The following is a 230,686-nucleotide window of genomic DNA, read 5'->3' as shown; positions in this document are numbered from 1 at the left end:
CTGGGTGGCCATGACCCTGCTGCGCGAACGCGACCGGTCGGCGCTGCGCTCCTGGTTCGCGGGGTTCCGCGAGGGCTGGCGCGAGGAGGCCGGACCGCGCACGCCGATCCGCTGGTCCACCGCCTGGCGGATGACCCGCGCCGGGCGCCCGCCGATCATCTGAGCCGTCGCGGTCGGCCGACGGCACCCTCAGTAGCCACGGGCCGGCCGGGTGGGGACCGCCGTCCCCGTTCCGTCGCCCGTGGACTCACGACAGGGGCCGCACACCCGCGAAGGGGTGTGCGGCCCCTGTCGCGGGTAGGCGGTACATTCGTCGTGCGCGATCAACTGCTCCCGCGGCTGAAGGCAGGGCGGTAGCGATGTCCGAACAACCCGTGGTCCAGCCCCTCGAAGCGTCGCTCATTCCGCGCCCGGACCCGAATCCCACTGCGCTGCGTGCGGCTGTCGCACAGGTAGCTCCTTCGCGGCTCAAGGAGTTCGACCCGAATCCCACTGCGCTGCGTGCGGCTGTCGCACAGGTAGCTCCTTCGCGGCTCAAGGAGTTCGACACGAGCCTCCTTGAGGCGAGCACCAAAGCACAGGCGAATCAGAGCATCGGGCCCCTGTGGTTGTTCTGCCGCTCGTGGGCTCAGAAGGTCCAGGTCCAGAGGTATCCCGATGTCGCTCGCCGACTGGACGAGATGGTCGCCAGAGCGGAACAGGGGCATCCGGAGAGCACCGAGGCGCTGACGGAGGTAGCACGGATTCTCGCCTGGGCGGATGCGGAGCTCGACAAGTGAAGGAATGGACTTGGTGCTTCCATCCGGAGTCTCGCTGACGGCGTTCCTGTGGGGGTCCTGGCCGCGATCGAACGCCTGGCAACGGAACTGGCGACGCTGGGGCCGGAAGCCGAACATGTAGGCGGGCCGCCTGACCGGTCCGGCGGGTTGCGGGAGTTCTCCCTTGGAGACGAAGTAGGGTTCTTCAAGTTCATCCTCGCCCATCACCGACGAGAGATCGTGATCGTTCACATCACTCTCTGGCCGCACTGACACGCCAGGGGCCGCACACCCCTTCGCGGGTGTGCGGCCCCTGGCGTGTACGCGTGGGCGATCAGATCTCGGTGACGACCTCGTCGTGCTCCAGGCGGTGGAGGCGGTCGAACCAGGCGTCCGGGCCGGGGTTGCCGATGTTCATCACCACGAGCGGACGCAGCGGGGAGTCCGCGCCGAACAGCTCCGTGCGCACGCCTTCGGGATCGAACCCGGTCATCGGACCGGCGGCCAGTCCGGCCGCGCGCACGCCCATGATCAGGTAGCCGATCTGCAGGAGCGCGTTGAACCGTGCGTCCGCCTCGCGCTTGTCCGCGTCGGCGGCGAGCGCGTCACCGATGCCCGGGATGACCGGGAACGTGCGGTCCATGTGCAGGTGGTAGTCGGTGTCGGCGGACAGCACCAGCGTCAGCGGGGCGGTGGAGGTCTTGGGGGCGTTGTTGCCCGCCATGTGCCGGACCAGGCGCTCACGCGCCTCGGGGGAGCGCACGACCGTCACGCGCAGAGGCTGGGTGTTCATCGCCGTCGGACCGTACTTGACCAGGTCCTGGATGGCGCGCACCTGCTCGTCGGTCACCGGCTCGTCGGTGAAGGTGTTGGCGGTACGGGCGTCGCGGAACAACAGGTCCTGGGCGACCTTGTCGAGTGCCAGCTGCGTCATGTTCGTCCTTGGTCGTGCTCGTGCTGGTGGCCGGCCGCAGGAGGCGGCCGACGCGAGTCACAACCTAGTTGACTAGGAAGATATTTCTCGTGGGGTGCGAGTGTGCCCGCTCTCACGTTCCACCATGGGGGTGCGGGGGCGCGGTCTGGGCACGCGCGGGGCGGGAGCGGTCCGCTCGGCCACCCACTCCTCCAACTGCTTGACGAACAGCCGGGCCTGGACCGGCCAGTGGAAGGACGTCTGGGCGATCTCGTGGCCCGTCCGCGCCATCGACCGGCGCAGGCCCTCGTCGCGCCGCAGCTCCAGCACCGCGTCGGCCGCGGCCCGCACGTCACCGAACGGCACCACCCGGCCGGCGTGGCCCTCCGGCCGGCCCGTCACCAGCGCCTCGGCCATCGGGTTCGCCGTGGTCACGACCGGCAGGCCGTGCGCCATGTACTCCACGACCTTGGTCGGCATCGAGTGCCGGTAGTTCGGGGTGTCGTGCAGCATGCTGATCCCGGCGGTCGCCCCGGCGCACATGCGCAGAGCCCGATCGTTGGGGACGAACCCGTACCAGTGCAGGTCGTCCGCCTGCTGGGCCTCCCGCAGCAGCGGCCGCACCCGGGCGTCGGCGCCGCCGATCACCTCCAGCCGCACCCCGTGCGGGCGCAGCGTTCGGCCCAGTTCGACCAGTTCACGGGCACCGCGCGCCATGGACACGTGCCCCAGGTACACCACGCGGTCGTCTCCGGGCTCGCGCATCGGCCGTTCCGGCACCTCGGTCGTGTTGGGCACCACGGGGTGCTGGCGGCGGAACCGCGAGCGGTAGCCCTCCTCGGCCAGCAGCAGCTTCATCCGGCGCTCGGCACGCCGCTCGAAGGAGCGGACCACCAGGCCCAGCGGGCGGCGCAGCGGCCGGGGCACCCACGGCTTGGTCAGCAGCGCGGCCGCGGTGTCCTCGTGCACGTCCCACACCGTGACCGGTCGGCGGGAGGGGAGCGCCAGCAGGAGTTCGGGGTCGTGGAAGAGCAGGAGGTCGGCCCGGGGGGCGTGCTCGGCGAGGACCGCGCGCGCCGCCCGCAGCGAGGCCAGGCGCTCGCGTCCCGAGGCGCGCGGGACGTCGATCGAGCGCAGTTCGTCCCAGGGCGTCACCCCGCACTCCCGGAACGGGGCCACGTAGGTCACCGTGTGACCGGCGTCCAGCAGTGCGCGGATCTGTCGGTGCAGGATCCGCGCGTCTTCGGGGTGGTGCACAACCGTGGCCACGAGCGCGTGCATGAAGATCACCTACGTGTCTCACCGGATGGGTCGCGAGGCGCACGAATCGTCACACCCCGTATCGATGATCCGCTCAAATCGGGCTGGACCAGCTCATCGACACGGTATTCACCAGCGGAAACATGGTGAGGAAAGCCGGGTGGACACCCGGGGTTGATCGGATGAACCTTCGGTCGGGGCCGGGTGAACGCGAAAAGGCACGCCGCTGAACGCTCGGGTGGCGTTCGTCGGCGTGCCGCACGCGAGGCGCGTGACGCGGGCGGTCAGAGCACCTGCAGGCCCTCGCGCAGGACCTTGCTCCGGGCCTGGGCGGGCACGGAGGCATCGGCCTCGGGCTCCTCGCGGCGCAGAACGCCGCGGGTGTCCAGCAGCAGGCGTGCGTACTCCGCCAACCGCTTGGGGCGGTACTCGGCGTGGTCGGTGAGCAGGATCGTCAGGTCCGCGTCGGCCAGGGCCTGGTCCAGGTCGGTGGAGCGGGGCACGTCCACCCCGTCGACCTCCCAGGACTCCACGTGCGGGTCGTGGTAGGTGAGCGTGGCGCCCTTGGCCGCCAGCTTGCGCGCCACCGGGCGGGCCGGCGACTCGCGCTGGTCGGCGATGTCGGCCTTGTAGGTCACGCCCAGCAGCAGCACCTTGGACCGCGACAGGGCCAGCCCGGACTCGTTGAGCAGCTCCTGCGCCCGCTGCATGACGTAGGAGGGCATGCGCCCGTTGATCTCCTGGGCCAGCTCGACGAACCGGAACGGGTAGCCCAGCGTCTTGACCTTGTAGGAGAGGTAGTTGGGGTCGATGGGGATGCAGTGCCCGCCCACACCCGGACCCGGGTAGAAGGCCTGGAACCCGAACGGCTTGGTCGCCGCCGCCGCGATGGAGTCCCACAGGTCCACGCCCAGCTCCTGGCAGAAGATGGCCATCTCGTTGACCAGGGCGATGTTGACGTGGCGGTAGGTGTTCTCCAGCAGCTTGGCCATCTCCGCCTCGCGGGTGCCCCGGGCGCGCACGACCGTGTTCACGAAGTGGCCGTAGAAGGCCGCGGCGGCCTCCCCGCACTCGGGGGTGAGCCCGCCCACGACCTTCGGGGTGTTGGCCACGCCGAAGGTCGGGTTGCCCGGGTCGATGCGCTCGGGGGAGAAGGCCAGGTGGAAGTCGGAACCGGCGACCAGGCCGGACTCCTCCAGGAGCGGGCGCACGACCTCCTCGGTGGTGCCGGGGTAGGTCGTCGACTCCAGGATGACCAGCGTGCCCGGGCGCAGGTGGGCCGCGATGGTCCTGGACGCGGAGGTGACCGCGCCCAGGTCCGGTCCGCCCTCGGGTGAGAGCGGGGTGGGCACGCAGATCACGACGGTGCGGGCCGTGGCCAGGCAGGCCGGGTCCGCGGTCGCGGTGAACCCGCGCTCCAGCATCGAGGCGACGTCCTGGCTGGAGAGGTCGTCCACGTGCGAGAGGCCCTGGTTCAGGCCGGAGACGACGTGCTCGCTCAGGTCGAGACCGGTGACCTTGAGCCCCGCGGAGACGGCCTCGGCCGCCAGAGGCAGACCGACGTAGCCGAGTCCCAGGACGACGAGGTCGCTGACGGCACCGCCGGACGACTGTTCGGGAACGGTGGCTTTTGCTGGTTTGGAGGCTGCGGCATCCACTTCGGGGTCACACTCGCATTCATTGGTGAACGGGCGTCGGTGATGGAGGACTGCCTTGTGTCACACAGTGCGTGGGACGTCCGAGTCTAGGTACTCGATGTCCTCGATCACGGATTCTGGCCTGGTCCGGACAATTTCCGGAGAAGAACCCGATACGCCTGGTTGTAGCGGTATGCGGCCTCGGTCCAGGTGCGATCGGCACCGACCTTGCTCCGGCCTGCTCGGCCGTAGGAGATCCGCCTTTCCCGACTGTAGGCGAGTTTTGTCAGAGCATCGGCGAGACCTGCCGATTCGCCCGCCGGAATTAACTCGCCGGTCACCCCCGGTTCCACGATCTCTCGCAATGCCGGTAGGTCGCTGGCCACCACGGGAAGCCCGCCGGCCATCGCCTCCACGGGCTTGAGCGGCGTCACCAGGCGGCACACCCGCTCGTCCCGGCGCGGCACGGCGAACACGTCTAGGGCCGCGTGGTGGGCGCGCACCCGGTCGGCCGGGACGCGGCCGGGGAAGTGCACGGCGCCGTCGAGCCCCAGCGACCGCGCGCGGTCGCGCAGGACCGGTAGTTCGGGGCCGTCGCCCACGAGCAGGGCGTGCACCTTCTCCCCGCGTTCGCGCATCAGGGCGACCGCGTCCACCAGGACCTCCAGGCCCTCGTAGCCGAAGAAGCTGGTCGTGGTGCCCACCACGAACTCCTCCGCGCCGATGCCCAGGCCCTCGCGGACCTGCGCGCCCGAGGGCAGCGGGTCCAGGAACGACGCCTCCACCGCGTTGGGCACCACGAGGAGCCGCTCACGGGCGACCCCCCGCGCCTCGATGTCGGCGCGCATCGTCTCGCCCAGCGTCACCACCAGGTCCGCGGCCAGCATGCAGGCCGTCTCGTTGGCGCGTTCGGCCTGGTAGAAGGCGTCCTCGACACTCCTGGACGGGTCGCGCGAGAGCCAGGACTCCTCCAGGAAGCCCCGGGCCTCGTACACGACCGGCAGGCCGTGGCGGCGCCCCAGTTCCAGCGCCAGACGGGCGTTGTGGTGGTTGCTGGCGGCGTGCAGCACGTCCGGCCGCAGCGCCTCCACCAGCGTCGACGCCATGCTCACGCCCACCGCCAGCTCCTCGGCGGCGTCGGCCGGAGCCGTCCACGGGATGAGACGGTGGTAGGTGACGCCGTCCAGGCGGACCAGCGTGCGCGCGTCCCGTACGCCCTTGGTCAGCGGGAACCCCGCCCTGGTGACCACGTGCACGTCCATGCCGGCCTCGCGCTGGGCGACCGCGATCTTGTGCGTGCGCTGGGTGTACCCCGCGTTGGTCGACGGAAGCGCGTTGGTGACGAGGTGCAGGACGCGCAGCCCCGCGCCAGGGGAACCGGGATCACCCGCCACACGCCACCGTTCACCTGCCGGTACGGGCGGTCGCCCAGCGTTCACCGTGTCGTCGGGCGGCGTTGGGGCATCGCGGGTTAACGTGATTCCGTGATGGTCGGGCGACGAGGACACGGGGACGGCACGTCCGGTGGCCACGGCCGTCCGGTACTCCGCGGCATCCCGGGACCGACCCTTCGGCATCCGGCTCACCAGAGCGCGGGCGGTGTCGGCGTCACCCGCGGCCAGGCAGGCCGCCACCAGGCGGCCGACCCGGCGGGGGGAGGCGCCTCGTGCCGCGGACAGGACCGACGCGCGGGCGTCCTCGCGACGCCCCCGGTCCCACAGGGCGTAGGCGCGGGCGAGGCCCCCACACCGGGAGGCCGCCGTCCGCACCGCACGCCGGGCGGGGCCGGGCAGCAGCCGCAGCGCGAGCAGCGGCAGACGGGCGGGGTCGGCCCTCAGGTGTCGCCAGGCCAACGACAGTGTGAACGTCCCGGCCCGCACCCAGCGGGTGCGCGGGCGGGGAGCGCGGGTTCGGGAAGTCTGGGTGTCATGCACGGTCAGTCACACAACCACGTGGACGTGACCAGGTGGTGACACCACGGCGACACGGGCGGGACGGCTGGGGCAAGGAACGCCGCTCACGGCCCCTCCGGCGGTCCGGTCGGCCGCACGGAACCCATCACACGGCAAACTCCACTCCAACAGAAGGAAACGTGACAGACGTGGCAACGAGCGCCCCCCTTGGTAGCCAGGACACCGGGATCGTGCACGTCGTCGGCGCGCGCCCCAACTTCGTCAAGGCCGCGCCCGTCGTCTCCGCGCTGCGCGGGCGAGGGGCCCACCAGGCGGTCGTCCACACCGGGCAGCACTACGACGACCGGATGTCGGCCGTGTTCTTCCGCGACCTGGGCCTGCCCACGCCGGACGTCGACCTCGGGGTGGGATCGGGCTCGCACGCCGCGCAGACCGCCGCCCTCATGGTCGGACTGGAGAAGGAGTTCACCGAGCGCCGACCCGGCATGGTGGTCGTCTACGGCGACGTCAACTCCACCGTGGCCGCCGCCCTGGTGGCCGCCAAGCTGTGCGTCCCGGTGGCCCACGTCGAGGCCGGACTGCGCTCGTTCGACAACACGATGCCCGAGGAGGTCAACCGGCGCGTCACGGACCAGCTGAGCGACCTGTGCTTCGCCACCAGCCCCGAGGCCATCGGCCACCTGGCCGCCGAGGGCGTGTCGACCGACCGCGTCCACCTGGTCGGCAACCCCATGATCGACACCCTGCTGGCCAACCTCGACCGGTTCGACGCCGACGCCCTGCGCGCGCGGCTCGACCTGCCCGAGCGCTACGTCGCCTCCACACTGCACCGGCCCGCCAACGTCGACGACCCCGACACCGCCGCCCTGCTGGCCAGGCGCCTGCACGAGATCGCCGACCAGGTCGACGTCGTCATGCCGGTCCACCCGCGCGGCAAGGCCGCCTTCGAGCGCGCCGGGCTCGGCGACCACCCGCGCGTCCACCTGCTGGAGCCCCTGGGCTACCTCGACTTCGTCGCGCTCGTCCGCGGCTCCGCGGCCGTGGTCACCGACTCCGGCGGCGTCCAGGAGGAGACCACCATCCTCGGCGTCCCCTGCCTGACCCTGCGCCCCAACACCGAGCGGCCCGTCACCATCACCCACGGGACCAACCAGCTCGTCACCGAGGCCGACCTCCTCCAGACGGTCACCAAGGTCCTGCACGGCCAGACCCCCGAGCGCGTCGGCGACAGCCCGCCCCTGTGGGACGGGCACGCCGGAGAGCGCATCGCCACCATCCTCACCCAGTGGTCCAGGTGATCCCATGCCATGTTCGTCCCCGTCTCCCTGCAGACCGACGGCCGCGTCCGCCCGTCGCCCACCATCGCCGGGCGCTTCGCGCCGGGACGGCCTACCTCACTCAGATGAGAGCCTTCGGCTCCGGCCCCGGTCCGTGCGCCTGACCAAGGGCATCCGGACCACGCCGGGAACGCGCCGGGCACACCACCCGGCGGCGTCGGAACCGACACACGCGACGAACGCGGCGGGCTCGCCGATCCGACCAGAACGCAAGGTGGCAGACCGTGAAACGGCGTGAACAGAGCCAGACCGAACAGCTCCGGCAGGCCCTCGCCGAGCGCGAGGCACAACTCCAGGAGGCGCGCTCGCGCCTGGCCGCCGTGGAGGGTTCCACCTCGCTGCAGGTGGGACGGGCACTGACCGCGGCCGCCAAACGACCCGGCCGCTCACTGGTCAAGCTTCCACGTGACCTCTACCGCCTCTGGCGCCGCAGCGGCACCACCAGACACACCGAGCGCCGTCGGCCCGGAGCCGAGCCCGTGCGCTCCTTCGACACCGACCGCCAGGAGGCCCGCCTTCTCACCGGCGTCGTGGGCGGACGCGAGGACCTGCTCGTCGTCGCCACCGTCGTCGGCCCCGCCATCCAGCAGGCCGTCGACCCCTACGTGCGGACCGTGCCGCTGCGCCCCCACGACGCCCAGATCGTCATGGACGGCGTGGACGTGGACCTGGTCCTGGTCTCGTCCTCCGCGGCGGCCCCCGGATCCCCGTGGGCCCACGTGGGCGACCCCGCCGTGGTCGACCGCACCCGAGCCCTGCACTGGGTGCTGGAGTCGGCCGCCGCCCGCGGCATCCCCGCGGTCCTGCTCGACGACGCACCCGCCCCGCCGGCCCTGCGCGAGCTGGGCTTCGACCGGGTCCACGACGGCGACGCCGGCGTGCCCCTGCACCAGTTCAACCCCGTCGCCGCCGACCTCGTCCGCGGCCCCGAGGCGGTCTACGTCCGCTCCGGGGAGGGTGACAGCGTTCCCGAACTGCTCACGGACCTGGGCGCCGGGGTCACCGACGCCGACTCACCCGACCTGGCCGACGCCCTGCGCGCCGCCAACGTCGCGGTCATCCCCGGTGCGGGACCCGACCACGAACGCGTCCGCCGGCGGGCCTGGGCCTGCGGCGCCCACGTCGTGGCGCACGCCGACCCGGCGCGGACCGGCGGCGAGGACCTGGCGGTGTCCGTGCCGCGCCTGCGCGCCGCCGTGCCCAGTTCCGCGGAGCAGCGCACCATGCTCCGCCAGGTGTTCTTCGACGCGGCCACCCCGGTGCGCCTCGCCGAGATCCTGGAGGGACTCGACCTGGACACCGACACGCCCGGCGCCCGACTGCCCCTGCGCGGGCGCTCGGTGGCCGTCCTGGCCGACCCCGCGGGCGAGGCGGAGGCCGACCAGCTCGCCGACGACCTGCTCGCGGCCACTCTGCGCCCCACCGAGGTCGTGGTGCCCGGTGCCGCGGCCCGCCTGCCCGGTGTGCAGCGGCTGCGGGCCGAGGGCGTGACCGTGCGCTCGGCGCGCTTCAACGCCCCGGACACCCCCGAGGAGCTCACCCGCGACGGCGACCGGCCCCGCATCGGCGGGCTCGGCACCGACGGCTGGGCCGCACTGGCCGAACGCGCCACCGCCCCGTGGGCCTACCCGTGGACCGGGCACGTGGGCGCCGACCGCCTCGCCGACCTGGTCTGCGCGGCCGAGTGCTCGGGAGCCGACGCCGTCGGCGCCCCCGCCCCCGCCTCCGACGGCTCCGAGGACACCGGCGGTGACGCGGGCGGGCAGGGCTTCTTCGACCGCGCGCGCTCCCACGGCACCCAGTATGTTTTCGTGAGTGCCGTGACGCCGGAACTGGCCAGGACACCGCTGTTGCGCCGCGGCTGGAACCCGGCCGAGTGGAACCGCCGCGGCAGCCGCCTGCTGGCGCTGGGGCCGGACCACGGCACGGCACCCGGAGGCGGGGCGGACGGTCCCGCCCACAGCGCCGCCGACGCATCGACAGGCGCGATCGGTTGATCCCCCGTCGCACTCACCGCTCCGCGCGGGACACCCGAAAGCATCCGAAGGGAAGAACGTGAGTACACCTTCTCCGCGCGCGCTCCTGTACGGGGACGTGGACCTCAACATCATCGACGGTTCCGCGATCTGGGCGCAGTCGATGGCGCAGGCCCTGGCCGCGGCCGGATGCGAGGTGACACTCCTGCTCAAGGCGCCGGTACGCACCGACCGGCTCGTCGCACCGCTGGCCGACGTGCCCGGCATCCGGCTGCTGCGCCCCTACGAGGACGACCTCGTGCCCGAGCGGGGCCCGCGCGGGCTCACCCCGGAGCAGGCCGTCGAGCTCATCACCCGGCAGCACGAGCGCCGTCCCTTCGACCTCGTCGTGGTCCGCGGCCGCCGCCTGGCGGGGCTCGCCGCCCAGGAGGAGGCCCTGGCCGGACGGCTGTGGACCTACCTCACCGACTTCCCGCACAGCGTCGGCGAGCTGACCGCCGCCACCACCGCCGAGCTCACCGAGATCGCGCTGGCCTCCCGGTTCCTGCTCTGCCAGACCGAGGAACTGCGTGCGTTCCTGGAGTCGTCGGTGCCCGCCGCGTGCGGGCGCTCCGTGCTCTTCCCGCCCGTGGTCGTGGTGCCCGAGGGCGTCCAGGCGGACGGCCAGGTGCACGCGCGCACGCGCATCGCCTACACGGGCAAGTTCGCGCCGCGCTGGAACACCCTGGAGATGACCGAGCTGCCCGAGCGCCTCGGCCGACTCGGCGTCGACGCCGAGATGGTGATGATCGGCGACAAGATCCACGCAGAGCCCGCCGACTGGTCCAAACACATGCGCCGCGCCCTGGAGTCCACCGAGCACGTGGACTGGCGCGGCGGCATGGCGCGGGCCGAGGCGCTCCGCCAGTCCGCCGACTGCGACTTCGGTCTGTCCTGGCGCGACCCGTCCATGGACGCGAGCCTGGAGCTGTCCACCAAGGTGCTGGAGCTGGGCGCGCTCGGACTGCCGGTCGTGCTCAACCGCACTCCCATGCACGAGGCGCTGCTGGGCGCCGACTACCCGCTCTTCGCCGGGGCGGACATCGGTTCGGTCGCCGAGGTCGTGGCCCGGGCCTACGCAGACCGCGAGCTGTACGCGGACGCGGCGCGGCGGTGCCGGGACGCGGCGGCCGCGCACACGCTGGAGCGGGCGGCCGAGCGGTTGCGCGGCTACCTGGCCGAGGCGCTGCCCACGGCGCCGGAGGGCGCCGACCCCGAGCGCCCGCTCAAGGTGGTCGTGGCCGGCCACGACCTGAAGTTCTTCACCCGGCTGGCGGAGTACCTCGACGCCCTGCCCGGTCTGGACGTGCGCATCGACCAGTGGGAGGGGCTCAACGCCCACGACCAGTACCGCTCGCGTGAGCTGGCGGGCTGGGCCGACGTGGTCATCTGTGAGTGGTGCGGGCCCAACGCGCTGTTCTACGCCAAGTGGAAGCGGCCCGACCAGCGGCTCATCGTCCGGCTGCACCGGTTCGAGCTGTACGCGGAGTGGCCGCGCAAGCTCGACATCGGCAAGGTCGACGCCGTGGTGTGCGTGAGCCCGCACTACGCGGACCTGACGCGCGAGATCACGGGGTGGCCGTCCGACAAGGTCGTGGTCGTGCCCAACTGGGTGGACGACGCCCAGCTGGCGCGGCCCAAGCTGGCCGGAGCGGAGTACTCGCTGGGCATGGTCGGGATCGCGCCCTCGCGCAAGCGGCTGGACCGCGGGCTGGACGTGGTCTCCGAGCTGCGGCGGATGGACCCCAGGTACACGCTCTCGGTCAAGACCAAGCAGCCGTGGGAGTACTGGTGGATCTGGAACCGGCCGGAGGAGCGCTCCTACTTCGAGCGGGTGTACCGCCGGATCCAGCGGGACGAGAAGCTCGCCTCCGGCGTGGTGTTCGACCCGTTCGGGCCGGACGTGGCCACGTGGCTGCGGCGGGTGGGGTTCATGCTCTCCACCAGTGACGACGAGTCGTTCCACCTGGCGCCGGCCGAGTGCGCGGCCTCGGGCGGGGTGCCCGCGCTGCTGCCGTGGCCGGGCGCGGACACCATCTACGACCCGCACTGGATCCACGCCGACGCGGTCGCCATGGCCGAGGCGATCCACGCGATGGTGTCCGAGGGCCGCTTCGCCGCCGAGGCCGAGCGGGCGCGCGCCGAGGTGACGGGCGCGTACGGGCTGGACCGGGTCCGCTCGCTGTGGAGCGACCTGGTGGTGCGCGGCAAGGTCCCCGAGGACGCCTCCGCGGCGCCCGTCGCCCGGTCCTGACACCGACTCCAAGGGGGCGTTCCGGCACGGCCGGAACACCCCCTTCGGCGTGGGTTCACATTTCCCTCAAAAACGGCGCATATTCCGACAAAGAGATTTCTTTCGGCACGGTCGGAGCTTTCTGTCTGGCCGATCGCACGGGTCGCTGAACTGGGTCGATGGGCCGGAATTCGAACAAAGTCCGAACGCCCATTCCGAAAAGTTCTCCCTCGACCCCGCCATGCCCTATTCTTTGTCGCAAACACAACCCAACAAGCGGAGGCCCCGCGGCGCTAACCGGCGCCCGAGGCCGTGGCCAGCAATGTTCACCTTTTAACCAGAAAGATTGCCGACATGGCTCAGTCTAGCCCTGCCGTCCTCAGGCATGCCCTCGCCTCCCTGAAGGCCCTGTTCACTCCCGCGCGCGGACGCCATTCGGTGGCCGCCCGCCGGCGCCGCTCCACCCGCGTCCGCCGCTACGCGCCCCTGCCGGAGCCCGTGCTCACCCGGACCGCTCCGCGCCCGACTCCCCGTCTGGTCCCGCCGCCCGCGCCGATCCCGGCCGAAGAGGTCGCCCTGGTGCGCGGCTACTACCGGGCCTTCGAGACCGAACGCGACCTCGCCCGCGTCCAGGCCGACGCCCTGCGCCGCCTCGACCAGTGGACCGCCCGGCCCCCGGCGGGCGACCTGCTCGCCCCCGTCCCGTCGCCCCGCCGCGCCGAGGCGGTGGCCGTCTGATGCCCGCGACCGTCACCAAGCGCCCGACCGTCTTCTGGGAACACCGCACCTACCCGGGTGACCTCTCCCAGCTCTCCCGGGTCCGCGCCGACCTCGCCGCCGACCTGGCCGGATTCGACCCCGACCTGGTCGACACCCTCCAGCTCGTCACCAGCGAACTCTTCGCCAACGGGATCAAGTACACCGACTCCGGCCGCACGGGCGGCGAGGTCATCAGGGCCCTGTCCATGCCCGGCCCGGGCACCCTGCGCGTGTCCCTCAGCGACTGCGGCGGGGGAGGAGGGGTGCCCCGCATCCCCGCCGAGCGCTCCAGCGACGAGTGGGACTGGGCGGAGGGCCAACGCGGCCTCGTCCTGGTCGAGAACCTCTCCACAGCCTGGGGACACTTCCGCCTCGCCCCCTGGGCCGACCTCGGCACCCACGTCTGGGCGGAGTTCGCGATGGACCCGGGCGCTGCCCCGGAGAACATGCGCCCCTACGTCTTCACCCGCTGACGGCACCGGGCCCCGCCAGAACACCTGACGGGGCCCGGGCGCACCCCCAGATCGAACCACCCGAAACTTCGTGGCTGTCCCGTTAAGGGCTGATCTCCGCCACCGCGAGCTTCAGGTCCCGGACCATCGCCTCGGTGAGCTGCCGCAGTTGGGTCTCCGTCACCTGAGCCCCAACCAGCGATGGCAGTCCGGACAACCCAGACAGGTCGCTTCCCCGTAGATCCGTGCCGGACATCTTGGTGGACGTGATCTCGGGGCCGAAGGCACACTCATCGAACACCGCGCCCCGAAGGTCACTCCTCGCGATGCCGGTCTCTCTGAAAGAGCAGTTCACGAACGCCACGGCACCATTCACCTTCACCTGATCCCACGTCGAGTAGTCGAATCGGCAGCCCTCGAACAGCACGTCCTTGAGGGATGTCCGGGTCATCGACACTCCCATGAGCCGGGAACCGGTGAAGCGGCACCGCTCCAGCGAGATGTCGACCAGGCGGTGCGAGCCCAGGTCCACACCACGGAAATCGATGTTGGCGACCTTCTCGTCGGCCGAGGGACTCGCGAACGGCCACGACGTCACCGGCGCATCGTCCTCGCTGGGCAGGAGTACCTTCGCGCCCCGGATGGTGGCGGTTTCCATGCGGATCCCTAGCCCTTCTTCCAGTTGTCCCATGTAGGGCGGTTGTCGAACGAACCACCGCCCCGGTTGTCCCAGGTGTCGCGATTATCGAACCCGCTGATGGGTGTGGTCGGGGGGAGGCGGCCGATGAGGTCGTCGACCTGCGGCTCGTTCTCCAGCGCTGCCAAGATGCTCACTCAGACTCCCATGTTCTCGGCCAGAGCGAGGACGAGTTCCTGCTTGGCGTTACGGCAATAGGCGGTCTCGGTGGTGGCGAAGCCGCCGGTCTCGAAGTAGCGGTTGGAGGCCTGCCCGCCCTGGCAGAACGCGAAGAAGTCGCACGTCCGCTGACACCGCTCCACGACTTGGAAGTGCTCCTTGACGTAGGCGGCCTCACGGGCCCGGGCGACGATGGAGGGCAGAGAAGTCTCAAGAACGTTGCCCACGATGAAGTCGTCGTAGGCCGGAGCCCGAACTCCGAGGAGTTCCGGGGAGAGCACGACGGTGTCCCCGCTGGTGCCCACGGTGGGGATGGGGTCGTGGGGGGCGCTCACCCATCCGGGTCCGCGCCCGGCTTTGACGTCGGCCAGATACCCCAGGAGGCGGTCGGCCTCCCGAACCCTCATCCGGCTCCCACGGCTCAGGCGCTCGAACATCTCCCGCCAGAACCGGCGCACGGCGAGTGGATCGACGGTTTCCCTGGTGGTGTTGGCACCCTCGAACTCCTCGATGTTGAAACCGACGCTCCTGGCTCCCAAGACCTCGAAGAAGTCGAACAGCGGACCTGGGTCAGTGATGCTCTCGGCGGTGGCGACACAGATGGCGGAGAACTCGATCCCGTGTCCTCGCAGCATGTCAACACCGCGCATGATGCGCCGGTGGACGGGAGTTCCCGACCAGTCCACGCGGTTGCTGTTGGCGATCTCGGGGCCATCGATACTTACGCCGACGTGGAAGTCGTGGGCAGTGAGGAAATCACACCATGCGTCATCGATGAGCGTCGCGTTGGTCTGCACGTAGTGGCGGATCTTTCCCTGCTGCCGGAGCGGTTCGAACGCCTCCACGAGATCGCGGAAGTGCTCACGCCGAGTGGTCAGCGGCTCCCCGCCATGCCAGACCACGTCGACCACATGGCCGCTCTGCTGTTCGCGGACCCCGGCCGCGACCGCGCGAGCGACGTCAACGGACATCTCGACGCGAGACCGGCGCTCACTGGGGCACAAGTAGCAGTAGGAGCAGTTCAGGTTGCACAGGGTGGTCGGCTGCAGGATGAGCGTGTGGAAGGTGGAGCTCAACCGGCTCATACCTGCGCCGCTTCCGAGGCCAGACAGCGCTCATCACCGTGTTCCAGGAGGGCACGGACGGTGAGGGGGCCTCCCGCCGTGCCGGACCAGTCCCAGTAAGCGGCGAGGGTGTCGACGAGTCGGAGCCCATAGCCACCGGCCGCGAGCAGGTTGTCGGGGTCCTGAATGCGGGGGACAGGGATAGTAGGCCCAGGGCGGGGTCCGTTGTCGGTGACGGTCAGGACGTATGCGAAGGGTCGGCGTTCGATGACGACGCGGGTGGTGCCGTTGGGGTCGCCGGATCGGGTGTGGCGCAGGGAATTGTCGACCAGTTCGCTGACCACGGCGACCAGTGGAAACGCCGCGTTGGGTGTGGTGTGTGCGGCTTGGTGCGCCCAGGAACGGGCGATTCGGACGTGGTGCGGATCCGGACCGAGCACGATCCCGGACCGGGCGGGATCATCGAAGCTCAGCCGTTTGGGAGGCACGACAGTCGTCGTACTCTGCTGTGGAACGACCAGCGGCGGAGGCCGGCGAGGGGACATCTCGTGCATGTTCGTACCTGGTGCCTTTTCAACTCGGTTAGGTGCCTGACTGTGATTCTGCGCTGCCATCCAGATCCCGCCTGGCGCCCTGGGCGTCTGCTTTAAGGTGGTACCGACGTTACGGAGCGGTGAGATCTGACTGAACTGACCGCCAGTACGAGTTCGACTCCCCAGCGAGGCGCATATGCCAGAGGGCAGGCTCTCTACACCGACTACGAGTCACAGTTCCTTGTCTGCGCCCGAATCCGAGCGAGAAGGACGGATTTCTGGCCATGTCCTCAAGATCATTCGGCGAACGGTCGGGCATACACAGATCTCGTTCGCAGAACGGATCGGAGTGGATGTCAGCACTCTCCAGGGGTGGGAGTCCGGCCGTCGCCCACTGATGGCGGTCAGCACCGGACAGTACCTGCGCTTGCGACATCTCCTTCACCGCTTGGGCGCGTCTCCCCGTCTGCTGGCGCAGATGGACATCGCGCTGGAGGCGGACCGATTTCTCGGATACATCATGGGTGATCAAGGCCGAACCAACCTGGATGCGCATCCACTCGCGACCTGGGTCATCACCAGATCCTTCACTGACCTCGTCGCTTGGGCATTCACCGGAACCGCCCCCGCGGTACTGGCTGAGGCATCGCCGCAAGGCAGACGTGGCCCCTCGACCAACGGCCCGGAACTGGCTGCCGACGAACGCCGACACATCACCTCGCATCTTCGGGCCGTGGCTGAGAAAGCCACACGCGATTCGTCGATTGGCGCCTTGCTGCGTCGGCAGGCCCATTACGTCGCAGGCTTCGACTCCTCCGACGAGACCGGAGAGTGGCTGGCCACCATGCAACGAGCCGAGAAGCGTCGCCTGGGGAGCAATATGGACTGGTCGCCGTCGTGGGCGGTCGTGCGCTCAGGGGCTCACTCGCTCGCACGCAAAGGAGACACGGAAGCACTACCCCAGTTCATCGGCGTCCATGTATCCACCGACTCCTGCGAGATCGCCAATCTGAACTACTGGGCGTACTGGTTGGGAGAAGTCAGAGACCCGCAGTTGGCGGATACGTTCATGGTGAAGTTGGACGTTGATTCCTGGCGAGGGGACCTGCTCCTTGGTCACCTTGTCGCCAAGCTCGACCCGCGCAACCCCTACCTCGATGTCGTAGCCCACACGCTTTGGGCGCTGGTCATCCGAAAGCCTGGACTCGTCGATGGGCGCATCGCGGGTGCCATGACGCCCGAATTGCAACGCGTTTTGGAAGAAGGGCCGATCTCCCCTCAATCGCGGCGCGAGCTTGAGGGCGTGCTCTACGCTCTTCGGATGGCACAACGGAAGTAGAAGGAGTCCCATGGCAGACGAGCAGGTCACCCGAGCCGTCGACTTCCTGTACGAGGTCGGTCTGATGAAACGCTACAAGCGGACCGGTTGGCTGGTCGCGGGGGTGCCTGACCCCGAGTCCATCGCGGACCACTCGCACCGCACGGCCGTCACGGCGGCGGTGATCGCCGCGCTCGAAGGCGCGGATCCCGAGCGTGCGGCATTCCTGGCGCTGTTCCACGACACCCAGGAGACCCGGCTGACCGATATCCCCTACGTCGGCAAGCGCTATCTCAAGGCCGCACCCAACACCGAGGTGACCGCCAACCAGGTAGAAGGGCTCCCGGAGGTGGTGGCCGCGATGGTCAACGATGCAGTGGGGGAGTACGAGGCCACGGAGTCCATTGAGGCGAGGTGCGCCAAGGACGCCGACAAGCTCGAATGCCTGGTGCAGGCGGTGGAGTACCAGAAACAGGGCAACAGCCATACCCAGGCGTGGATCGACACCTCCCTCGCGTCGCTCAGGACGGCCTCAGCGAAGCGGCTGGCTGAGGAGGCGCTTACTCGTGACCCCCTGGCGTGGGTGCATCAGGCCCGCACTCAGAAGCCACCGCTCTGACGCCGGACATCCTTCTGGGCGGGGACCTGGACCCTTCTGGAGGTCAACCCGAACGGCGAGTGGGGATGGCTCGCGCACCACTGCGACCTGCCCGTCGGGCAGGCCATCGCTGCATTGCTGGAGAAAGGACGGGCATGACCCGCGCTGTTCACGCATACGCGTCCAGGCTGACCGATCGACTCGTCGAAAAGGGCGTGCTCGCACCTACGGGTCCCCTCACCGACGCCTTCCGTCGTGTCGACCGGGGCGTGTTCGTCCCGGCCTTCGCACTGTACGAGCACACACCCGAGGGCACGCGGTACCGACTCCTGCGCGGCGACGTTCCCGAGCAGCGTGAGGAGTGGGGATCGCACGTCTACGCGGACGAGACGCTGATCATCGAGGTCAAGGGCAAACCGATCCTCGAAGCCCTTCCCCACGGCACGGGGAAGGGACGCTGCACCAGTTCTTCCACGATGCCCGGCCTCATGGCTCAGATACTCAACGAACTCGACCTCGACGGCGACCCCCGAGTTCTGGAGATCGGGGTCGGCTCGGGGTACAACGCCGCGATCCTGAGCGAATGTCTGGGCTCGGATCGTGTGACGAGCATCGACATATCGCCCCGCCTGGTCTCCGACGCCGCCGAGCGCCTCACGGGGTCGGGCTACCACCCCATCGTCGCGGAGTACGACGGCCACAAGGGCTACCCGGACCGAGCCCCCTACGACAGGATCATCTCCACCACCGCCTTCACCCATGTTCCCCCCGCGTGGCTCGACCAGGTGGCATCCGGCGGGCTGATCCTGGTGAACATCGCGGGCGGTACGGGTGGCGCGATGCTCATACTCAAAGTGGGCGAGGACGGCACCGCCCAGGGCCGGTTCCTGCCCGAGTGGGCGGGGTTCATGCCCGCCCGGAGCCATGACCCGCGTCTCCGCACCTCAGTGGACGACGAGGGCACGTCCAGCGAAACTTCCCTGGATCCCGCCCTCCTCCGTGACCTCGCGTTCGCGTTCGTGGCCCAACTCGCCACGGTCGACGCCGACAACGTGCTCAGGACGGCCGACGACGGCACCGACTTCCTGTCCATGGAGGGCAGGGACGGGGCATGGGCCGAGGTCGACATCGAACCGGCGCGGGGCGGCCGCTTCCAGGTTATGCAGGGCGGGCCGCGACGTCTGTGGACGATGGTGGAGGCCGCCCACCGCTGGTGGGTCGGCCACGGGGAACCCGACTGGAGCGCGTTCGGCGCGACCGTCACGCCCGAGGAACAGTTCGTCTGGCACGATTCTCCGGTGGACGGCCATCGGTGGTCCCTGGTCTGACCCTGCGGAGCCGACCAGCGCCGTGTGCTCGCTGTGACTGCTGTGTCCTTCTTATGGGGAAGAAATGATGATCGACCTGGAAGACGAGCCGACCGAGGCCGGAATCCGTTCGGCTCTGGTCCGTGGGCTGGGGCTTTCCCCTGCGGCGGCCGAGGACTGGCGGTCGCTGGAGGAGGCCGTCGCCGACTTCTGCGCGCGGGGCGGTGAGGTCCACGTGATCGGTTGGGACGAGGTGAGCAGGGCCTGCCCGACGGGTGCGGCCGAGGTGATGCGGCTGTCCGAGGCTCTGACCCGGTCGACGGGCCCGGCTGTGTTCACCGTCAGCGACAGCCCGGTCTCGGTCGACGTGACGGTGGACGTGGGCGGGGTGGCCGACTCCCGCGAGTTGCACGTCGTCCTGAAGAGGGCGCTGGGCTTCCCGGACATGTACGGGAGGAACCTGGACGCCTTCTGGGACGCGATCACCGGGCTGGTGGAGCTGCCCAGGACACTCCGGTTCACGGGGTGGCGGCACCTGGAGGAGGTCTGCCCCCGGGATGCCCGGGTGGTCCGGGCGATGCTGGAGGAGTACCTCGCCGAGGATCCCCGCCGACGGGGTCTCGTGTTCGAGGACTGACCACAGGTGCTCCGCCGGCCGCGACCGAGGGCCGGCGGGCGTCGGGGGACCGGGTCAGACGGGGCCGGTCATCTTCGTGAGGCCGCCCGCTCCGGCCGGGAGGAACAGGGCGAAGGTGGTCGGCTGGGTCTGCACCAGCTCGATCCGGGCGCCCTCGGACTCGGCGATGTGCCGGGCCAGGGCCAGGCCCAGACCGGTACCGCCGCCCCCGCTGACCTCGCGTTCGAAGATCCGGCCGGACAGGTGCTCGGGCACGCCGTCGCCCTCGTCGCTGACCTCGATGCGCACCGACTGCCCGGTGTCCAGACGCCGGATGGTGACCGTGCCCGCGCCGTGCTTGTAGGCGTTCTCCACGAGCGTCGCCAGGATCTGCGACAGGTCGGTGGGCACCGTCATCGCGGTCAGGCCCGGGTCCCCGGTGACGAGCAGCCTGCGCTGCTCCTGCTGGAGGACGGGCGACCACTCCGCCTGGATGTGGTTGAGCACCGGATCCAGCTCGACCGGCTCGACCTCCGGGTTCTGGCTCTTGCGAGCCCGTCCCAGGAGGCTCTCCACCGTCTCCACGAGCCGCTCGGTCTGGGCGAGGGCGGCCTCGCTCTCCTCCCGCACCACCTCCGGGTTCTCGGACTCGGCGATGATCTCCTCCAACCGCATCGTGAGCGCCGTGAGCGGCGTGCGGAGCTGGTGGGAGGCATCGGTGGCGAAGTGGCGCTCGGTGGCGATGAGTCCGGCGATGCGCTCGGCGCTGCGGTCCAGGACCTCCGCCACGCGGTCGGCCTCGGGAATCCCGTACCTGTGGCCCCACGGTGAGGCCACGCCGGAGCCCAACCGCTCGGCGGTGGCCGCCAGGTCCACCAGCGGCAGGGTGAGCCTGCGCGCCTGGAACATGGACAAACCCACCGCCACCCCGATGGCGAGCAGGGACAGCGACGCGATGCCCATCCATGCCTGGACCACGCTCTGTTGGACCGCATCGGCCTCCGCCCAGACCTCCACCCGCGTCCCGTCGCTGGTCAGCGCGGTCTGGCGCAGGAGGCTGGGCGCGTCGGGCTCTTCCGGGTTGAGTGCCGGGTTGCCCGCCGTCACCGTGGAGGCCTCGCCCGCGGGCGTGATGCGGATGAACCGGTCGGGATAGGTCCGGTCGAACTCGGCCAGGTCGATCTCGCCGTGGAGTTCGAGCATGCTGTCGCTCTCGGCGCCGATGAGCTCGGCCTCGCCCTGGAGCTGGCGACTGCTCTCGTCGTGCACGAGCTTGTACGTGAGCGCGCCCAGGGGCAGGCCGAGCAGCATGACGGTGATGACGGTCACCACGAGCGTGGAGAAGACCATCCTCCTGCGCATGTCACCTCACGTCCGTACGGCCCCTGGGTCGGCCGGCCGGTACCGAGCGCTGTGAACCCAAGGTCGAGTCAGTCCCGCTCGAAGCGGAATCCCACGCCGCGAACGGTCGTGATGTACGAGGGCTGGTTGGCGTCGTCGCCCAGTTTGCGACGCAGCCAGGAGATGTGCATGTCGAGGGTCTTGGTCGAACCCCACCAGTTGGTGTCCCACACCTCGCGCATGATCTGTTCACGGGTGACCACCTTGCCCGCGTCGCGGACGAGCACGCGCAGGAGGTCGAACTCCTTCGTCGTGAGTTGGAGCTCGCGCTCGCCCAGCCACGCGCGTCGCGAGTCGTTGTCGATCCGCACGCCGTGCACGACCGGTACCTCCGCGCCGCCCCGGCGCAGCAGGGCCCGGACGCGGGCGAGGAGTTCGGCCAGGCGGAAGGGCTTGGTGACGTAGTCGTCGGCACCGGCGTCGAGGCCGACGACGGTGTCGACCTCGTCGGCGCGGGCGGTCAGGATCAGGATCGGCGTTCCGTGACCCTCGGCTCGCAGCCGACGTGCCACCTCAAGCCCGTCCATTTCGGGCAGCCCGAGATCAAGGACCATGAGGTCGATGTCTCCTGCACGGGCACGGTCGAGTGTCTCAATGCCGTTGACGGTCACATCCACCGTATAGCCCTCGCGGCGGAGTGCGCGCGCGAGAGGCTCGGAGATCGAGACATCGTCTTCGGCCAGCAAAACGCAGGTCATGCTGTTGATCGTAGATCCCGGGTCGCGCATTTCCCTATTATGCGCGCCGGAAGGCCCAAGGTTGGCCGAAAATACGCTATTCACATATCGGTCATATCGGGCAATTGGCTACCAGGAACACTTTCTTTGCACGTTCTTGGTGAAAATGGGAGGCTTGGCCCAGTCGGGCACCCCAGAGGCGAGGAGTCGCGCGTGCGTCCGTTCCCATCCCCGCAGCCGAGCCGCCACGGGGCGGGGGTGCTCGTGGTCCTCGCCGTCATCGCGGTCCTGGGCGGCGCCATCTTCCTGGGTACGACCCTGGCCCTGGCGGAGCGGACGATCCGCCTCGTCGCGCAGGGCCGGGAGGACGGTCTCTCGGAGCGGCCCTCCGCGCCGGCGTCCGCGGGCCGGGAGCCGTCGTCGGATCCCGCGCAGGAGCCGTCCCGGCCGCCGGTCCCCGGCCCGACCCCGGCGCCCTCCGACCCCGGGGGGCTGATGGCCGCCGCCGAACTGGTCGACGAACTGCGCGAGGACCACTCCATCGGCTCCCGGCTCGACACCACCGACGAGTTCTGCGCCGGGCCGGAGGAGGCCGCGGAGCCCGACCCCTTCCTCTGTACGTCCGCCATGGACACCGACGTCGTGCGGATCGTCGCCTTCGAGAGTGCCGGGATCGCCGGGGAGGCGGCGCGGGCGATGCGGGAGGCGCGGCCCGAGAGCGAGGCCCAGGACACCCAGGACGCCTGTCACTTCGTCCTGGTGTGGTTCGAGCACCACGGTCTCGACCAGGGCGAACGCGACGACATGGCCGCCGACGCCAGGGCTGCGGCCGGCTGCTAGACCGTGAACCGCAGGCCAGGCTGTGTCCTAAAGTCACTATAAGATCGCTCTGTGTAACAATGAACGCTGTCGATACTGTTTGGCGGCCTTGGCCGTCGGCGGCGGGAGGAGCGGCGATGGCCTACGGAGGCACCCTACGGACGGTGACGGCGACGCTGCTGTGCGCCCTGGCCCTGGGGGCGGCGCCCCCGGGGGCGGCCGCGCACACGGCCGACGTCCGCGAGAACGGGGCGAGCGAGGGCTTCTCGCCGCGCCGGTACTACACCACGTGGCGGGACAGCCGCTCCTACTGGTCCGCGGACACCCGGTACGCGACCGGCGGCTGGCTCTGGGCCGGCCGCAACGCCTTCTTCTGCCAGATCGAGGGAGAGGCGCACTCCGACGGGCAGGGGCGCATGACCACCTGGTGGCTCCTCACAGACGACAGCGTCGGCAACCTGGACGTCTTCGTCAGCGCCACCGCCCTGCGCGTGGCCGAGCCCTGGAAACCCGTCGACGGACTGCCCCGCTGCTAGGGCCTGTTTGGAAAGTCAGAGCCATTCGTTGATGGCAGCGATCTGGACGGTGGCCTCGTAGCGAAGGGCGAGCTTGTCATAGCGCGTGGCCACCGCCCGGTTGCGTTTGAGCCGGTTGATCCCGCACTCCACCGCGTGCCGGGCCCGGTAGTCGACCTTGTCGAAGCCGGGCGGACGACCCCCACTCCGCCCCTTGCGTTTGCGGTTGCGCACCCGGTCGGCGGGTTCGGGAATCGTCGCTCTGATCTTGCGTCTGCGCAGGTAGGCACGGATCTTCTTCGAGCTGTAGGCCTTATCCGCGCGTACCCGCACCGGCCGGGTGCGCGCCGGACCACTGCGATCCCGCCCCGCCACGCGGATACGTTCCATGACCGGCTCGAACTGAGGGGCGTCCCCGCGCTGGCCGGCCGTGACCACCACCGACAAGGGCTTTTGGCGCTGCTCGCAGGCCAGGTGGATCTTGGTGGTCCACCCGCCCCGCGAGCGTCCCAGAGCGTGGTCGTCGGGCTCGTCCGTTTCGTGATCTGGGCCCTCCCCCTTTTCGCGGCTCCGGCGGCGTGCTGGTGGGCGCGCACGATGGTGGAGTCGACGTTGACCTGCCAGGTGATCAGGCCCGCCGCGTCGGCCAGGGCGCGCAGGGCGTCCAAAATTCGGGCCCAGGTGCCGTTGCGGGTCCAGCGGCGGAAGAGGTCGTAGACGCTCTGCCAGGGGCCGTAGCGCTCGGGTACGTCGCGCCAGGGGGCGCCGGCCCGCACCCGCCAGCGGATGCCGTTGATCAGGGTGCGCTTGGAGCGCGAGGGCGGACGGCCGGTGGCCGGCACGGGCAGGAGCGGTTCGAGCACAGACCATTGGGCGTCGGTGAGGTCACCGCGCCCGGGGCCGGGTAGGGTCACAGCGAAGCCTTCGGTGGGCTTGGTCTTCTTGGTCGTTGACTGATCTACCGAAGGCTTCGCCTATGTGCGGGGTGACACGCCTGGCGTGACCAGATCGGTGCTTTTGCCCCTGATCACACCAGTTACCAAACAGGCCCTAGGGCGTGTCCGGCACGTCGCCCCAGGGCCCGTGCACCGGACACGCCAAGGGCCGGCCGCCCCTCGGGGGTGACCGGCCCTTCGGGCGCCCAGGGCATGGTCCGCGGATACTCACGCCGCTCGCGGCGGGCGGCATCCACGGAACACGCGCTAGCGGCGCGGGACGATCTCGAACTCCGTCGGCCCGGCCAGCACGGCTCCCTCTCCGTCCAGCAGGTAGGCGGTGAACTCGCCGGTGCCCAGGCCCCGGGTGCGCACCGCGGTCCGGCCCTCGGACTTGTGCGCCTTGGCCGTGGCGAGCGGCTCGCCGTCACCGGGAGAGGTGCCCTCGGCGAACAGGGCCACCACGTTCGCGGAATCCGGGGCGTCGGTCGTGTACCGGAAGTGCGCCGAGACGCCCTCGCGCACCGGCTCCCGGACCTGCTCCAGCGTCCCCGTCGCCGGCGTGCCCGGGTCGGTCGCCTCCTCGCCCACCACGATGCGGCCGGAACCGCCCTCGGGGTAGTCGGCGGCCGTCACACGGCCCTGCAGCGTCGTCGTGAGGAAGCTCTCCAGCGCACCCTGGTAGGTCGTGCCGACCACGGTGAAGGGCGCGCCCCGGAACGGGTACATGTCCCCGCCGCGCGCGGAGAAGTCGATCGTGGCCACCGAGACGGGCGGGCCGTCCACGACCTCGCCGTCGGCCACCAGCACCGTTCCGTCGTGCAGAACGACGTTGCGCACCCGCTCGCCGGGGGTGAGGACCGTGCCGTCGGCGTCGACCTCCTGCGCGGTGCGCTCCGGGTCGTAGGCGAAGTTGACGCCGCCCACCTGCATGAAGCGGCCGTCGGCGGCCGGGGCGGCGGACACACCGTGCTCCAACAGCTCCTTGATCTGCGTGCGGGGCAGGTCGGGGACCACCACCGTCTGGTTCGCGAAGGGCGCGATCGAGTACGTGTCGAGGGCGGTGAGGGGGCCGGCCGGGATCACCGACCCGTTGCGGATGCCGCCGCCGTTCTGGATGCCGATCTGCGGCTCGGCGACGCCGTACTCCTCGGCCCTGCGCCTCCCCGTGTCCAGCAGCGCGTCGGCCATCAGGCTGCCCAGGTTGGTCTCCTGGGTGCGCACGCCCGGGTCCCGGGTGCCGTCCAGGCCCACCTCGCTCTGGGCGACCTCGGTCTCGGCCAGGGAGTCCACGTGGGCGGCGACCGGCTCGGTCACCTGGGCGCGCACCGCCGCGTCCTCCTCTACGGCGTCGTCACCGGTACCCGAGACGCGCACCGCGCCGGACCGGTCGGAGACGGAGACGAGCTCGCCCGCCTCGTCGAAGTTGACGACCAGACGGCCCACGTACTTGTAGTCGGATCCGGCGGTGACGATCGGCAGATCGCCGCCCTCGGCGTCGCTCACCACCAGCGGGTAGTGCAGCGGATCGCCGGTGACGGGGTTCGCGGTGATCGTGTCGCCGGGTACGAGCGCGTCCTCGGGCGCGGCCATGACCTCGTGCCCGCCCCCGGCGACGATCACGTCCACGCCGGTCAGCTCCTGGCCGACCCGCTGCTCGAACGCGATGCCCTGCAGGTGGGAGATCAGCACGACCTTGTCCACCCCGTCGGCGGTGAGGCGGTCCACCTCGGCCTGGACCGGGCCGACGACCTCGTCCAGCACCACGTCGCGGGGGCTGGAGATGCTGGCCAGGTCCGGGTAGAGCGCGCCGACGACGCCGACCCGCTCACCGCCCGCGTCGACGACCGTGCTCGGCGCGATCCGCCCGGTCCCGGCCAGCGCGGCCAGCTCGGGCTCGGCGGACACGTCCACGTTGGCCGCGACCACCCGGGTGTCGCCGGTCAGGTCGCCGACGAAGCGCGCGTAGAAGTCGGGCCCGAAGTCGAACTCGTGGTTGCCCATGGCGACCGCGTCGTAGCCGATCTCGTTGGCGACGGTCGCGTCGTAGAAGGGCGCGCCCTCCTCCAGCGAGGCGGACAGCTCCGGCCCCGGCAGGTACATGTCACCCGAGTTGACGGCCACCACACCGCGCTCGGCGGCCTCCCCGGCTCCGCCGCCCGCGGCCTCGTCCGCGCGCAGCCGCTGGAACAGTGTGGTGTAGCGCGCGGCGCCGCCGAAGCCGGCCTCGCCCGAGGCGTGCAGCAGCTGCGACTCGGGATCGTTGCCGTGCAGGATCGTCAGGGTGAAGGCGGGATCCTCCGCCGTGTCCGCTGTGGCGGCCACCGCCGACGAGGCCACCAGGGCACCCGACAGCAGCAGCGCGCCCGCGGCGCGTACGAGTCTGGACATGCGGTGAGACTCCTTCGTCCGGGGAACGTGGGGGAATGGGGGAGTGGGAGATCGGGGATGCGTGGTACGAAAGGACTCACCATAGACGGGGGCCGGTAAGGCGGCACCGGCGCCCAGGTGACGATTTGAACAATCCGCGGTGTGCCCGGGGCACGCCTGCCCCGGGGGCCGGGTCCGCCTACCATGGGTGACGCACCCCCGATCGACGCCTCGGAAGGACTCTCGTGTCTCCCTTCGGACCGCAGGACCCCCACGGGGCCGGGCACGGGCTCCCCGGCTTCGGAGCCCGCTTCGACGCGCTGAGCCCCGACGCGCCGCTCCCGCGCAGGGTCGCGACCGTGCGCATGCTGATGCTCGTCGGCGGTGCCTGCGGACTCGCCCTGTCCCTGGTGTTCGTCATGGGGCTGAGCGTCTCGGACGAGGTCATGGCCGACATGCTCCGGCAGCAGTCCGAACTGGCCGCCGAGGAGAACGTCGAGCTGGCCATCACCCCCGAGATGATGCGCGCGATGATGGGCACGCTCGCGGTCGTCACCGGCGTCTACGGCCTGCTGTCCACGTTCCTGGCGAGCCGCATCCGCAGCCGCACGCTCGGCGCGTACTGGGGCGTCGTGCTCTTCCAGGGGGCCGCGGCCGCCCTGCTCACGTGGAACATGGTCACCGGGGACATCCTGGCCGCCGTCCCGCTCGGCTTCGCGGTGTACATGATCGTCGCGATGCTCTCCCGCGAGGGCCGGGCGCACTACGGGCTCTACTGAGCCGGTCTCGCCTGAGCGCCCTCATCGCGGCGGCCGGGGCGGCCGGACCGCCACCGACGTCCACCGGCGCTCCAACAGGCCGCGCACGGTGACCCGCTCCGGGGGCGGTACCGGGGCCTTCACGCCGCCCACGGGCCCCTCCAGGGCGAGCGCGGCGCGCAGCAGCTCCGGCGCGTCCGGGCGGTCGTCGGGGTCCTTGGCCATCGCCGCCTCCACCAGCTCGTGCAGGCCCTTGGGCAGGTGCTGGAGGTCGGGCTCCTCGAACATGACCCGCCGCGCCATCTCCTTGTCGTCGGCGCGACCGAACGGGTCGTGCGCGACCGACGCGAAGGCCACCGCGGCGCCCCAGAGGAAGACGTCGGCCTTCTGGGTCGTGGGCTGGCGGTGGTACTGCTCCGGACTCATCCACCCGGGCGTGCCCAACCGGTCGCGCCGCACGCTGAGCCGCTCGTCGGAGAGCGAGTCGGGCGAGGGCAGCCGCAGGTCGCGGTAGGCCCGGCGCATCTTGCGCAGCCGGATCCACTTGGTGGGGTCGGGGTCCTCCACGGGGTGGGCGATCCCGAAGTCCAGCAGCTTGGGCCCCGTGGCCGAGAGCACGATGTTGCTGGGCTTGAGGTCGCGGTGGACCACGCCCGCGTCGTGGATCGCGCGCAGCGCCTCGGCGGTGCCGACGGCCAGCCCCAGGAGCATGCCCCCGCGCAGCCGGCCGAAGCGCTCCACGTGGTACCGCAGGGTGGGTCCGGGCACGTACTCGGTGATCATCCAGGGGCGTTCGGCCTCCACGTCGGCGCGCACGAAGCGGGCCACCGAGGGGCTGTTGACCTTGGCGAGCAGGCGCGCCTCGTGCGCGAACCGCTCACGGAAGCGCGGGTCGCCCGCCTGCGCGGCGTGCACGACCTTCACCGCGAGGTAGCCGTGCACACCGGGGGAGTCGGCCGCGTACACGGTGCCCATCCCCCCGGAGCCGACGCGGCCCACGATCGTGTGCCCGCCGACCTCGGCGGGATCGCCCGGCTCCAGCGGCTTGAGTCGGCGGACACCGCGTGCCTTCATGGGGGCTCCGTAAGTTGTTAAGTGGCCCGGGAGGGCCGGGTGTGGCTGATGGGGGCTTGCCTTCAGTGGCTTGCCAGGAGTGGCCGCCCGTCCCTCCGGGGCGCTCCGATCGCTGATTGAGATCTGCGCACGAGTCGCTGTTTACGGAGATGACGACGGGGTGTTCCACGGGCCGACGGCATGACGTCGAACGCCTGGAGGAGCGGATGGAACCCTCGCGTCAACGAGTCTGGGTCGGCATCGACGCGGGCAAGGCCCACCACTGGGCCACCGTGGTCGACGACACCGGCACCACCCTGTGGTCGAGCAAGATCGCCAACGACGAGAACTCGATCCTGGACGCCCTCGTCGAGATCCTGGCCCTGGCCGACGAGGCCGTGTGGGGCATCGACATCTGCGGCACCGCCTCGGCTCTGCTGCTCGCGCTGCTGGCCGCGCACGGCCAACAACCCCTGTACGTGCCCGGACGCACCGTCAACCGGATGGCCGGCGCCTACCGGGGCGAGGCCAAGACCGACGCCCGCGACGCCTATGTCATCGCCGAAACGGTGCGCCACCGCTGCGACTTCGCGCCCATCGACGTGCCCGCCGAGACCGTGCGGTCCCTGGCCGTGCTGACCGGCTACCGCAACGACCTGACAGCCGACCGGGTGCGGGCCGTCAACCGGCTGCGCGACGCTTTGTGCTCGATCTTCCCCGCTTTGGAGCGCGCCTTCGACTACTCCGGCGCCAAGGGGCCGCTGGTGCTGCTCACCGGATTCCAGACCCCTCGCGCTCTGCGCAAGATCGGCCGGGCACGGTTGGGGACCTGGCTGCGCAAGCGGGGTGTGCGCAGCGCCGAGTCGATCGCTGACAAGGCGATGGAAGCGGCCGCTTCCCAGCGCACGCAGGTGCCCGGCGAGGCCGTGACCGCGTCGATCGTGGCGGACTTGGCCCGCCAGGTCTTGGACCTGGACGACCGGCTCAAGGACACCGAGAAGCAGATTCGCGAGGTCTTCCGCGAACTGGACGCCGCGAAGATCATCGAGTCGGTGCCCGGGTTCGGTCCCGTCCTGGGGGCGGAGTTCATCGCCGCCGCCGGTGACCTGACCGCCTACCGGGACGCCGGGCACCTGGCTTCGGCTGCCGGGTTGGTGCCGGTGGCCCGGGACTCCGGGAGACGGACCGGTAATCTGCACCGGCCCAAACGCTACAACCGGGCTTTGCGCAGGGTGTTCTTCATGTCCGCGCTCTCGGCGCTCAAGGTCGAGGGGCCCAGCCGGGAGTTCTATCAGAAGAAGCGGGGCGAGGGGCTCAAGCACGTCCAGGCGGTGATCGCTCTGGCCCGGCGCAGGGTGAGCGTGCTGTGGGCTTTGTTGCGGGACGGGCGGGTGTTCACCCCCGTCCCACCGGTCCCGCTGGCGGCTTGACAACTTCATTGAGACTCCCGGTCGAGTGGGGGACGTCTGGGGCTGGTGGCGGGTGGCAGGAGTCTACCCAGCGACCGCCGCCGCAGTCCTGCCCGCGGCCCGCCCCGTTGCGCGCCCTCCGTGCTCCCGGTGCGCGCTCGCCGGAACGAGAACCCCGCCGCACGCGTCGAACCGGTGTCCGGATGGTAGACATGCAGCGAGAGCAGAAGGGCTCCGCGGGCCGGGAGGGACACCATGGAACTGCCCCTCGCCGACGGCAGCACGGTCCGCGTGACCGCCGACATGGCCAGGGCGGTACGGGAGGCTGCGCCCGTGCCCGGCTACCGGGGCCTGGTGGGCCTTCGCCGGCACACGCCCCGCCAGGTGTACAGGGACCTGGTGGAACAGCGTCTGGCCGTCATGGACCCCCGCCTCCGGGTCGCGGTCCTGACCACACGCGGAATCGGGGTCCGGGAGCTGCTCGCCAGTGCGCCCGCCGCCGCCCTCGGCGGCGGGAACGGGGACTCCGCGGCCTCCGGCGCCGGTGCGCCCTCGCGCATCACCGTCCACCCGGAGGTGGACGCCGAGCGCGCACGGCGGCTCGGCCGCGCCGTGCGACGCGGGTACCACCGGGACCCGCCGCCCGCGCCCCCGTGGCGGCCGGCCGCCGCAGCCCGCGCCCGGCCCTGGACCGTCGGCGGTTGGGCCGCCGGTGGAAGCGCACTCGGGTGCCTGGGGCTCGTGGCGTTCGTGTTCCTCCTGGGCGCCCCGGTCCTGGCGGTGCTCGGATTCGTCATCATGGTGGTGCTGGGAGTCGTCGGTGGCGCGACCTTGCTGGGTTCGGCCATGGTGACCGACGACACCCGCGTGCCGTCGAGCGCGCACGACCACCACAGGGCCGGGTACGCGCTCGCGGAGGGCCTCCGGGACTGGTTCGTCGACCCCGGCATGCTCGACGCCCCCGCGCGGGCCCTGCTCGGACGCGCGCAGCGCGCCGTGGACTCCGTCCTGGCCTCGTCCCTGCACGACCAGGGCCTCCTGCTGGACACCGTCCGCAACCAGGTCGTGCTCCGCGACGTGGAGTGGTCGATCGCGGACCGGCTGCGCGAGCACACCAGGACGCGGCGCACGATCGGGGGCATCGCCACACCGGGCGAGCACAGCCGCCGGGCGGCGGAGCGCGCCCGTGAGGTCCTGGACGAGGACGTCGCCAGGGTGACGGACCGGGTGCGCGTCCTGGAGGACTACGCGAGCAAGGTGAGCACCGCGGAGCTGTCCGCCTACGACCGCCGGGCCGCCGCCCGCCTGGACGCCCTCACCCTGGCGGCCGGAGCCGACCACGGGCAGCAGGACGAGGCGCTGGCGTCCCTGGTCGAGGCGCAGCGGCTCGCCCTGCGCGTCGCCGAGCTGAGCGCCGAGCTGGACGCCCTGGAGGGCGGAGCCTGAACGGCGCCCTCCACAGGTCTCGCCGGGCCGATACCGATCGTCGTCGGGCTCTGGCAGTCTCGGAGGTGGAAGGAGGCCGACATGACACCGGAACAGTTCATCGACGCGGCCCTGTGGTTCCCCGAGGCCGCCGAGAGCGAACCCTTCGGCCCCGGCGCGCTGGTGTACAAGGTGGCGGGGGAGAAGCTGTTCGCCCTGCTCATGGGCGGCAGCGGCGACGGCCCCGCCACGGTCAACCTCAAGTGCGACCCCGAGCTGGCCCTGGAGCTGCGCGACCAGTTCCCGGCCGTCACCCCCGGCTACCACATGAACAAGCGGCACTGGAACTCCGTGCTCCTCGACGGCACGGTGCCCGACGACGAGGTGCTGGAGATGCTGAGACACTCCTACGTCCTGGTGGCCCGGAGCCTGCGCAGGGCCGACCGCGACCGCGTGCTCGCCGTCCTGGGCGAGGACTCCCCCGAGCCGGGAACGGCGCCCGCGCGGGCCTGAGCGGACCGGCGGAGGGGCCGTCCGGTGGACGGAGCGCCCTCCGCGGACAGCAGACACGCCCCCGTGGCAGGGAGGGAGGACCCGTGACCGGAAGCGTCGCCAAGGCCGCCGTCGTCCAGGGCGTCCTGGAACGCATCACCTACGCCAACGAGGACACCGGCTACACCGTGGCCAAGGTCGACACCGGGCGGGGCGCGAACGACCTGCTCACCGTGGTCGGCGCCCTGGCGGGGGTCCAGCCGGGCGAGGCCCTGCGCCTGCGAGGCCGGTGGGGCTCCCACCCGCAGTACGGCCGCCAGTTCCAGGTGGACGACTACACCACCGTCCTGCCCGCCACCGTCCAGGGCATCCGCCGCTACCTCGGCTCCGGCCTCATCAAGGGCATCGGCCCCAAGATGGCCGAACGCATCGTCGACCACTTCGGCACCGACGCGCTGGACGTCATCGAGGACGCACCGGACCGGCTCATCGAGGTTCCGGGACTGGGGCCCAAACGCACCCGGCTGATCGCCGACGCCTGGGAGGAGCAGAAGGCGATCAAGGAGGTCATGGTCTTCCTCCAGGGGGTCGAGGTCACCACGTCCCTGGCCGTGCGCATCTACAAGAAGTACGGTGACGCGTCCATCAACGTCGTGCAGAAGGAGCCCTACCGCCTGGCCACGGACGTGTGGGGGATCGGTTTCAAGACCGCCGACACCATCGCGCGGGCCGTGGGCATCCCGCACGACAGCCCGCAGCGGGTCATGGCGGGGATCCAGTTCACCCTCTCGGAGTCCACCGGCGACGGGCACTGCTACCTGCCGGAGGAGCGCCTCATCTCCGCCGCGGTGAAGATCCTCGGGGTCGAGGCGGGACTGGTCATCGAGTGCGTGGCCGAGCTGGTGGCCACCGAGGGCGTGGTCCGCGAGACCGTCCCCGGCCCCGAGGGCGAGCCGGTGCGCGCGGTGTACCTGCTGCCCTTCCACCGAGCCGAGATCGGCCTCTCCGGCGGCCTGCGCGCCCTGCTGAACGCCCCCGCGGACCGGCTCCCCGCCTTCGCCGGGGTGGACTGGGACGTGGCCCTGGAATGGCTGCGCGGCCGCACCCGCGTCGACCTCGCCGAGGCCCAGCGCGAGGCCGTGCGCACGGCGCTCACCCGCCGGGTGTGCGTGCTCACCGGAGGTCCGGGCTGCGGCAAGTCCTTCACCGTCGCCTCCATCGTCACCCTCGCCCTCGCCAAACACGCCAAGGTCGTCCTGGCCGCGCCCACCGGCCGGGCGGCCAAGCGGCTCACCGAGCTGACGGGCGTCGACGCCCTCACCGTGCACCGCCTCCTGGAGCTACGCCCGGGAGGGGAGGCCGCCTACGACCGCGACCACCCGCTCGACTGCGACCTCCTGGTGGTGGACGAGGCGTCGATGCTCGACCTCATCCTGGCCAACAAGCTGGTCAAGGCCGTGCCACCGGGCGCGCACCTGTTGTTCGTCGGCGACGTCGACCAGCTGCCCTCGGTGGGCGCCGGCCAGGTCCTGCGGGACCTGCTGGAGGACGGGACGCCGGTGCCGAGCGTACGGCTGACCCACGTCTTCCGGCAGGCCCAGCAGTCCGGGGTGGTCAGCAACGCCCACCGGGTCAACACCGGTGAGCCGCCCCTCGTCCAGGGCCTGGACGACTTCTTCCTCTTCCCCTGCGAGGACGCCGAGAGCGCGGCCGAGGTCACCGTCGACGTGGTCGCGCGCCGCATCCCGCGCCGCTTCGGCCTCGACCCGCGCCGGGACGTGCAGGTCCTGGCCCCCATGAAGGGCGGCCCCGCCGGAGCCGCGGGGCTCAACACGGCCCTGCAGGCCGCCGTCACGCCCCCCGCCGAGGACGTCCCGGAGAAGCGTTTCGGCGGCCGTGTGTTCCGCGTGGGAGACAAGGTCACGCAGATCAGGAACAACTACGACAAGGGGCGGAACGGGGTGTTCAACGGGACGATGGGCGTGGTGACCAGCATCGACACCGTCGCGCAGGAGGTCGCCGTGCGCACCGACGAGGACGAGGACGTCGCCTACGACTTCGCCGAACTCGACGAACTCACCCACGCCTACGCCATCACCGTGCACCGCTCCCAGGGCAGCGAGTACCCGGCGGTCGTCATCCCCGTCACCACCAGCGCCTGGATGATGCTCCAGCGCAACCTGCTCTACACCGCCATCACCAGGGCCAAGAGACTCGTGGTCCTGGTCGGGTCGCGCCGCGCCATCGCCCAGGCGGTCCGCAACGCCTCCTCCGGGCGTCGTCACACCGCCCTCGCGCACCGGCTGCGCACGGCGGCCGACGCCGAATGACCGAGGGCGAGGATCCGTGGAACACGCCCCCAGGCCCCGGGTCCGGTGTCCGGCGGGTACACGCGCCGACTCCGACCGGTGAAGACCACCCGAACCTCCGGCAATGCCGCCCACGGCCACGCCGGGGCGCATAGGCTCGGCGTCGTTCGCCGGTTCCGCAGGCGTACGGCCACAACCGTTCCCGGACGTCGCGCTCTTTCCACTCTCCCCGGAGAGCCGCGGCACCCCCGGCCCGGACGCCCGGACTCCCGCGCGGCCGGGCCGGGGCACACGGGGACGCCGTACGGCGGTGTGGGACCCCGGCCCACGACCCCCTAGTGTGGGCGCGTGCACCAGACACTCATCGTGGCGGCGGCGGCCATCATCCGGGACGGCCGGGTCCTGGCCGCCCAGCGCGCCGAACCGCACGCCCTGCGCGGCCGCTGGGAGTTCCCCGGCGGCAAGGCCGACCCCGGGGAGTCGGTCGCCGACGCGGTCGCCCGCGAATGCCATGAGGAGCTGGGCGTGCGCGTGCGGCCCCTGCACCAGATCGGCGCCGACGCGCCCTTCCCGGCGCCCGGCGCCGGGCGGACGCGGCCCGCCGTGCTCCGGCTGTGGCGGGCCGACCTGGTCGAGGGCGAGCCGCGACCGCTGGAACACCTGTCCCTGCGCTGGCTCTCGGCCGCCGAGCTGCCCGACCTGGACTGGTTGCCCGCCGACGTGCCGTTCCTCGACCCTCTGACGGCGATCCTCACCGCCGCGGAACCCTCGCCCAGGGCCCCTCGGTGATCCGAGCGACCTGCACGTTTCCCCATCAGACCGCATTGACCGCATAAACTGGCTACGGGCCGTGGCATTCTGCGGTCTCTACCCAGTACCAGGAGATCGAGCTTTCCCATGTCCAGCGCTACGCCCGTCGAGGGCTCCGCACGCCGCAGCGACCTCCGCAACGTCGCCATCGTGGCCCATGTGGACCACGGCAAGACGACCCTCGTTGACGCCATGCTCTGGCAGTCCGGTGTGTTCCGGGAGAACCAGGACGTCGACGACCGTGTGATGGACTCCAACGACTTGGAGCGCGAGAAGGGCATCACCATTCTCGCCAAGAACACGGCCGTCCACTACACGACGCCCGAGGGCGACGACGTCGTCATCAACATCATCGACACCCCCGGCCACGCCGACTTCGGTGGTGAGGTCGAGCGCGGCCTGTCGATGGTCGACGGTGTCGTCCTGCTCGTCGACGCGAGTGAGGGCCCGCTCCCGCAGACCCGCTTCGTGCTCCGCAAGGCCCTGGCCGCCAAGCTGCCCGTCATCCTCGTGATCAACAAGGTCGACCGGCCCGACAGCCGGATCGCCGAGGTCGTGGACGACACCTACGAGTTGTTCATGGACCTGGACGCGGACGAGTCGCAGATCGAGTTCCCGATCGTCTACACCTGTGCCCGTGACGGCAAGGCCTCCCTGGAGCGCCCCGACAACGGTACGGTGCCCGAGAACGACAACCTCGTGCCGCTGTTCTCCACTATCCTGGACACCATCCCGTCCCCCGAGTACGTCCCGGGCGGGTCCCTGCAGGCCCACGTCACCAACCTGGACGCCTCGCCGTTCCTGGGCCGCCTAGCGCTGGTCCGCGTCCAGCAGGGCGAGCTGCGCAAGGGCCAGAACGTCGCGTGGATCCGGACCGACGGCACCATCCAGCAGGTCAAGATCACCGAGCTGCTCATGACCGACGGCCTGGAGCGCAAGCCCGCGGAGAAGGCGGGCCCCGGCGACATCGCGGCCATCGCCGGTATCCCCGACATCATGATCGGCGAGACCCTGGCCGACCCGGAGAACCCGGTGGCCCTGCCGCTGATCAAGGTCGACGAGCCCGCGATCTCCATGACCATCGGCACCAACACCTCGCCGCTGGTCGGCAAGGTCAAGGGCGCCAAGGTCACCGCGCGCCTGGTCAAGGACCGCCTGGAGAAGGAGCTCGTCGGCAACGTCTCGCTGCGCGTGCTGCCCACCGAGCGGCCCGACACCTGGGAGGTGCAGGGCCGCGGCGAGCTGGCACTGGCCATCCTGGTCGAGCAGATGCGCCGTGAGGGCTACGAGCTCACCGTCGGCAAGCCGCAGGTGGTCACCCGCCAGATCGACGGCAAGGTGCACGAGCCCGTCGAGCGCCTCACCGTGGACGCCCCCGAGGACTACATGGGTGCCATCACCCAGCTGCTCAGCGTGCGCAAGGGCCGCATGGAGAACATGGTCAACCACGGCACCGGCTGGGTGCGCATGGACTGGCTGGTCCCCTCCCGCGGCCTCATCGGCTTCCGTACCGAGTTCCTCACCGAGACCCGCGGAACCGGCATCGCCCACCACGTCTTCGAGAAGTTCGAGCCGTGGTTCGGCGAGCTGCGCACCCGCCCCAACGGCTCCCTGGTGGCCGACCGCGCCGGTGTCGCGGTCCCCTTCGCGATGTTCAACCTCCAGGAGCGCGGCACGCTGTTCGTCGAGCCCACCACCGAGGTGTACGAGGGCATGATCGTCGGCGAGAACTCGCGCGCCGACGACATGGACGTCAACATCACCAAGGAGAAGAAGCTCACCAACATGCGCTCGGCCACCGGCGACGAGCTCGTGCGCCTGGTGCCGCCGCGCAAGCTCTCCCTGGAGCAGGCGCTGGAGTTCTGCCGCGAGGACGAGTGCGTCGAGGTCACCCCGGAGCACGTGCGCATCCGCAAGGTCGTCCTGGACCAGAAGGAGCGCGGCCGGATGACGGCCAACAAGAAGCGCCAGCAGAAGTAGTCCGCGCCGGTGGCCCCAGGGCCGCCGGCCGCTGTGCACCGCTCGTGGGCGGGTCGCCTCCGCGACCCGCCCACGAGGCGTTTCCGTACAGGTCAGACGGGTAGACCGCTACCAGCATGAAGACCGAACCATCGTGTCCACGGTGCGGGCGCGCGGTCCAGCCTCCAGGGCTGTGGACCAGCGCCTGGGAGTGCGCCGTCCACGGGCGGGTGGCACCTCTTCAGGAGGTCCGCGCCCCGAGTCCGGCAGCGCTCGAAGCACTCCTGCCCCAGGCCCGGGTCCCGGTGTGGATCCCATGGCCGCTGCCCCCCGGCTGGGTGGTGACCGGCTTCGCCGAGGCCGGCGACGAACGCTCCGGTTCCGTCGCCACCGTCGTCGCCCTGTCGGGACCGGGTCCGCTGGGCGGTGTCGGCGAAGCCGCCATCGTCGCCGAGGACCCCGGCGTGGGACTCGGCGCCCGGCTGGCCGGGCTGGAGGGCCCCGACCCCGGCGACGGCTTCGACAAGGACGCGCCCAGCGCCAAGGTCCGCTTCGACGGCCACGAGATCGCGCTGTGGAACCTGGACATGGGCCGTGACCGCGCGGTCTACACCGGAGAGGCGCTCGCCCACTGGCTGTGGCTGGTGTTCGCCTCCGCCGACACCGGCCTGCTCATGTGCGAGGTCAACGCCCTGCGGGACCTGCGCGACATGAACGACGGGGGGGTGGGGCTGGAGCCGCCGTTCGGTGCGATCAGCCCCTTTCTGACCCGCCGCCTCAAGCCGCGTCCCTCCGAGGAATGACCGGCCGTACGGCTCCAGGCGCCACCGGCGCGCCGCGACTTACGTACAATCGCTCGGTGAAGCGTATCGACCTGCACTCCCACAGTTCCGTCTCCGACGGGACCGATGCCCCCGCCGACGTCGTCGGCCACGCGGTCGCCGCGGGCCTGGACGTCCTCGCCCTGACCGACCACGACACCGTCGGGGGGATCAAGGAGGCCGCGGCCCACCTGCCCGCCGGTTTCACCCTCGTGCCCGGGATGGAGCTGTCCTGCGCCCACGCCGGGTCCAGCGTCCACCTGGTGTCCTACCTGTTCGACCCGGATCACCCCGGGCTGGCCGGGGAACTGACCCGGATCCGCTCCGACCGGGCCTCGCGCGCCCGAGAGATGGTGGACAAGCTCCGCGCCCTCGGGGTGGAGGTCACCTGGGAGCGGGTACTGCAGATCGCCGGCGCCGGGGACCAGGAGTACGCCGACGCCAACACGATCGGCCGTCCCCACCTGGCCCGCGCCGTGGTGGAGGCGGGCGCGGCCAAGGACGTGCAGGACGCGTTCGACCGGTGGATCGGCTCGGGTGGACCCGCCTACGCGGCGCGCTACGCGCTCGACCCGGTCCGGGCGGTGGAGCTGGTGCGGACGGCCGGCGGCGTGTGCTCCCTGGCCCACCCGGCGCGCGCGGAGGGCTCCCTCAACGGCGCCGTACCGGTCGATCTGGTCGAGCGGATGGTCGAGGCGGGGCTCGGGGCCATCGAGGCCGACCACCCCTCGCACAACCGCACCCAGACCAAGCAGTGGCGGGGCGTGGCCGGGGACCTGGGCGTGGCGGTCACCGGATCCAGCGACGACCACGGCAGCCTGACCGGGCGCCGGCTCGGCTGCCGGACCACCGCGGCGGAGGCCTTCGAGGAGCTGACCGCGCCCGCCACCGGGGCCGCCCTCCTGCACGGCTGACGCGGCGCCCGGCCGCGTCGTGACCGCGGCTCCTCCGGCGGTGCTTCGGCCGGCATTGGCCGAGCACTCCGGGAACGGTACGGTACGACCACAGTCGGCGTGCCGCCACAATGGTCGCAGTGCACCCATACCAGCTTGGACGAAAGGTCTGACACCGTGTTCTGGAAGCGGAAGTCGAAGAAGCAGGACGGCCAGGAGGCCACCGGTTCCGCTGCGGAGGGCGCGGTGGACACCCAGGAGGAGGTCGAGGAGGAGACCGGCTCCGAGGGGACCGGAGCCGCGGCCGACACGACCGCCGAGGGCGACAAGGGCACCAAGGCAGACAAGGCGGACGACTCCGGCGGCGCGGAGGAGTCCGACAAGACCGAGGACGCCCACGCCTCCGACGACACCGCCGAGGACTCCGAGGAGTCCGGGGGGACCGACGCTGACGAGGAGTCCGAGGACTCCGACGACGCGCCCGCCAAGGCGGCGGCGAGCGACGACCCGTTCGACGACGCGGGCCTGGCCGAGCCCGGCGTGACCGGACCCGACTCCTCGGGCATCACCCGGGTGCGCTCCGAGGGCGTCTTCGAGTTCGACGGCACCAAGCACGAGATCGTCAGCAACACCTGGATCGTGGACACCGGCGACGACGGCGTCATCGTCATCGACCCCGCCCACGACGCCGACGCCATCCTCAAGGCCGTCGGGGACCGCGAGATCTACCTCGTGGCCTGCACCAACGGCTACAGCCCCCACATCGAGTCGGCCATCAAGGTCGCCGAGGAGGGCGACGCCGACATCGCACTGCACCCGCGTGAGATGCGCATCTGGCGGCGCTTCCACGGCGCCGAGCACCGCCCCGAGATCGAGGTCGAGGGCGAGGGCTCCTTCGAGATCGGCGACGTGCGCGTGGACGTCATCGCCCTGCCCGGCACCTCTCCGGGCAGCGTCGGCTACTACATCAGCTCGCTCGGCGTGGTCTTCAGCGGCGACACCCTGCGCAAGGGCGAGCCCGGCAAGGTGGGCGACAGCGCCATCGACTACAGCAAGCAGCTCGCCTCCATCGGCGAGGCGCTGCTGTCCCTGCCCGGCGACACCCGCGTCCTGCCGGACCAGGGCCCGGCCACCACGGTCGCCGCCGAGAACGCCAACTTCGACTCCTGGGTCTGATCCGCGCCCGCACACCCGACGACGGCGCCGCCACTCGGATCGAGTGGCGGCGCCGTCGTGTCCACGCTCGCGGGGGCGGCCTCAGCGGCGGCCCACGGACTCCGTCTCGTTCCAGAACGAGGTGAGCGCGCTGGAGGTCGTCTCGGGGGCCTCCACGTTGGGGGAGTGCCCCGCGCCCGGCACCACCAGGCGCTTGGCGCCCAGCCGCTTGGCCATGGAGTCCTGCGTGTTCGGCGCCCAGGCGTCGTCGTTCTCGCCGTAGAGCACGAGGGTGGGCAGCCGCAGCGCGGCCAGCTCGGCGACGCGGTCGTCGGCTCCGAGCAGGTCCTCCGCGGTGTGGATGAGCCCCTGCGCGCTGCTCGACAGCAGCCGCGCGCGGAGGAACTCGCGGATCTCGGGGTCGGGGGTGCGGTCGTCGGCCACGGCCTCGAACCGCTCCGCCCACAGCTCTTCGAGCCGGCTGGACGTGGGGTCCATCGACAGCGCGGCGATGAGGTTGCGGGCGTTGACCGCGCCGGGCCCCTCCAGAGCGGCGGGGCCGCTGCACATCAGGGTGAGCGAGGCCAGCGCGGCGTTCTCGGACAGGGCCGTCTCGCGGACCACGAGCCCGCCGAAGGAATGGCCCACCAGGTGGACGGGACCGCCGTCGCCGACCTGGTCGACGACCTCGGCGACCACGGCGCCCAGGGAGGTCAGGCGGTAGTCGCGGCGCGGCGCGTCCGGGGCGGGGGCCAGGGTCTCGGGGCCGGGCGACTCGTAGGTGCCGGGCAGGTCGATGGCGACCACTTCCCGGCCCGCCTGGGCGAGGCTCTGCAGGAGGGCGATGAAGTCCTCCTTGCTGCCGGTGAAACCGTGCACCAGGACGGCGGGGGCCAACTCGATGCCCCCGGAGGTGGGCATCGCGCGCAGGGCGGCCACGGGACCGTGGGCCAGTGGCAGGTCCGTGCGCCGCACGCCCGGCGGCAGGGAAAGGAACTGAGGTGTACTCACGTCGGGCAACCCTAGGGCATCGTCGGCGGGCGATCCCCCACCTCCGCCGCCCGCCGGTCCGGTCGTCCCCGGCGTCCGTCGTGCTGGTCGCCGGGGCGGTCACGGGCGGCGGGACCGCGGGGACACGCGGTGCCCGCTCGTGTTCGGTCGGCCGGGGCGCCCGCCGGATGCAGGCGCCTCGGGGGTCAGGTGTTCTCGGGGTCCCGACGGGCGGCACCGCCACGGGTGCGGCGACGGCGGCGGACCCGGCGCGTGCCCTCCTCGGAGGGAGCGCTCTCGCGTGAGTCGCGGGCCGGCGCCGAGGACGCCTTCGGCGACGTGTCCGGAGCGGTCCGGTCGGCGGCGGCCTCGGAGCCGGTGCGCTCGCCACCGCGGGTACGGCGGCGGGAGCGGTTGCGGTTCCGGCCGCGGGAGCGCTCGCGCTCCTGGCCGCCGTCACGGTCGCGCTTGGCGCCGCGCGGTGCACCGGTGTCGCCGATGTCCTCGACCTCCTCGGCCTCCAGACCGGCGTGGGTGCGCTTGTCCATGGCGAGTCTGCCCTTGGTCCCCTTGGGGATCCGGAGCTCCTCGAAGAAGTGCGGCGAGGTGGAGTAGGTCTCCTCCGGCTCGGCGAACGGCAGGTCGAGGGCGCCGTTGATCAGCTTCCACCGCGGCATCTCCTGCCAGTCGACGAAAGTGACGGCGGTGCCGCTGCGGCCCGCCCGGCCGGTCCGGCCGATGCGGTGGGTGTAGGTCTTCTCGTCCTCGGGCGTCTCGTAGTTGACGACGTGCGTGACGTCGTCCACGTCGAGCCCGCGGGCGGCCACGTCCGTGGCGACCAGGATGTTGATCTTGCCGTTGCGGAAGGCCCGCAGGGCGCGCTCGCGCTGGCTCTGCCCGAGGTCGCCGTGGACGGCCGCGGCGGCGAAGCCGCGCTCCTTGAGGTCGCCGGCCACCCGGTCGCAGGCCCGCTTGGTCTGGCAGAACACCATGCTCTGGCCGTGCTCCTCGGACTGCAGCAGGCGCGAGAGCATCTCGATCTTGTCCATCTGGTGCGTGCGGAACGCGTGCTGCGTGATCTGCCCGGTGATGGCGGAACCGTCGATGTCGTCGTCGTCCCCGGCGCGCACGTGGGTGGGCTGCCGCAGGTACTTGCGCGAGAGCGAGACGATCTCGCTCGGCATCGTGGCCGAGAAGAGCATCACCTGGCGCTCCGCCGGGATCTTGGTGAGGATGCGCTCGATGTCGGGCAGGAAGCCCAGGTCGAGCATCTTGTCGGCCTCGTCCAGGACCACGGCCGACACCTCGCTCAGGCGCAGATGCTTCTGGTTCTCCAGGTCCAGCAGGCGGCCCGGGGTGCCGACGACGACGTCGACGCCCTCCTTGAGTCCGTTGATCTGCGGCTCGTAGGAACGGCCGCCGTAGACGGTGAGGATACGGGTGCCGCTGCGCTTGCTCGCGGTGGTCAGGTCCGCGGCGACCTGGATGGCCAGCTCACGGGTGGGGACCACGACGAGGGCGCGGGGGTGCTTGGGTGTGCCGGGTGCCGCCTGCGACCGCTGGAGCAGCGGGAGGCCGAAGGCCAGGGTCTTGCCGGTGCCGGTGCGCGCCTGCCCGATGATGTCGCTGCCGTGGAGCGCGATCGGGAGCGCGAGCTCCTGGATGGGGAAGGGTTCGACGATCCCCTCGGCCTCCAGGGCGTCGGCGAGTTCGGTGCTGACACCGAGGTCGCGGAACGTTGTGGTGGATGTCGTAGGAACTTCTGTGCTGGTCAGGGCTCAAGCCTCCATCTTGCGCGGGCCGGGCGTTGGCGTGGCCGCGGCGGGGTGCGGTCGCGAGCGGCTCCTGGCCGTCGCGGAGGGCGCGTCTCACCGACTGCCCGCTCCCTGCGGATCGTCTCGGTGGCGCTGCCGTCTGGACCGGCGCGGCGCGAGGGGTACTCGGCCGCGGATCGGGTCCATCCGCTGCTCTGTCGTGTGTGAGGGGACCGGTCACGGCGAGAGGGGTGGCGGTGTCCCCGCGGTCGCGGGGTGCCGGGCTCTCACGGTCTCGGCCGCCATACCCGATCCTGCTCCGCACACGCCGGTCATCACCGTGAGTCTAGCTGGTGATGCCTGGTGTGGACATAGCAGTTCATCGGGTTGTGGACGGCATGGATCTACCCGTTCCCAGACAGTGCAACCACCGCTCGGCGGCGAAAAGTCCCGCTCGGGCGCCCGGAAGACGCGTCCTTCGCGCCTTCCGGTGTGTCCGCTCGTTCCTCACGGACTCACCTCCAGGCCCTCCAGGATGCGTCGGCGCCCTCGCCGTGCTTTCTGTGGGCCGCCGCCCGGGCGCCCGGAAGAGGCGTCCTTCGCGCCTTCCGGTGTGTCCGCTCGTTCCTCACGGACTCACCTCCAGGCCCTCCAGGATGCGTCGGCGCCCTCGCCGTGCTTTCTGTGGGCCGCCGCCCGGGCGCCCGGAAGAGGCGTCCTTCGCGCCTTCCGGTGTGTCCGCTCGTTCCTCACGGACTCACCTCCAGGCCCTCCAGGATGCGTCGGCGCCCTCGCCGTGCCTTCTGTGGGCCGCCGCCCGGGCGCCCGGAAGAGGCGTCCTTCGCGCCTTCCGGTGTGTCCGCTCGTTCCCACGCCGTCGCCCGCCACCACCCTCAACGGACGCCTGCGGCGCAGCCCTTCCTCGCTCTGGCCCGATCGACCACCCTGTGGTGCTCGTGAGCGGGACCGCTTCGGCGCGGGCCTTCGAGACGGGTGTCGGCGCGTACGGGCTACCCTGTCGGGCATGACCACAGGCCACACCGCCCCTGCCGGCGTGATCGATCTGCTCGGGCTCCTCGCGTACGCGGAGCTCGGCTCCTTCTTCCGTCTCGCCGACGACGCGGGCCTGGCCCCGTCCCTGCGGAGCAAGGGCCAGCTGGCCGCGCTCGCGGCGACGGAGCAGGCCCACTACCAGGCCCTGCGCGACCGCCTGGCGGAGCTCGGTGTCGATCCGGAGGAGGCCATGGAGCCCTTCGTGGCGCCGCTGGACCTCTGGCACGAGCGGACCGAGCCGCAGAGCTGGCTGGAGAGCCTCGTCAAGACCTACGTCGGCGACGGGATCGCGGGTGACTTCTATCGCAAGGTCGCCGAGCTGGCGGACGAGGAGACGCGGATCCTGGTCGAGGGCGTGATGGCCGAGACCGGGCGGGCCGAGTTCGTCGCCGAGACGGTGCGCGGTGCCCTGGAGGAGGACCCCAAGCTGGCCGGACGCCTGTCGCTGTGGGCCCGCCGCCTGGTGGGCGAAGCGCTCAGCCAGGCGCAGGCCGTGGCGGTGAGCCGGCCGGAACTGGCGACGCTGCTGGCCGGGAAGGCACCGGAGGAGGGGCGGGAGAGCGCCGACGCCGCCGGGATCGGCGACCTGGCCGCGGTCAGCAGGATGTTCGCCTCACTCACGGACCGCCACGCCGCGCGGTTGAAGGCGATGGGTCTGGCGGAATAGCCCTCGACCGGGGCGGACCGGCCCACGGATCGGAACCGGCCCGGTGGGGCGATCCGTGTCAAGGCGAGGTCAAGTTCAACACTTTTGTGACGATTCATTGGTCAAGGCATCGTATAGTCGGTGACGATTCCCGTCTCCTGACCACGCGAGTAGGTACTTCCATGCCCCGTGGGACCTCCGTACGCCACCCGCTGGCCGGACTCACCCGTGACTTCCACCGGATCGGCCCGCTGAGCGGTTCGCTCGACCCCTGGATCGGTGCTGAGCTGGACCAGCACGCCGCCGACGTGTGCCAGGGCATCGTCTCCTCCGGGAGCGAGCTCAACGCGGACACGCTCGGAACGTACCTGCACGGATTCATCGACGGCTGCCTCGAGCGCGGTTGGGACTCCGCGGCGGTGGACTACGACTGGGAGACACTCCGGATTCTCGCGATCTGCCGCCTGGCCAAGGACCGGGGCTTCGTCCGCTAGGTTGGTGACGTCCGCGGGTCGGCCGTGACCCACGACGCGAGGTTCCTCGTGGTCGCCTGCCCTGTCGGTTCTCCGGCGAAACGTCGGCTCTGGGCGTACGCTGAACTTATCGGTGACGCCATTGACACCTCGACTGTTTGGTTCGTGCCCCGCGGAACGCGACCTGGGATTGACCGTGCCACGCCGGTTCTGAACGGACGTGCGCCGGAACTTGGCGAGCGGCCTGCGGAGCCGCGAGAAAGGAATGCGAATGAGGAGCGGTCGGCATGGGGCGGCTCGCCCACCGGTCGGCGTCCTGATCCAACAGGACCGAGTCGACTTCGCGCTTTTCGTACTGATCATCGTCGTCGCACTGGTGTCGATGGTGTTCACCGGGCCGGGAAGCATCGTCTTCTGGCTGGCCTTCATTCCGATCATCGCCACCGTGGTCCTGGCGTTCCGCCGGATCGAGCACCTCTCCCGCCTGGAGCTGAACGACTCGGAGTTCATGTAGCGGGCTCTTACACGACGAGGGCGGGGCCGTACGGCCCCGCCCTCCGTTCGTCCGCGGACGCGGTCCCGCGGCAGGTCGGCTACACCGGCGGCTGGCCGGGGGCCCGCGAGCGTGCCGCGGCCTTGGCGGCGTCCTCCTCGCGCCCCTGGCGCTCCGTGGCGGCACGACTCATGGCCGCCTCGCGGCCGGCCTGGTAGCTGCCCTCCTCCGTGATCTTCGAGGTCTCCCGCTCGGCCATGTCGAGCCACTGGGCCCAGCGGGACTGCATGGGCCGGATGAGCCCGCCGCCGACACCGACGACCAGGATGCCGCCGACGGTGGCCAGCACGGCGATGAGCACCGGCGTGGTCACGGTGGTGGCGACACCCATCTGGTTCAGCGCGGCGATGACACCCAGGGCCAGGATGGCGACAGCGGCCACGTTCGCCAGGATCCGCCCGTAGGACAGGGCGCCGAGGGCGCCGCTGACGATGTCGCGGACGGCCTTGGCGAGCATCGCGGTCACCACGACGATCACCAGCGCGACGATGCCGCGCGGAATCCAGGCGATGACCTCGCTGAGCAGCTGGCTGACCGGGTTCGGTCCGAAGACGTTGAACGCGAGCGTGAACACGAACAACAGTCCGACGTAGTAGATGATCTTTCCGCACAGCTCGCTGGCGCCCCACCGGCTGCGCTCGAAGTACTCGCCCACACCACCGCGGTGCAGAGCACGGTCCAGTCCGACGCGGTGCAGGCCCTTGCCGACCCCCTTGCCCACGAACCAGGCGATGATCCATCCGAGAACCAGGATCACCAGGAATCCGAGCAGCAGCGGCGCGAAGCTCGCGACCGCCTCCCAGGCCGTCGTCAGGCCCTGACCGATGTCCATAACGTCTTCACCCCCGAATCGCTTGTTCCGACAGGGCGCTGAATGCCCCCCATGCGGATACGCGAGGAGAAGTGCCGTACTTCTCAATCCGGCGATACCCGTCGAACGAGGATCGAACCTTTTGTTGCCCTTGTGTTGTGCGTATTGCGTTTAATTTAATCAACCATGACAAAACCGTGGGGGAATGTCGTTTCGCATTCGGGGACAATACTCCCGGGACGACTGGTTCCGCCACACACGGGGACCCCCGGGCGCTTCGGCGCCCGGGGGTCCCCGTTCGTTCCGTACCGCGAGGGCGAGTCACCGCCACCCGCGTCCTAGGAGCCCTGCTCCTCGCTCGTGCGCTGCAGGTCCCAACCACTGATGCCGCGCCAGGCCAGGCGGGCGACCAGCGTCTCGGCGGCCTCCTTCGGTATGGCGCCGTAGTTGTTGAGCCAGTAGCGGGCGCTGGTCTCGGCCATGCCGACCAGCCCGATGCTCAGCAGGTGCGCCTCCTCGTCGGAGATGCTCGTGTCCTGTCGGATCACGTCGCCGATCAGCTCCGCGCAGCGCTGGAAGGTGTGCTCGCTCTTCTCCCGCACCGCGGGCAGGTTGCGCAGGTCCGACTCGAACACGAGCCGGAAGGCCTCGCCGTCACCGGCCACGAAGTCGAAGTAGGCGCGAAAGCTCGCGATCACCCGCTGGCGGTTGTCGTCGGTGCTCTCCAACGCCTCCCGCTGCTTTTGGACCAGCTCCTCGGAGTGCTCCTCCAACAGCGCGAGGTAGAGCTCCAGCTTGCCTGGGAAGTGCTGGTACAGAACGGGCTTGCTGACCCCGGCGCGGTCGGCGATCTCGTCCATCGCGGCCGCGTGGTAACCGCGGGCGACGAAGACCTCCTGAGCTGCGGCCAGGAGCTGGCGGCGGCGCCTGACCCGGGGCAAGCGGGTGCCCCGGGCGCGGGCGTCTGAAGGAGCTGTCACACCCACACCCTCCGAACTCGGCATGGCAGATGCGCGCCATCTCCGAACATCTGCGTGGCTAGCGCTGTGCCGACGCGGCTCGGTTCGGCCCGCCGTCCCACAGCCTTTCTGCCATCTTACTCCTGCGTAGGTTCGGAGTGGGCAGGACGAAGCCGGTCCCGGGCCGCGCGGACCGGGACCGGGTCAGCGGTGCTCGTCCTCGTCGTCGGTGCCCGCCTCGCGCGCCTGCTCCACGACGTCGGCCTCGGAGGCCTCCGCGGTGGCGCTCTCCGCGGCCGCGGCCATCCAGTCGTCGTCGCCCCCGTCGGCGGAGGCGCGCTGCTCGGCGGCGTCGGCCTCGGGGACCTCGGGGTCGTCGTTCCCGCCGCTCGTCCTGCCGCGCCGTTCGTTCTGTGCCACGGTGGCCTCCCCACGTCGTCGCTGAGCGTACGAACGACACTACCCGGCCGTGCGGCGGCGTTCGGGGAGAGCGCGCGGGAACGAACCCGCAGGCCCTGACGTGCGGGGCCGCGAGCGCGCGGTGTGACGGGCACGGTGTGCCGCGGGTCTCCCCGGGGTGGGAATGCAATACCCCACCCGTTAGGTTGGGTATCAGTGAAAGCACGCTTCGCGCCCCGGCCCCTCGCCCGGAGACGCCTCCGGGACGGACGGGGCGGAGCACCGTGAGACAGAGATGAGGAGTCACCGTGTCGCTGCCGCCGCTGGTGGAACCAGCCGACGAGCTGACCGTGGACGAGGTGCGCCGCTACTCGCGACACCTGATCATCCCCGACGTGGGCATGGACGGCCAGAAGCGCCTGAAGAACGCGAAGGTGCTGGTCGTCGGCGCGGGCGGCCTGGGCTCCCCGGCGCTGCTCTACCTCGCCGCCGCGGGTGTGGGCACGCTCGGCATCATCGACTTCGACGTCGTGGACGAGTCCAACCTCCAGCGCCAGATCATCCACGGCCAGAGTGACGTGGGCCGGCCCAAGGCCGAGTCCGCCCGGGACAGCATCAAGGAGGTGAACCCCAACACGGAGGTGATCCTGCACCAGGACCGGCTGGAGTCGGACAACGCGTTGGAGATCTTCGCCGACTACGACCTGATCCTGGACGGCACCGACAACTTCGCGACCCGCTACCTGGTCAACGACGCCGCCGTGCTGCTGAACAAGCCGTACGTGTGGGGTTCGATCTACCGCTTCGACGGACAGGTCAGCGTCTTCTGGAACGAGTACGGGCCGCAGTACCGCGACCTGTACCCCGAGCCGCCGCCGCCCGGGATGGTCCCCTCCTGCGCCGAGGGCGGCGTGCTGGGTGTGCTGTGCGCCTCCATCGGGTCGGTCATGGTGAACGAGGCCATCAAGCTGATCACCGGCATCGGTGACCCGCTGGTCGGCCGCCTGCTCATCTTCGACGCCCTGGAGATGACCTGGCGCGAGGTCAAGGTCCGCAAGGACCCCGACACCGAGCCGGTCACCGAGCTCATCGACTACGAGGCCTTCTGCGGGGCCGTGTCGGAGGAGGCCACCGAGGCCGCCGCCGGTTCCACGATCACCGCGGGCGAGCTCAAGGACCTGCTCGACAACAAGCCCGACGACGTCTTCCTCGTGGACGTGCGCGAGAAGAACGAGTGGGAGATCGTCAACATCCCGGGCGCGGTGCTCATCCCCAAGGGTGAGTTCCTCAACGGCAAGGCGCTGGAGCAGCTGCCGCAGGACAAGCGCATCGTCCTGCACTGCAAGTCCGGCGTGCGCTCGGCCGAGGCGCTGGCGGCCGTGCACGCCGCCGGGTTCGCCGACGCCGTGCACGTGGGCGGCGGCGTCCTCGCCTGGATCAACCAGGTGGACCCGAGCCTGCCCGTCTACTAGACGAGCGCCCGGGGACCCGGTTCCCGCGACGGCGCCGGAGTCAGACGACTCCGGCGCCGTTTCGCGTCCGAGTGGGTACAAGTCCTGACAGAGGCCGTGGAGCCGATGTCCGGTCGCGGCCCGCTGCTGGGAGGTGGCGTTATGCGTGAGGAAGCACGCTGGACGGATCTGGCGCTGGTCGTCGTGGGGCTCGCACTGGCCCTGAGCTACCTGTGGCACGGGATGCTCGGCTTCGGCGGAGGCTCGATGCTGGTGCTCGGAGTGGCCGCCATCGTGGCCGCGATCCTGTCGCTCACCAGGCCCGGGGCCGTGTCGAGCGAGATCGCCGCGGTCGTCATCGGGACCCTGGCCTTCATCCTGCCGTGGGCGGTGGGGTTCACCCACGAGCCCGTGGCCGCCTGGACGGCATGGATCCTCGGCGCGGCCATCGCCGGAGTGGGCGTGTACGGCCTGGTCATGGCCGCCCGGGCCCGCCGCCGCGACCCCGAGCTGGCCTGGACCCAGCACGTCACCCAGATGTAGGGCTCGGGCGCCTGGAAGACGGGGCCTCCGCTCTGTGTTTTCTTGGGGCCTCCGCTCGTTCCTCGCTTCGGCCCGTGCTCGGGGCGCTGGGAGGCCAGTGTTCTTCGTCGTCGACTTGCCTGGCTCGCAGGCTCGCTGGCGGCCCCGTCTCCTCCTGCAGAACACTGGCGCGCCCCGAGCCGACCCCCCTGGGGTCGAGGCGGATTGAGCGGCCTTCCTTTCACCCCCTGGGGTTCACGCAGGGCTGTGTGTGCACCTTCAACCCCCTGTGGGTGCAGGTGGTGGCGCGCCCCGAGCCAACCCCCAGTGGTCCCGCACGCAGGACACCCCACGAGGGGACCATCATGGCCACGCACCCGCCCCTGGGCCGACCTCAACCCCCGGGGGGTCGGGCGTACACAGATCAGCCCACCTCAACCCCAGGGGGGTAGACGCCAGCGGTTGCGCTCACGGCCACCCCAGGGGGGTTGATCCGGGCCAAAGCGAGGAACGAGCGGAGGCCCAAAGAAAACACAGGGGTGAGGGGCGCGCCGGAGCCTGCAGGAGGAGCCAAGCCGGAGCGAGGAACGAGCGCAGGCGCAGGCGACGACGAAGGACCCGGCGTGAAGCGCCCCGAACCCACCCCGAACCCACCCCCAACCCACCCCGGGCACATAGGCTGCGGGCTGTGACAGACGCAGCCGAACGCATGGTGGCGGCCGGGGAGGCCGGACCGGACGAGTACTCCGAGGAGGTCCTCGCCGTGGTCGAGGACATTCCGTCCGGGCGCGTGATGAGCTACGGCGACATCGCCGAGTACGTGGGCCGGGGCGGCCCGCGCCAGGTCGGCACCGTGATGTCCACCTGGGGCGGGGGAGTCCCCTGGTGGCGGGTGGTGCGCTCCGACGGGCGACCGCCTTCCGGCCACGAGGTCCGGGCGCTGCCCCACTACGCCGCCGAGGGCACCCCGATGCGCTCCGGCGGCGACCGCGTGGACATGCGCCGGGCCCGATGGGACGGGCACTCACGGGGCTGAGGGGCACCCGGCAGCGTCCCGGTGCGTCCGGGATGGTCGCCGTCCTCTGGTGAACTGGGGGCGTGGAACATCCCAGCTACCGACTCGTCCGGCGCGCCCACCAGGTGCAGCCGCCACCCGTGCTGGACGTCAACCAGCAACGCGTGGTCGACCACGAGGGCGGTCCGCTCCTGGTTCTGGCCGGACCCGGGACCGGTAAGACCACCACCATCGTCGAGGCGGTCGTGGACCGCGTGGACTGGCGCGGCGCGGACCCGTCGCGGGTCCTCGTGCTGACCTTCAGCCGCAAGGCCGCCCAGGAGCTGCGCGAGCGCATCACCGCCCGGCTGCGCCGCACCACGCGCGAACCGCTCGCCCTGACCTTCCACAGCTACGCCTACTCCCTCATCCGCCGCGAGTTCCAGCGCATGGGCGACCTGCCGCCCCGACTGCTGTCCGGCCCCGAGCAGCTGATGGAGGTGCGCGAGCTCCTCACCGGGGAGTTCGGCGACGGCGCCGACGACTGGCCCGAGCGCCTGCGCCCGGCCCTGGAGACCCGCGGCTTCGCCGAGGAACTGCGCGACTTCCTCATGCGGGCGCAGGAACGCGGGCTCGGCCCGGCCGAACTCGACCGGCTCGGCCGCGAGCGCGACCGCGACGACTGGACGGCGGCCGCCGGTTTCCTGGACCGCTACACCGGGCGGTTCGACATCGCGCCCGTACCCACGCTCAACTACGCCGAACTCGTGCGGGTCGCCGCGAACATGCTCGCCGACCCCGGGGTGCGGGCCCGCGAGCGCGCCGCCCACGAGATCGTCTTCGTCGACGAGTACCAGGACACCGACCCCGCCCAGGAGGAACTCCTGCGCGCCCTGGCCGGGGACGGCCGGGACCTCATCGCCGTCGGCGACCCCGACCAGTCCATCTACGCCTTCCGCGGCGCCGAGGTCGGCAACATCCTCGACTTCCCGCACCGCTTCCCCACCCGGGAGCGCGACCCCGCACCGGTGGTGGCCCTGCGCACCTGCCGCCGAAGCGGCGCCGGGCTGTTGGCCGCCTCGCGCGCCCTCACCCGCCGCCTGCCCGCCGTCCCCTCTCCCGGCGGACACGTCAACGAGCACCGGGACCTGGAACCCGCCGACGGCGTACCCGAAGGCGAAGTGCGCGTCATGCTGGCGGAGAGCACCACCCAGGAGGCCGCGGTCATCGCCGACACCCTGCGCCGCGCCCACCTGGTCGACGGCGTGCCGTGGTCGGACATGGCCGTCCTGGTGCGCTCCTCCGCCCGCCAGCTGCCGGTCCTGCGCCGCGCGCTGACCGCCGCCTCGGTCCCCGTGGTCGTGGGCTCGGACGACATCCCGGTGGCCGCCGAGCCCCTCGTACGGCCCATGCTCGCCCTCATCCGCTACGGCCTGGCCCCCGACCGGCTCGACGACGAGGCCGCCCGCGACCTGCTCACCAGCCCCTTCGGCGAGGCGGACTCGGTGCGCCTGCGCCGCCTGCTGCGCGCCCTGCGCCGCCTGGACCTGGACCGTGCCCGCGAGGGCGACGGCGGCTACCGGCCCTCCTCCGAACTGCTCGTGGACGCCCTGCGCGACCCCCGCGAGCTGGCCCTGGTCGATCCCGAGGTCGCCGCGCCCGCCACCCGGGTGGCCGCCGCGCTGCGTACCGTGCGCACCCTCGCCGCCCGGGGCGCCGACGCCGAACAGGTCCTGTGGGAGCTGTGGCGCGACAGCGGGCTGTCCGACCGCCTGCTGCGCGCCAGTCTGGCCGGGGGCCGCCGGGGCGCCGTCGCCGACCGCGACCTCGACGCCGTGGTCGCGCTCTTCGAGAGCGCCGCCCGCTACTGCGACCGCCTGCCGCCCGGAGCGCCCGCCGGCTTCCTGGAGGACCTGGCCGCCCAGGAGATCCCCGGCGACAGCCTCGCCGAGCGCGCGCCCGAGGGCGAGGCGGTGCGCATCCTCACCGCGCACCGCTCCAAGGGCCTGGAGTGGGACCTGGTGGTCGTCGCCGGCGTCCAGGAGGGGGAGTGGCCCGACCTGCGGTTGCGCGGCTCCCTGCTCGGCGTCGAGGAACTCGTCGACGCCGACGTGCACGCCGCCGACTCCTCCGGGGCGGCGCTCGCCTCCAAGCTCCTGGACGAGGAGCGCCGACTGTTCTACGTGGCCCTCACCCGGGCCCGCCGCACGCTCGTGGTCACCGCCGTGGGCGGCGAGGACACCGACGAGCGCCCCTCCCGCTTCCTGGCGGAGATGGGCACGGGCGACCCCGAGCCGGTCAACACCGGCCGCCGCTGGCTGTCCCTTCCCGCGCTCGTGGCCGACCTGCGCTCGGTGGTCACCGACCTCTCGGCGCCCGAGCCCCTGCGGGAGGCGGCCGCCGCGCACCTGGCCCGCCTGGCCGAGGAGGGCGTGCGCGGTGCCGACCCCTCCGAGTGGTACGCGCTGACCCCCTTCACCGACGAGCGCCCCCTGGCGGGGGAGGACGCGCGCGTACGGGTCTCGCCCTCCCAGGTGGACAGCTTCACCAACTGCCAGCTGCGCTGGTTGCTGGAGCGCGCCGCGGGCGCCTCCTCCGGCGACTCCGCCTCCGCCCTGGGCACGGTCGTGCACGCCGTGGCAGTTCTCGTCGCGCAGGGCAGCAGCGCCGACGAGATCGGCGAGCGCATGGACGAGATCTGGTCCGACCTGGACTTCGGCGGGCCCTGGCAGTCCCACAAGCAGCGCGAGCGCGCCGACGAGATGGTCCGCAAGCTCGTCGCCTGGGACGCCGCCAACGACCGCGAACTCGTCGTGACCGAGGAGGGCTTCAAGGTCGACGTCGGCGGGATCGAGATCACCGGCCGGGTCGACCGCCTCGAACGCGACGACCAGGGCCGCGCCGTGGTCGTGGACATCAAGACCGGCGCCGCCAAGGCGGACGACCTGGAGCGCCACCCCCAGCTCGGGGTGTACCAGATGGCCGTGCTCAAGGGCGCCTTCGCCAAGCTCGGCCTCACCGAGCCCGGCGGTGCCTCGCTCGTCCAGGTCGGCGAGAAGATCAAGGCGGCGCGGGAACAGCCCCAACCGCCCCTGGGGGAGGACCCCGACCCCGGGTGGGCCCAGGACCTGGTGCGCGAGGTCGCCACCGGTATGGGAGGCTCCCGCTTCACCGCCACCCGCAACAAGGGCTGCAGGTCGTGCGCCGTGCGCGCCTGCTGCCCGGTCCAGGACGAGGGCCGACATGTCTGAACCACGCACGGAGGAGGCCGCCGACCGGCCGCCCCTGCCCCGCTTCTCCCCGCCCGAGCTGGCCCGCCTGCTCGGCCAGCCGGAACCGACCGCGGAACAGGCCGAGGTGATCTCCGCGCCCCTGGAACCCGGGGTGGTCATCGCCGGCGCCGGTTCCGGCAAGAGCGAGACGATGGCCTCGCGCGTGGTCTGGCTGGTCGCCAACGGCCTGGTCCGCCCCGAACACGTGCTCGGCCTGACCTTCACGCGCAAGGCCACCGCCGAGCTCGCCGAACGCGTCCGCAAGCGCCTGGAGCAGCTCCGCGCCACCGAGCAGTTCCCCGAGGAACTGCTGGACGGCGAGCCCACGGTGTCCACCTACAACGCCTACGCCGGGCGCATCGTCGCCGACCACGCCCTGCGCGAGGCGGTCGAGCCCACCGCCCGCCTGCTCAGCGAGGGCCAGTCGTGGCAGATCGCCGCCCGCGTGGTCGGCGAGTACGACGGGCCCATGGACCTCATCACCGTGGGGGCCGACACCGTCACCCAGAGGGTGCTCCACCTGTCGGGCGAGATCGCCGACCACCTCACCACCACCGACCAGGTGCGCGGCGTCGGCCGCTGGATCCAGTCGGGCGTGGACGCGCTGCCCAAGAAGCCCACGGCGCCCACCCGCGACCTCGTCCAGGCGCAGTTGCGCCGCGAGCAGCTCCTGCCGCTCGTGGAGCGCTACAACCACGCCAAGCACGTGCGCGAGGCGATGGACTTCGGCGACCAGATGGCGCTGGCCGCGCGCATCGCCGAGCACCACCCCGAGGTCGGGCTCATCGAGCGCGGGCGGTACCGCGTGGTGCTCCTGGACGAGTACCAGGACACCAGCCACGCCCAGCTGGTCCTGCTGCGGTCGCTGTTCGGCGACGGCCACGCGGTCACGGCGGTCGGCGACCCCTGCCAGTCCATCTACGGGTGGCGCGGCGCCATCGCGGCGAACCTCACCCGCTTCCCCACCGACTTCCCGGCCGGCCCCGGCCGACCCGCGCCGGTCCGCCGCCTGTCCACCAGCTTCCGCAACGGCGAGCGCATCCTCGGAGTCGCCGCCCGCATCGCCGAGCCGCTGCGGGCCGAGGCCCGTGACGTGCCCGTCCTGCACCCCGGCCCGGCCAGGCGCGGCCGGGGCACCACCGTCACCGCGCTGTTCCACACCGAGTCCGAGGAGGCCGCCTGGATCGCCGACCAGGTGTACAGCCTCGTGCACGCCGAACCCGGCGAGCCCGGCAGCGCCCACACGGCGCCGGACTTCCTCGCCTGGCCCGAGGGGGAGACCGGCGGCGCGGAGGACGGCGGCACCAGCCCCGGCGACATCGCGATCCTGTGCCGCAAGCGGGCGCAGTTCCCGCCGCTGCGCGAGGCCCTGGAGGCACTGGACATCCCGGTGGAGGTCGTGGGCCTGGGCGGCCTCATGCTCGTGCCCGAGGTCCGCGACATCATCGCCACGCTGCGCGTGGTCCACGACGCCTCCGCGGGCAACGAGCTGGCACGCCTGCTGACCGGGCCCCGGTGGCGGATGGGACCGCGCGACCTGGCCGCCCTGGGGGCGCGCGCGGCCGAGCTGGCCCGGCACACCCGCCGCGACCTCATTGACGCAACCGCGCCGGACGCGTCCGTTGAGGGCGGCCCCGGCGAGGACCTGCTGCGCCGGACCGTCCTGGACCTGACCGCCGAGAGCGGCAGCCTCGTCGACGCCGTGGACGACCCGGGCCCCGCCGAGAACTACTCGGCGACCGCCTACGAGCGGCTCGGGCTGCTGGCCGACGAGCTGCGGTCCCTGCGCAAGCTCGTCGGCCAGCCGCTGCCCGACCTGGTCACCGAGATCGAGCGGATGCTGGGCCTGGACATCGAGGTGGGGGCGCGTTCCGGGCGCGACCCGCTCTCGGCGCGGGCCGACCTGGACGCGTTCGTCGACCACGCCGTCCGGTTCGTCGGCAACAGCGAGGACCCCACGCTCGGCAGCTTCCTCAGCTACCTCAACGCGGCCGAGGAGAACGAGAGCGGACTGGCGCCGGGCGAGCGGGTCGGCGGCTCCGACAGCGTCAAACTCATGACGATGCACGGCGCCAAGGGCCTGCAGTGGCCGGTCGTCGTGGTGCCGGGGGTGAGCGCGGGAAAGACGGCGCCGCTGTTCCCCGCCAAGGCCCGCGACTCGCTCGCCTGGGTCAAGGCCGACCGTCTGCTGCCCTACCCGCTGCGCGGCGACCGCGCGAGCCTGCCGGTCCTGCGCGGGGTCGGCAAGGACGACATCGCGGCGTTCAAGGCGGAGGAGGAGGCCCGCCACCGCATGGAGGAGCGGCGGCTGGCCTACGTCGCCGTCACCCGGGCGTCGTTCGCCCTGGTGTGCACAGGGCACTGGTGGGGCCGTACCGGCACGACGCCCCGCGGCCCCTCCGAGTTCCTGGAGGAGGTCAGACGGGCGTGCGAGGAGGGGTCCGGCACCGTGGCGCGCTGGGACCCGCCACCGGACCCCGAGACGACCAACCCGCACGAGGAGGAGGACGACTCCGCCGTGTGGCCGCCGGAGGAGCCCGCGGCCGCGGACACGCCCGGGGCCGTCGGCGACGGGACGGACGGCCCGGAGCGGGCCCCCGACCCGCGTGCGAACCGCCGGGCGCAGATCGCCGCGGGCGCCGCCCTGGTCGAGAGGGCGCGGGCCCACCTCCTGGCGGGGGAGCAGGAGGTGGGCGCACCGGCCCCGGCCGGCCTGCGCCGCCGCCTCCAGGGATGGGAGCGCGACACCGAACTCCTGCTGGCGCACCGCCACCAGGAGGCGTCCGGCCCCGGGCAGGGGCCGGTCCAGGTCGAATTGCCCGCGCACCTGTCGGTGTCGTCGATGGTGTGGCTGGCACGCGACCCGGAGGCGCTCGCCCGCCAGATCCGGCGCCCGCTGCCGCGTCCGCCCGCCCCGCACACCCGCCGGGGCACCGCCTTCCACACGTGGCTGGAGCAGCGCTTCGGCCACGAGGCCACGCTCCTCGACGAGCTCCCCGGCGCCGCGGACGAGACCGCGGGACAGGACGAGGACCTCGCCGAGCTGCAGCGGCGCTTCGAGGAGAGCGAATGGGGCGCGCGGATCCCCGTCGAGGTGGAGGTGCCCTTCGAGACGGTCATCGGCGACCGCCTCATCCGCGGCCGGATGGACGCGGTCTTCCACGACACCGAGACCGGCGCCTACGACGTCGTCGACTGGAAGACCGGGCGCCCGCCCGGCAACGACGCCGAGCGCCGGGCGGTGGGCGTTCAGCTCGCCGCCTACCGGCTGGCCTGGTCGGACCTGGCCGGGGTCGGCCTGGAGGACGTGCGCGCCGCCTTCCACTACGTCAGTGCCGGGGAGACCGTGCGCCCGGCGGACCTGCTGGACGCCGACGGCCTGGCCGCGCTCATCGCGGCCGTCCCCGAACCCGGCTGAGGCCGCCGCCGACCGTGGCCCGCTCTTCGCGTGGCGCCCCCGGGCGGTGGTGGGCGACGGGTGGGCTGTTGCGCCGGAGGCGTCCGTTGAGGATGGCCCGCTCCTCGCGTGGCGCCCCCGGGCGGTGGTGGGCGACGGGTGGGCTCAGATCATGCCGAAGACGAACCCGCCGGCGGAGTCGGTGTCGTCGCCGAAGAGGAACTCCCGGGCCGACAGGACGAACTCCTCACGGCTGATGAACCCGTCGCCGTCGGTGTCCAGCGCCTTGAACCGCTCCCACGCGGTGTCGACGGCCACACCCAGGACCTCCGCGTACTCGACGTACTCGGCCTCGCTGATCCTGCCGTCGTCGTCGGTGTCCAGGAGGTCGAACGCGGCCTCGGCGACACCCTCGGTCATGTTGAACCGGCTCCGGTCCTCCGAGGCGGCGTGCAGGGCGTTGACGAACGCCTCCCGGTCCAGGCTCGGCTGGAACGCCGACGAGTGCCGGAGCAGCTCCAGCCACAGCATGTGGTACGAGGCCTGGATCGCCTGCGTGCGGCGGTCGCCCTCGTCCAGCGAGTACCCCTTGACGTAGCGGTCGACCAGGCGCTTGTAGTCGTCCCAGGTGATCGACGCGTCGTTGTCGGAGTCGAGCGTGTCGAAGAGCCGGCCGAACCGCTCGGCGATGGCGGCGGAGGGAGCAGTGCCCACGGGCGTTCCTCTCATCGTCGGGCGGGCGGGTCCCGCCCCGTGCACCTTCGAGTCTCCCGCAGCCGAAACGGTTCCCCGTCGATCCGGGACTCCGCGTGCCGCGAACGCCCGGGACCGGGGTCGGGTCCATGGCACTTCGTCCAGGTTCTAGTCTCGGATCCGACAAGGATGTCTAGACGAGGACGGCAGATGGACGCGCGCGCCTACATCGAGGACCACCGGGAGGAGTTCCTCTCCTCCCTCAAGGCCTGGCTGGAGATCCCCTCGGTCTCCGCCGACCCCGAGCGCCACGGCGACGTGCGCCGGTCGGCCCGGTGGCTGGCCGACCACCTCACCGCCACCGGCTTCCCCACGGTCGAGGTCTGGGAGACCCCGGGCCTGCCCGCCGTGTTCGCCGAATGGCCCGCCGCCGACCCGGACGCGCCCACCGTGCTCGTCTACGGGCACCACGACGTCCAGCCGGTCGACCCGGTCGAGGCGTGGCGCACCGAGCCCTTCGTCCCCACCGAGATCGGCACCTCCCTGTACGCGCGCGGAGCCTCCGACGACAAGGGGCAGGTCCTCTTCCACGCGCTCGGAGTGCGTGCCGCCCTGGCCGCCTCCGGCGCCGACGCCCCGCCCGTCACCGTCAAGCTCCTGGTCGAGGGTGAGGAGGAGTCCGGCTCGGTCCACTTCGCCGAACTGCTGCGCGACCGGCGCGACCGGCTGGACTGCGACGTGGCCGTCATCTCCGACACCACCATGTGGGCCGCCGACACCCCCTCCATGTGCGTGGGCATGCGCGGAGTCACCGACGTCGAGATCAGCCTCTTCGGCCCCGAGATGGACCTGCACAGCGGTTCCTTCGGCGGCGCCGTCCCCAACCCGCTCAAGGCCATGAGCGACCTGCTGTCCGGGCTGCACGACGAGGACAACCGGGTCGCGGTCCCCGGCTTCTACGACGGAGTCGTCGAGGCCGACGCGGACGAGCGGGCACTCATCGCGGAGCTGCCCTTCGACGAGCAGGAGTGGCTCGGCACCGCCGCCTCCACCGCCACCTGGGGCGAAGCGGGGTACAGCACCCTGGAGCGCGTCTGGCTGCGACCGACCGCCGAGATCAACGGCATGTGGGGCGGCCACACCGGTGCCGGCGGCAAGACCATCGTGCCCCGTTCGGCCCACGCCAAGGTCAGCTTCCGGCTGGTCCCCGGCCAGGAGCCGCTGCACGTCCAGGACCGCGTGCGCGCCTACGTCGAGTCCAACACCCCGGCGGGACTGCGGGCCGAACTGGAGTTCGGCGGGCCCGGTGTGCGGGCCTGCGCCTCCGACCTGTCCTCGGACGCGGTGAAGGCGGCCCGCTCGGCCATGGAGCGGGCGTTCGGCACCCGCGTGCTCTACACCCGTGAGGGCGGCAGCGGTCCCGAGGCCGACATCGCGGACGCGCTCGGCGCCCCGCTGGTGTTCGTCGCCGTCGGACTCGACGAGGACCGCATCCACGCGCCGAACGAGAAGGTCGAGATCCCCCTGCTGCTCAAGGGCGCCGAGAGCGCCGCCTACCTGTGGCAGGAGCTCGCCGACCGGGCCGTCCGCCCCTGATCCCACCGCGGGCCGGACGGTCACGTGCCTCGAAACCGCACTCCCGCCCTACGGAGTCCAGGGGGCCGGACGTAGTCCGTTCGGCCCCCTGGCGCCCCGGGAGCCGGAGGCGAAGCGTTCAGTTCACCTCAGCCGCGGGGGGGGTTGGCTCGGGGCGCGCCGGTGTTCTGCAGGAGGAGAGGGGCCGAAGCGGGAAGCACTGCGCCGAAGGCGTCCGTTGAGGGTGGTGGCGGGCGACGGCGTGGGCACGGGCGGAGGCCCAAAGAAGGCACAGCGGGCATGCGAACGGCCCCCACCGGTGTTAGTTCTGTAGACGTCAGGCCTGGCCGTTCCGGCCGCCCGAGTTCTGGAAGGTTCCATGGACGCCTACGCGATCCCCGCACTGTCCCGCTCCACCATCGACCCCGCAGGCCACCGCCGTCTCGACGAGGCCTGGCTCGACAAGGCCTGGGCCGACTCCGCCTCGCGCGTCCTGGTCCTGGAGGGCGGTGATCCCGGCCACCACGGGTGGCAGGCGCTCATGGCCAAGCAGTCCCGGGCGCTGGTCTCCACCGGTGAGCGGCCCGAACTGGTCCTCTCCAGCCCCCGCGAGGCACCGGAGGGCGAGCGCTACCTGCTCGGAGTGGAGAACGGGCGGGCCTACTTCGCGGTGCGCGCCGCCACCGAACTCGTCCCGGGGGCGGACGCCGCGCCCGCCTCGCTGCGGGAGGTCGGCGCCGTCCTGGACGACCGCGACACGGGCCTGCTCACCCGGGCGATCGCGCTCGCGAACTGGAACGCGACGCACGGCTTCTGTCCGCGCTGCGGCGCCCGCACCACGATGGCGGCGGCCGGACACGTGCGCGTGTGCGAGGAGGAGGGCACCGAGCAGTACCCCCGGATGGACCCGGCCGTGATCATGCTGGTGCACCGCGAGCGCGACGGCCGCGAGGAGATGCTCCTGGGCAACAACCCCAAGTGGGACGAGCGCCGCTTCTCCGTCCTGGCGGGCTTCGTGGACGCGGGCGAGTCGCTGGAGCAGGCGGTGGTCCGCGAGGTGGCCGAGGAGGTGGGCGTGGTGGTCGCGGAGCCGAAGTACCTGTCCTCCCAGCCGTGGCCCTTCCCGCGCAGCCTGATGATGGGCTACACCGCGCGTGCCGTCGGCGAGACCGAGTGCACCGACGACGAGATCGCCGTGGCGCGCTGGTTCACCCGGCCCGAGCTGGAGGACGCGCTCCGGTCCAGGGAGGTCCTGATCCCGAGTCGCGTCTCGATCGCCCGGACCCTCATCGAGCACTGGTACGGCGGGGAGCTCCCGGGCGGCTGGTGACCGGGGGAGTCCCGCGGGTTGCCGGGGGCAGGGGCCATGGCGTCGGAGGGATGCGGTCCAGGGCGTGTTCCGTGGGTGCCTCCCGTCACGGGTGCCGCAGGGGCGGCGCGCGGCGGGACGAGTATCCGCGGAACACGCCCTAGTTCGGGGCGGCCGTGCCGTTGAGCTCGTCGGGCAGCGCCGTCAAGGGGCTGGTGCTGCTCTCCACCACGTCGCGGGCCAGGTCGGCGACCTTGCGCCCGCGCGACCGGGCGGAGGAGCGCAGCCGCTCGAAGGCCTCCCTCGGGGCCATCGTGTGCCGCTCGGCCAGGACCCCGATCGCCTGTTCCACGACCACGCGCGAGTGGAGCGCGTGCTCCAGCTGCGCGATGGTGTGCCGCAGCCGCTCGACCTCGGACGCGTCCTCGGGTGCGCGTCCGGGGGCCTGTGCGCGCGGTTGCGGTACGCCGGCCTCGCTGGTGAGCAGGTCCGCCAGGACCATCGCGCTCACCAGGTCGGGAACCTCGTGCCCCGCGCCGACACGCCAGCCGGTCGGCGTGCGCCGGACCACGCCGACGTCCGCCCCGCCGGCGACCGCGGTGTCATGAGACCTCATGTCGTCCCCCAACTCAACACTCCCCGTCGTGATCGTCCTGTGCGCCGACCGGGCGGGCGTCGGGGGCTGCGCGGCCGCGGTCCCGCCGCGGCCGGGGCCTCCGTCGCACCTGGGTGCTCAGGAGGCCCGAGTTCCGTCCTACGCCAACTCGGCCAGCTTCTTCTTCACCTGAGCGAGCGACGGGTTGGTCATCGCCGCTCCGTCAGAAAAGACCACCGTGGGAACCGTTTGGTTCCCTCCGTTGACCTTCATCACGAACTCCGCGGACTCCGGGTGCTCCTCGATGTTCACCTCGCGTCCGGTGATCCCCTCGCGGGCCAGCTGGCTCTTGAGCCGTTTGCAGTAGCCGCACCAGGGGGTGGTGTACATCGTGAACCCGTCGGTGGCCGTCGTCGTCATCTCGCTCACGTCATCCTGTCTGCGGTCGTGGGAATCAGTCGGTCCCACATCTCAACACCACGTGGCCCGAAGCGCTTCCCATGACCGCGAGACACCCCGTGGGACGCGTCACGGGCCCGACTGGTTCAGATCTACCGGTCGTCCGAGCTCCGTCCACAGGTTCGGGCCCGTGGTCGGGTCCGTTCCCCGGGACGCCCGATACTTGAGAGACTGTGGCAGTCCACCCGTCGCCCGCCATCGCCCCGAGGGCCCTGGGCAGCGGCGGGCGACCGCCTGCGACGGCGGCCTACGGCCCACTACCGTCCGACGACGACCACGCCCCGACCACACAGGAGCACCATGGATCCCGACCGCGTCCTGGAGGGACTGGACCCGGAGCAGACGCAGGCGGCGCGCGCGCTACGCGGCCCCGTGTGCATCCTCGCCGGAGCCGGCACGGGCAAGACGCGCGCGATCACGCACCGCATCGCCCACGCGGTCGCGAGCGGGGTCGTCTCCGAGCAGCAGATCCTGGCCGTGACCTTCACCGCACGGGCCGCGGGGGAGATGCGCGGCAGGCTGCGCGGACTGGGCGCCCCCCGCGTCCAGGCCCGCACGTTCCACTCCGCCGCGCTGCGCCAGCTCTCCTTCTTCTGGCCGCAGGTCGTCGGCGGCCCGCAGCCGACCCTCATCGAGAGCAAGCTCCAGGCGGTCGCCCGCGCGGCCAACTCGGTCGGCGTGCAGCCCGACCGCACGGGGCTGCGCGACCTCGCGAGCGAGATCGAGTGGGCCAAGGTCACCCAGGTGCGGCCCACCGACTACGAGCGCACCACCACCAAGCAGGGGCGCCAGACCCCGCTGCCCGCCGCCGAGGTCGCCCGCGTCTTCGAGGCCTACGAGGAACTGCGCCGCGAGCACAACCTGCTCGACTTCGAGTCCATGCTCGAGCTCACCGCGGGCATGATCACCGAGTACCCCGCGATCGCCCAGCGCGTCCGCGACCAGTACCGCTACTTCGTCGTCGACGAGTTCCAGGACGTCAACCCGCTGCAGAAGCTGCTCCTGGACGCGTGGCTGGGCGACCGGGACGACCTGTGCGTGGTGGGCGACCCCAGCCAGACCATCTACTCCTTCGCGGGCGCCACGCCCGCCTACCTCACCGGCTTCGGGGCCCGCTACCCCCATGCCACAGTGGTGGAGCTCGTGCGCGACTACCGATCCACCCCCCAGGTGGTGCGGGTGGCCAACCACGTCATCGCCCAGGCCCGCGGCACCACCTCCGCCAAGCACCTGACCCTGCGGGCCCAGCGCCCCGACGGCCCCGACCCCATGTACAAGGAGTACGACGACGAGCCCGCCGAGGCCACCGGGGTCGCCCGCCAGATCGCCGTGATGCTGGAGGGCGGCACCCCCGCGGGCGAGGTCGCGGTGCTGGTACGCACCAACTCGCAGTCGGCCGCCTACGAGCAGGCGCTGTCCGACGAGGGAGTGCCGTTCACCGTGCGCGGCACCGCGCGCTTCTTCGAACGCCCCGAGATCAAGAAGGCCGTCCACACCCTGCGCGGCGCCCGGCACGAGGTGGCGGGAGAGGACGCCGAGCCCCTGGTGTCCACCGTCCGCCAGCTCCTGGGCCCCCTCGGTCTGACCGAGACCGCCCCCGAGGGCCGCCAGGCCCGCGAGCGGTGGGAGTCGATGTCGGCGCTGGCCCAGCTCGCCGAGGACATGGCCGCCACCGCGGGGGCCCGCGGTCGCCCGGCCACCATGGCCGACTTCGTCGACGAGCTCGACACCCGCATGGCCACCGAGCACGCGCCCGGCTTCGAGGGCGTGACCATCGCCTCCCTGCACTCGGCCAAGGGCCTGGAGTGGGACGCCGTGTTCCTGGTCGGCCTCACCGAGGGCATGATGCCGATCATCTACGCCGAGACCGACGAGCAGGTGGAGGAGGAGCGCCGCCTGTTCTACGTCGGGGTCACCCGGGCACGCGAGAACCTCTCCATGTCCTGGTCCCTGTCCCGGTCACCGGGCGGGCGCCGCACCCGCAAGCCCTCCCGCTTCCTGGACGGCCTGCGCCCGGCCTCGCCCACCACCTCCTCCCGCCGCGCCGAGCGGCGCAAGGGCGGCGTCAGCCGGTGCCGGGTCTGCGGCACCTCCCTCTCCGACGCGGCCGAGCGCAAGCTGGGCCGCTGCCTGGACTGCCCCTCCAGCTACGATGAGGCGCTGTTGGAGCGGCTGCGCGACTGGCGGCGCACCAACGCCCAGGAGCAGAAGGTGCCCGCGTACGTGATCTTCACCGACGCCACCCTCCAGGCCATCGCCGAGCAGGAGCCGAGCAGCGTCTCGCAGCTGTCGGCGGTGTCCGGGGTCGGGGCCGTGAAGCTGGACCGCTACGGTGAGGCGGTGCTCGCGCTGGTGGCGGGCGCGGAGGCGGCCGACGTCGTCGCGGACGGCGCGGCGCCCGGAGCGGACGTGGAGGAGTCGACGGATGAGTGAGATCGCCGAGGGGCAGGGCCGGGGCCAGTCGTTGGACGACCTGCTCGAAGTGCTGGACCTGGAGCGCATCGAGGTCAACATCTTCCGGGGGTCGAGTCCGGAGGAGGGGCCCCAGCGGGTGTTCGGCGGACTGGTCGCCGGCCAGGCGCTGGTCGCGGCGGGGCGCACCGCGCCGGCGGACCGCTACGTCCACTCCCTGCACGCCTACTTCATCCGGCCGGGCGACCCCTCGGTCCCGATCGTCTACGAGGTCGACCGGGTCCGCGACGGCCGGTCGTTCACCACCAGACGGGTGGTGGCGGTCCAGCACGGCAAGCCGATATTCACCCTGTCGGCGTCCTTCCACAAGGAGGAGCCGGGCCTGGACCACCAGATCCCCATGCCGGACGTGCCGCCCCCGGAGGAGCTGCCCAGCACGCGCGAGCGGCTCCAGGAGGCGTTCGGGAAGCTCCCCGGGTTCGTCACCTGGCACCCGATCGAGCTGCGCCCCACGGGTCCGCTCTCCTTCGAGGCCGAGCGGGACCCGCGGCTGCGGACCGCCAGCAACCCGGTGTGGCTCAAGGTCGACGGCAAGCTGCCCGACGACCGGCTCACCCAGGTGTGCCTGATGACCTACGCCTCGGACATGACCCTGCTCGACACCGTCCTGCTCCGGCACGGCCGGTCGTTCGCCGGGATCTCCATGGCCAGCCTCGACCACGCGATGTGGTTCCACCGCCCGTTCCGCGCCGACGAATGGCTGCTCTACGCGCAGGAGACGCCCACCGCCCAGGGCGCTCGCGGCCTGGCGCGAGGGCTGGTCTACACCCGTGACGGCGAGCTCGTCTGCTCCGTCGTGCAGGAGGGGATGATCCGCGTGATCGACGCCGAGGGCTGGAGCTGAGGATGCGCGCGAAGGCGCGGCAACACTCGCCGACTCCGGAAGATTCCCGCGAACTCATGGCCGGATGCGGACGTTTTCGCAGGTCAAAAATAGGTTGCTGATTTTCGCGGCCAACCCATAGTGTGTACATCGTCGCCATGAACACCACTGGCACAGGTGCAAGACCCTGTCGCCCGACCCGAAGGAGGTGCCTGATCTGATGACGAACTTCTCGTTGACCACCGGCTTCACGCCGTCGCGTCTGCGGTCCCTGACCGCTCACACGGGCACCGCCATGCGCGGTCGCGCGGACGCCACCGCCTGGATCGGCACCATGACCAACGCCACCGGCGTCATCGGTGGGCGCGGACTCCTGATCTCCCAGCGAGAGCAGGACGTCCCGTTCGCCTTCGGCGGCACCGGCCACGGCAGTGGTGTGCCCGTCGGCAGCGGTTCCGTCCTCATCGGCGGACCGCAGGCGGATCACGCTGAAGCTGAAGCTACCCCGCGCCGTTATGGCGCACCGGGGGAGTGTCCACGGAGGATCCCGGCCTAGAGCAGGACAGGCCGAGAGTTTCGATCGTGGCCGCGGACCCCGAATCAGGGGCCGCGGCTTTCTTTGTATCTCCGTCCGTTCTCCGTCCCCCAGGGACGCGGGAGAGGGCGGCGGCATCGCAAGTCCGGGTCCCTCGCCGGACCGGTTCCGGTGACTGACAGCACCGACCGCGTTGTACGAAACGATCAAAGATCTTGGAGGGCACCGATGCTTGCGTCGGTCCTGGAGACGCCCTGGCTGGGCGACACCAACGTTCCCTGCCGTACCGAGCCCGACCTGTTCTTCGCCGAGGCCCCCGCGGACGTCGAGGCGGCCAAGGCCGTCTGCGGAGCCTGCCCCGTGCGCGAGCAGTGCCTGGCGGACGCGCTGGACCGCAAGGAGCCGTGGGGCGTCTGGGGCGGGCAGCTGCTCGTCGCCGGCCAGGTCGTGGCGCGCAAGCGCCCGCGCGGTCGTCCCCGGAAGAACCCCGCGCCGGTCGCGGCCTGACACCCGCCCCCACTCGAACTCACCCACCGAAGGACCACGATGATGCTGCAGGAACTGATCCGTATGGCCGACCGCGAGGACCGGTCCCTCGAACCCCGCGAGCGTGAGGACCTCAGGCTCGGTGCCCGCCAGCTGCGCGCCCGCCAGCGCGCGGAGCGCCGCTTGGAGGAAGGACTCATGGAAATAGCGTGGTCGCGCCTCTGTTGAGGCGCGAGCGTGCCCGGCGGGTCTGAGGAACCGGTGCCGGAGACCGGGCGGGACTCCCTTCGGGGGTCACCGTTCGGTCTCTCTTTTATAACAATACGGCGTAATGGGATCTGCCCAACACCGTCGTGTGGCCTGTCTCACGGCCTCGGTGCGGCGCTGGTCAGGAGCGAATGGTCGACGGCGCAGGGATTTCCGGTCGCGGAGCGCCGGCCGGGCAACCGGTGGAAGCCATGACATACCCGGCGCCGTACATCTGTGCGGAAGCCCTCCGCTCGGCTACCGTAAAGTTCGTGCCCTCGAACACCAAAATCGAGGTTCGACGCAGTCCTCGCCGCCGACGCACGGTGTCGGCTTACAGGGACGGGGACACCACGGTCGTCCTCGTGCCCGCCACGTTCTCCCGCGCTGAGGAAAAGCGATGGGTGGGACGGATGCTGCAACGGCTCGAAGCCCGCGAGGGCGGCCGCCACGCAGGAGACACCGAACTCCAGGAGCGCGCCGTCGAGCTCGCGCGGCGCTACCTCGGCGGCACCGAGCTGCCCGACAACGTCCGCTGGGTGGACAACCAGAACACGCGCTGGGGATCGTGCACCCCTGACACCCGTACCATCCGCATCTCCCGCCGGCTGATGGGGATGCCCGCGTGGGTGGTCGACTACGTCCTCATCCACGAACTCGCGCACCTGTTCCACGCCGACCACGGCCGCGCTTTCTGGGCGTTGGTGCACAGGTACCCCAAGGCGGACCGTGCGCGCGGCTACCTGGAGGGGTACAGCGCGGCGCTGCGGGCGGAACCGTGCGGCCACGGCGGCGAGAGCGCCGACGAGGGACTCGACGACGGCGAGATCGCCCTCGAGGGCGCCGACAGCGACGTCGAGGAGGACTGACCCTCGCGATCGGCGGACGGAGCCCGGCTACCGGCCCCGACCCGCGCGGGCCCGGTGGGAGGCCACTGCGGCCGCGGCCTCGCGGACCAGGTCACGGCATGCGTCGTCGGACGGGTCCGGCACCGCGTTCACCGGGAACCAGCCGAGGTCGGTGGACTCGTCGGGGTCGCGGACCAGGACGGCGTCGGCCGGGGCCAGCACCGCGTACCGCACGTCGAAGTGGACGCTCCCGCCACCGCACGGCACGGCGTGACTGTCCAGCGACACCGGGTCCGGGAGCAGCTCCAAACCGCGGATCCCGGTCTCCTCCTTCGCCTCGCGCAGGGCCGCGGCCGCCAGGCTCGTGTCGTCGGCCTCGCAGTGCCCCCCGGTCTGCAGCCACATTCCGAGGGTGCGGTGCAGGGTGAGCGCCACCCGTGAGCCGTCCGCGGAGATGACGGCGGAGCTGGCCGTCACGTGGCCGGGGCGGCAGGTCCGCCACATCGCGTCCTCGTGCTCGTCCAGATGGGCGAGGTAGGACCGGCGCAGCCGCTCCTGCCGGGCGTCGGGCGCGGTCCACGCGCCCAGCACCGCCCGGGCGTCGGCGTGCAGCGACACTCAGGCGTCCTCTCCGCGGTCCGTGCCCGTCTCCCCGCCGTCGGCGGGCTTGTCATCGGGCTTGTCGTCGGTCAGCGTCGAGATGTCGAAGTCGGCGCCGCCGAACTCCCCGCCCCTGACGAAGGCCTCCGGGTCGTCCAGATCCGCGCCGGTCGGCATCAGGTCGGGGTGCTGCCACACGGCGTCGCGTCCCTCGATCCCGCGCTCGCGCTCCAGCGCGCTCCACAGCGCCGAGGCCTCGCGCAGGCGGCGCGGCCGCAGCTCCAGCCCGACCAGCGCCGCGAAGGTGTGCTCGGCCGGTCCGCCGGTGGCCCGGCGCCGCCGGGTGGTCTCGGCCAGTGCGTTGGCCTGCGGCAGCCTGTCGGTCACCGCGGCGGTCACCACGGTGGCGACCCAGCCCTCGATCAGGGCCAGGGCGGTCTCCAACCGGCCCAGGGCGGCCTTCTGCTGCGGGGTGTCCTCCGGCTGGAACAGGCTCTCGCCGCCCACGCCGCCGGAGAGCGCCTCCTGGAGCGCCTCGGGATTGGTGAGATCGATCTCCCCGAGCTTGTCCTCCAGGCCGCTGACGTCGAACGACATCCCGGCGGCGTACTCCTCCACGAGCCGGGAGACGTGCGAGCGCAGCCACGGCACGTGCGAGTACAGACGGTGGACGGCCGCCTCGCGGGCCGCGAGGTAGAGGCGCACCTCGTCGTCGGGGATCTCCAGGCCCTCGCTGAACCGGGCCACGCCCGGCGGCAGCAGGGCCGCGTTGCCCTCGCCGGCCAGCGGCAGGCCGATGTCGGTGGTACCGGTCACCTCGCGGGCCAGTTCGCCGATGGCCTGCCCGGCCTGCTGGCCGACCATCATGCCGCCCATCTGCTGGACCATGCCCAGCAGCGGACCGGCCACGGACTGCATCTCCTCGGGGAGGTTCTGCCCCATGGCCTGGACCGTCTTGGACGTCAGCGGGTCGCACAGCTGCGCCCAGGAGTCGATCGTCTTCTCGATCCACTCCGACCGGCTCCAGGCCTGCGCGGTGTGGACGCCCGACGGCAGGTCGGTAGCCTGGTCGAGCCACAGGTCGGCGAGGCGGAGCGCTTCCTCGACCTTGGCGTAGTCGTGGGGCGGGATACTCGGGTCACCGTGCTGGGACACCGTGTGCCGCGCGATGTTCTTGGCCATGTCCCAGTTGATCCCGGACGTGGAGGACGGCGACGCGCCGCCGCTGCCGCCGGGGCTCGGTTGCGTCGACATCATGTCGGCGAACTGGCGCAGCATGTTGGCCATCTGCTGCGGGTCGCCGAACGGGAAGCCGTCCGGCATTCCGGAGTCTCCCCCACCCGGGCGGCCGCTGCCGGCACCCGAGCCGGAGTCGCCAGAACGGCGTCCGGACTCGTCATCGGGATCGTTCGGCATGCTGAAACCGAAAGGCAGGTCGCTCACAATCAGACCTCAGGCAGGATTAGGTTTGGTCTCCACTGTCACGTTAGCTGGGAGTCGCCCGGAGTGAATACCGAAAGCAGCCAGGTTCGCCCAGAGCACAGCCCCTCCGGTGGAGGCGGCGTGGTCGTGGCGGTCACCGGTGCCGCCTCCGGAGTGGGTCGGCTCCTCGTGCAACGCCTGGCCACTCCGGATGGTTCCACGGCCCCGCGGGAGATCGTGGCGATCGACGACGAGTTCGCCGACCTGCGCGGCGTCACGTGGCGGATCGCCGACGTGTGCGACCCGGGCCTGGTCTCCCGGCTCGGCGGGGTGGACGTCCTCGTGCACACCGCCGACGACCGCTCGCCGGACACGCGTCCGGCCGACCGGCGCGCGCACAACATCCGGGCGGCCCAGACCGTCCTGACCGCCGCGGCGGCCTCGGGAATCCCCCGCGTCATCCTGGTCACGAGCACGATGGTCTACGGCGCGGCGCCGGACTCACCCGTCCCCCTGCCGGAGAGCGCCCCGCGCGTGTCCGACAACAGCGTGGGCCTGATGGGGGACTTCGCCGAGGTCGAGGCACTGGCCGAACGCGCCCGCCGCGCCCACCCCAGCCTCGCGGTGACCGTCGTGCGCCCCGCGCCGCTGGTGGGCCCGGAGCTCGACACCCTGTTCAGCCGCCACTTCTCGGCCCCGCGCCTGCTCACCGTCAAGGGCCACCGGCAGCACTGGCAGTTCTGCCACGAGGACGACCTCGCCAGCGCGCTCGCCTACTGCGCGCTGCACGGGGTCGACGGCCCCGACGGCGCCCTCGCGGTCGCCAGCGAGGGCTCGCTGACCCAGGAGGAGGTCGAGGCCGTCACCGGGATGAAGCACTTCGAGGTCCCCGCCAACCTGGCCTTCGGGGCGATCCGCCGCCTCCACCAGGCCCGCATCACCCCGGCCGCCGAGGGTGAGCTGAAGTTCCTCGTCTACCCCTGCGTGGTGGACTGTGAGGCCCTGCGCGCCGCCGGGTGGAAGCCGGACTACCGCAACGGGGAGGCCCTGGAGGTGCTGATGGCCTCCAAGAGCGGCAAACACGCGCTCGTGGGACGCAGCCTCGGCCGCAAGGAGGTCACCATCACCGCCGCGGGCGCGGCCGGTGCCGCGGCGGCCGCCATCGGCACCGCCGCCGCCATCCGCCACCTGCGCCGGCGCAAGGGCGGCTGAACCGGGCCGTCGGCGGGCCCATGAGCCCGCCCGCGACCCCCTCCGGGTCCCGGCGGTCGGGGCGCCGACGGGCGCCGCATGTGCGACGGAACGTGCACCTCCGCTCTCGCCCGGAGGAACCCCAGGTTGATACGGTCGGTGTGTGGAAGAGATCACCATTGCAGCCGTACGCGAGACCCCGCTGTCCGTGGACGAGGTCCTCGACGCCGTGACCGACGAGCGCGCGGGCGGCACCGCCGTGTTCATCGGGACCGTGCGCGACCACGACCACGGCCGTGACGTGGCCGGACTCGCCTACTCGGCGCACCCCACCGTGGAGGCGCAGCTGCGCGTCATCATGGAGAAGGTGCTGAGCGACACCTCCGCCCCCGGCCGCCCGGTCCTGCGCATGGCCGCGGTGCACCGCGTCGGTCGGCTGGAGATCGGTGACAGGGCGGTGGTCGTGGCGGCCGCGGCCGCGCACCGGCAGGAGGCCTTCGAGGCCTGCCGCCGCCTCATCGACGACCTCAAGGCCCAGGTGCCCATCTGGAAGCACCAGTCCTTCGAGGACGGCGCCGACGAATGGGTCGGGGTGTCGGGCGCCCCTTAGACGCGCCCTTCGCGCCTTCCGGTGCGCTCCCTCGTTCCTCGGGAGCGCACCTCCAGGCCCTCCAGGACGCGTCGGGCCTGCAGGAGGAGTCTCTGCCGCCGGCGAGCTTGCGAGCCAGGCAGTAGCGACGACGAAGGCCCGGCGTGAAGCGCCCCGAACACAAGCGAGCACCATAAGGTGTGGTTCATGGTTCGTCGTGTCATGACCCTCGTTGTCGCGCTCGTCCTCCTGGTGGGGATCGGGGCCGCTGGCCTGCTGCTTCCCCTGCCCTACCTGGTGGCCGCGCCCGGCGTCACGGTCAACACGGTCGGGGAGCTGCGCGGCGAACCGGTCATCTCCGTCGAGGGCGCCGACAGTTACGAGCACGACGAGGGAACCCTCTCCATGGTCACCGTCCAGTACGCGGGCGGACCCGACCACCGGCTCAACTTCTTCACCCTGGTCACCGCCTGGCTCTCGCCCACGCAGGCGGTCCTGCCCGAGGAGCTGCTGTTCCCGGCCGGCCGGTCGCCGGAGGAGGTCAGCGAGCGCCAGACTGTGCAGATGAACGACTCGCAGACCGACGCGACGGCCGCCGCGCTCAGTCAGCTCGGTATCGACTTCGACGCCGTCCCGCAGGTCGCGGACACCGTCGAGGACATGCCCGCCCACGGTGTCGTGGAGGCGGGCGACGTCATCGTCGCGGTCGACGGCCGCACCGTTCCCACCAGCTCCTCCGGCGACGACCCCGAGGAACTCGTGGGCAGCGCCGCGGTCGTGGAGTGGGTGAGCTCGCGCGAGCCGGGCGCACCGGTGGAGCTCACACTGGACCGCGACGGCGAGACCGTCGACGTGGAGCTGGAGACCCGTCGGGGCGAGAACGGCGCCGCCGTCGGCGTGCTCATCGGCGACGACATGGACTTCCCGCTCGACGTGGAGATCTCCGTCGGCGACATCGGCGGACCCAGCGCGGGCATGATGTTCTCCCTCGGCATCATGGACCGCCTCACCGAGGAGAGCCTCACCGGCGGCGCGAACATCGCCGGTTCGGGCACCATCACCTCCGCCGGCCAGGTCGGCGGGATCAGCGGCATCCCGCAGAAGATGGTGAGCGCCCGGCGGGACGGGGCCGACTACTTCCTCGTCGCCGCCGAGAGCTGTTCCCAGGTCTTCGAGTCGGACGCCTACGACGACCTCGAGGTGGTGCGGGTGGAGACCCTCACCGACGCGGTCGGCGCACTGGAGACCATCCGCACCGGAGAGGGCGAGCTCCCCCGCTGCCAGGAGTGAGCTCAGGACCCGGGCGCGTCGTCCAGGTCCAGCGTCAGGGCGAGCGCGGAGGTCAGCGCCGGGATCAGATCGGCGCCGTTGAGCACCTCGGACTCGGAGTCGTGGCTGCGCATGCGCATCGCGCAGTGCCGCGACCCGTCCCGCATCACGCCCGCCACCATGCGGATCTCCTCGGTCTCGCGACCGGAGGCGGCGGGGTCCTCGCCTGCGGCGAGGGTCTCGTCGGAGCCCTTCACCGCCAGGCGTTCCATCACCAGGGCGCACCCGGCCACGCCCTCCGGCCACAGGATGCGCCCGAGCGCCTCCTCCAGCGGGACGTCCTGGGGCAGCGGGTCCTGCTCGACCGGGGTCAGTTCGCCCGGGTCGGTGGGGGAGTCGATCCCCAGCAGGTTCGCCAGCGCCGGCTCCGCCTTCAACAGGTCGGCGGTGGGCACCAGGGCGTACAGCCCCAGTGGCCGGTCCCAGCCCTGCTCGGCTGCGTGGCGTTCGAGGTCCATGACGGCTTCGCGAATGTTCGACACGTTTCCATAGTGACCCATGCGGGAACCTCGCCGCTCCGGTTCCCGGACAGTAGGGTCGCAGACATGGTCAGCCGACTGATGGATGCGCCTCTGATACACCACCGATGCCGCCTTGTCACCGGGTGCGGGGTGATTTCGGGAACCCGGCGGCCACCGCATAAGTTCTCAGTGATGAAGGCGCCCCACGCGCACCGAACGCACCTACCAAGCCAGAACGAGGGGGAGGCGTGAGCTTCCGATCGCCCGGCGCACCACCTGCGCGTATGCCTCGCCGATCAAGGTTGCTCGCGCCAGTCGCGGCGACCGTGGTCGTCATTATCGCGGCACTGATGTTCGCCGCGAATTTCTGGACCGACTACAAGTGGTTCAGCGCCGTCGGGTTCTCCACGGTCTTCCTGACCCAGCTGTGGACCCGAGTCCTGCTGTTCGCCGTCGCGGCCCTGGTCATGGCCATCATCGTCGGCGCCAGCATCTTCTTCGCCTACCGGGCCCGGCCCGGTGTGCGCCCCATGAGCCTGGAGCAGCAGGGGCTGGACCGCTACCGGCAGTCCATCGACCCCCACCGCAAGCTGTTCTTCTGGATCGCGGTCGGTGCCCTGGCCCTGCTGGCCGGCGCCGCCGCCGGCGGTGACTGGCGCTCCTACCTGCAGTTCGTCAACGCGACCGACTTCGGTACGGCCGACCCCGAGTTCGGGATGGACGTCGCCTTCTTCGCGTTCGTCTACCCGTTCCTGCGGATCCTCCTCGGCTACATCTACGCCGCCGTGATCCTGGCGTTCATCGCCGCGGTGATCGTGCACTACCTGTACGGCGGTGTCCGCCTGCAGAACGACTCCGGCCAGCGCGCCACGCCCGCCGCCCGGGTGCACCTGTCGGTGCTGCTGGGCGTCTTCGTGCTGCTGCGCGCCGGATCATACTGGCTCGACCGCTACGGTCTGGTCTTCTCCGAACGCGGCTACACGTTCGGTGCCTCCTACACCGACGTGAACGCGGTGTCGACCGCCCTGGTGATCCTCACGGTCATCTCCGTGATCTGCGCGCTGCTGTTCTTCGCCAACATCTACTTCAAGAACACCATGGTCCCCATGGCCAGCCTCGGACTGCTGGTGCTGTCCGCGGTGCTGGTGGGCGTGGCCTACCCGGAGATCGTCCAGCGCTTCCAGGTCGGCCCGAACGAGCAGCGCCTGGAGAGCCCGTACATCGAGCGCAACATCGAGTTCACGCGCGACGCGTACGACATCGCCGACGCCGAGGTCGAGACCTACGACGCCACCACGGAGCTGACTCCGCAGGAGCTGTCGGCGGCCGCCGACGACATCCCCAGCGTCCGTCTGGCCGACCCCTCGGTCGTGTCGCAGACCTTCCAGCAGATGCAGCAGGTCCGTGGCTTCTACCAGTTCCCGGACGTGCTGGAGGTCGACCGCTACCCGGACGAGAACGGCAACCTCATCGACACGATCGTGGCCGTCCGCGAGCTCGACGGTCCTCCGGACGACCAGGACAACTGGCTCAACCGGCACCTGATCTACACGCACGGCTACGGCATGGTGGCCGCCGCGGGCAACCTGATCGACGCCGAGGGCCGCCCGGTCTTCACCGAGTACAACATCCCGCCGCGCGGCGAGCTGAGCGACGTCGTGGGCGAGTACGAGCCGCGGATCTACTACGGCCGCGAGGGCGCCGACTACGTCATCGTCGAGGCCGAGGAGGAGTACGACTACCCCCTCGACGCCGAGGAGGACACCGAGGACGTGCCCACCCTGGACGACGCGGTGGACGCCTCGCCCAGCCCCTCCGCCGACGAGGCGCGGGCCCCGGCCGACTCCGAGGACGGGGAGTCCCCCGCCGCGGAGGAGTCCCCGGCCGCCGAGGAGTCGCCGGCCGAGGGCGGCGAGGAGGACGCGGACCAGAGCACCTCGCAGGCCTACAACAACTACGCGGGTGACGGCGGCGTCCAGCTGAGCAGCTTCTTCGACCGGGTCCTGTACGCCATCAAGTACCAGGAACCGAACATCCTGCTCAACAGCGCGATCTCCAGCGACTCGCGGATCATCTACGAGCGCGATCCGGTGGAGCGCGTCGAGAAGGTCGCCCCGTTCCTCACCACCGACAGCAGCCCGTACCCGGCCGTGGTCGACGGCAAGGTCGTGTGGATCGTGGACGCCTACACCACGTCCGACGGCTACCCGTACGCCAACCGGATCGACTTCACCCAGGCGGTGACCGACACCTTCACCGACGGCACGGTGCAGCAGGTCGGCACGCTGCCCGGCAACGAGGTCAACTACATCCGCAACTCGGTGAAGGCGACCGTCGACGCCCACGACGGCACCGTGACCCTGTACGCGTGGGACGAGGAGGACCCCGTCCTCAAGACGTGGATGGGCGCGTTCCCGGGCATCATGACGAGCCGGGACGAGATGAGCGACGAACTGCTCGACCACGTCCGCTACCCGGACGACCTGTTCAAGGTGCAGCGCGAGATCATGCGCGAGTACCACGTGACGGACGCCTCGTCCTACTACGGCGGCCAGGACTTCTGGTCCGTGCCGACCGACCCCACCAACGAGACCGACCGGCCCGAACCGCCCTACCGGCAGACCATCCGGTACCCGGGCGAGGAGGACCCGAACTTCTCGCTGACGAGCACCTTCGTCCCGCGCGGCCGTGAGAACATCGCCGCGTTCATGGCGGTGGACAGCAACCCGAACTCCGACGACTACGGACAGCTCCGGCTGCTGGAACTGCCGCGCAGCACGGTGATCTTCGGTCCGGGGCAGGTGCAGAACGCCTTCGACGCCGACGCCGACGTCCGAGAGGTCCTGCTTCCGCTGGAGCAGTCCAACGCCGAGGTGACCCGGGGCAACCTGCTCACCCTGCCGTTCGCGGAGGGCCTGCTCTACGTCGAGCCGCTGTACGTGCAGGCGGGTGGCGGCGGAGCCGCCTCCTTCCCGCTGCTGCAGCAGGTGATGGTCGGCTTCGGTGAGGAGGTCGCGATCGGCAGCAACCTCCAGGAGGCCCTGAACAACCTCTTCGCGGAGGGTGAGGCGCCGCTGGACGAGGGCGGCGAGGAGCCCGCGGAGGAGGAGCCGGCCGAGGAGGACTCCGGAGAGGAGTCCCCGAACCAGGACCTCACCGACGCCCTCAACGAGGCCGTGGAGGCCTGGGAGGACGCTCAGGAGTCGCAGGACGAGGCCGACGAGCGCCTGCGCGAGGCCCTCGAGGCCATCGAGGAGTCGATGAACGAGTAGCGGCGACACGGTCGTCCAGACGGCGGGGCGGGGCCTTCGGGTCCCGCCCCGTTCGCGTGCGCCAGGTCTCCCGGCGCCGATTTGGGTTCCGCGCGCAGGCACGCTACTCTGAGAACACAACGACGCGGGGTGGAGCAGTTCGGTAGCTCGCTGGGCTCATAACCCAGAGGTCGCAGGTTCAAATCCTGTCCCCGCTACGAAGAACGGACCCGGGAGAAATCCCGGGTCCGGTGCTTTTCCCGGCGCTTCGGCGGCGGGACGGTCTCAAGGGGGTTGAGCCCCTGCTAGACTGGGTGAAGATCAGGCCGAAAGGTCGGATCGCCGGTGGATCCCGGAATCGTTTTCTTCGGAAAAGCGATTTGCCACCGAGGGCGAAAGGCCCTAGAATAGGGATCACGACGCGGGGTGGAGCAGTTCGGTAGCTCGCTGGGCTCATAACCCAGAGGTCGCAGGTTCAAATCCTGTCCCCGCTACCAAGGAAACACCGGGTGGAGAAATCCACCCGGTGTTTTTCGTTGTGCGCCATTTCCGATCGGTGAATGGCGGACAAGGGCGGACCGGGTGTTCCCGGCCCGCCCCGCGATCAGAGGGTGCGGCCCTCGACCAGTTCCACGACGTGGTCGGCCCGTTCGGCGACCTTGGGGTCGTGGGTCACCACGACGACCGCCGCGTCGCGCATGCGGGCCTGCTCCAGGAGCTGGTCCATGATCATCGTGCTGCTGGCGGCGTCCAGAGCGCCCGTGGGCTCGTCGGCGAGGATGAGCGCGGGCTCGCGGCTCAGGGCACGCGCCAACGCCACACGCTGCTGCTCACCGCCGGAGAGCTGGTGCGGCTGCGAGTGCAGCCGGTGCCCCAGCCCCACGGCCTCCAGCAGAGAGCGCGCGCGGGAGCGGCGGGTCAGCAGGGGCACACCGGCCAGCACCATGGGCACGCACACGTTCGCGAGCGCCGTGCGCCGCTCCAACAGGTGGAACTGCTGGAACACGAACCCGACGCCCTCGCCCCTGAGCCGGGAGCGGCGCCCCTCGCCCAGCCGGGTGGTGTCCACGCCGTCGAACACGTAGGTACCGCCGCTGGGCCGGTCGAGCAGCCCGAGCAGGTTCAGCAGGGTGGACTTGCCGGAACCGGACTGGCCGACGATGGCCACGACCTCGCCGCGCGCCACCTGGAACGTGCAGTCGTGCAGGACGTCGATCCGTGCTCCGGACACCGTGAAGTGCCGGGTGAGGTGCTCCACCCGCAGCAGCGGCTCGCGTCCCGGCGGCGCGGGCACGGGGGCGGGGACCCCGACGGGGGCGGCCACTACTCCACCACCTCGCCTTCGAGTTCCATGAACTCCTCCTCCACGGACTCGTCCCCGGGCGCCACCGCGCCGGGCACGTCGAAGCGGGGGTCGAGCGGGATCGGGTCGAGCACCTGGTCGCCCACGCTCAGCCCGGAGACGACCTCGACCGAGCTGCCGTCGGAGACGCCCAGTTCGACCTCCCGGACCTCCTCGCCGCCGTCGGAGGCGACCACGATCACCTCGCCGCTCTCGCTCGTGCCGCGCACCGCGGTCACCGGAATGACCAGGACGTTCTCCGCGCCGCCGGTGGCGATCGACATCTTGCCGGTGACGCCCTCGAAGACCCGCAGGTCCGAGGGGACGCGGCAGGACAGCTCGGTGGAGCCGCCACCGCCGCCACCGCCCTCCTCGCCCGCACCCGCGCCCTCGCCGCCGCTCGCGCCGCCCTCCGCGGCGCCCAGGGACAGGAACTCGCACTCCGCCGCGGGCGGCCCCTCGGTGATCTCGAGCATGATGTCGTGCGGGTCCTCGTAGAAGCGGTAGAGGTCGTTGGCCGGCACCGAGGCCACGGCCAGGAACTCGTCCGGGGCGACGTTGGCCGCCACCGCTCCGGGCTCCAGGACGTCGCCGACCCGCAGGTCCTCCAGCCCGGACACCCGGCCCTCCGCCGGTGCGTAGAGGCTGACCTCGCGCGTGCCGGACCCCTCACCGTCCTCACCGCCTCCGGCGGCCGCGTCCGGCACCGCCACGTTGAGGACCGGGGCGCCGCTGTCCACGAGGGAGCCGTCGCTCACCCACACGCGGGTGACCGTGCCCCCGTTGCGGGCCACGACGTCCTCGCCCGGCTCGGCGCGCACGGTGGCGTCCAGCACCATGAGGGAGTCGACGGAGCCCATCTCCACCTCGACGGGGACACCGCCCACGTCGAGGGCGCCCTGATCGACGTCCATGTCCCCGCCCGGGACGCCGCCGAGCAGGCGCGGCAACAGGAAGAATCCGGCGGCGACGATTCCAGCGAGGGCGACCAGCGCCACTCCGGTGATGATCCACTTCTTCACACGTTCTCCTATTCCCGCAGCCCGGCGACGACGGAGGCGCGCAGCGCCCGTATCGCGGGGATGATCCCGGCCAGCATTCCGACGCACGCCGCGCTGCCGAGCCCGACGAGGACGGCCGACGCCGGCATGCCCAGCGTGACCCCGGCCGGCAGCGACACCAGGCCCTCCACGACCCGTCCGGCCAGCAGGACCAGGGCCCAGCAGCCCAGGACCGCGATGACGCCGGCCACCAGCGACACCACGACCGACTCCATGACCACGGCCACGAACAGGGTGAGGCGGCCGGCGCCCAGGGCGCGGTAGGTGGCGAGTTCGCGGCGGCGTTCGCGCACGGTGACGAGCCCGACGTTCAGGACGCCGAGCAGGCCGGTGGTGAGGGTGATGACGGCGATGCCCGCCAGCCCCCAGGACAGGTAGCGCACGGCGCTCTGCAGCATCTCCGTCTCGTCCATGCGCCAGGCGTCCACGGACGCCTGGTCGTCGGTGCTCCAGCGCCAGGAGGCCGAGGCCATCCGCTCGGTGAACTCCATGCCCGTGGGGTCCTGGGCGGCGGGGTCCTCCGGATCGATGCGTACCTGGTACATCGTCTCGGTGTCCGAGGAACTGAAGAGCATGCCCTCGGTGGCGGGGGAGCGCAGCAGGTACGCGCTCCGCCAGGAGAAGTCCAGGACGGTGCTCTCCACGACACCGACCACGCGCGCGTCCAGCCACTGCCCGGTGCCGATCTGCACCTCGGTGACGTCGCCCAGCGCGTCGGCCAGCTCCTCGTTGACGACGAGGACCGGGGCGAGGGACTCGGTGTCGGCGTCGGTGAACCAGCGGCCCTCCGTCATGGTCATCCGCCGGATGTCGCCCATCGCGACGTCCACGCCGAGGAACTCCACGTCCGGCAGGACGGTGTCGCCGGAGCGGATGACCGGGGGCTGGGCGGGCCACTGGTGGAGGGAGACGTCCTGGCCGCCCGCGCGGCGCAGGTCCTCCTCGAAGGCCTCCCGGTCGTTGATCGGCGACCACACGCTCACGTGGAGTGTGGCGGGGAGTCCGACGTTGGCCTCCCCGTAGGCGACCGCGAACCGCTGGCCGAAGTCCCCGGCGGTGACCACCAGGACCAGTGCGCCGACACCGACGACGATGCCCGCGCAGGACAGGATGGTGCGGGCGACGTTGGCGCGTGTTCCGGCGAAGGCCAGCACGATCCCGGCTGTGAGGGAGCGCAGCATTCGGCCCCTTCCCGTGATGTCTGAGAACCGGCGCCGAGAGGCGGCGCCGGACGTCCCGCCAGAGGCGGGGTTTCATCAGTTCCATCGCCGGGGGACGTGGTTCCGGTTCACCCGGAGGAAGGGTTTTCTTGCGCCGCTTTTCGTGTGATCACGGGAGGGTGAAGCCGTCGCAGGCCAGCGGCGTGCCGGTCTCTGCGTCGGTCCACACGACCGTGTGCACGCCCGGGGCGGAGTCGGCGCCGAAGTCGTCCGGGTAGGCGAGGCGGGTCCACTCGTCGGCGACGAGGTCGGCCTCGGCGGTGGCGGAACCGCCGTCGGGCCCGACGACGGTGGCGGCCACGGTGCCGGCCTCGGGACGCGTCCCGGCGTCCGAGCCCGGCAGCAGCCCGAGTTCGACCGCATCGTCCGGGTCGGCCTCCCCGCGCGGGGCCTCGGTGCGCCAACTGCCGGCCGCGGGGGAGTCCACGGCGGGATCGCACAGGAACCTGGCCGGGTCGAAGGCGGTGTCGGGTACCCCGAGGGCGGGAGATCCGGTGGTGGCCCGCACGGTGTCGGCGATCATCTCGCTCAGCTCCTCGGGCGTGTGGCCGTGGCCGGTGGCGCAGCCGCCGACCAGCAGCACGAGGGCGCCGCAGAGCACGGCTCGAAGGGGAGTCGGTGTCAGCACGGACTCCACATTACTACTTTGAGTGATGATCCACATGCGGAACGTGTTGGCCGGGTGGTGGTGCGGTGGTCCACAGGCGCCGCCCCTCCGCCTGTTCCGCGGTGTCGGATTCCGGTACGTTGGCGCCGGATGTCCGTCAACGAAGGGTTTTTCGTGAACGCACGCCCGGCCTGGTGGGTCGCTCCGGTCAACACCCTGTTGGCACCCGCGACGAGATCCCGCTTCCGAGACCCCGCGCGCGCGTTCGAGGCCGCCGAGCGCGCGGCGGCCCACCGCAGCGGACTGCCCTGGCCGGCGGACCGGGAGTTCCGGTCCGAGATGCGCTTCCTGAGCGATGCCTGGCTGAGCGCGCCCGGGATCACCTCCCTCGGCCGCCTGTCCGTCCAGAACGAGGTGGAGCGGCGGCTGGAGACGCGTCTGCGCCTGCTGCACCTGTTCGACGCCCGGCCCGAGGTCGCCGACCAGGTCGTGGACCGCCCGGTCTTCATCACCGGCCTGCCCAGGACCGGCACGACCTTCGCGCACGGACTGCTCGCCCAGCACGCCCACACCCGCGCGCCCGCGCTGTGGGAGCTGCTCAACCCCGTCCCGCCCAGCGGCCGGGAGGGCGAGCGCGTGCTCGGCACGCGCGAGAGGCTCGCCTCCGCGAGGTCGGCGATCCGCTTCCTGGACGCCATGGCGCCGCGCTGGCAGTCGATCCATCCCATGCACCCGCTCGAACCAGAGGAGTGCGTGTTCCTGCTGCCGCACAGCATGGCCCACCACGTGCGCATCCCCGTCCCCGAGTACCGCGCCTGGCTGGAGGATCGGGACACCGCCCCGGACTACGCGTTCCTCAAGGCCGTACTGCAGGCGATGCAGGCGAGCGCGGCCGCCGCGGGACGCTCCGCGTCGGCACGGGCCGCCGCCCCCCGGTGGGTGCTCAAGTCGCCGCTGCACCTGGGCAGCCTGGACGCGCTGCTCAAGGTCTTCCCCGACGCCACCGTCGTGCTCACCGACCGCGACCCGGTCCGTGCGACGGCGTCGTGGGGGAGCCTGGTGGAGGCGGGTATGGCACTGCACCTGAGCCGGGTCGACCCGCACTGGATCGGTGAGGAGTGGCTGGAGATCTGGGCGCGGAGCATGGCGCGGGCCGAGCGGGTCCGTGCGGAGAGCGCGCCCGGGACCTTCGTCGACCTGCCCTACGACGAGCTGACCGCGGACCCGGTCGGGGTCGCCGAACGGGTGTGGACGGGCCTGGGGGAGGAGTTCGACGACCTCAGCCGTCGGCGGACCACCGACTACACCCGGCGGGACCGCCGCCCCTCACCGCACAGGTACTCCAACGACCGCTACGGCCTCACACCGGAACGTGTGCTCGCGGCCTTCGGCGGCTGACCGCTCAGGCCCGGCGCAAGGGCGTCGGTCCACCGTTCAGCCAGGTCAGCGCCTGGTCGTGCAGGGAGCCGTTGCTGCACACCAGCGGGCCGCCGTCCTCGAAGCCCTCGCCGCGCAGGTTGGTGGCCCGGCCGCCGGCCTCCTCCAGGATGATCGGCAGCGGCGCGGCGTCCCACAGCGACAGCTCCGGCTCGGCCGAGATGTCCACGACCCCTTCCGCGACCATCACGTGCGACCAGAAGTCGCCGTAGGCGCGGGTGCGCCACACCGAACGGGTCAGGCCCAGGAACGAGTCCAGCCTGCCCTGGTCCTCCCAGCCCGTCAGCGACGAGTAGCTCAGCGAGGCGTCCGAGAGCGTGGACACCTTCGACACCTGGCAGCGCGAGGCCTTGGACAGGCTGCGGCCCTGCCAGGCGCCGCCGCCCTGGGACGCCCACCACCGGCGGTGCAGGGCGGGCGCGGACACCACGCCCACGACCGGGCGGTCGCCCTCCAGCAGGGCGATCAGCGTGGCCCATACCGGGACGCCGCGCACGTAGTTCTTGGTGCCGTCGATGGGATCGATGACCCACACCCGGTTGCTGTTGCCGGTGCGGCCGTACTCCTCGCCGATGACCGCGTCCCGCGGGCGGGCGCGGGAGAGTACGCCCCGCAGCGTCTCCTCGACCAGCCGGTCGGCCTCGGTCACCGGGGTCAGGTCGGGCTTGGTGTCGACCACCAGATCCAGCGCGCGGAAGCGCTTGATCGCGATGTCGTCGGCAGCGTCGGCGAGCACGTGTGCCAGCCGCAGATCATCGTCAAAGGAGGCCATGGCCGGTAACGGTACCGTCCCGGGCACGAACATGGCCAAAGCGGCGCCTCCCGTGATCAGAATGTGAGTTCCCGAGGACGCTGCGCACACGAATCCGGACATCGTCCAGGATGGGAGGATGGGGGCATGGAGACGGTGAGCGCGAACCGCGGGACGGCCCGGGAACGGCTGATGGACGCCGCCTACGCCGAGGTCGTCGCCGGGGCCTGGGCCGAGCGGCGGATGGCCGACATCGCGTCGGCCGCCCAGGTGTCCAGGCAGACCCTCTACAACGTGTTCGGCAGCAAGGAGGGCCTCCTCCAGGCGATCGTGGTGCGCGAGGTCAACGCGCTCCTGGACGACGTCGTCGGCCTGCTCGCCGCCGAGGGGGCCGACCCGGCGCACGCCGTCAGCCGGTCCACCCGCCTCATCCTCCTGGCCGCCCGTGACAACCCCCTGCTGCACGCGGTCGTCACCGGCGACCGCGACCTGCTGCCCGTGCTCACCACCAGGTCCGCGCCGCTGATCGACGTGGTCGGCGAGCGCATCGCCGTGATGCTGGAGGAACGCTGCCCCGGGGTGGACGCCCAGGTCGCCGACGCGGTCGCCGACGTCTCGGTGCGCCTCACCGTCTCCTACGCGCTGCAGCCCATCGACCCGGACCAGGCCGCGCAACGGGTCGAGACCGTGGTGCACGGGATGCTGCGCACCGGCTGACGAGAGGAGGACGCGGTGGACGAACACGAGCGCGTGGTGCGCGCGTACCTGCCGGAGGGGCGGATCACGCAGATCCCGGTCCGGCGCTCCGACCGCCTCGTCGTCCTCGACCACGTCGCCCGCGCCCTGGACCCCGGCGTCCGCTACACCGAGCCGGAGCTGAACCGGGTCCTGTCGCGGTTCAGCTCCGACCTGGCGGTCCTGCGCCGCGGGCTGCTCGACGAGGGCTTCCTGGAACACGACCGCACCCGCTACTGGCGCTGCGGCGGCACCGTCGACCTCTGAGCCTCAGCGCTCCGCGAGGACTTCGCGGAGGTGCCCCCGCGGGTGGAGTACTCGCTCACACCGCGCGGGGCCTCCCTCAACAAGGCCCTGGAGAGCCTCGGCGACTGGGGCCGGGTCCACGTGATCGATGAGGCCCCCGGGTCCTAGGACCGCTCCTGGGGCTGGTCGTCCAGGTCGCCCTCACGGCTGGCGAGGAGCCGGCGCAGCGAGGCGACGCGGTCCGTGTCCAGGCGGCCCTGCTCCAGCGCCGCCCCGATGGCGCAGTCGGGCTCGTCCTCCTGGTGGGCGCAGCCCGGCGGGCAGTCCGCGGCGACGTCGGCGATGTCGGGAAAGCCCGCGACGAAGTCCTCCGGGTCGATGTGCGCCAGGCCGAAGCTGCGCACGCCCGGGGTGTCGATGAGCCAGCCGCCCTCGAAGGGCAGTGCCACGGCCGAGGTCGAGGTGTGGCGGCCGCGTCCGGTGACCGCGTTGACGTGGCCGACGGCACGGTCGGTGCCCGGGATCAGCCGGTTCACGAGAGTGGACTTGCCCACGCCGGACGATCCGACGAACACCGACGTGCGGCCCGCCAGACGGGCGCGCAGACCCTCGGGTTCACCGTCCGGACTGAGGACCTCGAAGGGCACCCCCAGCGGCTCGTAGACGCGGACGAGGTCGTCCGGTGCGGCCAGGTCGGCCTTGGTCAGGCACAGCAGCGGATCCAGACCCGCGTCGTAGGCGGCGACGAGGCAGCGGTCCACGAACCGGGGCTGGGGTTCGGGGTCGGCCAGCGCGCACACGATCGCCATCTGGTCGGCGTTGGCGACGATCACGCGCTCGACGGGGTCGGTGTCGTCGGCGGTGCGGCGCAGTACCGAGCGCCGCTCGCGGACCCGCACCACGCGGGCCAGGGTGTCGGGACGACCGGACAGGTCGCCGACCAGGTCCACGCGGTCGCCCACCACGATGGAACCGCGGCCGAGCTCACGGGCCTTCATGGCGACCACGGCCACGCCCTCGACCAGGCACCGGTACCGGCCCCGGTCCACGTTCGTCACCAGCCCGGCCACCGCGTTCTCGTGCTTGGGCCGGTTCCGGGTACGGGGCCGGGAACCGCCCCGGGCACGCACCCGGATGTCGTCCTCGTCCAGATGGCGTCCGCCGCCCCGTGTGCGGCTCATGCCAGGGCCTCCGCCCACAGGCCCGGGAAGTCGGGCAGGGTCTTGCGCGTGGTGGCGATGTTCTCCACCTCCACTCCGGGCACCGCGAGCCCGATCACCGCGCCAGAGGTGGCCATCCGGTGGTCGTCGTAGGAGTGGAACACCCCGCCGTGCAGCGGACGCGGGCGGATCACCAGCCCGTCCGGCAGCTCCTCCGCGTCGCCCCCCAGACGGTTGATCTCCGCGGCCAGGGCCGCGATGCGGTCGGTCTCGTGGCGTCGCAGGTGGGCGATGCCGGTCAGCCGCGAGGGGGTGGTGGCCAGCGCGGCCACGGCGGCGATGGTGGGCGTGAGCTCGCCGACCTCGCGCAGGTCGGCGGTCAGGCCGAGTACGGTCCCGGTGCCGCGCAGGGTCAGGTCGTCACCCGAACGCGAGACCTCGCCGCCCATGCGCGTGAACAGCGAACGGAGCTCGTCGCCGGGCTGGGTGGTGTGCTCCGGCCAGCCCTGGACGGTCACCTCGCCCCCGGTGACCAGCGCGGCGGCCAGGAACGGTGCCGCGTTGGACAGGTCCGGCTCCACGGTGATGGCCGAGGCCCGTACCGGGCCCGGCTCCACCCGCCACCAGTCGTCCCCCGTGCTGACCGCCACACCCGCGGCGCGCAGCATCTCCACGGTCATGTCCAGGTGCGGACGCGAGGGCACCGGCGGCCCCTCGTGCCGCACGTGCACGCCCTTGGCGAACCGGGCTCCGCTGAGCAGTAGCGCGGACACGAACTGGGAGGAGCCCGAGGCGTCCAGGACGACGTCGCCCCCGGGGACGGTGCCGGTGCCGTGGATCGTCAGCGGCAGCGCGCCGCGGCCGTCGTCGTCGATGTCGGCGCCCAGCGCGCGCAGGGCGTTGAGCAGCTCGTCCACCGGCCGCTCCCGGGCGCGCGGGTCGCCGTCGAAGTGCACGTCCCCGGCGGCCAGCGCGGCCAGAGGGGGCACGAACCGCATGACCGTGCCCGCGTTGCCGACGTCCACCGACGCCGGTCCGCGCAGCGGCGCGGGCGTGACGGACAGGTCCTCGCCGGTCGGCCCCGCGGGCGTGATCCCCACACCCAGGGCGCGCAGGGCGCCCACCATCAGCTCGCTGTCCCGGCTGGCCAGCGGGCGGCGGACCAGGCACGGCGTGTCGGAGAGGGCGGCCAGGATCAGCGCGCGGTTGGTCACCGACTTGGAACCGGGCAGGGCCAGGCGGGCGCGCACCGGGCCGTCCGCGGTGGGCGCGGGCCAGTGCCCCTCGGCGGGGGCGGTGGAAGCAACGGGCTGCGAGGACGAGGACTCAGGCATGTCCTCAGGTTATCGGTGGCGGGCGCCCGCGCGGCGGCAGGCGGCCGCGGTCCGTGGTCGAGGTGCGGCGGACGTATCCTTGGCTACGCCATGGTGTATCTGGATCACGCAGCCACGACCGACGTCCGCCCCGAGGTCGTCGCCGACGTCGCGGCCGAACTCGGCGCTCTCGGCAACCCGTCCTCCCTCCACGCCCACGGGCGCGGGGCCCGGCGCACGGTCGAGGAGGCGCGTGAGCGCGTCGCCGACGCGCTCGGCTCGACCCCGCACGAGGTCGTCTTCACCGGTGGCGGCACCGAGTCGGACAACATCGCCATCAAGGGCCTGTACTGGGCGCGCAACGCCGAGGACCCCCGGCGGCGGCGCGTCCTGGTCAGCGCCGTGGAGCACCACGCCGCCCTGGACCCGGCCCGGTGGATGGCCGACCACCAGGGCGCGGAGTTCCAGGCCCTGCCCGTGGACGGGCTCGGGCGGGTGAGCCCGCGGACGCTGCGCGAGGCACTGGCCGCCGATCCGGAGTCGGTCGCCCTCGTCTCCGTCATGTGGGCCAACAACGAGGTGGGGACGGTCCAGCCGGTCACCGAGCTCGCCGCGGTCGCGGCCGAGTACGGGGTGCCCTTCCACACCGACGCCGTCCAGGCGGTCGGCGCGGAACCGGTCGACTTCGCCGCGAGCGGTGTGGGCGCGCTCACGGTCAGCGGGCACAAGCTCGGCGGTCCCGTGGGCGCGGGCGCCCTGCTGGTGGCGCGCGGCCTCGGGCCCGTGCCCGTCCTGCACGGCGGGGGCCAGGAACGCGACATCCGCTCCGGCACGCTGTCCCCGCCGCTGCTGCGCGGACTGGCCACCGCGGTCGGCCTGGCCGTCGACGAGCGCGCGGAACACGCCAAGCACCTGGCGGAGCTGCGCGACGAACTGGAGGCGGGGGTCCGCGCCGCGGTCGCGGACGTGGTCGTCAACGGGGACCGCGACCGGCGCCTGCCGGGGATCTCGCACCTGTCCTTCCCCGGCTGTGAGGGCGACGCCCTGCTGATGCTGCTGGACGCGCGCGGTATCTCCTGCTCGACCGGTTCGGCCTGTTCGGCGGGCGTGGCCCAGCCCAGTCACGTGCTGTTGGCGATGGGGGCCGATCCCGACACCGCGCTGAGCAGTCTGCGGCTCTCGCTCGGACGCACGTCCACGCCGGAGGACGTCGCCGCGCTGGTCGCGGCGATCGGACCGGCCGTCGAGCGGGCCCGCGCCGCGCGGGCCAAACGCCGCACGCCCCGGTAGGGGCCGGGGCCTCCGGCCCCCCGGGGTTGGACGGTTCGGCCTCCCGTCACCCCGGGGGGTTGGACGTGCACGTTTGCGCCCACGGGACTCCTGGGGGTTGGAGGTGGCCGTTCAGCCTCCCGGCCCCCCAGCACGGGCCGAAGCAGGAAGGGCTGCGCCGTAGGCGTCCGTTGAGGGTGGTGGCGGGCGACGGCGTGGGCACGAGCGGAGGCCCCGAGAAAGCACAGCGCCCGAGCTACTCCGCGCGCTGGACGGAGACGGACTCGATGACGACGTCGTCGAGCGGCCGGGCGGTGGACGGATCGGTCTCCACCTGGGCGATCGCGTCCACGACCTCCTGGGACTCGTCGTTGGCGACGTGGCCGAAGATCGTGTGGTCGCCGTCGAGGTGCTGGGTGGGCGCCACCGTGATGAAGAACTGCGAGCCGTTGGTGTCGGGGCCCGAGTTGGCCATCGCCAGTACGCCCGGCTCGGCGAAGGTCCGATCGCCGTCGATCTCGTCCTCGAACTGGTAGCCGGGGCCGCCCCGGCCGGTGCCCAGCGGGTCGCCGCCCTGGATCATGAAGTCGTCGATCACCCGGTGGAAGATGACGCCGTCGTAGAACGCCTCGTCGCCGGTCTCGGGATTGGGGACGCCCGCGCCCTCGGCGAGGCCGACGAAGTTGGCCACCGTCAGCGGGGCCTCCTCGGGCAGCAGGACGAGCTCGATGTCGCCCTCGCTGGTGTGCAGCGTGGCGCCCTCCACGTCGGACACGTCGATGTCGGCGGGGCCGCCGGCGCCGTCCGTGGCTTCGGCGGTCCGCTCCGGGGCGTCCTCCGCGTTGTCGGCGGCGCCCTGGTTCGGGCCCGCCTCGGCCTCGCCTCCGCACGCGGTGGTGGCGAACAGGGCCGTACAGGCGACGAGGGCCGACGCCGTCAGGGTCAAGCGGTTCATCGGTTCACTTCCGAGGTGAGGTTCGCGGCTGGGCGGCACACAGCGTACTGGGCTCAGTCGACCGGGGCGGACGGCGCCTGGGGGTCCTCGTCGGTCCCGTGACCTCCGGGCCCGCCATCCCCACCGCGCGGTCGGCCCCCGGGCGCCTCGCGCCCGTGCCCCTCCTGGGCGCGGCGGGCCCTGCGGCGCTGTTCCTCGGCGCGCTCGCGGCACCGGCGCAGGAACTCCTCGTCGTCCTCCGGGGTGGCTCCGCGCGCACGGTTGGGGTGCTCGTACTCGGGGAAGGCCGGGGGAGGGCCCTGCGGCCCGGCCGCCACCTCCGCGTCGCGGCGCGGCCGGCCGAACACGAACCACAGCAGCGCCCCGACCTTGGGCAGCAGGAGGACGATCACCGTCCAGGCGGGCTTGGGCAGCAAGCGGACGGTACCGGAGTCTGAGCCGACCACGTCGAACAGCACGTAGACCCAGAAGGCCAGCGACGCCACGGTCAACAGCAGGGCGAGAGAGGCCAATGGGACCTTTCCTTGGCTCCGTGCCCGGACAAACGGAGGGCATGGTCGGACTTTGTACTGACTTATCACGGATCGCCGCACCCGCCGGGTCGCTTGACCCGTCCACCCGGCCCGGGAGAGGGTCACACCAAGGGGTTGGGGCGTCGCACCGAGGGTACGACACGGCTCCCCGACACGGGCGACCGGAGAGGATACGGGAGTGAACACTGCGTTGCCGTCTGCGATGTGGCTCCCCTTCGGCGCGCGGATTCTGCGCGCCCGGTCCGACAAGGGGCTCTCACGCGCCGAACTGGCCGAGAACGTCGGCGTCACCGACGACAAGCTCCGCGAGGTGGAGGACGCCTGCTGCCGTCCCGCGCGCTCGCTCGTCGAACGGGTGGACACGGTCCTGGGGACGGAGCACCGGCTCGTCGACGCCTGGGCGATCACCCTCCAGGCCGAGGCCTTTCCCAACGAGTTCGGCGACATGCGCGAACTGGGCGTGCACGCCGCCCGGCTCTGGGAGCACCAGCCCATGGCCGTCCCGGTCTTCCTGCGCACCCGCGAGTACTCCAGCGCGGTCCTGCGGCCGCGCCACGCCGACCTCTCCCACGAGGAGATCGAGGCGATGGTGGAGGAGGAGATGGCCCACCGCGCCGCGATGACCGGACCGGACGGTCCCACGCTCCGGGTCGTGCTCAACGAGTCCGCGCTCCAGCGCCCGCAGGGCGGGGCCGAGGTGCTCAACGCCCAGCGCGACTTCCTCGCCGACCTCATCGAGGCGGGCATCGTCACCCTGGCCGTCATCCCCGAGCAGACCGCGCACCACCCCGGCCTGGGCGGCGCGTTCCGGATGATGGAGTTCGCCGACCGGCCGAGCATGGTCTACGCCTTCGCGGCCCAGGGCGGCGAACTCACCGGCGACTCCGAGCAGGTCGGACGCTGCGCCATGGTGCGCGAGGCCATCGAGGAAGTCAGCGTGGAGCTGACTCCGCACTCGGAACTGCTGACGGCGCGCTGGCCCGCGGGCTGAGCGCTCCGCCGTCCGTGACCGGCCCGTCCTTGGGCGGTCGCCCCGTCATGGGCTAGGTTGCCCGCCATGGATATCGCGATCAGATCCGGATACGTCGTTCCCGTCGACGCCGACCCCATCGACGGCGGGACCGTGCTCATCTCCGACGGGCGGATTCGGGCGGTGGGCCGGGACGACGACGTCACCGTGCCCGAGGGGGCCGAGGTCGTCGACGCCGCGGGCCGGTGGGTCCTGCCCGGCTTCGTCGAGGCGCACGGGCACATCGGTATCGACGAGGAGGGCGTCGGCTGGGCCGGCGACGACACCAACGAGATGACCGACCCCAACGGGGCCCGCATGCGCGCGCTGGACGCCATCAACCCCGCCGACCGCGGGTTCGTCGACGCCCTGTCCGGCGGCGTCACCAGCTCCGTGGTCAAACCCGGGTCGGGCAACCCCATCGGCGGACAGACGGTGGCGATCAAGTGCTGGGGCCGGAGCATGGAGGACCGGCTCATCCGGCACCCGGCGAGCGTCAAGAGCGCGCTCGGCGAGAACCCCAAGCGCGTGTACGGCAAGAAGGACCAGATCCCGTCCACCCGGCAGGGCGTGGCCGCGGTCATCCGGGACGCCTTCACCAAGGCCCAGGACTACAAGGCCAAGCGGGACCACGCCGTCGCCGAGGGCAACCCCTTCGACCGCGACAACACCCTGGAGGTGCTGGTCCGGGTCCTGGACGGAGAGCTGCCGTGGTGCCAGCACACGCACCGCGCCGACGACATCCACACGGCCATGCGCCTGGCGGACGAGTTCGGCTACCGGCTGATCATCAACCACTGCACCGAGGGCCACCTGCTGGCGGACGAGATCGCCGCCCGCGGCATCCCCGTCATCACCGGGCCGCTGATGGTCGGCCGCTCCAAGGTGGAGGTCAAGAACAAGACCCTCGCCAACCCCGGCATCCTGGACCGTGCGGGCGTCAAGGTGGCCCTGACCACCGACCACCCCGTCGTCCCCATCGAGTTCCTGGTCCACCAGGCCACCCTGTGCGTGAAGGAGGGCATGGCCCCGGAGTCGGCGATCCGCGCGCTCACGGTCAACCCGGCGCAGATCATGGGCATCGACGACCGGGTCGGCGCCCTCAGGGCAGGGCTGGACGCGGACGTCGTCATCTGGTCCGGGGACCCGCTGGACGTGATGAGCCGGGCCCTGCGCGTGTTCGTGGAGGGCCGGGAGGTCTACACCTACGACGAGGAGTCCCGTGAGGGCCGGGCGCTGGACGCCTACTACCGCGAGGCGTGAGGTTCCCCGAGGGCGTCTGAGGGCGTCTCAGAGTCCCCGCGGTGCCGTCTGAGGCCCTCGTGCGGCGGTCGCACCGGTGTTCTCGGTGCGGCCGCTCCACGTGGTCGGGGCGGTCTCCCGGGGGTGGGGCCGGGCGTCAGGACCAGCGTGGATCCCCGGCGGGTTCCAGGACGGGCCCGTGCACTCCGAGCACGGGGCCCGGGGTGGTCCTCATCCATCGGGTCGTTCCCTCAGAGGCGCCGAACGCCCGGAAGGTCCGGTTCCTCCCCTTCGGGGGCGGTCGCGACGGTGGCCTTCTCCATGCGCAGCCGTCCGGCGAGGTCGTCCGCCCCGGTCGGGGTGAGGACGAGGGGAGCCCCCGAGACGACGGCGGCCAGCAGCAGGTCCAGGGACGGGCCGAGCGCGGACAGCGGGGCGTCCGGTTCCAGGAGCAGCGCGATCCGGTCCTCACCGGACAGGTCCCACTCCTCGGCGCGGTCGCGGCCCACGGCGGCCAGTTCCGCGCCGCTGTGCACGCGGTCGGCCGTCAGCGCGGGCGCCTCGGCGTCGATCGGGTAGGGGGCGAAGTGGTCGCCGTGGCCGCGCACCTCGACGGAGTAGTCGAGCACCATCGGCGGGACCTCCGCCAGGGGCAGGCCCAGCGGGTGCAGGGACGTGCCGACCACCTCGTCGGCGCCGCTGTCCAGGGCCGCGTCCAGCCGGTCGGCGTCGGCCACCGCGAACTCCGCTCCCGGTGCGACGGCGTCCCGGGGGGAGGGCACGACCACGGCGCCCACCGACCAGCACGAGACCGCCCACACCAGGGACTGCCAGTGCACGGGGAGTGCGAGGGCCACCCGGTCGCCGGGCTGCGCGCCGAGCCCGTCCACGAGCATGTTGGCGGTCTTGGAGACCCAGTTGTCGAAGGTGGCACGGGAGAGCTCGACCCGGGCGCCGGAGGCGTCGTAGGAGGTCACGAACGGCCGTGCGGAGTCGGCGGAGACGAGGGCGCGCCACAGCTGCGCTGGTGTTTCGGACATACCGTCACCTTAGGGCGTCTTCCGTGGACGCCGCCCGTCGCGAACGGCGTTCCGGCGCGGCCGCCGACCGACGTGAACACGGCGGGAGTCGTGCTGGAGCGTCGCGCAGCGGGGTGAGCCCCCGCGGAACGAGCCCCGGCGCCGGACGAGGCGGACCGGGGTGTGCACTGCGGTGCCGGAACTGCCAGAGTTGCTCCATGCGCATGCCCCCCGGACGACTCCTCCTCGCCCGCGTCACCGCGCTGCCGGCGATCGCCGTCTCCGCGTGGCTCCTGGTCACGTTCCCGCTCCTGGCCCTGGGCGTGTTCACGCCGGTCGCCGCGGGAATCGTCGGAGTGCCCGCGGTGGTCGCCGCCTGCGCGCTGGTCCCGCGGCTGATCCCCGAGCCCGGCCCTCGGCGCCCCGGGACGAAGGGCGCGGACGACGACCTGTGGTCCGTGGTCGCGCTCGTGCTCGTCCTCGCGATCGCCGTGGCCTTCGCCGCCGTGCAGATCCTCTACCACGCCGAGGCGCTGGTGATCCGCCGCGACCCCGCCTCCTACGCCATGTACACGGCGTGGATCGCGGAGAACGGCTACCTGCCGATCCCGCAGCAGCGCGAGCTCATCGCCGGGGACGATCCGGCGCTGAGCTACCAGAGCCTGGCCCACTACCAGCGCGACGACGTCATCTGGCCCCAGTTCATGGCCGGGGCCCCGCTGCTGACCTCCATCGGCTACTGGCTCGGCGGCCTCACCGGGATGCTCGTCACCACCCCGGTCCTGGGCGCGCTGGGCGTGCTCACCTTCGGCGGGCTCACCGCCCGCCTGGTCGGCCCCCGCTGGGCTCCGCTCGCGGCGCTGGTCCTGGCGCTCTGCCTGCCCCAGCAGTGGGTCAGCCGCTTCACCTACAGCGAGCCCGTCACCCAGATCCTCCTGCTCGGCGGACTGGTCCTGGCCTACGACGCCCTGGCCAGGCGGACCGCGCTGACCGACCGGTGGTCCGGCGCGCACACCCTGGCCGCGGCGGCCGGTCTCTCCTTCGGCCTCGGCCTGGTGGTGCGCATCGACGTGCTGCGCGACCTGCTGCCGGTCGTGGGCTTTGTCGGCCTGCTCCTGCTCGCCCGGCGCGGCCAGGCGCTCCCGCTGCTGGGCGGGCTCGCCGTCGGCGTCGGCCTGGGCCTGCACGCGGGCTTCGGGCTGTCCCTGCCCTACCTGGAGTACCTGGAGGACTCCCTCGACCCGCTGCTCCTCATCTCCGGTGCCGTCGTCGCCGTCACGGTCGCCGCCACGGCCGCCCTGTGGCGGTCCGGCGTCCCACGGGTGCATCGCGTGCGGTGGCTGCCCGAAGCCGTGGCGGTACTGTCCCTGCTGGTCATGGTCGGCTTCGCGATCCGGCCCCTGCTGTGGCCCGACTACGGACACGGCAGCGACTTCACCGACAACTGGGTCGCCTACGTACAGGGGCGCGAGGGGCTGCTGGTCGAGGGCAGCCGGACCTACTACGACATGAGCCTGTACTGGGTGGGCTGGTACGTGGGCCTGGGCACCGTCCTGTTCGCCTCCCTGGGCGTGGCCCTGCTGCTGCGGCGCGTGGTCCTGCGACGCGACCCCCAGTGGGTTCTGCCCCTGATGCTGCTGCTGTGGACGGTCGCCACGACCCTGCTCCGGCCCGCCATCACCCCCGACCACCCGTGGGCGAGCCGGCGGCTGATCGTCCTGGTCATCCCCGCGTTCGTCCTGCTCGCCGTCTGGTTCGCCGCCTGGCTGACGCGTTACTGCGCCGCCGTCGCCGACGAGCAGGACAGGCCCGCCCGCGTCCACGCGATACCGGCCGTCGTGGCCGTGACGGCCGTGGGTGTGATGGTCGTCCCGACCGCGGTCACCGCGGCCGGGATCATGGGCTACCGCCAGGACGTGGGGACCGTCGAGGCCACCCACCGGCTCTGCGACGCGATCCCGCCGGACGCCTCCGTCGTCGCGGTCGACTCCGATCTGGCGAGCGGCTACATGCCGCTGGTGCGCAACGTCTGCGGTGTGCCCACCGCGGAGCTGACCGACCCCACCCCGGAGGCGGCCGACCGGGTGGTGGAGCAGATCCACTCCCGCGGCCGCGACGCCGTCCTGGCCGCCACGCGGGCCGAAGCGCTCCAGGCGGTCGCCGGCGGCGTCGAGCCCGAACGACCCTTCGACGTGACCGCCGCCATGGATCCGAGTACCCTCATGGAGCCCCCGACCGGCCACTGGACCTTCCGTGGCAGTGTGTGGGTCGTCGTCATCCCCGTCGAGTGAGGTATGGACAGCGCATGAGTGAGGCCGGCGGCGACGCCTCAGCCCAGGAACAGGACGCCCCCGTGCGCGTCACCATCGTCCTACCGTGCTTCAACGAGGAGGAGCACGTCGTCGACGAGGTCAAGCGCATCTGCGCGGCCATGGACGCCTCGGACCACACCTACGAACTGCTCGCGGTGGACGACGCCTCCACCGACGGCACCCTCGCCCGCCTGCGGGACGCCGAGGCGCTCTACCCGCACATGCGGATCATCGCCTTCGGCCACAACGGCGGCTCGGGCACGGTCCGGCGGATCGGCAGCCAGCGGGCGCGCGGCGAGTACGTCGTGTGGACCGACGCCGACATGAGCTACCCCAACGAGCGCATCCCCGAACTCGTCTCGATCCTGGACGACGAACCCGGCGTCGACCAGGTCGTGGGCGCGCGCACCCAGGAGATGGGCACGCACAAGGCGCTGCGGGTCCCGGCCAAGTGGGCCATCCGCAAGATCGCCGAGAGCCTCACCAACACCCGCATCCCGGACCTCAACTCCGGCCTGCGCGTGTTCCGCCGCGACGTGGCCCGCCCCTACCTGCGCCTGCTGCCGCCCGGGTTCTCCTGCGTCACCACCATCACGCTGGCGTTCCTGTCCAACCAGCACCCGGTCAAGTACGTGCCCATCGAGTACGCCAAGCGCGCGGGGACGTCCAAGTTCCACTTCGTGCGGGACGCCTACCGGTACATCCTCCAGGTCCTGCGCATGGTCATGTACTTCAACCCGCTCAAGGTCCTCATGCCGCCGTCGCTGGCGCTGCTGGGCCTGGGCGGGGCCAAGTTCGTCTTCGACCAGGTGCGCCACCCGCTCTACATCCCGAACAACACCGTCATGATCCTCATGACGGGGCTGATCATCGCCGCCATCGCGCTGCTGGCCGACCTCATCGTGCGATCCCGGGAGAGCGCGTGACCCCGCCCGCCCGTCGCCCACCATCGCCCGGCGGAGGCGCTTCGCGCCGGGACGGGCTACCGCCCTCATCGGATGCCTGCGGCGCAGCCCCGCCCGCCCGTCGCCCACCATCGCCCGGCGGAGGCGCTTCGCGCCGGGACGGGCTACCGCCCTCATCGGATGCCTGCGGCGCAGCCCCGCCCTGGCCGGCGCGCGTCACCCTGGTCGGCCCCGCCCACCCGTACAAGGGCGGCGGCGCCCGCCACACCACCGAGCTCGCCCACCGGCTCAGCGCCCTCGGCCACGACGTCGCCATCGAGTCCTGGCGGGCCCAGTACCCGGCGGCGCTCTACCCGGGCCGCCAGACCATCGACGAGCCGGAGGGCACACCCCACCCCGGGACCCGGCACGGCCTGGCCTGGTACCGCCCGGACGGCTGGTGGCGGACCGGCCGCCGCCTGGCCCGCGAGGCCGACCTGGTGGTGCTCACCCTCTTCTCCCCGGTGCAGGTGCCCGCCTACCTCGCCATCCTCGCCGGTGTGCGCTCGCTCGACACCGGGACGCAGATCGTCGCCCTGTGCCACAACGTGCTGCCGCACGAGCGCCGTGCCGTGGACGTCTCCCTGACCCGCGCGCTCCTGCGCCGCGTGGACGGCGTCCTCACGCACTCGCCGGAGCAGGCGCACCTGGCCGAGGGACTGATGGGCCCCGAACGGCCGCGCCCGGTCATGGCTCCGCTGCCCCCGCACCTGCCCGACACCGGCGGGCCCGCCCAGGGGCCCGCGGGCGAGCGGCGGCACCTGCTCTTCCTCGGTATCGTCCGCCCGTACAAGGGCGTGGACCTGCTGCTGCGGGCCCTCGCCGACGGCGCGCCCGACGACGTCACGCTCACCGTGGCGGGCGAGTTCTGGGGCGGCACCGACGACCTGGCGGCCCTGGCGCGCGAGCTCGGCGTCGCCGACCGCGTGCGGCTGCGCGACGGCTACGTGCCCGCCTCGGAGCTGCCCGGGCTGTTCGCGTCCGCCGACGCCGTCGTCCTGCCCTACCGGACGGCCACCGCCACCCAGAACGTGTGGCTGGCCCACGAGCACGGCGTCCCCGTCGTGGCCACGCGCGCCGGGACGCTCGCCGACCACGTGCGCGAGGGCGTCGACGGACTGCTGTGCGAGCCCGGCGACGCCGCGGACCTGGCCCGGGCGCTCAGCGCCCTCTACGCACCGGGGGAGGCCGAACGCCTGCGCGCGGGCGTCCGCCCGGTGGACCCGGCGCCGTACTGGCGGGCCTACGCCGACCGGCTCCTGAAGGCCTGACACGCCCTAGTCGGGTCGGCGGGGGAGGTCCCGAGCGGTCTCGGGGGCGCCGCCCGGCGGGGGCACCGCCGGGGCCGGCGACAGCAGCACCGACAGCCCGGCCCAGGCGATGTCCGCCACGGTCATGACCAGGCGCGACAGCACCGCGACCACGAGCGCCGCCCCCGCGTCCACCACCGGGGCCAGCGCCACGACCAGCACCGCCTCCCGCACACCCAGCCCGGCGGGAGCGAACACCACCAGCAGCCCGAGCGTCCAGGCCAGCGCGTACCCGCCCACGGCCGGACCGATGGAGGCGAGTGGCTCCCCGCCCACCGCCCACGTCAACAGCCACGCGTGCGCGCCCAGCGGCGCCCAGGCCAGCACGGTCCACCCCACGGCGGCGGCCACCGAACGCCCGCGCACCTCGGGCGGACCCGCCTCGGCCACCTCCCGGAAGCGCGTGAAGGGCCGGGCCGCCGTACGGACACCGAACCCCAGCACGCGCGGGTGCAGGCACGCCAGCAGGACCGGGGCGGCGGCCAGGACCCACCACCAGCGGCGCGCGGCCTCACCGGACACCAGGGGCAGGGCCGTCGCGGCCACGGCCAGTCCCACGGCGACCGTGACGGCCACGGCCAGCAGGGTGGCGGCGGCACCGCGCGCCCGCGCGACCTCGCGGTCACGGGCCAGTTCGACCTGGGCGACGAACGCCCACACCGATCCCGGGAGGTACTTGCCGAGCTGGCCGACGAACATGATCCGTGCCGCGACCCGCACCGGCAGCGGGGAGCCCAGCCCGCCCAGCAGCGAGCGCCAGGCGAGCATCTGGGCGGTCAGTCCCGCCATCCCGGCCAGGACCGCCGCGGGCAGGGCCCACAGGGGCAGGGCGACCACCGCCTCGCGCGCCTGCGTCCAGTGCGCGCGCAGCGCCCACCCGGCGCACGCGAACACCGCCACGAGCAGCGCCAGACGCACCCACCGGTTACCGCGAAGCCGACTCAGCACGCGGCCACACTAGTCCACCCCGGCCCGCGACCTCCGCGGGGCCGATCACGGGGCCATCGGACACATCACCGCATGCCGCCGTCGGCGCGCGAACCGGGCCGCGTAGGGTGGGCCGTTATGAGTGGTGCGAACGACCCGTCCCCCGACTCCTCCCCGACCGCGTCCGCGATGCGCAGGGCCCTCGCCCGCGCCCGGGACGGCAAGACCCTGGACGTCACCGAGGCCGAAGTGCTGCTGCACGCCCGGGGCGAGGACCTGGAGACACTCCTCGACCACGCCGGCCGCGTGCGCGACGCCGGACTGGAGGCCGCCGGCCGCCCCGGTGTCATCACCTACAGCCGCAAGGTGTTCGTCCCCTTGACCCGGCTCTGCCGCGACCGCTGCCACTACTGCACGTTCGCGACCGTGCCCGGCCGCCTCGAATCCCCCTACATGTCCCCGGACGAGGTCCTGGAGGTCGCGCGGCGGGGCGCCGAGATGGGCTGCAAGGAAGTCCTCATCACGCTCGGGGACCGCCCCGAGGACCGGTGGAGCCAGGCCGCCGAATGGCTGGACGCGCACGGCTACGACGACACCCTGTCCTACGTGCGGGCCATGGCGATCATGGTCCTGGAGGAGACCGGGCTCCTGCCGCACCTCAATCCGGGTGTGCTGACCTGGTCCGACTTCCAGCGGCTCAAGCCGGTCTCCCCGTCGATGGGCATGATGCTGGAGACCACCTCCGAGCGGCTGTTCACGGAGAAGGGCCAGGCCCACTACGGCAGCCCCGACAAGGACCCGGCCGTACGGCTGCGCGCCCTGGAGGACGCGGGCCGCTCCAACGTCCCGTTCACGACCGGCATCCTCCTGGGCATCGGCGAGACCGTCGCCGACCGGGCCGAGTCGATCTTCGCGATCCGGGGTGTCGCCCGCCGCTACGGCGGCATCCAGGAGGTCATCGTGCAGAACTTCCGGGCCAAGCCCGGGACCGCGATGATGCACCGCCCCGACGCCGAGCGCGAGGGGATGGCCGCCGCCATCGCCGTCACCCGCCTGGTGATGGGGCCCAGGGCCCACATCCAGGCTCCGCCCAACCTCATCGGAGCCGAGGCCGGCGGGGTGGACGAGTACGCGCTGATGCTCCGCGCGGGCATCGACGACTGGGGCGGGGTCTCCCCGCTGACCGCCGACCACGTCAACCCCGAGCGCCCCTGGCCGCAGATCGACGACCTGGCGGAGCGCACCGCGGCCCAGGGTTTCACCCTGCGCGAGCGGCTCACCGCCTACCCCGAGTACGTGCGGGCGGGCGAGCCGTGGCTGGACCCGCGCGTGGCCGCGCACGTGGCGGCCCTGGCCGATCCCGAGACCGGCCTCGCGGTGGAGGACGCGCCCCTGGTGGGGCGGCCCTGGCAGGAGCCCGAGGCGGTCCTGGTCGACTCCGGCCGCACCGACCTGCACACCGGTATCGACGCCGAGGGCCGCACCGGCGACCGGCGCGGTGACTTCGACGCCGTCTACGGCGACTGGGACGAGCTGCGGGCGGGCGTGGACCGCGAGGGCGCGGTGCCCCGCCGCTTCGACCCCGACATCGCGGCGGCCCTGCGCAGCGCCGAGGCCGACCCCGCGGGGCTGAGCGAGGACGAGGCCCTCGCGCTGCTGCACGCCGACGGCCCCGAACTGGAGGCCCTCACCGGGCTGGCCGACCGCGTGCGCTCCGACGTGTCCGGCGACGACGTCACGTTCGTGGTCACCAGGAACATCAACTTCACCAACGTCTGCTACACCGGCTGCCGGTTCTGCGCGTTCGCCCAGCGCCGCACGGACGCCGACGCCTACACCCTCTCGCTGGACCAGGTCGCCGACCGCGCCGAGGAGGCGTGGAAGGCGGGGGCCACCGAGGTGTGCATGCAGGGCGGCATCCACCCCGACCTGCCCGGGACGGCCTACTTCGACATCGCCGGGGCGGTCCGCGAGCGCGTGCCGGACATGCACGTCCACGCGTTCAGCCCGATGGAGGTCGTCAACGGCGCCTCACGGACCAACCTGCCGATCCGCGAGTGGCTGACCCGCGCCCGCGAGGCCGGTCTGGGCTCGATCCCGGGCACGGCCGCGGAGATCCTCGACGACGAGGTCCGGTGGGTGCTCACCAAGGGCAAGCTGCCCGCCCGTGAGTGGATCGACGTCATCACGGCCGCCCATGACCTGGGCATCCCCACGACGTCGACGATGATGTACGGGCACGTCGACTCGCCGCGGCACTGGGTGTCGCACATCAAACTGCTGCGCTCCCTGCAGGAGCGCTCGGTGGAGCGCAACGGGCGGCGGGGCTTCACCGAGTTCGTGCCGCTGCCGTTCGTGCACACCAACGCGCCGATCTACCTCGCGGGTCTGGCGCGTACGGGCCCGACGGTCCGGGAGAACCGGGCGGTGCACGCCCTGGCCCGGCTGCTGCTGCACGGGCACATCGACAACATCCAGTGCTCCTGGGTGAAGCTGGCCGAGGACACCTGCCGGCAGTTGCTGCGCGGCGGGGTCAACGACGTGGGCGGCACACTGATGGAGGAGACCATCAGCCGGATGGCCGGCTCGGGTCAGGGGTCGTTCAAGACGATCACCGACATCCGCGCCCTGGTCGAGCCGACGGGGCGCCCACTGCGCCAGCGCACGACCCTCTACGGCGAGGTGTCCGAGGAACGGCGCCGCGTGGCCGAGGCCAGTGACGGTGTCGCCGCCAGCGTGCTGCGTCCGTCCCTGCCCCTGGTCTGAGGACGACGCGGGGGCGCGGCGCCGGGTCACGGCGCCGCGCCCCCCGGGGACGACCGGGGTCAGCAGGCTCCCAGGTTCTCCCAGGCGCCCCACTCGCCGGTGGTGCCGGGCTCGTCCTGCGTCCACCACTTGGCCCGGTAGGCCGCGCCGCCGTGTGTCACGGTGTCGCCCTGGGTGTAGGTGGTGCCCGAGGACCAGGCCGGGGCGTCGCAGTCCGCGGGGTCGCCGCCACCGCCGCCGTCCCCGGGGCCGGAGTCGGGGGCGTCGACCAGAGTGCCCTCGCGCGGGGCGTCGTAGGTGATCGCGTACTCGGTGCCGCCGATCCCGACACGGAAGTTCGAGGGCTGCGCGATCGGCAGCGCGTAACTGAGGGTGAAGTCCAGCGACCCCCCGGCGGGGATGCTCTGCCAGCTCGGGACGGTCAGCTCCACCCGGTGGAAGTCGCCGTCCAGGCCGCCCACGTTGTCGCCCCGGTCGTGCCCCACCTGCACATGGGTCAGGCCCATGCCGGACTGGTCGCTCATGGTGCCGGGCGCCGAGGTGCCGTAGTCGAAGGTGATCGTCGATCCCCCGGGGATGTCCCCGGCCGAGTTGTTGGTGACCGTCACGTCCGGAGTGATCGGGTAGTTGTTGTCGCCCAGGGCGAATCCACCGAAGTCCACGTCCACGTCGAGCACCTGTGCGGGCGCGGCGGTCTCGGCCTTGGCCGCCCCGTAGGGGCCCGCGTCGCTCAGCCGCTCGTGGAGGGCGGTGATCAGGGTGTCGCCCATCACGTACTGGCCCGCGTCGGCGTCGTAGGCGTAGTCGCCGGCCATCTCCCAGATCATGACGCCGCCGAGCCCGGTCTCGGCCACGTAGTCGGCCTTGGCGGCGGTGGTCCGGTCCGCGTCGCCCGACAGGAACGTGTTCGTCGCGGGGTTCCACCACCACTCGTTCTTGGTGGTGTCGTCCCAGTGGCGCTCGTAGGTGCCCACCAGTTCGTCGGTCACCCCGTAGTCGGCCGCGTAGTCGCCGACCACACCGTCCTCCAGGTTGAGCACGTGCCAGATCGGGTTCGCGCCGGCCGCGATGGCGCCACCGGTCACGGGGTCGCTGTCGTGCCAGAGGTTGTCGATGCCGTCCGCGCCGTCACCGCAGGGCACCGTGAGACCCGTGCCCGGCTGGCACTGGTTCTGGTCGGGCAGCGCGGCGGTGCCCCACAGCCCGTTCTCGCCTCCCTCGACGTCCTTCCAGCCCCGGGTGTAGAAGGGCAGCCCGAGGTTGATCCGGCCGGCCTGCATCGCACCGCGGAAGTAGTGGTGGGCCCAGTCGGCGTTGAGGTAGCCGATGCCGTCGTAGGCGCCGTAGACGTCCGACAGCTCGGGGTCGAGGCCGCTGTCGTAGAGCGCGCCGTTGTGCCCCACGAAGTGGTTCCACGTGCCGTGCAGGTCGTAGGTCATCATGTTGACGAAGTCCAGGTACCGCACGACCTGGTGGACCTCCTGGCCGCGCAGCAGCCAGCCGGAGGAGGGGACCGCCGCGGTCAGCTGGTAGTAGGTGCCGTCCTCGGCGGAGGCCGTGTCGAGCTTCTCGCGCAGCACGCGCATCAGCTCCTCGTAGCCCTCCCAGAGCAGGCCCCGGCGCTCGTCGGAGATCCAGTAGTCGTCCGGGCTCCCGGCGCCGTTGTTGGACGTGGCGTACTCGTAGTCGATGTCGAGGCCGTCGAACCCGTACTCGCGCACGAAGTCCACGGCCGAGTCGGCGAAGGTCTCGATTCCCTCGTGGTTCACACCGGTGGACGTGGTGGTCATCGAGTAGAAGCCGCCGGAGTCCACCCGCTCGCCGCTCGGGTCGAAGTAGCCTCCCGTCTCGGCCCAGCCGCCCACGGCCACCAGGGTCCGGACGCCGGGGTGGTCCTTCTTGAACTTGTTGAGCTGGTTGAAGTGGCCGCCGTAGGGGAACTCGGGGTCCGGTTCGAGGCCGGGGCGGTCCCAGGTCATCCCGGTGGCCGGGTTGTCGGGGCCGTCCGGGCCGACCGAGAGCCGGTTGTCGCCGTCGACGTGTCCGAAGGCGTAGTTGATGTGCGAGATGCGGTCCCAGGGGATGTCGTCGACGAGGTAGGTGGGCTGGCCGTTGGCGCCGTTGCGCCAGCTCGTGAAGTAGCCGATCACCCGCCGGTCGAGCCCGTTGGGCAGGATCTCGCGTCCGTCGGCGTCGTAGACGTCGCAGTAGGGGACGTCCACGCCCGGGGTCCGGTGGAGGCCGTCGGGGCGGCAGTCGGTCCCGGCCGCCGCCTCGGCGGGCGCGGCCACAGGGGCCTGCGGGGCGGCGTGCGCGGTCGGGACGGCGAAGAGGACGCTCGCGGCCACACACAGGCCTGCGGCGGCGGACCCGAGGGCACGGGCCCACCGGACCGGGCCGGTCCGTGGTCCGGGGGGAGGGAGGGAGAAGGGCATGGGGGAACCTTTCGCGGGGCGCGGCGGGCCGTCGCGGGCGCGCCGGGAGCCCGTCCGGGTCGGGACGGGTGGAGGGGGATCCGGTCTTCCTCGGAGCGGGGCCGGGCGGGACGTGCCGGGCCGTCGCGGGTGAGGGAGGGAGTGCGCTGCTGGGGTGCGGGAAGGCGGGGCGGAGCACCGGGTCGCGGTGCCCCGCCCCGGGAGTGGCGGCCCGTCACGGTCGGGAGTGCGGTGACGGGCCGCCGGGGGGCGGTCGGTGTCAGCAGGCGCCGACGGTCTCCCAGACGCCCCACTGGCCGGTGGTGCCGGGCTCCTCGCCCCGCGTCCACCACTTGGCCCGGTACACGGTGCCCTCGTGCGAGACCGTGTCACCGTTGGTGTAGACGGAGCCGGAGTCCCAGGCGGGGGCGTCGCAGTCCGCGGGCGGGTCGGTCGGCTCGTCGGTGGGCGGGTCGGTCGGCTCGTCCGTGGGCTGGCCGGGGCCGCTGCCCAGACGGGCGGAGATCGTCTCGGCGAACGCGTAGCCGTTGGTGGAGTCCCAGTTCACGGACCAGGTCATCACGCCGCCGATGGGCCCGTAGGGGGTCGTGGGCGTGAAGGAGCCGCAGTTGGTCCCGGCCTCCAGGCAGTCGAGCGCCTTGACGATCTCGGTCGGCGCCATGTGACCGCCGCCGGCGGCTGCGGGCGTCGCGGGCAGTCCCAGGCCGACCTGGTCCGGTCGCAGGCCCATCTCCAACTGGATGCAGGCCTGGGCGGCGACGAAGTCGGCGGTGCCCTGGCTGTAGACCTGGTCGTCGCAGCCCAGCATCGAACCGGAGTTGTAGTACTGCATGTTGACGATGGTCAGGATGTCGGAGATCTCCCTGGCGAGCTTGGGGTACTCGCGGTCAGGGCTCTGGAAGTCGATGGTCTGCGGCGCCATCGTCAGGATGAGGTCGGAGCCCGCCCGGGAGCTCAGGTCGCGCAGCGCGCTGCTCATGTACTGGGCGTTGATGCCGTGTTCGAGGTCGATGTCGATGCCGTCGAAGCCGTAGTCCTGCATCAGCGCGAACGCGGTGTCGGCGAAGTTCCGGGCCTGCGTTGCGTTGGTGACGGACACGTTCCCGAGTTCGCCGCCGACCGAGAGGATGACCTTGCGCCCCTCGGCCTGTACGGCCGCGATGTCGTCGCGGAAGGCCTGGTCGGTGTAGCCGCCCAGTTCGGCGCTGGCGAGGTTGAACGTGATACCGCCGTCGAGCGAGGGATGGTTGTCGGCGAAGGAGACCGCGACCAGGTTGTAGTCGCTGGGGACCTCGGCCAGGGTCAGGATGTTGGAGCCGTTGTCGAAGTTGTGCCAGTAGCCGGTCAGCCAGGGGGCGGACTGCTGGGCGCTTGCGGTGTCGGCCACGGGCTCTATCTCGGCGGCGGAGGGGGCGAACTGCCCGGCGCCGGCGACCAGCGCGGAGGCCAGGAGGGCGCCCGCGCCGATCAGGGCGGCGACGGTACCGCGTCGGCGGGGGGTGCGACGGTGTTCGTGCATGGGGGGCGTGCTCCTGTCATCGAGCGGGGAGACGATGCGTCGTTGTGGGGGAGGCGCGGAGGCCACGCTAATTGTTAGGAAACCTTAGAGTTGTGTTCCCGTTGCGTCAACGGAAATGGTAAAGAAAGTTGCCCTTTTCCTCGGGTCCGGCTCACCCGTTCGGCCCGGCCCCGCCGTCGCCCAGGTCCAGCGCCTTGCCCACGGACTGGAACACGTCGTGGTCGATGCGTCCCTCGCGGTACAGCGACTCCAGGGCGTCCCGGCGCGCCTGCGTGATCCGGTGGTGCGCCGCCAGGCGCCCCTCCCACCGCTCCCGCGCCGCGTCGCCCCCGTCCATCAGGGTCCGTGAGTGGTCCAGCCTGCGCGCGTACGCGCTCCGCAGCGAGTCGGCGCTCTCCTGGTCGATGTCCCCCGACGACAGCAGCTCCTCCACCTCGCGCAGGGCCGCCGCGTCCATTTCCACCTCGGCCGTCAGGTACTCCCGGTCGTGGGCGCCCTCACTCACCATGCCCAGGCGGCGCAGCAGCGCGGGCAGTGTCATCCCCTGGCCCACCAGCGTGCCCAGCACCACCACGCCCGCGACGAACACCAGCGCGCCGCGCTCGGTGAAGGGTTCCCCGCCCAAGGCGGTCGGCAGGGACAGCGCGATGGCCAGCGACACCGCGCCGCGCATGCCGCTCCACCCGATCACCGTCCGTTCCCGCACGTTCCCCAGGTCCACCCGCACGCCGGGGATCGAGCGCTGGACCGGGGCGACGGCGACCACCAACACCATCCGCAGGAGCACGGCGGCGGCCGTGACCGCCACCGCCACCCCGACCAGCAGCAGGAACGAGTAGGTGTGCGCCTCCACCGACGCCACCACCGCGTCCAGCTGCAGGCCCAGCAGCACGAACAGAGAGGACTCCAGCAGCGACACCAGGACCCGCCAGATCGTCCGGCCGTTCACCCGCACCCGCGGCGGTAGCAGACCCTCGCCGCGCGTGCCCAGGTAGAACCCGGCCACCACCGCGGCCAGTACACCGGAGAAGCCCGCCATCTCCGCGGGGACGTAGGCCACGAACGGAGTGATCAGCGTGACCATCAGGAGCAGGCTCGGGTCCTGCATCCGCGTCCGCGACCACGACACCGCCAGCGCCACGACGGCGCCGTAGGCCAGCCCGCCCGCCACGACCTTGACCAGCTCGACCGCGCCCCCGGTGACGGTCAGGGGGTGCGCCATGGCGGTGACGGCGAGGGTGAACAGGGTCAGCGCGACGCCGTCGTTGATGAGGGATTCGCCCTCCAGGATGGTCAGGACCCGGCGCGGCGTGCCCACGCGCTTGAGGATCGCCGACGCCGCCACCGCGTCCGTGGGTGCGATGGCCGCGCCCAGCGCGATCGCGGCGGGCCAACTCACCTCCGGCATGAGCCAGTAGACGATGCCCGCCAGCCCGAAGGCGGTCAGCAGGGTCGTCCCGACGGCCATGACGACGATCGGGCGGCCCTGGAGCCGCATGTCGCGGGGAGAGGAGAAGAACGCCGCGTTGTAGATCAACGGCGGGAGGAACACCAGGAGCACGACCTCGGGCGAGACCGAGACCGCCCGCGGCCACGGCAGCACGCCCAGGACCATCCCGAGCGCCACCAGCACGATGGCGTCCGGGACACGCAGGCGGCCGGCGAGCAGCCGCCCGCCGATCACCGCGAGCACGACCACCAGGCCCGCGACCACGTATCCCTCGACCGACACCCCCGCACCTCCGGGCACCAGGATGCCGGTCCCGCCCCGGAGCGTCGGCCCCGGCGCGCCCCAGCACCCAAAGTGAACCCCCGTGCGGCGTCACCCCAGGGGGTTGGAGGTGGGCGTTCCGCGCGCCGGGACCCCAAGGGGTTGAAGGTGAGCGGTTCAGCTCACTGGAACCACAGGGGGTCCATCCGGGCCAAAGCAGGAAGGGCCGCGCCGCAGGCGTCCGTTGAGGGTGGTGGCGGGCGACGGCGTGGGCACGAGCGGAGGCCCGAGGCAAGCACTGGGGTGAGGGGCGCGCCGGTGCCCGCAGGAGGAGTCTCCGCCGCCGGCGAGCTTGCGAGCCAGGCAGTAGCGACGACGAAGGACCCGGCGTCAAGCGCCCCTCACCGGACGGTGACGAAGTCCTCGGGGTCCCTCGGCGGCCGGTCCCGGGGCGGCTCGGCGGCGTGCCCGACCGCGACCGAACCCATGGGCCGCCACTCGGCCGGCACGTCCAGCACCTCGCGGACCACGTCGGCGCAGAACATCGTCGAGGAGATCCAGGCCGACCCCAGACCCTCCATGGCCAGCCCCACCAGCAGGTTCTGCACACCGGCGCCCATCGCCACGAGGAACATCGACTGCTCGGCCGCGGCCCGGCGCTCGTCGGGATAGGGATGGGCGCCGTCCGCGACGAGGAACGGCACCACGAGGTAGGGCGCGTCGCGGAGGACGTCGCCGCGCCGGGTGCGGCGGGCGATGGCCTCCTCGGAGAACCCGTCGGCCCTCAGGTCGCCCACCCACGCCTGGAGCATCGCGTCCAGCAGGCGCTTACGCGTGCGCGCCGACTCCACGAGCACGAACCGCCACGGCGTGGTGTGGTGCGGCGCGGGCGCCGTGACCGCCGTGGCGACGGCCCGGCGGACGGCGGCCGGGTCGACCGGCTCGTCCGTGAACGAGCGCACGGTGCGGCGGGCCGGGACGACGTCCCGTGAGCCGTACCGGAACAGGTCCGCGTCGGCCGGGCGCACGATGGCCGCCGCCCCCGGGCCGTCCTCTTCGGTGACCAGGTCGCCGAGCCCGCTGACGACCGCGACCGGGACCGCGCTCGTCTTGCCCTTGACGAGCTCCCCCGCGCCGGCGATCTCGTCGGCGACCGCGTTGACCGTGGCCTCCATCACGTTTCCGTGCGCGTCGGCGGTGCCGCGCAGGTCCTGGACCGGGACGACGCCGGCGGCCCCGATGGCCACGTCGGTCTGGCCCACCCGCCAGGGGCGGCCGAAGGTGTCGGACACGATCACCCCGACGCGCACGCCCAGGCGCTCGCGCAGCCCCGCGCGCAGCGCGCGGGCGGAGGCGTCGGAGTCCTCCGGCAGCAGCAGCACCGTGCCCGGCTCGACGTTGGAGGCGTCCACGCCGGCCGCGGCCATCACCAGGCCCTGACGGGTCTGCACGATCCGGGTCCGGCCCGCGCGGGCGACCACGCGCACGGTCTCGGCGTCGATGGCCTCCTCGCGGTCCATCAGGCGGGAACGCCCCTCGGCCTTGCTGACGATCTTGGAGGTGACCACGAGCACGTCGCCGTCGGCCAGCGGGGCGCCGGAGGCCGCCACGGCGTCGGCGACCAGGCCGACCAGGTCGTCGCCCTCCCGGACCTCGGGGATGCCGTCCAGCCCGCGGACGCTGACGCGGGCGCTCACCGGTCCTTCCCCGCGAGCTCGACGGCCAGGTCGACGGCGGCCCTGGCGATGGCCTCGGTCTCCTCGGGGCCGGTCATGTACAGCGGGCGCGAGCGGACCTCGATCCCCTCGACGGCCGTGCCCTCGTCGGCGTCGTCGACCAGCCAGCCGTCGAGCAGGTCCGAGCCCAGGTGCTCGGCGACCGCGCCCGCGGAGGTCTCCACGCCGATCGCGCTCAGGCAGGCGTCGGCCATACCGCGCACCGGGGCCCCGCCGATGATCGGGGAGACGCCCACGACGGTCTTGCCGGCCATGGCCTCGCGCAGACCGGGGACGTTGAGGACGGAGCCGACGCTGACGACCGGGTTGGACGGCGGCAGGATGACCGCGTCCGCCTCGGCGATCGCGTCGAGGACCCCGGGTGCGGGCTTGGCCGACTCGGCGCCCACGCTGACGATCTGCTCCGCGGGCAGGGCGGCGCGGTGTCGGATCCACCACTCCTGGAAGTGGATGGCGCGGCGTCCCTGGCCGTCGTCGACGACCACGTGCGTCTCGACCTGGTCGTCGGTCATGGGCAGGAGGCGCACCCCGGGCCGCCAGCGGTCGCACAGGGCCTCGGTCACCGCGGAGAGCGGGTATCCGGCCGCGAGCATCTGCGCCCGCACGATGTGGGTGGCGGTGTCCCGGTCGCCGAGCCCGAACCAGGTGGGCTGCATCCCGTAGGCCGCGAGCTCCTCCTTGACGGTGAAGGACTCGTCGGTGCGGCCCCACCCCTGTTCCTCGTTGATGCCGCCGCCGAGGGTGTACATCACAGTGTCCAGATCCGGACAGATCCTCAGTCCGAACAGGGTGATGTCGTCACCCGTGTTGCCGATGACGGTGATGCTGCTGCCTGTGGTGTGGTCTTCGGTGGCAGGAGCGTCCGTCCCCAGCGCGGCTTTGAGGCCGCGGAGGAAACGTGCGCCGCCGATACCGCCGGCCGGTACGACTATCCGCATGCGTCCAAGTCTGGCAGGCTGGTGGCGTGTATGGGTCGTCTGCCCCGCTGTGGGCGCGCGACACAGGTGTGACCGATCTGGTGGCGGGAGTTCGTGAACCCGGCCGCCCCGGCCGCCATCTCAATCCCGTCGACCGGTGCCCGGTGTCCCCAGGTTCTGTCCGGATCCGGTCGATGCCTCTGACCGACCGACCATATGCCAAGCTTTCACCGACGCGACGGCGAAGCAGCAGAGGGGAACCTCTCTTGAACATCGAAACACTAGACCGCCTGCGCCTGCCGGGGGCATGGGCACTGTTGGCGTCCACCGGGGTACTCATGCTCTCGGGGCTCATCCAGGTGATCGTGAGCTCCAGTGAGTGGGAGGGCAGCTTCGCCAGCGCGATGTACGGCGCCGGTGACGAGTACTTCTTCGGTGTCGGCGTCACCGTGCTCATCGCGGCCGCGGTGGCTCTGGTGGTGACGAGCCCCCGGACGCGTCCGTCCGCGTCGCCGGTCGTGCTGACCGCGCTCATCCTGACCGGCGTGGGCCTGCTCTTCTGCCTCATCGCCGTCATCTGCGGCTTCCTCGGATCGAGTGTGGGCCTCGGGCTGGCCCACTTCCTGCAGACGCTGTCGCAGGGGGCCGTGCTCGGCCTGGTCGGTTTCGCCGTCCTCCAGGTCTTCAACAACCCCGCACTGGTGCCCCGCCCGGTGCAGCCGCAGCAGCCGCAGTACGACCCGCAGCAGGCGGCCTACCCGCCCGTGACGGGGGCCCAGCAGTCCTTCGGTCAGCCCGGCTACCCCGTTCAGCCGGCCGCTGACCCGGCGCAGGCCGGCTACCAGGGCCAGGCCGCCGCGGACCCGAGCCAGACCGGGGCGGACCCGACGCAGACCGGTCAGCAGCAGGCCTACGGGCAGCAGTACGGGACCGGCGCCCAGCAGGCCTACGGCCAGCAGCAGGGCTACGACGCCGCGGCGCAGCAGCAGGTCGCGTACGGCCAGCAGTACGGGGCGGACGCTTCCGGTCAGCAGCAGGCCTATGACGCTGCGGTGCAGCAGCAGGCCGCGTACGGCCAGCAGTACGGCACGGGTGCCCAGCAGCCCTACGGCCAGCAGTACGGGGCGGACGCCTCGGGTCAGCAGCAGGCCTATGACGCTGCGGTGCAGCAGCAGGCCGCGTACGGCCAGCAGTACGGCACGGGTGCCCAGCAGCCCTACGGCCAGCAGTACGGGACCGACGCCTCGGCGCAGCCGCAGGGCGAGTACGCGGCGCCCTACGACCCCTCCCAGTACGCGCCGCAGGCCTACGACGCCGGACAGCAGAGCGCGGGCCCGGCCCAGAACACGGGTGAGCAGGCCGCCCAGGACGCCATTCAGTACGGCTGGTACCAGGGCGCGGACCAGGCGGGGCAGGCACAGGACACTCCGGCCGAGGGCGGAGTTGAACCTTTCTTTAACTCCGGTGAGAACAATGGCACCGAGGCGGCCGGGCACGGTGGCGGAGCCTACGGAGGCCAGTACGGCTCCGGCGCCGGCTACGGCTCTGACCAGCAGGGACAGGGCGGTACCGGGGGTCAGCAGAGCTGGTACGGCGGAGAAGAGCGGCGCTGATCCCGTACGGGGCTCCACGCCCCCGCCGCCTTGGAAGGCCGTGAATTGCGCGGTAATCCGCAGAACGGACATCGCGGAGCCGCCGTTGGCGGTTCGTTACATGATATTCAGTGGATTACCACGTAGGACGCTTGACTATCGGTCACGCGGCCACGTGTAATTTCAAGGTGGGATTCCACCCGGCCTGGGGGACGAAAAGGGCCGGGGACATCTATGGGGGGCAACAGGAGGTGCGCATGAGCGAGGTCATCCCGCTGGCGCACGGCTCGGACGAAGATCTGGGCTGGCAGGAACGTGCCCTGTGCGCGCAGACCGACCCGGAGGCGTTCTTCCCCGAGAAGGGCGGCTCGACCCGGGAAGCGAAGAAGGTCTGCCAGTCGTGCGAGGTACGTGCGGAGTGCCTGGAATACGCGCTGGAGCACGATGAGCGCTTCGGTATCTGGGGGGGACTCTCCGAGCGTGAGCGTCGAAGGCTCAAGAAAGCCGCCGGAGGGGATTTCGATTTCCTGGCGGACATGCTGTAGGAGCTGACGCGAAGACGCGCGTTCGGGCCATGAGCCCGGGCGCGCGTTCTTCATGTTCGGGGTGTTCATGGAGAACGTTCGCATTGCGCCCGATGACTCTCTGGTGCGAAATACCCGATATGGCCGAGCCGGGGTCGGCTGTGCCGAATAGGTCCGGAATGGTGCCGGGTGGCGTATCGTGATGTCCCGGCTCGCCCCGTCGGGCCGCCTCCGGCGCGCTCACGCGCCCGCCGACCGCGGGCCCGCGCGGCCGGTACCCGCACGGGCCCGGACACCGGTGCCCACCCCTTCTCCCGGAGAGAACCCACCACAGCCGTGCTTGACCAGGATTCCGCCCGACACGTCGTCACCGTGGTCGTCGTCAACCACGACGGCGCCCGCTGGCTGCCGGAGACCTTGGCGGCGGTCCGCGCGCAGACACGTCCTGTCCAACGCGTCGTGGCGGCGGACACCGGCAGTACCGACGACAGTCCCGACACGCTCGCCGAGTACCTGCCCTCCGACGCCGTCCTCGACCTGCCCGCCGACACCGGCTTCGGCGACGCCGTACGCGCCGCCCTGGAGCTGCCGCGCTCCACCACGCCCGTGCGCGGCTTCGACGACGACGCCACGGAGTGGATCTGGCTCGTCCACGACGACCTCACCCCGGAGCGCGACGCCCTCGAACACCTGCTGGCCGCCGCCGACCAGGACCCGCGTGCCGCCGTGCTGGGACCCAAGCTCCGCGACTGGTTCGACCGCCGCCGACTGATCGAGGCCGGCGTCACCATCGATGGCGCGGGCCGCCGCGAGACCGGCCTGGAGCAGCGGGAGTTCGACCACGGGCAGCACGACGGCAACCGCCAGGTCCTCGCCGTCTCCAGCGCCGGCATGCTCATCCGCCGCGACGTGTGGGACCGGCTCGGCGGCTTCGACCCCGCCCTGCCGCTCTTCCGCGACGACATCGACTTCTGCTGGCGCGTGGGCGGCGCCGGGCTGCGCGCGATCCTGGTCACCGACGCGGTCGCCTACCACGCCGAGGCCTCGGCGCGCCGCCGCCGGCTCATCACCGCCACCCGCAACCACCCCCGCCGGGTCGACCGGCGCCACGCCGTGTTCGTGCTCCTGGCCAACCTCCCCCTCGGCGGCATGGTCGCGGCGCTGCTGCGCAACTCCGTCGGCTCGCTGCTGCGCGTGCTGATGTACCTGCTCATCAAGCAGCCCGCCAACGCGCTGGACGAGGCGGCGGCGATCACCCTGGTGTACCTGCGGCCCTTCCGGCTGGCCCGCGCGCGCTTCCGGCGCCGCCGCGACCGCCGCCGCACCTACAGCGCCATCCGGCCGTTCCTCGCGCGCGGCGTGGCGATGCGCCAGTTCCACGACGCCGTCACCGGCCTGCTGTCGGGGGACCCGGTGGTCAACACTCCCGGCCGGCACCAGGCCGTGACAGCCGAGCCCGCACCCGACGGGGACGACGACACCCCCGACGACCGCAACGGGTTCGTCCGCCGCGTCCTGTTGCGGCCCGGACCGCTCCTGGTGGCGGGCCTGGTCGCGATCACCGTCGTGGCCGGGCGCTCCCTGCTGGTCGGCGATCTCCTCGCGGGCGGTGCCCTGCCCCCGGTCGCCGGCTCGGCCGGTGACCTGTGGTCGCTGTACCTGTCCGGGTACCCCGACAGCGGACTGGGCTCGGACGGGCCGGTCCCGCCCTACGTCGGGCTGCTCGCCCTCCTGTCCACCCTCACCCTGGGCAAGCCGTGGCTGGCGGTGACCATCGTCCTGCTGGGCTGTGTGCCGCTGGCCGGGCTGACCGCCTACCTCCTGGCCCGCGAGGTGCTGCGCTACCGTCCGGCCCGCCTGTGGATGGCCGGCGCCTACGCGCTGCTGCCCATGGCGATCGGCGCGGTCGCGCAGGGCCGTCTGGGCACCGCGCTCGTGCACGCGCTGCTGCCCGTGCTCGGGCTCCTGCTGGTGCGGGTGGTCTCGATGCCGCCGCGGCACTCGCGGCGTGCCGCCTGGGGCCTGGGCCTGACCCTGGCCGTGGCCACCGCGTTCGTGCCGATGGTGTGGCTGCTGTGCGCGGCGACCGGTGTGCTCGTCGCGGTCGCCTTCGCCCACCTGGGACGCCGCATCCACGTCAGCATCCTGCTGAGCCTGGCCCTGCCGGTCGTGCTGCTGATGCCGTGGTCGCTGGAGCTGGTGGTGCACCCCTCGCTGTGGCTGCTGGAAGCCGGTCTGCACCGGCCCGAGCTCTCCGATCCCGGCGCGGCCCCCTACGAGCTGCTCATGCTCTCCCCGGGCGGCCCCGGCGCCCTGCCGTTCTGGGTGACCTCGGGGTTCCTGGCCGCCGCCCTGTGCTCGCTGCTGCTGCTCCGCAACCGGATGCTCGTCGCCGCGGGATGGACCCTGGCCCTGTTCGGGATCCTCGTCGCCGTCCTCACCAGCCGGATCGTCGTCGAGCCGCACTTCGGCGGGCCGCCGGCGGCGGTCTGGCCGGGCGTGGCCCTGGCCTTCGCCGCCACGGCGGTCCTCCTGGCCTCGGCCAGCGCGGCCCGCGCGTTCGGCGAGATGGCCAAGGGGGAGGGGGCGGACGTCGGCCCCCTCCGGCGCTGGTTCGGGCGGGGCGGCCGACGCGTGTTCGCCCTCGGTGTCGCCGCGCTGGCCCTGGCCACCCCGGTCACCGCGGCCGCGCTGTGGATGTGGGAGGGCGTGGACGGCCCGGTCACCGCGCACTTCGCCCCCGTCGTCCCGGGAGCCCTGGAGACGCTCAGCGAGGACGGCACCCGGCCGCGCACCCTGGTGGTGACCCCTGACGGCGACGGCGGCGTGGACTACACGGTCGTGCGCGGTCGCGAGCCGCGGCTGGGCGAGGAGCGCATCACGCCTCCGCCGGAGACGCGCGCGGTCATCGACCGGGCCGTCGCCGAGCTGGCCGTGGGGCAGGGCGGCGACCAGCTCTTCGCCCTGGCCGACTACGGCGTCCAGTACGTGCTCTACCCGCGCCCCGACATCGCCGGGCCCTCCGACACCACCATGGTCGACACCCTCGACGGGACACCCGGACTGGAACGCCAGTCGCTGTCCGACCAGTACGCGCTGTGGCGGCTGAGGGACTCCGGCGGCGCGCTGCGGGTGGTGGACGAGGACGGCCTCGAAGCCGAGGCCCTGACCGTGCGGGGCCAGGCCGGCGACCTCACCGCCGAGGCCGCCCCCGGCGGCGCCGGGCGGCTGCTCTCCCTCGGTGAGCCCGCCGGCGGCGGGTGGCGCGCCACCCTCGACGGAACCGAACTGGCGCCGGCGTCCACCGAGCACGGAAACCAGGCGTGGGAGCTGCCCGTGGACGGCGGGCGGGTGCGCGTGTGGCACACCGACTACGTTCACACGGCCTGGCTGGTCACACAGGCCGTCCTGGTCGTGGTGGTGGCGGTCCTGGCCGCGCCCGGGGTGCGGACCGAGGAGGACGTGCGGCTCATCGAGTCCACGCCCACGCCGCGGCCCCGCCGCCCCGAAGGGCTGCGGCGATCGCGCCGGCGGCCGAGGCCGGGCCGGTCCAGGCCGGAGCGCGCGGGACGGCCGGACCGGTCGAGGGCGGCCCGGACCGGGACCGAGGTGCCGGAGCGGACGGGCCCGGACGGCCCGGACGAGGACGCGTCGACCGGTGCCCTGCCCGTCACCCGCGAGGGCGGGAGGCGGCGCGGCACCCGGGGCACCCGGCGGCGGAGCCGCCGCAGGGACGGGCGGGGCCGTTCCGGCGGCGGTACGAGCACCACCGTGAACGAGGGGGAGGAGTAGCCCGTGCGACTGATCGTGGAGAACCGCTTCGCGCTGTTCGGGCTGGTCGCGTTGGCGATGGTGACGATGCTGGGCATCGCGTACGTGATCCGGCCGGTGAGCGCCGTCCTGGGCGAGAGCGGGCCGGGCACGGTCCGCCCGGACCACTCCGTACGCGTGTGCCCGGCCCCGCACGAGGCCGACGACGACGGCGCCGAGAGCTCGATCCGGGCGTTCTCCCCCCGGGTGGACCGCGACGACGAGGGATCCCTGCGGGCCGAGCCGGTTCCAGCGGCGCGCGGTACCGGCGAGGACGCGGCGGTCGACGGCGACTCCGAGGACGCCGAGGGCACGGACGAGGACCAGGAGGACACCGACGAGGAGGCGGACGCCGACGAGGACGCCGCCCCGGACGCCGGCACCGACGAGGACGCCGGCACCGACGAGTCGGCCGAGGACGGGGCCGGCGGGGCTGCCGGCGGCCGGACCCTCGGCGAGGAACTCACCGAACCCGGCCTGCTGTGGCACGCCGACACCGGGACGGAGACCGATCCCGTCGCGCTCCGCGCCGAGGGTGCCCTCGCCTCCGGACTCGACGCCGCCCAGGTCACGGTGTCCGACGACGAGGTCACCGAGGTTCGCTGCCTGGAGCCCTCCATCGGCACCTGGTTCGCGCTGCCCGGCGGGAACGATCCCGAGGACGTGGTGGTGGACTCCCTCACGGCTCATCTGGCCAACCCCGAGGACTCACGCGCCACGGTCAGCGTGGACGTGTTCACCCTGGAGGGGCCCTCCTACTCCTCCGAGAGCCGGGGCATCGCCCTGGCGGCGGGCGAGTCCACCGCACTCGACCTGACCGAACTCGTCCAGAACACCGCCGCCATCGGTGTCCACGTGCGCACCAGCACGGGCCGTGTGGGCGCCGCGCTGCTGGCCGAGCACTCCTCCGGCGCCACCGACTGGGTTCCGCCCACCACGGACCCGGGGGTGGAGCACGTCATCCCCGGAGTGCTCGGCGGCGACGGCACCCGTCGGCTGTACGTGGCCGCGCCCGGTGACGAGGCCGCCGAGGTCCGCGTCCACGTCGTCGGTTCAGCCGCGTCGGAGGGCGAGGACACCGAGACCGATGAGGACGGGGGCGAAGGCGAACCGGAGGAGGCCGTCGGCACGGCGGAGGAGCCTCTGGTGCTCGACGTCGCCCCGGCCGCGTCGGCCTGGCTCACGCTGGAGACGGCTCTGGGCGGCGAACCCGGGACCGTGGTCGTGGAGTCCGACGTGCCCGTCGTCGTGGGAGCCATCGCCGAGATCGAGGACTCCGACGGCGACGTGGTCGAGACGGCCTACTCCGCCGCGGTCGGGCCACTGGCCTTCCCCCACGACACGACCGCCGTCCTGGCCAACGTCCCCGAGGACGTCGAGACGCAGCTGATCCTCGGTGCCGTGGACGCGGACGTGTCGGTGATCGCCACCCCGATCGGGGCCGACGGCACCCAGGGGGACGCGGTGAAGATCACCGTCGGCGCGGGCACCACGCGTACGTTCGGCTCGGAGGACGACGCGTGGGAGCGCCCGCCGGGGACCGACCCCGAGGACGCCTACGCGGTCCGTCTGGAGCTGTTGGAGGAGTCCGCGGGACCGGTCCACGCCGCCCGCGTGCTGCGCTCCGGGGAGGCGCTCAGCGTCGTGCCGGTGCACCCGGCACCGGTCCGTGTGGAGCTGCCGGTCGTCAGGGACAGCATGGTGGGGATCGTGCCTTAGGGCGTGTTCCGTGGATGCCGCCCGTCGCGAGCGGCGTTCCGGTGCGGCTGTCGCAAGACCGAAGAAGAAGGCGTCCCGGTGTGCGGCTGCGGCGCAGTCCTTTCCTCCGCGACCCGTGCTCGGGGCACCGGGAGTCCACTCGCGGCACCCAGCGGTCCCGCGGGCTGGGCGGCCTGCGTTGTCCCCCGGGGGCTGGAGGCACGCGTTTGTTGTTCAACCGCCTCCGGGGGTGCGGCTCCAGGCGGGTACGACGAGGGAGCGGCGCACGGCAGCGGGGATGTGGATCAGCTCTCGGGGTCGACGGACTCCGGCTCCACCCCCAGGAGGTTGGCGACCTCCTCGACCACGGTCTCGTGGACCAGGAGGGCCATCTCCTCGGGATCCTTGGTGCGGATCTCGACCGGACGCCGGTAGACCACGATGCGGGCACGGCCCGCGGGATCGGTGTCCAGGCGTGAGAAGGGGATCGCTTCGGGCGGCCGGTCGCCGAGCGGGATCGGGGGGACGTCCTCGACGAGGAAGTCGACGTTGGCCAGCTCCCGAGCCCACAAGCGCTCCAGGCGTTCGACCGCGTCCAGGACAAGGTCGTCGAAGGCCTGCGCTCGGCTACGGAACACCGGCAGGTCAGAGGGCACGAGAGGACCGCGGATGCCTCGGCCGCGGCGGTCCCGGCGCCGCACTCGGTCTGGTTGGCCACTGGAAAGGCGCACTCGTCGCACACTTCGAGACTAAGCCATCCCGGGCCCCGCGCGTAGTCCCATCCGTCTCGAACGTGGACTCGTGCCGGAGGCGGCGACACGGGGCCGTCCCGGCACTGCGCCGGGGCAGGGCCGCCGCATGGTGCGGACATGACCCGAAACGGCCCAGTTCATGGCACGAAGCTGGCGTGTCCCTCGGTAAGGGCATACAGTCAGGGGCTGTGAGCCCAGTTCGACGCTGCTCCCGTACCGCGTGCAGACAGCCAGCCGTATTCACGCTCACGTACGTCTACGCGGACTCGACTGCCGTCCTCGGCCCGCTCGCCGCCTACGTTGAGCCGCACTGCTACGACCTGTGCGCCATGCACGCGGAGCGGCTGACCGCCCCGCGCGGGTGGGAGGTCGTACGCCTGCCGGTGGAGACCTCGGGTGGAGGCCCCGGGAGCGACGACCTGGAGGCGCTGGCCGACGCCGTACGTGAGGCCGCGCGCCCGCCGGCGCGCCGTGAGCCCGCCGACGCCGTCGGCGAGGGCTCCGAGACCCTGCGCCGCGGGCACCTGCGCGTGGTCCGCTCCGACCCCGGCCGCGGTGAGCCCGGCCCGCCCCGCAGGCCCCGCGACTGACCGGACCGGCGCCGTCGCCGTCGGTGGTGCCCCTGGGGGGCCGCGGTGACCGCTTGCTAGCTTTGTAGCGCGCGTGGACCCGTCCGCGCGTGGGACCGAATCTGGAGCAGAACCGACGGGCCGGAGCAGACGTGGCTGATCTCGGAAGCATCTTCAAGGCGTACGACGTGCGCGGGGTGATCCCGGACACCTTCGACGCGGGCATCGCCCGCGCCATCGGAGCCGCCTTCGCGCACGTGGTCGGCGGCCCCGCGGTCGTCGTCGCACACGACATGCGCCCCTCATCGCCGGAGCTGGCCACCGCCTTCGGGGAGGGCGTCACCTCCCAGGGCGTGGACGTGGTCTTCGCCGGCCTCGGCTCCACCGACCTGCTGTACTACGGCTCGGGGCAGCTCGACCTGCCCGGAGCCATGTTCACCGCCAGCCACAACCCCGCCGAGTACAACGGCATCAAGATGTGCCGGGCCGGTGCGGCGCCCATCAGTGCCGACACCGGACTCGACGAGATCCGCCGACTCGCGGAGAAGGGGGTTCCCGCCTACGACGGCCCCGAGGGCTCGGTCACGGAGAAGGACCTGCTGCCCGGCTACGCCGCCTACCTGCGCGACCTGGTGGACCTGTCGGGCATCCGCCCGCTCACGGTCGCCGTGGACGCGGGCAACGGCATGGGCGGCCACACCGTCCCGGCCGTGCTGCAGGACGGCGGCCTGCCGCTGGAGATCCTGCCCCTGTTCTTCGAGCTGGACGGCACCTTCCCCAACCACCCCGCCAACCCCCTCGACCCCGACAACCTGGTCGACCTCCAGGCCAGGGTGCGCGAGTCCGGCGCCGACATCGGCCTGGCCTTCGACGGCGACGCCGACCGCTGCTTCGTCATCGACGAGCGCGGCGAGGCCGTGCCGCCCTCGGCCATCACCGCCCTGGTGGCCGCACAGGAACTGGAGCGCGAGCCCGGGGCCACCATCATCCACAACCTCATCACCTCGGCCGCGGTCGCCGACATCGTGCGCGAGCGCGGCGGTGTCCCCCTGCGCACCCGCGTCGGCCACTCCTTCATCAAGGCGACGATGGCCGAGACCGGCGCGATCTTCGGCGGCGAGCACTCCGCCCACTACTACTTCCGGGACTTCTGGAAGGCCGACACCGGTATGCTCGCCGCCATGCACGTCCTGCGGGTCCTGGGGACGGACGACCGTCCGCTCTCCGAGATCACCCGGGAGTACTCGCGCTACGCGGCTTCCGGCGAGGTCAACTCCAAGGTCGACGACGCCGCCGGGCGCATGGCCGCGGTGCGCGCGGCCTTCGAGGGCCGTGAGGGCGTCACGGTCGACGAACTCGACGGGATGACCGTCGCCCTGCCGGGCGGCGCCTGGTTCAACCTGCGCGCCTCCAACACCGAGCCGCTGCTGCGGCTCAACGTCGAGGCGGCCGACGACGCCGGGGTCGCCGCGCTGCGCGACGAGGTCCTGTCCATCGTCCGCGCCTGACCGGGCATCATGGAGGGACGGGCGCGGACCGCGGCACTCCGCGCCCGTCCGGCGCCGCCGGTACCACGGCCCTGGCCCGACGGCTTGGGCACCACACGAGGAACGAGAACGATGAGCACGAAGATCGACGACTGGCTGCTGGAGATCCTGGCCTGCCCGCAGAGCCAGGCCCCGCTCCGCCACGATCCCGAGACCGACGAGCTGGTCTGTGACGAGAGCGGCCTCGCCTATCCCATCAGGGACGGCATTCCGGTCCTGCTGGTCGACGAGGCCCGAAAAATCGGTTGAGGTCCGAGGGAACGTCGCGGACGTTTCCGCAGTCATATCGGGAGCGACAGGGGACGAGGCGTCCTTTTCGGACGTGAGGGACCGCGCCGCGGTATTCCCCACAACCCGTACCCTGGTGCTGCGCCCCGCCAAGACGACCTCCCTGGAGGACACAGATGCCCGGTCCCGAACCGCTTCGGCCGAGCGACCCCGTATCGTTCGGTGAGTACAGCGTGACCGGACGCCTCGGTAAGGGTGGTCAGGGTGTCGTCTATCTGGCGGAGGCCCCCGACGGCGAGGAGTTCGCGGTCAAGGTCCTCAACGACCAGTGGTCCCAGGACACCGACCTGCGCAAGCGGTTCGAGAAGGAGGTCCGTGCCGCGCAGAAGGTCGCGTCCTTCTGTACCGCCGCGATCATCGACGCCCAGCTCGACAGCGACCCGCCCTACGTGGTCAGCGAGTTCGTGCCGGGCAAGGACCTGCAGGAGACCATCGCCAAGGGCGCCACCCAGAAGGGCTCGCGCCTGCAGCGCCTGGCGGTCTCCACCGCGACCGCGCTCGTGGCCATCCACAAGGCCGGGATCGTCCACCGGGACTTCAAGCCCGGCAACGTCCTCCTGGGCCCGGACGGGCCGCGCGTGATCGACTTCGGTATCGCCCGGGTCGACGACGGTACGGCCACCATGACCAACTCGATCGTCGGTACGCCCTCCTACATGGCTCCCGAGCAGATCGAGGGCCGCGGGATCACCGACAAGTGCGACATCTTCGCCTGGGGCTGTGTCATCGCGTTCGCCTCCACCGGCAAGGCGCCGTTCGGCGCCGACACCGTGCCAGCGGTGGTGCACCGGGTCGTCAGCGCGCCGCCGGAGCTGGACGGCATGGACGAGGACCTGCGCCCGATCGTCGAGTCCTGTCTGGACAAGAACCCCGACAACCGTCCCAACGCGCAGACCCTGCTCATGCGCCTGCTGGGCCACGACGGTCCGGCGGGCGACTCCGACGCCGACGACGCGCTCAAGCAGGGGGAGCGGATCGCCCAGACGGGGCTGATCACCGGCGGTCAGACGCCGCCCATGCGGCCCCAGGGGCCCCCGCAGCCGCCCCACCTCCAGCAGCACGCCACCGGCGGGCACCCGCCGATGACCTCGGACCCCCGCATGGGCCAGCACCCGGGGATGTCCAACCCGCGGCCGGGCCAGATGGGCCACCCCATGAGCTCCGACCCCCGCCACGGGTTCGGCGGCCACCCGGGGGTCTCCAACCCCCGCCCCGGTACCCCGGGCATGCCCGGCGTGCCCGGAGCCCCGGGGGGCTACCCCCAGCAGCGGCCCGTGCCGCCCGCGGCGCAGCACGCGGGCAACCCGCTCGCGACGGGGATGAACCCCAACCAGGCCTTCTCCCGCCCCGGCATGCAGCAGCCCATGCCGCGCCCGGTCGAGCAGAACTCCGTCCTCCAGCAGAGCTGGGTCATTCCGGCGGTCCTGATCACCATCGTGATCCTGCTGCTCCTGCTCCTCATCATCTGGCTCGCCTAGGTTCCACGTCCCGCGCCCCCCGCCGCAGGCCGCGGAGGTCCGCACCCGTGGCCGGACCCTGGGGCCGTGTGCGCCTCGGCGCCGGCGCGCCGCCCGGGCGGCTCAGACGCGCGTGAGCGCCTGCATGGAGCGCGAGAGGGCCTCGTCGACGAGGTCGCGCACTTGGGGCCACCGGTCGTCCGCGCAGTCGGTGGGGATCACGGTGACGCTGTCCTCCCCGGTCATGTCCAGGGCGTCGCGCACGCCGTCGGCGGTGGCCAGGCGGGCGTTGGCGGTCACCGCGAGCACGCCGGTGCGCGGATGGCCGATCTCCTGGACGACCACGGCCAGGGTCAGGGAGGCGTCGCCGACCACCAGCTCCAGGACCGTCCACCAGTGCGCGGCTCCCGGGGTGAGCACGGTGGGGGCCGCCGCCGCGGCCCCGACGGCGTCCGCGGTCGGAGCGTCCGCGCCCCCCGAGTGCACCGAGGCGCGGGCCTCGGGATCCATCGAGCGCAGGATCAGCGCGACCGACTCCGCGCGTGTGTGGAGGTAGTCCTGGAGCCGTCTGCGCAGCACCGCGGCCAGCGGTGGAATCGCCGACCGCGGCTGGGGCACGGCGTCGGGGGTCCAGCTCAGCTCGTCGCGCAGGGCACCGGTCACCAGGCGGGCGAACCGGCTCACCAGGGTGGCGAAGGCGTCGTCCGGCCGGGCCGGCTCCGAGGCCGGGTCCGGCAGCAGCGGTGGGAAGTCCGCGCGGCGCAGGACCAGGGACGCCAGGACCCACGGCAGCACCCACGGGGACCGGTCGCGGGGCGTGTGCGACTCGTCCAGCTCGGACAGCACGGCCACGCACTCGGCGTAGGTGTGGGCGGCCCGCACCACCGGGTGCGCCGGGAGCGCGGCGGCCTCGGCCAGGCGGCGGGCCCGGTCGGCGCCGAGCGTGCGCCGGGGCGAGCGCGAGGCGCAGTCCTCGGGCAGGGAGGCGGCGTCGTGGTTGAGCTCCTCGACGACCTCGGCGGTCACCGGGCGCCCGGACATCCGGTCGCCGGAGGCGGATTCCAGCAGCGCCTCCAGGGCGGGACCGCCGCCCATCTGCCGGACGCGGCTGCGCACGGACGCTCGCCGCGCGGCTCCGCGGGCGTCACGGGACTGGCCCTGGCGGTGCTGTGCCCAGATCGCCCGGAGCCGGTCAACGTCCATGAGGTCATCGCGCACGCGCTCCGGGAGACGGTCCGGGGCAGCGCTGCCGCTAAGGGTATCCACGTGAGAATCCGTAGCCCGTGTGCTCCACGCCAAAACCTGTCGCGGGGGCCCATCTGTGGCCATGACCGGTCGCGCACGGCTGTCAACCCTGAGTCGAGTCCGGCGTCGGGGTCGCCGAACCCCTGCTGGTAGGGCGGGTGGGGCCCGTGGTGCCGATCGGTGGCGACGGCCTCCGCGGCGCCGGCTCAGCGGCGCCGGTCCTGCAGGAGCCGCATCGCCTTCTGCTTGTCGAAGTCCAGGGCGCGGGCGGGCGCGGCCGCCAGGCGTCCGAGCCGCTCGCCGTGGTCGCGTACGCGCGCCAGCACCTCGGGTTCGGCGAGCACGCGCAGGGCGAACGCCAGCGCGGCCGGGGGGATGTCGAACTCGCGTTCCAGCTCCAGGCCGGTGGCGATCGTGCGGAGGTCCTCCTCGGTGAACCTGCGGTGCCGGTGGCCGCGGCCCGTCGGCTGCTCCTGTGTGCGGGGCAGCAGTCCGAGTCCCTCGCGGTAGCGCAGCATGCGGGCACTCGTGCCGACCCGCTCGGCGGCCGTCGAGATCGGTACGGGCCCGGCCGTCCAGGCGGAGCGGTCGGGTGTGCGCGGGGCGTCGTCGCGGGCGGCCATGAAGGCGACACTAATCGAAACCCGAGACCAAGGTGGGCAAAGCTGACACCTGATTGTCAGCTTTGTGCCGTGGCGCTCTGTGCGGCTCTAGAATCGTGGCGCAACCACGATGACGAGTGAGGAACGCATGGCTTTCGACTTCAAGGTCGCCGATCTGTCCCTGGCCGAGTTCGGCCGCGACGAGATCCGGCTCGCCGAGCACGAGATGCCCGGGCTCATGGCCACCCGCGCCGAGTACGGGGACAGCAAGCCGCTCAGCGGCGCGCGCATCATGGGCTCGCTGCACATGACCGTTCAGACCGCCGTCCTCATCGAGACCCTGGTCGCCCTGGGCGCCGAGGTGCGCTGGGTCAGCTGCAACATCTTCTCCACCCAGGACCACGCCGCGGCCGCCGTCGTGGTGGGCCCCGACGGTACTCCCGACGACCCCAAGGGCGTCCCCGTCTTCGCCTGGAAGGGGGAGACGCTGGAGGAGTACTGGTGGTGCACCGAGCAGGCGCTCACCTGGCCCGGCGCCGAGGGCCCCAACATGATCCTGGACGACGGCGGCGACGCCACGATGCTCGTCCACAAGGGCGCCGCCTACGAGAAGGCCGGTGCCGTGCCGGACCCCTCCACCGCTGACAGCGAGGAGTTCGCGGTCGTCCTCGGCCTGCTCCAGAAGAGCCTGGCGGCCGACTCCGGCAAGTGGACCAAGATCGCCGCCGGCATCCGCGGCGTCACCGAGGAGACCACCACCGGCGTGCTCCGCCTCTACGAGATGCAGCGCGACGGCACCCTGCCGTTCCCGGCGATCAACGTCAACGACTCGGTCACCAAGAGCAAGTTCGACAACAAGTACGGCATCCGCCACTCGCTGCCCGACGGCATCATGCGCGCCACCGACGTCCTCATCGGCGGCAAGGTCGCCGTGGTCTGCGGCTACGGCGACGTGGGCAAGGGCGCGGCCGAAGCGCTGCGCGGCCAGGGCGCCCGCGTGATCGTCACCGAGATCGACCCGATCAACGCCCTCCAGGCGGCGATGGACGGCTTCCAGGTCACCACCCTGGAGGACGTGCTGGACACCGGTGACATCTTCATCACCACCACCGGCAACTTCAACGTCATCATGGCCGACCAGATCACCCGGATGAAGCACCAGGCGATCGTCGGCAACGTCGGCCACTTCGACAACGAGATCGACATGGCCGGCCTGGCGAAGGTGCCCGGCGTCACGAAGAAGGAGATCAAGCCGCAGGTCCACGAGTGGACCTTCGAGGACGGCACGTCCGTGCTGGTGCTCTCCGAGGGCCGCCTGCTCAACCTGGGCAACGCCACCGGCCACCCCAGCTTCGTGATGTCCAACAGCTTCACCAACCAGGTCATCGCGCAGATCGAGCTGTTCACCAAGCAGGAGGAGTACCCGGTGGCCGTGTACACGCTGCCCAAGATCCTCGACGAGAAGGTCGCGCGCCTGCACCTGGACGCCCTGGGCGTCAAGCTGACCACGCTCACCAAGGAGCAGGCCGACTACATCGGCGTGGACGTCGCCGGCCCGTACAAGGCCGACCACTACCGCTACTAGCAGTCGGGTGGACATGACCGAGCCCTCACACGAGGTGGCGGACCTCGGCCTCGCGGAGGCCGGGGTCCGCCGGGTTGACTGGGCCGAGCGCTCCATGCCGGTTCTGCGCAGCGTGCGCGAGCGCTTCGCGGCCGAGCGGCCGCTGGAGGGCCTGCGCATCGCCGCCTGCCTGCACGTGACCGCCGAGACCGCGAACCTGCTGCGCGCCCTGCGCGCGGGCGGCGCCGAGCTCGCCCTGGCCGCGTCCAACCCGGTGTCGACCCAGGACGACACCGCGGCCGCGCTGGTGGCCGAGTACGGGGTGTCGGTCCACGCGTGGGCGGGCATGGACCCGGTCGCCTACGACCGCAACCTCGTCACCGTGCTGGAGACGCGTCCGCACCTGTTGCTGGACGACGGGTGCGACCTGGTCAACACGGTCCACTCCGACCGCCCCGACCTGCTGGAGGGCATCCTCGGCGGCTGCGAGCAGACCACCACGGGTGTCATCCGGCTGCGCCGGATGAGCGCCGAGGGCGAACTGCGGCTGCCGATGGTCGCCGTGAACGACACCGCGACCAAGCGCATGTTCGACAACCGGTACGGCACCGGGCAGTCGACCATCGACGGCATCCTGCGGGCCACCAACGCGATGCTGGCGGGGCGCACCGTCGTGGTCGCGGGCTTCGGGTACTGCGGTCGGGGGCTGGCCGAGCGGGCCCGCGGCATGGGTGCGCGCGTGGTGGTCACCGAGGTCGACCCGGTCAAGGCCCTGGACGCGGTGATGCAGGGCTACACCGTCATGACGATGGCGGAGGCGGCTCCGGTCGGGGACGTGTTCGTCACCGTCACCGGCAACCGGGACGTGGTCGGCGCCGAGCACCTGGAGCGGATGAAGGACGGCGCGATCCTGGCCAACTCCGGCCACTTCGACCTGGAGATCGACCTGGCCGCGCTCGACGCGCTCGCCGTCACGGTCAACCGGGGCGTGCGCGAGCAGGCCGACGAGTACGTGTTCGCCGACGGCCGCCGCGTCCTGCTGCTGTCGGAGGGGCGCCTGGTCAACCTGGGCGCCGCCGAGGGGCACCCGGCCGCGGTGATGGACCTGTCCTTCGCGGTGCAGGCCCTGACCACGGAGTGGCTGGCCCGCTCGCACGCCGAGCTGGCCCCGGGCGTGGTGGACGTTCCGACCGAGACCGACACCGAGGTGGCCCGGCTCGAACTGGCCGAGCTGGGCGTGAGCATCGACGCCCTCACCGCGGGCCAGGAGGCCTACCTCAGCTCCTGGCGGCCCTGAGGGCCGGGCGGGAGCCCGGTATCCGCACCCGTGCCGGCCCCGGGTGCGGGTACCGGTGTCAGTACCGGGGCCGTTGCGAGGTGTCCAGGTGGCGCCGCCGGCGCTCGGCCAGGACGGCGGCCAGGAAGTAGGGCGGGGTCGTGCCGGGCGGCGGTGGCGGGCTGATCTGGGACGCCACCTGGTCGGCCAGGCGGGCACCCATCTCGTGCCGGGTGTGCTCGGCCAGCTCCTGGTAGCGCAGCACGTACTGGCGGGCGGCCGCGGCGGTCTCGTCGGCCAGCCCGGACAGCTCGGCGCCGGCCGCCCACCCGGCCAGCTGCGGCGGCATCGGGACGTGCTCGGCCCGGCGGCGCCCGGTGCGCTCCTCCACGACCATCGTCCCGGCCACGAAGTCGCCGACGCGGCGGCCGTCCCGGTTGATCATCGAGGTGATCAGCGCGATCACCCCGGTGAACATCCAGATCTCCACGAACCCCGCCAGGGCGCGTCCCAGCGCCTGGCGGAAGCGCTCGGGGGAGCCGTCGGTGCCGACCACGCGCAGACCCATGGCCATCTTGCCGAGGGAGCGGCCGCGGGAGATGGTCTCGAACGCCGTCGGGTAGCCGACGAGGATCAGGACCACGCCGGCGAGGGAGACCGCGCTGGTGGCGGCCACGTCCACGCCGAAACTCATCCAGGCCACCAGGACGATCAGCACGGCCAGGGCGATCAACTGGACGAGGGCGTCGATGGCGATGGCCGCGGCCCTCGTGGCGAAGCCGGCGGGCCTCAGGTCGAGGACCACCGCATCACCCGTGACCAGCGGGGTGACGCCGTAGACGTCGCCACCGGTCTCACCGCCTCCGGGGTAGGACACCAGCACACGCTCCCTTGAGGGCCGACTGCAACCGTCCACTCGACATTACCCGGCACTCATCAGGCACGTTCGCACCGGCGGTCACGGGCGGGGGACGATCCAGTAGGGTCCAATGCGTGGATATCGACGTCTTCGCCGCGGCGCACGCCCGGGAGTGGGAACGGCTGGACGACCTGGTGCGCAGGCGCCGGTCGCTGCGGGGCGCGGAGATCGACGAACTCGTCGACCTCTACCAGCGGGTGTCCACGCACCTGTCGGTCGTGCGCTCCTCCGGGCAGGACCCGGCCCTGGTGGGCCGGCTGTCGACGCAGGTGGCCCGGGCCCGGTCGGCGGTGACGGGCGCGCACGCGCCCGCCTGGCGCGACGCGGCGGGATTCTTCACACGGGTGTTCCCCGCGGTGCTCTACAGGCTGCGGTGGTGGTGGATCGGTGTCTCCGCGGGCACGCTGCTGCTGTCGACGGCCGTGGCCGTGTGGATGGTGGCCGATCCCGACGTGATGCACGCGGTGGGCACGCCGGAGGAGATGGCCCGCTTCGTCGAGCACGACTTCGCCAACTACTACGTGGAGAACCCGGCCGGATCGTTCGCGGCCCAGGTGTGGACCAACAACGCGTGGGTGTCGGCACAGGCGATCATCTTCGGCGTGGCCTTCGGGCTGCCGACGCTGTACGTGCTGGCGATGAACGGGGTCAACCTCGGGTTCGCGGCGGGGATGATGATCGGCCACGGCCGGGGTGAGCAGTTCTTCGGGCTGATCCTGCCGCACGGCCTGCTGGAGCTGACGGCGGTGTTCGTGGCGGGCGGTGTCGGCCTGAAACTGGGCTGGACGATCATCGCGCCGGGCGACCGCACGCGCATGCGCGCCCTGGGGGAGGAGGCCCGGGCGGCCATCGCGGTGGCCCTCGGGCTCGTGGTGGTGCTGTTCGTCTCGGGCCTCATCGAGGGCTTCGTCACCGGGTGGGTGCACACCACGTGGCTGCGCATCGGCATCGGCGTGGTCGCCGAGGCGCTGTTCCTCGCCTACGTGTTCACAGTGGGACGCAAGGCCCACATGGAGGGCGAGACGGGCGACATCAAGGACGCCCCGGCCGCCGTCCCGGTCGGCTGAGCCCCCGCCGGGGAGCGCTGGGCACGGCCCTCGCCTCACCCCCGTGGCGTGTATGACAGTCTGTATTACACTGGCCGCATGGTGATGATCAGTTTTCGACCCGATGAGCGGACCGAGCAGGAGCTGCGGGAGCTGGCGGCCGGACGCGACCGGTCGACGGTTCTCAGGGAGATCATTCACGAGGCCTACATGGAGCGCCAGTACGCCCAAGCCCAGGCGGATGCCGAGCGGCTGAGACACGACGAGGCGGACCGGGCCGAACTCGCGCGGATCGCCGAGGAGATGGGCGACTCGGATGCGTGGTGACCTCTATCGTCTCCGTGCCGACAAGCGAGCCTTGGGCCATGAGCAGCGCGGCCCTCGGTACTGCGTGGAACTCCAGGGGCCCTTCAACCTGTCCACCGTCGTCGTGGCGCCCACCTCGACCAGTGCCGGACCAGCGCTGTTCCGGCCCGAGATCAAGTTGGCGGACGGCACCACCACCCGGGTGCTCGTCGACCAGATGCGCTCTGTGGACCGGCAGATCCGCCTGGGGGACTTCGCCGGGAGGCTGGAGCCCGGCGAACTGGACGAGGTGGATCATGCCTGCCGTCTCGTCCTCGGCCTTCTCTGAGCCGACGGACCCGCCGGTGCGGGCCCGCACCGGCGGGACAGCACCTACAGCCGTCCCTGGGCCTTGAGGTTGATGTAGGCGTCGGCCAGGGCCGGGGCGATGTGCTCGGGGTCGGCGTCGACCACCTCCACGCCCAGCCGCCGCAGCTCCGCGGTCACCCGGCGGCGCTCGTCGAGCGTGCGCTCGGCGGACCCGGCCCGGTACACCGCGTCGGCGCTGCCCCGCTCCTCGGCCATGGCGTCCACGGCCGGGTCGCGGACCGCCGCGACCATGAGCAGGTGACGGGAGGTCAGCGCGGGCAGCCGGGGCAGCAGCCCCTCCTCCAGTGAGGCGGCGTTGAGGTCGGTCAGCAGCACCACCAGCTTCCGGGCCCGGCCCTGGGTGCCCAGGATCGTCCCCACCAGCCCCGACGGATCCGATTCGACCAGCTCCGCCTCCAGCGGCGCCATCGCCTCCACGATCCGTCCCACCTGGCTGCCCTTGCCCGAGGAGCGCACCTGCGCCCGCGTGCGCCGGTCGTAGGCCAGGAAGTCCACCCGGTCGCCCGCCTTGCCCGCCAGCGCGGCGAGCAGCAGCGCGGCGTCCATGGCGTGGTCCAGACGCGGGGTGTCGCCCACGCGCCCCGCCGACGTGCGACCCGTGTCCAGCACGATGAGGATGCGCCGGTCGCGCTCGGGCCGCCAGGTGCGCACCACCACGCCGTCGCCCCGGGCGGTCGCGCGCCAGTCGATGGACCGGACGTCGTCACCGGGCACGTAGTCGCGCAGCGAGTCGAACTCGCTGCCCTGCCCGCGCACCATCGCGGTGTGCTGGCCCTCCAGCTCCCGCAGCCGCGACAGCTTTCCCGGCAGGTGCCGACGGCTGTGGAACGGCGGCAGCGTCCGAACCGTCCACGGCGCCGACAGCGTCCGCTGACGCCCCGCCAGCCCCAGCGGGCCCACACTGCGCACCGTCAGCCCCGCGGCCCGGGCGTCGCCTCGGCGTGTGGGCGTCAGCGTCGTGGTCACGCGGCGCCGCTCGCCCGGGTCCACGCGCAGCGGGCGCGAGCGGGGCTCGGCGTGCGCGCTCGGCGGCCAGGCGTCGCGCACCGACCCCCGCAGGTGTCGCCTCGACGGGTTGGCCACTGTCACGGACACCGTCGCGGAGTCGCCCAGCCGCAGCGAGGTGTCGCCCTCCCGCGCCAGCCGCAGAGCCCTGGGGCTCGCGGCCAGCAGCACGTCCACCGCGATCAGAGCCACCAGCAGGCCCGACGCGACCGCCGTCACGACCGCTCCCAGGTCGCCCGAGATCGCCACGGCCGCCGCCGCCACGAGGGCCACGATCACGGCGCGGCCGGTGACCACCATCAGCGGGGCACCGGGACGGAGGCGAGCACACCGTCCAGGATTCCGTCGCTGGTCGCGCCCTCCAGCTCGGCCTCGGGCCGCAGCGAGATCCGGTGCCGCAGCGTCCCCTTCGCCAGCGCCTTGACGTCGTCCGGTGTCACGTAGTCGCGGCCCGTCAGCCACGCCCACGCCCGGCTGGTGCGCAGCAGTGCCGTGGCACCGCGGGGCGAGGCGCCGAGCTGCAGGGACGGCGACATCCGCGTCGCCCGGCACAGGTCCACGATGTACCCCAGCACTTCGGGGGCCACCCGCACGCGCTCGACCGCCAGACGTGCCGCGTGCAGCTCCGCGGCCCCGGCCACGGCGCGCACACCGGCACCGGCCAGGTCGCCCGGGTCGAACCCCTCCGCGTGGCGGCCCAGCATGTCCACCTCGGCGGCGCGCTCGGGCAGGGGGATGGTCACCTTGAGCAGGAACCGGTCCAGCTGTGCCTCCGGCAGCGGGTACGTGCCCTCGTACTCGACCGGGTTCTGCGTGGCGGCGACCATGAACGGCTCCGGCAGCGCCACCGGGCGCCCCTCGACCGTCACCTGGTGCTCCTCCATGGCCTCCAGCAGCGAGGCCTGCGTCTTCGGCGGGGTCCGGTTGATCTCGTCGGCCAACAGCAGGTTGGTGAAGACCGGGCCCTTGAGGAACTCGAACTTCGCCGTGTTCTGGTCGTAGACGAGCGAGCCCGTCACGTCGCCCGGCATCAGGTCCGGGGTGAACTGCACCCGCTTGTTGTCCAGGGACAGGGCTGCGGCGACCGTGCGCACCAGCAGTGTCTTGGCGACACCGGGCACACCCTCCAGCAGCACGTGGCCGCGGCACAGCAGTGCCACGACCAGGCCGGTCACCGTCTCGTCCTGACCCACGACCGCCTTGGCCACCTCGCGGCGCAGGTCGGTCAACGCCGATCGCGCCGCCTCGGCGGATGGCAGTGCCTCGGGTGTGAAGGCGCTCACGTGCGGTCTACCTCTCTCGTGGAACGGATTGCGTGCGGGCCGGGTCACCGCAGCCGCCGGGCGCGGGCGTCCAGCTCGTCGGCCAGGCGCACGAGTGCGCCGTCGTCGGCCGTGTACGGGTCGGGCTCGGCGGGGTGGAGCAGCGCGGACAGCGCTCCGGGCTCGTCGCCCGTGCGGGCGGCCAGCGCCGAGACGACGGCCTCGTCACCGGCGTCGGAGGCCAGGCCGAGCTTGGGCACCGCGCGGTCCAGGAACCCCGTGCGCAGAGCGAGTGCGGCGCGGTCGCGCGCCTTGCGCGAGCGGTACAGCGCGGCACGGCCCCGTGTGGTCTCCGAGGCCTGCACAGCGACCGGCAGCGACTCGGGGACCAGCGGTCCCATCCGCCGCCCCCGCCACAGGGCCAGCAGGCCCAGCGCGGCCACGAGCGGGACCAGGGACCAGCGCAGCCCGAGCGGGATCAGTTCGGTCAGCGTCGCCGAACCCTCCTGCTGCGGCGGGTCCGGGCGCAGCCACACCACGTTCTCCGCGGCCATGAGGTTCAGCGCCAGAGCGGCGTTGCCCTCCACGTCGAGCTCGGTGTTGGTGAGCGGTTCGCCCGTGCCCAGAACGGTGGTCGTGGACGTGCCGTCGTCGATCCGGATGAGGGCCTCGCCCGCACCCGCCGGGTAGCAGCCCACCGCACCCGAGTCCTCTGGTGCGCCGTAGAGCTCGCCGCCGACCCGGGCGTCGCCCGCGGCCACGGCCTCGGTCATGGTGCACAGGGGTGCCAGGGTCTCGTCCGCCTCGGCGCGCCCGGTGACGTCGACACCCGGCGCGAACGCTTCCAGCGACCGCAGCGTGGGCTGGACCAGGACCGTGTCGGCGTCCGCCGCCGCCAGGGAGTCCAGTTCCTCGGGCAGGAGCCGGTGGTCGAGGGACACGACCAGCACGGTGTCCTCGCCGGCGCCGGCCAGCGCCTCCTCGGCGTCGGCCGAGGAGCGCACCACGTCGACGTCGCGGTCCTGTTCCATGATCCGGACCAGCGCGCGCGCCCCGTCCGGAGAGACGCTGTCCGGCTCCAGGTAGCCCTCGGGGAACTGCTCCGTGCCCAGCGACAGCAGGACCGCGGCCACGACCAGCGCCGTGATCAGGACGAGCGGCACGCGGACGGAGCGCCACAGGCGCGCGATCGCCGCATCCGACGGCGGGCGGCCCCCTCCCGCGGGGGGCGCCGCGGGCGCGGGGGGCGGCGGGACGGTCGCGGTCACGGGTGCGCCTCCTCCGCCTGTGCGGGCCGGGCGGCACGCAGCCGCGCGTCCAGCTCACGCAGGACGCGCGCGGAGTCCGCGGTCGCGTCGCGGTCGCCGTAGGCCACGTCGTTGAAGATCGCGGTGCCCTCGCGCAGCGCCGCCGCCTCGCCGGGCAGCACCGCGGCGGCCTCCGCGGCCAGCTCGGTGGCGGTGCGGCCCGCGCGGGGCGTGATGACGGCCCGGTCCTCCAGGTCCACGGCGATCGCGCGGAGCCGCTCGCTGACGGCCTCCGCGTACGCGCCCCGGGCCTCGTGCGCGTCGGCGGCGGCACGGTGGTCGGCCGCCGACAGCGGGCGGCCCTCGTGCACGGGGAGGCTCCGGGCACGGCTGCGCGATGGGCGCAGGTAGACGATCATCCAGATCACCAGTGCCGCGGCGACCGCCAGCAGGGCGACCAGGTACCACGTCCCGGACAGCACGCCGCCGCCCATGTCGGCCAGGCTCTGCAGCAGTTCCATGAACCACGTCCGGAGGCGGTCGATGAGCGAGGGCTCCTGGGATCCGTAGAGCGGGTCGGTGAGCTCCTCGAGCGCGCGCCGCCGTCCCTCGTCGCGGGTGACCTCCAGGTCGGCTGCGAGGTGTGGTGTCACGCCTGCCTCTCCGGGAGGTAGATCTCCTGGCCCACCTCGTGGCCCGCCTGGGAGGCGGTGTGCAGCCGCAGGTCCAGGCCCTCACGGCGCATGCGCAGGTCGATGTAGAGCAGCGTGCTCACCCCGACGGTGAAGGGCGTGGTGAACGAGGAGATCAGGACGGTGCCCACGTAGATGAGGGCGCCCGCGGCGACGGGGACCCAGGCCTCGCCGGGGAAGACGAAGGAGGGCACGATCGACAGCAGCGTGAACGGTGTGGTCAGGAGCTGGCTGACCACACCGACCAGCAGCATGGTCAGGAGGAGGATCCCGAGCACGCGCCACCAGCTGCCCTGCGTCAGGCGCCAGGACCGCCCGAGTGCCCGGGTCGGGCTCAGCCGCTCCAGGACGACGATCGGCATGGCGAAGTAGATGCGGACGGAGATCCAGGCGGCCAGGGCGAGTCCGCCGAGCAGGCCGATCAGCAGCGTCAGGATCATGACGACGGCTCCGGCCGACTCCGCGCCCGAGGACATGAGTACGAAGCCGACGGTGACGCCGACCGCGATGAGGCCGATCACGACGACCGACAGGCCGATGGAGATCGCCAGTTGGAGCAGTGCCAGCCCCGCCACCGCCCCCAGGCGGGGTTTGGCGGCGGCCCACGCCTCGGACGGGCTGAGCTTGCGGCCCAGAACGGCCAGACCGATAGCGCAGGTCAGGAGGCCGGTCAGCACGATGGTGCCGGCGTAGCTGATCAGGGAGCCCCCGTAGAGGGCGACGATCGACCACGTCGAGAAGGGCAGGGGGTCGTCGGCGGCGACGGCGTTCGGATCGGCCATGAGCTGGTCGATGAAGCGGCCGTAGTCGGACATGTAGCCGCCGAAGCCGATCGAGCTGACGATGCTGGCGACCGCCATGACGATGACGGAGACCCCGACGAAGGTCTTCGGGTTGTGCCGGATGAGGCTGAAGGCGCCGTTGAGCAGGTCTCCGACGGTCATCGGCCGCAGCGCGACGACGCCCGGCTTGGGCGCCTGGGGAGGCCGGCCCGGCATACCGCCGTAACCGGGGCCCGGGGGGTGGCCCTGGCCGGGGGGTCCGTACCCGCCGGGGGCCGCGTACCCGGGCGCGCCCCACTGGCCGTGCGCCGCCGGATGGCCCGTTGCCGGGTTCTCCCCGCCGCCGGGCGGTGCGAATCCGTGCCGGGCGTCCTGCGGGGTGCCCGCGCCGGGAGCCGCGAACCCGGGTTGCTGCTGGTGGTCCGGGGTGTATCCGCCGGGTGGTGCGAATCCGTGCTCGGCGTCCTGCGGGGTACCCCCGCCGGGAGCCGCGAACCCGGACTGCGCGCCCTCGGGCGCCTCGAAACGGGGAGTCCCGGACACGCCGCCCTCGTCCCCGAGCGGGGACGGTCCCGGCGCGGGGGCGGTCTCGGACTCAGCGGCGGCCCCAGGTGTGTCCGTCCGCCCCTCGTCCGAGCGCTCGGTAGCCGCCTGGGGTTCGTCCCGGCGGCCGTCCTCCTGGGTCATCTGGCCCCGCCCTCCGTGAGGTTCGGTTACGCTGCGCGAGCGTCTTCGCGCGATTCTCGTCGTGCTGGAATCCAACCTACCGGCCGGTTCCCTCGGTTATTGGCGGGTTCAGGGCCCACACTGGTACAACCGACGCACTTCATTCCTTTTGTATGCTTTCTGTTACCAACAGACTGAATCCATGAACGTGCCGGACCGTACGCGGCCAGCGCCGACGTCGCGGTTGGCCGACATCGGCCTCCACGGGGCCGAACACCTTCGACCACTCTCCCAACGGCACCGAAAGGTGGCAAGGTTGGGGGAACGCGTCCGGTTTCCCTGCCTCGGGGAGCAGGATCCGGATCACCCAGACGCTCGAAGTTCCAGGAGAGAGGAGTAGGCACCGCGGTGCCCGCCCGAGAAGCGGTCGCGCCGCGTGCCGGATACGCCGATGAAGGGACGTGTACTGGTTGTCGACGATGACCTCGCCCTCGCCGAGATGCTGGGCATCGTTCTGCGGGGCGAGGGATTCGAGCCCTCGTTCGTGCATGACGGCGACAAGGCCCTGGAGGCCTTCCGCGAGACCAAGCCCGACCTTGTGCTCCTGGACCTGATGCTGCCCGGCGCCGACGGTATCGACGTGTGCCGACAGATCCGCGCCGAGTCCGGTGTTCCCGTCGTCATGCTGACCGCCAAGACCGACACCATCGATGTCGTCCTCGGCCTGGAGTCCGGTGCCGACGACTACATCGTCAAGCCGTTCAAGCCCAAGGAGCTCGTGGCGCGCGTCCGCGTGCGCCTGCGCCGCACCGAGGAGCCCGCTCCCGAGGTCCTGCAGATCGGCGACATCACCATCGACGTCGCCGGGCACGCCGTGCGCCGCGACGGCGAGCAGATCAGCCTCACGCCGCTGGAGTTCGACCTCCTCGTCGCGCTGGCCCGCAAACCGCGCCAGGTGTTCACCCGCGAGGTCCTGCTGGAGCAGGTCTGGGGCTACCGGCACGCCGCCGACACCCGCCTGGTCAATGTCCACGTGCAGCGGTTGCGTGCCAAGATCGAGAAGGACCCGGAACACCCCGAGGTCGTCGTGACAGTCCGCGGTGTCGGCTACAAGGCCGGTACCGCCTGACCCACTGATCAGGCCAATGACAGCAGCCGCACCCGAGGGGGACCGGGGGGCCGACTCCGAAGGGGAGCGGACCGACCCGTCCTCCGGCACGCTCGGCTCCGGAACGGATCGCAGCGACTCCGGTTCGGGGCTGACCCGGGCGTACCTCTTCGCCCAACGTGCCGCCCGAGCCCTCGTCCGGGGCGTGCAGACCAACTGGCGCCGGTCGCTGCACCTGCGGGTCATCTCCACGACCCTGGTGCTGTCGATACTGGTCATCGCCGGTCTGGGATACGTGCTCATCTCCCAGGTGCGGGGCGGACTGCTCGACGCCAAGATCGACTCCGCGGTCAACGACCACCACGCCGGGCTCAACTACGCCCTCACCGAGCTGCAGGAGAACGAGAGCGGGGACCGCGACCGGCTCCTGAACAACATCGCGAGCGAGCTGACCAGCCGCAGCGGTGAGACGGGCCTGTACGGCGTGGTCATCCTGCCGTGGGGCAGCGGAGAGCGGGGCTGGGCGACCGTCGACGCCGAGAGCGTCGCGGAGAGCATCCCGGAACGCCTCATCGAGCAGATCCGCCGGTCCGAGGAACCGGACCAGCAGTTCCACACCTACACGCGGATCGAGGCTGACGGCTCGGCCGAGCCCGCGCTGGTGGTGGGCGCCGAACTCACGCACGCCTACGAGCTCTACTACATCTTCCCGCTCCAGCACGAGCAGGAGATCCTCGACCTCGTGCAGCGCACCGTCGCCCTCGTCGGGGTCCTGCTGGTGATCCTCCTGGGCCTGATCGCCTTCGTCATCACGCGTCAGGTGGTGAGCCCGGTCCGCTCGGCCGCGCGCTCCGCCGAGAGGCTCGCCGCGGGCGACCTCACCGAGCGCATGACGGTGCAGGGTGAGGACGACCTCGCCCGTCTGGCGGTCTCGTTCAACGACATGGCGGGCAACCTCCAGGAGAAGATCCAGGAACTGGAGGAGCTGTCCAAGCTCCAGCGCCAGTTCGTCTCCGACGTCTCCCACGAGCTGCGGACCCCGCTGACCACGATCAAGATGGCCAGCGACCTCCTCTACGACGACCGCGACGACCTCGACCCGACCCAGCGCCGCCCTGTGGAGCTGCTGCAGAGCCAGGTGGACCGGTTCGAGGAACTGCTCGCCGACCTGCTGGAGATCAGCCGCCACGACGCGGGCGCGGCGACCCTGGGCATCGACTCGGTGGACGTGCGCGACTCGGTCATGAAGGCGGTGGGCGACGCCGAGCAGATCGCCGAGCGCCGGGGCATCAAGGTCGTCCTGCGCCTTCCCGCGGAGCCGTGCGTGGCCGAGTTCGACGCGCGCCGGATCAACCGCATCCTGCGCAACCTGGTCGTCAACGCCATCGAGCACAGCGAGGGCCGCGACGTCGTGGTGGCCGCCGCGGGGGACCGCGACTCGGTCGCGGTGGCCGTGCGCGACTACGGTGTCGGGCTCAAGGAGGGGGAGGAGCACCTGTGCTTCGACCGCTTCTGGCGGGCCGATCCCGCGCGCGTGCGCACCACCGGCGGCACGGGACTGGGCCTGTCCATCGCCAAGGAGGACGCGCAGTTGCACGGCGGCTGGCTCCAGGCGTGGGGGCAGCCCGGCCAGGGGTCGCAGTTCCGGCTGTCGCTGCCGCGCAAGGCGGGAGCCGAACTGCGGGGGTCCCCGCTGCCGCTGGTCCCGCCGGAGATCGCTCTGGGGCGCAACTTCGCCTTCGGCGACAAGGCAGATAAGGCCGACAAGATCGACAAGCCGGACAGGCCCGGCGGGGGCGACCGCAACGCCAACGGGGGGCCGTCGGCGACGGAAGGGAACGGAACCGCCGAGCGACAGGAGGAGGACGCGTGAGCGCACCCCTGGCCCGCACGACCCGCACCACCCGCGCCCCGCGTGTCGCTCGCGCCGTACGCGCCCTGGTGGCCGCGTCCGTGGCCTGCGCCACGATGGCGGCGTGTGCGACGGTTCCGATGACCGGCCCGGTGGTACCCGGTGACGGCGGCGACACCCCCAGCGACCCCTACGGCGGGTACGTGCGCCTGCTACCGGCGGGCCCCCAGGAAGGGGTCGGGCCGGAGGGCCTGGTCGGCGGCTTCCTCAAGGACATGGGCAGTTTCGAGGAGGACCACAAGGCCGCCCGGAGCTACATGTTCCCGGAGCTGAGCGACGAGTGGTCGCCCGACGGCTCCGTGCGGGTCTTCGGTGACCTCGACGCGGTCGGCCTCGAAACGGAGGTCAGCACGGACGGTCTGACCGCCACGGTGCGGATGCGCAGTTCGCTCGTGGCCACCATCGACGACAGCGGCAAGTACGTCCAGAGCGATCCCGGCCACCTGCTGGAGGTGCCCTTCGAGCTCGCCCGTGAGCAGGGCGACCCCGAGGGCGAGTGGCGCATCCAGGACATGCCCGACGAACTGATCCTCAGCCAGCTCGACGTGGAGCGCACCCACCGGCCGTTCAACCTCTACTACCTCAACCCGGGGAGCACCGCTCTGGTCCCGGACCCGGTCTACCTCCCCGTGAGCAACGACGCGCTGGCCAAGCGGCTGCTGGACAAGCTCGTCGCCGGCCCCACGGACTGGCTGGCACCGGCGGTCCACTCGGCCTTCCCCGAGGGTGCCGTGACCGGCGTGGTGATCGACGCCGAGACGGCGACCATCAGGGTCAGCGGTGTCGGGGAGGTCGACGAGTTCGAGATGGGCGCACAGATCGCCTGGACGCTGCGCCAGCTGCCGGAGGTGGAGGAGTTCACCCTGGTCGTCAACGGCGACGAGGTGTCCTTCCCCAACGCCGACGGCGAGAGAAGCGACCGGCCCCGCCCGGCCAGCGACTTCTGGGCGCCCGTCAGCCCCAGTGCGATCTCCGCCGGGATCCGCGCGTACTTCACGCACGACGGCCAGCTGTGGTCGGCGGCCGACTGGGGCTCCGACACCATCGGCGACGCCGAGCGCGTGCCCGGCCCGCTGGGCGCGGGCGACGTGCAGTTGGAGAGGTTCGCCGTGTCGGTGGACGAGAGCACGATCGCGGGCATCACCGTGGGCGGCGACACGGTCGTCACCTCCTTCGCCAGCCCGGGCGCCGAGGTGACGGAGGTCCTCACGGACGGAACGTTCACGTCGGTCTCCTGGGACGTCAACGGCGATCTGTGGGTCACCGAGCAGACGAGACGACCCGAGGAGGAGGCGGAGGAGGAGTCCGACGAGGAGGACGAGCCCGCCGAGGAGGAGCCCACGACCGACACCGACCCCGCGCCCGAGCCGGGAACGACCGACCTGTGGCTTCTGCGCGGCGGCGACGAGGTCGTGCGCGTGGACCTGTCGGACCTGCGTGACCGGTCGCTGTTGAACTTCCAGATCTCGCGCGACGGAACCCGGGCCGCCGTCGTGACGGAGGTCGACGGCCAGACGTCGCTTCAGGTGGGCCGCGTGGTCTCGGACAGCGACGGCCGGGTGTCGGTCGGTTCGTTCATCACGCTCGGCAGGGAGCTGGACGAGATCTCCGACATCTCCTGGCGCTCGGGCGACCAGCTGGCCGTGCTGGGCAACCGCCAGGGCGGCACCGAACAGGCGTTCCTGGTCTCCCTGGACGGCGGGTCCCCCGCGGCGAGCGCGGGGACGCCGGTCCCGGGCATGGTGAACATCTCGGGCGCCCCGGGGCAGCCGCTGGTCGCCGGTTCCGACGACGGCAACATCTGGATCACCACGGACCGCCTCAACTGGCAGAACGTCGTGGAGGGCGGCTCACCCACCTTCCCGGGCTAGGGCGTGTGCGGCGGATACCCGCCCTGCTGCGCGTCGAGCGCTCACGCGCGGGTGCGCGGGTGCGCGGGCGTGCGCCACCGGGCCCGGCGCGGGGCCCTCGGGTGTGTTCCCCGGGCCCCTGGCACGGGCCCTGGAGTCCCTGGGGCGGGCTCTGGGACCCCGGGGACGGCTTCTTCCCGTGGGCGCACGCGGCGCGGTGCCGTCGTTCACGAGGGTGCCCGGGCAGGGTTGTCCACAGGCGCGGATCGGGGCTGGCGGCCCGCCCCGGTGCCGCCGATCCTTGAGGTATGTCCTTCGTGAACCCCCTGGTACGGGCTCTGCGCGCCCTGTTCACCGCTGTCCTCGACCTCCTGCTCCCACTCACCTGTGCCGGATGCCGGGGCCCCTCCGGGCCGCTGTGCGGCGCGTGCCTGGCCCGGCTGGACCGGCGGCCCGTGCGTTGCCGGCCCCGGCCCGGGTGCCCGCCGGTCTGGACGGCCGGGCCCTACGCCGGACTGGACCGCCGTGTGCTGCTGGCCTTCAAGGAACACGGGACGGACGATCTGGCCGCGCCGCTCGGCGCCCGGGTGGGCGCCGCCTACACCGCGGCCGGGTGGGCCGGTCCGGACACCCTGCTCGTGCCCGTCCCCGGGCGCGGTCCGCCGAGGGGGCCGGTCGCCCGGTTGGCGTACGCCTGCGTCGCGTCGGCGGGCGGGGACTCCGCCGGCCGGGTGGCCGAACTCCTGCGCTACCGCCGTCGCGTCCGTCGCCAGGTGGGGCTGGGCCGGGCCGACCGGCGGGCGAACCGGCACGGAGCCCTCACCGCGGCGGGGACGCCGGCCGGGTGGAGCGGGAGCCGAGCGGTGGTGGTGGACGACGTCCTCACCACCGGTGCCACCGTCGCGGAGGCGACGCGCGCGCTGCGGGCCGAGGGGATACGTGTGGTGGGTGCCGTCGTCCTCGCCGAACGCCTGCCTCCGCATCTGTCCGCGCAGGGCGAAGAGCGGTCATCAAGGTTTTACGAACCCTCGTGAACAGGTGAAAAGTCAGTGTTCATGGGGGTTTGAGGGGGTTGTCGGGGTGTGGAGGGGGTGATCGCTACCTGACAGAAGGGCCAGGACAGGTTACGGTCCAGGTATGGCACCCGTCCGGGTCCGTGGTTGCGCCGGAGTTACTGTGCCCCTGGGGATACCGGGGAGCGACTTCGGCAAGCCGATGCCAGGCGCAGGCGAAACGGCCCACGTAAGGCGACTTTTCGTCGACCGATCACGGTGCGCCTTAGAGGTAAGCCCTGCCCCGCGGAGGGTCCCGATGTCCCTCATGACAGGGAGAAGAGCAGTAGTCGCGTACAAGAGCGGCGACACTCTCAGCAGGCGGATGTGGGGACGAAGACCAGGTCGGCCGGACGGGTGGCATGCCATCGCTGGGGGACCCGCCGACACCGGCGGGTCCCACGGGGCAGCACGCGGTGGGCGCCGGAGCGCCGGTTCCCCGGCAGCGCCTTCCCCGTACGCGCCTCCGTCGTGCCTCATCCATCCTCCCGTCGCCGAGTCCTTCGGTCAGTGGCGTTCCATGACCGGGTGGCAACTTGTCCTGTTGGCGGCAAAAGTCCTGCTTCCCATGGGACAGGGCCCCACGAATCGTGCTGATGGTGCGCGTGAGGACCCTGCCTCTGATGGGTATACGCACATCCAAGCGAGTCGCGGGCCGGGCCGGACCGGACCGCCTGCGGAAGGGGGCTAGCGCGCGAAACTCCTTCCGTCCCCCATGGCGGGAGGGATGCAGAACCAGCCTGGCCGTCGCCTTCACGGCGGTCACGCGATGAAGGGGGTCCTATGGACATCATCGTCAAGGGTCGACGCACTGGTGTGAATGAGAAGTTCCGACAGCACGTCGAGAACAAGCTCGAGAGGCTCTCCAAGTGGGAGAAGAAGGGCATGACCATCGATGTGGAGGTGTCCTCGGAGCGCAACCCCAAGCTCGCCGACGTTCGCGAGCGGGTTGAACTGACCATCCACTCCAACGGGCCGGTCATCCGGAGCGAGGCGGCGTCCTCGGACCGGCACGGCGCCCTCGACCTGGCGATCGACAAGATCGAGGCCCGACTTCGCAAGTCCGCGGACCGGCGCAAGGTCCACCGCGGCAACCGCACACCCGTCTCCGTCGCGGCCGCCACCGCGAGCCTCCCCGGAGAACTGCCCTCGACGCATACCTCCACCGCGACCCCGGCACCTCCCGCGCAGCGATCCCAGGAGGACGAGATCGACGGCGCCGCGGTCGACGGACGCTTCTCCGACGAGTTCGTCGAGCTGGACACCCAGGGAGACGTGCCCGTCATCGTGCGGGAGAAGTTCCACCGGGCCAAGCCGATGAGCATCGACCAGGCGCTGATGGAGATGGAACTCGTCGGACACGACTTCTACCTCTTCCACGACGAAGTGAAGGACGCCCCGAGCGTGGTCTACCGCCGCAAGGGCTTCAACTACGGAGTCCTGCGACTCGTGGACTGAGGCCGGTGCGGGGGAGGGTCCCCCCGGCAGCCGCACGCGAGGGCCGCGCCCGCCGGTGAAGCCGGCGGGCGCGGCCGTGTCCTGCGGGACGCCAGGGCGTGTTCCGCGGATACCCGCCCTAAGGCGACTGCTCCTTGATCCGGTGCAGCGGGGTGTCGTGCCGTTCCTCCGACTCCACTCTCGGCGGGTCGAGCACGACGTCGCTCAGGATGTCGAAGACGATGGCGACCGCGACGGCCGCGGCCAGCAGCACGGCGGCGATCACCAGGAGGACGACCGCACCGTCCATGACGACGGCCAGGCCGCCCGCGGCGAATCCGGCGATGGCCAGGACCACGGCGATCCAGGAGGGCGCGCGCCCGCGGTGGCCGCTGCTCGGGGCCAGGCTGCCGCCCTGGCGCTGGAATCCGCGGATGCGGCCGTACTTGGCCTCGTCGGTCGGTAGGTGGCGTTCCCACGCCTGCCCGGGGTCACCCTGTTCCATCGGGTGGTGGGTGGTGCGATGAACTCGCTCCACCACGTGCTCGATGGCCTCCAACGGAGTGCGGGGTGTGCCCTTCCGGACTGGCTCGCTCGCGGATTCCTCGCGGTTCAGGCTCGTTCGCATGGTGATCCCTCCCGGGAGCACGTCCACGTTGCGGTGTCGCGACGGCCGGTCACCGTCGTGACCTTCCGGGGACGCCGGGGTCCTCCGGCGATGCGCCGGGTGCCCCTGTGGCGCAAACGCCCCTAGGAGAGAACTACCCACTGCCGTGACGGATGCGCGCATCGACAGGCAAATACCCCGGGGTTCGTTCCCCCGGGGCCGCAGCAGGGAGAGCGCTGTCTCGCGCGGAGTGCCGTTCAGCGCGATGGTGGGCGACGGGTGAGGGGGTCTGGGCGCGGAGCGTCTCGGGTGGGGGTGGTAGCGCTGTCTGGCACGGAGTGCCGTTCAGCGCGATGGTGGGCGACGGGTGAGGGGGTCTGGGCGCGGAGCGTCTCGGGTGGGGGTGGTAGCGCTGTCTGGCACGGAGTGCTGTTCAGCGCGATGGTGGGCGACGGGTGAGGGGGTCTGGGCGCGGAGCGTCTCGGGTGGGGGTGGTAGCGCTGTCTGGCACGGAGTGCTGTTCAGCGCGATGGTGGGCGACGGGCGGGAACATCCGGTACCTCCCCAATCGTTCACCTGGTGGCGCGTGCCGCCGGTGACCAGGCGCGAGGGCCCCACCCGCGCGCGGGGCAGGCCCGCGGTTCGGTTCCTCTAGGATGTAGGCCCGAGGGCCCAGGAACCCCCGCCGTCCTTCACGGCCACGGGAAGCGGTCCGCGGGCCTAGATCTGAACTCCACGTGCGTGGAGCCAACCGCGATCTGCGAGGAGCGCATAGGAAGTGCCAGGCATACTCAACAGGCTCCTGCGCGCGGGTGAAGGAAAGATCCTGCGCCGGCTCACCAAGCTGAAGGACCAGGTCAACTCGCTCGAGGAAGACTACCTGGAGCTCACCGACGACGAACTGCGGCAGCTCACCCAGGAGTACAAGGACCGTTACCAGGACGGCGAGTCCCTGGACGACCTGCTCCCGGAGGCCTTCGCTACCGTCCGTGAGGCGGCCCGCCGCACCCTGGGCCAGCCCCACTTCGACGTCCAGATCATGGGCGGCGCCGCGCTGCACCTCGGCAACATCGCCGAGATGAAGACCGGTGAGGGCAAGACCCAGACCGGCGCGCTCGCCGTCTACCTCAACGCCCTGGCGGGCAAGGGTGCCCACGTCGTCACCACCAACGACTACCTGGCCCGCCGTGACGCCCAGAACATGGGCCGCATCTACCACTTCCTCGGTCTCGAGGTCGGTGTCCTGAGCCCGGGCATGCCCGCCGCGGAGCGGCGCAAGGCCTACCAGGCCGACATCACCTACGGCACCAACAACGAGTTCGGCTTCGACTACCTGCGCGACAACATGGCGCTCTCGCTCGACGCCACGGTGCAGCGTGAGCACTACTTCGCCCTGGTCGACGAGGTCGACTCCATCCTCATCGACGAGGCCCGCACCCCCCTGCTCATCAGCGGTCCCTCCGAGCAGAACTCCCGGTGGTACGCCGAGTTCGCCAAGATCGCCCCGCGGCTCAAGCGCGGCCGGGACACCCCTCCGGAGCCCGGCGAGGACCCGGATGTCGTCAAGGGCGACTACGAGGTCGACGAGAAGAAGCGCACCGTCGGCATCACCGAGTCCGGCGTGGCCAAGGTCGAGGACTGGCTGGGCATCGACAACCTCTACGAGGCCGTCAACACCCCGCTGATCAGCTTCCTCAACAACGCGCTCAAGGCCAAGGAGCTCTACCGGAAGGACAAGGAGTACATCGTCAAGGACGGTGAGGTCCTCATCGTCGACGAGTTCACCGGTCGCGTCCTTCCGGGCCGCCGCTACAACGAGGGCATGCACCAGGCCATCGAGGCCAAGGAGCGCGTCAAGATCAAGGACGAGAACCAGACTCTCGCCAAGGTCACCCTCCAGAACTACTTCCGCCTCTACGAGAAGCTCGCCGGTATGACCGGTACCGCCGAGACCGAGGCGGCGGAGTTCCACCAGACCTACAACGTCGGCGTGGTCCCCGTTCCCACCAACAAGCCGATGATCCGCGACGACGTCAAGGACGTGGTCTACAAGAGCGAGGACGCCAAGTTCCAGGCGGTCGCCGAGGACATCGCGGAGCGGCACGAGGCCGGGCAGCCCGTCCTGGTCGGTACGACCAGCGTCGAGAAGTCCGAGCGGCTCTCCAACATGCTCAAGCGCGAGGGCGTACCGCACGAGGTCCTCAACGCCAAGAACCACGCTCGTGAGGCGTCGATCATCGCCCGCGCGGGCAAGCTCGGCGCGGTCACCGTGGCCACCAACATGGCCGGTCGCGGTACCGACATCATGCTGGGCGGCAACCCGGACTTCCTCGCCGACGAGGAGCTCCAGTCGCGCGGCCTGAGCCCGCTGGAGACTCCCGAGGAGTACGAGGAGGCCTGGCCCGAGGCTCTGGAGAAGGCCAAGGCGGAGTTCGAGGAGGAGCACCAGAAGGTCGTCGAGGCGGGCGGCCTGTACGTGCTCGGTACCGAGCGCCACGAGTCCCGGCGCATCGACAACCAGCTGCGCGGCCGTTCCGGCCGTCAGGGCGACCCGGGCATCTCCCGGTTCTACCTCTCGCTCCAGGACGACCTGCTGCGCCTGTTCAACAGCAGTCGGCTGGAGGTGTTCATGAACCAGATGAACATCCCCGACGACCAGCCGATCGAGTCCGGGATGGTCAGCAAGGCGATCGCCTCCGCCCAGGGCCAGGTCGAGACGCAGAACTTCGAGATCCGCAAGAACGTCCTCAAGTACGACGAGGTGCTCAACCGCCAGCGCCTGGTCATCTACGCCGAGCGCCGCAAGGTGCTGGAGGGCGAGGACCTGCGCGACCAGGTGGTCAGCATGCTGGAGGAGGTGCTCCGCGGCTACGTCTCCGAGGAGACCGCCGAGGGCGACCCCTCCGACTGGGACCTCGACAAGCTCTGGACGGCGTTCAAGCAGGTCTTCCCGATCAGCTTCACCGTCGACGAGTTCATCGACGAGAACGGCGGCCTGGAGGCGATCACCGGCCGGCTGCTCGCCGACCGCGTCGTCGAGGACGCCAACGCGGCCTACACCGCCCGCGAGTCCGAGCTGGGCGAGGAGACCATGCGCGAGGTCGAGCGCAAGGTCATCCTCCAGGTGATGGACCGCAAGTGGCGTGAGCACCTCTACGAGATGGACTACCTCCAGGAGGGCATCGGGCTGCGCGCCATGGCGCAGCGCAACCCGCTGATCGAGTTCCAGCGCGAGGGATTCGACATGTTCCAGCAGATGCTGGAGGCCATCAAGGAGGAGTCGGTCGGCTACCTCTTCAACGTCGAGGTGCGCGTGCCCAAGAAGGCCGAGCCCACCCTGACCGCCGCGGCCGCCGCGCAGACCGCGTCCACGGTGGGCGGGGAGGCCGGTGCCACGGCCGTCGCGACCGCGGTGGACGAGGACGAGGAGGCCGCCGAGGCCGAGGCGCCCGCGCAGGAGACCGGTGACCCGCAGGACGTGGTGGTCCCGGGCTTCGGGGAGAACCAGCCGACCCGGCTGCAGTACTCCGCCCCGAGCGAGGACGGCACCGTCGAGCGGCACAGCGAGTCGACCGACGAGTACGCCGGGACGTCGCGCAACGCGCCCTGCCCGTGCGGCTCCGGCAAGAAGTACAAGAAGTGCCACGGTGACCCGGCCGCCAAGTAGCCGGTACCGGAACTGAGACGGAGGGCGGCCCGCGCGAACGCGCGGGCCGCCCTCCGTCCGTTGCCCCGTCCGGAGCTCCCCTGGCTACAGGTCCACCGGCGCGGAGCCGAAGGCCACCGAGAAGCGGTCGCACCAGATGACCACGCTCGTCATCCCGTCCAGGTCGGCGTCCTCGGGGATCTCGTAGTTGGCGTCCCCGTGGGTGCCCTTGAGCTCGCCGAGCGCGACGTAGCGGCCGTCACGGTACTTGAACCAGTCGCCGCCGGCCTCCTGGTCGGTGATCCACACGTGCAGGTCGGGCCCGTCGCTCGTGGCCAGGTCCGCCAACCGCACGTGCCGCGTGCCGTCGGGCAGCTCCAGCACCGTGGCGGTACCCGAGGTCTCGTGCTCCTGGGTGACGAAGCCGCCCTCGCCGAGGACCACCGGCTCGTCGCTCGGTTCCTCCTCGGCCGCGTCCGCCTCCCCGGTACCGTCCGACCCGTCCGTCCCGGCGGGCCCGGGGTCCTCCTCCGAGGCGGCGACCGCGGTGGGCGGAGCCTCGTCCACGGTCCGGGTGGTGAACAGCCGCCAGGGCTGGAAGGCCCACAGGCCCGCGGCCACCAGGACCAGGACGAGTCCGGCCGCGGACCAGAGCACCAGGCGTCGGCGCGGGAGCGGACGTTTCTCGGTAGCCGGGTTCATCGTGTGCCTCTCTCGTGGAAGGATCCCTCGCGCTGGGTTCGGAGCCGGGGCCGCCGGAGCGACCCCGTCCCGCGCGTCGGATCCGCCACGGTCCGGCCGCCGCGGCTCAGCCGGAGCCGTCGGCCCTGCCGCCCGACGATTCCGGCTCGGACCGCTCGGGTGAGCCGTCGCTCCGGGGCCCGGACCCGTCCTCGGACGCGCCGGGCGCGGTCTGCGCGGCCGCGTTCTCCTCCGGGTCCGACTCCCGGCCCGGGGTCGGCAGGTTGAACCGCGTGATGAGCAGGTAGAAGATCCCGAAGTAGAGCCCGAAGTACACCAGGCCCAACAACAGGATCAGGCCCAGCCCAGAGGTGTTGTCCTTCGTGGCGTTCAGCAACAGGTCGATCAGGCCCGCCGAGAAGCCGAAGCCCAACTGGGCGTCGAGCGCATTGAGGACGGCCATGGACACGCCCGTCAGCACCACGTGCACGGCGAACAGCGCGGGTGCCACGAAGATGAACGCGAACTCCACCGGCTCGGTGATGCCCGTGGCGAACGCGGTCAGCGCCGCCGGGATCATGATCGATCCGATCTGCGCGCGCCGCGCCTTGGGCGCCGCCAGCCACATCGCCAGTGCCGCGCCCGGCAGCCCGAACATCAGCACGGGGAAGAAGCCGGACAGGAACGTCCCGGCCGTGGGGTCGCCCGCCAGGTAGCGGGTGATCTCGCCGTTGGACACGTTCCCGGCGTCGTCGGTGTAGGAACCGGAGACGAACCAGATGAACGAGTTCACCACGTGGTGCAGGCCCAACGGGAGCAGGAGCCGGTTGACCACCCCGTAGAGGCCCGCTCCCACCGCGCCGGCGCCGATGATGCCCTCCCCGAGGTCCTGGATCCAGGAGCCCACGACCGGCCACAGCAGGCCCAGGGCGACACCGATCAGCAGTCCGGCCATCGCCGTGACGATCGGGACGAACCGGCGGCCGCCGAAGAAGCCCAGCCAGGTCGGCAGCTTGATGCGGTGGTAGCGCTGCCACAGCAGAGCGGCGACCAGACCGATCGCGATACCCCCGAGCACGTCGGTGGGGTTCTTCACCGCGTTGTTGATGACCGCGCCGACCGCCTCGGCCGAGGCCTGGTCCACCACCGGTTCGCGCGTGACCGGGTCGACCGGCAGCGGGTAGGTCACGAGTCGCGACCCCAGGTCGCCCGTGGGCCCGTTGAAGGTGACCATCGTCCACGTGGCCACCCGGTCGAACACCAGGTACCCGACGACCGCGGCCAGGGCGGTGGACCCGTCGGCCCGCTTGGCGAAGCCGATCGCCACACCCACCGCGAACAGCAGGGGCAGCGCCTGGAAGATCGCGTCGCCCGCGGCTCCCACGGCCCCGGCGACGGGGTCCATCCAGCCCATGCCGGGCATCCCGGCCAGGCCGTCGGCCCCCAGGAGGTCGGGCTGGCCCAGTCGGAGCAGGATCGCGGCGGCCGGGAGTACCGCGATGGGCATCATGAGGCTGCGGCCCAGGCGCTGGAGGACGGCCAGGGTGGAGGAGGGGCGCTTGGCCGCCTTGGCGGTTCCGGCGGACTCGGCGGTGGCACCGCCACCGGGTTCGGGGGCCGAGGGTGTGGAGCTGCGGTCCGTACTCATGGGGGGTCTCCCTGGGAGGCGCGCCTCGTGGGCGGGGGGTTGATCAGTCGCCGTGCCGGCGCGGGTCCAAACGGGAGTGGAGCTGGTAGCGGTCGGCACGGTAGGTGGACAGGGCGAGTTCCACGCACTGTCCCTTGAAGAAGCTGCGGCGCTGCATGATCAGCACCGGGCTTCCAGCGGGCAGACCGAGGAGCCGGGAGTCCGCGGAGTCGCAGATCCCGGCCTCGATCGTCTGTTCTCCGGAGTCGAGGAGGATGTCGAACTCGTTCTCCAGCACCTCGTACAGGGAGCGTTCGGCGAGGTCGAAGTCCTCCAGACCCGGAACCATGGCGGCGGGGATGTTGGACCGCTCGACCGCCATCGGCTCGTCGTCGGCGGTCCGCATCCGCTCGATGTGGTGCACGAGGGTGCCGGGGCCGATGTCGAGCATGCGCGCCGTGTGTCCGCTGGCGGGGATGACCTGGCGGATCAGCTCCCGCGCGCCGGGCTCGTAGCCCCGGGCGCGCATGTCCTCGCTGAAGGAGGCCAGGACCAGCGACATCTCGATCTTCGGCCGCGCGATGAAGGTGCCCTTGCCCGGCACGCGGTACAGGCGTCCCTCCGAGACCATCAGGTCGATCGTTTGCCGGACCGTCATGCGGGACAGGCCGTAGGTGGTGCTGAGCTCCCGCTCGGAGGGGATCATGTCGTCCACGCCCAGGCCGCTCTCGGTGATCCAGTCGAGGAGCAGGTCACGGAGTTGGCTGTACTTCGGGAGCGGGTTGCTGGGATCGATCGACATGGGTCGGTCTGGCCTTCTCGGTCGGAGGGAGGATCGGGCGTTCGACCCTAGGGCATCTTCCTCGGATTCTCGTCCCGCCGCGCGTCGCCCACGCGTCGCTCGCGGGGACCGCGTCCGCGGAAGGCGCCCTGGTGCGGCCGGGGCGTCGGCGCCCGGAACGTCCCCTGGGGCCGGTGACCTCTCCGATCTGACTGGTATAGTCCGGACTAGACCATAGCTCCGCCCGCGTGTCAATACGCCTGACAGCAGGCGGTTCGTACCAGAACCGGGGCAGGTCGGACGGTGTCCGGCCCGCCTCGGAGCAGCGGCCGACGCGGCCTCCGGCCCCGGCCCGGTCCGCCCGCCACCCACCAGGGGAAGGTTCTCCATGACGACCACGACGAGCGTGATGCGCTCCGAGATCGCCGAGCAGCCCGAGGCGCTGCGCCGCACGTTCGCCGAACTGCTGCCGCTGCGCCCCGAGATCGAGGCCCTGGGCCGACGCACCCGGCACGTACTGTTCATCGCGCGCGGTTCCTCCGACAACGCGGCGGTCTACGGCGGTTACCTGCTGCAGGCGCACACCGGCCGTCTGGCCACGCTGGGTTCGCCCTCCATCGCCACCACCTACGGCGCGAAGATCGACCTGTCCGACGTCCTGGCCGTGGCCATCTCCCAGTCCGGCAAGACGGAGGAGATCGTCGAGACCATGCGCTGGGCCGCCGACTGCGGCGCCCGTACCGTCGCCGTGACCAACGGTGCCGGATCCCCGCTGGCCGCCGAGGCCGACGTCGCGCTGGTCACCCGGGCCGGGGACGAGCTGGCGGTGCCCGCCACCAAGACCTACAACACCCAGCTCGCCGCGCTGGCGGTCCTGGCCCTGGGGTTGGGCGCGGATCTGGACGCCGGCGACCTGGAGCGCGTGCCCGACGGCATCGAGGAGACGCTCGCGGCGCCCACCGACGCGCTGGAGGAGATCGTCGAGCGGATGGTCGCCGTGCAGGGCGCGGTCATCTCCGGCCGCGGCATGGCCTTCTCCACCGCGCTGGAGGCCGCCCTCAAGCTCAAGGAGGCCTGCTACCTGCACGCGATGGGCCTGTCCTACGCCGACCTGCTGCACGGCCCCATCGCCGTCGTCGACCCGCGCACCCCGGCCCTGCTGGTGGCCGCGCCCTCCGGGCCGACCCTGCAGGGGACCGTCGCGCTGGCCGAGCGCGCCCGCTCGGCCGGGGCCCCGGTGTTCGGCTTCGGCGGCGGTCCGGCCCTGGCCGCCGCGAGCGACCTGGCCGTTCCGGTGCCGGACGTGCCCGAGTGGGTCTCGCCGATGAACCTCATCGTGCCCGCGCAGCTGCTCACCGAGCGCCTCGCGCGGCGCCTGGGCTACAACCCGGACGTGCCCCGCGGGCTCAACAAGGTCACCCAGACCTCCTGACGCGGGGGACGTCCGGCGATCGAGTACTCCCCCCGCGTACTCAGCGCGGTCACGCGGACCCTGGTGTGTGGGGTGGGTCACCCATAGGCTCATCCCGGGGACTCCCCGTTCCCAAGGCAGAGCACGGAGGACAGATGGCGGACAAAGCAGCGGCGATCGTCGCCGGGCTGGGCGGCCCGGCCAACATCGAGGACATCGAGGCCTGCATCACCCGGTTGCGTACCGAGGTGGCCGACCCCGGCCTGGTGAAGGAGGGCGACCTGCGCGCGGCGGGCGCCCACGGAGTCCTGATGTCGGGCAACGTCGTGCAGGTCGTGGTGGGCCCCGAAGCGGACACGCTCACCGACGACATCAAGGACCTGCTGGATTAACTCTCCCTGAGAGGGAAGGGATTCCCCATGTCAGACGCCACGGACCCGCTCGACGTCCTCGCTCCCGTCTCCGGGACCGCGCTCTCCCTCTCGACCGTGCCCGATCCCGTGTTCTCGGAGGGGATGGTCGGCCCCGGCGTCGCCGTCCACCCCGAGCCGGGGCAGGAGGGCGGACAGGAGGGTACGCAGTCGGCGGTCGCACCCATCACGGGGGACCTGGTCAAACTCCACCCCCACGCGTTCGTGGTGATGGCTCCCGACCAGCGTCGCGGTGTGCTGGTGCACCTGGGCATCGACACCGTGCAGCTCGCGGGGGAGGGCTTCACCCTCCTGGCCGAGGAGGGCGCCAGGATCGAGGCCGGCACCCCGGTGATCCGCTGGTCGCCGGGCCTGGTCGCGGCCCAGGGCAAGCCGTCGGTCGTGCCCGTGGTCGCCCTGGACGCCGGCCAGGGGGCGGTGCGCGACCTCGCCGACGGGGTCGTCTGCACCGGGGAGTCCCTCTTCGTCTGGGAGTAGGGCTCCTTCGTCCGGGAGCGGGACCCGGCGCGCGGGCGACCGTGCACCGGGTCACCCCCGCCGACGCGGTATCCTCCGGCCGCGACCCGCTGACCACCGGAGATGACACCCGCCATGAGACCGCTCCTACCGCGTGCCCTCACCACGGCCTGTGCGGCCCTCGCGCTGATCGCCAGCGCGTGCACCACCGAGGAGGTGGGTTCCTCGCCGCAGGAGGAAGAACCCTCGCCGACCGCCGAGCCCTTCGAAGCCGTGCTCGCACCCGAGCTGCTCGCGGGGATGGACCTGGACGACAAGATCGGCCAGCTCCTGGTGCTGACCGCGCAGGGGACCACGGCCGCCGAGAACGCGGCCCGGATCGAGGCCTACCGGCCCGGGGGCGTCATCTACTTCGACGCCAACCTGACCGACGCCGAGCAGATCGCCGGGATGTCCGCCGGCGTCCAGGACCTGGCAGCGCAACAGGGGCAGGGCGTCCCGCTGTTCGTCGGCGTCGACCAGGAGCAGGGCATGGTGGCGCGGCTGCCGGTGGGCACCCGCTTCCCGGACGCGATGGCGGTCGGGGCGAGCCATGACACGGCCATGGCCGAACTGCTGGCCGGGACGACCGCGACGGAACTGTCCGCTCTCGGGATCAACCTGGACTACGCCCCGGTGGCCGACGTCAACACCGACCCGGACAACCCGGTGATCGGGATCCGCTCGTTCGGCTCCGATCCCGACCTGGTGGCGGAGATGGCCGTGGCCGAGGCGGCGGCCTTCGCCGAGGGCGGTGTCGTCTCCGTCGTCAAGCACTTCCCCGGCCACGGCGACACCGACGTGGACAGCCACACCGGGCTGCCCGTCATCGACCTGCCGCGCGAGCGATGGGAGCAGGAGCACCTGCCGCCGTTCCGTGCGGCCGTCGAGGCCGACGTGGACGCGATCATGACCGCGCACGTGCTCATGCCCGGTCTGGACAGCAGTGACGACCCCGACCCGGCCACGCTGTCGCCGTCGATCATCGGCGGCATCCTGCGCGAGGAACTCGGCTACGACGGCGTCGTCACCACCGACGCCCTCAACATGGAGGGCGTGCGCCAGCGCTACGACGACGGCGAGGTCGCCGTCCGGGCGGTCGAGGCGGGCGTGGACCAACTGCTGATGCCACCGGACCCGGCCGCCGCCGTGGCCGCCCTGCGCACCGCCGTGGAGGAGGGCCGGATCACCGAGGAACGCGTCGACGAATCGGTCCTGCGGGTGCTCACCCTCAAGGAGAAGCGCGGGATCCTGGAGGCGGACCCGGTGGACCCGTCCGCCGCGGCCGACGCCATGGGCCACGAGGAGGCGGCCCAGACCGTCGCCGACGCCTCCGTGACCCTGCTGCGCAACGAGGACGGCCTGCTGCCGCTGCGGGACACGCCCGTGCGTGTCGAGGGCGCGGGCGCGGACACGATCGCCGCCGCGCTCACCGAGGCCGGTGTCACCGTCGACGCCTCCGCCCCGGCACTGGTCGTGGGCACGGACGGGGCCACACCGGAGCAGCGCGCCCTGGTGGCGTCCGCCCAGGGGCCGGTCATCGTCGTCGCTCAGGGCGGCCCCTACGACCTGGCGGCCTTTCCCGACGTCGACGCCTTCCTGGCCGTGTACTCGTCCGTGGAGGTGTCCCGGACCGCCGCGGCCCGGGTGATCGCCGGCGAGATCGACCCCGCCGGAACGCTCCCGGTGGACATCCCGGACGTCGCGACCGCGGGCGACGGCCTCTCCTTCTGAGTGCTTTGTCCCTCTTCGGGGCGATTGAACCGGGCGGGGAACGGGAAGAACGGTTCCCCGCCCGAACAGATGGAGGGATCGGATGGACAGCACCCGCCGAGGGGTCATCTCCGACTGGGGCGGCGTCCTCACGCCGCCCCTGACCGACGGCATCCGGGCCTGGCTGCACGCCGACCGGATCGACATCGACCACTACCAGGAGGTGATGCGGCCCTACTTCGACAACAGCCTCAACGGCTCCAACCCGGTCCACGCGCTGGAGAGGGGCGAGATCCCCGTCTCGCAGTTCGAGCGGGACCTGGCGGGCCTGCTGCGGTCCACCCACGGCGGGCCGGTGGTGGCCGAGGGGCTCATCCACAGGATGTTCGCCAACTTCGAGCCCGTGCACGGCATGTACGAGCTCCTGCGCCGGTCCAGGCGCGGCGGCGCCGCCACCGCGCTGCTGTCCAACTCCTGGGGCAACGGTTACCCGCACGAGCACTTCGAGACGACCTTCGACACCGTGGTGATCTCCGGCGAGGTGGGGATGCGCAAGCCCGAGGAGCGCATCTACCTGCACACCTGCGAACGACTCGGCCTGGCTCCCGAGGACTGCGTCTTCATCGACGACCTGGAGCACAACGTCCGCACCGCCGAGGCACTCGGCATGACGGGCATCCTGCACACCGACACCGAGTCCACGCAGCGGGCGCTGGACCGCTTCCTGGCGTCGTCGGTGGCACACTCGTAGGGTTCGATCCACGCACCTGAGAGCCGCCCGCATGTACGTCTTCCTGCCCAGCACCATCCCCGCCCTCGCCGGAGTCCTCGACACCGGGAGGGCGGACGGCACCACGGCCTTCGCCGCCGACCCCGGGCCCGGCGGTGACACCGAGGAGGCCGAGTACGACGCCATGTACGCCGCCGCCGAGGCATCCCTGGCACTCCTGGCCGCCGACCCCGACGCCCCACGGCGCCGCGTCGTCCTGGCGGCGGACATGCCCGACCGCGTCGTCGAGCGCCGAGGCGCAGCCGGACCGAACGTGGTCCGCGTCGCGGTGACCGAGCCCGTCCCCTACAAGAAGCTGGCGTCGGCGCACGTGGACGACGAGGCGGCGGCCGACGACGTCGCCGCCGGAGACGCCGAGGACCACGAACTGCTGTGGTTCGCGGTCCAGGAACTGCGCCACCTCGTCGCCGACAGCGGCGCCTAGGCGGGCGCGGCGGCGCGACCTGGCGCGCGTCGCCCCGGCCGGCCGGTCGGGAACGCTCAGACGAACGGCTCGACCTCGCGCAGGAGGCGGCGCTTGGGCTGGGCCCCGACCAACTGCCGCACCGGCTCGCCCCCGTGGAAGAGGAACATGGTGGGCGTGCCCATCACCTGGTAGTCGCGTGTCGTGGCCGGGTTCGCCGGCACGTCGACCTGCACGATCCTCATCCGCCCGCGCAGGTCGTCCGCGAGGGACCTGAGCACCGGCTCCATCTGGCGGCACGGCGCGCAGCTGTCGGCGGTGAACTCCACCAGCACCGGCAGGTCCGAGCGCAGGACGTCCTCGCTGAAGGAGTCGTCCGTCGCCTGGCCCAGCTCCGCGGATCCGATCATGGTCATCCCTTCATCTGGCACAGCGGGTCGGGCGGGTCGGGCAGGTCCAGCTCGGCCCGCGCCAGCTGCGCGCTCACCTGGTGGCGCACGGCCCGCAGCTCGTCGATGAGCGTGTCGAGCTCGGCGAGCTTGCCGCGGTAGACCTCCAGCGACGCGGGACAGGAGTCCCCGGTCGGGTGCCCGGCCCGGAGGCACTCCACGAACGGGCGCGTCTCCTCCAGCCCGAACCCGAAGTCCTGGAGCGTGCGGATCTGCTCCACCAGCCGCAGGTCGGCGTCGTCGTAGACGCGGTAGCCGTTGACCTCACGGCGGCTGGGGATCAGACCGCGTGACTCGTAGTAGCGCAGGGTCCGTGTACTGACCCCCGCCCGCCTGGCAAGCTCACCGATGCGCATGCCCGTCACGGTAGGCCTTGACGCCGACGTCAACGCAACGGGCACGCGCGGATCGGTCCAGGGGCGCCGCGAACGACCGGAGCGGGCCCTCCGGGTCGCGGTCGGAGCACTCGCGGTCGGGGTCGGGGCCCCGGAGCCGGGACGGGCGCCGTGCGGGCGGTGGCCGGTCCCGGTCGCCCGGTTCCTGGGGGAATCGCCGATGCGGCAAGATGGGGGTAGCCCCGTCCCCGAACGTCGAGGAGTCAGCCATCAGCCGCCTGGTGCTCTGGAACATCGACCTCACCCTTCTTGACGTCGGACGGGTGATGAGGGCCGCCTACGCCGAGGCCTTCGAGAAGGTCACGGGCGAACCGCTGGTCTATCTGACCTCCGCCGAGGGGCGCACCGACTCGGAGATGTTCTTCGAGTTCTGCGCGCGCAACGACGTCGACGTGGAACCCGACGGCGACGTCCTCGCCGAGTTCATGTCCCTGCTGGAGGAGGCGTTCGGGCGGCGCACCGACGAACTCCTCGCCCAAGGGCGCGTGATGTCCGGTGCCGCCGCGTCGCTGGCGGCCGTCGCCGGGATGCCCGACACCGTCCAGACGGTGGTGAGCGGAAGCACCCGCGCCAACGCCGTGGCCAAGCTCGCGGCCTTCGGGCTGGACGCCCACCTGGACCTGGCCATCGGCGGGTACGGTTCGGTGAACTACCCCAAGTCGTCCCTCATCCAGTCCATCCGCCTGCACGCCACCGGCGACGGCGGGCGGCCCTACACGGAGGAGGAGACGGTGTTCGTGACCAGCGCCGTCTCCGACGTCCGCGCCGCCAGGATCGGCGGCGCGGTCCCGCTCGCGGTCCGCACGGGCTCGGCCACCGAGGCCCAGCTCCGTGACGCCGGCGCGGTGGCCGTTCTACCGGACCTGGGAGACCCCCAGGCGGTCATGACGGCCGTGCATCAGGCGACGGCCCGATAGTTCACAGCGCGAGGCCCCGGAGGTCCACGTGTCCCGTGCCCTTGACCACCGCAATCCGCTTCTTACAGGTTGTAACTACCGCGTAACGGTGTTGCACCTGTCCTCCTGCGCGAAAACCAGTAGCCTGGTCAGCGGATGAGGTGGGGACAACGGCGTCTGCCGCCTCTCCATTGTTCCGCCTGTGCGCACAGGTGCCGTCCCGTCACCGTTCCCGCGCGCCCCGCTACGGGGTGCACACAGAATCACCCATCAGTACGGAAACTCACAGGTCACATGACCGGCTGTTTCTCCAGCGCTCGTGCGACGTTGCTCACAAAGGAGTGAGAGATCCCTATGTCCGGGCAATCCGACGTCATCCTCCAGAAGCTGCTCAGTGACGCGGCCACGAAGTGGTCGCCCAGAGCGGGCCTAGCCCCCGAGGACGCCGACGCCGTCCGACACTTCCTGCCGTTCTACTACCGGCACACGGACCCGGAGGAGATCTCCGGCCGCACGGCCGAACAGATCTGCGGCGCCGCCAGGGCGCACCGCGACTTCGGCGCCCACCGCGTTCCGGGCCGCGCCAAGGTCCGCGTCTACACCCCCGAGCGTGCGCGCGACGGTTGGGAACAGCAGACCAGCATCGTCGAGATCGTCACCGACAACGCCCCCTTCCTCGTCTCCTCGGTCACCATGGCGCTGCACGACCTGGGCGCCGGGGCGCGCCTGATCATCCACCCCCAGATGACGGTCGGCCGCGACCTCGAGGGCGTACTGCGCGAGATCGACCCCGAGATCGGCGGCGACGGGCTCCTGCCCACCGACGAGTCCTGGATGCACATCGAGATCGACCGCCAGGACGACCCCGAGCGCGTCAAGGAGATCACCACCCGGCTGGAGAACGTCCTCAACGACGTCCGCTACGTGGACGAGGACGCCGCCAAGATGGGCGACCGGGCGATCCGCATCGCCGACGAGCTGGCCGCCTACCCCGACCGCCTCGTGGCGGGCGGGGTCGACCCCCGCGAGATCGGCGAGAGCGTCGACTTCCTGCGCTGGGCGGCCGGCCGCCACTTCACCTTCATGGGCTACCGCGAGTACAGCCTGGTCACCGACGAGAACGGTGACGACGCCCTGCGCCCCGAGCCCGGCTCGGGCCTGGGCATCCTGCGCATGGACTCGCCCGCCTCCACCGGCTTCGCCGCGCTGCCGCCGGAGATCCGAGCCAAGGCCCGCGAGCCCTTCGTGCTCGTCCTGACCAAGGCCAACTCCCGCGCCACCGTCTACCGGCCCAAGTACCTGGACTACATCGGCGTCAAGAAGTTCGACGCCCAGGGCAACATCGTCGGCGAACGGCGCTTCCTGGGCCTGTTCACCTCCCAGGCCAACACCGAGTCCATCGCCCAGATCCCGATCCTGCGCCGCAAGCAGGCCGAGGTCCTGTCCCTGGCCGGGTTCGAGGCCGACAGCTACGACGGCAAGGACCTCATCGAGCTGCTGGAGACCTTCCCGCGCGAGGAACTCCTGCAGATCCCCGTCAACGAGCTGTACAACATCGTCCGCGGCGTCCTGCGCCTGCGCGACCGGCGCGGCACCAAGCTGTTCATGCGGCGCGACCCCTACGGCGGCCGCTACATGTCCTGCTTCGTGTACATGCCGCGCGACGAGTACAGCACCCGCGTGCGCCTGGACATCCAGAAGGTCCTCGCCGACGCCTTCGAGGGCGCCACGATGGACCACAACGTCATGATCGGCGCCGCCCCGCTGGCCCGCCTCTACCTGGTGGCCCGCGCCAAGTCCAAGCAGACGCTGGCCGACATCGACCAGGTGGCCTTGGAGGAGAAGGTCCGCGAGGCCGCCCGCTCCTGGGACACCGACTTCGACGCCGCCCTCACCGAGGCGTTCGGCCCCGGCCACGCGACCGTCTACAAGGAGCGCTACTCCAGCGGCCTCACCGAGGCCTACAAGGTCGACAACTCGCCCGAGGTCGCGGCCGCCGACATCGGCGAGCTGGAGAAGCTGCTGGAGCGCACCGACCCCGACCACCGCCAGGGCGAGTTCGTCGGCCGGCTCTACCAGCCGGACGACCCGAGGCTGGGGGAGTGGCGGTTCCGGCTCTACCGGGTCGGCGAGCCCGTCACCCTGAGCCGCATGCTGCCCGTCCTGGAGCACCTGGGCGTCGACGTCGTCGACGAGTGGCCCTACGACCTGTCGATCGAGAGCGTGGGCCGGGTCTGGATCTACGACCTGGGGCTGCGGCGCTCCGCGACCACCGAACTGCCGGCCGACCGCCTGCGGGAGCTGTTCGAGGACGCCTTCGAGGCCACCTGGCGCGACCGGTGCGAGTCCGACCGGTTCAACGCCCTGGTCGTGCGGGCCGGCCTCGACTGGCGCCAGATCTCGGTGCTGCGCGCCTACGCCAAGTACCTGCGCCAGACCGGTGCGACCTACACCCCCGACTTCCTCGCCGACGTCCTGGGCGCCAACGTCGGGATCGCCGGCCTGCTCATGGAGCTGTTCGAGACCCGCTTCGACCCCGAGCGGCCCGACGAGGGCCGCGACGAGCGGGCCGCGGCCATCGTCGACAAGATCGAGGGCGAACTGGAGAGCGTGGCCAGCCTGGACCACGACCGCATCCTGCGCTCGTTCCTCACGGTCATCGGGGCCACCCTGCGCACCAACCACTACCAGGGGCACCCCTACCTGGTGCTCAAGCTCAACCCGCAGCAGATCCCGGACCTGCCCAACCCGCGGCCCCGGTTCGAGATGTACGTCTACTCGCCCCGCGTCGAGGGCGTGCACCTGCGGTTCGGCTCCGTCGCCCGCGGCGGCCTGCGCTGGTCCGACCGCTTCGAGGACTTCCGCACCGAGATCCTCGGGCTGGTCAAGGCCCAGATGGTCAAGAACTCGGTCATCGTGCCCAGCGGCGCCAAGGGCGGGTTCGTCTGCAAGCGGCTGCCCGAGGGCGGGACCCGTGAACAGGTGATGGCCGAGGTCGTCTCCTGCTACAAGCAGTTCATCAGCGGCCTGCTCGACGTCACCGACAACCTGGTCGACGGCCAGGTCGTGCACCCCGAGCACACCGTCCGGCACGACGGCGACGACTCCTACCTGGTGGTCGCGGCCGACAAGGGCACCGCGACCTTCTCCGACACCGCCAACGAGATCTCCAACGCCCGCGGCTTCTGGCTGGGCGACGCCTTCGCCTCCGGCGGCTCGGTCGGCTACGACCACAAGGCCATGGGCATCACCGCGCGCGGAGCCTGGGAGTCGGTCAAGTACCACTTCCGCGAGATGGGCGTGAACGTGCAGGAGCAGCCGTTCACCGCGGTCGGCATCGGCGACATGTCCGGTGACGTGTTCGGCAACGGCATGCTGCTCTCGCAGCAGATCCGTCTGGTGGCCGCCTTCGACCACCGCCACGTCTTCCTGGACCCGGACCCCGACCCGCACACCTCGTGGGTCGAGCGCAAGCGCATGTTCGAGCTGCCGCGCAGCACCTGGCTGGACTACGACCAGGCGCTCATCACCGAGGGCGGGGGCGTCTACCCGCGCGACGCCAAGTCGGTGCCGGTCAGCCCGCAGGTGCGGGAGGTACTCGGCATCGAGGACGGGGTGGACGGCCTCACGCCGGACGCGCTCATCCGCCACATCCTGGCCGCTCCGGTCGACCTGCTGTGGAACGGCGGCATCGGCACCTACGTCAAGGCGAGCGGGGAGTCGCACGCCGACGTCGGCGACAAGGCCAACGACCGCGTGCGCGTCGACGCCACCGACCTGCGGGTCAAGGTGGTCGGCGAGGGCGGCAACCTGGGCCTGACCCAGCCCGCCCGGATCGAGTTCGCCCGCGAGGGCGGCCGGGTCAACACCGACTTCATCGACAACTCCGCCGGGGTGGACACCTCCGACCACGAGGTGAACATCAAGATCATGCTCGACCGCGAGGTGCGGTCGGGCAGCCTGGGCAAGGCCGAGCGCGACCAGCTCTTCATCGACATGACCGACGAGGTCGCCGATCTGGTCCTGGACAACAACTACGCGCAGAACACCGTGCTGGCCGCCGCGCGCAGCCAGACCTGCGAGATGCTGCACGTCCACGGCCGGTACATGCGCCACCTGGAGCGCACGAAGGTCCTCAAGCGCAAGCAGGAGGACCTGCCCTCGGACAAGGCCATCGCCGAGCGGCGCGCCGCGGGCAAGGGGCTGACGACCCCCGAGTTCTCGACGCTGCTCTCGTACACCAAGATCGACCTCAAGGACCAGATCGGCGACTCGGACCTGTCCGACGACCCCTACCTGGCGGACGCCCTGACGGACTACTTCCCGACGCCGCTGCGCTCGGAGCGCTTCGCCGAGGGCGTGGCCACGCACCCGCTGCGCCGGGAGATCATCGTCAACCAGGTCGTCAACCAGATGGTGAACCGCTCCGGGGTCACCTTCGCCTTCCGCCTCAACGAGGAGCTGGGTTCCAGCGCCGCGGACATCGCCCGCGCCTACCTGGTCGTCCAGGAGATCCTCCGGCTGCGGAGGTTCTGGGGCCGGATCGAGGAGCTGGACCACCACATCTCCGTGGACAGCCAGCTCGTCCTGCTGCTGGAGACCCGCAAGCTCGCCGAGCGCTCCGCCCGGTGGCTGCTGCGCAACCGCACCTTCCCGTTCGACGTGCGCAGCGAGATCGGCTACTTCGCCGACGGCGTGGGCGAGGTGCTCCCGCACCTGGCCGACCTGGTCAAGGGGCGCGACCGCGAGGCCTTCGTCGAGCGCCGCGACCGCTACCGGGAGATGGGGGTGCCGGCGGACCTGGCCGAGCAGGTGGCCGTCATGGTCCCGGCCTACTCCACGCTGGACCTGGTGGAGATCGCCCAGCGCACCGGCCGCTCCGTGGAGAAGGTCGCCGAGCTGTACTTCGAGCTCGCCGACCGGCTCAACATCAGCTGGTGGCGTGAACGGATCATCGACCTGCCGCGGGACGACCGCTGGGGCACGATGGCCCGATCCTCGCTGCGCGACGACCTGTACGCGGCGCACGCCGCGCTGACCGCCCGCGTGCTGGAGTCGGGTCCGCCGGAGGAGTCCGCGGTCGGGCTCATCAACGGATGGATCGCGCAGAACGAGGAGATCGTCGACCGCGCCGGCATCACCCTGTCGGAGATCCAGGAGAACGAGCGCTTCGACCTGGCCACCCTGTCGGTGGCCCTGCGCTCGGTCCGCTCCCTGGTCGACTAGGCCCACCCGTCGGGGCGCCCGCCGCCGACACCGGACTCAGTGTGCCCCCGGCCCATCCCGGCCGGGGGCACAGCGCCGTGCGGGGCGGGGCGGGATACGGAGCTGGGCCGGGGGCGCGGGCAGGCCCCTACACTGGGGGACGTGGCAGACATGGACCCAGCAGAGAAGATCAAGGAACTCGCGGCGACCCTGGCGAGTGTGTCCGCGGTGTTGGACATGGAAGCGATGCGGACGGAGATCGCCGAACTGCGGGAGCAGGCGGCCGACCCGGAGCTGTGGTCGGACCAGGCCAACGCGCAGAAGGTGACGCGGCAGCTGTCCACACTGGAGTCCATGGTCACCAAGATCGAGGGGATCGACCAGCGCCTCGACGACCTCGGCGTGCTCTACGAGCTGGCCGAGGCCGAAGGTGACAGCGACACCCGGGACGAGGCCGACCGCGAGCTCGAACAGCTCCGCAAGGACATCGGCGAGCTGGAGGTGCGCACGCTCCTCAACGGCCCGCACGACGAGCGCGAGGCGATCGTCACCATCAACTCCCAGGCGGGCGGGGTCGACGCCGCCGACTGGGCGCAGATGCTGCAGCGCATGTACCTGCGCTGGGCCGAGCGCCACGGCTACCCCACGGACGTCTACGAGACCTCCTACGCCGAGGAGGCGGGCATCAAGTCCACCTCCTTCGCGGTCAAGGCGCCCTTCGCCTACGGCACCCTGCGCGGGGAGCACGGCACCCACCGCCTGGTGCGCATCTCGCCGTTCGACAACCAGAACCGGCGCCAGACCTCCTTCGCGGGTGTGGACGTCGTGCCCTCGGTGGAGCAGAGCGACCACATCGAGATCGACGAGACCGAGCTGCGCGTGGACGTGTACCGCTCCAGCGGTCCCGGCGGCCAGGGCGTCAACACCACGGACTCCGCGGTGCGCATCACCCACCTGCCCACCGGCATCGTGGTCTCGTGCCAGAACGAGCGCTCGCAGCTGCAGAACAAGGCGACCGCGATGACGATGCTCCAGTCCAAGCTGCTCGCCCGCAAGCGCGAGGAGGAGCAGGCCGCGCTGGACGAGATCCGCGGCGACTCGGTGAGCAGCTGGGGTACGCAGATGCGCAACTACGTGCTGCACCCGTACCAGAGCGTCAAGGACGTGCGGACCGGCGCCGAGACCGGCAACACCTCGGGTGTCCTGGACGGCGAGATCGACGCCTTCATCGACGCCGAGATCCGGTGGATGCGCAGCCGCGAGCGCGGCGACGCTGCGCAGTAGGCTCCGGGTGTCCCCGTCGTCGGGCGCCTGAGCACGGGAACCTTCGGTCCTCGCGGTGCACGCTCGTTCCTCACGAGCGCACCTCCAGAACCTCCAGAACCCCGTACGGCGCCCTCACGGTACCCTTTGGGCCTCCGCTTCGCTTCGGCCCGAGGCGGGGGCACACCAGGTGTCGGAGTGATCGCACCCCGTGTGGCGGCTGTGTCACGGGCGCAGGTTGTGGCCCAATGGTGATGAGTGTGACTCCACACTTTTACCAGAAATACTATATGTGAACGTTACCATCGATTGACACCTCCGATATGCTCGGGGCTGTTGTCCGACGGTGCACGATCCTCCGGATCCTCGGGCGAGTCGCGACCTGGACAATCCGGGCCGCACCCCCCTCTACACTGTCGGTTGGCCATGCGGCCGGTACGATCCCGCGCGGAGTCGGCTCCGAGGCGGGTGCCCATACCTTCGAGAACCTTGTGATGCGCCTGTGATCCACTTCGATAACGTCACGAAGGTCTACCCGACCCAGAAGCGCCCCGCGCTCGACGGCGTTTCCATTGACGTAGACAAGGGCGAGTTCGTCTTCCTCGTGGGCCCCTCCGGCTCCGGAAAGTCGACCTTCCTCCGCTTGGTGCTGAAGGAGGAGAAGCCCGACAAGGGGCGTGTCCACGTCGCGGGTAAGGACCTGGCCCGCCTGTCCAACTGGAAGGTGCCGCACCTGCGCCGCAGGATCGGCTGCGTCTTCCAGGACTTCCGCCTGCTCCCCAACAAGAACGTCTTCGAGAACGTGGCCTTCGCCCTGGAGGTCATCGGCAAGCCCCGGCGGTTCATCCGCAAGGTGGTTCCCGAGGTCGTCGAGCTGGTGGGCCTGGAGGGCAAGGCCGGACGCATGCCCGGTGAGCTCTCCGGTGGTGAGCAGCAGCGTGTGGCCATCGCCCGCGCGTTCGTCAACCGCCCGCAGATCCTGCTGGCGGACGAGCCCACCGGAAACATCGACCCCGCGACCTCCATCGGCATCATGAAGGTGCTGGACCGAATCAACCGCACGGGCACCACCGTCGTCATGGCGACCCACGATGCCGCCATCGTCGACTCGATGCGCAAGCGCGTGATCGAATTGGAAGAGGGCCTCGTAGTGCGTGACCAGACACGCGGCGTCTACGGCCAGGCGTACTGACCCCTGGTGCGTCCGGCGCCGGCCGGCCGCCCCACTGCGAGGACCGGCGCTGCGAAGCCCCGAAGGATGGACCTTTAACAGATCATGCGAGCACAATTCGTTCTCTCCGAGACGTGGATCGGCCTGCGCCGAAACCTGACGATGACCATCGCCGTCATCACGACGGTGGCCATCTCCCTCGCCCTGTTCGGCGCGGGCCTGCTGGTGAACCAGCAGGTGTCCGAGATGCGCAACTACTGGGACCAGCGGATCACGCTGACCATCTACATGTGCACCGATATCTCTCCGACGGCGACCTGCACGGAGAACGGCGAGGCCAGCGACGCGGACCGCGAGCAGCTCGTGCAGACGCTGGAGGGCCTGGACGAGGTGGAGGACTTCCGCTACCTCACGGCCGCCGAGGCATGGCAGGACTTCCAGGAGCGGATCGGTTCCTCCAACGAGGCCCTCGCCGGCGCCGCGCAGGAGGGTGACATCCCGGACAACTACCGGGTGCAGCTCACCGACCCGAACCACTACGACACCGTGCGCGCCGCGGTCGACGGCGCACCGGGTGTCGACACGGTCTCCGACGACCAACGCGTGCTCGAACAGTTCTTCTCGCTCCTGGACGGCCTGAAGTGGGCCGCCCTGGTGGTCGCCCTCGTGCAGCTGGCCGCCGCCGCGCTGCTGATCGGCAACACCATCCGCCTGTCGGCCTACAGCCGACGGCGGGAGACCGGCATCATGCGGCTGGTGGGCGCGTCGAACTTCTACATCCAGCTCCCCTTCCTCCTGGAGGGCGCGATCGCCGGCTTCATCGGCGGTCTGATCGCCTCCGGGTTCATCGTGGCGACCAGGTACACGCTGCTCACCAGGATCGAGGACTGGTTCCAGTTCGACGTGGCGCTCGGTACGGGATCACTGCTCTACGTCATCGGTGTCTCGATGATCCTCGGTGTGCTGCTGTGCACCATCACCTCGTTCCTGACCCTGCGCCGCTACCTGAAGGTCTGACGGGTCCGCCCGACGGGGGCGTTCGCGGGTACCGGGGGGCCACGTGCCCCCCGGACGTATGAAGGGATACACCCAGTGGCACGGGAAACCGGGCGTAAGCTCATCGCGCAGAATCGGCGTGCCCGGCACGAATACCACATCGACGAGACCTACGAGGCGGGGATCGTCCTCACCGGCACCGAGGTGAAGTCGCTCCGCGAGGGGCGTGCGTCGATCGTGGACGGCTTCGCGCACGTCCACGACGGTGAGGTGTGGCTGGAGCAGGTGCACATCCCCGAGTACACCCAGGGGACCTGGACCAACCACGCCGCGCGACGAAGGCGTAAGCTACTCCTGCACCGCCAGGAGATCGCGCGGCTGATCGGTAAGACCAGAGAGCCCGGTTTCACGCTGGTGCCGCTGTCCCTGTACTTCAGTGACGGCCGTGCCAAGGTCGAGATCGCCCTGGCCCGCGGTAAGCGCGAGTACGACAAACGCCACGCCATCGCCGAGCGCGAGGCCAAACGCGATATGGAACGCGCGCTGCGCCGTCGACGATGAGGTCCTCGAAAGGAACACACAAGGTGTCCCCCCGTCCCCTTCGCCGCGTCCTGGCCGCCGGAAGCGGCCTGCTCGTCGCGGGCACCCTGGCCGCGTGTACACCCCACCCCAGCCCCGAGGTGGCGGTACGCTCCTTCCTCCTCGCCTGGCAGGACGGCGACCACGCGGAGGCCGCCCGGTACACCACCGGAGATCCGACGGAGGTCGAGGAGGCCCTGGTGAGCGTGCGCGAGCAGCTCGACCTCGCCTCCCTGCGCTTCGGCCTGGGCCTGATCGAACGCGAGGGCGAGTCGGCGACGGCGGCCTTCGACGTCACGGCCGACCTCGGCATCGGTGACCCCACCTGGAACTACACGGGCGAGATACCGCTCGAATGGGGTCCGGACGGCTGGCGGATCACCTGGTCCTCCGCCGTCATCCACCCCGAGCTGAGCGACGACGAGCGACTCGCGGTCAGCTACGAACAGCCCGAGCGGGGCCAGATCCTCGACCGGGAGGGCCGGGAACTGGTCTCCGCCGACAGCGTCACGGCCTTCGGTGTGGTCCCCGCCGAGATGGACGACAAGGAGGCGGGCGTCACCGAGCTCGCCGAACTCCTCGATGAGGAGCCCGGGCCGCTGCTGAACCGCGTACGCTCCGCGCCGCCCGAGCAGTTCCAGCCGCTGGTGCTGATGCGCGACTCCAGTGTGAACGCGTCCCTGCTGAGCGAGGTCGGCGGGATCCAGGGCGTGGACACCGAGGAAGTGCGGATCAACCTGTCGCCCACGGTCGCGCCGTCCCTGGTCGGCGAGGTCGCGGGCACGGCCGAGCACCGGGTGTCCTCCCGGGTCGCCGGCCCCTACCAGGCGGGCGACACCGTCGGCCTGAGCGGGCTGCAGAGCATCTTCCAGCGCGAGCTGGCCGGATCGGCCACCGCCCAGGTGGTCACCCTGGACGAGTCCGGTGCGATCACCGACGTCCTGGAGTCCTGGGAGGGCGAGCGCAGCGGCGGTGTGGACACCACACTCGACGCCGACGTGCAGCGCGCCGCCGAGGCGGCACTGGCGCCCCTGCCGGGCCGCGCCTACCTGGCGGCGGTGGACACGGCCGGCGGAGAGGTCCTGGCCGCCGCCAACGCGTCGGGCAGCGCGAGCGACGACGCGGCGCTCAACGGCTCCTTCGTGCCGGGCGGCGCCTTCACCATCGTGGGCGCGCTGGCGGCCCTGCAGTCGGACGCGGTCGGTGCCGACGACCAGGTGCCCTGCGGCTACGAGACCACCATCGACGGCCAGAACTTCACCAACCCCGGCTCGGGCGCGCTGAGCCCGGAGTTCGGCGGACCGGACCTGGCCCGCAACCTGGCCCACAGCTGCACGGTCGGGTTCGTCGGACTGGCCCCGGACGTGGGGGCCGACAGCGTCGAGCAGGCCGCCCTGTCGCTCGGCATCGGCGCGGACTGGCGACTGCCGGTGCAGGCCTCCGCGGGGTCGGTGTCGGTCGCCGAGGGAGACGCCGGTGTCGCCTCGGCGATGGTCGGGGAGGACGGCGTGCAGGTGAGCCCGCTGTCGATGGCGTTGGCCGCCGCGACCATCGCCGGCGGCGAGTGGAACGCGCCGACGCTGGTCCGCGAGGAGGGCCCCTCCCCGTCGCCCGAGACGGAGTTGGACGAGGCCGACCTGGAGGTCGTGCGGCAGGGGCTGCGCGATGCGGTCACCACCCGGATGCCGGAGCTGCTCGCCCAGCAGCCGGAGGTGTACGGGCAGGCCGCCCGGGTCGCGCTCGGCGACGGGACCGACCTGCACTGGTTCGTCGGCTACCAGGGCGACGTGGCCTTCGCCATCGTGGCCGAGGCCGACTCCGCGACCACCCTGGTGACGCACCACGCGGTGAACAGCGCCCAGGCGTTCCTGACCTCGCTGGCCACCGGTGAGATCGCGGGGGAGCAGACGGCTCCCGCCGGGGACCCCACGATCCCCGAGACCCCGCCCGGTCAGACCGATCCCGCGGCCGGAGGGGCGGTTACGGACCCGGTGGGCCCGTAAGCGGAACACCCTGGTCACTGGTGCATCCGGACCTGGCAAAGATCGGCCCCGCGGGCAACCCCCCGCGGGGCCGATCGCGTCTTTCCGGATGACTGGCCGCGACAGGGGGTAGTGAGCCAGTCCGAGAGGCAGATCCTCGTCTCGGGGGAGTTTCTGCCCGTTCCCTAGGTCGGCCCGACCCTGCCGACCGCCCCCGTGGGCCGCGTCGACCACATCCTGCGTCCGCGCCCGCGGGGGTTTCTCCCTGCCCGGTGGATCCGTACGCCTGCGCGGGAATCAGCTTGGTCCTCACCCGGTTGTACCGGTAGAGTAGCGAACGCGGGTGGTTCGCCACTCGCATGTCGGCCGCCGGAGACGGTGGTTTTGACAATTTCACAGGGGGTGATCGGTTTCGACTTCGGTAGTCGTTTCAGGGGAAGCGGGCCGAGGGTTGCGTTTGTGACCTCGTTAATCCTGCATTCGCGTAAACACAAGTGCCAATTCTAAGCGCACTGAGTTCGCTCTCGCTGCCTAAGCGATAGCGTCTCTGTCGGTCCGGGCTCGTCATCGGCTCGGGATCCGGCATCAGCTAGATGACTTACCGCTCAGATCAGGCCACGGGGCCTGAGTGGGACATTTTCGTGGCTGGGCCTGTCAGCGATGTGTTCGTGCAAGCGCTGGGGCCGAGTAGAACGACACCACGGACTGCGCCCGGAGAAGCCCTGGCTCGGTGCTGAAGGACGCGGGTTCGATTCCCGCCACCTCCACGAGATACGGATCGCTGCTGCGAGGACTCTGTCCTCCCGGCGGCGGTCCGTTCTTGTTTTCGGGGGATCATCCCTGAGCCCCCATGGCGATAGGCGCCCTTCCCAGTGGTGACGCCTTGCGGATGGAGGGCGTCCGTCGCGTGCCGGACGGGCCACGCGGCTCCTGGTGGATCAGGTTCGCACCATCGACACCGTCACCCACCTCCACTGAAGCCTCTGGCCTGCGTTGATGCGCGGTGGTCGGAGGCTGTTCGCGTGCCCGTGGGGCGGGCGGTGCCCGAGTTCGCCAGGTCTCACATCGGTAAAGAGTGGTGGATGTGGGGTTGACCACATCCTTGTGAGCGCTAACACTAGGCGCCACGCCCTGAGGTTCACAGAGCCGACACGGGCCCGAAACGACGGCGGCATGACCCGGACAGTTGTCGAACCGGTTCGACAGTCGCCACCGACACGGCACAGCACCGCTCACCCCGCGCGCCACGGCACGGGGCCATCTCCCCCCAGATGAGTCAGGAGCACCGAGGATGACGCCACCCCGCTCACCCAGACCACCACGACCGCTCGGCCGCACGGTCGCGGCCGCCGTCGGCCTCACACTGGCCACCGCACTGGTGCACGCCGACCCGGCCGCCGCGGCCGAACTCCCCGCCCCGGCCGTCCACTACGACTTCACCTCCGACGACCTCTCCACCGGCACGATCACCGACGTGTCCGGCAACGGGCGGCACGGCACCCTCGCCCACGGCTCGACCGCCGCCCTGGTCGAGGGCGCCGACGGCGGTGGCGCGCTCGGCCTCCCGGGCGGCGCGGCCGACTCCGGCGCCCACGTCGCGCTGCCCGCCGACGTGCTCGGGGGCGCCACCGACCTCACCGCGTCGATCCGGGTCAGGTGGAGCGGGGCGAGTGCCCCCTGGCAGTGGATGTACGCCCTCGGCACCGACAACGCGCGCTACCTCTTCAGCACCCCCGCCAACGGCGACGGCCGGCTGCGCACCGCGGTCACCGGGAACGGCGGGAACGCGGAGGACCGGGTCACCGGCTCCGCGGCGCTGCCCGAGGGCGAGTGGCGGACCGTCACGGTCACGCTCGACACCGGGGCGGAGCGGGTCACCACCTACCTCGACGGCGCCGCCGTCGGATCCGCGCCGACCTCGCTGGCCGCCGGTGACCTGGTCGACGGCACCGGCGACCTCGCGGGCTACATCGGCCGCTCGTTCTACAGCGACCCGCTCTTCGAGGGCGCCGTGGACGACTTCCGCGTCTACCACTCCGCGCTCACGCCGGAGCAGGTCGCGGAGCTGGCCCTGGGCGACGTCCCCGAGCCGACCGGACTGGTCCAGGACTCCTTCGAGGTCCTCACCACCCTCGGCACGGCCCCGGACCTGCCCGCGACGGTCCCCGCCACCTTCTCCGACGGCTACGAGCGGCCGCTGGCGGCCGAGTGGGACGAGGTCGACCCCGCCGACTACGAGGACACGGGCACCTTCACCGTCGCCGGCACGGTCGGGGAGCGGGCGGTGACCGCCGAGGTCACCGTGATCCGGGAGGGGCAGCTCTCCATCGACCTGTCCACCGACACCGGCGCCTTCCACGGCGGCGCCTCCGGTTCGCTGTACGGCCTCTACGGGCCCGGGCTGCCGACCGACAACATCATCGAGGGGATGGGCGTGCGCACCGTGGCCACCAAGGGCCAGGACGGCGCGCAGCACCCCGGCTCCGACGCCCTGGAGGTCGTGGGCCCCCTGGCCGGCGCCTCCGGCGGCGACGTCTACGTCCGTACCACGGACTACTACCGCGGCTTCCCGTACCAGTGGCCCGGCGAGACCCCCGAGGAGAAGCTCTCCGGGTACATGGACGTGCTGGCGCGCCAGCTCGACCAGATCCGGCAACTGGACCCCGAGGTCCGGGAGCACATCGTCATCGAGCCGTTCAACGAGCCCGAGGGCAACATGTTCGGCAGCGGAGAGTGGAGCTACGACGGCACCAGCTGGCTCGACGACCCCACCGACTACTTCGCGGCCTGGGACACGGCCCACGGGATGATCCGGGAGGCGCTCCCCGACGTCCGGATCTCCGGCCCCAACACGAGCGTGCTCTACGCCCAGAACCGCGATTTCCTGCGGCACGGCGTCGAGGCCGGCACGGTCCCCGACATCATCTCCTGGCACGAGCTCAGCCACCCCGCGCAGATCCGCACCTCCGTGGACCGGTACCGCCAGTGGGAGCGGGAGGTCTTCGCGGGCACGGAGCACGAGGGCACCGAGCTGCCGATCAACGTCAACGAGTACGCCTTCAACTACCACACCTCCGTTCCCGGGCAGATGGTCCAGTGGATGTCGGCGATCGAGGAGTCGAAGATCGACGCGATGATCGCCTTCTGGAACATCAACGGCAACCTCTCCGACTCCTCCGTCGAGGCCAACCGGGCCAACGGCCAGTGGTGGCTGTACAACTCCTACAGCCGGATGAGCGGGCACACGGTCGAGGTCGCGCCGCCCTTCCCCGGGGAGAACTACACGCTCCAGGGCCTGGCCGCGGTCGACGAGGAGCAGGCCAGGGCCAAGGCGCTGTTCGGAGGGGCCGACGGGCCGGCGTGGGTGGAGTTCGACAACGTCCCCGAGGACGTGTTCGGCTCCAGCGTCCACGCCTGGGTCCGGGAGATCTCCTGGTCCGGCCAGCTCGGCGACTCCGGACCCCCGCGACTCGTCAGCGAAGAGGTGCTGGAGGTCCAGGACGGATCGGTCGTCCTCGACTTCGGCGGCTCCCTGCCCGAACTCACGGAGTCGTCGGCCTACGAGGTCGTCCTCACCCCGGCGGGCGAGGGCACCACGTCCACGGGCGTCCCGCCGACGCTGTGGCAGGGCTCCTTCGAGGCCGAGGACGCCGAGTACACCGGCAGCGGCTACAGCCTGAACGGCCCCGAGGGCTCGCCCTCGGACGTCTCGAAGTTCTACACCTCCGGCGGGTACGACGTCGGAGGGCTGCGGACCGGATCGGACGGCGTCCTCGACTTCACCGTGGACGTGCCCGAGGCCGGCACCTACGACCTGTCGGTCTTCGCCAACTCGCTGTACACCGACGAGCGGGTCGCCGACCAGGGCCCGACCAACGTCTTCCTCCGGGTCAACGGCGGCGCCGAACAGGAGGTGTTCCTGCCGCTGGCCTACAAGTGGGTGGTGTGGGACCACGCCGACACCACCGTCGACCTGCGGGCGGGGGAGAACGTCATCACCCTCGCGGCCCGGAGCCTCGACGGCTCCGGCGCCACCCGGGGTGACGCGATCATCGACCGCCTCACGCTGGAGCTGCCGGCTCCGTCCGCGGACACCGTCCGCTACGAGGCCGAACTCGCCGAACTGGACGGGGCCGCGGCCGTCCACTCGCACCGGCACATCGAGCGCGTCGGGGCCTCCGGTTCCGGCGGTGTCGACGTCGGCCGGGACGAGAGCGTGACGTTCTGGGTGTACTCGGCCGAGGACGCCGAGTCCACGATCGACGTGCACACCGTGAGCAAGGGCAGGACCGAGCTCGCCGTCAACGGCCGGCACGTCGCCGACACCGGGCCCGGCACCACGTCGGTGGCGGTCTCCCTCTCCGGCGGGGTCAACAAGGTCACCCTCACCGGCACGGTGCGGTCCTCGATCATCGACGGCATCGAGGTGACCCCGACCGACGAGCACCTGGCGACGACGGTCCACCAGGCCGAGGACGCCGCGCTCGCCGGGGACGCCGAGGTCGCGGAGCTGCCGCTGGCCGCCACCGGATCGGCCGTCACCGGTATCGGCGGCGACCCCGGCAACGGCAACACCCTGACCTTCGAGGTCGAGGCGGCGCGGGCCGGGACCTTCGCCATGCGCGTCCGCTACGCCAACCCGGAGACGTCTCCGACCACGCACTACAACCCCAACCCGGTCGCGCGGCACGCCGACATCTCGGTCAACGGCGCCGACCCCCGCACGGTGCTGTTCCCGCCGACGTTCCACGAGAACAACTTCTGGACCCTCACCGTGCCGGTGGAACTGGAGAGGGGCGTCAACACCATCGCGTTCTCGGCCGAGGAGCAGCCGAACTTCGAGGGCGACTCCCTCATCTCCGAGGACTGGCCGGACCTGGTGCTGCGCTCCCCGTACGCGCCGGTGATCGACAACATCACCGTCGCCGAGTTCACCAGCGGCCCACTGCGCCGCTGACGCCCCACCCGATCCACCCGCACCCGACCCCGAGGAGGAACGTTGGTCACCATCGGTGACGTGGCAAGGGAGGCCGGAGTCTCCCGCAGTACCGCGTCGTACGCGTTCTCCGGCAAGCGCGCGATCTCCGCGCAGGTCCGGCAGCGCGTCTTCGACGCCGCCGGCCGCCTGGGCTACACGGCCAACGCCGGCGCCCGGGCCCTGGCCACGTCACAGACGATGGTGATCGGCCTGTTGGCCCGGTTCCTGGAGGACGAGTTCGCTCCGGCCATGCTGCAGTACATGCTCGGCGTCTCGGACAACGCCCGGGAACTGGGCTACGACATCCTGCTGGTCACCGAGGCCGACGGGGTCCGGGCGCTGCGGCGGATCACCGACTCGCGCATGGTGGACGGCGTCGTCCTGCTCAACGTCGCCTACGACGACGTCCGTCTGCCCGTGCTGCGGGCCGCCCCGCAGCCCGGCGCACTGGTGGGACTCCCCGGGGACTGCACCGGCCTGGACGTCTTCGACCTGGACTTCGTGGCCACGGGCCGACTGATGGTCGACCACATGCACCGGCTGGGCCACCGCGAACTCCTGCTCGTGTCCCAGCCCGAGCACGTCGCCACCCGGGGCGGCGCGTACGTGTGGCGGCTCCGCGACGCCGCGCTCGAGCGGGCGCGCGACCTCGGGATCCGCCTGCACGCCGCCTTCGGCGAGTCCAGCCAGCCGGCCATCGGCACCACGCTGCACGGCCTGCTGGACGCCCACCCCTCGGCCACCGGCCTGCTGCTCAACAACGAGGCGGCCTCGGCCGCGCTCCCGTCCGTCCTGAACGCGCGCGGACTCGACGTGCCCGGCGACCTCTCCGTCGTCGGCCGCTACTCCGACGAGTTCGCGCGCTCCTTCTCCCTGCCCTACTCGTTCGTCGAAAGCGCGCCGGACCGGCTCGGCGACCTGGCCGTCCGCCAGCTGGTGCGCCGGATCGGGTCGACGCAGGCACGTGAGGAGCCCTACGTCGTACGGCTCCTCACCCCGGAGTTCGCCGACCGGGGCAGCACCGGGGCACCGCGTCGCTAGGGCGCGTGTGGCGGATGCCCGCCCAAGCGCCCTCGCGGACCCGGCCGCCGCCCCGGACACACCTCTCTACCACCGTCCCCCCAGCACCACCCCCCCTTGGAGGCACCATGCAACGCCCGACCCTGCGCACCCTGTGCGCCATCAGTACCGCCGCCGTGTGCGCCGCGGCCGCGGCGGGATGCTCGACGTCCGACGACGGCGCGGGGGCCGCCGGCGACACCTACACGTGGTGGGACCCCTACCCCCAGCACGACGAGTCGTCGGACTGGGCGGCGCGTGTGGACGCCTGCGCCGACGAGGCCGGCGTCACCATCGAGCGCACCGCCTACGACACGACCGCCCTGACCAACCAGGCGCTGCTCGCCGCCCAGGAGAACGCCTCGCCGGACGTCATCCTGCTGGACAACCCGGCGGTCTCGACGCTGGCCGACACCGGCATGCTCACCACGATGGACGAGTTCGGCCTCGACACCTCCGACATCGACGAGAACCTCCTGGCCGCGGGCGTGGTCGACGGCGACGCCTACGGCATCCCGATCGGCGCGAACACCCTGGGCATCTACTACAACCGCGAGATCCTCGACGAGGCGGGGGTCGACCCGGAGTCGATCACCGACTGGGACTCACTCACCGGGGCGCTGGAGCAGGTCACCGGCGCCGGGTACGAGGGCATCACCTTCTCCGGTATCGGGACCGAGGAGGGCAGCTTCCAGTTCCTGCCCTGGTTCTGGGGCAGCGGTGCGGACCTGGGCGCCCTCGACTCCCCCGAGGCGGTCGAGGCGCTGGAGCTGTGGACCGGCTGGCTGGAGGAGGGCCACGCGCCCAACTCCGTCATCACCAACTCCCAGAACACCGTGTGGGAGGAGTTCCTCACCGGTGAGTTCGCCTTCGCGGAGAACGGCACCTGGCAGGTCGACAGCGCGGCCGGAGCCGACTTCCCGGTCGGGGTCCTCCCCCTGCCGGGCCGCGAGGGCGGCGTCGCGCCCACGCCCACCGGCGGGGAGTTCATCGTCGCCCCGGTGCAGAGCGACGACGCCAGGTACGAGGTCACCGCGCAGATCGTGGAGTGCATGACCACGCCGGAGGGCCTGGTGGACACGGCCACCACTTTCGCCTACTACGTCCCGCCGACCGCGGCCGGTCAGGAGGCGCTACTGGAGGAGAACGAGGACCTGGAGCCGTGGGTGGACGCGGTGCGCAACGCCAAGGGGCGTACCAGCGACGACCTCGGCACCGACTACCCGCTCATCTCCGAGGCGCTGTGGGGTGCCGTGCAGAACTCCCTCAGCGGCGCCACGGACGCGCAGGAGGCGCTGGAGCAGGCCCAGGCCGAGGCCGAGGCCGCGACCAGCTGATCCGCCGGTTCGATCCGGTCACCCCCCATCCGAGGACGGCACGCCATGACACGGACGCATGTCCGGCCGCCGGCCACGCGAGAGGCACCGGCCGAGCCGGGCCCTTCCCGCCGCGCGCGGGGAGGGCCCGGCCGGCGGCGCACGCCCGCCTGGCACCGGTGGTCCGCACTCGCCTTCATCTCCCCGCTGATCACCTACCTGGTGCTCTTCTACGGGTATCCGCTCTTCCGCAACATCGACCTCAGCATCCACGACTACACGCCGCGCGCGTTCGTGCGGGGCGACGCCGAGTTCACCGGCCTGGCCAACTTCGCCGACGTCGTCCTGTCCGACGCGTTCGGTCCCGCGGTCTGGACCACGGTGGTGTTCACCCTGGTCTCGATCGCGGCCCAGTACGCCATCGGGCTGGCGCTCGCGGTGTTCTTCCGCACGAGCTTCCCGCTGTCGCCCGTGCTGCGGGGGATGTTCCTCATCCCGTGGCTGCTGCCGATGATCGTGTCGGCCTCCACCTGGTCGTGGATGCTCAACAGCGACCACGGGATCGTCAACTCGGTGCTCTCCGCCTTCGGGATCGGCCAGATCAACTGGCTGACGTCGCCCGAGTGGGCACTCGTGTCGGTGATCATCGCCAACATCTGGCTGGGGATCCCCTTCAACCTGGTGATCCTGTACTCCGGGCTGCAGAACGTGCCCGACGAGCTCTACGAGGCGGCCGCGCTCGACGGCGCGGGGCCGTGGAAGCGGTTCTGGCACGTCACGATGCCCCTGCTGCGCCCGGTCTCGGCCATCACCCTGCTGCTCGGCCTCGTCTACACCCTCAAGGTGGTCGACGTCATCTGGATCATGACGGTCGGCGGACCGGCCGGCAGTTCGACCACACTCGCGATCTGGTCCTACCGCAGGGCCTTCGGCACGGGGCAGCCCGACTTCTCCGAGGCGGCGGCGGTCGGCAACCTGCTCATCGTCCTGGCACTGGTCTTCGGCGTGGTCCACCTCTACCTCCAGCGACGGGAGGCCCGCCGATGACCCGCCGCCGCACCTGGTGGAAGACCGCCCTGGGCGTCCTGCTGACCGGGGCCATGCTCTTTCCCGTCTACTGGATGGTCAACGTCTCCCTGACCAGGACGAACGACCTGCGGGCCGATCCGCCGCACTGGTTCCCCCGCGATCCCACGTTCGAGGGGTACGCGGCCGTCTTCGACCAGCAGCTGCCGAACCTGACGACCAGCCTGGTCGTCGGGCTGGGATGCGTGGCCCTCACCCTGGTGGTGTCAGCACCCGCCGGCTACGCGCTGGCCCGGCTGCGGACGCCGGGCGGGGGCACGATCGGCTTCCTGCTGCTGGTCGCGCAGATGATCCCCAGCGTGGTGATGGTGATGGGCTTCTACGCCGTCTACGTGCGGCTGGGCTGGCTCAACACCGTGTGGGGGCTGATCATCGCCGACTCCACGATCGCCGTCCCGTTCGGGGTCATGCTCTTCACCGCGTTCATGTCCGGCATCCCCGAGGAGATCCTCCAGGCCGCACGGGTGGACGGGGCCGGCACCTGGCGGACCTTCCGGTCGATCGTCCTGCCGATCAGCCGGAACTCGGTCCTGACGGTGTCGCTCTTCGCCTTCCTGTGGGCGTGGTCCGACTTCGTCTTCGCGTCCACGCTCAGCCGCAACGGCGACATGATCCCGATCACCCTCGGCATCTACAACTACATCGGCAACAACACCACACAGTGGAACGCCATCATGGCGACCGCCGTCGTCGCGTCGGTTCCCGCCGCCGTCCTGCTCGTCGTGGCCCAGCGCTTCGTGGCCGGCGGAGTGACCGCCGGAGCGGTCAAGTGAGGCGCCCGGCGAGTCCGGCGAGCAGGACCCCCGCATCACCACCACTTCCCAGAGGAGTACGCGTGACCGTCCACGAGCCAGTCGTCCCGACGGACCCGTCCGGGGGCCGCCCGGTGGTCCCGTCCCGGAGCCGGGTCCGCCCGCTCGGGCTCGGAGAGGTCGACCTCGGATCCGGCTTCTGGGCCGCCCTGCAGGACACCAACGCCGCCGCCACGCTCGACCACTGCGAGTACTGGATGGAGCGGTCGGGCTGGCTGGCCAACTTCGACCGCGTCGCGGGGGGTACGACCGCGCGGGACCGGCCGGGCTGGTGCTTCTCCGACTCCGAGGTCTACAAGCTGCTGGAGGCGCTCGCCTGGGAGTACGGGCGCTCCGGGCGGGGCGAGGTGGACGACGCCGTGCGCCGTCTCACCGCACGCGTCGGCCGCGCACAGGACTCCGACGGCTACCTGAACACCTGCTACGGTCACGCGGGCCAGGAGCCCCGGTACAGCGACCTGGAGACGGGGCACGAGCTGTACTGCACGGGGCACCTGCTGCAGGCCGCGGTCGCCCGCCTGCGGACCACGGGACCGGACGCGCTGGTGGACATCGCCAGGCGGGCCGCCGACCACGTGTGCGCCACGTTCGGCGCCGACGGGAACCCCGGGCTGTGCGGCCACCCGGAGATCGAGGTGGGCCTGGTGGAGCTCGGCCGGGCCCTGGGGGAGGAGCGCTACGTCGAGCAGGCGCGGATCTTCCTCGAGCGCCGGGGACACCGCACGCTGCGCCAGGACCGGGTGCCGCTCGGCAGCGCCTACTTCCAGGACGACGTGCCGATCCGCCGGGCCCGCGCCTGGCGGGGGCACGCCGTGCGGGCGCTCTACCTGTCGGCGGCGGCCGTGGACGTGGCGGTGGAGCTCGGGGACCGGGAGCTGCTGTCCGCCGTCGAGCGCCAGTGGGAGCACACGGTCGCGCGACGCACGCACATCACCGGCGGGATGGGCTCGCGCCACCAGGACGAGGGGTTCGGCGAGGACTGGGAGCTGCCCGCGGACCGCGCCTACTGCGAGAGCTGCGCCGGGATCGCGTCGGTCATGGTGTCGTGGCGGCTGTACCTGGCCACCGGTGACATGCGCTATGCCGACCTGGTCGAGCGGACGCTCTTCAACGTGGTGGCGGCCTCGCCGAGCGCCGACGGGCGGGCGTTCTTCTACGCCAACCCCCTGCACCAGCGGGTCGCGGGCGAGGAGCCGGAGGCGGACGCCCTGAGCCCGCGCGCGGAGAGCGGCGTGCGCGCGCCCTGGTTCGACGTCTCGTGCTGTCCCACGAACCTCGCGCGCACGCTGGCGACCTGGCACACGTACGCGGCCGTCGCCGAGGAGCACGGTCTGGCGGTGCTGCAGTACGCCTCGACGCGGATCCGGGCGGAGCTGGGCGACGGCCGGGTGATGGGGGTGGCGGTGGAGACCGACTACCCGCACGAGGGTACGGTCCTGGTCCGCGTCACGGAGGCGCCCGCGGGTCCCGCGGTCCTGCGGCTGCGGGTGCCCTCGTGGGCCCGGGGCGCCGAGCTGGAGGAGGCCGGGCGCAGGCGGCCGGTGAGTCCGGGGTCGGTTGTCGTCGAGCGGGAGTTCCCGGTGGGGGAGGAGGTCCGGCTGCACCTGCCGATGGCACCCCGCTTCACCTGGCCCGACCCGCGGATCGACGCGGTGCGCGGCTGCGTCGCCGTGGAGCGGGGGCCGCTCGTGTACTGCGCCGAGGCGGTCGGCCAGCCCGCCGGAACCGACCTGGACGAGGTCCGGGTCGACCCCTCCGTGCCGCCGGAGGGCCGGGACGGCGGCGTGGTGGTGCGGGGTTCGACGGGCACCGTGCCCGGGCCGCGGGCCGGTTGGCCGTACGGGGAGCCGGTCGGAGAGGTCGGCGGATCGGCCGTGGAGCTCGTGCTGACCCCCTACCACCAGTGGGCCGAGCGGGGCCCGACCGCCATGCGCGTCTGGCTCCCGGCGGATCACTGACGAGCACCGTGACACCTGTCCGACCTTTGGCCATGCGCGCCATTGACTGGTACGGTAAAGCCGTACGGCTTGGGAGGAATGTCATGTCCATCAGCGCGAACGAAGCCAGAGCGAACCTCTACCCTCTGATCAAGCAGGTCCACGACGATCATGACGTCGTCCACATCACCTCCCGGCAGCACGGCAATGCGGTGCTCATGAGTGAAGAGGACTGGAACGGGTGGATGGAGACCGTCTACCTGATGCGCTCTCCCGCGAACGCCTCCCGGTTGCTGGACGCTGTCGCCCGCGATCAGACGAGTGGCGAAGCGGTCACCACCAGCATGGACGAACTCGCTGAGTTGGCGGAGGATGAGTGAGGGCCGTTCGTTTCGATCCCGCCGCATGGGAGGACTTCCGGTACTGGCTGGAGGCCGACAAGAAGGTCGCTCGCCGGACCGTCCGTTTGATCGGTGAGATACAGCGGACCCCCTTCGACGGTCTGGGTAAGCCGGAACCCCTGAAGGGGGACCTGTCCGGGTACTGGTCGCGGCGGATCACTGACGAGCACCGCATCGTGTATCGGGTGACCGAGAACGAGGTGAGGATTCTTCAGGCCCGGTATCACTACAGGTGAGGATGTGGGCGGGGCGTCTCCTTGCCGGGTGCCCGGCCGGACTCAGAGGCGTTCGGCGTAGGCGTCCGCCAGGGCCTGGGCCTCGGCGTAGGTGGGCAGTCCCGAGGGGACGGCCCCGTCGAGGGCCACGGCCCGGGCCGTGGCGACGGTGGCGCCCAGAGCGGCGCGGAACAGCAGGGATCCGCAGCTGACCCTGCGCACACCCAGGTCGGTGAGGGCGCGCAGGGAGGGGCCGGCGGGGGAGTACAGGACGTTCAGCGGCACGTCCAGGGAACGGACCAGGTCCGCGATGGCCGCGGTGTCGGTGAGCCCGGGTACGAAGACGCCGTCGGCGCCCGCTGACCGATAGGCCGCGGCGCGCTGCGCCGTCAGCGCCGTGTGGCCCGGCAGCCAGTGCGTGTCCGTGCGGGCGTTGACGAACAGGTCCGGGGCGGCGTCCTTGACCGCCTCGATCATCGCGCACTGCCTGCCCAGCGGGCGCAGCCCGCCGTCGGGGAGGCCGTCCTCGATGTTGACCCCCGCCACTCCGGCGTCGGCGAGTTCGCGGCCGAGCGAGGCGACCTGCTCGGGCTCGTCGCCGAAGCCCCCCTCGATGTCCACACTGACCAGGGCGTCCAGGCGGACCATGCCGTGCGCGAGCAGCAGGGTCTGGGCCAGGGTGTCCCCCTGGGCGTCGGGGCGGCCCGCGGCGGCCGCCACGCCCAGGCTGGTCGTGCCGAGGGCGCGGAAGCCCGCCCCGGCCAGGGCGGCGGCCGAGGCCAGGTCCCAGGCGTTGGGCAGGACCAGGGGCGCACCGGTGCGGTGCAGGTCGCGGAACTCCTCGAAGCGCGTCATGGGTGTGTTCCTTCCGTGCGGACGGCGAGACCACGACCCTAGGCCGCTGACGGTTCGGCGCCCGCCGAAACGTCAGCTTCCGGCGGAGGGCCGCCGACACGGCGACGGGGCGGCGCCCGCGGGCGCCGCCCCGTTCACGACCGGGCCTCAGGCCTCGGTGGCTCCCACGAGCCAGGCGACCTTGTGGGCCGTGACGCCGAGACTGCCGCTGCTGCCGAGGTAGACCCCGAACGAGGCGATGAACGCGTGATCGAGTTCCCTGCGCTCACACAGGACGTCCTCGACCGCGTGCGCGGACTCCGGGTTGGTCACCCGCAGGTACGGGGCGTCCCCGTCGACCAGGTCCGTGCTGACCTCGTAGCGGGCCAGTTCGCCGGCGAGCTTGGTGAGGTGCCCGCGTTCCTCGGAAGGCACGCGGGTCGGCTGCTCTTCGTGTGCCTGTCTCGACTGGGCCATGGCGATCCTTTCGTGTCGAGCACGTGCTTCCTCGGTGCCCTGACTCCATTGTCACTCAGAGTTAAGTTACTAGTACGTACCGACACGATGACACGCCGTCACACCACCCAGTCGCCACCGGACATCACTCCGGAGACCGCCAGGTCCGCGTCCAGCACCACGAGGTCGGCCGGGCCGCCCACCGCGATCCGGCCCGCGCCGTCCAGGCCCAGCGCCGCCGCCGGGACCGACGACGCCGAGCGCACGGCCTCCGGCACGTCCACGTCCAGCGACTCCACCGCGTTGCGCACGGCCTGCGGCAGCACGATCGTGCTGGAGGCGATCGCGCCGGTGTCCACCAGCCGGGCCTCGCCGCCGCTGACCCGCACCCGCAGATCGCCCAGCGTGTACTCGCCGTCCCCCAGGCCCGTCGCCGACATCGCGTCGGTCACCAGCGACACGCGCCCGGCCCCCGCCGCCGCGAACACCAGCTTCGCCGCGCCGGGATGGACGTGCACGAGGTCCAGGATCAGCTCCACGGTCACCCGTTCGTCCTCCAGGGAGGCCGCGATCGGCCCCGGGTCGCGGTGGTTGAGCGGACGCATCGCGTTGTACAGGTGCGTGGCCACCGTGGCGCCCGCGTCGAAGGCGGCGCGGGTCTGCTCGTAGCTCGCCTCGGTGTGCCCCACGGCGGCGACCACGCCGTTGGAGACCGCGGCGCGGATCAGCTCCGTCGCGCCCGGCAGCTCCGGTGCGACGGTCACCATGCGCACGTGGCCCCGGCCCGCCTTCAGCCACCGGTCGAACTCCGCGGTGTCGGGGTCGCGCAGCAGCGCGGGGTCGTGCGCTCCGCACTTGGACCGGGCGATGAACGGCCCCTCCAGGTAGACGCCCGCCAGTTCACCGGACTCGCACAGCTCGGCCAGGGCCGCCACCTGGCGGAGCGTGTCCTCGGGGGCGGCGGCGACCAGACCGCCGATCATCGACGTCACCCCTCGCGCGCGGTTGAACGCGACGATCTCACGCGCCCCCTCCGGGTCGGCCTCGGGGAAGGCGTGTCCCGCGCCCCCGTGGACGTGGGTGTCCACCAGGCCCGGGACCACCCAGCCGCCGGCGTCGTGGGTCGGCCCGGCGGGCGGCTCCCCCGATCCCAGTTCGCTCACGCGACCGTCCGCGACGCGCAGCCAGCCGTCGTGGACGCCGTCGGGGGTCACGACGCGGGCGTTGGTGAGCGTGACGCTGTGGGGCATGTTCGGGCTCTCCCTGTGCTGGACGGTCGGATGCTCGGCGGGGTGTGTCGCAAATAACACGCGAACCGCGCGGCTGTCGGGAGGGGGCCTTACCCCTGCCGCTGCGGGCTCGGAACAGCCTGCGGAGCTGGGGAATCCCGATCCGTGGAACGGTTGTCCGCGAGCTGGACGTCCCGGTCGGGGCACCGACGGCGCGCACGCGGCACCCGCGCACGCATTGACGATAGCGGTCGGCTCACCTCATGATGGAGACATGTCCGCCGGTGAGCTGCTTGTCCAGCGCCTGCACGTCGATCTTCGACAGCAGGCGAGCGCGCTCTGTTGTAGCTAGCGCCTTGCGGGGCCGAGCCCCGCGCCACGGGTGTACCCAGTACACCCCTGCCCTCGCAGACACCGGACGCTCTTCTCTTCCCTTTCTGGGCCCGGACCGATTCAGGTCCGAAGAGCACACCTGCCAGGACCGACGCGGCACGCCTACGGACGACGGAGTCCGTCCCCGCGTCGGAACGAGGAACCGTCCTCTCCGGTGTCACCGCATCCCCGTCACCGCCCCCGACGTTTCCTCCGGTCGATCCCGGCTCGCTCTGACCGAACCCAGGAGTCTCGCATGACCCGCTTCACCGTGCTCGTCGCCGCCCCCCAGACCCGATCCGCCGTGTACACCACCGCTCTGCGCGCCGCCTCCGAAGTCGCCGCCCGCGCGGGCGTCACGTCCACTCCCGAGGTCGTCGACCTCGCCGAGCTGGGCGCCGACCTGCTCGCCGACGACTCCGACGCGGTCGACGCCGCGCTGGAGAGCGTGCGCGAGAGCGACGTCCTGCTGGTCGCCTCCCCCCAGGTGCACGGCACCTACACCGGCCTGCTGAAGGTCTTCCTGGACCGCCTGCCCGAGCTCGGCCTGGGCCACACCGTGGCCGTGCCGCTGGCCGTGGTCGAGGATCTGCGCAACAGCCGCGGCATCGAGGAGGACCTGCGCGTCCTGCTGGCCGACCTCGGCGCGTGGGTGGCCGAGCCGGGACTGGTCCTGGCCACCGACGAGACCCACCGGCCCGACAGCGTCGTGCGCGCGTGGGCCGACGTCGCCGCGCCCGGCCTGCGTCAGGCCGTGTCCGTGGCTGCATGAGGGGGTTCGGGCGCCTTTGAGACGGGGCCTTCGCGCCTTCCGGTGTGCCCGCTCGTTCCGCACGGAACCACCTCCAGGCACTCCAGGACCCGTCGGCGCCCTCGCCGTGCTTTCTCTGGGCCGCCGCTCGTGCCCGCGCCGTCGCCCGCCACCACCCTCAACGGACGCCTGCGGCGCAGTCCTTCCTCGCTTTGGCCCGGATAGACCCCCTGTGGTCCCCGTGAGCGGGACCGCTCACCTTCCACCACCGGGGCGCGGCGGGCGGGGCGGTTCGGCATGGCGCCTTCGGGTCAGGGGGACTCGGTGCGGTCGGGGACCAGGGCGGCGGCGCGCTTGGCGCTGGTGTCGGCCTCGGCCGAGGCCACGTTGCCGCGCACCAGCACGATGACGATCAGGGTGAGCGCGAAACCGCCGACCCGCAGGCCCAGCATCACCGGGTCGTCCGGCAGGCTCTCGTTGAACAGGATCGTGCCGGCCACCACCATGAAGACGTTGCCCACCACGTTCGACACCGGCGCCGTGATGGAGGCCCGCGAGCGCTGCAGCGAGGTCTGGAACAGCACGATCCCCACGGCCCAGCCCACCGCGTACAGGTAAGGGAACGGCGACATCAGCGCGGGGACGATCGCGCCCAGCACCCCGTGCTCGGCCAGCAGTCCGCCCAGGCCCTTGCCGTGCAGCCCGGCGCTGCCCTGGGCGAGCCCGGCCGCCGCGCCCATCGCCGCCGCCGACACGTACCGTCCACGGCCGCCGGCCAGGCCCATGGCACCCACGCACGCCACCACGGTCACGACCGTGACCAGCACCAGCAGCGGTGTGTCCGCGCTCGTGCCCGCCTCGGCGCCGTCGGCGGTGGACAGGCTCAACAGGGCCAGCGCCACCGGCATGACGCCCAGGGCCACGTACTCGCCACGGGTGATCCGCTCACCCGTGACCAGGGTGATGACCAGCAGTGTCGTGGCCACGCCCGCCGCGTAGGCGGGCTGGGCCACCGACACGGGGGCCAGGCCCAGGGACACGATCAGGCCGACACTGCCGATCGCGGCGAAGAGGCAGCCGAACACCCACCGGGGGTTGCCGAGCAGGACCCGGGCCAGGTGGAGCGGGCGGTGGACGGAGATCGACTCCGACCCGTGCAGGGCACGCTGTTCCACCGCCAGTCCCACGGTGTAGACCACGGCGGACAGCAGCGCGACCAGGAGTCCGATCACGGGGAGGCCTCTCGGTCGGGGTGCGGGCGGACGAGCGGGGATCGCGCGGATTCCGGTTCGCCCGACCGCTGGTTCAGGCACTGAATATAACCAGTTCTACATCACGCGTCACCCGGTCTGGTCGTGCGACTCCCCGATCGGTGCGGGCGCGTTCCAGGTCGGATGTGTCCCCTCTGTTGCCCGGCCTGGCCTTCAACCACGATCTCCAGCCCAGTAGCCTGGTGCGGTACGGATCCTCCGCCCCGTGCCCCCGCGTGCGGGCGGAGCGTCCCGGCGGCAGGGTAGAACCTGTTCCGGAGCCGCTCGCGCGGCGCGACTGTGAGGGATCGGGTGACGTTGGCGGACCCAGACGAGCCGGGGAGGGGCGACGCGTCCGGCCCCGAGGAGCGGCGCGAGCCGACGTGGGCGCGCACCGCACGGCTGTTCACCCCGGCGTACTGGCGCGGCCTCCCGTGGCGGGACGTCCCCTGGCGCCGTCTGCTCACCCGGAGCCACGGGCCCGCCCGTTTCGAACCGGGACCGCTCGGCCTGCTCGGCGTCATGCTCGCCGCGATGGCGGTCACCCTCCTCCTCATCCGCACCGACTCCGGGCTCGGCGGCGGCGCGGACGAGCGGTCAGACGAGCCCGTCAGCGTCCCCGGACCGCCCGAGGGGGAGCTGCGCATCATGCCGGTGGGGGACTCCCTCACCCAGGGCAGCAGCGGCGACTTCACCTGGCGCTACCGCCTGTGGACGCACCTGGAGCAGAGCGGCGTCGACGCCGTCTTCGTGGGACCCCATGACGACATGCACGGGCTGGACGGGGACGGCGGGGACCGCACCTACGCCGATCCCGACTTCGACACCGGGCACGCCGCACGGTGGGGCGCCACCTCCGAGGAGCTGTCCGCCGACCTCGCCGAGATCGCGGCCGAACACGACCCCCACTACCTCCTGCTCCTGACCGGCATGGAGGACATGCTGCGCGGCGGCGGCGCGGACCACGCGCTGGAGGGCGTCGGAGAGATGGTCTCCACGGTGCGCGTCGTCCGGGGGGAGGCCCGCTTCGTGGTCGGCGAGCTTCCTCCGGTCGAGGGCACCGGCGACGACGCTCGCCTCAACGAGGAGATCGCGCACTTCAACATGGGCGTGGTCGACCTCGCCGAGCAGTTGACCTCCTCCGAGTCGCCCGTGATCGTCGCCCAGGTGGCCAGGGACTACGCCCCCTCCTACGACAACTGGGACGAGGTCCACCCCAACGCGCGCGGTGAGGTCAAGATCGCGGCCGCCTTCGCCGACGCCCTCGCCGAGCCGCTGGGCGTGGGCGAGCCCTACCCCCGGCCGCTGCCGAACGTCTCGGTGGGCCCGTTGGAGGCGCCCGAGCCCGAGGCGGAGGAGGCCGCCGACGGGCTTCTGCTGAGCTGGCCGTCCGTGCCCGGCGCGACCGGCTACCGGGTGGTGCAGCGCCGGATCGCCCCCGACCCCGACGAGGCCACGGTCCTGCCCGCCGTGGCGGAGGGCGACGGCGACCGCCGTTCCGTGCTCGTGGAGGCGCTGTTCAGCGGCGCCCGCTACGAGTTCGTGGTGCGGCCGGTGAAGGGGCGGGACGAGGGAGAGGAATCCGAGCCCGTCCAGGTCCTCTGGGACGACGATCCTCCCCCCGGGCCGACCGGTGTGCGGGTTCACGACGGCGGAGCGGTCGTGGAGTGGGACGCGGTGGAGGAGGCCACGCACTACGAGGTGTGGCTGCGGGCGCTGGAGTGCGGGCCGGCCGACGAGTTCCGCCGGCCCCGCGACGGCCTGGACGGGTCCCGGCCAGGGGACGCGGCCCCCGACGGCGACGGCTCCCGGACGCCGGACCGGGAAACACCGACGCCGCGGCCCGAACCCCGGCCCGAACCCCCGCCCGACCCGGCCCCCGAGCCCGTCCCCGATCCCGCCCCCGCGCAGCCCGACCCTCCGACGGCCCCGACGCCCGCCCCCTCACCGGGAATCGACTGCGAGCGCAGGGACGGCCGCGGGCCACAGGACGGAGAGGGATGGCGCACGCAGGGCTCGACGGGGGAGGACACCCGGTGGGAGGCGACGGTGTCCGGTCACTACGAGGTCGTGGTCAGGTCCTATCGGGACTACGTGGAGGGGCGCTTCTCCGACAGTGTGCTCCTTTGAGGATCGGCCCGGGAAGCGGGGGCGGCGCATGACGGGACGGTGGCCGGTACGGCTCCTGCCGTGGGCGGTGGGCGTGCTCGCCGGTGTCCTGGCCCTGGGGCCCGCGCTCGGTCCCGGCTACGTGCTGCGCTACGACATGGTCTTCGTGCCCGACCTGCCCCTGGACACGGTGCTGCGCGGGGCGGACGGGTTCCCCCGGGCGATTCCCAGCGACGCGGTGGTGGCCCTGGCCTCGTGGGTGGTGCCGGGGGACGCGGTGCAGGCGGTGGCGCTTCTGGCGGTGTTCGCCGTGGGCGGCGCGGGTGCGGTGCGGCTCCTGCTGGGAGCCCTGGACGCTCCGGGTCGGGAGCCGGCACCGGATCGCGGTCGGAGGCGTGTGCCGGCCCTGATGGCGTCGTCGGCGGCGGGTGTGGCCTACGTGTGGAACCCCTTCGTGGCCGAGCGCCTGCTGTTGGGCCAGTGGGCGGTGCTGCTCGGGTACGCGGGCCTGCCGTGGGTCGTGGGCGCGGTGTCGGGGCTCGCTGCGGCGGGGCCGCGTTCGGCCGGGCGCTCCCTGGCCCGTCTGGTGTGCGCGCTGGTCCCGGCGGCGGTCGGCGGCTTCTCCTCGGTGATCCTGACCGCCCTGACGGCGGGCCCCGTCGCGCTGGCGGGCCCCGCCGCACCGAAGGGCGCGCGGGCGGGGCGGGCGCGGCGCGGCGGGCCGACCGCGCGCCGGTGGGGCCGGGTCCTGCTCCTGGTCCTGGCACTGGTCCTGGTCTCCCTGCCCTGGCTGCTGCCGTCACTGGTGAGCGGGGCGGCGACCGATCCGGCGGGAGCGGCGGCCTTCGCGGCGCGCTCGGACACTCCCTTCGGGGTGGCGGGATCGCTGGCTCTGCTGGGCGGAGTGTGGAACTCGGGCGCGGTCCCCCCGGGCTACGGCGAGCCGGTGACGGCGACCGCGCGGCTGCTGCTGGTGCTCGTGTCACTCACGGGATGGGTGTGGTGGGTGCGGCGCGAGCGCCCGGCTTTCGGGGCGGGCCTGTCCGTGGCGGCGGCGGTCGGCCTGGCCGTCGCCCTGCTGGGAGCGAGTGCGGCCGGGCAGGCGCTGCTGCGGGAACTGATCGAGTTCTGGCCGGGCTTCGGCCCGCTGCGGGACGGTCAGCTCTACGTCGCCCCCCTCGCCCTGGTGCAGGCGCTGGGCCTGGGCGCCGCCGTCCATCGGCTGGCCCGCCCACCGGCGGCGGTGTGGCGCACGGCCGTGGCGGCCTTCGCCGTGCTGGCGCCGGTCGTGGTCCTGCCCGGTCTGCTGTGGGGCGCGGGCGGCCGACTGGCCCCGGTGGACTACCCGCAGGCGTGGACGCGCGCCCAGGAGGCCGTCGCGGCCGACGAGGTGCCCGGAGCCGTGCTCGTGCTCCCGTGGAGCGCCTACCGCGGCCTGGAGTGGTCGGGGGAGACCGTCGTCGTGCTCGATCCGGCGACCAAGGCCTTCGACCGCCGCACGCTGTGGAACGACGACCTGGTCGTCGGCACTCCCGACGGGGGAGCGCTGGTGGTGGCGGGCGAGGACGCGCGCGCCCGCGAGGCGGCGCGTGTCCTGCGGGTGGACCCCGCCACCGGCCTGCCCGCGCTCGCCGAGGAGGGCCGGACCGGGGAACTCGCGCACGCGCTGGGTGGGCTGGGTGTGCGGTACGTGGTGGTCTCGGCTCCTATTGATAACCGGTTCTGGTCACAGGGCTCTGGCCTGGAGGTGGTGCTGGACTCTGTGGACCTGACGCTACTTCGGGTCCCAGAACAGCACATCAAAGCGGACAAACCTGACATTCCGGGGTTGGAAGTTACCGGGGGGTTAGTTACAGTTGGGGCAATCATCTGGTCTATAGCTAGATCAGGTTCTAGTCTCGGTTTCCAGCGCTTCGGCTTCGCCTCGAAGCCGGGCGCGCGGAAGGAGATCCCCAAGTGATCAAGGTAATCGCCGCTTGTGTGATCGGCGCGGCTCTGGCGGGAGGTGCCACCGTGGTGGCCACCGAGCTCGCCACCGAGTCGACGGCGACCGCGGAACCGGTGAACGAAACCCTCTACAACTACGGCGACCGCTAGGCCGCCCGTGCAGTGAGGACCAGGGGCGCCTCGCTCCCCGCGGGGCGCCCCGCTCACTGGTCCGCGGCCCAGGCCGCCCCGATCCCACCCGACTGTCGACGGGTCCGTCCCGCGTGCGCTCCGCGCTACGCGCAGATCCTCACTTCGAGTGTTCATCCAGGCGCGGACGGCAACTGCCTCCGACTTCCACCGGCCCCGCGCGGAAGGAGAGCTTGTGGTTTTCCAGAAGGTCCACCACAGGGTCGAACCCGACACCCCCACGGTCACCGCCCCGGCCGCGGCCGTGACGGTTCCGGAACCCCCCGCCGACCAGGGCCCGCGCCTGGACGGTGTGCGACTCGTCATGATCAACTGGCGCGACCCCTGGCAGAGCACCGCCGGAGGCGCCGAGGAGTACGCCTGGCGGATCAGCCGGCACCTGGCCGGACGCGGTGCCATCGTCACCTTCCTGACGAGCCGCGAACCCCACCAGGCGCGGGTGGAGACCAAGGACGGCATCGTCATCCGCCGCATGGGCGGCCGGTTCACCGTCTACCCCCGCGTCATGGCCTGGCTCGCCCTGTGGCGACGCGAGTACCACCTCGCCTTCGACTGCATGAACGGTATCCCGTTCCTGTCGCGGCTGGTGCTGCGCCGCCGGACCCGCGTCGTGAGCGTCGTCCACCACGTGCACGACCTGCAGTTCAACGCCTACTTCCCGGCGCCGCTCGCCTGGTTCGGGCGCCTCATGGAGTCCGCGGTCGCCTCCCGCGTGTACCGCGGCTGCACCACCGTGACCGTCTCGGAGTCCTCCCGCGCGGCGATGCGCGACAAGCTCGGCTGGCGCGCGCCCATCGAGGTCATCCACAACGGCGGCGTCCCGGCCCCCCTCGCGGTTCCCCCTCCCGCGTCCCCGCCCGCCGCGGCCGGGGACGACGGTGCCGCCTCCGGGTGCCCTGCCATCGTCAGCCTCGGCCGCCTCGTCGTGCAGAAGCGCGTCTCCAGGGTGGTCGACCTCGCCGCCGGCCTGCGCGGGTCCCACCCCGGCCTGCGCGTGCACATCATCGGCCGCGGCCCCGAGGGCGAGCACCTCGCCGACCAGATCGAGCACGACGGCCTCGGCGACGCCGTCCGCCTGCACGGCTTCCTCCCGGAGGCGGACAAGAACCGCCTCCTGGCCTCCTGCGACCTGCACGTCACCGCCTCCGAGTTCGAGGGCTGGGGCCTGACCGTCATCGAGGCGGCCCGGCTCGGCGTCCCCACCGTGGCCTACGATGTGGACGGACTTCGCGACTCGGTACGCGACGGTGAAACCGGGTGGCTGGTACGCGCCGGCGAGGACCTCGCCGACGTGGTCGACCGGGCCCTCAAGGAGCTCTCCGACCCCCGGAGGGCCGCGGAGGTCCGCCGCGCCTGCCGGGCGTGGGCCGCCCAGTTCACCTGGGAGGCCAGCGGCGCGAGGATGACCCGGCTGGTCGCCGCCGAACTCCGGCTCGGCGACCCGGCCACCACTCCCGGCACCCACGACTCCGCGGCAGGCAAGAAAGAGAAGATGTGACTTCGGCGGAATCCACCGTCAGGCGCGAACCGGAGGATTCCAGAGCACCGTCCGCCCCCGGCGGAGGACTGGACGACACGCTGCTGGCGCGGCTGAAGGTCCTCACGGTGTGTCTGCTCCTGGGCGCGCTGGCGGCCAGCATCGACCCCGGCAGGATCGTCAGCGACACCAAGATCGACCTGACGGCCAACCCGCTGGGGTTCCTGGAGCGCGCACTGTTCCTGTGGGACGCCTCCTACTTCGGGCAGATCCAGAACCAGGCCTACGGGTACTTCTTCCCCAACGGCCCCTTCCACCTGGTGCTCGACCTGGCCGGCATGCCCGACTGGCTCATCCAGCGGCTGTGGATGGCCGTCCTGCTCGTCGCCGCGTTCACCGGCGTGTACAAGGTCGCCGGAGCCCTGGGCCTGGGCACCGTCAACACCCGCATCCTCGCCGGGCTCGCCTACGCCCTCGCGCCGCGCGTGCTGACGCTGCTGTCCTACAACTCCGCCGAACTGCAGCCGATGCTGCTCATGCCGTGGATCCTGCTGCCCCTGATCCTCGGCGCCCGCCAGGGCCGTTCCCCCCTGCGGATGGCCTTCCTGTCCGGCGCGGCCTTCCTGCTGTGCGGCGGCACCAACGCGGCCTCCGAGCTCGCGGTGCTGGTCGTGCCCGGCCTCTACCTCCTGACACGCGCCCGCGGCCCCCGCAAGCGGCGGCTCATCACCTGGTGGTCGGTCGCGATCGTCCTGGCCTCGTTCTGGTACATCGCCCCGCTGCTGCTCATGTCGCGGTACGTGTACTCGTTCATGCCCTACACCGAGGACGCCGCGGTCACCACCGGCGTCACCTCGCTGCTCAACGCGCTGCGCGGGACCTCCAACTGGATGGGCTTCCTGCCCGACCAGGGCAACACCGCGCTGCCCTCGGGCGCCGAGCTGTCCACCACCCCCTGGCTGATCGCCGTCACCGCCCTGGTCGCCGGACTCGGCCTGGCCGGACTCATCAACCGCCGCACCCCCGAACGCCTCTTCCTCATCGCCTGCCTCCTCACCGGGACGGCGGTGATCGTCGCGGGCCACACCGGCGACCTGACCGGTCCCCTCGCGGGGAGCATGCGCGACCTCCTCGACGGCGCGCTCGCCCCCTTCCGCAACGTCCACAAGTTCGACGCGCTGATCCGCCTGCCCCTCGTCCTCGGACTGGCCCACCTGCCGGTGGTCGTGGCCCGCGACTGGGCCGACCGGCGCTCGGCACCCGTCTCGGCGCGCGTGCGCAGGTCGGTCGCGGCCCTGGCCGCCGTCGCCTTCCTGGTCACGCTGCTGCCCATCGGCGCCGTCGGCATCGCCCCGGCGGGAGGGTTCGAGCGGATGCCCCAGTACTGGATCGAGGCCACCGACTGGCTGGAGGAGCGCTCCGACGAACGCGGCATGACGATGGCGCTTCCGGGGTCGGCGCGCGGTGAGTACGAGTGGGGCCGCCCCCTGGACGAGCCCATGCAGCCCCTGCTCTCGGGCCCCTGGACCAACCACCAGATCATCCCCTGGGGTTCGGGGGGCGTCTCCCGCCTCACCCACGAGATCGATCAGCGGGTCTCCTCCGGGCGCGGATCGGCGGGACTCGCCCAGACCTTCGCCCGCCTGGGCGTCACCCACCTCATCGTTCGCAACGACCTCCAGCGCACCGGCAACAACGGCGGCTGGCCCGCGCGCGTGCACCAGGCACTGCGGACCTCGCCCGGCATCACCGAGGCGGCGGAGTTCGGCCCGGTCATCGGCTCCCTCGACCACCAGTCCGCCTCCCAGTGGTTCGACCAGCCCTATCAGGCGCTCACGGTCTACGAGGTCGCCGACGCCGCGCCGACCGTCGGCACCGTCCCCGCCGACGAGGCCGTGCGCGTGACCGGCGGGCCCGAGTCCCTGCTCCACCTGGCCGAACAGGGCCTGATCACGGACGACCGCCCCGTCCTGCTGGGCGACGACCCGGGCGCCGAGGAGATCTCCGCCGCCGACACGGTCGTCACCGACACCGCCCGCCGCCGCGAGGTCGTCTACTCCGACGTCCGCCGCAACGTCTCGGCGACGCTGACCGAGGACCAGGAGCTCGAACGCGACGTCCCCGCGCCCGACATCCTCGATCCGGCGTGGGAGAACCACGTCGCCCACGCCCAGGACCTGGGCATCGCCTCGGTCACCGCCTCCTCCGCCGAGAGCGGCGCCGACGCCCGCGGCTCCGACCGCGACCCGGGCAACGCCCCGCACGCGGCCCTGGACGGCGACCTGGCCACCTCGTGGCGCTCCAGCGCGTTCACGGGCGCCATCGGCGAGTGGCTGGAGGTCGAGTTCTCCGAGCCGCGCGACCTCGAAGGGCTCAGCATGACCTTCGAGCACCTGCCCGGCGAGCCGCCGCCCTCACGGGTCACCCTCGTCACCGACAACGGCGAGGCCGACGTCCCGGTCGCCGAGACCGACGAACCCCAGGACCTCGTCGCCCCGCCCGGGCTCACCTCGACCCTGCGCGTGCGCGTGGACGAACTCGCCTGGGAACCGGAGTACCGCTTCGGCACGCGCGTGGGCATCGCGGACCTCTCCCTGCCCGGCCTGGAGGTCGACCGCACCCTCGTCGTGCCGGGTCCCGCCGACACCGGCACCCTGGTGTTCACCGGCTCCACCGGCACCGCGCCGGGCTGCATGGAGGGCTCCCACGTGTGGGTGTGCAACCCGCGGCTCCAGGTGCGGGGCGAGGACGCGCGCCGCCTGGACCGCACGTTCGAGCTGTCGGAGGAGTCCGCCTCGGGGTCGCACCGGATCTCCGGCGAGGTCGTGCTCACCGACCCCCGCGAGGCGGAGAACGCCGCCAACCGCGCCGGCGGGTATCCGACGGTGACCTCCTCCTCCACCGCCGTGGAGCACCCGGCGTCGATGGGCCGGGGCGCGCTGGACGACGACGAGAGCACGGTCTGGTACCCGGACCCGGAGGAGAAGGAGCCCTGGCTCGACATCGACCTGGGCGAGCCCACCACCCTCGGGTACCTGGAGGTCGACTTCCCCCGCGCCGACAGCGTCCTGCGGCCGATCAGGGTCACCGTCGAGGGCGGGGACACCGTGCGCGAGGGCTGGCTCGACGGCAGTGGCCGCGTCGACTTCGCGTCCCTGACCACCGACACCCTGCGCGTCACCTTCGAGCGGCCCGAGGGCCAGGCGCTGGAGATCGGCTCCATCGGCCTGCCCGGCGTCGACCCGGTCGAACCGGCGCCCGAGGGCGACGCCGCCACCGCGTGCGGGCTGGGCCCGACCCTGCGGGTCAACGACCAGCGGGTGGAGACGCGCATCAGCGGTGGCACGCTCGCCGACCAGCTCACCGGACTGCCGCTGCGCTACGAGTCCTGCACCGACCTCGACCTGGTCGGGGGCACCAACCGCCTCGAGGTCGACCCGGGCAACCGCTACGAGGTCCGCTCGGCCGTGGTGGACTCCGCCGACGCTCTGGCCGACCGCTCCGAGGTCACCATGGCCGGGGTGGAGAGGACGCACGGCTGGGGCCCCAGCGGGCGCAGCTTCGACGTGGCCGTCGACGAGGACAGCCTGCTCGTGGTCAACGAGAACTTCAACGAGGGATGGACGGCCCGGCTGGAGGGGTCCGGCGGGCCACTGGAACCGGTCCGGCTGGAGGGCTGGAAGCAGGCGTGGGTCCTGCCCGCGGGCAGCGCGGGCACCGTCACGCTGGAGTACACGCCCGACAACGCCTACCACGCGGCCCTGCTGGTCGGCTTCCTGCTGGCCGCGCTACTCGTCATCGTGGCCCTGTGGCCCCGGGGCCGACGTGCGCGCGCGTCGGCGCCGCGCGGGCAGCGCGCCCTGCCCGCCGCCGAGCCCGGCTGGCTCGGCCGCTGGGCCGTCCTGCCCCTCGGCCTGGCCTACGGAGTGTGGGTGGCCGGTTGGGCCGGTGCCGCCCTGGTCGGCGTCATCCTGCTGTGCATGTGGTGGCTGGGGCGCCAGGCCCCCAAGGGGCTGCGGCACGCCAAACCCGGGCGCCCGTCCATGGGCGGCCGGCTGCTGCCCCACCTGGCGGGGCCGTGGACGGTGACGGCGGCCCTGGCGCTGGCCGGACTGGCGATGGGCGCCGGGACCTACCTGGCCCTGTACATGCCCTTCCACGACGTCTCCCAGGTGTTCGGCGGCCCGCTGCGCGGCTGGGTGCCCCAGGCTCTGTGCCTGCCCGCGCTGGCGCGGCTGGTGCTGGCCCTGGGCCAGCGCGGCCTCGACGAGGACGCCGACGACGACCCGCCCGGCGTGCGCGCCGGGGCCCGGACCGGTCCCGCCTCGGGCGCGGCGACCGGTGGGGGCGCGGTGTCCGGCACCGCTCGCGACGTGCCCGCCGACACGGGCGCGGAGCCCCGGGACCCGGCCGGGCCCGAGCCCGACGACGCGGTCCCGGCCGACGACCGCGTAGCCGACGGCACGGTCACCGCGGACGGCCACGCGGGTGGGGGCCGTGCCACCGGCGGGTCCACGGCGCCCGACACCGAGGAGGCCCGGACATGACCGCCGACACCGGGAGCCAGGTCGGTCCCCTCACCCCGGCGCGGCGGCCGCTGCCCAGGGGCACGCTCGTCGTGGCCGCCGGGGCGTTCCTGCTGACCCTGGCCGCGCTGCTGCCGCTGTACGTCTACGACCGCGTCGCCCCCATCCCCGCCTCCGCCGAGTTCACGGTGGCCATGACCGACGAAAAGGCCGGCTACCTGGACACCTCCCGGTGGGCCTGGGTCGAGGGCGTCGAGATGCGGCGCGTGACCAGGGTGGACGCCACCGCGCACGGGCGCGACTGGTCGGCGTGGGAGATGGTGGTGGACACCTCGCTGCCGGACCGCATGATCGACCACTCCAGTCGGCGCGTCATCGTCGACCGGGAGACGGGGCGCGCCGTGAACTGCTGCGGGGAGCACGTCAACGGGGACCGCGCCGTCCGGCAGGCGGGCCTGGTGTACTTCTGGCCCGCGGGCGCGCCCGCGGGCGACTACCCCTACTACGACGCCGAGGTGCGTTCCGCCCCGCCCCTGGAGTTCGACGACTGGGACGAGGTCGCCGGGCTCCGGGTGGGCCGGTACACCCAGTCGGTGGACGCCACCCAGGTCCCCGACTCGGCACGCCCGGTACCCGCCGCGCTGTTCGCCGCCGGTGCCGAGGGCACCGTGACCGCCACCCGGTGGCTGGAGGTCACGCGCACGTTCTGGGTGGAGCCCGTCACGGGCATCGTCGTCCACGCCGCGGAGCAGCGGGAGGAGAGCCTGCGCCCGCGCGACGGCCGCGGGGAGGTCCCGCTGCTGCGCGCCGAACTCGTCCTGGAGGAGCCGCAGGTCGCCGCCAACGCCGAACAGGCCCGCGTGCGGTCGGTCCTGCTCCGGGCGCTGGACTCGTGGGCGCCCGCGGTCCTGGGGCCGCTGGGCGCAGCGGCCGTCCTGGTCGGGCTGGTCCGCGCCTGGCGGGCCCGGGACACCGGCTCCCCGTCCGGGGCCGACACCCCGGAGCCGACCGGGTCCGGGGCCGCGCGGGAGCACGGGAGGGCCGACCCCGCCGGCGGCGGTGACGGCCCGGCGGAGCCCCGCGAGGATGTCGGGGCTGAGCCGTAGGATCACACCCATGTGCGGTCGCTATGCCCAGTCCCGGAACCAGCACGAGCTCCAGCTCGCGTTCGACCTGCCCGAGGAGGCCCTGCCCGAGGATCCCGATCCCCGGGCCTGGCCGCCACTGGAGGAGCTGCCGCCGGACTACAACATCTCGCCCGGCCGACCCGTGTACGCGGTGCTCGGTCCACCGCCCCGCGGCACCGGCCCGGCCGAGCCCGGACCGGCCTCCCTGCACACCATGCGCTGGGGCCTGGTCCCCTCCTGGGCCAAGGACCGCAACATCGGCTACCGGATGATCAACGCGCGCAGCGAGACCATCGCCGACAAGCCCGCCTTCCGTACCGCCTTCCGCCGCCGCCGCTGCCTGCTGCCCGCCGACGCCTACTACGAGTGGCAGCTGGTCGGCAAGGACGGCCGGGTGGAGGCCAGCACCTCACCCGTCACCGACCCCCACCACAAGAAGCGCAAGGCCAGGGCGGCCAAGAAGCCCTACGCCATCCACTACCCGGACGGCGCGCCCCTGGCCATGGCCGGGATCTTCGAGCGGTGGCGCGACCCCGAAGCCGACGAGAACGACCCCGCCGCCTGGCTCTGGAGCTGCGCGGTCGTCACCACCGACGCCGCGCCCGCCCTCGCCCACATCCACGAGCGCATGCCCGTCATCCTGCCCTCGGCCACCTGGTCGACCTGGCTGGACCCGCGGGCGGAGCCGGACGACCTCCTCCACGTGCTCGCGCAGACCCCGGCCGAGGCCTTCGACGTGGACGAGGTCTCCACCGACGTCAACACCATCAAGAACAACACCCCCGACCTGCTCACCCCCGTCGCCGGGACCGCCGGACCGGAGCCGGACACACTTTTCTGACCCCCGGGCCCCTGGACAGGTCCCGGTGGGAGGCGGATATGGTGTGCGAGGCCACAGGGCCGGGCGCACCCACGGGGCGCCACCGCACGCGTGACGTGCCATATGTGAATAAGCAACGCGGGAGCTCGCACCATGGCGGGCTGAGAGGGCGGCTCAAGGGCGTCGCCGACCGCAGAACCTGTTCGGGTAATTCCGACGTAGGGAGGCATGCCATGACGGCTGTTGACGGCCGCGACACCGGTTCCACCACCGACGTGCACCAGGTGACCACCGGTCCCATCATGGGATCGACCAAGGTCCACCGGGAGATCGACACCCCCGAGGGGCTCACGCTCCGCGTTCCGCAGCGGCGGGTGGAACTCAGCAACGGCAGCCACTTCGACCTGTACGACACCTCAGGCCCGTACACCGACGACTCCGCGCTCATCGACGTCCACGCAGGGCTGCCCAGGACCCGCCAGGCCTGGATCGAGTCCAGGGAACCCGTCAACGGGGCGGTCACCCAGCTGGCCCACGCCAAGGCCGGGACCATCACCCCCGAGATGCGCTTCGTGGCCGCCCGCGAGGGCATGGACCCCGAGTACGTCCGCCAGGAGGTGGCCCTGGGCCGGGCGGTGATCCCGGTCAACCGCTGCCACCCCGAGTCCGAGCCGACCATCATCGGCAAGAACTTCCTGGTCAAGATCAACGCCAACATCGGCAACTCGGCGGTGACCTCCTCCGTCCCCGAGGAGGTCGAGAAGATGGTGTGGGCGACCCGCTGGGGCGCCGACACCGTGATGGACCTGTCCACCGGCAAGCGCATCCACGAGACCCGCGAGCGCATCATCCGCAACTCGCCGGTCCCCATCGGCACGGTTCCGATCTACCAGGCGCTGGAGAAGGTCAACGGCGACCCCACCGCTCTGAGCTGGGAGGTCTACCGCGAGACCATCATCGAGCAGGCCGAGCAGGGCGTCGACTACATGACCGTCCACGCGGGCGTGCTGCTGCGCTACGTGCCGCTCGCGGCCCGGCGCGTCACCGGCATCGTCTCGCGCGGCGGCTCGATCATGGCCGCGTGGTGCCTGGCCCACCACAGGGAGAGCTTCCTCTACACGCACTACGAGGAACTCTGCGAGATCTTCCGCGAGTACGACATCACCTTCTCCCTCGGTGACGGCCTGCGCCCCGGCTCCATCGCCGACGCCAACGACGAGGCGCAGTTCGCCGAGCTGCGCACGCTCGGCGAGCTCACGCACATCGCCCGCGCGCACGACGTGCAGGTGATGATCGAGGGGCCGGGCCACGTGCCGATGAACAAGATCGCCGAGAACGTGCGCCTGGAGGAGGAGCTGTGCGGTGAGGCGCCGTTCTACACGCTCGGCCCCCTGGCCACGGACGTCGCGCCCGGCTACGACCACATCACCTCCGCCATCGGTGCCGCGCAGATCGGCTGGCTGGGCACCGCGATGCTCTGCTACGTCACTCCCAAGGAGCACCTGGGCCTGCCCAACCGCGACGACGTCAAGACCGGCGTCATCACCTACAAGCTCGCCGCGCACGCCGCCGACATCGCCAAGGGCCACCCCAAGGCGCAGGAGTGGGACGACGAGCTGTCCAAGGCGCGGTTCGAGTTCCGCTGGCAGGACCAGTTCCACCTCGCCCTCGACCCCGAGACGGCCCAGGCCTTCCACGACGAGACCCTGCCCGCCGAGCCGGCCAAGACCGCGCACTTCTGCTCCATGTGCGGGCCGAAGTTCTGTTCCATGAAGATCTCCCAGGACGTGCGCAAGTACGCCGAGGAGAACGGACTGGACACCGTCGCCGCGATCGAGAAGGGCATGGCGGACAAGTCCGAGGAGTTCGCCGAGCACGGCAACCGGGTGTACCTGCCCCTGGCCGACTGAGGCCCGGGCGCCTGCCGCCGCCCGGTGCGGGCGGCGGCAGGTCCGGGACCGGCCGGATTCGGCCCGGCCCCGGACCGGGGTCAGCCGAGGTCGGCGAGGAAGCGCAGCTGGGCGCGCATCTGCTCGCCGCCGCCGCCCTCGTGGCCGTTCCAGGGCCACACGGTGATGTCCTTGGGGCCCGCCCAGTGGTTGTGGGCGGCGAACACGGTGGAGGGCGGGCACACCTCGTCCATCAGGGCCACCGAGTACAGCGCGGGCACCCGCCCGCGCGCGGCCAGGTTCATCCCGTCGAAGTAGGACAGCGTGCGCATCACCCGCTCCTCCTGGCCGCGGTGGGCGGCCAGGAAGCGGACCAGTTCGGCGTAGGGCTCCTTGCCGGTGATCTCCACGGCCCGGCGCATGTGGCACAGGAACGGAACGTCGATCACGGCCGCCCGCACCCCGGGGTGCAGGGCGGCCGCGGCCTGGGCGATGGCCCCGCCCTGGCTCCCGCCCGACACCGCGACCCGGTCGGCGTCGACCGCCGGGTGGCCGGCGGCGGTGTCCACGGCCCGCACCGCGTCGGTGAACAGCCGCCGGTAGTAGTAGGTCGCCGGGTCCAGCACGCCCCGGGTCATCATCCCGGGCGCCTGCGCGAACGCGCCGCCGTCGGGGTCGGCCGTGGCGCCGGGCGCGTGGTGGGCGGCCCCGCCCTGGCCGCGGCTGTCCACGATCAGGGCGGCGTGGCCCGCGGCGGCCCACACGGTGTGGTCCTCGGCGAAGCCCCGGCCGCCGCCGTAGCCGATGAAGCGGACGACGCACGGCAGGGGACCGTCGGCGCCCCTGGGCACCAGGAGCCAGGCGTTGATCCGGTGGCCGCCCCAGCCGGAGAACGAGGCGTCGTACACCTCGACGCCCGTCAGAGCGGTGTCGGCGGGGGTGAACTCCGGGGACAGGTCGAACTCGGCGGCCTCGGCGAGCGTCTTGCTCCAGAAGTCGTCGAAGTCGGCTGCCTCGGTGCGCTCGGGTGTGTACGTCCGGAGTTCGTCGAGGGGGAGGTCGAACAGAGCCATGTCTCTCCAGGGTCCGTGGCGGGGGCCGGCGGGTCACCGAACGCTAGCGTAAGCGCTTTCCAGGGGTGGCGACCAGGGCGGTGGCCAACGCGTCGGTGACCAGGACGACGAGGGCGCGGGCGCTCCCGTCGGGGCGCCGACCGGCCCCCGGCCGCCGGTCAGTCCGGTTTGCGGGCGCTGGCCACCATGTGCACGCCGACGTAGTCGTCGGACTCGGTGGCCCTCAGCTCCATCTCCACCAGGCGGCCCATCGACCGCGGGTCCCGCGCCAGCATCATCTCCACCGTCGACGCCGACAGGACCGTGCGCGGCTTGATCCACTCCAACTCCAGACCCGCGTCCACGAGGGTCTCGGTGAGCTGTTCGCCGGTGAAGCACCGGGTGATGGAACCGTCCGGCCACGGGACCAGCAGGACGTCGGCGCTCGGAGCGTGGCTCAGCTCCGGCCAGCAGTCCTGCTCGGCCAGCAGGGCCATGCCCAGCACCACCGAGTCGACGCTCACCAGCGTCCGGCCGCCGGGGCGCAGCACCCGGGCCACCTCCGCCAGCGACGACTCGGTGGCCAGGTGCCGGGACAGGACGCGGTTGTCGGCGATGACGCCGTCGAAGGCCTCGGAGGCGAATCCGCGCAGGAAGTCGGAGTCGCCCACGACGCGGCGCAGCCGTCCCCTGCGCGCGGGAGGCGGCACCGTGGCGTGCCCGTTCACCAGGGTGAGCGGGCGGCGCAGCGCCAGGTCCAGCGACGGGAGCAGGGTGACCACGTCGTGTCCGGCGGCCACGGCACGGGGTGTGCCCTGGAAGTCGGGGCTGGACAGGTCGAGCAGCCGCGAGGGTGTGGGCGGGAGCCAGCGCGCCGTCTGAGCCTCCGCCACAGCCCAGTAGAAACGCCAGTAGTCCGACAGTCGGTCGGGGGTGGCGAACTGAGCGGCGGGGGACCGGGGGCGATCGGACGCCGGAGTCGAGGACGGACGCACGTGCACTCCTCTCCCATCCTTCATTGGTCCTACCCGCACTCTGCCATGCCTCACCTCGTCGACCGAGGTAAACGACAAAGTCGTGCAGGTCGCGGGTACCGGCTTCGCCCAGGGCGGAATCAGTCCGGGGGGCGCGTTGTTGAGATCGACACCGCGCCCGGAGCCAGGAAGCCGGGCCGATGAGGGTGAGATCACAAGGAGGAGCGCCAGACCATGGCGACAGCCGGTGCGTGCCTCGTACGCGAGGAAGAGGTGTCGGCGCCACGTGGCGCCGATGCGCGGGTCACAGGTGTGGGATCGTATCGTGTGGATATGGATGCCGCAGCTGGGACCAGCGCGAGGAGGCCGACGGGCTTGGAACAGGGCCAAGAGACAGCCGAGGAGCGGGACGAGCGCTTCGAGAGGGATGTTCTGCCCTTTCTCGACCAGCTCTACTCCGCCGCCCTGCGGATGACCCGCAATCCCGCAGACGCCGAGGATCTGGTCCAGGAGACCTTCGCCAAGGCGTTCGGTTCGTTCCACCAGTTCAAACAGGGGACGAATCTCAAGGCGTGGCTGTACCGCATCCTCACCAACACCTTCATCAACTCCTACCGCAAGAAGCAGCGTGAGCCCAAGCAGGCCGGGACCGAGGACGTCGAGGACTGGCAGCTGGCACAGGCCGCCTCGCACACGGCCGCGGGCCTGAAGTCGGCCGAGGCCGAGGCGTTGGAACACCTTCCCGACAGCGACGTCAAGCGGGCGCTCCAGGAGCTGCCCGAGGACTTCCGCATCGCGGTGTACCTCGCCGACGTCGAGGGCTTCGCCTACAAAGAGGTCGCCGAGATCATGGGGACGCCGATCGGGACGGTCATGTCCCGACTGCACCGAGGGCGTCGCCAGCTCCGGTCTCTGCTGGAGGAGTACGCGGTGGACCGCGGTTTCCTCGGAGCGACGCGTGCGGCCGAGGCCGCCGGTGCCGTCGCCTCGGGATCGTCCGCGGCCGGACGGGTTGAGGCGACTGGGTCGGATCGAGGAGATCGGTGATGGGCGGCGGCCACGGCAAGGACCACGACACCCCGTGTAGCGAGGTGCTCGACAAGCTCTACACGTACATCGACGGGGAGCTTGAGGAGGGCAACTGCGAGGACATCCGCCGCCACCTGGACGGATGCGGACCCTGTCTGGACGAGTACGGACTCGAGGAGGCCGTGAAGAAACTCGTCGCCAAGCACTGCGGGTGTGATCCCGTGCCCATGGATCTGCGCGACAAGGTGCTCGGGCGCCTGGCCCGTGCCCGCAACGAGGAATTGGCGCGCGAGGGGCGGGCCGAGCGGCTGGAGTCCCCCGGGACTCCAGCCTGACCTTCCGGGAAAAGCCGGAGCCGGAGGCCTCGGTCCAGGGTGGAAGCACCGCCCTTCGCGTAGCGCCCGGGGGCGATGGCGGCAGACGGGTGGGAAGAAGAAGAGCCCTCCCCGGCCGGCCGGACCTTCGGACGACACAGAGCGGCGACAGCTGGAATGCCAGCTGTCGCCTTTTTTGTGCGCATGCCGGATTTTATGGCGATTAATGTTCTATGTCGTGGTGTGGTCTGTTTGTCGCCGTTTGTGGGGTCGTCGTGTCGGATTCCCCATCCCTGTCGGGGTTTTGGTCATGGCGGCGCCTGTGGTTACTTGGCGGTACCGACACGACACGCCCGGAGCGCCCGGGCGAATCGCCGTCGTGACCGACTCGGAATGATTTTTACCAGGCCGATGTGCGCGCGGCCGGGGCGGTCACGGAACGTAGTCATGGCTGGCTGGAGGGCAGGCGAGGGTGGCGCTCGGCGCCGCTGTGTTCGTGGATCGGTGCCGAGTGTCCGATGTCGCCTGATTACTCAGAGTCATTGGTCATCATTACTAATGGAATTCGTAATTCCATGTTTCGGAATCCATGACCCAATTGGCGGGCCCTTGTGCTGCCGGTTCGGGTTGTGGTGAATCAGGGGGGCGTGAGGGCCCGTTAAACTGGTCGCCATATCCAACGAATGGGGTAATTTACGCGGCGCGCGCCGAGGAATTCGCGCGCGGCCGCTTCGGGGGAGAGGGGACAAGCATGTTCGTACACATGATCCAGGCACTCGCTATCACCCAATGGGTCGCGGCCACCATCTCCGGATGGTCTTGGTGGTAGAACAGAACCGGTGAAACCATGACAGTCCGGTCGTCGTTGGTGGGGGGTGAACGGGGGTGCGGGCTCTTCCCGGGGGCGCGCGTGTCTACGTCGGAATCGTCGTTGTCAGTGCGGTCACCATCATGCTCGTCGGGCCCTATTCGGGCATCGATCTGAAGACCCTGGTCTTCGTCGCGGTCCTGTTCGTGGTCGCGGAATCGATCAGCACGATCGTCGTCGCGGACGTCAAGGCCGGGATCTCACCGAGCTCGGCGGTGTCACTGGCCGCCGTGGTCCTGGTGGGCCCGGTCGGCGCGGCCGTCGTCGGTTTCGCCTCCTGCCTGACCATTCGCAGGCAGAGCCTGATCAAGCGGTCCTTCAACGGGGCCCAGTTCGCACTGGCGGCCTTCGCCGCCGGACACGTCTACGTACTGCTCGGCGGCACCGTGGGGGAACCGGCCCGGGAGGACTTCCCGGGCGTCGTGTTCCCCTACGTCGCCGCCGTGCTCACCCACACGCTGGTCAACTCCGTGCTCATCGGTCTGCTCATGTGGACCCTGGGCGCGGTCCGGGAGCGCCACGGCGGCCGGTTCCGCTGGCGCCCCCTGATGGCCGTCGAGCTGTCGTCGATCGGCTACCAGATGCTCGGCCTGGCCATCGCGGCCGTGTGGGGCGGCGTCGGCCTCATCGCGCCGCTGCTGGTCCTGCTTCCGCTGTTCATCGCCCGCTGGACCTTCGCGCAGCAGTCCGGTGAGGCCCGCGCGCACGAGGCGACCCTCGCCACCCTCTGCCAGGCGGTGGAGACCAAGGACTACTACACCCGCGGCCACAGCATGCGCGTCGGCGAGGGCGCCGCGATGATCGCCCGCGAACTGGGTATGCCCGCCGAACGGGTGCAGAAGATCCGCTACGCGGGAATGCTGCACGACATCGGCAAGCTCGGGGTGCCCACCAAGGTGTTGCAGAAGACCGGCAAGCTCACGGACGACGAGTACGCGGCGATCAAGCTGCACCCCACGCGCGGATACGAGATCGTCCGGGAGATCAGCTTCCTGGACGAGGCCCTGGCCGGGATCCGCCACCACCACGAACGCCTGGACGGACGCGGCTACCCCATGGGCCTGGTGGGGATGGAGATCCCCGAGTCGGCCCGTGTCATCAGCGTCGCCGACGTCTTCGACTGCCTCACCTCCACGCGCTCCTACCGCCAGGCGTGGTCGGTGGAGGACGCCATCGCCGAGCTCCGGCGGTGCGCCGGCACCCAGTTCGACCCGCGGATGGTCGAGGCGCTGGTCCGGGCCGTGGAGCGGGACGGGTGGCAGACCCCGGACATCGCCGAGCCGCCCGGCGGGACCTACGGCGGGAACGATCGTCCCGATTCCGAGGCCCCGGAGGCACCCGTGCCCGACGCCGCCGACCAGGACACCGGGACCGCGCAGGCACCCGCGTCCGGCGCGCCCGCCGACACGGGCTCCGCCCCGGCCGAGGCAGTGACGGGCGGGCGTGACCGGTGATGACACAGCGGCAGTCCGAAGGCCCCGCGCCGTCCGGATCCGAGACGGACCCGACGGCGGTGGGCCCGCCCGGCCGACGGCGCGCGGGCGTGCCCTGGACCGACCGGCCCGTGCGCGCCGTCCTGGTCGGAGCGGTGGGCGCGGGCGCCCTGGCCGCCGTCGGCTGGACGGCCGTCACCGGATTCACCGGGCCCTACACGGCGCTGGCCTTCTGCCTGGTGATCGCGGTCGGGGAGCTCGCCCGCATCACCCTGCCCGGCCACCGTGAACTCGCGCCCATCGCCTCGGCCGGGGCGATCAGCTACTCGCTGCTGCTGAGCCTGGGGGACGAACCGGTCCTGTACCCGGCCTGGCAGGTCGTGGCCGTGGTCGCCCTGGGCGTGGCGCTGGGCGAACTGCCGCACGTGGCCGTGGGCCGCGGCCCCCAGGTCGAGGGCGTCGCCCGGCGGGTCCTCGTTGCGATGCTGCTGGCGGTCACCTTCCGGCCCCTGGTCGAAGGGCTGTCCCTGGTCGGCCCGTCGGCGACCGCGACGCTCCTGATGGCGGCACTGGTCGTGCTCGCCTGGATGACGGACACCCTGGTGGCCGCCGTCCTGCGGGCCGAACGGCTGCGCACGAGGGTCCTGGTGGCCGTCGGCGACGAGATCCGCGCCCAGTCCGCGGCGGGCGCCGCCATCGGCTCCAGCGGCGTGCTCATCGCCCTGGCCTGCACGGTGACCGGGCTCGTGGGGCTCCTGGTGTTCACCGCGCCCCTCCTGGTGTCGCAGGTGGCCTTCCGCAGGCACGCGGAGGTGCGGCGCACCTACCTGGAGACCGTACGCGCGCTCAGCCGGGTCACCGAGGTCGGCGGCTACGTCGAGAACGGCCACTCGCGCCGGGTCGGGAACCTGTCCCGCGCCGTGGGCTGCGAGCTCGGCCTGGTCGAGGCGCAGCTGCTGGAACTGGAGTACGCGGCACTGATGCACGACATCGGCCAGCTGTCGCTGCGCGAGCCCATCGCGGGCGGGGCGACCGTCCTGGCCTCCCCCCGGGAACAGCGGCGCATCGCGGAGCTGGGGTCGGCGATCATCCGCGAGACCGGGGTCCTGGACAACGTCGCCGAGCTCGTCCGTCGCCAGTGCGAGCCCCTGGACGGGGACGGGGACGAGGGCGTGCCGCCGCTGGGGAGCCGGATCATCAAGGTCGCCAACGCGTTCGACGACCTCGTGGGCGGCAACAGCGACGAGGAGCGCCGCGCCGCCGTCCTGGAGCGGCTGCGGATGGACACCGACAGCGAGTACGACCCCCGCGTGGTGGACGCGCTGGCCGTGGTGCTCGGGCGCCTTTGAGACGGGGCCTTCGCGCCTTCCGGTGTGCCCGCTCGTTCCTCACGGACCCACCTCCAGCCACTCCAGGACCCGTCGGCGCCCTCGCCGTGCCTTCTTTGGGCCGCCGCTCGTTCCTCGCTTTGGCCCGGATCAACCCCCCTGGGGTTCGGCAGGACGGCACCTGCGCGTCCAACAACCCCCTGGGGTTCGGCAGGACGGCACCTGCGCGTCCAACAACCCCCTGGGGTTCGGCAGGACGGCACCTGCGCGTCCAACAACCCCCTGGGGTTCGGCAGGGCGGCACGTGCGCGTTCGGCCCCCTGGGGTTATGGCGGGCTGACCGGTCGAGCCCTGGGGGCACGGGGGCGGTGTGCTTGCAGGATCCCGGGGTCCCGTGGGGCTGGACGGCCGACGGGACCCCAGGGGCGGGGCGCCGGGTGGACCACTGGGGGGGTCAGTCCGTCGGGGGGCGCAGGCGTGTGACGAACTTGTACCGGTCGCCCCGGTAGAGCGAGCGCACCCACTCCACGGGGTGGCCGTCGCCGTCGAAGCTGTGCTGGCAGTGCAGGACCAGGGGCAGGCCCACGTCCACGCCCAGGAGCCGGGCCTCGTTGGGTGTGGCCAGCACGGTCTCGATGGAAGCCTCCGCCTCGGCCAGGGAGACATCGTAGGCGCTCGCCAGTGCCTCGTAGAGCGAAGCGTAGCGGTCGAGCTGGCGTCGGAGTCCGGGAAAGCGCCGCGCGGCGAGGTGGGCCGTTTCCACGGCCATCGGCTCGCCGTTGGCCAGGCGCAGCCGCTCGATGCGCAGCACGCGCCCGCCGGACCGGATCGCCAGCAGCTCGGCGAGCTGGTCGTCGGCGTTGATGTAGCTCACGTCCAGGATCCGGGTCGCCGGGTGCAGCCCGTGCGCCCGCATCTCCTGCGTGTAGCTCGTCAGCTGCAGCACCTGCGCGACCTTCGGCTTGGCCACGAAGGTGCCCTTGCCCTGGATCCGCAGCAGCCGGCCCTCGACCACCATCTCGGTCAGCGCCTGCCGCACGGTGGTGCGCGAGGTGCCGAACTGGGCGGCCAGCGTCCGCTCCGGGGGCACGGGGTTGCCCGCCGGCATGGCGTCGATCAGCTCCAGCAGCTGCTTCTTCACCTGGTAGTACTTCGGCACCCTGGGGTTGCCGTCCAGTGTGCGCTGACCTGTCATCAGTCTCCTCCACCGCGATCCGAGCTCTGCCACACGCCCGTCCGGAGGTGGTCGTGGCGGCGGGGGCGGGCCGCCGATTGGTGTGGACCACTGGTCGAGTGCGTATCCCTTGAGTATGCACGCCTTCATGGGATGATTTGTGAGTGCCTCACCTCAGTGATCTCATCAGACGCCACACGTCACTCAAGCAAGCCGACCTGGAGTGGATCCACGCCCTGGTCTCCGACTGGCAGCTCCTGGCCGACCTTTCCTTCGCGGACCTCGTGCTGTGGGTGCGTCTGCGCGGCGACGACGGCTGGGTGGCCATCGCCCAGATGCGTCCGACGACGGGGCCGACGGCCTTCCAGGACGATCTGGTCGAAACCGTGCTGCTCGACGACATGACCGATCTCACGTCGCGGACGGCGCCGCGTGTGGTCGGCCGACGGGCGCTGATCGACCGTGCCTGGAGCGAGGGCCGCATCTGCCGTGACGGGGACCCGGACTGGTCCGGGGGAGTCCCGGTCCGGGAGGAGACGGTCCCGGTCCGCAGGCAGGGGCGCCTCATCGGCGTCATCCAGCGGAGCACCAACCTCAGCTCGGCGCGCACCCCCAGCCGCCTGGAGCTGACCTACCTGCAGAGTGCCGGGGACCTGGCGCAGATGATCGCCGAGGGCGTCTTCCCCTTCGTGGACCAGGGGCCGCTCATGGTGCGCTCGCCCCGCGTCGGTGACGGCCTGCTGCGGCTGGACCAGAACGGTGAGGTGGTCTACGCCAGCCCCAACGCCCTGTCCGCCTACCGGCGGCTGGGACTGGCGGCCGACCTGGTGGGTGCGCGGCTGGACCGGACCACGCTGGAACTCGCGGAGTCGGGGGAGGCGCGCGACGAGGCGCTCACCTATACGGCCAGCGGCCGGGCGCCCCAGGAGGCGGAGGTGGAGGCGCGCGGGGTCACCGTGCAGATCAGGGCGATCCCCCTGGTGATCGACGAGGTGCGGATCGGCGCCCTGGTGATGGTCCGCGACGTCACCGAGCTGCGGCGTCGCGAGCGCGAGCTGATGACCAAGGACGCCACCATCCGGGAGATCCACCACCGGGTGAAGAACAACCTGCAGACGGTCGCCGCCCTGTTGCGGCTGCAGTCACGGCGCCTGGACATCCCCGAGGCGCGCGCGGCGCTGGACGAGGCGGTGGGCCGGGTCGGCTCCATCGCGATCGTGCACGAGATGCTCTCGCACACGCCCGACGAGGTCGTGGACTTCGACGACATCGCCGACCGCGTCATCCAGATGGCGGCCGAGGTCTCCTCGACCGACGGAGTGGTGGTGCCCCGCCGCGTGGGCGGTTTCGGCCTGCTGTCGGCCCTGGTGGCCACACCGCTGTCGATGGTCCTCGCCGAACTGGTCCAGAACGCCGTCGAGCACGGGCTGGGCCAGGGGCCCGGCCGCATCGAGGTCCGCGTCCAGCGCTACGACGCCGGTCCCGGATTCCCGGGCACCAGCAGTCTGGAACTCGCGGTCTCCGACGACGGGGGAGGCCTGCCGGCCGACTTCGACCTGGAGGGGACCACGAGCCTGGGTCTGCAGATCGTGCGGACCCTCATCGTGGGAGAACTGGGCGGCACACTGGCCATCAAGCCCAAGGAGACCGGCGGCACGGAGGTGGCCATCACCCTCCCCGTGGAACAGGAGGAGCCGGAACTCCGCTGAACCCGGGGCCACCCCCGCTGACCCGCGAGCCGTTGTCCGTTCACGGGACCACACGGGGGTGGGTGGTCACCTGGGCGCCCGCGGAACGACCGGGGGTCGGAGGGAGGCCGTGCGGTCGAGGGGTGCGCCGGGGGTCGCGAGGGCACCGGAACGGAGGCGATCCGAGGACGGGGCGGGGTGAAGCGGGAGTCCGGGGGAGACTCAGCTCCGTACCATCGGCCGGCGTGCGGACTCGCGCTTGCGGATGCGGCGGCGCTCGTCCTCGCTGGTTCCGCCCCAGACACCGCCGTCCTGGCCGCTGTCGAGGGCCCAGCGCAGACACGCGGCGCTGACGGGGCAACTGTTGCAGACCGCCTTGGCTTCCTCGATCTGGATCAGTGCGGGGCCGAAGTTGCCAATAGGGAAGAAGAGCTCAGGGTCTTCGTCACGGCAGGCTGCGTCATGGCGCCAGTCCATGCGGTCCACTCCTCACGGTGAGGCGATCGGGGTATTGTGAAGCTTTTCACGACCGTGTGCGTAACCTGCGTCTACGCTTGCGGTGCGTATGCTTGTACGAATGTGTCCGCGTATCGTGCGTGGAGCGCCCGGTGGATGGGTTCCACCGGAGGGAGTCGCAGCCAGTGAGGTTCAGCTTTCACCCCATGGCCACATGGGAAGCGCCCCAATTAACTCGCCCGTAACCCGCGGCGATATCTTGAGCGTGACAGGCTTGTTGGGCGCGTGCAAGGCTTCCCGAGGCCAAAGGTCCCAATCGGCGTGTCGGGTGCGTCACACAGCCCCTGACCTCCGCGCATGCCCTCCCCGAAAGGGTGCGAGGAGTCAATTAGCACACGATTCGTAATGCCTTCGATATCGAATGGAAGTTGACCTGTTCGCGGTCTCCGAGGTATTCACCATCGATTTGGAAAGCTCTCGGATGGCTCGACGTGATGGTGATCGTCTGCTGGTCGTGCCAGGTCAGGTAGCCGTCGCCCCGCGCGGGAAGCCCTTTCGGGAAGAACATCTGGGACAGAATCCAGCCCGTCAGGGCGTGCGACGACTGGGTCAGCGCGAAAGCGTCCAGCCCCAGCTCGAAACGTGAGGACGGCGTCGGCTGGAGTGGCAGGGCGCCCGCATACGTCCACGGGGTGGTGTTGGTGACGAGAGCGAAATACACCCCTTCCTGGGTCCTTCCGGGCGTGGCCACGGTGAGTGACGGATCCTGGATATCCCCTTGGAAGAAGAGCTTCACGGCCACTTCCGCGTACAGGGCGGGAGTGGCCCTGCGCCCGTTCGAGCGCTCGTGTTCCACCTGTTGGACGACGTCGGCGTCCCAGCCGAACCCCGCGCTGAACGTGAAATAGCGGTCGTCCTGGTCGCTGGTGATCCGCCCCAGGTTGATCTCGCGTTCGCGGCCCTCGCGGACGGCCTCCAGCACCACGCCGGTGGCCTCGACGGGGTCGCCGGGCACGCCCAGGGAGCGGATGAAGACGTTGGCGCTGCCGCCGGGGATGACCGCGTACCGGGGTCGTTTGAGCTCGTCGGGGGCCGACAGCAGCCCGTTGACGACCTCGTTGACCGTCCCGTCGCCACCCAGGCTGAGAACCAGTTCGAAGCCGTTGCCGGCCGCCTCGCGGGCGAGCTCTCCGGCGTGGTCGCGGTAGCGGGTCTCCGCCACGGTGACGTCCAGTTCGGACGTCAGGGCGCCCAGGATCACCTCGCGTGTCCGCGAGGTGGTCGTGGTCGCCTGGGGGTTCACGATGAATAGGGCGCGCACTCGATCAGTGTAGGTCTCCCGGGGGCGGCGCGTGCGGGGCAGCGGCGCGTGCGGCCGGGGCGGCGCGGGCCGACGCGGAACATGCCCTAGTCTCGACAGGTGTCCTCGCGTCCAGTCACCATCGTCATCGCCGCAGCGCTGGAGGCCCTGATCGGGCTCGCCGCCGGTGCGGGCGGCCTCTACAGCTTCGTCATCGCGGTCTCCGGCCGGGCCGCCGACCTGACGTCGGCCCTTCCGCTGGCCGTCCTGGGGCTGGGGGTCGGCGCGCTGCTCGTGTACGTCGCCCGGGGCCTGTGGCAGATGCGCGACTGGGCCCGAACGCCCGTCTTCGTCACCCAGATCTTCCTCGGGGTGGTGGCGTACTACATGTTCACCAGCGGGCAGTACGCCCTCGGCGCGGTCCTCGCCGTGGTCGCGGTGGGCGCGGCCGCGGCGGTGCTCTCACCGCCGACGACCGCGGCGCTGTTCCCCCACGACTCGGGGAAGTAGCACCGCGGCCGTCCGTGGCACCCGCGTGCGGGGCGGTGGACCCGCCCGTACATCAGTCGTCCGTGGTCAGGGCCTGGCGCAGCTGCGCCAGGGTGCGGGCCAGCAGACGTGAGACGTGCATCTGGGAGATGCCCAGCTCCTGGGCGATCTGCGACTGGGTCATGTTGCCGAAGAAGCGCAGCAACAGGATCCGCTTCTCCCGTGGCGGCAGTTGTTCCAGGAGCGGTTTCAGCGACTCGCGGTACTCCACGCCCTCCAGGGACTCGTCCACGATGCCGAGCGAGTCGGCCACCGCCGGCGCGTCCTCGTCCCCGCTGTCGGGCGCGTCCAGCGAGACCGTCGAGTAGGCGTTGGCGGACTCCAGGCCCTCCAGCACCTCCTCCTCGGTCATCTGCAGGTGGGCGGCCAGTTCCGCGACCGTGGGAGAACGGCCCTCCCGTTGTGACAGGTCGCTCACCGCCTTGGTGAGCGAGAGCTTGAGCTCCTGTAGACGGCGGGGCACCCGCACCGCCCAGCCCTTGTCACGGAAGTGGCGCTTGATCTCTCCGACGATCGTCGGAGTGGCGTACGTGGAGAACTCGACGCCGCGCTCCAGGTCGAAGCGGTCGATGGACTTGATCAGCCCGATCGTCGCCACCTGGGTGAGGTCGTCCAGCCACTCGCCGCGGTTGCGGAACCTGCGGGCCAGATACTCCACCAAGGGCAGGTGGAGTTCGACGAGCTCGTCACGGATCCGGCGCCGTTCGGCCGAGTCGGCGTCGAGTTCGTTCAGGCGCTCGAACAACTGTCTCGCGCGGGCCCGGTCGGGCACCGCGTGCTCGGTCTTCGCTGTCAGAGCGGGCCCCCTTTCGCTCACGCCGACTCCAGGGTGCCGCGGCGCTTGTACAGGACGATGTAGACGCTGTCGTCCGGACCGACCCCCGCGTCGACGTCTCCCGCGAGTGCGGACAGAACGGTCCAGGCGAAGGTGTCGCGGGCGGGAAGGCGTCCGTCGGCGGTGTGGACCGAGACGGAGATGCGCATCCCCTCAGGGGTGAGTTCAAATTCCGTGGTCAGTTCTGTGCCGGGCAGCGCCTGGGCGAGGAGCATCGCGCACGCCTCGTCGACCCCGATCCTCAGGTCCTCGATCTCGTCGAGGGTGAAGTCGAGGCGTGCGGCCAGTCCCGCCGTCGCCGTCCGCAGCACGGACAGATACGCGCTGTCCGCGGGCATGTTGACGGTGACAGCGTCCCGGACGCCGATGGCGTCGGCCGTGGGCACAGCGGTTTCTTCGGTCACGTCCCTCCTTCGGGGGGCGAGGTTGCCGCTTGACTGCAATGTATCTCGTTTCACCCCCGTGCTGACGCAGGGAGACGAGATCGTGTCCACATCATCCCCGATCGGACGAGACGGACGGGGCTCCTCAGCCCGTTCCGGAGCCCAGCGCGGCGAGTGCGGCGCCGTCCAGGCGACGGTCCGTCCACTCGTCCAGAGCGGTGGAGCCGAGCGAGTCGTAGAACCTGATCGCGGACTCGTTCCAGTCGAGCACGGCCCACTCCAGCCGGGGATAGCCGCGTTCGACGCACAGCGCCGCGAGCTCCCTGAGCAGGGCCAGGCCGTAGCCGTGGCCGCGCAGGTGCGGGTGGACGAACAGGTCCTCCAGGTGGATGCCGCGCTTGCCGGTCCACGTGGAGAAGGTGTGGAACCACAGCGCGAACCCGGCGTGTTGGACGGAGCCGTCCCCGCCGGTGTGCTCCGCGATGTGGCAGAACGCGGCGGGCTCCGGTCCGAACAGCGCCGCGCGGATGTCGTCCTCCGTGGCGGTGACCGACTCCGGCTCCTTCTCGTACTCCGCCAGGTCCCCGATCATCCGGAAGATGGCGGGGACGTCGTCGGGTCGGGCAGGACGGATCATCGGATCACCTCGGTCGCGGGGAGCGGACCGTCCCAGGATATGCGGCGGCCGGGCGCGCTTCAGGCGGGCCGGTGGGCGACCATCCGCTCGACCAGTCCGAAGAACAGCCGGTCGTGGTGGCCGACCGCGAAACCGGCCTCCAGCGCCAGCTCCCTGGGCAGGCCGCGCGGGTGCTCGCGCCGGCGTTCGATCCACCGCAGGGGGAACCGGGTGTACTCGATGTGGTCCACCATCAGCAGCCGGCCGCCCGGTACCAGGACCCGGTACATCTCCGCGAGGGCGCGGCGCTGGTCGGGGATCGCGCACATCGACAGGGTGCACAGCACGGTGTCGAAGGAGCCGTCGTCGAAGGGCAGGCTCTCGGCGTCGGCCTCCACCAGGGTGACGTGGCGGCCGAGTTCCTCGGCCCGCAGCCGGGTCCTGGCCAGCATCTCCGGGCTGAGGTCGATGCCGGTCAGCTCCACGCCCGGCGGGTAGTACTCCAGGTTGCGCCCGGTTCCGACGGCCACTTCGAGGGTGCGCCCCCGGGCACCCGAGCACAGCAGCTCACGGCTGCTCCGGAGCGCCACGCGCTCGGTGGGGCCCCAGCGGTCGCACGCGGCCGCTCGCCGGTCCCACAGTTTTCGCGTCTCTTCGGTTCGCGCGTCCATCGTCACTCCCTGAGGCGGGCCCACGCTCCGACTCTGGTACCAGTGCGACACGAGGTCAAGGGGGCCGCGCGTGTCGGCCGCAACGGGCCACGGACCGCCACCGCGCGTCGGGCCCCGCACTCCGGGGGAGTGCGGGGCCCGTGCCCGCGTGGGTCCGAGCGGGTCCTCAGAGGACCTTGGACAGGAACGCGCGGGTGCGCTCGTGCTGGGGGTCGCCGAGCACGTCGGCGGGCACGCCGCTCTCCACGACCATGCCGTCGTCCATGAACACCAGGGAGTCACCGACCTCGCGGGCGAAGCCCATCTCGTGGGTGACGACCACCATCGTCATGCCCCCCTCGGCGAGGTCGCGCATGACGTCCAGGACCTCCCCGACCAGTTCCGGGTCCAGGGCGCTGGTGGGCTCGTCGAAGAGCATCAGCGACGGCTCCATGGCCAGCGCGCGGGCGATGGCCACGCGCTGCTGCTGGCCGCCGGAGAGCTGCTCGGGGTAGGCGTCGGCCTTGTCCGGCAGGCCCACCCGTGCGAGCAGTTCCCGGCCCAGAGCGGTGGCCTCGGCCCTGGGCTTCTTCTTGACCTGCACGGGCGCCTCGATGACGTTGCCGAGCACGGTCAGGTGCGGGAACAGGTTGAAGCGCTGGAACACCATGCCGATGTCGCTGCGCTGCAGCGCGATCTCGGTGTCCCGCAGCTCGTACAGGCGCCCGCGCTTCTGCCGGTACCCCATCAGCTCGCCGTTGACCCACAGGCGCCCGGAGGACAGCTTCTCCAGGTGGTTGACGCAGCGCAGGAAGGTGGACTTCCCGGATCCGGACGGGCCGATGATGCACATGACCTCGCCGCGCCTGACCTCCAGGTCGATGCCCTTGAGGACCTCCAGACGGCCGAAGCTCTTGTGCACGTCCTCGGCCACGACGAGGGCGTCGGCGGGCAGCGCGGTGCCCTCGGCGGTCTCCACGACCGGCTCGTTGGTCTGCGACATCAGTGCGTACCTCCGACGATGCGGTCCCGGACACCGCGTTCGCTCCGGCTGAACCGGCGTTCGATGAAGTACTGGCCGACCATCAGGACACTCGTGATCGCCAGGTACCACAGGCAGGCCGCGACCAGCATCGGGAAGATCTGGTAGCTACGGGTGCCGACGGCCTGCAGCTGGTAGAACAGCTCGATCGTCACCGGGACGTAGGCGAGCAGGGCCGTGTCCTTGAGCATCGCGATGGTCTCGTTGCCCGTCGGCGGGATGACCACGCGCATCGCCTGGGGCAGGGTGATCCGGCTCAGCACCTTGGACCGGCTCATGCCCAGGGCCTGGGCCGCCTCGGTCTGGCCCTTGTCCACCGACTGCAGGCCCGCGCGGATGATCTCCGCCATGTAGGCGCCCTCGGACAGCGACAGGGCGAGCAGGCCCGCCGTGTAGCCGCTCAGCAGGGTGCGGGCGTCGATCTCGAAGAAGCGGGCGTCGCCCTCCAGGCCGAGCACCGGCATCCAGTAGTTGTCGAACGGCAGGCCGATGGCGACGGTCGAGTACAGGATGGCCAGGTTGCCGAAGAGCACCGCCAGCACCAGGCGGGGCACCCCCCGGAAGAACCAGGTGTACAGCCAGGAGACCGTCACCAGGACGGGGTTGCCCGACAACCGCATGATCGCCAGGAGCACGCCCAGGACCACACCGATGACCATCGACAGCACGGTCGCGCTCAGGGTGATCCACACACCGCGCACGACCGGCGGCGAGAACATGTTGTCCCACATGAACGGCCAGTTGAACGCGTCGTTCGTGAACAGCATGTGCACGAACATGGCCGCGAGGACCAGGATGGCCCCGGCGGCCACCCACCGCTCGGGGTAGCGGACGGGGACGGCGGTGATGGGATCGGCCGACCGGCCCGGGGACGGGGTCGCCGCCCCCGGGCCGCCCGACGGCTCCTTCGGTGATGACAAGGGTCAGACCTTCGCTCGTGGTGGTTCCGGCTCTGCTACTCCTCGACGGAGGGGTTGACCTCGGCGCCCTCGATCGCACCGCCGCTGATGCCCCACTCGTCCAGGATCTCCTGGTAGGTGCCGTCCTCGATGATGGAGTCGAACGCCGCGGCCAGCGCCTCGGCCATCTCCGTGTCGTCCTTGTGCGTGACGATGCCGTACGGCGCCGCGTCGTACTGCTCGCCGACGAACTCCAGAACGCCCTCGCCGGTCTGGTCCAGGGCGTAGGCGGAGGTCGGCATGTCGGCGAGCGAGGCGTCGTTCAGGCCGGAGACGACGGTCTCGGTGGCCTGGGGCTGGCTCTGGAACTTCTCGATCGTGATCGGGTCCTCACCCGCCTCGACGCAGGCGTCGTTGCGCGCCTCGATGTCGTCGTCGTGGGTCGTGCCCGACTGGACGGCCACGCGCAGGCCGCAGGGGTTCTCCGGGTCGACGCCCTCGGGGTTGCCCGCCTGGACGAACCACTGGGTGCCGGAGGAGAAGTAGCCGACCATGTTCACGGCCTCCATCCGCTCCTCCGTGACGGTGAAGGAGGAGGAACCGAGGTCGTAGGTGCCGGTGTCGACGCCGATGATGATGGAGTCGAAGTTGGCCGAGACCCATTCCGACTCCAGGTCCAGCTTGGCGAGGGCGGCGTCGAGCAGGTCGACGTTGAAGCCCAGGACCGTCTCGCCGTCCTCGTCGAGGAACTCACCGGGCGGGTACTCCGACTCCACGCCGATGCTGACGGTGCCGGCCTCGCGGATGTCCTCGGGCACCATGGCCGCGAGCTCCTCGTCGGCGGACACCTCGGGAGCCTCGGGCGCCTCGGAGGCGGTCTCGTCCTCTCCGCCGCCACAGGCGGAGAGGGTGAGCACGCCGGCGGCGGCCAGGGCCGCGAGTGACGTGCGATGCGACAGTGGCGTGTGCGTGGCCATGGTCAGGGTCTCCTTCTAGCGCACGGCGTGCCCGATGAACAGTCAGCAGACAGGCCGCATGTCGATCATCGGCACCGCTCAGGACATTATGTGTCAAACCATCTTGTACCGGTGACATCACATCGTCCCGACCCGCGATGCTCCTCGGGTCACCGTTGTGAGAGGATTGCGTAACGGGTCATCCCCGTGAGAGGCGGCCGCGCAGCACTCGCATAAGAGTCAGGCGAAGACTGTCCCCCTCCGGCGACACATCCGGTCATGGCCGACCGGCGCCGGGGAGGGCTCCCCTAGCACCCACACGTCATCGCGCGCGAACCGCTCCATCGTTCAGTCCGCCCCGTCATGGCCGACGCGGGCGTACACGCAGACCGAGGGGTTTGAGAAGTGACCACCGATTCGCGTTCTTCGGGTACCCAGAACACCTACGCCCATCTGGATGAGGACCCCGCCTTCGCCCTGCACCGGGGCGGCAAGCTGCAGGTGACCTCCACCGTCGACGTCAGCGACCACGAGGGCCTGGCCCTGGCCTACACGCCGGGTGTCGCCCGCGTGTGCGACGCCATCGCCGAGACCCCCGAGCTCGTCGAGACCCACACCTGGAAGAGCAACCTGGTCGCCGTCGTCACCGACGGCACCGCGGTGCTCGGCCTGGGGGACATCGGCCCCGAGGCGTCCCTGCCGGTCATGGAGGGCAAGTCGCTGCTGTTCAAGCAGTTCGGCGGCGTCGACTCCGTGCCCATCGCGCTGGCCTGCACCGACGTCGACGACATCGTCGAGACCGTCGTCCGGATGGCCCCGTCCTTCGGCGGGATCAACCTGGAGGACATCGCCGCGCCGCGCTGCTTCGAGATCGAGCGCAAGCTGCGCGAGCGCCTGGACATCCCCGTCTTCCACGACGACCAGCACGGCACCGCGATCGTGACGGTCGCCGCCCTGCACAACGCCGCGCGCCTGACCGGGCGCACCCTGGGCGACCTGCGCGCCGTGGTGTCCGGTGCAGGCGCCGCGGGCGTCGCCGTCACCAAGATGCTGCTCGACGGCGGCATCGGCGACATCGCGGTGGCCGACTCCAAGGGCATGATCTACCAGGGCCGCGAGGGCCTGACGCCGGTCAAGCAGGAACTGGCCGACATCAGCAACAAGGCCGGAGTGCGCGGCTCCATCGAGAGCGCGCTGGTCGGCGCCGACGTGTTCATCGGCCTGTCCGCGGGCGAGGTGCCCGAGACGGTCGTGGCCACCATGGCCGACGACGCGATCATCTTCGCGATGGCCAACCCCAACCCGGAGGTGCACCCCGACGTCGCCCGCAAGTACGCGAGCGTCGTCGCCACGGGGCGCAGCGACTTCCCGAACCAGATCAACAACGTGCTGGCCTTCCCCGGTGTGTTCCGGGGCGCCTTCGACGCGGGGGCCACGGACATCACCGAGAACATGAAGCTGGCCGCCGCCACCGCGCTGGCCGCTCTCGTGGGTGACGACCTCACCGCCGACTACGTCATCCCGAGCTCCTTCGACGAGCGGGTGGCCCCGGCCGTCGCCAACGCGATCGCCGAGCAGGCCCGCAAGGACGGCGTCGCCCGCCGCTGACCCGGCAACGACCCAGCACGGAGCGGGCCCGGCGCGACACGCGCCGGGCCCGCTTGCCGTCCCGCCTCGATTCGCTGCCTGTCGCGTGTGCATTTCGGTAGCCGTGCTTCACATCCTCTGACCGTCCGACGGCGCCCCCACGCACGGAGAGGCCCGGAGTGCGCGCCCCCGCGGCACCTCCGGGCCTGTCCGTGCGTGGGTCCTACCTGTCGTTCCTGTCCTCGCCGGGTCGTTCGGGGTCGTCGACCGCCTCGCTCCACGGGTCACCTGACCCGCCGGCCGGCGGCATCGGTGTGGCCTCCGGCGCCTCGGTGCCCCGGTCCCCCTTGCCGGTGTCCGACGGTGTGTCGGCCTCCGGCGCGGGAGCGGGCGCGGGTGTCTCGGTGGCGGACGCGGACGGCGCGTCGCTCGGGGCGGCGTCGCGGTCCTCCTTCGAGTCCTCGCGGGGCGGGCCCCAGTGGCGCATGTCCCTGCGGATCACCTCGATGGTGTCGTCGAGGATGCGCCGCAGGTCGCGCGCCGCGGCCTCGCCCACGTGCCCGGCCTCACGGGTGACGTCGCGGACGCGCTCACTGAAGTCGCGCAGCGCCTGGTCGAACTCCGGGGCGCCCGGGCGCTCGGAGTCGCCCCGGCCCCACACGGCGCCGAACGCGCCGAAGCCCTGCGCGAAGCGCTCCCACTCGCGGGCCCACGGGCTGCCCTCGGGTCCGCAGCGGCCCCGTTCGCCGTCCGTGCCCCGCTCGGACCCCTCCCCACCGGCCTCCCCGGAGGAGGTGGACGCGTCGGCCGACGCGGTCTCCTGCTCGGTCCGGTCCTGGTCGGACCGCTGTCCGGCGGGCTCGGACTCGGGTCGGCGCGTGCCGCCGGCGCCGAACTTCAGCTCCTCGCGCAGGGAGCTGATGGTGGCGCGCACGTCCTGCTTGACCGCGCGCGCGATGTCGCGCACGGAGTCGGTGATCTCGCGCTCCAGGTCGTCCAGGTCGCCGCTGCGCTCGCGCAGCTCGGCGCGCCCCTTGTCGGTGAGGCTGTAGACCTTGCGGCCGCCCTCCTCGGTGTGGGTGACCAGCCCTTCCTCCTCCAGCCGGGCCAGGCGGGGATAGATGGTGCCGGGTGAGGGCGAGTACACGCCCAGGAAGCGGTCGCGCAGCAGACTGATGATCTCGTAGCCGTGGCGCGGGCTCTCGTCCAGCAGTTTGAGCAGGTACAGCCGGAGTCTGCCGTGGCCGAAGATGGTGCTCATTCAGGCTCCCTCGGGGATCGCCGCGGGCGCCTCGGGTGCGCGGCGCAGCAGCGCGGTACGGGCGGACACGGTGGTGGTCGTGATGGTCGCGGGGTCGACGCCCACGCCGATCTTCCCGCTGAGGTGGCTGCGGGCGGGCGCGCTGCGCCGGTCCAGGCCGAAGTCGGACTCCAGCTTGCCCTTGACCGAGCGCATCTCGACCGTCGCGGACGTCTCGGCGGGTACCCGCAGGGCGATCTCACCGGAGACCGAGTTCAGGCGGACCCGACCGGACGGGGCGAGGTCGGTGTCGGCGAGGACCTGGCCGGAGGCGGTCTTGGCGTTGAAGTCGGACAGCCGTCCTCCCGCCACGGCGAGCTGGCCGCTGACGCTGTTGAAGTTCAGGCTGCCCCGCGGACCGCGCACGGACACGTTGCTGGAGGCCGTGGTCACCTCGGTCTCGCCGGACACCTCGTCCAGGGTGATCTCACCGGACGCGGTCTTGATGTTCGTGCGGGAGTGGAGCCCCGCGGCGACGACGGGCGCGCTGACCGTGGAGACCTCGACCGGGCAGTCCGCCGGGATCCGCAGGTTGACGGTGGCCTTGCGGCCGCCCATGCCCTTGTAGCTGTTGAGCTGTATGGGCCGGAGCCGTTCGAGGAGTCCCTGCCCGGTGAGGTCCTCGTAGTGGATGGTGAGGATGCCCGCCTCCTGGGTGACCAGGACGGGCTCGCCGACGATGTCGGTCACCTCGAAGGTGACCGGGTCGTCGGTGGGGAGGATGTTGACGTGACCGCCGATGATCCGGACGCGCAGCGCGACGATGCCGTCCAGGGTCTGTGTCATCGGCTGGTCGATGGTCCAACGTGCCATCGTGCACCCTTTCGCTCGCTCGATGTCTTCACGATATGTCGCGAGTGAGGGTAACTCAAGATATGTCGCGGCTTTCCGGGGGTGTTTCAGGGGCGGCTCCGGGTTCTCCCGGACCGGGAAGCAGCGAACCCCCGGACGGGTGTCCGGGGGTTCGCGTGGTTTTGGGGGTGTGAGGCCCTCATCGGGCGGGGCCTACACCGCGGATCGCACTCCGGCGAGGAGAGCGGTCCACTCGGCGCGGGGGACCGTCAGGTGCCCGGCGTCCCGGTTCTGCGTGTCGCGGACGTCCGCGCCACCTGCGTGCTCGCGGACCTCAACACACGCTCCACTGTTGGGGCTGTAGGTGCTCTTGTGCCAGTCGGGCGGGCAGGTCACAACAACTCCTTGAGGGCGCTCAGCGACATTGTGGGGGGCATCGCCAACGATAGCGCGTCCCTGACAAGTTCCTGCGCGCGTGCCACGACCGACGAGGCATGGACAACTGACCCTTCAAGGTGGTCCGACGTAACGACCTTCCGGCCGTCCGCCAGCGTGAACACCATCATCGGTCCGGGGATGCCCACGAGGCCGGTTCCTTCTCCCTCAGGTATCAGGTGCAACCTCACGCGCTCCGGTAGGGACAGGAGGTGCTCGACCTGTGCGACCGCGACTTCTCGGGGGACGCCTGTCAGGGCAGCCATGGAGAACACCGCCCATACCTCGGCGGACAGATGAGACAGGCGCTCCGAGCGGAGTTGCGCAACCCGCGCGACGTCAGTGACCTTCCTTCCGGCTCGGTACACCATCTCGGCGTATCCGGGGCACCACAAGAGACCGGGGACCCCCAGCGGCGACACCAGGTCGATGCGGATCGCTTCGCCGTAGCGCTCACGCGACCCGCATACGGGCACGGGCCGCAGGTGCGGGGCACCCCTGACCTGCGGTTCAATGGGACGCTGATACTGAATTCAGACAAATCAGTCAGGAGATCCCCCGTGCATCCCCCAGGGCCCGTCTCCTACTCACAGGAGCCGATCCCCATCGGCGTGCCGGACGACCGGCCTCCGGTCATGCCGCGCCGGCTCAGAGTCCTCCGCGTCTTCTTCGGTCTGTGGGTCGGCTACGGCGTCCTTTGTCTCGGAGTGCTCGTGTTCGCCGCTATCGGCGTGTTCCTCGCGCCGCCTCCGGCCGGTGGGGATCCGACAGAGGGGCTCCTCCCCTTTGAGCACGTGTTCCTGCCGGTCACCGGGGTCGTCACTGCGGTGGGGTACGCCGGCGCGGCGGCTCAGCTCGGCAAGGGAGGTCCGGTCGCACGCCGGTGGGCGTTCGGCGCACTCGGGGTCGACGTGGTCACGTCCCTGATGCTTGCTGCCGTCATCGTGGTGACGGGAGGGCTCGAATTCGCCGTGGGCGCGGTCCTGGGCGTCCTGCTGATGCCGGGGGTCTTCCTCCTGCTGCTGCTCACCCGGGCCAGCCGGGAGTGGTTCCGCGCCAGCGCCTGAGGCACCCCGCGCAGACGGAAGGGCCCGGGTCGCGTTCGCGACCCGGGCCCTTCCGTCAGGTGATGCCTACTCCTCGTCCTCGTCGTCCAGCCGCGCCAGCCACGTGGCCAGCCGGTCGACGGGCGTCTCGAACTCGGGGTGCACGTCGGTGAAGGTCCGCAGCTGCTCGGCGAGCCAGCCGAAGCTGACCTCCTCCTCGCCGCGGCGCTTCTCCAGTTCCTCGATTCCGCGATCGGTGTAGTACATCGGCTAGTCCGCCGGCGGGAAGACCGTGTCCACCAGCGCGCGCTGCTCGGCCTCGTGGCGTTTGGCCGAACCGGCCGCGGGTGCGGAACCGGCCGGACGCGAGATCCGGGTGAACGGACGGTCGAGCTGCTCGGAGAAGACCAGCGCGACGAACGGCCACGGGCCCATGTTCGCCGGCTCCTCCTGCACCCACAGGACCTCGCCCGCGTTCGGGAAGGCCTTGAGCTGCTCGCGGATCTCCTCGATCGGCAGCGGGTAGAGCCGCTCCGTCCGGATGATGGCGGTGTGCTTGTCACCGCTGTTGCGGCGCGCCTCGTCCAGGTCGTAGTAGACCTTGCCCGAGCACAGCACCACGCGGCGGACCTTGTCCGGCGCGATCGAGTCGTCCGTGATCAGCGGCTGGAAGTGGCCCGTCGTGAAGTCCTCGGCCGCCGAGGTGGCCGCCTTCAGGCGCAGGAGCTTCTTCGGCGTGAAGATGATCAGCGGACGCTCCAGCGGCGACTTCGCCTGCCAGCGCAGCAGGTGGAAGTAGCTCGCCGGGGTGGTCGGCATCGCGACGGTCATGTTCTCCTGCGCGCACTGCTGCAGGAACCGCTCGATGCGGGCCGACGAGTGGTCCGGCCCCTGGCCCTCGTAGCCGTGCGGAAGCAGCAGGGTCACGCTGGAGCGCTGGCCCCACTTCTGCTCGCCCGCGCTGATGTACTCGTCGATGATGGTCTGCGCGCCGTTGACGAAGTCACCGAACTGCGCCTCCCACATGACCAGCGCCTCGGGGCGGGTCAGCGAGTAGCCGTACTCGAAGCCCAGCGCCGCGTACTCGCTCAGCAGGGAGTCGTGCACGTGGAACCGGGTCGTGCCCGAGTCGAACTGCTTGAGCGGAGTGTGGTTCTCGCCGGTCTCGCGGTCCATGAGCGTCGCGTGCCGCTGGCCGAACGTTCCGCGGCGGCTGTCCTGGCCGACCAGCCGCACGGGGTGGTCGTCGAGCAGCAGCGACCCGAAGGCCAGCAGCTCACCGGTCGCCCAGTCGATGGAGTCGTCCTGGACGGTCTGCGCCCTGCGGGAGAGCTGCGGGGCCAGCCGCGGGTGCGGCTTGAAGCCCTCCGGCAGCGACACCTGGGTGTCGATGACCCGCTTGACCGTCTCGGTGCTGATGGCGGTCTCGACCTTGGAATGGTCCAGGCGGCCCTCGGTGAACACCTCGGGCTTGATGACCGAGCCGGCCTCGATCGGCTTCTTCTCGACCTCGCGGGTCTCGGTGAAGGCGCGTTCCAGTTCGCTCTGGTAGTCGCGCAGCGCCGACTCGGCCTCCTCCACCGTGATGTCGCCGCGGCCGATGAGGGCCTCGGTGAACAGCTTGCGGGTGGAGCGCTTGGCGTCGATGACGTCGTACATCAGCGGCTGGGTGAACGCGGGGTTGTCGCCCTCGTTGTGACCGCGCCGCCGGTAGCAGACCATGTCGATGACGACGTCCTTGTTGAACGCCTGACGGTAGGCGAAGGCCAGGTGCGCGACCCGGACCACGGCCTCGGGGTCGTCCCCGTTGACGTGGAAGATCGGCGCCTGCACCATCCGCGCGACGTCGGTGGCGTACACGCTGGAACGGCTGTCGGACGGCGAGGTGGTGAAGCCCACCTGGTTGTTGACGATGACGTGCACCGTGCCGCCGGTCCGGTAGCCGCGCAGCTGGGACAGGTTCAGCGTCTCGGCGACCACGCCCTGGCCGGCGAACGCGGCGTCGCCGTGGATCAGGATCGGCAGGACCGTGAAGCCGTGCGGGCCCTTGTTGAGCAGGTCCTGCTTGGCGCGGACGATGCCCTCGGCCACCGGGTCGACCGTCTCCAGGTGGGAGGGGTTGGCCGCCAGCGAGATGTGGATCTGGTCGCCGTCGTGCGACTCGAAGGTGCCCTCGGTGCCCAGGTGGTACTTCACGTCGCCGGAGCCGTGCGCGCTGCGGGGGTCGAGGTTGCCCTCGAACTCACCGAAGATCTGCCCGTAGGACTTGCCGCAGATGTTGGCGAGCACGTTGAGCCGGCCGCGGTGGGCCATGCCGATGACGGCCTCGTCCAGCCCGGACTTGGCGGCCCGGGAGATCACGCCGTCCAGCAGCGGGATCAGGGACTCGCCGCCCTCCAGCGAGAAGCGCTTCTGACCGACGTACTTGGTCTGCAGGAAGGTCTCGAAGGCCTCGGCGCTGTTGAGCCGGTGCAGGATGTGCAGCTGCTCGTCGCGGTCGAGCTTCTCGTGCTCGCGCTCGACGTGCGCCTGGATCCACTCCCGCTCCTCCGGGCTCTGGATGTGCATGTACTCGATACCCACCGTGCGGCAGTAGGTGTCGCGCAGCACGCCCAGGATGTCCCGGAGCTTCATGACCTGCTTGCCGCCGAACCCGCCGGTCGGGAAGGAGCGGTCCAGGTCCCACAGGGTGAGCCCGTGCTCCAGCACGTCCAGGTCGGGGTGGCGGCGCTGCTCGTGGTCGAGCGGGTTGGTGTCGGCCATGAGGTGGCCGCGCACGCGGTAGGCGTGGATCAGCTCCTGGACCCTGGTGGTCTTGTCGAGCTGGGTGGCCGTGTTGACGCGGATGTCCTGGACCCAGCGCACCGGCTCGTAGGGGATGCGCAGCGAACGGAAGATCTCGTCGTAGAAACCGTCGTCGCCGAGCAGCAGCTGGTGGATCCGCTTGAGGAACTCACCGGACTGCGCGCCCTGGATGATGCGGTGGTCGTAGGTGGACGTCAGCGTCATGACCTTGCTGATGCCCAGGTCGGCCAGGGTGTCCTGGCTGGCTCCCTGGAACTCGGCCGGGTACTCCATGGCACCCACGCCCAGGATGGTGCCCTGCCCGGGCATCAGCCGCGGCACGGAGTGCACGGTGCCGATGCCGCCCGGGTTGGTCAGGCTGATCGTGGTGCCCTGGAAGTCCGTCACGCCCAGCTTGTTGTTGCGGGCCTTGCGGACCAGGTCCTCGTAGCCGCTCCAGAACTCCGTGAAGTCCATCTCGTCGGAGCCCTTGATGGAGGGCACGACCAGCTGACGGGAGCCGTCGGGCTTCTGGAGGTCGATCGCCAGGCCGAAGTTCACGTGTTCGGGCTTGGCGACACCGGGCTTGCCGTCGACCTCCACGTAGGAGTGGTTCATCTCGGGCATGGACTTCAGGGCCTTGACCATGGCAAAGCCGATGAGGTGGGTGAAGGAGACCTTCCCACCGCGCCCGCGCCGGAGATGGTTGTTGATGACGATGCGGTTGTCGAACAGCAGCTTCACCGGCACCGCACGCACGCTCGTCGCGGTCGGCAGGGTCAGGCTCGACTCCATGTTGGTCGCGGTCCGCGCGGTCGCTCCGCGCAGACGCTCCTGCTTGACCTCGAGAGACTCGTCCTTCTTGGGTGCCGGGGCCGCGGCGGACTTCTTCTGTGCCGGTGCGGCGGGGGCCTTGGGGGTCTTCTCGGCCTGCGCCTTCGCAGGGCCCCCACCCCTTCCGCTGGCCGTTTCCGCGGGCTTGTAGTCCGCGAAGAAGTTCCACCAAGCCTTGTCAACCGAATTCGGGTCGGTGAGGTACTTCTGGTAAAGGTCCTCGACCAACCACTCGTTCGGGCCGAAATCTGTCAGGGGTTGAGACGCCTCAGACGACACGGCGGAGATCGCCCACTTCCGCAGCTCGCTTGTGAATGTGTAGGAAGACGGGTGGCTGCTGGCAAGGCGGGCTCAAGAAGAATCGGGAGCGTCCCCACGCCAGTGGGGAGCATCTGACCTGGCCAGCACTCGTCGGGTACCAGGCTACTTGTACCGGCCTCCTGCGGGGGAACGCGAGGGTTGTTGAAACTAGGAGATAGCTAACAATCTTTCACAGAGCCGTTGCCTCTGCGTGTGGATGCCCTTGCCCAGTGTATCTATCATGTCGCGTTTGTGCTGATTCCTGAGGGTTCCGACGTGTGAAAAAGATGGCCGCCCCCGGCCACGGGGAGTGTGGTGCGGAACACGTGGAACCGCTCGGGTGCGTGCGGCGTCGGAACGTGTGTGCGAGGCCGGGCAGGACGGCCGGGTCCCCCTCCGCGAGATCCAGCGGGGATGGAGGAGGGCCCGGGCCCGGCCTTCAGCGCACACCCCCGTCCGGCCGCCTCCGGCTGCGTCGCCGCCTCGGGCGCGTCGCACTCCGACGGGCCCCGCTCGCCTCTCCGATCACGGCGGCCCCCGGGTGAGCGGCCCGATCGCGCCCTTTCTCTCCCGAACGGGCCCGGACGGTGCGGAAACGCCGGTCGCGGCCACCGCGGGCGGGCGTATCTGTGTCCTCTCCCGGGTTTTCCCACACCTGAAGCTTCCTCATGTCTACGATCGCGATACGAACGCTGCACACACGGGGAGTGACATCGCCATGAGGGGGCTTGGGGAACTCGAAGCGGCCATCATGGACGCTCTGTGGCGGTCGGAGACACCGCTGTCGGTCCGACGGGTGCGCGAGACCATGGTCTACGACCGCGAGATCGCCTACACGACCGTCATGACCGTCGCCAACATCCTCTTCCACAAGGGCCTGGTGGACCGCAGGAAGTCCGGCCGCGCCTGGGTGTACTGGGCGAAGGAGAGCCACGCCGAGTACACCGCCCGGATGATGGACGAGGTGCTCAACGCCGGCCCCGACCCCGGCGCGACCCTGCGCAGCTTCGTGGAGCGCTTCAGCGACGAGGACGTGGCCCGCTTCCACCGCGTGCTGGACCAGGCGCGGGACGGGCGCGGGATCGCCCGCTGAGGGTCACCGGCGCCGCAGGGCGCGCACGCTCGGCGCGCACAGTGCGGCCAGGATTGCCGTCAGCGTCAGGCACGCCAACAGCACGATCGAGCGCCCCGGGCCCACCGACGCCGCCAGCAGGGTGACCGCGACCCGGCCCACGGGCATCGCGACGAACGACCCCAGGGCGTCGTAGGAGTACACGCGGGAGAGCTTCCCGGCCGGGATGTTCTCCTGGACCGACACCTCCCACGCCACGCTGAACTGCTCGACGGCCACGCCCGCGAGGAACATCGCCGCGAACAGCAGCGGCAGGGTCGCGAACCCGGTCAGCAGGGCCAGCGCCAGGAGAACCTGGGAGGCGGCCGCGGCCGCGCACCCGCCCCGCAGTACGAGCGAGCGTGAGACGCGGTCGGCGATCACCCCGCCCAGGAGCAGCAGGGCGACGTTGGCGACCGACCGCGCCCCCACGACCAGGCCCACGGCGGCCAGCGAACCGGTCACGTCGAGCACAGCGAAGGCCAGGGCCACGGACGCCAGCCCATTGCCCAGGAACATCAGGATCCGGCCCGCCGCCAGCGCGCGGAACGCGCCGTGCCGCAGCGGAGCCAGGACTCCGCCGCCCGTGGCCCGTCCACGGGTGGAGCCGGCGGTCAGCCGAGAACCCAGCTGCGGCCCTCCGCCGCGAGCTTGTCGACGAGCGTGGCGCTGTCGTGCTCCTTGGCGAACAGGTGCTCGGGGCGGGTGATCGGCACGATCCACAGCCAGCGCACCGGGTCGCCCTGGAAGGACAGGCCGGACGTGTCCGGCGGCCGGTGCTCGGGGCGGGTGACCAGCGCGGCGGGGTCCTCCAACAGCAGGACGGCGCCCGCGCCGCCGCGCATCGCCCGGTCCTCGGGGTTGTCCAGCCACTTGACGGTGTGCCCGGTCCCGAACCAGGTGACCGCCCGCCAGGGGAACGCGCCGATCCACCGGAAGATCCGCGCGGCGTGGTGGGCGGGCAGTGTCGTGGCCAGGGCGAGCTCCACCCGCGCGTGCTGGGCGGTGTTGGCCATGTACCGGTCCAGAGTGGGCATCCGCTGCCCGCACATCCCCACGGTGGACAGCACCGTGAACGGCCGCTCCGCCGTGGGCGGGCGCTCCGAGACCCGCAGCAGCGGGGGATGGCCGTCGGACACGTCCCAGTAGTGTCCGGCCTCGCCCACGTGCCGGTTCAGGTGGCTCAGGACCGTGCGCTGCACACTGCGCCAGGCCCCGGAGGCGCGGCGCCAGTCCCAGTAGGCCTCGGCGTGCACGACGCGGGGCCACAGCTGTCCGCGCACCGAGTCCAGCTCCCAGGCGTAGGCGCTGCGGCCGATCGCCTCGCGCGCGTACCCCGGGAGCCCGCTGTCGGCCTCGGCCCATCCGGGGATGACCGCCAGGAGGCCCTCCTCGTCGACCAGGGCGACGCCGTCGCCCTCCTCGAACCACACCGCGCGCAGGCACGAGGGGTCGAACCGCGGGCGGCCCTGCGGGTGCTTGGTGTAGGCCTCCGGCATGAGCGGGGCCTGGCCCTGGTAGAGGCCGCTCGACTCGCTGGTGCGGGGAGCGCTCTCGTGGTTGGCCAGCCAGACGGGGACGCGGATGCGCCCGCGCGCGTCGAGGAGGTAGGCGGCCGTGGTGTGGGAGTCGCATTCGACGACCACGCGACGGCTCTGATAGGGACTGATCTCGTCGAGCAGGACGTCGATCTCGGTCACCGGCCCTCCCAGACGCCGATCGTCGCCGTACCCGTCGGCGGACCAGTCCGGTCCGTCCGGACGTAGAATCGAAGGTAGTGCCCTCTCCGGCGGAGCCGCACTGCGACCGCGTATAGGTCGTATAACGACCGCCGTTCCACTCCGGGCATCGACCACCCACTTGTTACGGATGCTTATGCCCGCCGAGCTCACCTTTGTCGCCCCCCGCCGCGCCAAGCCGCCCCAGCACCTGGCCGACCTCAGCCCCGAGGAGCGCGCCGAGGTCGTCTCCGACCTGGGCGAGAAGCCGTTCCGCGCCAAGCAGCTGGCCAAGCACTACTTCGGCGGCCTGGAGTCGGACACCGGAGCGATGACCGACCTGCCCGCCGCCTCCCGGGAGCGGCTGGGCGAGGCGCTGCTGCCGACCCTGCTCACACCGGTCCGGCACATCACCTGCGACAACGGCATGACCCGCAAGACCCTGTGGAAGGCGTTCGACGGGGTGATGTTCGAGTCGGTGCTCATGCGCTACCCGGACCGCGTCACCCTGTGCATCTCCTCACAGGCGGGCTGCGGCATGAACTGCCCGTTCTGCGCCACCGGACAGGCGGGGCTCACCCGGAACCTGTCCACGGGCGAGATCGTCGACCAGGTGGTCGCCAGCGCCCGCGACCTGGCCCGCGGCGAGGTCGCCGGCGGTCCGGGGCGGATCAGCAACATCGTCTTCATGGGCATGGGCGAACCCATGGCCAACTACAAGCGGGTCCTGCAGACGGTCCGGCGGATCACCGACCCGGTGCCCGACGGCCTGGGCATCTCCCAGCGCGGCGTCACCGTGTCGACGGTCGGCCTGGTACCCGCCATCAACAAGCTCATCGACGAGAAGATGCAGGTGCGGCTGGCGATCTCGCTGCACGCGCCGGACGACGAGCTGCGCGACGAACTGGTGCCGATCAACACGCGCTGGAAGGTCGAGGAGGTCCTGGACGCCGCCTGGCGCTACGCCGGGACCACCGGCCGCCGCGTGTCCATCGAGTACGCGCTGATCAAGGACATCAACGACCAGGCCTGGCGTGCCGACCTCCTCGGTGAGCTGCTCAAGGGCCACCTGGTGCACGTCAACCTCATCCCGCTCAACCCCACCCCGGGGTCCAAGTGGACCGCCTCCCGGCCGGAGGACGAGCGCGAGTTCGTCCGGCGGCTGCAGTCCCACGGCGTCTCCGTCACGGTCCGCGACACCCGGGGCCAGGAGATCGACGGAGCCTGCGGCCAGCTCGCCGCGGCCGAGGGGTGATCGAGACCGGGCTGGCCTTCCTGGTCGCCCTGCTCGCCGGCCTGGTTCCGGTCCTCAACATCGAGCTCTATCTGGTGGGGGCCGTCGTCGCTGTGGACGACGGCGCCCTGCCGGCGATGGCCCTCGCGGCGGGACTGGGGCAGACCCTGGGCAAGCTGCCGTACTACTACGTGGGCCGGGGCACGATCTCCGCGCCCTGGTTCCGCCGCAAGGCCGTCACCCCCGGCCGCTGGGCCGCGCGTGCCGAGCGCTGGCGCGAGAAGGCGCAGGAGCGCCCGCTGTGGGGCCTGGGGCTGGTCGCCCTCAGCTCCTTCGCGAGCATTCCGCCCTTCGCCGTCATCTCGGTCCTGGCCGGGGTCGTGCGCATCGACGTCTGGCGGTTCGCCGTGATCACCTTCGTGACCCGCACGGCCCGGTTCCTCATCGTCGTCTACGCCCCCGCCTGGGGCCTGAGCCACCTGCCGGGCTGAACCCCGAACGCGCTCGACGCCTGAGCTCGGGTCGGGTCCCGCTCAGAGGGCGTGGTCGGCCAGGCGGACTGTGGCCGCGACCACCTCGGGGCCGTGCGTCAGCGCGGCGTCGTTGTGGCCGGCCCCCGCCACCTCCACCCGCTCGACCAGCCGCGGCGCGGCCGCGGCCACCGCCAGGCTCTGCCGCGGGGGGACGATGTCGTCGTCCTCCCCCAGCACGACCGAGACGGGACGGCCGATCCGACCGATGGTGTCGAGCACCGGGTAGCGGTCCCACAGCAGCGCGCGGACCGGCAGGAACGGGTAGTGGTGGGCGCCCACGTCGGCCAGTGACGTGAACGGGGAGCGCAGGAGCACGGCCGCGGGCGGGCGCTCGGCGGCCAGCGCGGTCACCACGCCCGTGCCCAGGCTCTCCCCGAAGTAGACCGTCCGCTCCGGCGGGTGCCCGCGTGCGACGAGCAGGTCGGAGGCGGCCCGGGCGTCCGCGGCCAGCCCCTCCTCGGAGGGCCGGCCGGGATTGCCCCCGTAGCCCCGGTAGTCGAACAGGAGCACGGTGAAGCCCTCGTCCGCCAGCGCGCGGGCCAGCGGGGCGCGGGTCTGCCGGTTCCCGGCGTTGCCGTTGGCCACCAGCACGGCCGTGTCCCGGTCGGCGCGGCGCGGGGGAACGAGCCAGGCGCCCAGGCCGAGTCCGTCCGACGTCCGCAGACGTACGTCCTCGGCCCCCTGGAGCACGCTCCCGGCCGGGGCCACCTCGCCTCGCGCGGGCAGGTAGACCAGTGAGCGCTGCAGGCTCCACATGCACACCCCCAGGAGCGCGACGACGATGACGGCGATGGTCGCGACGAGCACGCGGCGGCGCCCACGGCGCGCGGTCATGTCCGGACCCCCTCCCCGGGTCGGCCTCCCCGGGGTACCTCCCCCGGAGCGGACGCCCCGATGCCCGGGTGCCCGGGACGCGCACACGCGAGCGTGCCGCCGGTGCGGACCGGCGGCACGCCCCGCGCGCCCTCAGACGGTGGCCAGGTCCCGGCGGCGGAATCCGACCAGGCCGACCGCCGTCGCGGCCGCGGCCACGCCGAGCACCGCGAGGACGGGAGCCGCCTCGAACTCCTCCACCGGAAGCTGGGACACGATCCCGAACGGGCCGTAGTCCATCATCCAGTCCGGCAGGTCCAGCAGGGGACCGAAGATGGTCGCGACGAGCCCGTAGCCGAACCAGGCCCACACCAGGCCGGCCAGGCGCGGCGCGACCCCGGCGAACAGGGTGGTCAGACCGATGAACATCAGCACCACCGGCAGCTGGGCCGCGGCGGCCTCGGACGCCGTTCCCGCCCAGTCGTAGTCCCCGGTGGCCAGGCCGGCGCCGAGCCCCAGCGCGAGGCCGCCCAGGAGCGTCATCACGGTCGCGGCCAGTGCGCTGACCAGCATCGCCGAACCCATCCACCGGATCCGGCCGACCGCCGTGGACAGGATGAGCTCCGCGCGTCCGGAGGTCTCCTCCGTCCTGGTGCGGAGCACGGAGAGCACGGCGAAGGCGACCGCCGTCATCACCACGTAGACCAGCAGTAGGCCGAGGAACGCGTTGGACATGTTCTCCGCGTCCAGGCCCATCCGCGCGACCAGTTCCGGGTTCTGCTCGACCATCGCGTCGATCTCGGAGATGAGCGTGCCGAAGCTCAGCGCGAACAGGACCACCGCGACCGTCCACGCGACGATCGACGTCCGCTGCTGGCGCAGGTGCAGCGCGAACACGCCGTTGAGCAGCGGGCTCGCGTCGGCGGGGCCCGGCCGTGCGGCCACCAGCCCGGCACCGAGGTCGCGTCGGCCGGCCAGGGTGAAGGACACCGCGAACAGCACCACGATGACGAGCGCGTACAACGCCAGCGGCCACCACCGCAGGTCGTCGTACATCCGCGTCTGCTGTGCCCAGGCGAACGGCGAGAACCACGACGGGGCGCTGCCGCCGCGCTCGGCGATGTCGCCGACCACGCGCGACATGAACAGCACGCCGATCACCAGGAACGCCAGGCCACTCGCGCCGCGGGAGTGCTCCGAGACCTGGGCGCACACGGCGGCGATCGCGCCGAACGTGATCCCGGCCAGGGCCGTTCCCGCGCCGAAGGCCACCGAGTCGGCGAGCGCGAGGTCGTTGACGACGAGGCTGAGCGCGAGCAGAGCGCCGATGACCGCGTTGACGACGGCGTTGGTGGCCAGCGCCGCCGTCATCTGGGCGCTGGAGCCCACGACGTTGGCGCGCAGGAGCTCGGCGCGACCGCTCTCCTCCTCGGCCCGGGTGTGCCGGACCACGTGCAGGATGCTCATGACGGCCACGGCGACCAGCAGGCTCATGGTCATCTCGTTGGCGATCATCGCGCCGAGCCCGTAGGTGTCCAGCCCGTAGCCGGGGCCGCCGAAGACGATCCCGGCCGGGGTCTCCATGACCGCGGCGCGTCCCAGGCGCTGCTCGGGCGTCTGGAACATCTCGTCGAGCGTCGGGACGGTCATCGCCAGCATGCCGACGATGGCGGCCGTCCAGACCGTCATCCGGATGCGGTCGCGGCGCAGGATGAACCGGACCAGGTGGCCGGTTCCGGCGAACGTCCTCATTTCGCACCGGTCCCGTTCC

194 protein-coding genes, 2 tRNA genes, 1 other RNA gene, 2 pseudogenes and 1 riboswitch (2 of these 200 running past the window's edge) are annotated in these 230,686 nt (G+C 71.7%); of the genes and pseudogenes, 117 read left to right on the top strand and 82 right to left on the bottom strand.

Annotation, left to right across the window (positions count from 1 at the left end):
• Together M1P99_RS06635 and M1P99_RS06630 are read left to right on the top strand one after the other, a co-directional pair.
• Window positions 1-163 carry the final stretch of a glycosyltransferase family 2 protein gene (locus tag M1P99_RS06635; protein WP_304451781.1) on the top strand. 713 nt of this gene lie to the left of the window's left edge, so the window shows 163 of its 876 coding nt (coding positions 714-876); its start codon lies off the left edge, out of view; its stop codon occupies window positions 161-163.
• Window positions 164-359: 196 nt separating this feature from the next.
• On the top strand, window positions 360-779 hold the full coding sequence (locus M1P99_RS06630; protein ID WP_304451780.1) for a hypothetical protein: 420 nt from the start codon (window positions 360-362) through the stop codon (window positions 777-779).
• A gap of 313 nt (window positions 780-1,092) precedes the next feature.
• On the opposite strand, the gene M1P99_RS06625 is transcribed toward M1P99_RS06630, so the two are convergent.
• The 4 genes from M1P99_RS06625 to M1P99_RS06610 form a co-directional block, all read right to left on the bottom strand.
• Entirely contained in the window at window positions 1,093-1,692 is a 600-nt protein-coding gene (locus M1P99_RS06625; protein ID WP_304451779.1) for a malonic semialdehyde reductase, read from the bottom strand.
• A 72-nt stretch (window positions 1,693-1,764) separates the two neighbouring features.
• Window positions 1,765-2,952 (bottom strand): glycosyltransferase, encoded by a 1,188-nt coding sequence (locus tag M1P99_RS06620; RefSeq protein WP_304451778.1) that lies wholly within the window; start codon window positions 2,950-2,952, stop codon window positions 1,765-1,767.
• A 263-nt stretch (window positions 2,953-3,215) separates the two neighbouring features.
• Window positions 3,216-4,589 (bottom strand): nucleotide sugar dehydrogenase, encoded by a 1,374-nt coding sequence (locus M1P99_RS06615; protein WP_304451777.1) that lies wholly within the window; start codon window positions 4,587-4,589, stop codon window positions 3,216-3,218.
• Window positions 4,590-4,696: 107 nt separating this feature from the next.
• Window positions 4,697-6,421 carry a glycosyltransferase family 4 protein gene (locus tag M1P99_RS06610; RefSeq protein WP_304451776.1) on the bottom strand — a complete coding sequence of 575 codons (1,725 nt, stop codon included), beginning with the start codon at window positions 6,419-6,421 and terminating at the stop codon, window positions 4,697-4,699.
• Window positions 6,422-6,669: 248 nt separating this feature from the next.
• On the opposite strand from M1P99_RS06610, the gene wecB reads away from it, so the two are divergent.
• The 5 genes from wecB (at window position 6,670) to M1P99_RS06585 (ending at window position 13,298) form a co-directional block, all read left to right on the top strand.
• On the top strand, window positions 6,670-7,779 hold the full coding sequence (gene wecB, locus M1P99_RS06605; protein WP_304451775.1) for a non-hydrolyzing UDP-N-acetylglucosamine 2-epimerase: 1,110 nt from the start codon (window positions 6,670-6,672) through the stop codon (window positions 7,777-7,779).
• A gap of 263 nt (window positions 7,780-8,042) precedes the next feature.
• A complete protein-coding gene (locus M1P99_RS06600; RefSeq protein WP_304451774.1) occupies window positions 8,043-9,815 on the top strand; it encodes a hypothetical protein in 1,773 nt (590 codons plus the stop codon).
• Between the two features lie 85 nt (window positions 9,816-9,900).
• Window positions 9,901-12,087, top strand: a complete 2,187-nt coding sequence (locus M1P99_RS06595) for a glycosyltransferase (protein ID WP_304455599.1) — start codon at window positions 9,901-9,903, stop codon at window positions 12,085-12,087.
• Between the two features lie 333 nt (window positions 12,088-12,420).
• Window positions 12,421-12,804: a hypothetical protein gene (locus tag M1P99_RS06590; RefSeq protein ID WP_304451773.1), complete on the top strand. Its 384-nt coding sequence runs from the start codon at window positions 12,421-12,423 to the stop codon at window positions 12,802-12,804.
• On the top strand, window positions 12,804-13,298 hold the full coding sequence (locus M1P99_RS06585) for an ATP-binding protein (RefSeq protein ID WP_304451772.1): 495 nt from the start codon (window positions 12,804-12,806) through the stop codon (window positions 13,296-13,298). The genes M1P99_RS06590 and M1P99_RS06585 overlap by 1 nt, the downstream gene beginning before the upstream one ends.
• An 82-nt stretch (window positions 13,299-13,380) precedes the next feature.
• Here the strand turns inward: M1P99_RS06585 and M1P99_RS06580 are convergent, their stop codons facing one another.
• Genes M1P99_RS06580 through M1P99_RS06565 form a run of 4 tightly spaced genes read right to left on the bottom strand, consistent with a single transcriptional unit; the run spans window position 13,381 to window position 15,751 of the window.
• Window positions 13,381-13,935 carry a pentapeptide repeat-containing protein gene (locus M1P99_RS06580; RefSeq protein ID WP_304451771.1) on the bottom strand — a complete coding sequence of 185 codons (555 nt, stop codon included), beginning with the start codon at window positions 13,933-13,935 and terminating at the stop codon, window positions 13,381-13,383.
• Between the two features lie 8 nt (window positions 13,936-13,943).
• The gene (gene amcA, locus M1P99_RS06575; protein WP_304451770.1) at window positions 13,944-14,111 is read right to left on the bottom strand and encodes a multiple cyclophane-containing RiPP AmcA; all 168 of its coding nucleotides are present in this window, start codon (window positions 14,109-14,111) and stop codon (window positions 13,944-13,946) included.
• Window positions 14,112-15,209 (bottom strand): cyclophane-forming radical SAM peptide maturase AmcB, encoded by a 1,098-nt coding sequence (gene amcB / locus M1P99_RS06570; RefSeq protein WP_304451769.1) that lies wholly within the window; start codon window positions 15,207-15,209, stop codon window positions 14,112-14,114.
• Window positions 15,210-15,214: 5 nt separating this feature from the next.
• On the bottom strand, window positions 15,215-15,751 hold the full coding sequence (locus M1P99_RS06565; protein ID WP_304451768.1) for an ATP-binding protein: 537 nt from the start codon (window positions 15,749-15,751) through the stop codon (window positions 15,215-15,217).
• Window positions 15,752-15,971: 220 nt separating this feature from the next.
• Here M1P99_RS06565 and M1P99_RS06560 point away from each other — a divergent pair, with 220 nt between their 5' ends.
• The 4 genes from M1P99_RS06560 to M1P99_RS06545 all read left to right on the top strand — a co-directional run bounded on the left by M1P99_RS06560 (window position 15,972) and on the right by M1P99_RS06545 (window position 19,590).
• Window positions 15,972-17,069 (top strand): DNA-binding transcriptional regulator, encoded by a 1,098-nt coding sequence (locus M1P99_RS06560; protein WP_304451767.1) that lies wholly within the window; start codon window positions 15,972-15,974, stop codon window positions 17,067-17,069.
• 10 nt (window positions 17,070-17,079) lie between these two features.
• Window positions 17,080-17,667: an HD family hydrolase gene (locus tag M1P99_RS06555; RefSeq protein WP_304451766.1), complete on the top strand. Its 588-nt coding sequence runs from the start codon at window positions 17,080-17,082 to the stop codon at window positions 17,665-17,667.
• A gap of 134 nt (window positions 17,668-17,801) precedes the next feature.
• Window positions 17,802-18,974: an ATP-grasp peptide maturase system methyltransferase gene (tgmC, locus tag M1P99_RS06550; protein ID WP_304451765.1), complete on the top strand. Its 1,173-nt coding sequence runs from the start codon at window positions 17,802-17,804 to the stop codon at window positions 18,972-18,974.
• Between the two features lie 67 nt (window positions 18,975-19,041).
• Window positions 19,042-19,590, top strand: coding sequence for a barstar family protein (locus M1P99_RS06545; protein WP_304451764.1), 549 nt, complete (start codon window positions 19,042-19,044; stop codon window positions 19,588-19,590).
• A gap of 54 nt (window positions 19,591-19,644) precedes the next feature.
• Here the strand turns inward: M1P99_RS06545 and M1P99_RS06540 are convergent, their stop codons facing one another.
• Both M1P99_RS06540 and M1P99_RS06535 read right to left on the bottom strand, forming a co-directional pair.
• On the bottom strand, window positions 19,645-20,931 hold the full coding sequence (locus M1P99_RS06540; RefSeq protein WP_304451763.1) for a HAMP domain-containing sensor histidine kinase: 1,287 nt from the start codon (window positions 20,929-20,931) through the stop codon (window positions 19,645-19,647).
• 68 nt (window positions 20,932-20,999) lie between these two features.
• Entirely contained in the window at window positions 21,000-21,668 is a 669-nt protein-coding gene (locus M1P99_RS06535; protein ID WP_017570862.1) for a response regulator transcription factor, read from the bottom strand.
• 192 nt (window positions 21,669-21,860) lie between these two features.
• On the opposite strand from M1P99_RS06535, the gene M1P99_RS06530 reads away from it, so the two are divergent.
• Together M1P99_RS06530 and M1P99_RS06525 are read left to right on the top strand one after the other, a co-directional pair.
• Window positions 21,861-22,487 (top strand): hypothetical protein, encoded by a 627-nt coding sequence (locus M1P99_RS06530; protein ID WP_304451762.1) that lies wholly within the window; start codon window positions 21,861-21,863, stop codon window positions 22,485-22,487.
• Between the two features lie 116 nt (window positions 22,488-22,603).
• Complete coding sequence (locus tag M1P99_RS06525) at window positions 22,604-23,002, top strand: hypothetical protein (protein ID WP_304451761.1); 399 nt, start codon at window positions 22,604-22,606, stop codon at window positions 23,000-23,002.
• A gap of 15 nt (window positions 23,003-23,017) precedes the next feature.
• On the opposite strand, the pseudogene M1P99_RS06520 reads toward M1P99_RS06525, so the two are convergent.
• Window positions 23,018-23,895, bottom strand: a pseudogene (locus M1P99_RS06520) (IS5 family transposase).
• Between the two features lie 288 nt (window positions 23,896-24,183).
• Entirely contained in the window at window positions 24,184-26,307 is a 2,124-nt protein-coding gene (locus M1P99_RS06515; RefSeq protein ID WP_304451760.1) for a bifunctional UDP-sugar hydrolase/5'-nucleotidase, read from the bottom strand.
• 224 nt (window positions 26,308-26,531) lie between these two features.
• Between M1P99_RS06515 and M1P99_RS06510 the strand changes: the two genes are divergently transcribed.
• On the top strand, window positions 26,532-27,065 hold the full coding sequence (locus M1P99_RS06510) for a hypothetical protein (RefSeq protein ID WP_304451759.1): 534 nt from the start codon (window positions 26,532-26,534) through the stop codon (window positions 27,063-27,065).
• A 21-nt stretch (window positions 27,066-27,086) separates the two neighbouring features.
• On the opposite strand, the gene M1P99_RS06505 is transcribed toward M1P99_RS06510, so the two are convergent.
• A complete protein-coding gene (locus tag M1P99_RS06505) occupies window positions 27,087-28,118 on the bottom strand; it encodes a serine/threonine-protein kinase (protein WP_304451758.1) in 1,032 nt (343 codons plus the stop codon).
• 206 nt (window positions 28,119-28,324) lie between these two features.
• Here M1P99_RS06505 and M1P99_RS06500 point away from each other — a divergent pair, with 206 nt between their 5' ends.
• The 9 genes from M1P99_RS06500 (at window position 28,325) to M1P99_RS06460 (ending at window position 39,391) form a co-directional block, all read left to right on the top strand.
• The gene (locus tag M1P99_RS06500; protein WP_304450835.1) at window positions 28,325-29,527 is read left to right on the top strand and encodes an IS110 family transposase; all 1,203 of its coding nucleotides are present in this window, start codon (window positions 28,325-28,327) and stop codon (window positions 29,525-29,527) included.
• Between the two features lie 234 nt (window positions 29,528-29,761).
• Complete coding sequence (locus tag M1P99_RS06495) at window positions 29,762-30,952, top strand: hypothetical protein (protein WP_304451757.1); 1,191 nt, start codon at window positions 29,762-29,764, stop codon at window positions 30,950-30,952.
• An 81-nt stretch (window positions 30,953-31,033) separates the two neighbouring features.
• Entirely contained in the window at window positions 31,034-31,444 is a 411-nt protein-coding gene (locus M1P99_RS06490) for an MmcQ/YjbR family DNA-binding protein (protein ID WP_304451756.1), read from the top strand.
• Between the two features lie 83 nt (window positions 31,445-31,527).
• Window positions 31,528-33,753 carry an ATP-dependent RecD-like DNA helicase gene (locus M1P99_RS06485; RefSeq protein ID WP_304451755.1) on the top strand — a complete coding sequence of 742 codons (2,226 nt, stop codon included), beginning with the start codon at window positions 31,528-31,530 and terminating at the stop codon, window positions 33,751-33,753.
• 327 nt (window positions 33,754-34,080) lie between these two features.
• The gene (locus M1P99_RS06480) at window positions 34,081-34,521 is read left to right on the top strand and encodes a (deoxy)nucleoside triphosphate pyrophosphohydrolase (RefSeq protein WP_304451754.1); all 441 of its coding nucleotides are present in this window, start codon (window positions 34,081-34,083) and stop codon (window positions 34,519-34,521) included.
• 108 nt (window positions 34,522-34,629) lie between these two features.
• Window positions 34,630-36,522: a translational GTPase TypA gene (gene typA, locus M1P99_RS06475; protein ID WP_304451753.1), complete on the top strand. Its 1,893-nt coding sequence runs from the start codon at window positions 34,630-34,632 to the stop codon at window positions 36,520-36,522.
• A gap of 116 nt (window positions 36,523-36,638) precedes the next feature.
• Window positions 36,639-37,304: a DUF6758 family protein gene (locus M1P99_RS06470; protein ID WP_304451752.1), complete on the top strand. Its 666-nt coding sequence runs from the start codon at window positions 36,639-36,641 to the stop codon at window positions 37,302-37,304.
• A gap of 56 nt (window positions 37,305-37,360) precedes the next feature.
• On the top strand, window positions 37,361-38,236 hold the full coding sequence (locus tag M1P99_RS06465) for a PHP domain-containing protein (protein WP_304451751.1): 876 nt from the start codon (window positions 37,361-37,363) through the stop codon (window positions 38,234-38,236).
• A gap of 156 nt (window positions 38,237-38,392) precedes the next feature.
• Entirely contained in the window at window positions 38,393-39,391 is a 999-nt protein-coding gene (locus tag M1P99_RS06460) for an MBL fold metallo-hydrolase (protein ID WP_304455598.1), read from the top strand.
• An 81-nt stretch (window positions 39,392-39,472) separates the two neighbouring features.
• Here M1P99_RS06460 and M1P99_RS06455 read toward each other — a convergent pair whose 3' ends face one another.
• The gene (locus M1P99_RS06455) at window positions 39,473-40,381 is read right to left on the bottom strand and encodes an alpha/beta fold hydrolase (protein ID WP_304451750.1); all 909 of its coding nucleotides are present in this window, start codon (window positions 40,379-40,381) and stop codon (window positions 39,473-39,475) included.
• A gap of 185 nt (window positions 40,382-40,566) precedes the next feature.
• The gene (locus M1P99_RS06450; protein ID WP_304455597.1) at window positions 40,567-42,057 is read right to left on the bottom strand and encodes a DEAD/DEAH box helicase; all 1,491 of its coding nucleotides are present in this window, start codon (window positions 42,055-42,057) and stop codon (window positions 40,567-40,569) included.
• A 1,081-nt stretch (window positions 42,058-43,138) separates the two neighbouring features.
• On the opposite strand from M1P99_RS06450, the gene M1P99_RS06445 reads away from it, so the two are divergent.
• The 3 genes from M1P99_RS06445 (at window position 43,139) to M1P99_RS06435 (ending at window position 44,800) form a co-directional block, all read left to right on the top strand.
• A complete protein-coding gene (locus tag M1P99_RS06445) occupies window positions 43,139-43,834 on the top strand; it encodes a ferritin-like fold-containing protein (protein WP_304451749.1) in 696 nt (231 codons plus the stop codon).
• Window positions 43,835-43,995: 161 nt separating this feature from the next.
• Window positions 43,996-44,307, top strand: a complete 312-nt coding sequence (locus M1P99_RS06440) for a DUF6401 family natural product biosynthesis protein (RefSeq protein ID WP_304451748.1) — start codon at window positions 43,996-43,998, stop codon at window positions 44,305-44,307.
• Window positions 44,308-44,557: 250 nt separating this feature from the next.
• Complete coding sequence (locus M1P99_RS06435; protein WP_121180647.1) at window positions 44,558-44,800, top strand: hypothetical protein; 243 nt, start codon at window positions 44,558-44,560, stop codon at window positions 44,798-44,800.
• 79 nt (window positions 44,801-44,879) lie between these two features.
• Here M1P99_RS06435 and M1P99_RS06430 read toward each other — a convergent pair whose 3' ends face one another.
• From M1P99_RS06430 to M1P99_RS06420, 3 genes are all read right to left on the bottom strand, one after another.
• Window positions 44,880-45,671 (bottom strand): hypothetical protein, encoded by a 792-nt coding sequence (locus M1P99_RS06430; protein WP_304451747.1) that lies wholly within the window; start codon window positions 45,669-45,671, stop codon window positions 44,880-44,882.
• Between the two features lie 317 nt (window positions 45,672-45,988).
• Window positions 45,989-46,630: a TetR/AcrR family transcriptional regulator gene (locus tag M1P99_RS06425; protein ID WP_304451746.1), complete on the bottom strand. Its 642-nt coding sequence runs from the start codon at window positions 46,628-46,630 to the stop codon at window positions 45,989-45,991.
• A gap of 183 nt (window positions 46,631-46,813) precedes the next feature.
• Window positions 46,814-47,029 (bottom strand): hypothetical protein, encoded by a 216-nt coding sequence (locus M1P99_RS06420; protein WP_304451745.1) that lies wholly within the window; start codon window positions 47,027-47,029, stop codon window positions 46,814-46,816.
• Between the two features lie 287 nt (window positions 47,030-47,316).
• On the opposite strand from M1P99_RS06420, the gene moeZ reads away from it, so the two are divergent.
• The 5 genes from moeZ to M1P99_RS06395 all read left to right on the top strand — a co-directional run bounded on the left by moeZ (window position 47,317) and on the right by M1P99_RS06395 (window position 56,665).
• On the top strand, window positions 47,317-48,480 hold the full coding sequence (moeZ, locus tag M1P99_RS06415; protein WP_304451744.1) for an adenylyltransferase/sulfurtransferase MoeZ: 1,164 nt from the start codon (window positions 47,317-47,319) through the stop codon (window positions 48,478-48,480).
• Between the two features lie 141 nt (window positions 48,481-48,621).
• Window positions 48,622-49,002, top strand: coding sequence for an SPW repeat protein (locus M1P99_RS06410; RefSeq protein WP_304451743.1), 381 nt, complete (start codon window positions 48,622-48,624; stop codon window positions 49,000-49,002).
• Between the two features lie 688 nt (window positions 49,003-49,690).
• The gene (locus M1P99_RS06405) at window positions 49,691-50,017 is read left to right on the top strand and encodes an MGMT family protein (protein WP_304455596.1); all 327 of its coding nucleotides are present in this window, start codon (window positions 49,691-49,693) and stop codon (window positions 50,015-50,017) included.
• A gap of 62 nt (window positions 50,018-50,079) precedes the next feature.
• On the top strand, window positions 50,080-53,226 hold the full coding sequence (locus M1P99_RS06400; RefSeq protein WP_304451742.1) for an ATP-dependent DNA helicase: 3,147 nt from the start codon (window positions 50,080-50,082) through the stop codon (window positions 53,224-53,226).
• Window positions 53,219-56,665 carry an ATP-dependent DNA helicase gene (locus M1P99_RS06395; RefSeq protein ID WP_304451741.1) on the top strand — a complete coding sequence of 1,149 codons (3,447 nt, stop codon included), beginning with the start codon at window positions 53,219-53,221 and terminating at the stop codon, window positions 56,663-56,665. The genes M1P99_RS06400 and M1P99_RS06395 overlap by 8 nt, the downstream gene beginning before the upstream one ends.
• 144 nt (window positions 56,666-56,809) lie before the next feature.
• On the opposite strand, the gene M1P99_RS06390 is transcribed toward M1P99_RS06395, so the two are convergent.
• Complete coding sequence (locus tag M1P99_RS06390) at window positions 56,810-57,358, bottom strand: EF-hand domain-containing protein (RefSeq protein ID WP_304451740.1); 549 nt, start codon at window positions 57,356-57,358, stop codon at window positions 56,810-56,812.
• A gap of 189 nt (window positions 57,359-57,547) precedes the next feature.
• Between M1P99_RS06390 and M1P99_RS06385 the strand changes: the two genes are divergently transcribed.
• Together M1P99_RS06385 and nudC are read left to right on the top strand one after the other, a co-directional pair.
• Complete coding sequence (locus M1P99_RS06385; protein ID WP_304451739.1) at window positions 57,548-58,933, top strand: dipeptidase; 1,386 nt, start codon at window positions 57,548-57,550, stop codon at window positions 58,931-58,933.
• A 358-nt stretch (window positions 58,934-59,291) separates the two neighbouring features.
• On the top strand, window positions 59,292-60,242 hold the full coding sequence (gene nudC, locus M1P99_RS06380; RefSeq protein ID WP_304451738.1) for an NAD(+) diphosphatase: 951 nt from the start codon (window positions 59,292-59,294) through the stop codon (window positions 60,240-60,242).
• Window positions 60,243-60,381: 139 nt separating this feature from the next.
• Here nudC and M1P99_RS06375 read toward each other — a convergent pair whose 3' ends face one another.
• Together M1P99_RS06375 and M1P99_RS06370 are read right to left on the bottom strand one after the other, a co-directional pair.
• Window positions 60,382-60,837 carry an ANTAR domain-containing protein gene (locus M1P99_RS06375; protein WP_304451737.1) on the bottom strand — a complete coding sequence of 152 codons (456 nt, stop codon included), beginning with the start codon at window positions 60,835-60,837 and terminating at the stop codon, window positions 60,382-60,384.
• Window positions 60,838-60,975: 138 nt separating this feature from the next.
• Window positions 60,976-61,236, bottom strand: coding sequence for a mycoredoxin (locus tag M1P99_RS06370; protein ID WP_304455595.1), 261 nt, complete (start codon window positions 61,234-61,236; stop codon window positions 60,976-60,978).
• 339 nt (window positions 61,237-61,575) lie between these two features.
• Here M1P99_RS06370 and M1P99_RS06365 point away from each other — a divergent pair, with 339 nt between their 5' ends.
• The 6 genes from M1P99_RS06365 to M1P99_RS06340 all read left to right on the top strand — a co-directional run bounded on the left by M1P99_RS06365 (window position 61,576) and on the right by M1P99_RS06340 (window position 66,706).
• Window positions 61,576-63,708: an ATP-dependent DNA helicase UvrD2 gene (locus M1P99_RS06365; protein WP_304451736.1), complete on the top strand. Its 2,133-nt coding sequence runs from the start codon at window positions 61,576-61,578 to the stop codon at window positions 63,706-63,708.
• A complete protein-coding gene (tesB, locus tag M1P99_RS06360; protein WP_304451735.1) occupies window positions 63,701-64,591 on the top strand; it encodes an acyl-CoA thioesterase II in 891 nt (296 codons plus the stop codon). Before M1P99_RS06365 ends, tesB begins: the two co-directional genes overlap by 8 nt.
• A gap of 199 nt (window positions 64,592-64,790) precedes the next feature.
• On the top strand, window positions 64,791-65,126 hold the full coding sequence (locus tag M1P99_RS06355; RefSeq protein ID WP_304451734.1) for a hypothetical protein: 336 nt from the start codon (window positions 64,791-64,793) through the stop codon (window positions 65,124-65,126).
• 207 nt (window positions 65,127-65,333) lie between these two features.
• Window positions 65,334-65,612, top strand: a complete 279-nt coding sequence (locus M1P99_RS06350) for a WhiB family transcriptional regulator (RefSeq protein WP_053618900.1) — start codon at window positions 65,334-65,336, stop codon at window positions 65,610-65,612.
• 42 nt (window positions 65,613-65,654) lie between these two features.
• The gene (locus M1P99_RS06345) at window positions 65,655-65,819 is read left to right on the top strand and encodes a hypothetical protein (protein WP_304451733.1); all 165 of its coding nucleotides are present in this window, start codon (window positions 65,655-65,657) and stop codon (window positions 65,817-65,819) included.
• A gap of 290 nt (window positions 65,820-66,109) precedes the next feature.
• Window positions 66,110-66,706: a M48 family metallopeptidase gene (locus M1P99_RS06340; RefSeq protein ID WP_304451732.1), complete on the top strand. Its 597-nt coding sequence runs from the start codon at window positions 66,110-66,112 to the stop codon at window positions 66,704-66,706.
• Between the two features lie 27 nt (window positions 66,707-66,733).
• On the opposite strand, the gene M1P99_RS06335 is transcribed toward M1P99_RS06340, so the two are convergent.
• Both M1P99_RS06335 and M1P99_RS06330 read right to left on the bottom strand, forming a co-directional pair.
• Entirely contained in the window at window positions 66,734-67,303 is a 570-nt protein-coding gene (locus tag M1P99_RS06335; protein WP_304451731.1) for an NUDIX hydrolase, read from the bottom strand.
• Window positions 67,304-68,728, bottom strand: coding sequence for a zinc-dependent metalloprotease (locus M1P99_RS06330; protein WP_304451730.1), 1,425 nt, complete (start codon window positions 68,726-68,728; stop codon window positions 67,304-67,306).
• 120 nt (window positions 68,729-68,848) lie between these two features.
• Here M1P99_RS06330 and M1P99_RS06325 point away from each other — a divergent pair, with 120 nt between their 5' ends.
• The 3 genes from M1P99_RS06325 (at window position 68,849) to M1P99_RS06315 (ending at window position 71,777) form a co-directional block, all read left to right on the top strand.
• Complete coding sequence (locus tag M1P99_RS06325) at window positions 68,849-69,919, top strand: NAD-dependent epimerase/dehydratase family protein (RefSeq protein WP_304455594.1); 1,071 nt, start codon at window positions 68,849-68,851, stop codon at window positions 69,917-69,919.
• Window positions 69,920-70,061: 142 nt separating this feature from the next.
• Window positions 70,062-70,508, top strand: a complete 447-nt coding sequence (locus M1P99_RS06320) for a molybdenum cofactor biosynthesis protein MoaE (protein ID WP_304451729.1) — start codon at window positions 70,062-70,064, stop codon at window positions 70,506-70,508.
• Window positions 70,509-70,709: 201 nt separating this feature from the next.
• On the top strand, window positions 70,710-71,777 hold the full coding sequence (locus M1P99_RS06315) for a PDZ domain-containing protein (protein WP_304455593.1): 1,068 nt from the start codon (window positions 70,710-70,712) through the stop codon (window positions 71,775-71,777).
• 2 nt (window positions 71,778-71,779) lie between these two features.
• Here M1P99_RS06315 and M1P99_RS06310 read toward each other — a convergent pair whose 3' ends face one another.
• Complete coding sequence (locus M1P99_RS06310; protein ID WP_304451728.1) at window positions 71,780-72,298, bottom strand: PPA1309 family protein; 519 nt, start codon at window positions 72,296-72,298, stop codon at window positions 71,780-71,782.
• 263 nt (window positions 72,299-72,561) lie between these two features.
• On the opposite strand from M1P99_RS06310, the gene M1P99_RS06305 reads away from it, so the two are divergent.
• From M1P99_RS06305 to M1P99_RS06295, 3 genes are all read left to right on the top strand, one after another.
• Complete coding sequence (locus M1P99_RS06305) at window positions 72,562-75,549, top strand: UPF0182 family protein (RefSeq protein WP_304451727.1); 2,988 nt, start codon at window positions 72,562-72,564, stop codon at window positions 75,547-75,549.
• A gap of 123 nt (window positions 75,550-75,672) precedes the next feature.
• Window positions 75,673-75,746, top strand: a tRNA-Met gene (locus tag M1P99_RS06300).
• A 202-nt stretch (window positions 75,747-75,948) separates the two neighbouring features.
• Window positions 75,949-76,025 (top strand) — tRNA-Met (locus M1P99_RS06295).
• A gap of 107 nt (window positions 76,026-76,132) precedes the next feature.
• Here the strand turns inward: M1P99_RS06295 and M1P99_RS06290 are convergent.
• From M1P99_RS06290 to M1P99_RS06275, 4 genes are all read right to left on the bottom strand, one after another.
• Window positions 76,133-76,852, bottom strand: coding sequence for an ABC transporter ATP-binding protein (locus tag M1P99_RS06290; protein WP_304451726.1), 720 nt, complete (start codon window positions 76,850-76,852; stop codon window positions 76,133-76,135).
• Window positions 76,852-77,892, bottom strand: a complete 1,041-nt coding sequence (locus M1P99_RS06285) for a peptidase M23 (protein ID WP_304451725.1) — start codon at window positions 77,890-77,892, stop codon at window positions 76,852-76,854. The genes M1P99_RS06290 and M1P99_RS06285 overlap by 1 nt, the downstream gene beginning before the upstream one ends.
• A gap of 8 nt (window positions 77,893-77,900) precedes the next feature.
• On the bottom strand, window positions 77,901-79,112 hold the full coding sequence (locus tag M1P99_RS06280) for an ABC transporter permease (protein ID WP_304451724.1): 1,212 nt from the start codon (window positions 79,110-79,112) through the stop codon (window positions 77,901-77,903).
• A gap of 148 nt (window positions 79,113-79,260) precedes the next feature.
• A complete protein-coding gene (locus tag M1P99_RS06275; RefSeq protein WP_304451723.1) occupies window positions 79,261-79,779 on the bottom strand; it encodes a hypothetical protein in 519 nt (172 codons plus the stop codon).
• A gap of 153 nt (window positions 79,780-79,932) precedes the next feature.
• On the opposite strand from M1P99_RS06275, the gene M1P99_RS06270 reads away from it, so the two are divergent.
• Window positions 79,933-81,156 (top strand): sulfotransferase, encoded by a 1,224-nt coding sequence (locus tag M1P99_RS06270; RefSeq protein ID WP_304451722.1) that lies wholly within the window; start codon window positions 79,933-79,935, stop codon window positions 81,154-81,156.
• 4 nt (window positions 81,157-81,160) lie between these two features.
• Here the strand turns inward: M1P99_RS06270 and hisN are convergent, their stop codons facing one another.
• Window positions 81,161-81,967: a histidinol-phosphatase gene (gene hisN / locus M1P99_RS06265; protein WP_304451721.1), complete on the bottom strand. Its 807-nt coding sequence runs from the start codon at window positions 81,965-81,967 to the stop codon at window positions 81,161-81,163.
• Window positions 81,968-82,093: 126 nt separating this feature from the next.
• Here hisN and M1P99_RS06260 point away from each other — a divergent pair, with 126 nt between their 5' ends.
• The 3 genes and pseudogenes from M1P99_RS06260 to M1P99_RS06250 all read left to right on the top strand — a co-directional run.
• A complete protein-coding gene (locus tag M1P99_RS06260) occupies window positions 82,094-82,663 on the top strand; it encodes a TetR family transcriptional regulator (RefSeq protein ID WP_304451720.1) in 570 nt (189 codons plus the stop codon).
• A gap of 15 nt (window positions 82,664-82,678) precedes the next feature.
• Entirely contained in the window at window positions 82,679-82,948 is a 270-nt protein-coding gene (locus M1P99_RS06255; protein WP_304451719.1) for a DUF2087 domain-containing protein, read from the top strand.
• Window positions 82,949-82,960: 12 nt separating this feature from the next.
• Window positions 82,961-83,095: pseudogene (locus M1P99_RS06250) on the top strand (winged helix-turn-helix transcriptional regulator); the annotation flags it as partial.
• Here M1P99_RS06250 and rsgA read toward each other — a convergent pair.
• Together rsgA and aroA are read right to left on the bottom strand one after the other, a co-directional pair.
• Complete coding sequence (gene rsgA, locus M1P99_RS06245) at window positions 83,092-84,108, bottom strand: ribosome small subunit-dependent GTPase A (RefSeq protein WP_304451718.1); 1,017 nt, start codon at window positions 84,106-84,108, stop codon at window positions 83,092-83,094. The pseudogene M1P99_RS06250 and the gene rsgA overlap by 4 nt on opposite strands.
• Window positions 84,105-85,421 (bottom strand): 3-phosphoshikimate 1-carboxyvinyltransferase, encoded by a 1,317-nt coding sequence (gene aroA / locus M1P99_RS06240; protein ID WP_304451717.1) that lies wholly within the window; start codon window positions 85,419-85,421, stop codon window positions 84,105-84,107. The genes rsgA and aroA overlap by 4 nt, the downstream gene beginning before the upstream one ends.
• 90 nt (window positions 85,422-85,511) lie before the next feature.
• Between aroA and M1P99_RS06235 the strand changes: the two genes are divergently transcribed.
• On the top strand, window positions 85,512-86,690 hold the full coding sequence (locus M1P99_RS06235) for a cysteine desulfurase family protein (RefSeq protein ID WP_304451716.1): 1,179 nt from the start codon (window positions 85,512-85,514) through the stop codon (window positions 86,688-86,690).
• 235 nt (window positions 86,691-86,925) lie between these two features.
• On the opposite strand, the gene M1P99_RS06230 is transcribed toward M1P99_RS06235, so the two are convergent.
• Together M1P99_RS06230 and M1P99_RS06225 are read right to left on the bottom strand one after the other, a co-directional pair.
• Entirely contained in the window at window positions 86,926-87,624 is a 699-nt protein-coding gene (locus M1P99_RS06230; protein WP_304451715.1) for a peptidylprolyl isomerase, read from the bottom strand.
• A gap of 53 nt (window positions 87,625-87,677) precedes the next feature.
• Window positions 87,678-88,136 (bottom strand): PLD nuclease N-terminal domain-containing protein, encoded by a 459-nt coding sequence (locus tag M1P99_RS06225; RefSeq protein WP_304451714.1) that lies wholly within the window; start codon window positions 88,134-88,136, stop codon window positions 87,678-87,680.
• 199 nt (window positions 88,137-88,335) lie between these two features.
• Here M1P99_RS06225 and M1P99_RS06220 point away from each other — a divergent pair, with 199 nt between their 5' ends.
• On the top strand, window positions 88,336-89,148 hold the full coding sequence (locus M1P99_RS06220) for a helix-turn-helix transcriptional regulator (protein WP_304451713.1): 813 nt from the start codon (window positions 88,336-88,338) through the stop codon (window positions 89,146-89,148).
• A gap of 66 nt (window positions 89,149-89,214) precedes the next feature.
• Window positions 89,215-90,429 carry an amidohydrolase gene (locus tag M1P99_RS06215; protein ID WP_304451712.1) on the top strand — a complete coding sequence of 405 codons (1,215 nt, stop codon included), beginning with the start codon at window positions 89,215-89,217 and terminating at the stop codon, window positions 90,427-90,429.
• A gap of 230 nt (window positions 90,430-90,659) precedes the next feature.
• Here the strand turns inward: M1P99_RS06215 and M1P99_RS06210 are convergent, their stop codons facing one another.
• The gene (locus M1P99_RS06210; protein ID WP_304451711.1) at window positions 90,660-91,448 is read right to left on the bottom strand and encodes a TIGR03089 family protein; all 789 of its coding nucleotides are present in this window, start codon (window positions 91,446-91,448) and stop codon (window positions 90,660-90,662) included.
• A gap of 197 nt (window positions 91,449-91,645) precedes the next feature.
• On the opposite strand from M1P99_RS06210, the gene M1P99_RS06205 reads away from it, so the two are divergent.
• From M1P99_RS06205 to M1P99_RS06195, 3 genes are all read left to right on the top strand, one after another.
• Window positions 91,646-93,718, top strand: coding sequence for a hypothetical protein (locus M1P99_RS06205; RefSeq protein ID WP_304451710.1), 2,073 nt, complete (start codon window positions 91,646-91,648; stop codon window positions 93,716-93,718).
• A gap of 14 nt (window positions 93,719-93,732) precedes the next feature.
• Complete coding sequence (locus M1P99_RS06200; RefSeq protein WP_304451709.1) at window positions 93,733-94,665, top strand: glycosyltransferase family 2 protein; 933 nt, start codon at window positions 93,733-93,735, stop codon at window positions 94,663-94,665.
• Window positions 94,666-94,865: 200 nt separating this feature from the next.
• The gene (locus M1P99_RS06195) at window positions 94,866-95,954 is read left to right on the top strand and encodes a glycosyltransferase family 4 protein (protein WP_304455592.1); all 1,089 of its coding nucleotides are present in this window, start codon (window positions 94,866-94,868) and stop codon (window positions 95,952-95,954) included.
• Between the two features lie 6 nt (window positions 95,955-95,960).
• Here M1P99_RS06195 and M1P99_RS06190 read toward each other — a convergent pair whose 3' ends face one another.
• Window positions 95,961-96,941 (bottom strand): lysylphosphatidylglycerol synthase domain-containing protein, encoded by a 981-nt coding sequence (locus M1P99_RS06190; protein ID WP_304451708.1) that lies wholly within the window; start codon window positions 96,939-96,941, stop codon window positions 95,961-95,963.
• Between the two features lie 117 nt (window positions 96,942-97,058).
• Here M1P99_RS06190 and M1P99_RS06185 point away from each other — a divergent pair, with 117 nt between their 5' ends.
• Complete coding sequence (locus M1P99_RS06185; protein WP_304451707.1) at window positions 97,059-99,686, top strand: bifunctional FO biosynthesis protein CofGH; 2,628 nt, start codon at window positions 97,059-97,061, stop codon at window positions 99,684-99,686.
• Window positions 99,687-99,745: 59 nt separating this feature from the next.
• Here the strand turns inward: M1P99_RS06185 and M1P99_RS06180 are convergent, their stop codons facing one another.
• The 5 genes from M1P99_RS06180 to cofD form a co-directional block, all read right to left on the bottom strand.
• A complete protein-coding gene (locus M1P99_RS06180; protein WP_304451706.1) occupies window positions 99,746-102,034 on the bottom strand; it encodes a glycosyl hydrolase family 18 protein in 2,289 nt (762 codons plus the stop codon).
• 346 nt (window positions 102,035-102,380) lie between these two features.
• Entirely contained in the window at window positions 102,381-103,640 is a 1,260-nt protein-coding gene (locus M1P99_RS06175; RefSeq protein ID WP_304451705.1) for a glycosyl hydrolase family 18 protein, read from the bottom strand.
• 151 nt (window positions 103,641-103,791) lie between these two features.
• Complete coding sequence (locus M1P99_RS06170; RefSeq protein WP_304451704.1) at window positions 103,792-105,372, bottom strand: Na+/H+ antiporter; 1,581 nt, start codon at window positions 105,370-105,372, stop codon at window positions 103,792-103,794.
• A gap of 380 nt (window positions 105,373-105,752) precedes the next feature.
• Window positions 105,753-107,048: a coenzyme F420-0:L-glutamate ligase gene (locus M1P99_RS06165; RefSeq protein WP_304451703.1), complete on the bottom strand. Its 1,296-nt coding sequence runs from the start codon at window positions 107,046-107,048 to the stop codon at window positions 105,753-105,755.
• Window positions 107,045-108,025 (bottom strand): 2-phospho-L-lactate transferase, encoded by a 981-nt coding sequence (cofD, locus tag M1P99_RS06160; RefSeq protein WP_304451702.1) that lies wholly within the window; start codon window positions 108,023-108,025, stop codon window positions 107,045-107,047. The genes M1P99_RS06165 and cofD overlap by 4 nt, the downstream gene beginning before the upstream one ends.
• A 245-nt stretch (window positions 108,026-108,270) precedes the next feature.
• Between cofD and M1P99_RS06155 the strand changes: the two genes are divergently transcribed.
• The 4 genes from M1P99_RS06155 (at window position 108,271) to M1P99_RS06140 (ending at window position 115,649) form a co-directional block, all read left to right on the top strand.
• The gene (locus tag M1P99_RS06155; protein ID WP_304451701.1) at window positions 108,271-109,617 is read left to right on the top strand and encodes a hypothetical protein; all 1,347 of its coding nucleotides are present in this window, start codon (window positions 108,271-108,273) and stop codon (window positions 109,615-109,617) included.
• A 236-nt stretch (window positions 109,618-109,853) separates the two neighbouring features.
• Window positions 109,854-110,141: a WhiB family transcriptional regulator gene (locus M1P99_RS06150; RefSeq protein WP_014908913.1), complete on the top strand. Its 288-nt coding sequence runs from the start codon at window positions 109,854-109,856 to the stop codon at window positions 110,139-110,141.
• A gap of 315 nt (window positions 110,142-110,456) precedes the next feature.
• Window positions 110,457-113,912 (top strand): glycosyltransferase family 2 protein, encoded by a 3,456-nt coding sequence (locus M1P99_RS06145; protein WP_304451700.1) that lies wholly within the window; start codon window positions 110,457-110,459, stop codon window positions 113,910-113,912.
• A gap of 3 nt (window positions 113,913-113,915) precedes the next feature.
• Window positions 113,916-115,649, top strand: a complete 1,734-nt coding sequence (locus M1P99_RS06140) for a DUF5719 family protein (RefSeq protein ID WP_304451699.1) — start codon at window positions 113,916-113,918, stop codon at window positions 115,647-115,649.
• A 284-nt stretch (window positions 115,650-115,933) separates the two neighbouring features.
• Here M1P99_RS06140 and M1P99_RS06135 read toward each other — a convergent pair whose 3' ends face one another.
• Complete coding sequence (locus tag M1P99_RS06135) at window positions 115,934-116,329, bottom strand: metallopeptidase family protein (protein WP_053615588.1); 396 nt, start codon at window positions 116,327-116,329, stop codon at window positions 115,934-115,936.
• A 239-nt stretch (window positions 116,330-116,568) separates the two neighbouring features.
• Between M1P99_RS06135 and M1P99_RS06130 the strand changes: the two genes are divergently transcribed.
• From M1P99_RS06130 to M1P99_RS06115, 4 genes are all read left to right on the top strand, one after another.
• Window positions 116,569-116,970 (top strand): DUF3499 domain-containing protein, encoded by a 402-nt coding sequence (locus M1P99_RS06130; RefSeq protein ID WP_304451698.1) that lies wholly within the window; start codon window positions 116,569-116,571, stop codon window positions 116,968-116,970.
• A gap of 131 nt (window positions 116,971-117,101) precedes the next feature.
• Window positions 117,102-118,457, top strand: a complete 1,356-nt coding sequence (locus M1P99_RS06125; RefSeq protein ID WP_304451697.1) for a phosphomannomutase/phosphoglucomutase — start codon at window positions 117,102-117,104, stop codon at window positions 118,455-118,457.
• A 111-nt stretch (window positions 118,458-118,568) separates the two neighbouring features.
• Window positions 118,569-118,745: a Trm112 family protein gene (locus tag M1P99_RS06120; protein ID WP_082376097.1), complete on the top strand. Its 177-nt coding sequence runs from the start codon at window positions 118,569-118,571 to the stop codon at window positions 118,743-118,745.
• A gap of 155 nt (window positions 118,746-118,900) precedes the next feature.
• Window positions 118,901-120,262, top strand: coding sequence for a serine/threonine-protein kinase (locus M1P99_RS06115; protein WP_304451696.1), 1,362 nt, complete (start codon window positions 118,901-118,903; stop codon window positions 120,260-120,262).
• Window positions 120,263-120,364: 102 nt separating this feature from the next.
• Here M1P99_RS06115 and M1P99_RS06110 read toward each other — a convergent pair whose 3' ends face one another.
• Together M1P99_RS06110 and M1P99_RS06105 are read right to left on the bottom strand one after the other, a co-directional pair.
• Window positions 120,365-121,507, bottom strand: a complete 1,143-nt coding sequence (locus tag M1P99_RS06110) for a hypothetical protein (protein ID WP_304451695.1) — start codon at window positions 121,505-121,507, stop codon at window positions 120,365-120,367.
• Window positions 121,508-121,692: 185 nt separating this feature from the next.
• Entirely contained in the window at window positions 121,693-122,109 is a 417-nt protein-coding gene (locus M1P99_RS06105) for a MerR family transcriptional regulator (RefSeq protein ID WP_304451694.1), read from the bottom strand.
• A 127-nt stretch (window positions 122,110-122,236) separates the two neighbouring features.
• Here M1P99_RS06105 and ahcY (M1P99_RS06100) point away from each other — a divergent pair, with 127 nt between their 5' ends.
• Together ahcY (M1P99_RS06100) and ahcY (M1P99_RS06095) are read left to right on the top strand one after the other, a co-directional pair.
• Window positions 122,237-123,673: an adenosylhomocysteinase gene (ahcY, locus tag M1P99_RS06100; protein WP_304451693.1), complete on the top strand. Its 1,437-nt coding sequence runs from the start codon at window positions 122,237-122,239 to the stop codon at window positions 123,671-123,673.
• Between the two features lie 13 nt (window positions 123,674-123,686).
• The gene (gene ahcY, locus M1P99_RS06095) at window positions 123,687-124,949 is read left to right on the top strand and encodes an adenosylhomocysteinase (RefSeq protein WP_304451692.1); all 1,263 of its coding nucleotides are present in this window, start codon (window positions 123,687-123,689) and stop codon (window positions 124,947-124,949) included.
• Between the two features lie 58 nt (window positions 124,950-125,007).
• On the opposite strand, the gene M1P99_RS06090 is transcribed toward ahcY (M1P99_RS06095), so the two are convergent.
• Window positions 125,008-125,811 (bottom strand): RDD family protein, encoded by an 804-nt coding sequence (locus tag M1P99_RS06090; RefSeq protein WP_304451691.1) that lies wholly within the window; start codon window positions 125,809-125,811, stop codon window positions 125,008-125,010.
• Window positions 125,812-125,921: 110 nt separating this feature from the next.
• Here M1P99_RS06090 and M1P99_RS06085 point away from each other — a divergent pair, with 110 nt between their 5' ends.
• The 3 genes from M1P99_RS06085 to M1P99_RS06075 all read left to right on the top strand — a co-directional run bounded on the left by M1P99_RS06085 (window position 125,922) and on the right by M1P99_RS06075 (window position 127,527).
• On the top strand, window positions 125,922-126,914 hold the full coding sequence (locus M1P99_RS06085; RefSeq protein WP_304451690.1) for a stage II sporulation protein M: 993 nt from the start codon (window positions 125,922-125,924) through the stop codon (window positions 126,912-126,914).
• Between the two features lie 78 nt (window positions 126,915-126,992).
• Window positions 126,993-127,220 (top strand): hypothetical protein, encoded by a 228-nt coding sequence (locus M1P99_RS06080; RefSeq protein WP_304451689.1) that lies wholly within the window; start codon window positions 126,993-126,995, stop codon window positions 127,218-127,220.
• Between the two features lie 31 nt (window positions 127,221-127,251).
• Complete coding sequence (locus M1P99_RS06075; RefSeq protein WP_304451688.1) at window positions 127,252-127,527, top strand: type II toxin-antitoxin system PemK/MazF family toxin; 276 nt, start codon at window positions 127,252-127,254, stop codon at window positions 127,525-127,527.
• Window positions 127,528-127,571: 44 nt separating this feature from the next.
• Here the strand turns inward: M1P99_RS06075 and M1P99_RS06070 are convergent, their stop codons facing one another.
• From M1P99_RS06070 to M1P99_RS06050, 5 genes are read right to left on the bottom strand one after another with little or no spacing between them, the layout of a single operon-like run.
• Window positions 127,572-128,873 carry a DUF58 domain-containing protein gene (locus tag M1P99_RS06070; RefSeq protein ID WP_304451687.1) on the bottom strand — a complete coding sequence of 434 codons (1,302 nt, stop codon included), beginning with the start codon at window positions 128,871-128,873 and terminating at the stop codon, window positions 127,572-127,574.
• Window positions 128,873-129,856, bottom strand: coding sequence for a MoxR family ATPase (locus M1P99_RS06065; protein WP_304451686.1), 984 nt, complete (start codon window positions 129,854-129,856; stop codon window positions 128,873-128,875). Before M1P99_RS06065 ends, M1P99_RS06070 begins: the two co-directional genes overlap by 1 nt.
• Window positions 129,857-129,900: 44 nt before the next feature.
• On the bottom strand, window positions 129,901-131,103 hold the full coding sequence (locus tag M1P99_RS06060) for a DUF4350 domain-containing protein (protein ID WP_304451685.1): 1,203 nt from the start codon (window positions 131,101-131,103) through the stop codon (window positions 129,901-129,903).
• Window positions 131,100-131,735, bottom strand: coding sequence for a DUF4129 domain-containing protein (locus tag M1P99_RS06055; RefSeq protein WP_304451684.1), 636 nt, complete (start codon window positions 131,733-131,735; stop codon window positions 131,100-131,102). The genes M1P99_RS06060 and M1P99_RS06055 overlap by 4 nt, the downstream gene beginning before the upstream one ends.
• Window positions 131,732-133,243, bottom strand: a complete 1,512-nt coding sequence (locus M1P99_RS06050) for a glycerophosphoryl diester phosphodiesterase membrane domain-containing protein (protein WP_304451683.1) — start codon at window positions 133,241-133,243, stop codon at window positions 131,732-131,734. Before M1P99_RS06050 ends, M1P99_RS06055 begins: the two co-directional genes overlap by 4 nt.
• A gap of 430 nt (window positions 133,244-133,673) precedes the next feature.
• On the opposite strand from M1P99_RS06050, the gene mtrA reads away from it, so the two are divergent.
• From mtrA to raiA, 5 genes are all read left to right on the top strand, one after another.
• Window positions 133,674-134,351 (top strand): MtrAB system response regulator MtrA, encoded by a 678-nt coding sequence (gene mtrA / locus M1P99_RS06045; RefSeq protein WP_053615570.1) that lies wholly within the window; start codon window positions 133,674-133,676, stop codon window positions 134,349-134,351.
• 16 nt (window positions 134,352-134,367) lie between these two features.
• Window positions 134,368-136,203 (top strand): MtrAB system histidine kinase MtrB, encoded by a 1,836-nt coding sequence (gene mtrB / locus M1P99_RS06040; RefSeq protein ID WP_304451682.1) that lies wholly within the window; start codon window positions 134,368-134,370, stop codon window positions 136,201-136,203.
• A 68-nt stretch (window positions 136,204-136,271) separates the two neighbouring features.
• Window positions 136,272-138,113: an LpqB family beta-propeller domain-containing protein gene (locus tag M1P99_RS06035; RefSeq protein ID WP_304455591.1), complete on the top strand. Its 1,842-nt coding sequence runs from the start codon at window positions 136,272-136,274 to the stop codon at window positions 138,111-138,113.
• Window positions 138,114-138,400: 287 nt separating this feature from the next.
• Entirely contained in the window at window positions 138,401-139,126 is a 726-nt protein-coding gene (locus M1P99_RS06030) for a ComF family protein (protein ID WP_304451681.1), read from the top strand.
• An 801-nt stretch (window positions 139,127-139,927) separates the two neighbouring features.
• Window positions 139,928-140,602: a ribosome hibernation-promoting factor, HPF/YfiA family gene (gene raiA / locus M1P99_RS06025; RefSeq protein ID WP_304451680.1), complete on the top strand. Its 675-nt coding sequence runs from the start codon at window positions 139,928-139,930 to the stop codon at window positions 140,600-140,602.
• 118 nt (window positions 140,603-140,720) lie between these two features.
• Here the strand turns inward: raiA and M1P99_RS06020 are convergent, their stop codons facing one another.
• Window positions 140,721-141,086 carry a hypothetical protein gene (locus M1P99_RS06020; RefSeq protein ID WP_304451679.1) on the bottom strand — a complete coding sequence of 122 codons (366 nt, stop codon included), beginning with the start codon at window positions 141,084-141,086 and terminating at the stop codon, window positions 140,721-140,723.
• 880 nt (window positions 141,087-141,966) lie between these two features.
• Here M1P99_RS06020 and secA point away from each other — a divergent pair.
• On the top strand, window positions 141,967-144,855 hold the full coding sequence (gene secA / locus M1P99_RS06015) for a preprotein translocase subunit SecA (RefSeq protein ID WP_304451678.1): 2,889 nt from the start codon (window positions 141,967-141,969) through the stop codon (window positions 144,853-144,855).
• 84 nt (window positions 144,856-144,939) lie between these two features.
• Here the strand turns inward: secA and M1P99_RS06010 are convergent, their stop codons facing one another.
• The 3 genes from M1P99_RS06010 to M1P99_RS06000 form a co-directional block, all read right to left on the bottom strand.
• Window positions 144,940-145,536 (bottom strand): DM13 domain-containing protein, encoded by a 597-nt coding sequence (locus M1P99_RS06010; protein ID WP_304451677.1) that lies wholly within the window; start codon window positions 145,534-145,536, stop codon window positions 144,940-144,942.
• Window positions 145,537-145,642: 106 nt separating this feature from the next.
• Complete coding sequence (locus M1P99_RS06005) at window positions 145,643-147,163, bottom strand: PTS transporter subunit EIIC (protein WP_304451676.1); 1,521 nt, start codon at window positions 147,161-147,163, stop codon at window positions 145,643-145,645.
• Window positions 147,164-147,206: 43 nt separating this feature from the next.
• Complete coding sequence (locus M1P99_RS06000) at window positions 147,207-147,944, bottom strand: GntR family transcriptional regulator (RefSeq protein WP_304451675.1); 738 nt, start codon at window positions 147,942-147,944, stop codon at window positions 147,207-147,209.
• Window positions 147,945-148,311: 367 nt separating this feature from the next.
• Here M1P99_RS06000 and M1P99_RS05995 point away from each other — a divergent pair, with 367 nt between their 5' ends.
• From M1P99_RS05995 to M1P99_RS05970, 6 genes are all read left to right on the top strand, one after another.
• On the top strand, window positions 148,312-149,355 hold the full coding sequence (locus tag M1P99_RS05995) for an SIS domain-containing protein (protein WP_304451674.1): 1,044 nt from the start codon (window positions 148,312-148,314) through the stop codon (window positions 149,353-149,355).
• A gap of 134 nt (window positions 149,356-149,489) precedes the next feature.
• Complete coding sequence (locus tag M1P99_RS05990) at window positions 149,490-149,726, top strand: glucose PTS transporter subunit EIIB (RefSeq protein ID WP_121180567.1); 237 nt, start codon at window positions 149,490-149,492, stop codon at window positions 149,724-149,726.
• Between the two features lie 27 nt (window positions 149,727-149,753).
• On the top strand, window positions 149,754-150,242 hold the full coding sequence (locus M1P99_RS05985) for a PTS glucose transporter subunit IIA (protein WP_304451673.1): 489 nt from the start codon (window positions 149,754-149,756) through the stop codon (window positions 150,240-150,242).
• 114 nt (window positions 150,243-150,356) lie between these two features.
• Window positions 150,357-151,994, top strand: coding sequence for a glycoside hydrolase family 3 protein (locus tag M1P99_RS05980; protein WP_304451672.1), 1,638 nt, complete (start codon window positions 150,357-150,359; stop codon window positions 151,992-151,994).
• An 82-nt stretch (window positions 151,995-152,076) separates the two neighbouring features.
• A complete protein-coding gene (locus M1P99_RS05975; protein ID WP_304451671.1) occupies window positions 152,077-152,724 on the top strand; it encodes an HAD family phosphatase in 648 nt (215 codons plus the stop codon).
• Window positions 152,725-152,755: 31 nt separating this feature from the next.
• A complete protein-coding gene (locus tag M1P99_RS05970; protein WP_304451670.1) occupies window positions 152,756-153,187 on the top strand; it encodes a hypothetical protein in 432 nt (143 codons plus the stop codon).
• 56 nt (window positions 153,188-153,243) lie between these two features.
• Here M1P99_RS05970 and M1P99_RS05965 read toward each other — a convergent pair whose 3' ends face one another.
• The gene (locus tag M1P99_RS05965; RefSeq protein WP_304451669.1) at window positions 153,244-153,576 is read right to left on the bottom strand and encodes a co-chaperone YbbN; all 333 of its coding nucleotides are present in this window, start codon (window positions 153,574-153,576) and stop codon (window positions 153,244-153,246) included.
• A gap of 2 nt (window positions 153,577-153,578) precedes the next feature.
• Window positions 153,579-153,971 (bottom strand): MerR family transcriptional regulator, encoded by a 393-nt coding sequence (locus tag M1P99_RS05960; RefSeq protein WP_304451668.1) that lies wholly within the window; start codon window positions 153,969-153,971, stop codon window positions 153,579-153,581.
• Window positions 153,972-154,180: 209 nt separating this feature from the next.
• Between M1P99_RS05960 and M1P99_RS05955 the strand changes: the two genes are divergently transcribed.
• The 16 genes from M1P99_RS05955 to M1P99_RS05880 all read left to right on the top strand — a co-directional run bounded on the left by M1P99_RS05955 (window position 154,181) and on the right by M1P99_RS05880 (window position 177,927).
• Window positions 154,181-154,927, top strand: coding sequence for an HAD family hydrolase (locus M1P99_RS05955; RefSeq protein ID WP_304451667.1), 747 nt, complete (start codon window positions 154,181-154,183; stop codon window positions 154,925-154,927).
• Window positions 154,928-155,260: 333 nt separating this feature from the next.
• A complete protein-coding gene (locus M1P99_RS05950) occupies window positions 155,261-160,132 on the top strand; it encodes an NAD-glutamate dehydrogenase (protein ID WP_304451666.1) in 4,872 nt (1,623 codons plus the stop codon).
• Between the two features lie 141 nt (window positions 160,133-160,273).
• Window positions 160,274-161,395 (top strand): peptide chain release factor 2, encoded by a 1,122-nt coding sequence (prfB, locus tag M1P99_RS05945; RefSeq protein WP_304451665.1) that lies wholly within the window; start codon window positions 160,274-160,276, stop codon window positions 161,393-161,395.
• A gap of 481 nt (window positions 161,396-161,876) precedes the next feature.
• Window positions 161,877-162,566 carry a cell division ATP-binding protein FtsE gene (gene ftsE / locus M1P99_RS05940; RefSeq protein ID WP_017596794.1) on the top strand — a complete coding sequence of 230 codons (690 nt, stop codon included), beginning with the start codon at window positions 161,877-161,879 and terminating at the stop codon, window positions 162,564-162,566.
• Window positions 162,567-162,650: 84 nt separating this feature from the next.
• Window positions 162,651-163,562: a permease-like cell division protein FtsX gene (gene ftsX, locus M1P99_RS05935; RefSeq protein WP_304451664.1), complete on the top strand. Its 912-nt coding sequence runs from the start codon at window positions 162,651-162,653 to the stop codon at window positions 163,560-163,562.
• Between the two features lie 75 nt (window positions 163,563-163,637).
• Entirely contained in the window at window positions 163,638-164,102 is a 465-nt protein-coding gene (smpB, locus tag M1P99_RS05930) for an SsrA-binding protein SmpB (protein ID WP_053615551.1), read from the top strand.
• A 23-nt stretch (window positions 164,103-164,125) separates the two neighbouring features.
• Window positions 164,126-166,123, top strand: coding sequence for a penicillin-binding transpeptidase domain-containing protein (locus M1P99_RS05925; protein WP_304451663.1), 1,998 nt, complete (start codon window positions 164,126-164,128; stop codon window positions 166,121-166,123).
• Window positions 166,124-166,500: 377 nt separating this feature from the next.
• Window positions 166,501-166,872, top strand: a transfer-messenger RNA (tmRNA) gene (gene ssrA / locus M1P99_RS05920).
• A 521-nt stretch (window positions 166,873-167,393) separates the two neighbouring features.
• Window positions 167,394-171,059, top strand: coding sequence for a LamG-like jellyroll fold domain-containing protein (locus M1P99_RS05915; protein ID WP_304451662.1), 3,666 nt, complete (start codon window positions 167,394-167,396; stop codon window positions 171,057-171,059).
• 42 nt (window positions 171,060-171,101) lie between these two features.
• On the top strand, window positions 171,102-172,121 hold the full coding sequence (locus M1P99_RS05910; RefSeq protein ID WP_304451661.1) for a LacI family DNA-binding transcriptional regulator: 1,020 nt from the start codon (window positions 171,102-171,104) through the stop codon (window positions 172,119-172,121).
• A gap of 107 nt (window positions 172,122-172,228) precedes the next feature.
• On the top strand, window positions 172,229-173,476 hold the full coding sequence (locus M1P99_RS05905; protein WP_304451660.1) for an extracellular solute-binding protein: 1,248 nt from the start codon (window positions 172,229-172,231) through the stop codon (window positions 173,474-173,476).
• Between the two features lie 45 nt (window positions 173,477-173,521).
• Window positions 173,522-174,502, top strand: coding sequence for a carbohydrate ABC transporter permease (locus M1P99_RS05900; RefSeq protein WP_304451659.1), 981 nt, complete (start codon window positions 173,522-173,524; stop codon window positions 174,500-174,502).
• A complete protein-coding gene (locus tag M1P99_RS05895; protein ID WP_304451658.1) occupies window positions 174,499-175,314 on the top strand; it encodes a carbohydrate ABC transporter permease in 816 nt (271 codons plus the stop codon). The genes M1P99_RS05900 and M1P99_RS05895 overlap by 4 nt, the downstream gene beginning before the upstream one ends.
• 62 nt (window positions 175,315-175,376) lie before the next feature.
• Window positions 175,377-177,311, top strand: a complete 1,935-nt coding sequence (locus M1P99_RS05890) for a glycoside hydrolase family 127 protein (protein ID WP_304451657.1) — start codon at window positions 175,377-175,379, stop codon at window positions 177,309-177,311.
• Window positions 177,312-177,394: 83 nt separating this feature from the next.
• Entirely contained in the window at window positions 177,395-177,670 is a 276-nt protein-coding gene (locus tag M1P99_RS05885; protein ID WP_304451656.1) for a type II toxin-antitoxin system Phd/YefM family antitoxin, read from the top strand.
• Window positions 177,667-177,927, top strand: a complete 261-nt coding sequence (locus tag M1P99_RS05880; protein ID WP_304451655.1) for a Txe/YoeB family addiction module toxin — start codon at window positions 177,667-177,669, stop codon at window positions 177,925-177,927. Before M1P99_RS05885 ends, M1P99_RS05880 begins: the two co-directional genes overlap by 4 nt.
• A 42-nt stretch (window positions 177,928-177,969) precedes the next feature.
• Here the strand turns inward: M1P99_RS05880 and M1P99_RS05875 are convergent, their stop codons facing one another.
• The 3 genes from M1P99_RS05875 to nagA form a co-directional block, all read right to left on the bottom strand.
• Entirely contained in the window at window positions 177,970-178,761 is a 792-nt protein-coding gene (locus M1P99_RS05875; protein WP_304451654.1) for an isocitrate lyase/phosphoenolpyruvate mutase family protein, read from the bottom strand.
• A gap of 147 nt (window positions 178,762-178,908) precedes the next feature.
• Complete coding sequence (locus tag M1P99_RS05870; protein ID WP_304451653.1) at window positions 178,909-179,217, bottom strand: hypothetical protein; 309 nt, start codon at window positions 179,215-179,217, stop codon at window positions 178,909-178,911.
• 98 nt (window positions 179,218-179,315) lie between these two features.
• A complete protein-coding gene (gene nagA / locus M1P99_RS05865) occupies window positions 179,316-180,446 on the bottom strand; it encodes an N-acetylglucosamine-6-phosphate deacetylase (protein ID WP_304451652.1) in 1,131 nt (376 codons plus the stop codon).
• Window positions 180,447-181,053: 607 nt separating this feature from the next.
• On the opposite strand from nagA, the gene M1P99_RS05860 reads away from it, so the two are divergent.
• Window positions 181,054-181,569: an NADPH-dependent FMN reductase gene (locus M1P99_RS05860; protein ID WP_304451651.1), complete on the top strand. Its 516-nt coding sequence runs from the start codon at window positions 181,054-181,056 to the stop codon at window positions 181,567-181,569.
• 290 nt (window positions 181,570-181,859) lie between these two features.
• Here the strand turns inward: M1P99_RS05860 and M1P99_RS05855 are convergent, their stop codons facing one another.
• Window positions 181,860-182,780 carry a hypothetical protein gene (locus M1P99_RS05855; RefSeq protein WP_304451650.1) on the bottom strand — a complete coding sequence of 307 codons (921 nt, stop codon included), beginning with the start codon at window positions 182,778-182,780 and terminating at the stop codon, window positions 181,860-181,862.
• 540 nt (window positions 182,781-183,320) lie between these two features.
• Here M1P99_RS05855 and M1P99_RS05850 point away from each other — a divergent pair.
• The 8 genes from M1P99_RS05850 (at window position 183,321) to thiC (ending at window position 196,903) form a co-directional block, all read left to right on the top strand.
• A complete protein-coding gene (locus M1P99_RS05850) occupies window positions 183,321-184,928 on the top strand; it encodes a GDSL-type esterase/lipase family protein (protein ID WP_304455590.1) in 1,608 nt (535 codons plus the stop codon).
• A gap of 28 nt (window positions 184,929-184,956) precedes the next feature.
• The gene (locus M1P99_RS05845) at window positions 184,957-186,867 is read left to right on the top strand and encodes a hypothetical protein (protein WP_304451649.1); all 1,911 of its coding nucleotides are present in this window, start codon (window positions 184,957-184,959) and stop codon (window positions 186,865-186,867) included.
• The gene (locus tag M1P99_RS05840; protein WP_199725478.1) at window positions 186,864-187,004 is read left to right on the top strand and encodes a hypothetical protein; all 141 of its coding nucleotides are present in this window, start codon (window positions 186,864-186,866) and stop codon (window positions 187,002-187,004) included. The genes M1P99_RS05845 and M1P99_RS05840 overlap by 4 nt, the downstream gene beginning before the upstream one ends.
• A 214-nt stretch (window positions 187,005-187,218) precedes the next feature.
• Window positions 187,219-188,541 (top strand): glycosyltransferase family 4 protein, encoded by a 1,323-nt coding sequence (locus M1P99_RS05835; RefSeq protein ID WP_304451648.1) that lies wholly within the window; start codon window positions 187,219-187,221, stop codon window positions 188,539-188,541.
• Window positions 188,538-193,067: an alpha-(1->3)-arabinofuranosyltransferase gene (locus M1P99_RS05830; protein ID WP_304451647.1), complete on the top strand. Its 4,530-nt coding sequence runs from the start codon at window positions 188,538-188,540 to the stop codon at window positions 193,065-193,067. Before M1P99_RS05835 ends, M1P99_RS05830 begins: the two co-directional genes overlap by 4 nt.
• Window positions 193,064-194,152: a DUF3068 domain-containing protein gene (locus tag M1P99_RS05825; RefSeq protein ID WP_304451646.1), complete on the top strand. Its 1,089-nt coding sequence runs from the start codon at window positions 193,064-193,066 to the stop codon at window positions 194,150-194,152. The genes M1P99_RS05830 and M1P99_RS05825 overlap by 4 nt, the downstream gene beginning before the upstream one ends.
• 10 nt (window positions 194,153-194,162) lie before the next feature.
• Complete coding sequence (locus tag M1P99_RS05820) at window positions 194,163-195,014, top strand: SOS response-associated peptidase (protein ID WP_304451645.1); 852 nt, start codon at window positions 194,163-194,165, stop codon at window positions 195,012-195,014.
• A 107-nt stretch (window positions 195,015-195,121) separates the two neighbouring features.
• Window positions 195,122-195,233, top strand: a riboswitch (TPP riboswitch).
• Window positions 195,227-196,903 carry a phosphomethylpyrimidine synthase ThiC gene (gene thiC, locus M1P99_RS05815; protein WP_304451644.1) on the top strand — a complete coding sequence of 559 codons (1,677 nt, stop codon included), beginning with the start codon at window positions 195,227-195,229 and terminating at the stop codon, window positions 196,901-196,903. It overlaps the preceding riboswitch by 7 nt.
• An 80-nt stretch (window positions 196,904-196,983) precedes the next feature.
• Here the strand turns inward: thiC and M1P99_RS05810 are convergent, their stop codons facing one another.
• The gene (locus M1P99_RS05810; RefSeq protein ID WP_304451643.1) at window positions 196,984-197,955 is read right to left on the bottom strand and encodes an acetylxylan esterase; all 972 of its coding nucleotides are present in this window, start codon (window positions 197,953-197,955) and stop codon (window positions 196,984-196,986) included.
• Window positions 197,956-198,113: 158 nt separating this feature from the next.
• Window positions 198,114-198,935, bottom strand: a complete 822-nt coding sequence (locus M1P99_RS05805) for a methyltransferase (protein ID WP_304451642.1) — start codon at window positions 198,933-198,935, stop codon at window positions 198,114-198,116.
• Window positions 198,936-199,283: 348 nt separating this feature from the next.
• Here M1P99_RS05805 and M1P99_RS05800 point away from each other — a divergent pair, with 348 nt between their 5' ends.
• From M1P99_RS05800 to M1P99_RS05785, 4 genes are all read left to right on the top strand, one after another.
• Window positions 199,284-199,955, top strand: a complete 672-nt coding sequence (locus M1P99_RS05800) for a sigma-70 family RNA polymerase sigma factor (RefSeq protein ID WP_053615618.1) — start codon at window positions 199,284-199,286, stop codon at window positions 199,953-199,955.
• Window positions 199,955-200,272 carry a mycothiol system anti-sigma-R factor gene (gene rsrA / locus M1P99_RS05795; protein ID WP_304451641.1) on the top strand — a complete coding sequence of 106 codons (318 nt, stop codon included), beginning with the start codon at window positions 199,955-199,957 and terminating at the stop codon, window positions 200,270-200,272. The genes M1P99_RS05800 and rsrA overlap by 1 nt, the downstream gene beginning before the upstream one ends.
• A 930-nt stretch (window positions 200,273-201,202) precedes the next feature.
• Window positions 201,203-202,573 carry an HD-GYP domain-containing protein gene (locus tag M1P99_RS05790; RefSeq protein WP_304455589.1) on the top strand — a complete coding sequence of 457 codons (1,371 nt, stop codon included), beginning with the start codon at window positions 201,203-201,205 and terminating at the stop codon, window positions 202,571-202,573.
• Window positions 202,573-203,901: an HD-GYP domain-containing protein gene (locus M1P99_RS05785; protein ID WP_304451640.1), complete on the top strand. Its 1,329-nt coding sequence runs from the start codon at window positions 202,573-202,575 to the stop codon at window positions 203,899-203,901. The genes M1P99_RS05790 and M1P99_RS05785 overlap by 1 nt, the downstream gene beginning before the upstream one ends.
• A gap of 433 nt (window positions 203,902-204,334) precedes the next feature.
• On the opposite strand, the gene M1P99_RS05780 is transcribed toward M1P99_RS05785, so the two are convergent.
• Entirely contained in the window at window positions 204,335-205,075 is a 741-nt protein-coding gene (locus M1P99_RS05780; RefSeq protein ID WP_304451639.1) for a GntR family transcriptional regulator, read from the bottom strand.
• 143 nt (window positions 205,076-205,218) lie between these two features.
• On the opposite strand from M1P99_RS05780, the gene M1P99_RS05775 reads away from it, so the two are divergent.
• Entirely contained in the window at window positions 205,219-206,763 is a 1,545-nt protein-coding gene (locus M1P99_RS05775; protein WP_304451638.1) for a sensor histidine kinase, read from the top strand.
• A gap of 201 nt (window positions 206,764-206,964) precedes the next feature.
• Here the strand turns inward: M1P99_RS05775 and M1P99_RS05770 are convergent, their stop codons facing one another.
• Both M1P99_RS05770 and M1P99_RS05765 read right to left on the bottom strand, forming a co-directional pair.
• Window positions 206,965-207,219: a WhiB family transcriptional regulator gene (locus M1P99_RS05770; protein WP_304451637.1), complete on the bottom strand. Its 255-nt coding sequence runs from the start codon at window positions 207,217-207,219 to the stop codon at window positions 206,965-206,967.
• Between the two features lie 367 nt (window positions 207,220-207,586).
• Window positions 207,587-208,519: a diacylglycerol kinase family protein gene (locus M1P99_RS05765; RefSeq protein ID WP_304451636.1), complete on the bottom strand. Its 933-nt coding sequence runs from the start codon at window positions 208,517-208,519 to the stop codon at window positions 207,587-207,589.
• Window positions 208,520-208,618: 99 nt separating this feature from the next.
• Here M1P99_RS05765 and M1P99_RS05760 point away from each other — a divergent pair, with 99 nt between their 5' ends.
• On the top strand, window positions 208,619-209,008 hold the full coding sequence (locus M1P99_RS05760) for a hypothetical protein (protein WP_304451635.1): 390 nt from the start codon (window positions 208,619-208,621) through the stop codon (window positions 209,006-209,008).
• Between the two features lie 52 nt (window positions 209,009-209,060).
• On the opposite strand, the gene M1P99_RS05755 is transcribed toward M1P99_RS05760, so the two are convergent.
• The 7 genes from M1P99_RS05755 to M1P99_RS05725 form a co-directional block, all read right to left on the bottom strand.
• A complete protein-coding gene (locus tag M1P99_RS05755; RefSeq protein ID WP_082376087.1) occupies window positions 209,061-209,819 on the bottom strand; it encodes an RNA polymerase sigma factor SigF in 759 nt (252 codons plus the stop codon).
• A 41-nt stretch (window positions 209,820-209,860) separates the two neighbouring features.
• Window positions 209,861-210,286, bottom strand: coding sequence for an anti-sigma factor (locus M1P99_RS05750; protein ID WP_053615522.1), 426 nt, complete (start codon window positions 210,284-210,286; stop codon window positions 209,861-209,863).
• Window positions 210,287-210,410: 124 nt separating this feature from the next.
• Window positions 210,411-210,902, bottom strand: coding sequence for a GNAT family N-acetyltransferase (locus tag M1P99_RS05745; RefSeq protein ID WP_304451634.1), 492 nt, complete (start codon window positions 210,900-210,902; stop codon window positions 210,411-210,413).
• Window positions 210,903-210,961: 59 nt separating this feature from the next.
• Window positions 210,962-211,552 (bottom strand): class I SAM-dependent methyltransferase, encoded by a 591-nt coding sequence (locus M1P99_RS05740; RefSeq protein ID WP_304451633.1) that lies wholly within the window; start codon window positions 211,550-211,552, stop codon window positions 210,962-210,964.
• Window positions 211,553-211,718: 166 nt separating this feature from the next.
• Window positions 211,719-212,534 (bottom strand): amino acid ABC transporter ATP-binding protein, encoded by an 816-nt coding sequence (locus tag M1P99_RS05735; protein ID WP_304451632.1) that lies wholly within the window; start codon window positions 212,532-212,534, stop codon window positions 211,719-211,721.
• A complete protein-coding gene (locus tag M1P99_RS05730) occupies window positions 212,534-213,493 on the bottom strand; it encodes an amino acid ABC transporter permease (RefSeq protein WP_304451631.1) in 960 nt (319 codons plus the stop codon). Before M1P99_RS05730 ends, M1P99_RS05735 begins: the two co-directional genes overlap by 1 nt.
• Before the next feature lie 35 nt (window positions 213,494-213,528).
• A complete protein-coding gene (locus M1P99_RS05725) occupies window positions 213,529-214,449 on the bottom strand; it encodes an ABC transporter substrate-binding protein (RefSeq protein WP_304451630.1) in 921 nt (306 codons plus the stop codon).
• 384 nt (window positions 214,450-214,833) lie between these two features.
• Here M1P99_RS05725 and M1P99_RS05720 point away from each other — a divergent pair, with 384 nt between their 5' ends.
• Complete coding sequence (locus tag M1P99_RS05720) at window positions 214,834-216,036, top strand: NADP-dependent malic enzyme (protein WP_304451629.1); 1,203 nt, start codon at window positions 214,834-214,836, stop codon at window positions 216,034-216,036.
• A 202-nt stretch (window positions 216,037-216,238) separates the two neighbouring features.
• Here M1P99_RS05720 and M1P99_RS05715 read toward each other — a convergent pair whose 3' ends face one another.
• The 4 genes from M1P99_RS05715 to M1P99_RS05700 form a co-directional block, all read right to left on the bottom strand.
• A complete protein-coding gene (locus M1P99_RS05715; protein WP_304451628.1) occupies window positions 216,239-217,276 on the bottom strand; it encodes a PadR family transcriptional regulator in 1,038 nt (345 codons plus the stop codon).
• The gene (locus M1P99_RS05710) at window positions 217,277-218,128 is read right to left on the bottom strand and encodes a DUF4097 family beta strand repeat-containing protein (protein WP_304451627.1); all 852 of its coding nucleotides are present in this window, start codon (window positions 218,126-218,128) and stop codon (window positions 217,277-217,279) included.
• A 192-nt stretch (window positions 218,129-218,320) separates the two neighbouring features.
• Window positions 218,321-218,503, bottom strand: a complete 183-nt coding sequence (locus tag M1P99_RS05705) for a DUF397 domain-containing protein (RefSeq protein ID WP_304451626.1) — start codon at window positions 218,501-218,503, stop codon at window positions 218,321-218,323.
• Complete coding sequence (locus tag M1P99_RS05700; protein WP_304451625.1) at window positions 218,500-219,018, bottom strand: Scr1 family TA system antitoxin-like transcriptional regulator; 519 nt, start codon at window positions 219,016-219,018, stop codon at window positions 218,500-218,502. The genes M1P99_RS05705 and M1P99_RS05700 overlap by 4 nt, the downstream gene beginning before the upstream one ends.
• An 84-nt stretch (window positions 219,019-219,102) precedes the next feature.
• On the opposite strand from M1P99_RS05700, the gene M1P99_RS05695 reads away from it, so the two are divergent.
• On the top strand, window positions 219,103-219,609 hold the full coding sequence (locus M1P99_RS05695; RefSeq protein WP_304451624.1) for a hypothetical protein: 507 nt from the start codon (window positions 219,103-219,105) through the stop codon (window positions 219,607-219,609).
• 66 nt (window positions 219,610-219,675) lie between these two features.
• Here the strand turns inward: M1P99_RS05695 and M1P99_RS05690 are convergent, their stop codons facing one another.
• Window positions 219,676-219,855, bottom strand: coding sequence for a DUF6104 family protein (locus tag M1P99_RS05690; protein WP_121180506.1), 180 nt, complete (start codon window positions 219,853-219,855; stop codon window positions 219,676-219,678).
• Between the two features lie 3 nt (window positions 219,856-219,858).
• On the bottom strand, window positions 219,859-223,485 hold the full coding sequence (locus M1P99_RS05685; RefSeq protein ID WP_304451623.1) for a multifunctional oxoglutarate decarboxylase/oxoglutarate dehydrogenase thiamine pyrophosphate-binding subunit/dihydrolipoyllysine-residue succinyltransferase subunit: 3,627 nt from the start codon (window positions 223,483-223,485) through the stop codon (window positions 219,859-219,861).
• 739 nt (window positions 223,486-224,224) lie between these two features.
• Between M1P99_RS05685 and M1P99_RS05680 the strand changes: the two genes are divergently transcribed.
• Window positions 224,225-224,599: a BlaI/MecI/CopY family transcriptional regulator gene (locus tag M1P99_RS05680; RefSeq protein ID WP_304451622.1), complete on the top strand. Its 375-nt coding sequence runs from the start codon at window positions 224,225-224,227 to the stop codon at window positions 224,597-224,599.
• Between the two features lie 3 nt (window positions 224,600-224,602).
• Here M1P99_RS05680 and M1P99_RS05675 read toward each other — a convergent pair whose 3' ends face one another.
• Together M1P99_RS05675 and M1P99_RS05670 are read right to left on the bottom strand one after the other, a co-directional pair.
• Complete coding sequence (locus tag M1P99_RS05675) at window positions 224,603-225,190, bottom strand: MFS transporter (protein ID WP_304455588.1); 588 nt, start codon at window positions 225,188-225,190, stop codon at window positions 224,603-224,605.
• Window positions 225,191-225,231: 41 nt separating this feature from the next.
• Window positions 225,232-226,317 carry a suppressor of fused domain protein gene (locus M1P99_RS05670; RefSeq protein ID WP_304451621.1) on the bottom strand — a complete coding sequence of 362 codons (1,086 nt, stop codon included), beginning with the start codon at window positions 226,315-226,317 and terminating at the stop codon, window positions 225,232-225,234.
• Window positions 226,318-226,492: 175 nt separating this feature from the next.
• Here M1P99_RS05670 and rlmN point away from each other — a divergent pair, with 175 nt between their 5' ends.
• Together rlmN and M1P99_RS05660 are read left to right on the top strand one after the other, a co-directional pair.
• Complete coding sequence (gene rlmN / locus M1P99_RS05665) at window positions 226,493-227,590, top strand: 23S rRNA (adenine(2503)-C(2))-methyltransferase RlmN (protein WP_304455587.1); 1,098 nt, start codon at window positions 226,493-226,495, stop codon at window positions 227,588-227,590.
• A complete protein-coding gene (locus M1P99_RS05660; protein WP_304451620.1) occupies window positions 227,587-228,060 on the top strand; it encodes a VTT domain-containing protein in 474 nt (157 codons plus the stop codon). Before rlmN ends, M1P99_RS05660 begins: the two co-directional genes overlap by 4 nt.
• A 42-nt stretch (window positions 228,061-228,102) precedes the next feature.
• On the opposite strand, the gene M1P99_RS05655 is transcribed toward M1P99_RS05660, so the two are convergent.
• From M1P99_RS05655 to M1P99_RS05645, 3 genes are all read right to left on the bottom strand, one after another.
• Window positions 228,103-228,936 (bottom strand): alpha/beta hydrolase, encoded by an 834-nt coding sequence (locus M1P99_RS05655; protein ID WP_304451619.1) that lies wholly within the window; start codon window positions 228,934-228,936, stop codon window positions 228,103-228,105.
• A 132-nt stretch (window positions 228,937-229,068) separates the two neighbouring features.
• Window positions 229,069-230,667, bottom strand: a complete 1,599-nt coding sequence (locus tag M1P99_RS05650; protein ID WP_304451618.1) for an ABC transporter permease — start codon at window positions 230,665-230,667, stop codon at window positions 229,069-229,071.
• On the bottom strand, window positions 230,664-230,686 hold the final stretch of the coding sequence (locus M1P99_RS05645; RefSeq protein WP_304451617.1) for an ABC transporter ATP-binding protein. 913 nt of this gene lie beyond the right edge of the window; the window shows 23 of its 936 coding nt (coding positions 914-936); its start codon lies beyond the right edge, outside the window; it ends in the stop codon at window positions 230,664-230,666. Before M1P99_RS05645 ends, M1P99_RS05650 begins: the two co-directional genes overlap by 4 nt.

The sequence above is a fragment of the Nocardiopsis sp. YSL2 genome (assembly GCF_030555055.1).
Classification (GTDB): domain Bacteria; phylum Actinomycetota; class Actinomycetes; order Streptosporangiales; family Streptosporangiaceae; genus Nocardiopsis.
Note: the sequence above shows the minus strand (reverse complement) of the source record. Positions and strands in the feature narration are given on the sequence as shown.

Coding starts and splice junctions, on each gene's coding strand:
- M1P99_RS06630 (WP_304451780.1), top strand. CDS start 360: ATGTCCGAACAACCCGTGGTCCAGCCCCTCGAAGCGTCGCTCATTCCG.
- M1P99_RS06625 (WP_304451779.1), bottom strand. CDS start 1,692: ATGACGCAGCTGGCACTCGACAAGGTCGCCCAGGACCTGTTGTTCCGC.
- M1P99_RS06620 (WP_304451778.1), bottom strand. CDS start 2,952: ATGCACGCGCTCGTGGCCACGGTTGTGCACCACCCCGAAGACGCGCGG.
- M1P99_RS06590 (WP_304451773.1), top strand. CDS start 12,421: ATGGCTCAGTCTAGCCCTGCCGTCCTCAGGCATGCCCTCGCCTCCCTG.
- M1P99_RS06585 (WP_304451772.1), top strand. CDS start 12,804: ATGCCCGCGACCGTCACCAAGCGCCCGACCGTCTTCTGGGAACACCGC.
- M1P99_RS06580 (WP_304451771.1), bottom strand. CDS start 13,935: ATGGAAACCGCCACCATCCGGGGCGCGAAGGTACTCCTGCCCAGCGAG.
- M1P99_RS06565 (WP_304451768.1), bottom strand. CDS start 15,751: ATGCACGAGATGTCCCCTCGCCGGCCTCCGCCGCTGGTCGTTCCACAG.
- M1P99_RS06555 (WP_304451766.1), top strand. CDS start 17,080: ATGGCAGACGAGCAGGTCACCCGAGCCGTCGACTTCCTGTACGAGGTC.
- tgmC (WP_304451765.1), top strand. CDS start 17,802: ATGACCCGCGCTGTTCACGCATACGCGTCCAGGCTGACCGATCGACTC.
- M1P99_RS06545 (WP_304451764.1), top strand. CDS start 19,042: ATGATCGACCTGGAAGACGAGCCGACCGAGGCCGGAATCCGTTCGGCT.
- M1P99_RS06540 (WP_304451763.1), bottom strand. CDS start 20,931: ATGCGCAGGAGGATGGTCTTCTCCACGCTCGTGGTGACCGTCATCACC.
- M1P99_RS06535 (WP_017570862.1), bottom strand. CDS start 21,668: ATGACCTGCGTTTTGCTGGCCGAAGACGATGTCTCGATCTCCGAGCCT.
- M1P99_RS06525 (WP_304451761.1), top strand. CDS start 22,604: ATGGCCTACGGAGGCACCCTACGGACGGTGACGGCGACGCTGCTGTGC.
- M1P99_RS06515 (WP_304451760.1), bottom strand. CDS start 26,307: ATGTCCAGACTCGTACGCGCCGCGGGCGCGCTGCTGCTGTCGGGTGCC.
- M1P99_RS06505 (WP_304451758.1), bottom strand. CDS start 28,118: ATGAAGGCACGCGGTGTCCGCCGACTCAAGCCGCTGGAGCCGGGCGAT.
- M1P99_RS06500 (WP_304450835.1), top strand. CDS start 28,325: ATGGAACCCTCGCGTCAACGAGTCTGGGTCGGCATCGACGCGGGCAAG.
- M1P99_RS06495 (WP_304451757.1), top strand. CDS start 29,762: ATGGAACTGCCCCTCGCCGACGGCAGCACGGTCCGCGTGACCGCCGAC.
- M1P99_RS06490 (WP_304451756.1), top strand. CDS start 31,034: ATGACACCGGAACAGTTCATCGACGCGGCCCTGTGGTTCCCCGAGGCC.
- typA (WP_304451753.1), top strand. CDS start 34,630: ATGTCCAGCGCTACGCCCGTCGAGGGCTCCGCACGCCGCAGCGACCTC.
- M1P99_RS06470 (WP_304451752.1), top strand. CDS start 36,639: ATGAAGACCGAACCATCGTGTCCACGGTGCGGGCGCGCGGTCCAGCCT.
- M1P99_RS06445 (WP_304451749.1), top strand. CDS start 43,139: ATGACCACAGGCCACACCGCCCCTGCCGGCGTGATCGATCTGCTCGGG.
- M1P99_RS06440 (WP_304451748.1), top strand. CDS start 43,996: ATGCCCCGTGGGACCTCCGTACGCCACCCGCTGGCCGGACTCACCCGT.
- M1P99_RS06435 (WP_121180647.1), top strand. CDS start 44,558: ATGAGGAGCGGTCGGCATGGGGCGGCTCGCCCACCGGTCGGCGTCCTG.
- M1P99_RS06430 (WP_304451747.1), bottom strand. CDS start 45,671: ATGGACATCGGTCAGGGCCTGACGACGGCCTGGGAGGCGGTCGCGAGC.
- M1P99_RS06410 (WP_304451743.1), top strand. CDS start 48,622: ATGCGTGAGGAAGCACGCTGGACGGATCTGGCGCTGGTCGTCGTGGGG.
- M1P99_RS06405 (WP_304455596.1), top strand. CDS start 49,691: ATGGTGGCGGCCGGGGAGGCCGGACCGGACGAGTACTCCGAGGAGGTC.
- M1P99_RS06395 (WP_304451741.1), top strand. CDS start 53,219: ATGTCTGAACCACGCACGGAGGAGGCCGCCGACCGGCCGCCCCTGCCC.
- M1P99_RS06385 (WP_304451739.1), top strand. CDS start 57,548: ATGGACGCGCGCGCCTACATCGAGGACCACCGGGAGGAGTTCCTCTCC.
- nudC (WP_304451738.1), top strand. CDS start 59,292: ATGGACGCCTACGCGATCCCCGCACTGTCCCGCTCCACCATCGACCCC.
- M1P99_RS06375 (WP_304451737.1), bottom strand. CDS start 60,837: ATGAGGTCTCATGACACCGCGGTCGCCGGCGGGGCGGACGTCGGCGTG.
- M1P99_RS06370 (WP_304455595.1), bottom strand. CDS start 61,236: ATGACGACGACGGCCACCGACGGGTTCACGATGTACACCACCCCCTGG.
- M1P99_RS06365 (WP_304451736.1), top strand. CDS start 61,576: ATGGATCCCGACCGCGTCCTGGAGGGACTGGACCCGGAGCAGACGCAG.
- tesB (WP_304451735.1), top strand. CDS start 63,701: ATGAGTGAGATCGCCGAGGGGCAGGGCCGGGGCCAGTCGTTGGACGAC.
- M1P99_RS06355 (WP_304451734.1), top strand. CDS start 64,791: ATGACGAACTTCTCGTTGACCACCGGCTTCACGCCGTCGCGTCTGCGG.
- M1P99_RS06350 (WP_053618900.1), top strand. CDS start 65,334: ATGCTTGCGTCGGTCCTGGAGACGCCCTGGCTGGGCGACACCAACGTT.
- M1P99_RS06345 (WP_304451733.1), top strand. CDS start 65,655: ATGCTGCAGGAACTGATCCGTATGGCCGACCGCGAGGACCGGTCCCTC.
- M1P99_RS06315 (WP_304455593.1), top strand. CDS start 70,710: ATGACCCTCGTTGTCGCGCTCGTCCTCCTGGTGGGGATCGGGGCCGCT.
- M1P99_RS06305 (WP_304451727.1), top strand. CDS start 72,562: ATGCCTCGCCGATCAAGGTTGCTCGCGCCAGTCGCGGCGACCGTGGTC.
- M1P99_RS06280 (WP_304451724.1), bottom strand. CDS start 79,112: ATGCTGCGCTCCCTCACAGCCGGGATCGTGCTGGCCTTCGCCGGAACA.
- hisN (WP_304451721.1), bottom strand. CDS start 81,967: ATGGCCTCCTTTGACGATGATCTGCGGCTGGCACACGTGCTCGCCGAC.
- M1P99_RS06260 (WP_304451720.1), top strand. CDS start 82,094: ATGGAGACGGTGAGCGCGAACCGCGGGACGGCCCGGGAACGGCTGATG.
- rsgA (WP_304451718.1), bottom strand. CDS start 84,108: ATGAGCCGCACACGGGGCGGCGGACGCCATCTGGACGAGGACGACATC.
- aroA (WP_304451717.1), bottom strand. CDS start 85,421: ATGCCTGAGTCCTCGTCCTCGCAGCCCGTTGCTTCCACCGCCCCCGCC.
- M1P99_RS06235 (WP_304451716.1), top strand. CDS start 85,512: ATGGTGTATCTGGATCACGCAGCCACGACCGACGTCCGCCCCGAGGTC.
- M1P99_RS06230 (WP_304451715.1), bottom strand. CDS start 87,624: ATGAACCGCTTGACCCTGACGGCGTCGGCCCTCGTCGCCTGTACGGCC.
- M1P99_RS06215 (WP_304451712.1), top strand. CDS start 89,215: ATGGATATCGCGATCAGATCCGGATACGTCGTTCCCGTCGACGCCGAC.
- M1P99_RS06210 (WP_304451711.1), bottom strand. CDS start 91,448: ATGTCCGAAACACCAGCGCAGCTGTGGCGCGCCCTCGTCTCCGCCGAC.
- M1P99_RS06205 (WP_304451710.1), top strand. CDS start 91,646: ATGCGCATGCCCCCCGGACGACTCCTCCTCGCCCGCGTCACCGCGCTG.
- M1P99_RS06200 (WP_304451709.1), top strand. CDS start 93,733: ATGAGTGAGGCCGGCGGCGACGCCTCAGCCCAGGAACAGGACGCCCCC.
- M1P99_RS06185 (WP_304451707.1), top strand. CDS start 97,059: ATGAGTGGTGCGAACGACCCGTCCCCCGACTCCTCCCCGACCGCGTCC.
- M1P99_RS06175 (WP_304451705.1), bottom strand. CDS start 103,640: ATGCACGAACACCGTCGCACCCCCCGCCGACGCGGTACCGTCGCCGCC.
- cofD (WP_304451702.1), bottom strand. CDS start 108,025: ATGCGGATAGTCGTACCGGCCGGCGGTATCGGCGGCGCACGTTTCCTC.
- M1P99_RS06150 (WP_014908913.1), top strand. CDS start 109,854: ATGAGCGAGGTCATCCCGCTGGCGCACGGCTCGGACGAAGATCTGGGC.
- M1P99_RS06120 (WP_082376097.1), top strand. CDS start 118,569: ATGAGCACGAAGATCGACGACTGGCTGCTGGAGATCCTGGCCTGCCCG.
- M1P99_RS06115 (WP_304451696.1), top strand. CDS start 118,901: ATGCCCGGTCCCGAACCGCTTCGGCCGAGCGACCCCGTATCGTTCGGT.
- M1P99_RS06105 (WP_304451694.1), bottom strand. CDS start 122,109: ATGGCCGCCCGCGACGACGCCCCGCGCACACCCGACCGCTCCGCCTGG.
- ahcY (WP_304451693.1), top strand. CDS start 122,237: ATGGCTTTCGACTTCAAGGTCGCCGATCTGTCCCTGGCCGAGTTCGGC.
- ahcY (WP_304451692.1), top strand. CDS start 123,687: ATGACCGAGCCCTCACACGAGGTGGCGGACCTCGGCCTCGCGGAGGCC.
- M1P99_RS06080 (WP_304451689.1), top strand. CDS start 126,993: ATGGTGATGATCAGTTTTCGACCCGATGAGCGGACCGAGCAGGAGCTG.
- M1P99_RS06070 (WP_304451687.1), bottom strand. CDS start 128,873: ATGGTGGTCACCGGCCGCGCCGTGATCGTGGCCCTCGTGGCGGCGGCG.
- M1P99_RS06050 (WP_304451683.1), bottom strand. CDS start 133,243: ATGACCCAGGAGGACGGCCGCCGGGACGAACCCCAGGCGGCTACCGAG.
- mtrA (WP_053615570.1), top strand. CDS start 133,674: ATGAAGGGACGTGTACTGGTTGTCGACGATGACCTCGCCCTCGCCGAG.
- mtrB (WP_304451682.1), top strand. CDS start 134,368: ATGACAGCAGCCGCACCCGAGGGGGACCGGGGGGCCGACTCCGAAGGG.
- M1P99_RS06030 (WP_304451681.1), top strand. CDS start 138,401: ATGTCCTTCGTGAACCCCCTGGTACGGGCTCTGCGCGCCCTGTTCACC.
- raiA (WP_304451680.1), top strand. CDS start 139,928: ATGGACATCATCGTCAAGGGTCGACGCACTGGTGTGAATGAGAAGTTC.
- M1P99_RS06020 (WP_304451679.1), bottom strand. CDS start 141,086: ATGGAACAGGGTGACCCCGGGCAGGCGTGGGAACGCCACCTACCGACC.
- M1P99_RS06010 (WP_304451677.1), bottom strand. CDS start 145,536: ATGAACCCGGCTACCGAGAAACGTCCGCTCCCGCGCCGACGCCTGGTG.
- M1P99_RS06005 (WP_304451676.1), bottom strand. CDS start 147,163: ATGAGTACGGACCGCAGCTCCACACCCTCGGCCCCCGAACCCGGTGGC.
- M1P99_RS06000 (WP_304451675.1), bottom strand. CDS start 147,944: ATGTCGATCGATCCCAGCAACCCGCTCCCGAAGTACAGCCAACTCCGT.
- M1P99_RS05995 (WP_304451674.1), top strand. CDS start 148,312: ATGACGACCACGACGAGCGTGATGCGCTCCGAGATCGCCGAGCAGCCC.
- M1P99_RS05990 (WP_121180567.1), top strand. CDS start 149,490: ATGGCGGACAAAGCAGCGGCGATCGTCGCCGGGCTGGGCGGCCCGGCC.
- M1P99_RS05985 (WP_304451673.1), top strand. CDS start 149,754: ATGTCAGACGCCACGGACCCGCTCGACGTCCTCGCTCCCGTCTCCGGG.
- M1P99_RS05980 (WP_304451672.1), top strand. CDS start 150,357: ATGAGACCGCTCCTACCGCGTGCCCTCACCACGGCCTGTGCGGCCCTC.
- M1P99_RS05975 (WP_304451671.1), top strand. CDS start 152,077: ATGGACAGCACCCGCCGAGGGGTCATCTCCGACTGGGGCGGCGTCCTC.
- M1P99_RS05970 (WP_304451670.1), top strand. CDS start 152,756: ATGTACGTCTTCCTGCCCAGCACCATCCCCGCCCTCGCCGGAGTCCTC.
- M1P99_RS05965 (WP_304451669.1), bottom strand. CDS start 153,576: ATGATCGGATCCGCGGAGCTGGGCCAGGCGACGGACGACTCCTTCAGC.
- M1P99_RS05960 (WP_304451668.1), bottom strand. CDS start 153,971: ATGCGCATCGGTGAGCTTGCCAGGCGGGCGGGGGTCAGTACACGGACC.
- M1P99_RS05955 (WP_304451667.1), top strand. CDS start 154,181: ATGGGGGTAGCCCCGTCCCCGAACGTCGAGGAGTCAGCCATCAGCCGC.
- M1P99_RS05950 (WP_304451666.1), top strand. CDS start 155,261: ATGTCCGGGCAATCCGACGTCATCCTCCAGAAGCTGCTCAGTGACGCG.
- ftsX (WP_304451664.1), top strand. CDS start 162,651: ATGCGAGCACAATTCGTTCTCTCCGAGACGTGGATCGGCCTGCGCCGA.
- M1P99_RS05915 (WP_304451662.1), top strand. CDS start 167,394: ATGACGCCACCCCGCTCACCCAGACCACCACGACCGCTCGGCCGCACG.
- M1P99_RS05905 (WP_304451660.1), top strand. CDS start 172,229: ATGCAACGCCCGACCCTGCGCACCCTGTGCGCCATCAGTACCGCCGCC.
- M1P99_RS05900 (WP_304451659.1), top strand. CDS start 173,522: ATGACACGGACGCATGTCCGGCCGCCGGCCACGCGAGAGGCACCGGCC.
- M1P99_RS05895 (WP_304451658.1), top strand. CDS start 174,499: ATGACCCGCCGCCGCACCTGGTGGAAGACCGCCCTGGGCGTCCTGCTG.
- M1P99_RS05885 (WP_304451656.1), top strand. CDS start 177,395: ATGTCCATCAGCGCGAACGAAGCCAGAGCGAACCTCTACCCTCTGATC.
- M1P99_RS05875 (WP_304451654.1), bottom strand. CDS start 178,761: ATGACGCGCTTCGAGGAGTTCCGCGACCTGCACCGCACCGGTGCGCCC.
- M1P99_RS05870 (WP_304451653.1), bottom strand. CDS start 179,217: ATGGCCCAGTCGAGACAGGCACACGAAGAGCAGCCGACCCGCGTGCCT.
- nagA (WP_304451652.1), bottom strand. CDS start 180,446: ATGCCCCACAGCGTCACGCTCACCAACGCCCGCGTCGTGACCCCCGAC.
- M1P99_RS05860 (WP_304451651.1), top strand. CDS start 181,054: ATGACCCGCTTCACCGTGCTCGTCGCCGCCCCCCAGACCCGATCCGCC.
- M1P99_RS05850 (WP_304455590.1), top strand. CDS start 183,321: ATGCTCGCCGCGATGGCGGTCACCCTCCTCCTCATCCGCACCGACTCC.
- M1P99_RS05845 (WP_304451649.1), top strand. CDS start 184,957: ATGACGGGACGGTGGCCGGTACGGCTCCTGCCGTGGGCGGTGGGCGTG.
- M1P99_RS05825 (WP_304451646.1), top strand. CDS start 193,064: ATGACCGCCGACACCGGGAGCCAGGTCGGTCCCCTCACCCCGGCGCGG.
- M1P99_RS05820 (WP_304451645.1), top strand. CDS start 194,163: ATGTGCGGTCGCTATGCCCAGTCCCGGAACCAGCACGAGCTCCAGCTC.
- thiC (WP_304451644.1), top strand. CDS start 195,227: ATGACGGCTGTTGACGGCCGCGACACCGGTTCCACCACCGACGTGCAC.
- M1P99_RS05810 (WP_304451643.1), bottom strand. CDS start 197,955: ATGGCTCTGTTCGACCTCCCCCTCGACGAACTCCGGACGTACACACCC.
- rsrA (WP_304451641.1), top strand. CDS start 199,955: ATGGGCGGCGGCCACGGCAAGGACCACGACACCCCGTGTAGCGAGGTG.
- M1P99_RS05790 (WP_304455589.1), top strand. CDS start 201,203: ATGCTCGTCGGGCCCTATTCGGGCATCGATCTGAAGACCCTGGTCTTC.
- M1P99_RS05785 (WP_304451640.1), top strand. CDS start 202,573: ATGACACAGCGGCAGTCCGAAGGCCCCGCGCCGTCCGGATCCGAGACG.
- M1P99_RS05780 (WP_304451639.1), bottom strand. CDS start 205,075: ATGACAGGTCAGCGCACACTGGACGGCAACCCCAGGGTGCCGAAGTAC.
- M1P99_RS05770 (WP_304451637.1), bottom strand. CDS start 207,219: ATGGACTGGCGCCATGACGCAGCCTGCCGTGACGAAGACCCTGAGCTC.
- M1P99_RS05745 (WP_304451634.1), bottom strand. CDS start 210,902: ATGATCCGTCCTGCCCGACCCGACGACGTCCCCGCCATCTTCCGGATG.
- M1P99_RS05740 (WP_304451633.1), bottom strand. CDS start 211,552: ATGGACGCGCGAACCGAAGAGACGCGAAAACTGTGGGACCGGCGAGCG.
- M1P99_RS05735 (WP_304451632.1), bottom strand. CDS start 212,534: ATGTCGCAGACCAACGAGCCGGTCGTGGAGACCGCCGAGGGCACCGCG.
- M1P99_RS05725 (WP_304451630.1), bottom strand. CDS start 214,449: ATGGCCACGCACACGCCACTGTCGCATCGCACGTCACTCGCGGCCCTG.
- M1P99_RS05715 (WP_304451628.1), bottom strand. CDS start 217,276: ATGAGCACCATCTTCGGCCACGGCAGACTCCGGCTGTACCTGCTCAAA.
- M1P99_RS05710 (WP_304451627.1), bottom strand. CDS start 218,128: ATGGCACGTTGGACCATCGACCAGCCGATGACACAGACCCTGGACGGC.
- M1P99_RS05690 (WP_121180506.1), bottom strand. CDS start 219,855: ATGTACTACACCGATCGCGGAATCGAGGAACTGGAGAAGCGCCGCGGC.
- M1P99_RS05680 (WP_304451622.1), top strand. CDS start 224,225: ATGAGGGGGCTTGGGGAACTCGAAGCGGCCATCATGGACGCTCTGTGG.
- rlmN (WP_304455587.1), top strand. CDS start 226,493: ATGCCCGCCGAGCTCACCTTTGTCGCCCCCCGCCGCGCCAAGCCGCCC.
- M1P99_RS05655 (WP_304451619.1), bottom strand. CDS start 228,936: ATGACCGCGCGCCGTGGGCGCCGCCGCGTGCTCGTCGCGACCATCGCC.
- M1P99_RS05650 (WP_304451618.1), bottom strand. CDS start 230,667: ATGAGGACGTTCGCCGGAACCGGCCACCTGGTCCGGTTCATCCTGCGC.